General features: G+C 62.9%; 222 protein-coding genes and 1 pseudogene. 107 read left to right on the forward strand and 116 right to left on the reverse strand.

Features of this window, described 5'->3' with window-relative positions; genetic code table 11:
- Positions 1 to 73: 73 nt before the first annotated feature.
- Both FJ940_RS18380 and FJ940_RS18385 read right to left on the reverse strand, forming a co-directional pair.
- Positions 74 to 1444 (reverse strand): VpsF family polysaccharide biosynthesis protein, encoded by a 1371-nt coding sequence (locus FJ940_RS18380; RefSeq protein ID WP_140657442.1) that lies wholly within the window; start codon positions 1442 to 1444, stop codon positions 74 to 76.
- Between the two features lies 1 nt (position 1445).
- Complete coding sequence (locus tag FJ940_RS18385; protein WP_140499083.1) at positions 1446 to 3578, reverse strand: exopolysaccharide transport family protein; 2133 nt, start codon at positions 3576 to 3578, stop codon at positions 1446 to 1448.
- Positions 3579 to 3843: 265 nt separating this feature from the next.
- On the opposite strand from FJ940_RS18385, the gene FJ940_RS18390 reads away from it, so the two are divergent.
- From FJ940_RS18390 to FJ940_RS18400, 3 genes are all read left to right on the forward strand, one after another.
- Positions 3844 to 5349, forward strand: coding sequence for a formyl transferase (locus tag FJ940_RS18390; RefSeq protein ID WP_140516165.1), 1506 nt, complete (start codon positions 3844 to 3846; stop codon positions 5347 to 5349).
- Positions 5350 to 5669: 320 nt separating this feature from the next.
- Positions 5670 to 6701, forward strand: coding sequence for a hydroxyacid dehydrogenase (locus FJ940_RS18395; protein ID WP_140499087.1), 1032 nt, complete (start codon positions 5670 to 5672; stop codon positions 6699 to 6701).
- 232 nt (positions 6702 to 6933) lie between these two features.
- Positions 6934 to 7590 carry a GntR family transcriptional regulator gene (locus FJ940_RS18400; RefSeq protein WP_140499090.1) on the forward strand — a complete coding sequence of 219 codons (657 nt, stop codon included), beginning with the start codon at positions 6934 to 6936 and terminating at the stop codon, positions 7588 to 7590.
- A 57-nt stretch (positions 7591 to 7647) separates the two neighbouring features.
- Here FJ940_RS18400 and FJ940_RS18405 read toward each other — a convergent pair whose 3' ends face one another.
- Together FJ940_RS18405 and FJ940_RS18410 are read right to left on the reverse strand one after the other, a co-directional pair.
- Entirely contained in the window at positions 7648 to 8649 is a 1002-nt protein-coding gene (locus FJ940_RS18405; RefSeq protein ID WP_140657600.1) for an NADP-dependent oxidoreductase, read from the reverse strand.
- A gap of 96 nt (positions 8650 to 8745) precedes the next feature.
- Positions 8746 to 9561 (reverse strand): oxidoreductase, encoded by an 816-nt coding sequence (locus FJ940_RS18410; protein WP_140649242.1) that lies wholly within the window; start codon positions 9559 to 9561, stop codon positions 8746 to 8748.
- Positions 9562 to 9665: 104 nt separating this feature from the next.
- On the opposite strand from FJ940_RS18410, the gene FJ940_RS18415 reads away from it, so the two are divergent.
- Together FJ940_RS18415 and FJ940_RS18420 are read left to right on the forward strand one after the other, a co-directional pair.
- Positions 9666 to 10235, forward strand: a complete 570-nt coding sequence (locus tag FJ940_RS18415; RefSeq protein WP_140657444.1) for a TetR/AcrR family transcriptional regulator — start codon at positions 9666 to 9668, stop codon at positions 10233 to 10235.
- A 220-nt stretch (positions 10236 to 10455) separates the two neighbouring features.
- Positions 10456 to 10761: a hypothetical protein gene (locus FJ940_RS18420; RefSeq protein WP_140499097.1), complete on the forward strand. Its 306-nt coding sequence runs from the start codon at positions 10456 to 10458 to the stop codon at positions 10759 to 10761.
- A gap of 65 nt (positions 10762 to 10826) precedes the next feature.
- Here the strand turns inward: FJ940_RS18420 and ugpC (FJ940_RS18425) are convergent, their stop codons facing one another.
- From ugpC (FJ940_RS18425) to FJ940_RS18450, 6 genes are all read right to left on the reverse strand, one after another.
- On the reverse strand, positions 10827 to 11891 hold the full coding sequence (gene ugpC, locus FJ940_RS18425; RefSeq protein WP_140499099.1) for a sn-glycerol-3-phosphate ABC transporter ATP-binding protein UgpC: 1065 nt from the start codon (positions 11889 to 11891) through the stop codon (positions 10827 to 10829).
- A gap of 34 nt (positions 11892 to 11925) precedes the next feature.
- A complete protein-coding gene (locus FJ940_RS18430) occupies positions 11926 to 12747 on the reverse strand; it encodes a carbohydrate ABC transporter permease (protein ID WP_140521426.1) in 822 nt (273 codons plus the stop codon).
- Positions 12748 to 13653: a sugar ABC transporter permease gene (locus FJ940_RS18435; RefSeq protein WP_140657602.1), complete on the reverse strand. Its 906-nt coding sequence runs from the start codon at positions 13651 to 13653 to the stop codon at positions 12748 to 12750. It abuts the gene before it with no gap.
- 95 nt (positions 13654 to 13748) lie between these two features.
- Positions 13749 to 15086, reverse strand: a complete 1338-nt coding sequence (locus FJ940_RS18440) for a sugar ABC transporter substrate-binding protein (protein ID WP_140657446.1) — start codon at positions 15084 to 15086, stop codon at positions 13749 to 13751.
- A 63-nt stretch (positions 15087 to 15149) separates the two neighbouring features.
- Positions 15150 to 15809: a GntR family transcriptional regulator gene (locus FJ940_RS18445; protein ID WP_140499104.1), complete on the reverse strand. Its 660-nt coding sequence runs from the start codon at positions 15807 to 15809 to the stop codon at positions 15150 to 15152.
- Positions 15810 to 15828: 19 nt separating this feature from the next.
- Positions 15829 to 16713: a dihydrodipicolinate synthase family protein gene (locus tag FJ940_RS18450; RefSeq protein WP_140521424.1), complete on the reverse strand. Its 885-nt coding sequence runs from the start codon at positions 16711 to 16713 to the stop codon at positions 15829 to 15831.
- Between the two features lie 251 nt (positions 16714 to 16964).
- On the opposite strand from FJ940_RS18450, the gene FJ940_RS18455 reads away from it, so the two are divergent.
- Together FJ940_RS18455 and FJ940_RS18460 are read left to right on the forward strand one after the other, a co-directional pair.
- Positions 16965 to 18926 carry an acyltransferase family protein gene (locus tag FJ940_RS18455; protein ID WP_140521423.1) on the forward strand — a complete coding sequence of 654 codons (1962 nt, stop codon included), beginning with the start codon at positions 16965 to 16967 and terminating at the stop codon, positions 18924 to 18926.
- Between the two features lie 149 nt (positions 18927 to 19075).
- Positions 19076 to 19381: a hypothetical protein gene (locus FJ940_RS18460; protein ID WP_140499110.1), complete on the forward strand. Its 306-nt coding sequence runs from the start codon at positions 19076 to 19078 to the stop codon at positions 19379 to 19381.
- Positions 19382 to 19488: 107 nt separating this feature from the next.
- Here the strand turns inward: FJ940_RS18460 and FJ940_RS18465 are convergent, their stop codons facing one another.
- Entirely contained in the window at positions 19489 to 20085 is a 597-nt protein-coding gene (locus FJ940_RS18465) for a DUF6456 domain-containing protein (RefSeq protein ID WP_140521422.1), read from the reverse strand.
- 134 nt (positions 20086 to 20219) lie between these two features.
- Between FJ940_RS18465 and FJ940_RS18470 the strand changes: the two genes are divergently transcribed.
- Both FJ940_RS18470 and FJ940_RS18475 read left to right on the forward strand, forming a co-directional pair.
- A complete protein-coding gene (locus FJ940_RS18470; protein ID WP_140499114.1) occupies positions 20220 to 20501 on the forward strand; it encodes a DUF982 domain-containing protein in 282 nt (93 codons plus the stop codon).
- A gap of 99 nt (positions 20502 to 20600) precedes the next feature.
- Positions 20601 to 20903 carry a DUF982 domain-containing protein gene (locus tag FJ940_RS18475; protein WP_140559951.1) on the forward strand — a complete coding sequence of 101 codons (303 nt, stop codon included), beginning with the start codon at positions 20601 to 20603 and terminating at the stop codon, positions 20901 to 20903.
- Positions 20904 to 21144: 241 nt separating this feature from the next.
- Here the strand turns inward: FJ940_RS18475 and FJ940_RS18480 are convergent, their stop codons facing one another.
- Together FJ940_RS18480 and FJ940_RS28825 are read right to left on the reverse strand one after the other, a co-directional pair.
- Positions 21145 to 21729: a GcrA family cell cycle regulator gene (locus FJ940_RS18480; protein WP_140521421.1), complete on the reverse strand. Its 585-nt coding sequence runs from the start codon at positions 21727 to 21729 to the stop codon at positions 21145 to 21147.
- 128 nt (positions 21730 to 21857) lie between these two features.
- Positions 21858 to 22004, reverse strand: a complete 147-nt coding sequence (locus FJ940_RS28825) for a hypothetical protein (RefSeq protein ID WP_224618688.1) — start codon at positions 22002 to 22004, stop codon at positions 21858 to 21860.
- A gap of 299 nt (positions 22005 to 22303) precedes the next feature.
- On the opposite strand from FJ940_RS28825, the gene FJ940_RS18490 reads away from it, so the two are divergent.
- Complete coding sequence (locus FJ940_RS18490; RefSeq protein ID WP_140499435.1) at positions 22304 to 23008, forward strand: helix-turn-helix transcriptional regulator; 705 nt, start codon at positions 22304 to 22306, stop codon at positions 23006 to 23008.
- A gap of 63 nt (positions 23009 to 23071) precedes the next feature.
- Here the strand turns inward: FJ940_RS18490 and FJ940_RS18495 are convergent, their stop codons facing one another.
- Complete coding sequence (locus FJ940_RS18495; protein ID WP_140657448.1) at positions 23072 to 23374, reverse strand: hypothetical protein; 303 nt, start codon at positions 23372 to 23374, stop codon at positions 23072 to 23074.
- Between the two features lie 173 nt (positions 23375 to 23547).
- Between FJ940_RS18495 and FJ940_RS18500 the strand changes: the two genes are divergently transcribed.
- The 4 genes from FJ940_RS18500 (at position 23548) to FJ940_RS18515 (ending at position 25857) form a co-directional block, all read left to right on the forward strand.
- Positions 23548 to 23916 carry a hypothetical protein gene (locus FJ940_RS18500; RefSeq protein WP_140657450.1) on the forward strand — a complete coding sequence of 123 codons (369 nt, stop codon included), beginning with the start codon at positions 23548 to 23550 and terminating at the stop codon, positions 23914 to 23916.
- A gap of 191 nt (positions 23917 to 24107) precedes the next feature.
- Positions 24108 to 24668, forward strand: coding sequence for a hypothetical protein (locus FJ940_RS18505; RefSeq protein WP_224519033.1), 561 nt, complete (start codon positions 24108 to 24110; stop codon positions 24666 to 24668).
- The gene (locus FJ940_RS18510) at positions 24665 to 25285 is read left to right on the forward strand and encodes a hypothetical protein (RefSeq protein WP_140516191.1); all 621 of its coding nucleotides are present in this window, start codon (positions 24665 to 24667) and stop codon (positions 25283 to 25285) included. The genes FJ940_RS18505 and FJ940_RS18510 overlap by 4 nt, the downstream gene beginning before the upstream one ends.
- On the forward strand, positions 25282 to 25857 hold the full coding sequence (locus tag FJ940_RS18515) for a hypothetical protein (RefSeq protein ID WP_140516193.1): 576 nt from the start codon (positions 25282 to 25284) through the stop codon (positions 25855 to 25857). The genes FJ940_RS18510 and FJ940_RS18515 overlap by 4 nt, the downstream gene beginning before the upstream one ends.
- A 22-nt stretch (positions 25858 to 25879) precedes the next feature.
- Here FJ940_RS18515 and FJ940_RS18520 read toward each other — a convergent pair whose 3' ends face one another.
- The 5 genes from FJ940_RS18520 to FJ940_RS18545 form a co-directional block, all read right to left on the reverse strand.
- Positions 25880 to 26995, reverse strand: a complete 1116-nt coding sequence (locus FJ940_RS18520; RefSeq protein WP_140657452.1) for an ionic transporter — start codon at positions 26993 to 26995, stop codon at positions 25880 to 25882.
- A gap of 127 nt (positions 26996 to 27122) precedes the next feature.
- Positions 27123 to 28406 (reverse strand): hypothetical protein, encoded by a 1284-nt coding sequence (locus FJ940_RS18525; protein WP_140657454.1) that lies wholly within the window; start codon positions 28404 to 28406, stop codon positions 27123 to 27125.
- 126 nt (positions 28407 to 28532) lie between these two features.
- On the reverse strand, positions 28533 to 29549 hold the full coding sequence (locus FJ940_RS18530) for an ABC transporter permease (RefSeq protein WP_140516199.1): 1017 nt from the start codon (positions 29547 to 29549) through the stop codon (positions 28533 to 28535).
- Positions 29546 to 31111: a sugar ABC transporter ATP-binding protein gene (locus FJ940_RS18535; RefSeq protein ID WP_140556349.1), complete on the reverse strand. Its 1566-nt coding sequence runs from the start codon at positions 31109 to 31111 to the stop codon at positions 29546 to 29548. The genes FJ940_RS18530 and FJ940_RS18535 overlap by 4 nt, the downstream gene beginning before the upstream one ends.
- Positions 31112 to 31343: 232 nt before the next feature.
- The gene (locus tag FJ940_RS18545; RefSeq protein WP_140499137.1) at positions 31344 to 32291 is read right to left on the reverse strand and encodes a substrate-binding domain-containing protein; all 948 of its coding nucleotides are present in this window, start codon (positions 32289 to 32291) and stop codon (positions 31344 to 31346) included.
- Positions 32292 to 32609: 318 nt separating this feature from the next.
- Between FJ940_RS18545 and FJ940_RS18550 the strand changes: the two genes are divergently transcribed.
- Positions 32610 to 33302: a RibD family protein gene (locus FJ940_RS18550; protein ID WP_140516205.1), complete on the forward strand. Its 693-nt coding sequence runs from the start codon at positions 32610 to 32612 to the stop codon at positions 33300 to 33302.
- Between the two features lie 18 nt (positions 33303 to 33320).
- On the opposite strand, the gene FJ940_RS18555 is transcribed toward FJ940_RS18550, so the two are convergent.
- The gene (locus FJ940_RS18555) at positions 33321 to 34211 is read right to left on the reverse strand and encodes an SDR family oxidoreductase (RefSeq protein WP_140657456.1); all 891 of its coding nucleotides are present in this window, start codon (positions 34209 to 34211) and stop codon (positions 33321 to 33323) included.
- Positions 34212 to 34301: 90 nt separating this feature from the next.
- Between FJ940_RS18555 and FJ940_RS18560 the strand changes: the two genes are divergently transcribed.
- Positions 34302 to 35147: a helix-turn-helix transcriptional regulator gene (locus tag FJ940_RS18560; protein WP_181165261.1), complete on the forward strand. Its 846-nt coding sequence runs from the start codon at positions 34302 to 34304 to the stop codon at positions 35145 to 35147.
- A gap of 84 nt (positions 35148 to 35231) precedes the next feature.
- On the opposite strand, the gene FJ940_RS18565 is transcribed toward FJ940_RS18560, so the two are convergent.
- Positions 35232 to 36131, reverse strand: a complete 900-nt coding sequence (locus FJ940_RS18565) for a LysR family transcriptional regulator (protein ID WP_140582574.1) — start codon at positions 36129 to 36131, stop codon at positions 35232 to 35234.
- 94 nt (positions 36132 to 36225) lie between these two features.
- Between FJ940_RS18565 and FJ940_RS18570 the strand changes: the two genes are divergently transcribed.
- The 3 genes from FJ940_RS18570 to FJ940_RS18585 all read left to right on the forward strand — a co-directional run bounded on the left by FJ940_RS18570 (position 36226) and on the right by FJ940_RS18585 (position 38694).
- Complete coding sequence (locus FJ940_RS18570; protein WP_140582576.1) at positions 36226 to 37110, forward strand: aldo/keto reductase family oxidoreductase; 885 nt, start codon at positions 36226 to 36228, stop codon at positions 37108 to 37110.
- A 286-nt stretch (positions 37111 to 37396) separates the two neighbouring features.
- Positions 37397 to 38149 carry a pseudouridine synthase gene (locus FJ940_RS18580; protein ID WP_140582581.1) on the forward strand — a complete coding sequence of 251 codons (753 nt, stop codon included), beginning with the start codon at positions 37397 to 37399 and terminating at the stop codon, positions 38147 to 38149.
- A gap of 143 nt (positions 38150 to 38292) precedes the next feature.
- On the forward strand, positions 38293 to 38694 hold the full coding sequence (locus FJ940_RS18585) for a VOC family protein (RefSeq protein WP_140516217.1): 402 nt from the start codon (positions 38293 to 38295) through the stop codon (positions 38692 to 38694).
- Between the two features lie 6 nt (positions 38695 to 38700).
- Here the strand turns inward: FJ940_RS18585 and FJ940_RS18590 are convergent, their stop codons facing one another.
- Positions 38701 to 39282, reverse strand: a complete 582-nt coding sequence (locus FJ940_RS18590) for a histidine phosphatase family protein (RefSeq protein ID WP_140516219.1) — start codon at positions 39280 to 39282, stop codon at positions 38701 to 38703.
- A gap of 213 nt (positions 39283 to 39495) precedes the next feature.
- Here FJ940_RS18590 and FJ940_RS18595 point away from each other — a divergent pair, with 213 nt between their 5' ends.
- The gene (locus tag FJ940_RS18595) at positions 39496 to 39945 is read left to right on the forward strand and encodes a universal stress protein (RefSeq protein WP_140499152.1); all 450 of its coding nucleotides are present in this window, start codon (positions 39496 to 39498) and stop codon (positions 39943 to 39945) included.
- Positions 39946 to 39981: 36 nt separating this feature from the next.
- Here the strand turns inward: FJ940_RS18595 and FJ940_RS18600 are convergent, their stop codons facing one another.
- Positions 39982 to 40731: a sulfite exporter TauE/SafE family protein gene (locus tag FJ940_RS18600; RefSeq protein WP_140657460.1), complete on the reverse strand. Its 750-nt coding sequence runs from the start codon at positions 40729 to 40731 to the stop codon at positions 39982 to 39984.
- A 21-nt stretch (positions 40732 to 40752) separates the two neighbouring features.
- Positions 40753 to 40965, reverse strand: a complete 213-nt coding sequence (locus tag FJ940_RS18605; RefSeq protein ID WP_140521402.1) for a hypothetical protein — start codon at positions 40963 to 40965, stop codon at positions 40753 to 40755.
- Between the two features lie 171 nt (positions 40966 to 41136).
- Here FJ940_RS18605 and FJ940_RS18610 point away from each other — a divergent pair, with 171 nt between their 5' ends.
- The 7 genes from FJ940_RS18610 (at position 41137) to FJ940_RS18635 (ending at position 45903) form a co-directional block, all read left to right on the forward strand.
- The gene (locus tag FJ940_RS18610) at positions 41137 to 42009 is read left to right on the forward strand and encodes a LysR substrate-binding domain-containing protein (RefSeq protein WP_140622853.1); all 873 of its coding nucleotides are present in this window, start codon (positions 41137 to 41139) and stop codon (positions 42007 to 42009) included.
- A gap of 125 nt (positions 42010 to 42134) precedes the next feature.
- Positions 42135 to 42641 carry an Lrp/AsnC family transcriptional regulator gene (locus FJ940_RS18615; protein WP_140499160.1) on the forward strand — a complete coding sequence of 169 codons (507 nt, stop codon included), beginning with the start codon at positions 42135 to 42137 and terminating at the stop codon, positions 42639 to 42641.
- Entirely contained in the window at positions 42638 to 42763 is a 126-nt protein-coding gene (locus tag FJ940_RS29005; RefSeq protein ID WP_263486587.1) for a hypothetical protein, read from the forward strand. Before FJ940_RS18615 ends, FJ940_RS29005 begins: the two co-directional genes overlap by 4 nt.
- Before the next feature lie 110 nt (positions 42764 to 42873).
- Positions 42874 to 43662, forward strand: coding sequence for an ABC transporter substrate-binding protein (locus tag FJ940_RS18620; protein WP_140516312.1), 789 nt, complete (start codon positions 42874 to 42876; stop codon positions 43660 to 43662).
- A gap of 129 nt (positions 43663 to 43791) precedes the next feature.
- Entirely contained in the window at positions 43792 to 44463 is a 672-nt protein-coding gene (locus FJ940_RS18625; protein WP_140499162.1) for an amino acid ABC transporter permease, read from the forward strand.
- On the forward strand, positions 44460 to 45134 hold the full coding sequence (locus tag FJ940_RS18630; RefSeq protein ID WP_140499164.1) for an amino acid ABC transporter permease: 675 nt from the start codon (positions 44460 to 44462) through the stop codon (positions 45132 to 45134). The genes FJ940_RS18625 and FJ940_RS18630 overlap by 4 nt, the downstream gene beginning before the upstream one ends.
- Before the next feature lie 25 nt (positions 45135 to 45159).
- Positions 45160 to 45903, forward strand: coding sequence for an amino acid ABC transporter ATP-binding protein (locus FJ940_RS18635; RefSeq protein ID WP_140499166.1), 744 nt, complete (start codon positions 45160 to 45162; stop codon positions 45901 to 45903).
- A gap of 15 nt (positions 45904 to 45918) precedes the next feature.
- On the opposite strand, the gene FJ940_RS18640 is transcribed toward FJ940_RS18635, so the two are convergent.
- From FJ940_RS18640 to FJ940_RS18660, 5 genes are all read right to left on the reverse strand, one after another.
- Complete coding sequence (locus tag FJ940_RS18640) at positions 45919 to 46617, reverse strand: RES family NAD+ phosphorylase (protein ID WP_140516231.1); 699 nt, start codon at positions 46615 to 46617, stop codon at positions 45919 to 45921.
- Entirely contained in the window at positions 46611 to 47021 is a 411-nt protein-coding gene (locus tag FJ940_RS18645) for an MbcA/ParS/Xre antitoxin family protein (RefSeq protein WP_140499170.1), read from the reverse strand. The genes FJ940_RS18640 and FJ940_RS18645 overlap by 7 nt, the downstream gene beginning before the upstream one ends.
- A gap of 297 nt (positions 47022 to 47318) precedes the next feature.
- Entirely contained in the window at positions 47319 to 48752 is a 1434-nt protein-coding gene (locus tag FJ940_RS18650; protein ID WP_140499172.1) for an aldehyde dehydrogenase family protein, read from the reverse strand.
- Between the two features lie 153 nt (positions 48753 to 48905).
- Entirely contained in the window at positions 48906 to 49289 is a 384-nt protein-coding gene (locus FJ940_RS18655) for an ACT domain-containing protein (protein ID WP_140499174.1), read from the reverse strand.
- 20 nt (positions 49290 to 49309) lie between these two features.
- Complete coding sequence (locus FJ940_RS18660; RefSeq protein WP_140499176.1) at positions 49310 to 49777, reverse strand: GNAT family N-acetyltransferase; 468 nt, start codon at positions 49775 to 49777, stop codon at positions 49310 to 49312.
- A gap of 418 nt (positions 49778 to 50195) precedes the next feature.
- Here FJ940_RS18660 and FJ940_RS18665 point away from each other — a divergent pair, with 418 nt between their 5' ends.
- The gene (locus FJ940_RS18665; RefSeq protein ID WP_140556332.1) at positions 50196 to 51260 is read left to right on the forward strand and encodes a YeiH family protein; all 1065 of its coding nucleotides are present in this window, start codon (positions 50196 to 50198) and stop codon (positions 51258 to 51260) included.
- 51 nt (positions 51261 to 51311) lie between these two features.
- On the opposite strand, the gene FJ940_RS18670 is transcribed toward FJ940_RS18665, so the two are convergent.
- Entirely contained in the window at positions 51312 to 51809 is a 498-nt protein-coding gene (locus FJ940_RS18670; RefSeq protein ID WP_140499180.1) for a GAF domain-containing protein, read from the reverse strand.
- Positions 51810 to 51885: 76 nt separating this feature from the next.
- On the opposite strand from FJ940_RS18670, the gene FJ940_RS18675 reads away from it, so the two are divergent.
- A complete protein-coding gene (locus FJ940_RS18675) occupies positions 51886 to 52290 on the forward strand; it encodes an NUDIX domain-containing protein (protein ID WP_246671052.1) in 405 nt (134 codons plus the stop codon).
- Between the two features lie 17 nt (positions 52291 to 52307).
- Here FJ940_RS18675 and FJ940_RS28510 read toward each other — a convergent pair whose 3' ends face one another.
- The 3 genes from FJ940_RS28510 to FJ940_RS18685 form a co-directional block, all read right to left on the reverse strand.
- Positions 52308 to 52466 (reverse strand): hypothetical protein, encoded by a 159-nt coding sequence (locus tag FJ940_RS28510; protein ID WP_181165260.1) that lies wholly within the window; start codon positions 52464 to 52466, stop codon positions 52308 to 52310.
- Between the two features lie 149 nt (positions 52467 to 52615).
- Complete coding sequence (gene groL, locus FJ940_RS18680) at positions 52616 to 54244, reverse strand: chaperonin GroEL (RefSeq protein ID WP_140582610.1); 1629 nt, start codon at positions 54242 to 54244, stop codon at positions 52616 to 52618.
- A gap of 60 nt (positions 54245 to 54304) precedes the next feature.
- Positions 54305 to 54619 (reverse strand): co-chaperone GroES, encoded by a 315-nt coding sequence (locus FJ940_RS18685; protein WP_140516246.1) that lies wholly within the window; start codon positions 54617 to 54619, stop codon positions 54305 to 54307.
- A 245-nt stretch (positions 54620 to 54864) separates the two neighbouring features.
- On the opposite strand from FJ940_RS18685, the gene FJ940_RS18690 reads away from it, so the two are divergent.
- Together FJ940_RS18690 and FJ940_RS18695 are read left to right on the forward strand one after the other, a co-directional pair.
- Positions 54865 to 55113, forward strand: a complete 249-nt coding sequence (locus tag FJ940_RS18690) for a hypothetical protein (protein ID WP_140499188.1) — start codon at positions 54865 to 54867, stop codon at positions 55111 to 55113.
- On the forward strand, positions 55110 to 55376 hold the full coding sequence (locus FJ940_RS18695; RefSeq protein WP_140499190.1) for a DUF1488 domain-containing protein: 267 nt from the start codon (positions 55110 to 55112) through the stop codon (positions 55374 to 55376). Before FJ940_RS18690 ends, FJ940_RS18695 begins: the two co-directional genes overlap by 4 nt.
- A 23-nt stretch (positions 55377 to 55399) precedes the next feature.
- Here the strand turns inward: FJ940_RS18695 and FJ940_RS18700 are convergent, their stop codons facing one another.
- Positions 55400 to 55591 carry a hypothetical protein gene (locus FJ940_RS18700; RefSeq protein WP_140521391.1) on the reverse strand — a complete coding sequence of 64 codons (192 nt, stop codon included), beginning with the start codon at positions 55589 to 55591 and terminating at the stop codon, positions 55400 to 55402.
- Between the two features lie 5 nt (positions 55592 to 55596).
- Complete coding sequence (locus FJ940_RS18705; protein WP_140521390.1) at positions 55597 to 55803, reverse strand: hypothetical protein; 207 nt, start codon at positions 55801 to 55803, stop codon at positions 55597 to 55599.
- Positions 55804 to 56521: 718 nt separating this feature from the next.
- Here FJ940_RS18705 and FJ940_RS18710 point away from each other — a divergent pair.
- From FJ940_RS18710 to FJ940_RS18730, 5 genes are all read left to right on the forward strand, one after another.
- Positions 56522 to 57571: a LacI family DNA-binding transcriptional regulator gene (locus FJ940_RS18710; RefSeq protein ID WP_140556327.1), complete on the forward strand. Its 1050-nt coding sequence runs from the start codon at positions 56522 to 56524 to the stop codon at positions 57569 to 57571.
- Between the two features lie 63 nt (positions 57572 to 57634).
- On the forward strand, positions 57635 to 58882 hold the full coding sequence (locus tag FJ940_RS18715; protein ID WP_140516254.1) for a sugar ABC transporter substrate-binding protein: 1248 nt from the start codon (positions 57635 to 57637) through the stop codon (positions 58880 to 58882).
- Positions 58883 to 59256: 374 nt separating this feature from the next.
- Entirely contained in the window at positions 59257 to 60183 is a 927-nt protein-coding gene (locus tag FJ940_RS18720) for a sugar ABC transporter permease (RefSeq protein ID WP_140622837.1), read from the forward strand.
- A complete protein-coding gene (locus tag FJ940_RS18725; protein WP_140521386.1) occupies positions 60183 to 61040 on the forward strand; it encodes a carbohydrate ABC transporter permease in 858 nt (285 codons plus the stop codon). The genes FJ940_RS18720 and FJ940_RS18725 overlap by 1 nt, the downstream gene beginning before the upstream one ends.
- Positions 61041 to 61061: 21 nt before the next feature.
- The gene (locus FJ940_RS18730; protein WP_140657462.1) at positions 61062 to 63044 is read left to right on the forward strand and encodes a glycoside hydrolase family 127 protein; all 1983 of its coding nucleotides are present in this window, start codon (positions 61062 to 61064) and stop codon (positions 63042 to 63044) included.
- Positions 63045 to 63118: 74 nt separating this feature from the next.
- Here FJ940_RS18730 and FJ940_RS18735 read toward each other — a convergent pair whose 3' ends face one another.
- From FJ940_RS18735 to FJ940_RS18765, 7 genes are all read right to left on the reverse strand, one after another.
- Positions 63119 to 63517, reverse strand: coding sequence for a DUF1801 domain-containing protein (locus tag FJ940_RS18735; RefSeq protein ID WP_140499206.1), 399 nt, complete (start codon positions 63515 to 63517; stop codon positions 63119 to 63121).
- Positions 63518 to 63614: 97 nt separating this feature from the next.
- The gene (locus FJ940_RS18740; RefSeq protein ID WP_140657464.1) at positions 63615 to 64070 is read right to left on the reverse strand and encodes a DUF1801 domain-containing protein; all 456 of its coding nucleotides are present in this window, start codon (positions 64068 to 64070) and stop codon (positions 63615 to 63617) included.
- Between the two features lie 11 nt (positions 64071 to 64081).
- Positions 64082 to 64306, reverse strand: a complete 225-nt coding sequence (locus FJ940_RS18745) for a hypothetical protein (RefSeq protein WP_140516265.1) — start codon at positions 64304 to 64306, stop codon at positions 64082 to 64084.
- A gap of 34 nt (positions 64307 to 64340) precedes the next feature.
- Positions 64341 to 64733: a VOC family protein gene (locus FJ940_RS18750; protein WP_140657466.1), complete on the reverse strand. Its 393-nt coding sequence runs from the start codon at positions 64731 to 64733 to the stop codon at positions 64341 to 64343.
- Positions 64734 to 64806: 73 nt separating this feature from the next.
- Positions 64807 to 65238 (reverse strand): SRPBCC domain-containing protein, encoded by a 432-nt coding sequence (locus FJ940_RS18755; protein WP_140499213.1) that lies wholly within the window; start codon positions 65236 to 65238, stop codon positions 64807 to 64809.
- A complete protein-coding gene (locus FJ940_RS18760) occupies positions 65235 to 65558 on the reverse strand; it encodes a metalloregulator ArsR/SmtB family transcription factor (RefSeq protein ID WP_140499215.1) in 324 nt (107 codons plus the stop codon). The genes FJ940_RS18755 and FJ940_RS18760 overlap by 4 nt, the downstream gene beginning before the upstream one ends.
- Before the next feature lie 128 nt (positions 65559 to 65686).
- On the reverse strand, positions 65687 to 66406 hold the full coding sequence (locus FJ940_RS18765; protein ID WP_140657468.1) for a gamma-glutamylcyclotransferase: 720 nt from the start codon (positions 66404 to 66406) through the stop codon (positions 65687 to 65689).
- 212 nt (positions 66407 to 66618) lie between these two features.
- Here FJ940_RS18765 and FJ940_RS18770 point away from each other — a divergent pair, with 212 nt between their 5' ends.
- The 3 genes from FJ940_RS18770 to FJ940_RS18780 all read left to right on the forward strand — a co-directional run bounded on the left by FJ940_RS18770 (position 66619) and on the right by FJ940_RS18780 (position 71294).
- Positions 66619 to 67311 carry a DUF2270 domain-containing protein gene (locus tag FJ940_RS18770; RefSeq protein WP_140499219.1) on the forward strand — a complete coding sequence of 231 codons (693 nt, stop codon included), beginning with the start codon at positions 66619 to 66621 and terminating at the stop codon, positions 67309 to 67311.
- A 162-nt stretch (positions 67312 to 67473) separates the two neighbouring features.
- Entirely contained in the window at positions 67474 to 68748 is a 1275-nt protein-coding gene (locus FJ940_RS18775) for a DUF763 domain-containing protein (RefSeq protein WP_140657470.1), read from the forward strand.
- 338 nt (positions 68749 to 69086) lie between these two features.
- On the forward strand, positions 69087 to 71294 hold the full coding sequence (locus FJ940_RS18780; RefSeq protein WP_246671051.1) for a cation:proton antiporter: 2208 nt from the start codon (positions 69087 to 69089) through the stop codon (positions 71292 to 71294).
- 9 nt (positions 71295 to 71303) lie between these two features.
- Here the strand turns inward: FJ940_RS18780 and FJ940_RS28515 are convergent, their stop codons facing one another.
- Complete coding sequence (locus FJ940_RS28515) at positions 71304 to 71447, reverse strand: hypothetical protein (protein WP_181168574.1); 144 nt, start codon at positions 71445 to 71447, stop codon at positions 71304 to 71306.
- Between the two features lie 200 nt (positions 71448 to 71647).
- A complete protein-coding gene (locus tag FJ940_RS18785; RefSeq protein ID WP_246671050.1) occupies positions 71648 to 72481 on the reverse strand; it encodes a methyltransferase domain-containing protein in 834 nt (277 codons plus the stop codon).
- Positions 72482 to 72587: 106 nt separating this feature from the next.
- Here FJ940_RS18785 and FJ940_RS18790 point away from each other — a divergent pair, with 106 nt between their 5' ends.
- The 6 genes from FJ940_RS18790 (at position 72588) to FJ940_RS18815 (ending at position 80579) form a co-directional block, all read left to right on the forward strand.
- Complete coding sequence (locus FJ940_RS18790) at positions 72588 to 72746, forward strand: DOPA 4,5-dioxygenase family protein (protein WP_281405885.1); 159 nt, start codon at positions 72588 to 72590, stop codon at positions 72744 to 72746.
- Positions 72747 to 73129: 383 nt separating this feature from the next.
- Complete coding sequence (gene vsr / locus FJ940_RS18795) at positions 73130 to 73543, forward strand: DNA mismatch endonuclease Vsr (protein ID WP_140657473.1); 414 nt, start codon at positions 73130 to 73132, stop codon at positions 73541 to 73543.
- 145 nt (positions 73544 to 73688) lie between these two features.
- The gene (locus FJ940_RS18800; RefSeq protein WP_140657475.1) at positions 73689 to 74813 is read left to right on the forward strand and encodes a DNA cytosine methyltransferase; all 1125 of its coding nucleotides are present in this window, start codon (positions 73689 to 73691) and stop codon (positions 74811 to 74813) included.
- Entirely contained in the window at positions 74810 to 77788 is a 2979-nt protein-coding gene (locus FJ940_RS18805) for an ATP-binding protein (protein ID WP_140657477.1), read from the forward strand. The genes FJ940_RS18800 and FJ940_RS18805 overlap by 4 nt, the downstream gene beginning before the upstream one ends.
- A complete protein-coding gene (locus tag FJ940_RS18810; protein WP_140657479.1) occupies positions 77775 to 79550 on the forward strand; it encodes a response regulator receiver domain in 1776 nt (591 codons plus the stop codon). The genes FJ940_RS18805 and FJ940_RS18810 overlap by 14 nt, the downstream gene beginning before the upstream one ends.
- A 180-nt stretch (positions 79551 to 79730) precedes the next feature.
- A complete protein-coding gene (locus tag FJ940_RS18815; protein WP_181171784.1) occupies positions 79731 to 80579 on the forward strand; it encodes an HNH endonuclease in 849 nt (282 codons plus the stop codon).
- A gap of 184 nt (positions 80580 to 80763) precedes the next feature.
- Here FJ940_RS18815 and FJ940_RS18820 read toward each other — a convergent pair whose 3' ends face one another.
- Genes FJ940_RS18820 through FJ940_RS18835 form a run of 4 tightly spaced genes read right to left on the reverse strand, consistent with a single transcriptional unit; the run spans position 80764 to position 84612 of the window.
- The gene (locus FJ940_RS18820; RefSeq protein ID WP_140552045.1) at positions 80764 to 81009 is read right to left on the reverse strand and encodes a MoaD/ThiS family protein; all 246 of its coding nucleotides are present in this window, start codon (positions 81007 to 81009) and stop codon (positions 80764 to 80766) included.
- Positions 81009 to 83273: a xanthine dehydrogenase family protein molybdopterin-binding subunit gene (locus FJ940_RS18825; RefSeq protein ID WP_140657482.1), complete on the reverse strand. Its 2265-nt coding sequence runs from the start codon at positions 83271 to 83273 to the stop codon at positions 81009 to 81011. The genes FJ940_RS18820 and FJ940_RS18825 overlap by 1 nt, the downstream gene beginning before the upstream one ends.
- 2 nt (positions 83274 to 83275) lie before the next feature.
- Positions 83276 to 83752, reverse strand: coding sequence for a (2Fe-2S)-binding protein (locus FJ940_RS18830; RefSeq protein ID WP_140622812.1), 477 nt, complete (start codon positions 83750 to 83752; stop codon positions 83276 to 83278).
- Positions 83752 to 84612 (reverse strand): xanthine dehydrogenase family protein subunit M, encoded by an 861-nt coding sequence (locus FJ940_RS18835; protein WP_140582646.1) that lies wholly within the window; start codon positions 84610 to 84612, stop codon positions 83752 to 83754. Before FJ940_RS18835 ends, FJ940_RS18830 begins: the two co-directional genes overlap by 1 nt.
- A 248-nt stretch (positions 84613 to 84860) precedes the next feature.
- Here FJ940_RS18835 and FJ940_RS18840 point away from each other — a divergent pair, with 248 nt between their 5' ends.
- Positions 84861 to 85304 carry an SRPBCC family protein gene (locus FJ940_RS18840; RefSeq protein WP_140499234.1) on the forward strand — a complete coding sequence of 148 codons (444 nt, stop codon included), beginning with the start codon at positions 84861 to 84863 and terminating at the stop codon, positions 85302 to 85304.
- 98 nt (positions 85305 to 85402) lie between these two features.
- On the forward strand, positions 85403 to 86551 hold the full coding sequence (locus FJ940_RS18845) for an amidohydrolase (RefSeq protein ID WP_140657484.1): 1149 nt from the start codon (positions 85403 to 85405) through the stop codon (positions 86549 to 86551).
- A 66-nt stretch (positions 86552 to 86617) separates the two neighbouring features.
- Here FJ940_RS18845 and FJ940_RS18850 read toward each other — a convergent pair whose 3' ends face one another.
- Positions 86618 to 86818: a hypothetical protein gene (locus FJ940_RS18850; protein ID WP_140657486.1), complete on the reverse strand. Its 201-nt coding sequence runs from the start codon at positions 86816 to 86818 to the stop codon at positions 86618 to 86620.
- A gap of 370 nt (positions 86819 to 87188) precedes the next feature.
- On the opposite strand from FJ940_RS18850, the gene FJ940_RS18855 reads away from it, so the two are divergent.
- Positions 87189 to 89216 carry an amidase gene (locus FJ940_RS18855; protein ID WP_140657488.1) on the forward strand — a complete coding sequence of 676 codons (2028 nt, stop codon included), beginning with the start codon at positions 87189 to 87191 and terminating at the stop codon, positions 89214 to 89216.
- Between the two features lie 67 nt (positions 89217 to 89283).
- Complete coding sequence (locus tag FJ940_RS18860) at positions 89284 to 89703, forward strand: VOC family protein (RefSeq protein WP_140499242.1); 420 nt, start codon at positions 89284 to 89286, stop codon at positions 89701 to 89703.
- A gap of 23 nt (positions 89704 to 89726) precedes the next feature.
- Here the strand turns inward: FJ940_RS18860 and FJ940_RS18865 are convergent, their stop codons facing one another.
- Both FJ940_RS18865 and FJ940_RS18870 read right to left on the reverse strand, forming a co-directional pair.
- Positions 89727 to 90374, reverse strand: coding sequence for a ThuA domain-containing protein (locus tag FJ940_RS18865; protein WP_140499244.1), 648 nt, complete (start codon positions 90372 to 90374; stop codon positions 89727 to 89729).
- Positions 90375 to 90426: 52 nt separating this feature from the next.
- Complete coding sequence (locus FJ940_RS18870; protein WP_140622805.1) at positions 90427 to 91449, reverse strand: LLM class flavin-dependent oxidoreductase; 1023 nt, start codon at positions 91447 to 91449, stop codon at positions 90427 to 90429.
- A gap of 122 nt (positions 91450 to 91571) precedes the next feature.
- Between FJ940_RS18870 and FJ940_RS18875 the strand changes: the two genes are divergently transcribed.
- The gene (locus FJ940_RS18875; protein ID WP_140521366.1) at positions 91572 to 92669 is read left to right on the forward strand and encodes a CaiB/BaiF CoA-transferase family protein; all 1098 of its coding nucleotides are present in this window, start codon (positions 91572 to 91574) and stop codon (positions 92667 to 92669) included.
- A gap of 163 nt (positions 92670 to 92832) precedes the next feature.
- Positions 92833 to 94059, forward strand: a complete 1227-nt coding sequence (locus FJ940_RS18880) for an FAD-dependent oxidoreductase (RefSeq protein ID WP_140649285.1) — start codon at positions 92833 to 92835, stop codon at positions 94057 to 94059.
- 25 nt (positions 94060 to 94084) lie between these two features.
- Here FJ940_RS18880 and FJ940_RS18885 read toward each other — a convergent pair whose 3' ends face one another.
- The 15 genes from FJ940_RS18885 to FJ940_RS18955 form a co-directional block, all read right to left on the reverse strand.
- Complete coding sequence (locus FJ940_RS18885) at positions 94085 to 94360, reverse strand: hypothetical protein (protein ID WP_140517323.1); 276 nt, start codon at positions 94358 to 94360, stop codon at positions 94085 to 94087.
- A gap of 165 nt (positions 94361 to 94525) precedes the next feature.
- Complete coding sequence (locus FJ940_RS18890; RefSeq protein ID WP_140657490.1) at positions 94526 to 96022, reverse strand: aldehyde dehydrogenase family protein; 1497 nt, start codon at positions 96020 to 96022, stop codon at positions 94526 to 94528.
- Between the two features lie 113 nt (positions 96023 to 96135).
- The gene (locus tag FJ940_RS18895) at positions 96136 to 97398 is read right to left on the reverse strand and encodes a D-tagatose-bisphosphate aldolase, class II, non-catalytic subunit (protein WP_140657492.1); all 1263 of its coding nucleotides are present in this window, start codon (positions 97396 to 97398) and stop codon (positions 96136 to 96138) included.
- Positions 97395 to 98390, reverse strand: coding sequence for a sugar kinase (locus FJ940_RS18900; protein ID WP_140499255.1), 996 nt, complete (start codon positions 98388 to 98390; stop codon positions 97395 to 97397). Before FJ940_RS18900 ends, FJ940_RS18895 begins: the two co-directional genes overlap by 4 nt.
- Before the next feature lie 72 nt (positions 98391 to 98462).
- Positions 98463 to 102272, reverse strand: a complete 3810-nt coding sequence (locus FJ940_RS18905; protein WP_140657494.1) for a hydantoinase B/oxoprolinase family protein — start codon at positions 102270 to 102272, stop codon at positions 98463 to 98465.
- A gap of 263 nt (positions 102273 to 102535) precedes the next feature.
- Positions 102536 to 103537 (reverse strand): N(2)-acetyl-L-2,4-diaminobutanoate deacetylase DoeB, encoded by a 1002-nt coding sequence (gene doeB, locus FJ940_RS18910; RefSeq protein ID WP_140499259.1) that lies wholly within the window; start codon positions 103535 to 103537, stop codon positions 102536 to 102538.
- A 5-nt stretch (positions 103538 to 103542) separates the two neighbouring features.
- Positions 103543 to 104721 carry an ectoine hydrolase DoeA gene (gene doeA, locus FJ940_RS18915; protein ID WP_140499261.1) on the reverse strand — a complete coding sequence of 393 codons (1179 nt, stop codon included), beginning with the start codon at positions 104719 to 104721 and terminating at the stop codon, positions 103543 to 103545.
- Between the two features lie 138 nt (positions 104722 to 104859).
- Positions 104860 to 105852, reverse strand: a complete 993-nt coding sequence (eutC, locus tag FJ940_RS18920) for an ectoine utilization protein EutC (RefSeq protein ID WP_140657496.1) — start codon at positions 105850 to 105852, stop codon at positions 104860 to 104862.
- Positions 105852 to 106838: a hydroxyectoine utilization dehydratase EutB gene (gene eutB / locus FJ940_RS18925; RefSeq protein ID WP_140521359.1), complete on the reverse strand. Its 987-nt coding sequence runs from the start codon at positions 106836 to 106838 to the stop codon at positions 105852 to 105854. The genes eutC and eutB overlap by 1 nt, the downstream gene beginning before the upstream one ends.
- A 28-nt stretch (positions 106839 to 106866) precedes the next feature.
- Positions 106867 to 107643, reverse strand: coding sequence for an ectoine utilization protein EutA (gene eutA / locus FJ940_RS18930; protein ID WP_140517339.1), 777 nt, complete (start codon positions 107641 to 107643; stop codon positions 106867 to 106869).
- 5 nt (positions 107644 to 107648) lie between these two features.
- Complete coding sequence (gene ehuD, locus FJ940_RS18935; protein ID WP_140565560.1) at positions 107649 to 108308, reverse strand: ectoine/hydroxyectoine ABC transporter permease subunit EhuD; 660 nt, start codon at positions 108306 to 108308, stop codon at positions 107649 to 107651.
- A 16-nt stretch (positions 108309 to 108324) separates the two neighbouring features.
- Positions 108325 to 108984: an ectoine/hydroxyectoine ABC transporter permease subunit EhuC gene (gene ehuC / locus FJ940_RS18940; RefSeq protein WP_140517343.1), complete on the reverse strand. Its 660-nt coding sequence runs from the start codon at positions 108982 to 108984 to the stop codon at positions 108325 to 108327.
- 206 nt (positions 108985 to 109190) lie between these two features.
- Complete coding sequence (gene ehuB, locus FJ940_RS18945) at positions 109191 to 110042, reverse strand: ectoine/hydroxyectoine ABC transporter substrate-binding protein EhuB (protein WP_140521356.1); 852 nt, start codon at positions 110040 to 110042, stop codon at positions 109191 to 109193.
- A gap of 93 nt (positions 110043 to 110135) precedes the next feature.
- Positions 110136 to 110927 carry an ectoine/hydroxyectoine ABC transporter ATP-binding protein EhuA gene (gene ehuA / locus FJ940_RS18950; RefSeq protein WP_140657498.1) on the reverse strand — a complete coding sequence of 264 codons (792 nt, stop codon included), beginning with the start codon at positions 110925 to 110927 and terminating at the stop codon, positions 110136 to 110138.
- 221 nt (positions 110928 to 111148) lie between these two features.
- Entirely contained in the window at positions 111149 to 112534 is a 1386-nt protein-coding gene (locus tag FJ940_RS18955) for a PLP-dependent aminotransferase family protein (RefSeq protein WP_140499275.1), read from the reverse strand.
- 84 nt (positions 112535 to 112618) lie between these two features.
- Here FJ940_RS18955 and FJ940_RS18960 point away from each other — a divergent pair, with 84 nt between their 5' ends.
- The 4 genes from FJ940_RS18960 (at position 112619) to FJ940_RS18975 (ending at position 117436) form a co-directional block, all read left to right on the forward strand.
- A complete protein-coding gene (locus FJ940_RS18960; RefSeq protein ID WP_140517347.1) occupies positions 112619 to 113110 on the forward strand; it encodes an Lrp/AsnC family transcriptional regulator in 492 nt (163 codons plus the stop codon).
- 199 nt (positions 113111 to 113309) lie between these two features.
- The gene (locus FJ940_RS18965) at positions 113310 to 114803 is read left to right on the forward strand and encodes an NAD-dependent succinate-semialdehyde dehydrogenase (RefSeq protein WP_140657604.1); all 1494 of its coding nucleotides are present in this window, start codon (positions 113310 to 113312) and stop codon (positions 114801 to 114803) included.
- A 32-nt stretch (positions 114804 to 114835) separates the two neighbouring features.
- Positions 114836 to 116215, forward strand: coding sequence for an aspartate aminotransferase family protein (locus FJ940_RS18970; RefSeq protein ID WP_140657500.1), 1380 nt, complete (start codon positions 114836 to 114838; stop codon positions 116213 to 116215).
- Positions 116216 to 116320: 105 nt separating this feature from the next.
- Positions 116321 to 117436 (forward strand): alcohol dehydrogenase family protein, encoded by a 1116-nt coding sequence (locus FJ940_RS18975; RefSeq protein WP_140657502.1) that lies wholly within the window; start codon positions 116321 to 116323, stop codon positions 117434 to 117436.
- A gap of 69 nt (positions 117437 to 117505) precedes the next feature.
- Here FJ940_RS18975 and FJ940_RS18980 read toward each other — a convergent pair whose 3' ends face one another.
- Genes FJ940_RS18980 through ehuB (FJ940_RS19000) form a run of 5 tightly spaced genes read right to left on the reverse strand, consistent with a single transcriptional unit; the run spans position 117506 to position 121315 of the window.
- On the reverse strand, positions 117506 to 118231 hold the full coding sequence (locus FJ940_RS18980; protein WP_140499279.1) for a GntR family transcriptional regulator: 726 nt from the start codon (positions 118229 to 118231) through the stop codon (positions 117506 to 117508).
- Entirely contained in the window at positions 118228 to 119007 is a 780-nt protein-coding gene (gene ehuA / locus FJ940_RS18985) for an ectoine/hydroxyectoine ABC transporter ATP-binding protein EhuA (RefSeq protein WP_140499280.1), read from the reverse strand. The genes FJ940_RS18980 and ehuA (FJ940_RS18985) overlap by 4 nt, the downstream gene beginning before the upstream one ends.
- Positions 119004 to 119663 (reverse strand): ectoine/hydroxyectoine ABC transporter permease subunit EhuD, encoded by a 660-nt coding sequence (gene ehuD, locus FJ940_RS18990; RefSeq protein ID WP_140499281.1) that lies wholly within the window; start codon positions 119661 to 119663, stop codon positions 119004 to 119006. Before ehuD (FJ940_RS18990) ends, ehuA (FJ940_RS18985) begins: the two co-directional genes overlap by 4 nt.
- Positions 119660 to 120388 carry an ectoine/hydroxyectoine ABC transporter permease subunit EhuC gene (gene ehuC, locus FJ940_RS18995; protein WP_140499282.1) on the reverse strand — a complete coding sequence of 243 codons (729 nt, stop codon included), beginning with the start codon at positions 120386 to 120388 and terminating at the stop codon, positions 119660 to 119662. The genes ehuD (FJ940_RS18990) and ehuC (FJ940_RS18995) overlap by 4 nt, the downstream gene beginning before the upstream one ends.
- 57 nt (positions 120389 to 120445) lie before the next feature.
- On the reverse strand, positions 120446 to 121315 hold the full coding sequence (gene ehuB, locus FJ940_RS19000) for an ectoine/hydroxyectoine ABC transporter substrate-binding protein EhuB (protein WP_140499283.1): 870 nt from the start codon (positions 121313 to 121315) through the stop codon (positions 120446 to 120448).
- A 454-nt stretch (positions 121316 to 121769) separates the two neighbouring features.
- On the opposite strand from ehuB (FJ940_RS19000), the gene FJ940_RS19005 reads away from it, so the two are divergent.
- From FJ940_RS19005 to FJ940_RS19025, 5 genes are read left to right on the forward strand one after another with little or no spacing between them, the layout of a single operon-like run.
- Entirely contained in the window at positions 121770 to 122918 is a 1149-nt protein-coding gene (locus FJ940_RS19005; protein WP_140499284.1) for a Xaa-Pro peptidase family protein, read from the forward strand.
- A gap of 9 nt (positions 122919 to 122927) precedes the next feature.
- Positions 122928 to 124184, forward strand: a complete 1257-nt coding sequence (locus FJ940_RS19010; protein ID WP_140499286.1) for a sarcosine oxidase subunit beta family protein — start codon at positions 122928 to 122930, stop codon at positions 124182 to 124184.
- 12 nt (positions 124185 to 124196) lie between these two features.
- Entirely contained in the window at positions 124197 to 124463 is a 267-nt protein-coding gene (locus FJ940_RS19015) for a sarcosine oxidase subunit delta (RefSeq protein WP_140499288.1), read from the forward strand.
- Complete coding sequence (locus FJ940_RS19020) at positions 124460 to 127408, forward strand: sarcosine oxidase subunit alpha family protein (protein ID WP_348641156.1); 2949 nt, start codon at positions 124460 to 124462, stop codon at positions 127406 to 127408. Before FJ940_RS19015 ends, FJ940_RS19020 begins: the two co-directional genes overlap by 4 nt.
- Positions 127401 to 127907, forward strand: a complete 507-nt coding sequence (locus FJ940_RS19025; RefSeq protein ID WP_224646822.1) for a sarcosine oxidase subunit gamma family protein — start codon at positions 127401 to 127403, stop codon at positions 127905 to 127907. The genes FJ940_RS19020 and FJ940_RS19025 overlap by 8 nt, the downstream gene beginning before the upstream one ends.
- A gap of 217 nt (positions 127908 to 128124) precedes the next feature.
- Here FJ940_RS19025 and FJ940_RS19030 read toward each other — a convergent pair whose 3' ends face one another.
- From FJ940_RS19030 to FJ940_RS19050, 5 genes are all read right to left on the reverse strand, one after another.
- Positions 128125 to 128718: a DJ-1/PfpI family protein gene (locus tag FJ940_RS19030; protein WP_140657504.1), complete on the reverse strand. Its 594-nt coding sequence runs from the start codon at positions 128716 to 128718 to the stop codon at positions 128125 to 128127.
- Between the two features lie 67 nt (positions 128719 to 128785).
- Positions 128786 to 129736 carry a substrate-binding domain-containing protein gene (locus FJ940_RS19035; protein ID WP_140499292.1) on the reverse strand — a complete coding sequence of 317 codons (951 nt, stop codon included), beginning with the start codon at positions 129734 to 129736 and terminating at the stop codon, positions 128786 to 128788.
- 56 nt (positions 129737 to 129792) lie between these two features.
- Entirely contained in the window at positions 129793 to 130764 is a 972-nt protein-coding gene (locus FJ940_RS19040) for an ABC transporter permease (protein WP_140499447.1), read from the reverse strand.
- Positions 130765 to 130781: 17 nt separating this feature from the next.
- Positions 130782 to 132359 (reverse strand): sugar ABC transporter ATP-binding protein, encoded by a 1578-nt coding sequence (locus tag FJ940_RS19045; protein ID WP_140657506.1) that lies wholly within the window; start codon positions 132357 to 132359, stop codon positions 130782 to 130784.
- Between the two features lie 6 nt (positions 132360 to 132365).
- On the reverse strand, positions 132366 to 133064 hold the full coding sequence (locus FJ940_RS19050; protein ID WP_140657508.1) for a GntR family transcriptional regulator: 699 nt from the start codon (positions 133062 to 133064) through the stop codon (positions 132366 to 132368).
- Between the two features lie 209 nt (positions 133065 to 133273).
- On the opposite strand from FJ940_RS19050, the gene FJ940_RS19055 reads away from it, so the two are divergent.
- The 3 genes from FJ940_RS19055 to FJ940_RS19065 are packed head-to-tail and all read left to right on the forward strand — an operon-like array spanning position 133274 to position 136826.
- On the forward strand, positions 133274 to 134497 hold the full coding sequence (locus FJ940_RS19055) for an iron-containing alcohol dehydrogenase (RefSeq protein WP_140657510.1): 1224 nt from the start codon (positions 133274 to 133276) through the stop codon (positions 134495 to 134497).
- A 14-nt stretch (positions 134498 to 134511) separates the two neighbouring features.
- Positions 134512 to 135999, forward strand: coding sequence for an NAD-dependent succinate-semialdehyde dehydrogenase (locus FJ940_RS19060; protein ID WP_140657512.1), 1488 nt, complete (start codon positions 134512 to 134514; stop codon positions 135997 to 135999).
- A gap of 11 nt (positions 136000 to 136010) precedes the next feature.
- A complete protein-coding gene (locus FJ940_RS19065) occupies positions 136011 to 136826 on the forward strand; it encodes an alpha/beta hydrolase (RefSeq protein WP_140521349.1) in 816 nt (271 codons plus the stop codon).
- A gap of 59 nt (positions 136827 to 136885) precedes the next feature.
- On the opposite strand, the gene FJ940_RS19070 is transcribed toward FJ940_RS19065, so the two are convergent.
- The 6 genes from FJ940_RS19070 to FJ940_RS19095 form a co-directional block, all read right to left on the reverse strand.
- Positions 136886 to 137254: a putative quinol monooxygenase gene (locus tag FJ940_RS19070; RefSeq protein WP_140499304.1), complete on the reverse strand. Its 369-nt coding sequence runs from the start codon at positions 137252 to 137254 to the stop codon at positions 136886 to 136888.
- Position 137255: 1 nt separating this feature from the next.
- Positions 137256 to 138230 (reverse strand): ABC transporter permease, encoded by a 975-nt coding sequence (locus FJ940_RS19075; RefSeq protein ID WP_140499306.1) that lies wholly within the window; start codon positions 138228 to 138230, stop codon positions 137256 to 137258.
- A complete protein-coding gene (locus FJ940_RS19080) occupies positions 138220 to 139773 on the reverse strand; it encodes a sugar ABC transporter ATP-binding protein (RefSeq protein ID WP_224671391.1) in 1554 nt (517 codons plus the stop codon). Before FJ940_RS19080 ends, FJ940_RS19075 begins: the two co-directional genes overlap by 11 nt.
- Positions 139774 to 139802: 29 nt before the next feature.
- Positions 139803 to 140972, reverse strand: a complete 1170-nt coding sequence (locus FJ940_RS19085) for a Gfo/Idh/MocA family oxidoreductase (RefSeq protein ID WP_140657514.1) — start codon at positions 140970 to 140972, stop codon at positions 139803 to 139805.
- A gap of 64 nt (positions 140973 to 141036) precedes the next feature.
- Positions 141037 to 142158, reverse strand: coding sequence for a substrate-binding domain-containing protein (locus tag FJ940_RS19090; RefSeq protein WP_140499310.1), 1122 nt, complete (start codon positions 142156 to 142158; stop codon positions 141037 to 141039).
- Between the two features lie 40 nt (positions 142159 to 142198).
- The gene (locus FJ940_RS19095; RefSeq protein WP_140657516.1) at positions 142199 to 143026 is read right to left on the reverse strand and encodes a sugar phosphate isomerase/epimerase family protein; all 828 of its coding nucleotides are present in this window, start codon (positions 143024 to 143026) and stop codon (positions 142199 to 142201) included.
- Between the two features lie 313 nt (positions 143027 to 143339).
- Between FJ940_RS19095 and FJ940_RS19100 the strand changes: the two genes are divergently transcribed.
- The 3 genes from FJ940_RS19100 to FJ940_RS19110 are packed head-to-tail and all read left to right on the forward strand — an operon-like array spanning position 143340 to position 146009.
- On the forward strand, positions 143340 to 144713 hold the full coding sequence (locus tag FJ940_RS19100) for an ROK family protein (protein ID WP_224519041.1): 1374 nt from the start codon (positions 143340 to 143342) through the stop codon (positions 144711 to 144713).
- A 46-nt stretch (positions 144714 to 144759) separates the two neighbouring features.
- Entirely contained in the window at positions 144760 to 145773 is a 1014-nt protein-coding gene (locus FJ940_RS19105) for a substrate-binding domain-containing protein (protein ID WP_140499314.1), read from the forward strand.
- Entirely contained in the window at positions 145770 to 146009 is a 240-nt protein-coding gene (locus FJ940_RS19110) for a transporter substrate-binding domain-containing protein (protein ID WP_181167255.1), read from the forward strand. The genes FJ940_RS19105 and FJ940_RS19110 overlap by 4 nt, the downstream gene beginning before the upstream one ends.
- Positions 146010 to 146202: 193 nt before the next feature.
- On the opposite strand, the gene FJ940_RS19115 is transcribed toward FJ940_RS19110, so the two are convergent.
- Positions 146203 to 147270 (reverse strand): ornithine cyclodeaminase, encoded by a 1068-nt coding sequence (locus FJ940_RS19115; protein WP_140499316.1) that lies wholly within the window; start codon positions 147268 to 147270, stop codon positions 146203 to 146205.
- Positions 147271 to 147273: 3 nt separating this feature from the next.
- Positions 147274 to 148194: an arginase gene (gene rocF, locus FJ940_RS19120; RefSeq protein WP_140499318.1), complete on the reverse strand. Its 921-nt coding sequence runs from the start codon at positions 148192 to 148194 to the stop codon at positions 147274 to 147276.
- A gap of 126 nt (positions 148195 to 148320) precedes the next feature.
- Between rocF and FJ940_RS19125 the strand changes: the two genes are divergently transcribed.
- The gene (locus tag FJ940_RS19125; RefSeq protein ID WP_140499320.1) at positions 148321 to 148758 is read left to right on the forward strand and encodes an Lrp/AsnC family transcriptional regulator; all 438 of its coding nucleotides are present in this window, start codon (positions 148321 to 148323) and stop codon (positions 148756 to 148758) included.
- Between the two features lie 225 nt (positions 148759 to 148983).
- On the opposite strand, the gene FJ940_RS19130 is transcribed toward FJ940_RS19125, so the two are convergent.
- From FJ940_RS19130 to FJ940_RS19140, 3 genes are all read right to left on the reverse strand, one after another.
- Positions 148984 to 150312: a cation diffusion facilitator family transporter gene (locus FJ940_RS19130; RefSeq protein WP_140584262.1), complete on the reverse strand. Its 1329-nt coding sequence runs from the start codon at positions 150310 to 150312 to the stop codon at positions 148984 to 148986.
- A gap of 10 nt (positions 150313 to 150322) precedes the next feature.
- The gene (locus tag FJ940_RS19135) at positions 150323 to 150604 is read right to left on the reverse strand and encodes a metal-sensing transcriptional repressor (RefSeq protein ID WP_140499324.1); all 282 of its coding nucleotides are present in this window, start codon (positions 150602 to 150604) and stop codon (positions 150323 to 150325) included.
- A 219-nt stretch (positions 150605 to 150823) separates the two neighbouring features.
- Complete coding sequence (locus FJ940_RS19140; protein ID WP_140499326.1) at positions 150824 to 151894, reverse strand: NAD/NADP-dependent octopine/nopaline dehydrogenase family protein; 1071 nt, start codon at positions 151892 to 151894, stop codon at positions 150824 to 150826.
- Between the two features lie 242 nt (positions 151895 to 152136).
- Between FJ940_RS19140 and FJ940_RS19145 the strand changes: the two genes are divergently transcribed.
- The 10 genes from FJ940_RS19145 (at position 152137) to FJ940_RS28830 (ending at position 161046) form a co-directional block, all read left to right on the forward strand.
- Complete coding sequence (locus FJ940_RS19145) at positions 152137 to 153108, forward strand: LysR family transcriptional regulator (protein ID WP_140499328.1); 972 nt, start codon at positions 152137 to 152139, stop codon at positions 153106 to 153108.
- Positions 153105 to 154574, forward strand: coding sequence for an NAD(P)/FAD-dependent oxidoreductase (locus FJ940_RS19150; protein WP_140565598.1), 1470 nt, complete (start codon positions 153105 to 153107; stop codon positions 154572 to 154574). Before FJ940_RS19145 ends, FJ940_RS19150 begins: the two co-directional genes overlap by 4 nt.
- Positions 154571 to 155053: a hypothetical protein gene (locus tag FJ940_RS19155; protein WP_140556241.1), complete on the forward strand. Its 483-nt coding sequence runs from the start codon at positions 154571 to 154573 to the stop codon at positions 155051 to 155053. The genes FJ940_RS19150 and FJ940_RS19155 overlap by 4 nt, the downstream gene beginning before the upstream one ends.
- Positions 155050 to 155613, forward strand: a complete 564-nt coding sequence (locus FJ940_RS19160) for a peroxidase-related enzyme (RefSeq protein WP_140517387.1) — start codon at positions 155050 to 155052, stop codon at positions 155611 to 155613. The genes FJ940_RS19155 and FJ940_RS19160 overlap by 4 nt, the downstream gene beginning before the upstream one ends.
- 57 nt (positions 155614 to 155670) lie before the next feature.
- Positions 155671 to 156411 carry an amino acid ABC transporter ATP-binding protein gene (locus FJ940_RS19165; RefSeq protein WP_140657518.1) on the forward strand — a complete coding sequence of 247 codons (741 nt, stop codon included), beginning with the start codon at positions 155671 to 155673 and terminating at the stop codon, positions 156409 to 156411.
- Positions 156412 to 156435: 24 nt separating this feature from the next.
- The gene (locus tag FJ940_RS19170; protein WP_140499338.1) at positions 156436 to 157263 is read left to right on the forward strand and encodes a transporter substrate-binding domain-containing protein; all 828 of its coding nucleotides are present in this window, start codon (positions 156436 to 156438) and stop codon (positions 157261 to 157263) included.
- A gap of 66 nt (positions 157264 to 157329) precedes the next feature.
- Positions 157330 to 158046 (forward strand): amino acid ABC transporter permease, encoded by a 717-nt coding sequence (locus FJ940_RS19175; protein WP_140657520.1) that lies wholly within the window; start codon positions 157330 to 157332, stop codon positions 158044 to 158046.
- Between the two features lie 20 nt (positions 158047 to 158066).
- Positions 158067 to 158759 carry an amino acid ABC transporter permease gene (locus tag FJ940_RS19180; protein ID WP_140499342.1) on the forward strand — a complete coding sequence of 231 codons (693 nt, stop codon included), beginning with the start codon at positions 158067 to 158069 and terminating at the stop codon, positions 158757 to 158759.
- Between the two features lie 292 nt (positions 158760 to 159051).
- Positions 159052 to 160344, forward strand: coding sequence for a D-alanyl-D-alanine carboxypeptidase family protein (locus FJ940_RS19185; RefSeq protein ID WP_140556235.1), 1293 nt, complete (start codon positions 159052 to 159054; stop codon positions 160342 to 160344).
- A 327-nt stretch (positions 160345 to 160671) separates the two neighbouring features.
- Positions 160672 to 161046, forward strand: a complete 375-nt coding sequence (locus tag FJ940_RS28830) for an SH3 domain-containing protein (RefSeq protein ID WP_281405845.1) — start codon at positions 160672 to 160674, stop codon at positions 161044 to 161046.
- 263 nt (positions 161047 to 161309) lie between these two features.
- Here FJ940_RS28830 and fdhF read toward each other — a convergent pair whose 3' ends face one another.
- The 4 genes from fdhF to glp form a co-directional block, all read right to left on the reverse strand.
- Complete coding sequence (gene fdhF, locus FJ940_RS19195; protein ID WP_140630415.1) at positions 161310 to 164102, reverse strand: formate dehydrogenase subunit alpha; 2793 nt, start codon at positions 164100 to 164102, stop codon at positions 161310 to 161312.
- Entirely contained in the window at positions 164102 to 165775 is a 1674-nt protein-coding gene (locus FJ940_RS19200) for an NAD(P)H-dependent oxidoreductase subunit E (protein ID WP_140630412.1), read from the reverse strand. Before FJ940_RS19200 ends, fdhF begins: the two co-directional genes overlap by 1 nt.
- 149 nt (positions 165776 to 165924) lie before the next feature.
- Entirely contained in the window at positions 165925 to 166176 is a 252-nt protein-coding gene (locus FJ940_RS19205; RefSeq protein ID WP_224671395.1) for a sulfurtransferase TusA family protein, read from the reverse strand.
- A 76-nt stretch (positions 166177 to 166252) separates the two neighbouring features.
- Entirely contained in the window at positions 166253 to 167509 is a 1257-nt protein-coding gene (gene glp / locus FJ940_RS19210) for a gephyrin-like molybdotransferase Glp (RefSeq protein ID WP_140657524.1), read from the reverse strand.
- Between the two features lie 150 nt (positions 167510 to 167659).
- On the opposite strand from glp, the gene FJ940_RS19215 reads away from it, so the two are divergent.
- Positions 167660 to 168544 (forward strand): formate dehydrogenase accessory sulfurtransferase FdhD, encoded by an 885-nt coding sequence (locus tag FJ940_RS19215; RefSeq protein ID WP_140499459.1) that lies wholly within the window; start codon positions 167660 to 167662, stop codon positions 168542 to 168544.
- Complete coding sequence (gene mobA, locus FJ940_RS19220; protein WP_181168609.1) at positions 168534 to 169175, forward strand: molybdenum cofactor guanylyltransferase MobA; 642 nt, start codon at positions 168534 to 168536, stop codon at positions 169173 to 169175. The genes FJ940_RS19215 and mobA overlap by 11 nt, the downstream gene beginning before the upstream one ends.
- On the opposite strand, the gene FJ940_RS19225 is transcribed toward mobA, so the two are convergent.
- From FJ940_RS19225 to FJ940_RS19245, 5 genes are all read right to left on the reverse strand, one after another.
- Positions 169159 to 171108: a molybdopterin biosynthesis protein gene (locus tag FJ940_RS19225; RefSeq protein WP_140657526.1), complete on the reverse strand. Its 1950-nt coding sequence runs from the start codon at positions 171106 to 171108 to the stop codon at positions 169159 to 169161. The two genes, mobA and FJ940_RS19225, sit on opposite strands and share 17 nt — an antisense overlap.
- A gap of 14 nt (positions 171109 to 171122) precedes the next feature.
- On the reverse strand, positions 171123 to 172250 hold the full coding sequence (locus FJ940_RS19230) for a molybdopterin-binding protein (protein ID WP_140565616.1): 1128 nt from the start codon (positions 172248 to 172250) through the stop codon (positions 171123 to 171125).
- A gap of 42 nt (positions 172251 to 172292) precedes the next feature.
- Positions 172293 to 173078: an extracellular solute-binding protein gene (locus FJ940_RS19235; RefSeq protein WP_246671049.1), complete on the reverse strand. Its 786-nt coding sequence runs from the start codon at positions 173076 to 173078 to the stop codon at positions 172293 to 172295.
- A gap of 62 nt (positions 173079 to 173140) precedes the next feature.
- Entirely contained in the window at positions 173141 to 173863 is a 723-nt protein-coding gene (locus FJ940_RS19240) for an ATP-binding cassette domain-containing protein (protein ID WP_140657530.1), read from the reverse strand.
- 2 nt (positions 173864 to 173865) lie between these two features.
- The gene (locus FJ940_RS19245) at positions 173866 to 174558 is read right to left on the reverse strand and encodes an ABC transporter permease (protein ID WP_140657532.1); all 693 of its coding nucleotides are present in this window, start codon (positions 174556 to 174558) and stop codon (positions 173866 to 173868) included.
- Between the two features lie 95 nt (positions 174559 to 174653).
- Between FJ940_RS19245 and FJ940_RS19250 the strand changes: the two genes are divergently transcribed.
- Entirely contained in the window at positions 174654 to 175529 is an 876-nt protein-coding gene (locus tag FJ940_RS19250) for a helix-turn-helix transcriptional regulator (RefSeq protein WP_140657534.1), read from the forward strand.
- A 27-nt stretch (positions 175530 to 175556) separates the two neighbouring features.
- Here the strand turns inward: FJ940_RS19250 and FJ940_RS19255 are convergent, their stop codons facing one another.
- The 6 genes from FJ940_RS19255 to FJ940_RS19280 all read right to left on the reverse strand — a co-directional run bounded on the left by FJ940_RS19255 (position 175557) and on the right by FJ940_RS19280 (position 181097).
- Positions 175557 to 175763 carry a DUF6494 family protein gene (locus tag FJ940_RS19255; RefSeq protein ID WP_140499366.1) on the reverse strand — a complete coding sequence of 69 codons (207 nt, stop codon included), beginning with the start codon at positions 175761 to 175763 and terminating at the stop codon, positions 175557 to 175559.
- A gap of 309 nt (positions 175764 to 176072) precedes the next feature.
- Positions 176073 to 177128, reverse strand: a complete 1056-nt coding sequence (ugpC, locus tag FJ940_RS19260) for a sn-glycerol-3-phosphate ABC transporter ATP-binding protein UgpC (protein ID WP_140657536.1) — start codon at positions 177126 to 177128, stop codon at positions 176073 to 176075.
- Between the two features lie 25 nt (positions 177129 to 177153).
- A complete protein-coding gene (locus tag FJ940_RS19265) occupies positions 177154 to 177909 on the reverse strand; it encodes a ribonuclease activity regulator RraA (protein ID WP_140657538.1) in 756 nt (251 codons plus the stop codon).
- A 106-nt stretch (positions 177910 to 178015) separates the two neighbouring features.
- Positions 178016 to 178894 (reverse strand): carbohydrate ABC transporter permease, encoded by an 879-nt coding sequence (locus tag FJ940_RS19270; RefSeq protein ID WP_140499370.1) that lies wholly within the window; start codon positions 178892 to 178894, stop codon positions 178016 to 178018.
- On the reverse strand, positions 178891 to 179814 hold the full coding sequence (locus FJ940_RS19275; RefSeq protein ID WP_224618856.1) for a sugar ABC transporter permease: 924 nt from the start codon (positions 179812 to 179814) through the stop codon (positions 178891 to 178893). The genes FJ940_RS19270 and FJ940_RS19275 overlap by 4 nt, the downstream gene beginning before the upstream one ends.
- A 2-nt stretch (positions 179815 to 179816) precedes the next feature.
- Positions 179817 to 181097: a sugar ABC transporter substrate-binding protein gene (locus FJ940_RS19280; protein WP_181167675.1), complete on the reverse strand. Its 1281-nt coding sequence runs from the start codon at positions 181095 to 181097 to the stop codon at positions 179817 to 179819.
- Positions 181098 to 181357: 260 nt separating this feature from the next.
- On the opposite strand from FJ940_RS19280, the gene FJ940_RS19285 reads away from it, so the two are divergent.
- Entirely contained in the window at positions 181358 to 182056 is a 699-nt protein-coding gene (locus FJ940_RS19285; RefSeq protein ID WP_140521325.1) for an FCD domain-containing protein, read from the forward strand.
- An 84-nt stretch (positions 182057 to 182140) separates the two neighbouring features.
- On the opposite strand, the gene FJ940_RS19290 is transcribed toward FJ940_RS19285, so the two are convergent.
- Entirely contained in the window at positions 182141 to 183127 is a 987-nt protein-coding gene (locus FJ940_RS19290; RefSeq protein ID WP_140521324.1) for an aldo/keto reductase, read from the reverse strand.
- Between the two features lie 288 nt (positions 183128 to 183415).
- Here FJ940_RS19290 and FJ940_RS19295 point away from each other — a divergent pair, with 288 nt between their 5' ends.
- The 3 genes from FJ940_RS19295 (at position 183416) to FJ940_RS19305 (ending at position 187823) form a co-directional block, all read left to right on the forward strand.
- On the forward strand, positions 183416 to 184573 hold the full coding sequence (locus FJ940_RS19295) for a mandelate racemase/muconate lactonizing enzyme family protein (RefSeq protein ID WP_140565632.1): 1158 nt from the start codon (positions 183416 to 183418) through the stop codon (positions 184571 to 184573).
- Positions 184574 to 184633: 60 nt separating this feature from the next.
- Positions 184634 to 185530, forward strand: a complete 897-nt coding sequence (locus FJ940_RS19300) for an NAD(P)-dependent oxidoreductase (RefSeq protein WP_140521322.1) — start codon at positions 184634 to 184636, stop codon at positions 185528 to 185530.
- A 670-nt stretch (positions 185531 to 186200) separates the two neighbouring features.
- Positions 186201 to 187823, forward strand: a complete 1623-nt coding sequence (locus FJ940_RS19305) for an alpha/beta-hydrolase family protein (protein ID WP_140499384.1) — start codon at positions 186201 to 186203, stop codon at positions 187821 to 187823.
- An 8-nt stretch (positions 187824 to 187831) separates the two neighbouring features.
- Here the strand turns inward: FJ940_RS19305 and FJ940_RS19310 are convergent.
- The 3 genes and pseudogenes from FJ940_RS19310 to FJ940_RS28835 all read right to left on the reverse strand — a co-directional run.
- Positions 187832 to 187957, reverse strand: a pseudogene (locus FJ940_RS19310) (ionic transporter y4hA); the annotation flags it as partial.
- Between the two features lie 259 nt (positions 187958 to 188216).
- Positions 188217 to 189692: a Do family serine endopeptidase gene (locus FJ940_RS19315; protein ID WP_140657540.1), complete on the reverse strand. Its 1476-nt coding sequence runs from the start codon at positions 189690 to 189692 to the stop codon at positions 188217 to 188219.
- 656 nt (positions 189693 to 190348) lie between these two features.
- Entirely contained in the window at positions 190349 to 190603 is a 255-nt protein-coding gene (locus FJ940_RS28835) for a hypothetical protein (protein WP_224618816.1), read from the reverse strand.
- Positions 190604 to 190769: 166 nt separating this feature from the next.
- Between FJ940_RS28835 and FJ940_RS28840 the strand changes: the two genes are divergently transcribed.
- Positions 190770 to 190919, forward strand: coding sequence for a BA14K family protein (locus FJ940_RS28840; RefSeq protein ID WP_224646878.1), 150 nt, complete (start codon positions 190770 to 190772; stop codon positions 190917 to 190919).
- Between the two features lie 57 nt (positions 190920 to 190976).
- Entirely contained in the window at positions 190977 to 191537 is a 561-nt protein-coding gene (locus FJ940_RS28845; protein WP_224646844.1) for a hypothetical protein, read from the forward strand.
- 29 nt (positions 191538 to 191566) lie between these two features.
- Here FJ940_RS28845 and FJ940_RS29010 read toward each other — a convergent pair whose 3' ends face one another.
- Entirely contained in the window at positions 191567 to 191695 is a 129-nt protein-coding gene (locus FJ940_RS29010; protein WP_263496558.1) for a hypothetical protein, read from the reverse strand.
- Positions 191696 to 192343: 648 nt separating this feature from the next.
- Between FJ940_RS29010 and FJ940_RS19335 the strand changes: the two genes are divergently transcribed.
- The 3 genes from FJ940_RS19335 (at position 192344) to FJ940_RS19345 (ending at position 194255) form a co-directional block, all read left to right on the forward strand.
- Positions 192344 to 192889, forward strand: a complete 546-nt coding sequence (locus FJ940_RS19335; RefSeq protein ID WP_181167676.1) for a DUF308 domain-containing protein — start codon at positions 192344 to 192346, stop codon at positions 192887 to 192889.
- Positions 192890 to 193304: 415 nt separating this feature from the next.
- On the forward strand, positions 193305 to 193826 hold the full coding sequence (locus FJ940_RS19340) for a DUF1269 domain-containing protein (protein WP_140499392.1): 522 nt from the start codon (positions 193305 to 193307) through the stop codon (positions 193824 to 193826).
- An 84-nt stretch (positions 193827 to 193910) separates the two neighbouring features.
- Entirely contained in the window at positions 193911 to 194255 is a 345-nt protein-coding gene (locus tag FJ940_RS19345) for a hypothetical protein (protein WP_140499394.1), read from the forward strand.
- Positions 194256 to 194286: 31 nt separating this feature from the next.
- On the opposite strand, the gene FJ940_RS19350 is transcribed toward FJ940_RS19345, so the two are convergent.
- The 4 genes from FJ940_RS19350 to FJ940_RS19365 all read right to left on the reverse strand — a co-directional run bounded on the left by FJ940_RS19350 (position 194287) and on the right by FJ940_RS19365 (position 198672).
- Complete coding sequence (locus FJ940_RS19350; protein ID WP_140499465.1) at positions 194287 to 195315, reverse strand: AI-2E family transporter; 1029 nt, start codon at positions 195313 to 195315, stop codon at positions 194287 to 194289.
- Between the two features lie 147 nt (positions 195316 to 195462).
- Complete coding sequence (locus FJ940_RS29060; protein WP_348640446.1) at positions 195463 to 195777, reverse strand: YMGG-like glycine zipper-containing protein; 315 nt, start codon at positions 195775 to 195777, stop codon at positions 195463 to 195465.
- Between the two features lie 198 nt (positions 195778 to 195975).
- Positions 195976 to 197220: an arginine deiminase gene (locus tag FJ940_RS19360; protein ID WP_140559915.1), complete on the reverse strand. Its 1245-nt coding sequence runs from the start codon at positions 197218 to 197220 to the stop codon at positions 195976 to 195978.
- 18 nt (positions 197221 to 197238) lie between these two features.
- Positions 197239 to 198672, reverse strand: a complete 1434-nt coding sequence (locus FJ940_RS19365; protein WP_140499399.1) for a basic amino acid/polyamine antiporter — start codon at positions 198670 to 198672, stop codon at positions 197239 to 197241.
- A 265-nt stretch (positions 198673 to 198937) separates the two neighbouring features.
- Between FJ940_RS19365 and FJ940_RS19370 the strand changes: the two genes are divergently transcribed.
- A complete protein-coding gene (locus tag FJ940_RS19370; protein ID WP_140657542.1) occupies positions 198938 to 200368 on the forward strand; it encodes a basic amino acid/polyamine antiporter in 1431 nt (476 codons plus the stop codon).
- Here the strand turns inward: FJ940_RS19370 and FJ940_RS19375 are convergent.
- Entirely contained in the window at positions 200365 to 201420 is a 1056-nt protein-coding gene (locus FJ940_RS19375; protein WP_140657544.1) for a helix-turn-helix domain-containing protein, read from the reverse strand. The two genes, FJ940_RS19370 and FJ940_RS19375, sit on opposite strands and share 4 nt — an antisense overlap.
- A 471-nt stretch (positions 201421 to 201891) precedes the next feature.
- On the opposite strand from FJ940_RS19375, the gene FJ940_RS19380 reads away from it, so the two are divergent.
- The 13 genes from FJ940_RS19380 (at position 201892) to FJ940_RS29015 (ending at position 218147) form a co-directional block, all read left to right on the forward strand.
- Entirely contained in the window at positions 201892 to 203085 is a 1194-nt protein-coding gene (locus FJ940_RS19380) for a succinylglutamate desuccinylase/aspartoacylase family protein (RefSeq protein ID WP_140623463.1), read from the forward strand.
- A gap of 79 nt (positions 203086 to 203164) precedes the next feature.
- On the forward strand, positions 203165 to 204607 hold the full coding sequence (locus FJ940_RS19385) for an amidohydrolase family protein (RefSeq protein ID WP_140499405.1): 1443 nt from the start codon (positions 203165 to 203167) through the stop codon (positions 204605 to 204607).
- 266 nt (positions 204608 to 204873) lie between these two features.
- Positions 204874 to 205455 (forward strand): HdeD family acid-resistance protein, encoded by a 582-nt coding sequence (locus FJ940_RS19390; RefSeq protein WP_140499407.1) that lies wholly within the window; start codon positions 204874 to 204876, stop codon positions 205453 to 205455.
- 15 nt (positions 205456 to 205470) lie between these two features.
- On the forward strand, positions 205471 to 206604 hold the full coding sequence (locus tag FJ940_RS19395) for an efflux RND transporter periplasmic adaptor subunit (RefSeq protein ID WP_140657546.1): 1134 nt from the start codon (positions 205471 to 205473) through the stop codon (positions 206602 to 206604).
- Complete coding sequence (locus FJ940_RS19400; protein ID WP_140657548.1) at positions 206601 to 209762, forward strand: efflux RND transporter permease subunit; 3162 nt, start codon at positions 206601 to 206603, stop codon at positions 209760 to 209762. The genes FJ940_RS19395 and FJ940_RS19400 overlap by 4 nt, the downstream gene beginning before the upstream one ends.
- A gap of 211 nt (positions 209763 to 209973) precedes the next feature.
- On the forward strand, positions 209974 to 210708 hold the full coding sequence (locus FJ940_RS19405; protein WP_181167677.1) for an META domain-containing protein: 735 nt from the start codon (positions 209974 to 209976) through the stop codon (positions 210706 to 210708).
- Between the two features lie 18 nt (positions 210709 to 210726).
- Positions 210727 to 211908, forward strand: a complete 1182-nt coding sequence (locus FJ940_RS19410; protein ID WP_140565652.1) for an alpha/beta fold hydrolase — start codon at positions 210727 to 210729, stop codon at positions 211906 to 211908.
- A 38-nt stretch (positions 211909 to 211946) separates the two neighbouring features.
- On the forward strand, positions 211947 to 212654 hold the full coding sequence (locus tag FJ940_RS19415) for an MgtC/SapB family protein (RefSeq protein ID WP_181165254.1): 708 nt from the start codon (positions 211947 to 211949) through the stop codon (positions 212652 to 212654).
- Positions 212655 to 212716: 62 nt separating this feature from the next.
- A complete protein-coding gene (locus FJ940_RS19420; RefSeq protein ID WP_140499417.1) occupies positions 212717 to 212917 on the forward strand; it encodes a hypothetical protein in 201 nt (66 codons plus the stop codon).
- Positions 212918 to 213027: 110 nt separating this feature from the next.
- A complete protein-coding gene (locus FJ940_RS19425; RefSeq protein WP_140499419.1) occupies positions 213028 to 213966 on the forward strand; it encodes an AraC family transcriptional regulator in 939 nt (312 codons plus the stop codon).
- 653 nt (positions 213967 to 214619) lie between these two features.
- Positions 214620 to 215690 (forward strand): AraC family transcriptional regulator, encoded by a 1071-nt coding sequence (locus FJ940_RS19430; RefSeq protein WP_140499421.1) that lies wholly within the window; start codon positions 214620 to 214622, stop codon positions 215688 to 215690.
- Positions 215691 to 216222: 532 nt separating this feature from the next.
- Positions 216223 to 217290: a helix-turn-helix domain-containing protein gene (locus FJ940_RS19435; RefSeq protein WP_140521311.1), complete on the forward strand. Its 1068-nt coding sequence runs from the start codon at positions 216223 to 216225 to the stop codon at positions 217288 to 217290.
- A gap of 275 nt (positions 217291 to 217565) precedes the next feature.
- Positions 217566 to 218147, forward strand: a complete 582-nt coding sequence (locus tag FJ940_RS29015) for a L,D-transpeptidase (protein WP_281405883.1) — start codon at positions 217566 to 217568, stop codon at positions 218145 to 218147.
- 137 nt (positions 218148 to 218284) lie between these two features.
- Here the strand turns inward: FJ940_RS29015 and FJ940_RS19445 are convergent, their stop codons facing one another.
- The 4 genes from FJ940_RS19445 to FJ940_RS19460 all read right to left on the reverse strand — a co-directional run bounded on the left by FJ940_RS19445 (position 218285) and on the right by FJ940_RS19460 (position 221902).
- On the reverse strand, positions 218285 to 218737 hold the full coding sequence (locus FJ940_RS19445; RefSeq protein ID WP_140499425.1) for a universal stress protein: 453 nt from the start codon (positions 218735 to 218737) through the stop codon (positions 218285 to 218287).
- Positions 218738 to 219410: 673 nt separating this feature from the next.
- Positions 219411 to 220235, reverse strand: a complete 825-nt coding sequence (locus tag FJ940_RS19450; protein ID WP_140517447.1) for a Ku protein — start codon at positions 220233 to 220235, stop codon at positions 219411 to 219413.
- A 137-nt stretch (positions 220236 to 220372) separates the two neighbouring features.
- Positions 220373 to 221368, reverse strand: a complete 996-nt coding sequence (locus FJ940_RS19455; protein WP_140657550.1) for a YihY/virulence factor BrkB family protein — start codon at positions 221366 to 221368, stop codon at positions 220373 to 220375.
- Positions 221369 to 221596: 228 nt separating this feature from the next.
- Entirely contained in the window at positions 221597 to 221902 is a 306-nt protein-coding gene (locus FJ940_RS19460) for a preprotein translocase subunit YajC (RefSeq protein ID WP_140500644.1), read from the reverse strand.
- Between the two features lie 479 nt (positions 221903 to 222381).
- On the opposite strand from FJ940_RS19460, the gene cyoA reads away from it, so the two are divergent.
- Genes cyoA through cyoD form a run of 4 tightly spaced genes read left to right on the forward strand, consistent with a single transcriptional unit; the run spans position 222382 to position 226527 of the window.
- Positions 222382 to 223443, forward strand: coding sequence for a ubiquinol oxidase subunit II (cyoA, locus tag FJ940_RS19465; protein WP_140565781.1), 1062 nt, complete (start codon positions 222382 to 222384; stop codon positions 223441 to 223443).
- 2 nt (positions 223444 to 223445) lie between these two features.
- Positions 223446 to 225449 (forward strand): cytochrome o ubiquinol oxidase subunit I, encoded by a 2004-nt coding sequence (gene cyoB / locus FJ940_RS19470; protein ID WP_181167678.1) that lies wholly within the window; start codon positions 223446 to 223448, stop codon positions 225447 to 225449.
- The gene (cyoC, locus tag FJ940_RS19475; protein ID WP_140657552.1) at positions 225446 to 226120 is read left to right on the forward strand and encodes a cytochrome o ubiquinol oxidase subunit III; all 675 of its coding nucleotides are present in this window, start codon (positions 225446 to 225448) and stop codon (positions 226118 to 226120) included. The genes cyoB and cyoC overlap by 4 nt, the downstream gene beginning before the upstream one ends.
- Positions 226117 to 226527 carry a cytochrome o ubiquinol oxidase subunit IV gene (gene cyoD, locus FJ940_RS19480; RefSeq protein WP_140517457.1) on the forward strand — a complete coding sequence of 137 codons (411 nt, stop codon included), beginning with the start codon at positions 226117 to 226119 and terminating at the stop codon, positions 226525 to 226527. Before cyoC ends, cyoD begins: the two co-directional genes overlap by 4 nt.
- Positions 226528 to 226620: the final 93 nt, after the last annotated feature.

Below are 226620 nucleotides of genomic sequence, written 5' to 3' on the forward strand. Positions count from 1 at the left end.
GCACGGTCACTTCAACCGAATGCCGAAATTACTTCACTGAGGCCGGATATGCCCAACCTAAATTCATCCCGCTCTAGCGGTGGAGAGGCAGCCCTCTTCGGGGGTCGTCTCCAGTTACGCGCGCTGCTTGCGTCTTTTGCCGCGCCACCGCCCGCGCCGGCCGGTACAGCACCAGCGCCAGCACCACGAATTTGGTCAACAGCGTCGTCTTGGAGGCGAGGGTCTCGGAGGTGTTGAGCAGGATCAGCCAACCCAGCATGGGCAGCCAGATGCCGGGATGGCAGCGGCGTGCCACCTCATGCATGAACAGCACGAAGCCGAACAGCATCAGCAGGGTAAAGAAAGCGCCCTGATAGAGCACCATGCGTATGATCGGGTTCTCGATGCCTTGTTCCAGGCCGTTGATGCGGCGCATGCTTTCGATCAGATCGATATCAGGCCCCACGATCAGGTCGCCCAGCCCCAGATTCTTGAAGAGGTCGAACATTTCGACGCGGGCATTGGCGCTGCCGCTGTCGGACACGAAGCGTTCCAGCAGCGCGTCGAAGAAGCCGTAGGAAAAGAGAAGGGCGACCGCCACCGGCAGCAGCGTGGCGAGCAGGACCGCAAGGGCCGCGCCCAGCAGGCTGACGCGTCCATGCCGCAGATAGGCCACGCCCCTGAAAAGCAGATAGATGCCGCCGAGCGCGAGCGTGATCACCATCGCCGAACGTCCGCCGAACGCGACCAGCGCCGCGGTTTGCAGGCCGATCAGCGAAAGCCGCAGCGGCATCGACAGCGACCGTGAGCCGGAGAGCAGCGCCAGCACATAGACCGCGGTGATCGTGGCATTGGCCAGCGGATGGCCCTGAAGCGCGGTCGAGCGCAGGTCCGTGAACACCTCGCCGTCGAGCCGATAGGGAAACACCAGCGTCTTGGTCGCGAACTCGAACAGCGCCAGCAGCGCATTCGCCGACATCACCGCGTGAACGACCGTCTGCAGCCGCGCGAAGGTCCGTTCGTCGTCCTCGGCCAGCATCAGCACCAGCAGCGCCGCCGTCACGAACGTATCGACCATGCCCGCCATGCCCGGGCGATGCCTGATGACGACCACCACCAGGAGCACGACCGAGATGACCGCCATCAGCGCGCTGGCCGGCCGCCGGTCGGCAACGGCAGCCATATAGCCGACCGGATTGCCGAACGTGCATGAACGCCAGGCAAACACCAGCACTAGGAGATAGGTCGACGGATGGATTTTGGTGGCCGGACTGCCGAGCAGGCCGTCGTAATTGTAGCCCACCAGCCATAGCATGCCGCCGGAAACGGCGAACAGCACCGCCACCGTGACGACCAGGCCGAAGCGGGTCACCCAGTCGACGGAACTGCCGGTGGGGGATGCGGCGGCGGCTTGGCCCGGCGCGGCCCAGCCGGCTGCCGGGCTGGCGGGCCGGACTGCGGCCATGTCAGGCCGCCTCGTCGACCAGCAAGGCGCCGGTCGGCAACCGCCCCATGACGGAAATGGCCTGCGACGCCGCCGCGACATCGCGCATCGGCGTCGAGTTCAGCGTGGCGACGAGCAGGATTTCGTCGGCCATCGCTACCAGCGGCGAGGCATTGAGGTTGTCGGCCAGCGCGCCGCCATCGATGACGACGAGTTCGAAGTTGCGGCCCGCCTGGGCCAACATCTGCTGGGCAAAATAGACGCCCTGCGCTTCCTGGAATACGGCCTTTGACCGGCCCCTCCCCAAAAGCGCGACATTGCTGCCGGGCGTATACTGGCTCAACGCCTCGATGCCGTACTCACCGCGAAGCACGTCGAGCACGCCCGGCTGCTGATCTTTCTGGCCGCCGCCGGCATTGGTATCGATGAACAGGATACGGCCGCCCCGGGCGGCCGCGGCATTGGCCAGCAAGCGCGCCACCCTGCCGCGATGCGCGGCGTCCTCGGGCGGCGACGTCACCAGTATGGACGGCACCAGCGGCCAGTCCGGCGGGCGCCGGCCCGACGAGAACATGCGCCTCAGCGCCAGCCCGACGACCGCGTCCGTCTTCTGGCTCGCCGCGGCGGCCGTGCCGCCGAAAGGCCACCAGCGGCGGGTGTTGCCCGATTTTGCCGGCACCACGCCAAGCACCGGCGCGTCGATGGCCGATTGCATCTGCGCGCTGGAAAGCACTGTCGGCGAGGAATATTCCGCGATCAGCGCCAGGCCGGTGCCGAGCCCCAGGCCGCCGAAGAGCGCGCCCAGGACAAGCAGCGACAGCGGCGGCCAGCTCTTCTTCAGGGCCGGCATGGCGCTGGAGATGATCCGCGCATTGGTGCTGTCGACGTTGATCTGCTCGCGCGTCTCCTGCACCCGCTGCAGATAGTTGGCGTAGACGGAGCGAACGGCCTCGAGATCGCGCTGCAACTCCCGCAGCTTGACCGAAGCCTGGTCCGTATCGAGCGACTTGGTCTTCATGCCGGCGACCTTGGCCTCCAGCGCCTGCTGGTTGGCCAGCGCCCGCTCGTAGTCGGTCTCGGCAGCCGCCCCGATGCGGCCGAGCTCTCGCCCGATCAGTGCACGCGTATCGCGCAGTTGCTGCTGCGCCGCGATCATCGAGGGATGGCGTGGCCCAAGTTCCGTGCCGAACTGCGATACCTTGTCGACAAGCGTCGCCTCCTGCGCCCTGAGGCTCGAAATCACCGAGGAGCGCATCGCTTCCGAGGTCGCGTCCGGCGCCCCGCCCGACCTGCGCAACTGGTCGACCTGCGCCTTCAGCGCCGCGGTGCGGCTTTGCGCTGCCGAAAGCTGCGTATTCAGCTCGGTCAGTTCCTGGTCGCTGACCAGATTGCCTGCCGCCATCACCATGTTGTTGGCGGACCTGTAGGCCTCGACGGCATTCTCGGCCTGCTGGACGCGCTTGCGCTGCTCATCCAGTCGCGCGGCGATGGCGTCCGAAGCGTCCTTGGCCATCCGCGCGCGTGAGCTCGCCTGATCCGCCAGATAGGCCTGCGCGATCGCATTGGCCAGCATCGCCGACTTCTCGGCGTTCTTGGTGGTGATGATCACCTCGATGACCAGCACTTTGTCCGCTCGCCGCACCGCCAGGCGTGCGCGCAAGGCATCGAGCGTCTTGGCAGTCTTGTCGGCTTCGCCCGACCCCGAACCCAGCAATCCGCCGAGTAAGCGTCCCAGCATGCCCTGCCCGTTGAATTCAGGATCCTCGGTCAGGTTGGTCGCCTTGATGGCCCTGAGCAGCACCCCCGTCGACTGGACGACGCTGACCTGGCTTTCCACACGGGTTATGCCGCCGTCGGGCGGCACCTGGCTCGGATTGACGTCGTTGCTGACCACCTGCAGGTCTTGCGGATCGATGATGATTTCCGCCGCCGAGCTGTAGAGCGCCGGCGTCAAAAGCCCATAGAGCAGGGCGCCGAGGGTCAGCAGCGCGGTGATGGCAAAGATGAGGGAACGGCGGCGCATCAATATGCGCTTCACGTCGCCCAGCTCGACGGTCGAGGCCGGGTAGGATGGCGCCAACGGCACCGCTTCGGGCGCGTATTGCATCGCCTCCGGAGCGTATTGTTGCGGCAACGAGAGCAGGGATGATTGCAAGGGTCGCTCCGACAACACTCCATGCGCCTGCAAAGATCAAATTGCGGCTTTGTCTTAGCTATGCTTCCAACTGTTAAAACACTGTTAATTATATTGAGAGCTCTTGTGAATTTTGGCACGGGGTTTGCCTAGAAGAGGCGCGGGTGTTGATACGGCGCGGGCAACGGGGGAATGACATGGAATGGGGCAACACTTCATCCGTCCGGCCGTTTCCCGCGTCCAAACACCGGCCCAATACCGAACATCACAACGATGAGGATGCGACATGCAGGTGAGCCTGCGCCTGGACAGCGAATGCCCGCGTGCCTTTCACCTGACGCTGCTGGAGCGCCTGGCGGCGCTGGCGCATGTCGAGGTCTCTGTCGATCTCAGGCCGGCCGAGGGCGGCATACCACCCAGCGCCGCGGCGCTGTTTCAGCTGGAAACGGCCATCCATGGCCTGTCCGCGAACGGGCTGGCGAAACGCCTGCCGCTTTCGGCGCTGGCGCCCTATCAAGCGCGGCCGCCGGCAGCGCCCGATCTGGTGATCGACCTCTGCGGCGACGTGCAGCGCGAAGAAACGCGCGTCTGGCGCGTGACCTATGACGGCGCGGCGGGCGAAGCAGCCCTGCTGGCGCTGATCCTCGATGGGCGAACGCCGATCGCCCGTATAGAGGAAAACGGTGCGTACCTCGCCGAAGGCCGCTTGGGCACCGAATATGGCGGCATCGCGCTTGCCTCGTTCCAGGATATGCTGGCGCGCACCGCGAGCCTGATCCTGGCGGCGATGACCGGCGCCGCGCGGCACGCCCTCTCCGTCCTGCCGGAGCCAGCGCACGGCAATGCCGCGCCCGCCCTGCCGTCCTCCGCCAAGCTTGGCGTCAGGGCCGGCAAGGCGCTGGCGCGGCGCATCGTCCAGAAGATCTACCATCTCTGCTACAACGCCCCGCACTGGAAGGTCGGCTGGCGGCAAACGCAGGGGCAGGACCTGCTCGACCTGCGGGCGCATCCGGCAACGGGCTGGCAGGTGCTTCCCGACGACGGCAGCCGCTTCTACGCCGACCCATTCCCGATCCTGTATCAGGGCAAGGTGACCCTGTTCGTCGAGGACTATATCCACCGTCTGGGCCGGGCCATCATCTCCGCCGTGCCGTTCGGCCCGTCGGGGCCGATCGGCCGCCCGGAACCGGTGCTCGACCTGCCCTATCACCTGTCCTATCCGTTCGTCTTCGAGCGCGACGGCGAAGTCTGGATGGTGCCGGAGAGCTGCGCCAACCGCACGGTCGACCTCTACCGCGCCACCGCCTTCCCTGGCGGCTGGGTCAAGGAAGCGACGCTGCTGTCAGACATCGTCGCCAGCGACGCCACCCTGGTCGAGCATGGCGGACGATGGTGGCTGTTCGCCACCGTCAGGGACGGCGGCGGCGCCTTTTCCGACGCGCTGCATCTGTGGTCGGCGCCGGACTTTCGCGGACCGTGGACGCCGCACCCCAAAAACCCCGTCCTGATCGACATCGCCTCGGCGCGACCGGCGGGCCGCATGGTAGAACGGGAGGGCCAATTGCTGCGCCCCGTGCAGGACTGCCGCAGGAGCTATGGCGCGGCGCTCGGCATCGCACGCATTGTTCACCTCGATTTGGACGGCATGAGCCAGGTTGTCGAGACCATCTTGACGCCTGGCGCGTTATGGAGCGGGCGCAAGCTGCACACGCTCAACGAGGCGGGCGGCCTTGAATTCATCGACGGTTCCGCGATCGCGCCGCGCTGGAAGCAAACGAGCGGCGGGCGCTGACGACGGCCTGCGCATAAGGTCGATACGGCCCTCTGGCAAAAAGCCCCCGCCAGTCATGGCCGGCGGGGTGAGGCTCTGGAGTAAGCCGGAATCGGTCCGGCATGGATCAACGTATGGAGCGGTGGTTGGTTGCGGCGCCAGAAGCGCATTCCCTTTCCCTTTTTTGGGCCCTTGTGCAAGAACGGCCCCTCGCCCCAGCCGCAATCCCGCCTTTCTTGTCGCGAAATTTTCCTCCTCCGTATGCATGTTGTAAGTCGTTTAATCCGGGATAGATTGCATCCAGAAGGGCGCCAAAACGATCGCGCCGGGAGGAATTCGCCATGTCCGACAGCGCCCTGCCGCTGGTCATCAGCGCGCCCGAACCGCGCACGCTCGACCTCATCTTCACGCCGCCGCAGCTGGCGCGCTTCAAGGCGAAATATCGCATCGTCGAGACGACGCCGGACGGCGTGGCGAAACTGCCGGCCGATGTGCTAGCCGAGGCCCGCTACATCGTCGGCCAGCCGCCGATCGCGGCCGAGACGCTGGAGAAGATGAAGGCGCTGCGCTGCGTCTTCAATGTCGAGAGCAACCTCATCGACAACATGCCCTATGAAACGCTGTTCGCGCGCGGCATCCATGTCGTCACAACGGGCCTGGTCTTCGCCGAGCCGGTGGCCGAGCTCGGCCTTGCCATGGCGCTCAACCTCGCCCGCGGCATCGTCGATGCCGACCTTGCCTTCCGCAAGGGCGAGGAATTGTGGGGCGGCGACGGCAACCGGACGGCGCGGCTGTTGTCAGGCGCCGATGTCGGCATCATCGGCTTCGGCGATCTCGGCCGCGCGCTGAACCGGCTGCTGTCGGGTTTCCGCACCAGGACAAAAGTCTTCGATCCCTGGCTGCCGCCGTCGATCCTAATCGACAATGGCGTCGAGCCGGCCGCGATGGACGAGGTGCTGTCCGCCAGCGACTTCGTCTTCGTCGTCGCCTCGGTGACCAGCGAGAACCAGGGCTTCCTCGGCGCCGACGCCTTCGCCAGGATGCGCAAAGGCGCGGCCTTCATCCTGCTCAGCCGCGCCGGCGTGGTCGACTTCCCCGCTTTGATGGCGGCGGTGAAGGGCGGCCACATCCTCGCCGCCAGCGACGTCTTCCCCGAGGAGCCGCTGGCGCGGGACCACCCGGTGCGCGCCTTGCCCGGCTTCCTGCGCTCGGCCCACCGCGCCGGGGCGCTCGACATCGCCTTCAAGCGCATGGGCGACATGGTGCTGGAGGACATGGACCTGATCGACCGCGGCCTGCCGCCGCTGCGCTCCAAGCGCGCCGAGCGCGAAACGGTCTCGCGCATGCGCTCAAAGCCGGTGGACAGGAACTGACAGGGCGGCGACGTCCCTCGCGTCGCTTGACAAAAGCATGGCCAGCGACGACCCTCGCCCGGCCCATCTGGGGGCTCGGCAAGCGGCAGGGACCGTCGGCGGTAATGGCGCAGCTGGCGGGCTCAAGGCCAATCGGTCCGGCCGGCCAAGCGGTCCGGTTCTCTTTTTTCGCCATGGCAAGGCGGCAAGAGCGGCCCTCGCCATGAGGCTGTCGAAAACGCGACGGAGCGCGATGCTCAACACGATCGATTATGGCGGCAAGGAAGCCGATATCGTCCACGCGCTGGAGGAAGACATCATCTTCGGCAGGCTGGCGCCCGGCGCGCGCCTAGTCGAGGACGTGCTGCTCGCCCGCTTCCCGGTGTCGCGCCATACCATTCGACAGGCGCTCTATCAGCTCGAAAGGCTAGGCGTCGTCACGCGCGAGCGCAACAAGGGCGCCATGGTGCGGCGGCTGTCGCCCGACGAGGTACGGCAGATCTACGAGGTGCGCGAGATGCTGCAGCGCCAGGCGGCGCTGATGATCCGCCTGCCGGCGAGCGATGCGCTGATCGAAGAGCTGACGCAGATCCTCCGCATCTATAACGACCATGTCGAGAGCGGCTACCTGCGCGGCATCCACGAGGCCAATGATCGTTTCCATCTCACCATGTTCTCGGCCTGCGGCAATGCCTATCTGGTGGCCTCGATCGAGCATTACATGCGCCTCAGCCTGCCGGTGCGGGCTAACTCGCTGGCCGACAGGGAAAAGCTCGACATCTCGCGCCAGCACCACGCGATGATGATCGAGGCGCTGAAGCGCCGGGACAATTGGGTGCTGGCGCAGCTCTGCGTCGACCATTTGCAGCCCAGCAAGGCGTTCTATCTCCAGGAGATCGAGAGCGGCTGAGACCGCCCTGGCTAAAAGGCGCAAGACTGACAACAGGCCGAGCGGCGCCGGCGCCTTCTATCTCACCTTCACGACCACCTTGCCCTTGGCGCGCCCCGTCTCGACATAGGCCAGCGCCTCGTTGGTCTTTTCGAATGGGAATACCTGATCCATGACAGGGCGTATGACGCCGGATTGGATGAGCGACGTGATCCTGCTCAATTGATCGCCCTGCGCCCACATGAACAGGAACGAATATCCGACCCCGGCGCGTCTGGCCTTGCGGCGTATGCCGCGGCTCAGCAGGCGCAGGAGCAGTTTCAGGACAATGTTGAGGCCTTTGGCCCTGGCAAATTCGGGATCCGGTGGACCGGAGATGGAGATGAGCTTTCCGCCCGGCTTCAGCACATGCAGGGATTTCTCGAGCGTCTTGGCGTCCTGGCTGTTCAGGACGACGTCGTAGCCATGCAGGACCTTCTCGAAGTCCTCCTTCTTGTAGTCGATGACGACATCGGCTCCGAGACGTCTCACCAGATCGGCGCTCGCGACGCTGGCCGTCGTCGCAACCGTGGCGCCGAGATGTTTTGCCAGTTGGATGGCGAATGTCCCCACACCGCCGGAGCCGGCCTGGATGAACACCTTCTGCCCTTTCTTCAGCCCTGCCCTGTCGACGAGCACCTGCCAGGCGGTCAGGCCGACCAGCGGAATGGAGGCCGCCTCCTCCATGCTGAGACTGTCGGGCTTCAAGGCCACGTCGGCTTCTTCGACGGCGATGAATTCGGCGAATGTCCCGATCCGTCCGTCGCGCGCCCGCGCATAGACTTCGTCGCCGGTCTTGAATTTGCGTACTTTCGACCCGACGCGAATGACGATGCCAGCCACGTCATGGCCAAGGATGAATGGCGGGCGGTAAGGCAATATGAGTTTGAACTCCCCGTCCCGGAGTTTGGAATCGAGAAGGTTTACGCCAGCGGCGTGGACCTCGATCAGGACATCGTTGTCGCGCGGTTCCGGCTCAGGCATCTCTGCAAGCCGCAGGGCGCCCTTCTTCTGATATTTGTCGACGACAAAGGCTTTCATCATATTCGCTTTCTTGAAATGAATCCCGATATCGGACAGGCTGGGCTTTCGGGGCAGCGAAACTGCTTGTGCGGGCACCGACTTGGCACGCTCCGTTCAGGCAGGCAGGCGGAACTGCTTGCGCAAGGTCTTGTCGAACGTCGCGGCGGGCGCGAACCGCCGCAGCGTGCTGACCAGCCGGGCTGTCTTGCCGGCGGTGTAGCGTCGGCGCTGACGCTTCTCGGTGGCGGCCCTGAGTACCACATTCGCCACCGCTTCCGGAGGGTCTGCTTTCGGCATCACGTCGCGAAGCAATGCGTCGATACCGGCGCGGGCCTGATCGTATTCCTTCATGACGGAATCGGGCTCGAGCCCGTTCTGGTCGAACACGGTGCGCACGAAGGCAGGTTCGATGACCGAAACCCGGATGTTGAAAGCGCGAACCTCGTGGTCGAGCGATTCCGAATAGCCTTCGAGCGCGTGCTTGACGGCGGAATAGTGGGCCGAATACGGCGCGGGAACCAATCCCAGGATCGAGCCGATGTTGACGATGCGCCCCTCGCCGCGCCGCCGCATCGACGGCAGCACCGCGTTGATCATCCGCATGACGCCGAACAGATTGACATCGAACAGGGCCTTGGACTGGGAAACCGAGGATTCCTCCGCGCCTCCCAGCAGCCCGACGCCGGCATTGTTGACCAGAAGGTCTATCCGGCCGGTCCTGGCGAGGACATCTGAAACCAGAGCTGCGACCGATGCGTCATCGGTCACGTCACAAACCAGCATCGATATTTCGCTCGAACCCTGGCCTGATATTTTGCGGCTGGTGCCGAAGACGGTGAAACCCGCCCGCGCCAAAGCCTCCGCGCTGGCGCGGCCGATGCCTGAGGAGGCGCCGGTCACGATCGCCGTCTTTCCTGAATTCCGGTTCATCTGGTAACTCCGAACTCGAGAGGTCTTGCCTCTCGGCGATGATTGGCTTATGATCGTAATATCACATTATGAATGTAATGCAATAGGGAAGCGGAAGGAGCGCCATGCGCTACGAAAAAGGCCGGAAGGACGCATCACGCAGCCGGATCATGGAGGTCGCCGCCGAACGGTTTCGCGGTGACGGCATCGCCGCGTCCGGACTGGCAAGCATCATGAGCGACGCCGGCATGACGAACGGCGCCTTCTATCCACACTTTCAATCCAAGGCCGAACTCGTCCGCGAGAGCATGGTCGCGGCACTGGAGGCTCAGTCGCAGCAATTGCAGGGGGCGTTGGCCTCGGGAGGGCTGGAGTTGGCCCTCGGGATGTATCTGTCGCCCGAGCACCGGGATCATCCGGAGACCGGCTGTGCTTCGGCGGCGCTGTTGCCCGAAATCGCGCGTCAGCCATCCGAGACCCGCGCGCTCTACACCGAACGATTAATGACTCTGGTGCGCCAGCTATCGGCGCAGTTGCCGCCTGGAATCCCTGATCCGGAGGGCGTTGCATTGGGCGTTTTCGCGGCGCTCATCGGCGCCCTTCAACTGTCCCGCGCGGTGGAGGGAACTGAATTGTCCGATCGCATGCTGACGGCGGGAGCGGAGGCGGCGCGGACTCTGGTCCAGCCGCGCTAGGGAGAAGAGGAAGGCGCTATCCCGTGCGATGTGCCCCCGCTGCAAATCTAACGATGCAGCCAAACGAAGAAAAAAGCGGAAAGTTTCGCCGCTGTTGAACAATATATTTGTTCAGACCGGGCCTCAGCTGACATGGCGAACCGGAACTTTCCTCCAAACCTTCCGTTTCTTTGAAGATCGTTGCTTCGACGGTCGAAGAGCAACAGGGAAGGATCCTATCATGAACATCAAGATGATCTGCGTCGGCGCGATGACGCTTTCGATGCTCGCGGGCTCGGCCCTCGCCGCCGCGAACAAGGGCACGTCGGCACTCGACGACCCGGCCAAGATGCAGCCCTTCTACACCGACTCCAGCATGAAGAAGATGCGCAGCAGCGACGAGTTCACGAAGGCGTGGAAAGCGCTCACTCCGGAAGACCAGAAGATGATGATGACGGCCTGCGACGACGAGGCCAAGGACGCCAACGCCGCCAACAGCCATCCAGAATTCTGCAGCAGCGTCAAGGCGAATGGCGGCAGCAAATAGACCGGCCTAGAAGCAGGCTTTTGTAGCCCGCACCCTGAAGACAGCCCCGTCCCGCGGGGCTGTTGTCATGCGCCGACGCGCCGGCCGGTTTCGGCGTCGAACAGATGCGCGCAGGCGCGGTCGACCTCGATGCGCACCGGCTGGCCCTGCTTGAGCGCCAGCCGCTCGCGGAAAAGGCAGTCTATCTCCTCGCCGCCGCAGTCGACCTTGGCGAAGATCTCCGAGCCGGTGGCTTCCAGCAGCGTGACGCTGCCAGGTATGCCTTGGCTGCTGGCGCGGATGTGTTCGGGGCGGATGCCGTAGACCAGCTCTCCGCCCGGGACCTGTGCCGGATGAAGCGGCGCCGGCAGCGGCAAGGTCAGCCCGCCTGCGCTGCGGAAGACGCCTTCCTCGATGCGGCCGCGAATGAAATTCATGGCGGGCGAACCGATGAAGCCGGCGACGAAGAGATTGGCCGGCTGGTCGTAGAGGTCGAGCGGCGCGCCGACCTGCTCGACCAGGCCGTCATGCAGCACCACGATCTTGTCGGCCATGGTCATGGCCTCGATCTGGTCATGCGTGACATAGATGGTGGTGGTGCCCAGCCGCTGGTGCAGCGCCTTGATCTCGCCTCGCATCTGCACGCGCAGCTTGGCGTCCAGGTTGGAGAGCGGTTCGTCGAACAGGAAGACTTGCGGGTCGCGCACGATGGCGCGCCCCATGGCGACACGCTGGCGCTGGCCGCCCGAAAGCTGGCGCGGGAAGCGGTCGAGCAGCTTTTCCAGGCCGAGGATACTCGCCGCCCTGTTGACGCGGCCGGCGGTATCGGCCGGATCGGCTTTCTTGATCTTGAGCGCGAAACCCATATTGTCGGCCACCGTCATATGCGGGTAGAGCGCGTAGTTCTGGAACACCATGGCGATGTTGCGGTCTCGCGCCCTGAGATCGTTGACGACCCGCTCGCCGATGGCGATCCTGCCGGCCGAGATCGTCTCCAGCCCCGCGATCATGCGCAGCAGCGTCGACTTTCCGCAGCCCGAAGGTCCGACCAGGATCACGAACTCGCCATCGGCGATGTCGACGCTGACGTCGTGAATGATCCTGGTCGCTCCGAATGCCTTCTGCACATTGTTGATGGTCACCGCTGCCATTTCATGTCCTCACCTGGAAAGAGTGTCGTCGGCTTCAGCCGCCCTTGACCGCGCCGGCGGTCAGCCCGGCGACGATCTGCCTTTGCGCGAACATGGTCAGCACCAGCACCGGCAGCGTCACCACCAGTGCGGCGGCGGCCAGCGGCCCCCAGCTCACCTGCTCGTAGGAGAGCATGTTGTAGACCGCGACCGGCAAGGTCCGCGTCTCGCGGCTGGCCAGCACCACGCCAAAGACGAAATTGTTCCAGGAGAAGATGATGGACAGGATGAAGGCCACCACGATGCCTGGCCTGGCGATGGGCAACGCGACCAGCCGGAACACCTGCCATGAGGAGGCGCCGTCCATGCTGGCGGCCTCCTCCAGCTCCATCGGCGTGGTTTCGAAATAGCCGATCATCACCCAGACCACGATCGGCACCGTGACCACGAGATGGATGATGATCTGCGGCCACAGCGTGCCCAATATGCCCGCCCACTGGAACAGCAGGAACAGCGGGATGAGATAGGACAGCCCCGGCGTCATGCGCGCGATCATGATGACGACCGCCGACCGTTCGGCCTTGAGCCGCGCTATGCCGTAGCCGGCAGGCACGCCGATCAGCAGCGCCAAGAGCGTCGCCGTGCCGGTCACCAGCACCGAGTTCCAGAAGTAGAGCAGGAAATTGTTCTCCTCGAACACCTTGGCATAGTTCGACCAGGCCACGTGCTCGGGGATGAAGACCGGCGGCGAGGCGCCGTTGTCGATCTCGAATTTCAGGGACAGCGAGAGCATCCAGAGGAAGAACAGGATCGCCGGCGAGACGAAGACCAGGGCGGCGAAGAACAGGCCGATCCGGTTGAGCAGTCGCGAACGCATCTATTTGCCCTCCGCGCCGGTCCAGCGGCTGCGCTGGCGCAGCATCAGCAGGACGAAGGACAGCGCTACGATAAGAACGAAGAACACCACCGCCATGGCCGAGCCGTAGCCGACGTCGTAATAAGAGAAGGCGATGTTGTAGAGATAGATGTTGATGGTCTCGGAGGCCGTGCCCGGCCCACCCTGCGTCATCGCATAGATGATGTCGAAGCTCTTCAGTGCGTCGATCGTGCGGATGATCACCGCGATCATCAGGAACGGCGCGATCATCGGCAAGGTCAGGTAACGGAACTGCTGCCAGGCATTGGCGCCGTCGATCTCGGCGCTCTCGAAGGGTTCGCGCGGCACCGAGGCCAGCCCGCCCAGCACGATCAGCATCACCAGCGGCGTCCACTGCCAGGTCTCGACCGCAACCAGCGAGGGGATGACCGTCCTGGCATTGAATATCCATTCCTGCGCCGGAATGCCGACCAGCGACAGAAGGTAGTTGAGCACGCCGAGTTGCGGATGGAACATCATCGTCCAGACCAGCGCCACGGCGACGGGCGTGGCCATCATCGGCATCACGAAAATGCCGCGCAGCACGCCGCGCAGCGGGAACCGGGCATCGAAGATCAGCGCCGCGACCGTGCCGAGCAGCATCGGCGCGGCCACCGAGAGGAAAGTGTAGGACAAAGTGTGCGCGAGCGATTCCCAGAACCGCCCATCGCCGACCAGTCGCAGATAGTTCTCCATCCCCGCGAAGCTTCGCGACTGGCCAAGCGTCCAGCGGTTGACGCTCATCCACAGCGTGAAGGCCCAGGGAAAGACGATGACGGCGCCGACGACGACCAGCGCGGGGACGACGAAGGGCCAGTAGCTGGGAGCCAGCTTGACGGGCCGGCCCCCTTCGCTTGCCTGTTTCATCACCCCGGTACGATCCGTAGTCGCCCCGGCGCGATCCGTCGTCGCCCCGGCGCGACTCGTCGTCGCCTCGGCGCGCTCTGGGGCAGTTGCGGACATCAGCCTTGCTCGCTCCTGTCGAGGACCGGCTGGAACTGTTCCGTCGCCTTCTTCAGTTCCTCCGCCGGGTCGGCCCCGGCGAGCAGGTTGCTGAGCGCCACGCCATAGATGTCGCGGAATTCGGTGACCGGGATGATGACCGGCAGCGCCAGCCGGCTGACATTGCCGGAGCCGACCACGGCATCGAGCCAACTCGCCGGCATGGTCACGCCTTCGCGCACCTTGGGGTCTTCCAGCACCGATTTGCGGAACGGCACGCCGGCACCTGCCTGCAGCAGCCGCGCGCCCATGCCGGCCGACACCGCCCATTGGCAAAAGAGATAGGCGGCTTCCTTCTTCTCGCTGGCCGTTGTCACGCCGAGCCCGTCGCCGAACGTACCCGAGGCATGCGCCTTGGGGCCCTTGGGCATGACGCCGTAGCCGACCTTGCCGACCACCCTCGACTTCTCCGGATTTTCCATCGGCGGCGCGAAACCGACGCCGTCGAACCACATGCCGATCTTGCCTTGCAGGAAGGCGGATTGCGCTTCGGCCCAGTTGAATCCGGTGACGCCGGGCGGCGCGGATTTGGTCATCAGCCGCTGGTAGAGGGCGGCCGCCTCCACCGCCTCGGGCGCGGTGGTGCGCAGCTTGCCCTTGTCGTCGAGCGGCCTCATGTCGTAGCCGAGCATCAGCGAGGTCCAGACCGGCGTGTTGGCGTTCTTGAGGCCGCGCGCGACGAAACCGTAGGTGTTGGTCGACGGGTCGGTCAGAGCCTCCGCGGCTGAAACGAGCTGATCGAAGGTTTCGGGGTATTTGAGGCCCTTGGCCTCGAACAGCTCCTTGTTCCAGTAGATTATCCAGTAGTCGACCGAGAACGGCAGCGAGCGCAGCACGCCCTGGCCGTCCTTGGCGAACAGCATGCCGGCATCGGCAAAGTCCTTTTCGACCAGGCTCGGATCGGTCAGCGTCGGGTCGGCAAGGTAGCCCGATATGTCGGCCAGCCAGCCGCCCTTCTCGAACTGCCGCTTCTGCACATGGTAGCTCAGATGCACGACGTCGAAGCTGGGTTTGCCGGAGCTGAGCTCGATCACCGTCTTCTGGCGCTGCTGCTGCTCGGGCGTCGCCTCGGCATTGACCTTGATGCCCGTCAGATCCTCGAACTCGGCGAGATATTTGATCAGCGTGTCGCTGCGCGGGCTTTTCACCAGATTGACATCGAGCGTCGTGCCCGCGAAGCGCTTCCACTCGACGCCGGCGGCAAGGCTCGGGCGGATACCGGCAAAGCCGGCGCCGGCGAGCATGGCGGCGCCCGCAAGGAGCTGCCTTCTGGTTGGGTTGAATGGATTGGACGGCATTTCTTCCTCCCGGTTGCTGTCGTTGTCGATTGCGCCGCGACAGGCACGGCGCGGCCTGCTTCCTCAGATATGGAGCGCCAGCCGGCGCGCATTGTCGATATGCTGGCTGATCGCCTCGACCGCCTTTTGTGGATTGCGGCTTTCGAGGGCTTCGATCACGCTCAGATGCTCGCGCATCACCGGCACCACGCGCCCGTCGATGCGGAACCGTTCCTGGTGGATCAGGCGGATCTTCACCGAATTGACCAGATAGGCCTTGGCAATGATCTCGTTGCCGAGCGCATCGATGAAAGTATCGTGCATGGCCCAGTCGATGGTCTGAGCCCTGGCCTCCATCTCCGGCGTCGGGGTCTGCGCCAGCGCCTGCGCCAGCATGTCCTCATGCTCGCGGCGCAAGCGCGCGAGTTCGTCGTCGGAGGCGCTGACGGTGAACAGCGCCACCGCCTCGCGCTCCATGAACAGGCGGAACTGGAAGGCCTCGCGGATCAGGCTGATGTCGATATGCGCAATCTGCATGCCGCGCTGCGGGATCGTCGTCAACAACCCCTCGGCTTCCAGGCGCGGCACGATCTCGCGGATGGCGCCGAGCGGCAGGCCGGTGAACGCGACGAGTTCGCGCTGCGACACGAACTGGCCCGGCTTGAGGTCGCGGGCCAGCAAATGCCGCGTGAAGCTGGCATAGGCCTGCTCCCGCAGATTTGTCTGGTCGCCGCCATTGGCCATTTCAGTGCTTCCTTCCCCGTCAGGCCGCCGCGGCCGCGAAAAGAGTGTCGTAGGCAGCGCCAAGCTGCTGGCGCTCCGGCGCCGCGATCGGCTCGAGCGGCGGCCGCACCGCCAGCCAGCGCTCGTCGCCGGTCTTGCGCGCCACCATCACCTTGACCGCCGGAAGGACCGGGTGCTTGAGCAACTCGAGCACGAAACGCTCGACGCGCACGTCGTCGTGCCCTTTCTCGGCCATGGCGAGGACCTCGCCAGCGGCGAAATTGGCCATGCCCGAAATCGCGCCCTGGCCACCGATCCTGACCGCCCGCGCCAGATGCCGCTCGTCGCCGATCAGGATCACCAGATCGCCATGGGCGCCGAGCAGCGCCTCGCTATAGGCCCAGTCGCCGCCGGAATCCTTGACGCCGGCGACCACGTCCGGAAACGCCTGGCGCAGCCGGCCGATCAGCCCCAGCGAAAGCTGCACCGTGGTGACCGAGGGGATGTTGTAGAGCAGCACGCCGCGGGCCAGCGGACCGAGAGCGGCAAAGACGGCGGAAAACCAGCCGAAAAGGCCATCGTCGCCGATATTCTTGAAATAGCTGGGAGGGGCAAGGAGGATGTTGCGGGCGCCGCGCTGCAAGGCATGGCGAGCCTGCTCGGCTGCATCCTCGGCCGCATCGACCAGCACGCCTGCGACAAGCTGATGCGGCGCGATGCCGGCCGCCAGCATCGCCTCGGTGACGGCCCGCCGCTCCCCGGTGCCGACCGAAGCGCCCTCCCCGGTGGTGCCGAAAAGCGTCACGCTGGTGCAGCCCTGTGCCAGGCAGCTCCGGGCCAACGTCACCATGGGTGGAATGAGGATTTGCCCCGACGCATCGAAAGGCGTGGCCAGGGCAACCGAAAGACCAAAACGCGATGTCACCAGCGAGTCTCCCAAAGAGCAGTGCGCAGGTAGTGCTATCACGCTAACATGTTAGTCGTAAATAGGGCGGATGCAAATTTACGGAAACGCAAGTTGTGATGGTTCCGGTGCAGGCGCTATCCATGCCCAGGCCCGTTTGTGCCGTTTTTCCTTTTTCCTGCCATGTTGCGCTGCGAAAGATTTGTTGCATTGCGATACGATCCGCCCCGGCCGACAATGGCCGCGGGTTGGGCTTGCACGAAGGATTTGTCGTGGCAGCATCGTTCCGACCCGATATCGAGGGAATGCGCGCACTGGCGGTAGCCGGTGTCGTCGCCTATCATTTCGGCCTCACAGCCCTGCCCGGCGGCTTTGCCGGCGTCGACATCTTCTTCGTCATCTCCGGCTATCTGATCACAAGACACCTTTTGCAGGAGATCGGCGAGAGCGGCCGGCTGAACCTGTGGCGCTTCTATGCCCGCCGCGCCCGGCGGTTGCTGCCGGCCTCGCTGTTCGTCATCCTGGCCACGCTGCTGGCCGGCGCCTTCATCCTGTCGCCGGAGGAACAGGCGCTCTATTCGAAGGGGGCGATGTTTGCCTCGGCCTATATGATCAACCTGTGGCTGATCCGCTGGTCGTTCGACTATTTCGCTTCAGACGCCGCCAACAACCCGTTCATCCATTTCTGGTCGCTATCGGTGGAGGAGCAGTTCTACCTCGCATGGCCGGCGCTGCTTGTTCTCGCCGCATGGCTGCGGCCGGGACGGCGCGCGGCCATCGTGGTCATCGGTGTCACCGGCCTGGTGTCGTTCGTGGCCTGCGCCTGGCTGACCAGCGTTTCGCCGCCCTGGGCTTTCTATTTCTCGCCGCTGAGGGCCTGGGAGTTCGCCGCCGGCGGGCTTGCCACGACGGTGCCGGCAAGTTTTCTCCGGTGCCACCCGCGGCTGCGCGCCGCGCAAGGCTGGCTCGGCCTGGCGCTGATCGTGCCCGCCTATCTGCTGCTGGACGAGGCGCTGCCCTTCCCCGGCCTGCTGGCGCTGCTGCCGGTCGTCGGCACGGTGCTGCTGCTGGTCAGCGGGGCAGGCGAGCGCCAAGCGGATGGCAAGCTGGCCGGCGGCCCCGCGGCTCTCCTGTCGCTGCCGCCCATGCAATGGATCGGCAAGCTCTCCTACTCGCTCTATCTCTGGCACTGGCCGGTCATCGTCTATGCGGGAATGGTCACCGCGGAGCTTTCCGGGCTGGACAGGTTTGCCTGCCTGGCACTGACGCTGATGCTCTCCATCTTCACCTATCACGTCATCGAAAACCCCGTGCGCCGCAACGGCTGGCTGATGGCAAGCGCCGCCCGCGCGCTCGTGCCCGCGGCGCTGCTGACCGGCGCCGGCGTGGTCGCGGCCTACGCCAATGCCAAGTTTGCCGTTCACGAACTCGATCCGGAGCAGCGCGTCATCGCCCAAAGTGCGGCGCGTCCATCCACCGCGCGCGCCAGGGGCGGCTGCGTGCTCGACTACGAGACCATCACCCCGAAGCCCTGCGTGTTTGGCGCCAAGAATGTGAAAGGCACGATCGCCTTGTTTGGCGATTCACATGCCGACCACTGGTCGACGCCGCTGATCCAGGCGGCCGAAAAGCGCGATTACCGGGTGGTTACCTGGCTCAAATCCTCGTGCCGGGCGTCCCGGCTGTCGACATGGTCGAGCAAGCTGAAGCGCGACTACGCCGAATGCGACCAGTGGCGCGAGCAGTCGATCAAGGAGATCCTGGCGCTGAGGCCGGCCCTGGTGGTGATCTCGGAAATCGCCCTGACCAGTTCGCGCAAGATGGCCGCCGGCAAAGATGAGCCCGACAGTCAGGACGCGGAGTGGAAGGCTGGCCTGCGTTCGACGCTGGAGACGTTCAGCAAGGCCGGGCTGAAAGTCGCCTTCATCCGCGACGTGCCCTTCAACGACGAGCAGGTCGACACCTGCGTGGCGCGTGCGCTGTGGCGCGGCGACACGCCCTCGCTCTGTGATCAGACGCGCGCCTATGCCGCCAACGACGCCATGGCCGCGGTGGAGCGCGACGTCGTGCGCAGCATTCCGAACGCCCGCTATGTCGATATGACCGACCAGTTCTGCAACCAGACCACCTGCCATGTCTTCATCGGCGGCAAGATCGCCTTCCGCGACCGCCACCATCTGGCGACCGCTTTCGCCGAGACGCTGGAGAAGCCGCTGGAGAAGGCGCTGTTTTAGAAGGGGTTAACGTCCCTTCTTCAAAGGCGCGCTGCCAAGGCGCCGCCCCCTCACAGCGCGCGCGGGCACGAAACATTGGTTTACCGGCTTTATGGGAACAGGGCCGCGAGGGCAGCGTTTATTAGATGAGCCCTAAAGAGGAGGTTGCCATGAAGAAACTCTTGCTCGCATCCGTGATTGCCGTCGCTTCGGCGGTGGCCGTGATCGCCCCGGCAAATGCCGCCAGCATCACGCTTGGCATCGGCAACGGCTATGACGACGATTATTATGTTCCCAGATATCGTCACCACTATCGCGATTATTCCGACGATGACGGCTACTATCGCCGCTACAGCATGTATGACGAGAGCTACCGTCCGCGTTACTACGGTCATCGTCGCTGCCACACCGAGGTGATCAAGCACTGGCGTCATCACCATCGGGTCATCGAGAGAGTCCGCGTCTGCAGGCGTTGACCTGACAACCAATCCGGCCGGCATCGCGCCGGCCGGATGTCATGCACAGCGCCATGCCCTGGAGCGGAGCACTTGTCGTGCGCGCCGCAACTCCTCGGGGCCCAACCCTATCGTCGCATCATCATCCCGTAGTGCATCGCCAGCAGATCGAGCCCGATTCTCAACAGCTTTGCCGCCACGTCCCTGCCCTCGCTCATCTCTCCCGCCACGCCTCTGACCGACTGCTCCAGGCACACGATCTTCCGGACCACGTCGACCACCTCCCAATGGCCGAGCGCGCGGGTCGCGGCGGCGTGCGACCGTCCGGCATTGAGCACGCTGTCGGTGATGCCGCCGCTTGTCCTGTCGCCGTCGACGCGTTCGCTCCAGCGCATCGGCTTGATATCAGCCTGCTGGCTGGCGCGGAAATCCTCGCGGTAGCGCAGACCGGCTTCGCGCTGCTGGCGCGACAGCGAGGTGATGCCCAGCAGCGGATCGATGCTGCGCACCCGCACGATACCACCGGTGGAGGTATGGCCGTCATTGGACACCTCATAGACGCGCCGCGCCTCCGATGTCCCGGTTGCGAGCCGCTTGCGGCCGAACTCATCGTCCCGCAACGCGAAATCATGGCCGACCTCGCGGCGGATGCGCACCTGCTCGGCCTCGCCCTTCGGCAGCTTCGGCGTCTGCGGTTTGGCTGATCTGGCGGCTTTCTTGCTCATGGCTGCGTCCTTGTGGGGAGTGGATTGAGGTGCTGGCTGGCGCGGCAGCGATCCCTGGCGAAATTGGCTGCGTGCGCCGGAACCAGCGGCGAGGCTGGGCGTTGTGCCGCACCAAACCAACAGGAGGTATGCCCATGACCGCCTTCATGCCGGTGACCTTGCGCTTCTGCGACAACAAGACCATGCTGGTGGGCTCCATCGCCCAGGCGGCGACCGCGCTTCGCCGGCAATGGCCTGACAAGACGGCCACCGCCTATCTGGATGCGGCAAGGCTGGTCAGGCTCGCCATCGACGGCAGCTGCCGCCAGCGCGTCGCCTTCGAGGCTTTCACCAAGGCGGCCGGGCAGCAGGGGCTGCTGGTGGCTAAGCCGCGTAGCCGCGCCCATGAATGGCTCGACGCCGCCGCGGGCCCGTGAGGTGGCTGAAAACGTGATGCAACCGCGCCGCCGCCTTGCACGTTGATAGGGGCTGGCTTCCGAGCCGCGCGCAACGCCAAGGTAACCGCCGTGGGTACCATGAAAACAGGATCTCCGCTCAAAGTATGCCTGGACGGGCATGTCGAGGTGATCGACGGCGTCGCTGAGGCAGCCGACTTCCTGCAGCGCTGGCCGATTGAACGGCGTGGTCATGTCTACCGCAGTGCGCTCAACGCGTGCAGCGCAGCCATCGCGGCGCAGATTTCGCACGCCGACGCGATGAAAGCGTTCACCGGCTTCGCCCGGGTTACCCGTATATTGGCCGGCGATGACGGCCGGCCAGCGATGCCTGATGCAATAAGCGTGCGGATGCCAAAGCAGGGCCACGATCTGCCAAAATAAAAGCGTTGCGTGGCCGCCGTTCTCGCCAGATCGCCAACACTGCAAAAGAAAAGCCAGCGTTGCAGCTAGTCTCTTTCTCCCCGTTTTACGGGGAGAAATGCCCGGCAGGGCAATGAGGGGCGGTGCCACCGCTTCGATACCTTGCATCTGACCCAATCTCCCTCCCGAATTCATGCCGTTCCCAATCCTGCACCCGGCGCCGCCCGCCTGCCGTTAGCTCCTCTCCAGAACGGGAGGAAGCTCACCCCGCCTCGCAGACACGCCGGCGGAAGCGCGCCTGATGATAGGTGCAGTAGCTTTTCATCGCCCTTGTGCGCATGCCGCAGCACAGCATGTGGACGCCCGGCCGGCCGCCGGGCGCGTCGTTTTCCGGATTTTGCTCCAGCGCCAGGTCGAGCGGAGCGCGGCAGCGGCCGAACAGGCAGTCGACGAAGCGCATTGCCACGCCATGCGGCTGGCGGCCGATCGGGCTTCGCTGCGGCACCGGCACCTCCAGGCGGTAGGCTTGCCCGTCCGCCATCAGCACGCCGGCCTCGCGTGCTGCGAGGCGTTCCGCACCTTCACCCTTCGGCACGCGCTTGCGTCCGGCCTTGGCGGCGCGGTCGGCGGCCTTGTCATTCGCCCTCTCGGCTGCCGCGATGCGCTTGCTGTTGGCAAAACCGATCGAACTCAGCATGGCGTTACGGTGAACGATGCCGATGATGGCGTCGCGCGACACCGGGCTGCCTCGCGACGCGCTGAACCGAGCCGCGATGCGCGAGGCGGAAAGTCCGTCCGTCAGCCAGCCGGCGATCGCCTGCAATTCCTTGTCGCCGTAAAGTGCCATATCTGGTCTCCGTCCATTGCGCGGCCGCGGCAGCGCGCGACGCCGCCGGCGAGTATCGGTGTCGGCCCGCCGCAGGCGGTGGGCATTGTTGGGTTGGATCCGGCCTGTCGGCCGTTGGATTGGCGGCCTCAGCCCGGCCGGCCGCCCAGCGCGGCGAGGCGCGCCAGCCGCGCCTCTGCCGTCACCCGGTCGGGTGCGAAAACCGCCCTGCCCGTCAGCCTGTCGAGCAGGATCACGGTGCCGTCCTCGGTGCGGATCAGGGAGCGGATCCGCACCGCGCTGAATTGGGGGCCGGAGCCGCGGGGAGCGGCGGCTCCGGCCGTTCCGGCCGCCGGTGACGGGCGGACCGGACGTGCGGCTGATGCATCGGGGCAATCAGCCTCACGCTTCGCCCTGGCCGGGGAGGAGGACAGCCGGGGCGAAAGGGAATGAGCGCTGGCCGGCTCGCGTGAAGCTGGCCTGAGGGCGCTTTCGACTCGTAAGGGGTTGAGCTTTTGCATGAACGGATATAAGCATAACTCAAAAACTTATGCAAGCCATTCTTTCATGGACGAAAGCAGCGCTTGTTGGTCACATGGGCGCCATGGTGAAAACGCAACTGTCGATCAAGGTCGGGGCGGCAATCCGCCAGGCGCGCAAGCAGCGCGGCCTGGTCATGCGCCACATCGCCGAGCACAACGACACCGACGTCGCCGCCGTCGGCAATTGGGAAACCGGTCGCAACCTGCCCAAGACGGAAAACCTCCTGAAGACTGCCGCCTTTCTGCGTGTCGACCCGGTCGCGCTCGGCAAGGGCGAGGTGGTTTTCCTCGACGATGCCGGACCGGTCAACGACGCCGAGATCGTCACCGACGCCGGGCCGCCCCCCGCCGGGCCGATGGACATCCAGGTGCTGGGCGCCGCCGTTGGCGGCGACGACGGCGATTTCACCTTCAACGGCGAGCCCGCCGGCTACGTCCAGCGCCCACCCGGCATCCGCAACCTGGCCAAGGTGTTCGCGCTGCACGTGCTGTCGGATTCCATGGTACCCCGTTACGAGCCCGGAGACCTGATCTATTGCGGCGGCCGCGATGCCGTCCCGGGCGATCACGTGGTGATCGAAACGTTCCCGGAAGAGAACGAACGCAACGGCAAGGCCTTCATCAAGAAATTGGTCAAGCGCACCGCCGCCGAACTGGTGGTCGAACAGTACAATCCGCCGAAGACGTTGACCTTCAACCGCTACGCCATCAAGCAGGTCTGGCGGGTCATTCCGTTGAAGGAATTGCTGGGCTATTGAGGGCGACGGGGCAATTCTTCCTCCCACAAGGAGAGCAGGCAAAACCCAGCGTCGATGCCACCCTCAAGCCTGTCTCGATCCCTCCAACGGCATCTCGCGCTCGCTCAGCATTAGCGCCTCGCTGCGCACGCGCTGGCGCTCGTCGATAAACGCCGCCCGGATCTGGATCGCCGTGCCCGGCAGCCCGTCGGCGCGGCAGGCCGAGCAGACCAGCCGGCCCGAAAGCGCTGCCAGCGGCGTATTCCCAGTCACGCCGAAGCGCCGCAGCTGATCGGGCTTCCACCACCTGTTGCGGCCGCAATCGGCGCATTCGACCGATATCGAAACGACATCCGCAATCACTGATCCCTTGCCCGTCAATGCCATCGCGGCCCGCCTCTTTGTTCCTTGTTTGTTCGCATATTCCTGTGTTTTGAAACGAGAGTCGAGTCGCATCTTTCAGGGCTCCGCAAAAGTTTCTCTTTCGCCAGTTTTTGAGTTATGCTTCTATATGGCTTGCAAAGCCGAGTCGACGCGCGTGCAGCACCCCGGGAGAGACGATGGACGCCCTTGCCGCCGATTTCGCTCACGCCTGCGGCTATGACGGCGATAGTCACGCCCTTATCGAGGCTTTCGCGAGAATCCGCGAACACGGCATCCGCCAGGCGCGCCTCGGCCATTTCAGGCGCAAGGCGGTCGTCGACGCGCTGAAACAATCGGAAGCACTTTTCCTGGCGGCGATCGGCCCGGCGCTATCGGCACAGGAAGCCATCGAGGACGCCGTCCGCTTCCTCGCCTTCTGGCGCAACATGCCGCGCTGGCGCCAGGAGCGGCGCCTGGCGGACCTCGCCAGGGCGAGGCAACAACGCCTGCTGGCGCGCTTCTTCCGCCGCTACGGCCACCGCATTTGGGCCTTGGAGGCGGCATAGGCGGGCTCGCCAAGCCGTCGGCGACCACACTGCGCCACGAGAGAGACGCAGCCACGAGAAGGACTGGGCAATGCCGCCATTTGCGGGTTCCCATCCGCGCGTTTTCTTCCTAGATTGCCTGCGGGTGGCTGATCGTTCGACGTGCATATCAGGGAATGTTCAAGACTGCCCGTTCAAGAGTCCAGGCCTGGATGACGGCAGGCGCGGGAACCATCGCCGCGCTGTTGGCGGCCGGCCTCATGGGCGCCTTTGGCGCCCTGCCCGCTCACCCTCCGCCGCAACTGCCGTCCGATGCCGCCATCGATGCCGGCCGCTGGCGCATCAAACCGGTGCGTGCCTATGTCAGCCATGCCGACATCCATGGCGTGCCGCTGAAACCGGGCCAGAAGGCACTGGTGCTGGAGGCCGACATGACCAACCGCACGGCCGAATCCAACAAGGCCTATTTCGCTGTCTTCAAGCCGGAGGGAATCACCCTGCCGGACTCGATGCCGATGATCGCCCTGATACGCGATTCGACCCTGGCGCCGGAACTGCACCCCGGCATGACCGAGCGCCTGGCCTATGTCTGGCCGCTGGCCGGCGACGCCGCCGTGCCGCCGACGCTCGCCTTCGGCGTCACCGCGGAGATCTTCAAGCCGCGCGACAATCTCTACGGCACGCCCGGCTGGTACAATCCCTACCGTCTCGGCACCGTGACCTTGCCGCTCGCCGATATGCCGGCAACGGACACGCCGGGAGCCGGCTCATGAGGATGCGGGTCCTCGGCAATCTCGCGATTCTCGCCGCCACCGTGGCGCTGAGCTACGGTATGCAGCTTTCCAAGCCGCATTATGCCGACCTCACCGCGCCCATCCCGGTCGACGGCGCCATGCACGACACGGTGCGGGCACGCAGCTTCGACGTGCGGCTTGACGAGGTTGTCTTTGCCCGCGCGCTGAAGACCAACCAGTTCGGGCAGCAAAAGCTTTTGACGACGAGCGGCGTGTGGGCGGTGGTGACGACCAGCCTCACCGCGACCGACGCCTCCATCACGGTCGCGGACGGCACCTGGCAAGGTCCGACCGGTCTGCGCTACCGCCAGACGGAGCGGCTGGGCTATCGCCAGGACATGCCGCCGCACGGCGTCGATCCCGGCTTGCAAAAACGCGGCCTGTTCGTCTTCGAAGTACCGCCCGACCAGATCGGCGGCGCCAGGCTGCTGGTCTCGGAACGCCAATTCGGCGCGCTCGACGCGCAGGCCCGCATCAGCTTCGACGGGTTGTCTGCCGGCGCCGATGGACAACCGGCCGGCATCCTGCCGCAATACGATCTGGATGCACCACCGGGCCAGACTTCTCCGGGCCAGACACCGCAGGGCAAGCCATGAGCGCCGTCGCGACCGACATGGGGCCGGCCGCCGAGCGGCAGGTCGAGAAAAAATGGCGCAGGCGCAGCCTGGCGGCGCTTGTCATCCTGCTGCCGCTGGCGCTGGCAGAAACCAGCCATGACAGCTTGCGCGAATGGCTGGGCGGCGAAGACCTCATCGCCAGGGATGTCGAGTTTGGCCAGTCCGCGCACTTCGGCGGCAGCGACTGGAAGCTGGCGGACCTGCGCGGCGGCAAGGCCGGCCGCTTGCCCGATCAGGCCTTCGCCGTCATCGCCACCTTCTCCGTCACCGTCGGCGATCCCGACTTGCAGAAGCAATGGCTGGGCTGCAGGCTGATGCTGACCGATGCCGCCGGCCGCCGCTGGCTCCCCGACATGATTTCGGGCGTCAGACTGCCGGACGGCGTGATGAACTGCACCTCGGCGATCTTCTCCGGCGCCAAGACAGGCGACGTCATCACCATCGGCGACACCTTCATCGTGCCGGAGGATGCCATCAAGACCATCCGTCCCGCCATTGGGCTGGGAAGCGGGCGGCCGTGGTACCTGCGGTTTCAACGGCCGCCGAAGTAGCGACAGCGCCGGCAGTCCGGAGTCACGGCACGGCGATCAACAGGACGTAGGCAACAAAGACGACGAGGTGAGCAAGTCCGGTGAGAACCGTCGTGCGTCCGGTACTGAAACTTACGACACTCACCGCAAGGGCCAGAACCAGCAAAATCACGTCGCTCGGACCGAGACCGAGGTTGAGCGACTTTCCGGTGATGAGGCTGGCCGCCGCCACTGCCGGGATCGTCAGTCCGATGGTCGCGCACGCCGAGCCCAAAGCGACGTTCAATGCGCGCTGGAGCTCATTCCCCCACGATGCCTTGATGGCGGAGATCGCCTCGGGGAGCAGCACGACAAACGCAATCATCGCGCCGACGATCGCATCCGATTGCGGGATCTGCAGGTAGGTAAGGCCATCTTCAACGCCAGCCGCGACCCGTTCCGTCAGCAGGACGATCCCGACCAGTCCCAGAAGCAGGAAGACGAAATGCGTTGGCACGCCGTGGACCTGCGGAGAATGGCTTTCCGGAGCGCTTTCACGGACCTGCACCTCCAGGAAGTCCTCTTTCTGGCTGTAGCTCTGGGCGAAAACGAAACTGCCGTAGAGCAAGAGCGACAGCAGCGCGACGAAGGCCAGTTGCGTGGGAGAAAATGTCCCGGGGCTGGTGGCAAGCGTATAGTTCGGGAGCACCATCGTCAGCACCGTGATCGCGGTCAGCACCGAAAGAAAGGAACTTGTGCCTTGCCTTCGGATGTCCTGGTGGCGGTGCCGCCACCCGCCAAGTGTCAGGCACAGCCCCACGATGCCGGTGCAAACGATCATGACCGTGGAGAACACGGATTCTCGCGCCAGGGTCGGATTGTTGGCGCCATGTCGCATCATCGAGACGATGATCGACACTTCGATCGTCGTTACGGCCAAGGTAAGGACCAGGGTGCCGTACGGCTGTCCAACACGTCGGGCTATCGCCTCCGCATGTCGCACCACGGCAAAGACGGTTGCCAAGGTAAGGACGATCGATATGCCGGCAACGATCACCACAATCGCCGTCCGATCTTCGATCGGCTCTATGTTCGATTGCAATATCAACGCCAGCGCGCAGCAGACCACAGGCAGGCCGAAGGTCATTGCCTCACTTCGACGGCGGAAGAAGTAAGTCATGGCATTCTCTTCGATCTTGCGAGTGCAAACAGGCGGTCTGTTTACGAGACCAGGAAAGATCGCACTTTCGCCCCATCACACGTACATGGCAAGGCGCGACAAGGATACGCTACGGTCATTCCCGTCGCTATCGGGAACGACCGCCCCCCTTCGAAAGCGAGAACGCCGTCTCCAGCACCGCGGCGAGGAAGCAGATGCGCAGCGGCTCGACCAGGATGCCGGTGGAGGAATCCTGGAACGGGCTGCCGAACAACAGCGTCACGCCATGCGACAGGATCTGCCAGACGTCGAGCTCGTGCGGGCCGATCAGCCGCGTCGCGCCGAGCCACAGCCAGGCCGCGCCCCAGTCGAGCAGGCGATAGCCGACGATCAGCGTACACAGCAATACGAGGCTGGAACTCACCGTCAGCCGCACGCCATTGGCGATCGGCAGATAGCGCGAGCGGTAGCCGGCGACGAAATGCTCGACGAAATCGCGCAGGAATCTCGGCAGGCCGGCATAGCGCTTGCCGACGCGTTCCAGCCGGCCGTGCACGCGCATCAGTGCCGTATCGTCGCGCACATCATAGCCATAGATCAGCGCCGCCATCACCAGCCAGATCAGCGGCAACAGCATGTAGAAGAACAGGTTGACGGCGATCGTCGAGGGCGCGATCGAGGTGATCTCGACCGGCACCATCGGCGCGGCCGTCGCCGCCGGCACCGGTCTCGCCAGCCCGTCGGCCGACGCCTGCAGAACCGACCAGAAATTGCGGCTCATCAGCCATTGCAGCGCGCTGTCCTTCCAGCGGCTGATGACGTAGAGGCCGACGAAGATCCAGTTGGTCTCGCAGATCACCACCACGATCTGCCAGAACGAGGCGGCGCCCGTTTTCGCCTGCATGAACTTGGCCAGCCGGCGCACCAGCCAGGACACCGCCACCGAGACCAGCAGCCAGCGCGAATCCAGCACGTCCAGAACATTGGCGCTCTGGCCGAAGCCGGCCTGGTCGAGCGTTTCGCGCGAATATTGCCGCACGATGTCGCCGAGGAACCCCCAGGCCGCGTAATAGGCGAAGAAGGGCAACAGCGCGATGGTGATCATGCGCACCAGCCGCGAACCGCGCCGGTCCGCGGTTCCCTGCCCCTCGGCGACCGTGGCCTTTTCCGCGCCACGCTGCGCGGCCAGCACATGGGGCAAGCCGGGACGCAGCACATGGAACATCGCCACCGTCACCACCAGTTGCGCCAGCGCCACTAGCGTCAGCATGGCGAGCCCGGCGAAATGGTTTGCGAGCGCCACCTTGGCCGCCAGTTGCAGCAAGAGATCGCCGGCCAGAACACCGGCCAGCACCAGCACGACGAGCTGCGGCCAGAACCGCCGCAGCAGCGAAAAACTCAAGCTGATCGGTCTGATGATATCGGCAAACATGAGGTTCTCTCAGAATGCCACCCGCCCGAAATCCTTCTAGCAAAGGGGGGTTGTTTTGCAAGAAAGGTGGCGAGCTCTCCTGCCAGAGCGGCGATTTCCCCTTCTCCGACGACAAGGGAGAAGGAATTAGCGCCTCACCCGCGACTTCAGCCAGCGATCGAACGCCACCGCCAGGATCAGGATTAGGCCGATGACGATGCTTTGCGTGTACGACGAGACGTTGTTGAACTGGAGCCCGTTCTGCAGCACGCCGATCAGGGCGGCGCCCACCACGGTGCCGCCCACCGAGCCGATGCCGCCGAACAGCGAGGTACCGCCGATGACGACGGCCGAAATGACCGTCAGCTCGTAGCCGATGCCGGCCACCGCTTCGGACGAATTCAGCCTGGCCGACAGCACGAAGGCGGCGAGCCCGGCGAAGAAGCCGACGATCACATAGACCGAGACCAGGATGCGGTCGACGCGCAAGCCCGACAGCCGTGCGGCCTCGGCATTGCCGCCGACGGCGTAGACGGCGCGTCCATAGCGCGTGTAGCGTAGCACGATGTGGCACAGGATGGCGGCCGCCGCGAAGATGATCGCCGGCACCGGCACGGGGCCGATCAGCCCGGTGCCGAACCACCGCATAGAAGCGTCGAAGCCCGAGATCGGGCCGCCATTGGAGATGGTCAGCGTCAGGCCGCGAAACACGGTGAGCCCGCCAAGCGTGACGACGAAGGGCGGCACTTTCAGCCTGGTGATGGCAAAGCCCTGAACACCGCCGGCCACCGCCCCCACCACCACGGCGGCTAGCAGCGCCGCGAACCAGCCATAGCCCTGCGTTCCCGACGTCGACAGCGACAGCGTGTTGGCAGTACCGCCCTTGGCAACCACGGCCGCCACCATGCCGCAGAAGGCGAGCAGCGAGCCGACCGAGAGATCGATGCCGGCGGTAAGGATGACGAAGGTCATGCCGAGCGCGATCAACCCGGTGATCGATATCTGGCGGGTGATGTTGAACAGATTGATCGGATCGATGAAGCTCGGCTTCAGCACGGTGAAGACGACCACCAGCGCCGCCAGGAATAGCAGCGGCCCGAAATTCATCAAGAGCCGCGCAATGCTGATGCCGCCACGCCGGCTCTGCTCCTCGGCCACGCTCATCGTGCCTCCTCCTCAACCGCTCCCGGCTGGTCGAGCGCCATCAGTTCCATCAGTTTTTCCTCGCTTGCCTCGATGCCTGGCATCTGCCCGGTGATGCGCCCCTTGCGCATGGTCACGATCCGGTCCGACACAGCCAGCACTTCGGGCAGCTCGGACGAAATCATCATCACCGCTATGCCGCGCGCTGCCAATTGCACCAGGATCTGGTGCACCTCGGCCTTGGCGCCGACATCAACGCCGCGCGTCGGCTCGTCGACGATCAGCACCTTGGGGTCGCGCGCCAGCCAGCGCGCCAGGATCACCTTCTGCTGGTTGCCGCCTGACAGGCCCTCGATCGCCTGCTCGGCCGACGCCATGCGGATCGATAGCATTTTCCGGAACCCCGCCAGCGCATCGCGCTCGCGCCGCTCGGCCATGAAGCCGAAGCCATTGCTGAACCGCCCGAGCGAGGCGACGGAGAAATTCGGCAGGATGCCGAGCGCGGCGAAGATCGCCTGATGCTTGCGATCCTCAGGCACCAGGCCGATGCCGAGCGCTATGGCATCCGCCGGCGAGGCCGGCGCGATGGGCCTGCCGTTGAGCGTGATCGTGCCGCCCGCGATCCGGTCGGCGCCGAAGATGGCGCGCGCCAGCTCCGTGCGACCCGAGCCGACGAGGCCGGCGACACCCAGGATCTCGCCGGCCTTGAGGTCGATATCGACGCCGTCGAGCACGATGGCGTGCGGCGCTTCGGGATCGCGCACCGTGCGCAACCCGCGCACCGACAGCACGACGTCGCCGGCCACCGTGCGCTGCGCCGGCCGCGCATAGAGCTCGGACGCCGCGCGGCCGACCATTTTATCGATGATGCGCGGCAATCGGATCGGCCCGCCTTCGCGGTCGAGATTGCCGGCCAACCTGCCGTCCCGGAGCACCGTCATGCGGTCGCAGATGGCGGCGGCCTCCTCCAGCCGATGGGTGACGAACATGATGGCGACATGGTCCTTGCGCAGCCTGTCCATGATCGACAGCAGCCGCTGCACCTCTGTCTCGGTCAGCGCTGATGTCGGCTCGTCCATGATGATCAGCCGGCTCTTCAGCGACAGCGCCCGTGCAATCTCGACGAGCTGCTGCTCGGCCACCGAAAGCGCCGAGACCGGCGTCATCGGATCGATCGTGAGGCCGACGCGGGCGATGATGGTGCGGGAGTCCTGCTCCATCTTGCGCCAGGAGACGAGGCCGAGCGGACCGGTCGGGGCGCGGCCGATGAAGATGTTCTCCGCCACCGTCAGCGTCGGGATCAGGCTGAGCTCCTGGTAGATGGTGACGATACCTAGCCGCTTGGCATCCTGCGGGCTCGACGGCCGGTAGTCGGCGCCGTCGAAAATGATATGGCCGCTGGAAGGCGGCATGACGCCCGACAGGATTTTCAGCAGCGTCGATTTGCCGGCGCCGTTTTCGCCGAGCAGGCCGAGGATTTCGCCGGGCCTGACGTCGAGCGAGACATCGTTCAGCGCGGTGACGCCGGCGAAACGCTTGGTGACGCCTTCGACGGCGAGCAGGACGGGTGCGGCTTCAGCCATGGAATGGGTGCTTCCCTCGATGCAGTTTCCGGACCCGTCGGCGCGTGAACACCCCCCTCTGTCCTGCCGGACATCTCCCCCGCAAGGGGGGAGATTGGCTGTCTGTTCCGCATTCGCCAATTTTCAACGCCGCAATGAGAATGCGGACATCGACACTGCCCATCTCCCCCTTGCGGGGGAGATGGCCGGCAGGCCAGAGGGGGTGCTGCCCCGCCGACCTCTCCATGCGAGCTCACTTCGTCTCGTTCAGCCTCTCGGCCTTGTCGAGATTGTCCTTGCCGATGACGATCGGCGTCAACAGCACCAGCTTCTCCTTCGGCTCCGTCTTGTCCCTGGCGTAGGCGACGGCGATCTGCACGGCGGTGCGCGACTGCTGGCCCGGGAACTGTTCGACCGTGCCGGCGAGCTTGCCGTCGCGGACCGCGACCAGCGCTTCCGGCAGCGCATCGAAGCCGTAGATCTTGACGTCGGTGAAGTTGCGCGCCGCGCAGGCTTCGAGCGCGCCCAGCGCCATGTCGTCATTGGCACAGACGATCGCGTCCGGCTTGCCGTTGGCGGCAAGGCCGGCTTCCGTCACCGACAGCGCCTCGGCGCGGGCGAAATTGGCGGTCTGCTCGAAGACGATCTGGTACTTGTCCTTCAAGGGATCGAGCACATTGTGCACGCCCTTGTTGCGGTCGATCGCCGGCCCGGCGCCGGGTTGGCCCTGGAGGTGGAACAGTTTCGCGCCGTTGGGGAACGCCGCCACCACGGCCTGCGCTTCCGCCTCGCCGCCCTTGACGTTGTCGGCGCCGACATGGGCGAGGATGCCCTCGACGCCGTCGACGCGGCGGTCGATCGTCACCACGGGAACGCCGGCCTTGACCGCTTCCTCGATGGCCGGCGCCAGCGCGTTGACGTCGAGCGGCGAGATCACGATGGCGTTGACCTTCTGCACCAGGGCCGCCTCGATGTCGGCGGTCTGCTTGGTGGCCGAGTTCTGGCCATCGCTCTCGGTCAGGTTGACGCCTTGCGTGGCGGCTTCCGCCTTGATCTCGTTCAGCATGTGCACGAAGAACGGAAAGCCGAGACTGGGCACCGAGCCGAGAATGGTGAGCTTGTCCTGCGCAAATACCGAGGGCGCGGCAAGCACCATCGCGCCCGCGGCCACGGACGTCATCAGGAATTCACGTCTGTTCATGGGATCCTCCTCCACAAGAACGCACGGCCCCGGAAACCGGGACGGTTTCAGGAAGGATCATGCGTCGGTTCAAAGTGTTGGAGCATCCTCCTTGCGTTTGCTAACGCATGCCGCTCCAGCTGATCGCCGTTGCAAAAACTGCCTCCCGTCGGCACCAGCAAACGGATGCTAGCCCAGGCTCAACCATTTGTGCAACATCGATATAACAGGCCCAGTCGGCAATGGTCGGAATTTGGATGAGCCGGGTGCCCAGCTTCCATTCTCCGGCGCTGGCCCTAGTTTGAACCGCGCCTGAGCCCATTCCCTGGAGACACCCGCATGAAACCGCACATCATCTGCCATATGATCGCGTCGCTGGACGGCAGTCTCCACCCGAGCCGCTACACGGCCAGCCCGGACGGAACCCGGGCCGAATGGTCGAGCCTCTACGAGCATATCCATAATGATTTTGCGGGCGACGGCTGGATCGTCGGCCGCGTCACCATGGCCGAGATGAGCAAGGCCGGCGCGCACCCGCCGGCCGATGCGGGCAAGGTCGACCGACCCTATCATGTCGCGCAAACCGGTACCGGAAGCTACGCGGTGGCGCTCGATCCATCGGGCAAGCTCCACTTTTCCAAACCCGACATTGGCGGCGACCATGTCGTGGTGCTGCTTGGGCACGATGTCGCCGACAGCCACCTGGCCGAGCTCGCCGCCGACGGCGTGTCCTATATCGTGGCGGAGACGGCCGACATGGATCTCGGCCGGATGCTCGAAGTTCTCAACCGCGAATTCGCCATTCGCCGGCTGCTGCTCGAGGGCGGCGCCGGCATCAACGGCTCCTTCTTCGCGGACGGCCTTGTCGATGAGCTCAGCCTTCTCGTCGCTCCCGCTCTTGATGGGCGGGCGGCGAACCAGGGTTTCGTCGAATTCGGCGAAACCGGCCTCGCGGGCAAGATGCAACTGTCGCTCAAAAGCTGCGAAGCCCTCGCCCACGGGCTCGTCCATTTGCGCTACGCCGTCGGCTGACGACGCTTTATCGGCGGGTCATGCGTCGTACCGCATGGCCTCGAGATCGGCGATCAGCGTCGGGCCGGTCGGCTGCCAGCCGAGCCGCGCCTGGGTCAGCGCGCTGGAGGCCGGCAGATCCATCGGGGCGAACATCGCCATCCAGCCGAAGTGCTCCGCCGCCTGTTCCGGCGCGATCGAAACCACCGGCACGTTGAGGCCCCGCCCGATCACCTCGGCGATCGCGCGCACTTCGACGCCCTCCTCGCCGACCGCGTGATAGCGCGCGCCGGGCTGCCGCTTTTCCACCGCCAGCCGGTAGAGGCGCGCCGCGTCCACGAGATGGCCCGCCGCATGGCGGTTGCGGCCCTCGCCGACATAGGCCGAAACGCCTTTCTGGCGCACGATTTCGATGAGCGGCGTGATGAGCCCTTGCTTGACCGGGTTGTGAACCTGCGGCAGCCGCACCACCGAGACGTTGACGCCGGCTTCCAGCAAGGCATTGCCGGCGAGCTCCGAGGCGATGCGCGGATTGGGATGGCTGGCGTTGAAGACGTCCTCGCTGGCAAGCTCGCCATGTCCGGGGCTGCCCACGCCGACGCCGGAAGTGATCACCAGCGGCCGGTCGGATCCGGCCAATGCCTGGCCGAGTGCCGCGATGACACGGCTATCCTTCTCGCAATTCTCGGCAAACCGCGAAAAATCATGGTCGAACGCCGTGTGGATCACCGCTTCCGCCTTTGCCGCGCCGTCGCGCAGGCCCTCGGGATCCTCGAGCGTTCCCCGATGCACTTCGGCGCCCGCCGCTGTCAGCGCTTCGGCCCCCGCTTCGGAGCGGGTGACGCCGACCACCTGATGGCCCGCCTTGATGAGCTCGGCAACGAGCGCCGAGCCGATGAAACCGGTCGCGCCGGTCAAAAAGATACGCATGCGAATTCTCCTGCACGATTGCCTGCGCAGTATCGCCGGTCTATTATTCCATTAAAGTAGTGATCTTATCGTGGTATAATGGCTAACAGGATGCCCACCAATTCCGCCGGTTCGCTCGCGGCGTTTCTGAGAGACCGGCGCACCCGGCTCGATCCGGCCTCGTTCGGATTTTCAGGGCGCCGGCGCACGCCGGGGCTGCGCCGGGAGGAAGTGGCCCAGCGCGCCAACATCAGCCCGACCTGGTACACATGGCTGGAGCAGGGTCGTGGCGGCGCGCCTTCGGCCGATGTGCTGAACCGCATCGCCAAGGGGCTGATGCTGACCGAGGCCGAGCGCGAGCACCTTTTCATGCTCGGGCTCGGACGCCCGCCCGAGGTCCGCTATATCGGCGCGGAAGGCATCAGCCCCCGGCTGCAGCGCCTCCTCGACACGCTTGAAGCGAGTCCCGCCTTGGTCAGGACCGCTACCTGGGATGTCGTTGCCTGGAACCGCGCCGCCCAAGTCGTGCTGACCGATTACAGCGCCCTGCCCGCAGACCAGCGCAACATTTTGCGCTTCATGTTCCGCAGCCCGGCCATCCGCGAAAAGCAGCACGACTGGGAAAACCTCGCCCGTTTCGTGGTGGGCGCCTTCCGCGCCGACGCGGCGCGTGCCGGCGCGGTGTCCGAGGTACGCGAACTCGTCGACGAACTGTGCAGCGCCAGCCCCGAATTCGCCGCCCTGTGGCGCGAGAACGACGTGCTCAGCCATGGCGACGGAACCAAGCGACTGAAGCACCCCGTGCTCGGCGACATCGAGCTGGAATATTCGGGATTCGCGGTCGACGGCCGCCCGGATCTGAGCCTGACCGTCTACAATCCGGTCGACAGCGCGGTCGCGGAGCGGATTCGCGAGCTGGCGAAGCGCGCCAAGGTGTCATTGGACCCGCCGCGATGATCCCTGCTCGTTCCTGGAACATTCCAGAAATGCGCAGCGGGTTGCGTCCTGCCATGCGTCCCATGAAACCGTCATCGCGGCGCCTTACCACCGCATCCCGCCGACAAAGTCGATGAATGCCCGCAGCGGCGCCGGGATGAGCCGGCGGCCCGGGTAATAGAGGAACGGGCCGGAAAACTCCTGCCACCAGGGCTCCAGCACCGGCTCGAGCCGGCCATCGTCGAAATAGGGGCGCAGCCAGTCCTCGAACAGCGAGACGATGCCGCCGCCGGCGACCGCCACATCGAGCGCAAGCGCCATAGCCGTGCCGGTGCTGACCAGCAGCGGCCCGGTCGGCTCGACGCTCACTATCTCGCCGTCGCGCTCGAACTCCCAGGGCGGCGTCAGGCCGCTGGCGAAGCGGCCGCGCAGGCATGCGTGATTGAGCAGGTCGCGCGGATGGTCGGGCCGGCCACGCCTGTCGAGATAGGCCGTTGCGGCAGCGGTGGCGAAGCGCTGCCGGCGCGGGCCGATCGGTATGGCGATCATGTCCTGCTCCAGCCGCTCGTCATAGCGGATGCCGGCATCGCAGCCGCTCGCCAGTATGTCGACGAAACTGTCCTCGGCGGTCACCTCCAGTCTTATGTCGGGATAGGCGACAAGGAAGGGCGGCAGAAGGCGCGGCAGAACCAGTTTCGCCGCCACGACAGGCACGTTGAGCCGCAGCGTGCCGGCCGGGCGGCCGCGAAAGCCGTTGACGACATCGAGCGCTGCCTCGACCTCGCCGAGCGCGGGGCCCAGCCGCTCCAGCAGTCGCGCGCCGGCCTCGGTCGGAGCGACGCTGCGCGTGGTGCGGTTGAGGAGCCGCACGCCGAGCCCCGTCTCCAGCCGCCGCACCGTTTCGCTGAGGCTGGAGGCGCTGACGCCGCTGATCCTGGCCGCCTCGCGAAAGCCGCCGGCGCGCGCCACCGCCATGAATGCCTGGAGGTCGCCCAGATCCGTCATTGTACGCCTTTCCGCACAGCCTGTGCCGATTGCGCCATATTATCGCGCAGGCGTGCATTGTCTATACCTGGCCGATCCAAAGGAGATTGAGACCATGACCGACATCAGCAAGGCCGGAACCTTCAAGCTCGGCGACCGCACCGTGAAGCGCATGGGCTACGGCGCCATGCAATTGGCCGGACCGGGCGTGTTCGGCCCGCCGAAAGACCATGACGGTGCACTCGCCGTGCTGCGCGAGGCGGTGGCGAGCGGTATCGACCATATCGATACCAGCGATTTCTACGGTCCGCACGTCACCAACCTGATCATCCGCGAGGCGCTGCACCCCTATCCCGCCAATCTCACGATTGTCACCAAGGTCAGTGCCCGGCGCGGCGCCGATGCATCGTGGATCCCCGCAATGTCGCCGCAGGAACTGACGCAGGCCGTGCACGACAATCTCCGCAATCTGGGACTGGACACCATGGAGGTCGTCAACCTGCGCTCCATGCACGGCATACACGGCCCGGCCGAAGGCTCGCTCGAACCCCAACTGAATACGCTCGCCGAACTGCAGCGTCAGGGTCTGGTGCGCCATATCGGCTTGAGCAATGTCACATCAACCCAGATCGCGCAGGGGCGCGGCATCGTCGACATCGTCTGCGTGCAGAACCAGTACAACATCGCGCATCGCGAGGATGACGCACTGGTCGACGAGCTTGCCGCGGCCGGCATCGCCTATGTGCCGTTCTTCCCGCTCGGCGGCTTCACGCCGCTGCAATCCAGCACGCTGGCCGATGTCGCGCAAAAACTCGGCGCGACGCCCATGCAGGTGGCGCTCGCCTGGCTGCTGCACCGCGCGCCCAACATCCTGCTCATCCCCGGCACCTCGTCCGTCGCGCATCTCAGGCAAAACATGGCGGCGGCGGAGCTGGAGCTGCCAGCCGACGCGCTTGCCGTGCTGAACGGGATCGCGGGCGAGACCGACCAAGCGGCCTGATGTGCCTATACCGCGAGCTGGGCGCTCTACGGCGCCCCCCTCTGTCCTGCCGGACATCTCCCCCACTTGGGGGGAGATCGGCAGCTTGATCGTCGGCTCTCTATTTCTGCAACGTCGAAGATTGGCGAAGGCCGTGATGACGGCCAATCTCCCCACTCGTGGGGAGATGTCCGGCAGGACAGAGGGGGGCGCCGTAGAGCGCGACAGCGGGTGCTGAAACTCCCTCCGCCGGCTTGCGAAGCCAGCCTCGCCCATGCCATCAGTCGACCGAACCGGCGACTGCAAGATGACACCACGGCGGACAGAAAACACCGACAGACCGGCAAGCACCGGCGTCAGCCTCAACCGCGCGCTGTCGAAGCTCGGCCTGTGCTCGCGCACCCAGGCCGAGCGGCTGATCGCCGAGGGCCGCGTGCGCGTCGGTGGCAAGGTCGCGCGCGATGCTTCCCTGCGCGTCGATATGAATCGCGACCGCATCGCCGTCGACGGCGAAAAAATCGTTGCCGAGCGCAAGGTCTATCTCATGCTCAACAAGCCGCGCGGGCTGGTCACGACCCGCGACGACCCGCTCGAGCGCGACACCGTCTATGCCTGTCTTGAAGGGCTTGACCTGCCTTTCGTCTCGCCGGTCGGCCGGCTGGACAAGGCGAGCGAAGGCCTGCTGCTGATGACCAACGACACGCGCTTCGCCAACCGGCTGATGGACCCGGCCTCGCACCTGCCCAAGACCTATCATGTTCAGATCGCCACGGTGCCCGACGCGGCGGTGCTGGAAGCGTTGCGCGCCGGCGCGCGTATCGACGGCGAGACCTTGAGCGCCAACTCGATCGAGCTGCTGCGCAGCGGCGGCCGCACCGCCTGGCTGGAGATCGTGCTCGACGAGGGCCGTAATCGCCACATCCGGCGCCTGCTCGCCGCCCACGGCATCGAGGTCAAGCGCCTGATCCGCGTGGCCATTGGCCGCTTGCCGCTCGGCGATCTCGCCAAGGGTATGGCGAGGCATTTGACGCCCGATGAATTGGCGCTGCTGGCGGGGTGAATAGGCGCAGGGTTGGCACTGTCGTTCGGCATATCTGAAAATCGCGCCGGCACTTCCGTCTCCTGACGGAAAGCTGTCAGGAGCCCCGGCCTATAGAAGGCCGGGAGCCCAGCCGCGGCTTCGACGATCAGGGAGCCAATGCGATGAATTTCGTCTCTGTCCGCATCATCACGTCCGATGTCCAGCGCCTCGTGCGCTTCTATGGCGAGATCACCGGCATGCCGGTGACGATGTACACGGAGGATTTCGCCGAACTGGCGACGCCGGCCTGCACGCTGGCGATCGGCAGCACGCGCACCCTGATGCTGTTCGGCAGCGACATCGCCCGCCCAGCCGACAACCGCACGGCCATCATCGAATTCCGAGTCGGCGACGTCGATGCCGAATTTGCCAAGTTGGCGGAAACAATCAAGGGCGCAATTGTCCAGGAGCCTACCACCATGCCCTGGGGCAACCGCTCGCTGCTGTTCCGCGACCCCGACTGCAATCTGGTGAATTTCTTCACGCCGGTAACCGCCGAGGCGATCCGGAAGTTCGACAGCTAGGCCGCCCTACTTCCCGTTCCACTTGCGCACCACCGGCTCGCCGAGGTCATGCTCGTAGCCGAGCACGCTGATGCTGGCCGTATCGAGCACGAACAGCGCGCCGTCCTGCGGCGGCAAGTCGAGCCAGCGGGCGGTGAGCACGCGCAGGAAGTGCGCGCTGGAAAAGATCAGCGTGTCGGCGTTGGCCTCGCGCAGGCGATCGATGATCCTGTCGGCGCGGGCGCCCACATCGGCCGCCGTTTCGCCTTGCGGGCAGCCATCGCGAAAGACGTTCCAGCCCGGCCGTTCGGCCAGGATTTCCCTGGTGGTACGCCCCTCATAGGCGCCGTAGTCCCATTCCTGCAGGTCGTCCATCTTGACGCTTTGCGCCCCGAAGCCGGCAAGCACGCTGGTGTTGTAGGCGCGTTGCGAGGGGCTCGACCACACGGCCGAAAACGGCAGGCCTTTCAGCCGATCCGCCACACCCCGCGCGGCCGCCTCGCCGGCTGCCGTCAGCGGCATGTCGGTGCGGCCGGTGTGCTGGCCCGACAGGCTCCACGCCGTCTCGCCATGTCGGACCAGATGGATTTGAGGAAACGCACTGCTCATGACGGGCCTTTCGAAGTTGCCGCACCTTAGAGGACGATGCGGCGAAGGGGAATCCAGCTGGCGCGAAAGTCCGGGGTGGAACGTTTGGGTGCGGTCCATGAAATGCCCACACATTCCCTGGCCCTGATCCCCGCCGCATTGGCACAATGACTGGGCGCCGGGCATAACTATGTGTGGTCCATAGTTCACCAAGCACGATAGGTCACGATCATCATGTACAAACATCTGCTCATCGCCACCGACGGGTCGGAACTGGCCGATAAGGGCGTTGCCCACGGCCTCGGGCTGGCAAAGGGCCTCGGCGCCGCCGTGACCTTCGTCACCGTCTCGGAACAATTCCCGATCTTCGCCTGGGGCGGCGCCATGGCCGGCTACGCCGCGGGCGATGAGCTGGCCGCCTATCAGGAAGAAGCCCGCAAATACGGCAAGGAGGTGCTCGACAAATGCAAGGCTTCCGCCGAGGGGCTGGGCGTGTCGGCCAAGGTCGTGCACATCGAGGACAGAAGGCCCGCCGAGGCGATCCTGGAACTGTCGCAGACCGAACGCTGCGACCTGATCGTCATGGCCTCGCACGGCCGCCGCGGATTGGGCAGGCTGCTTCTGGGAAGCCAGACGGCGGAAGTCGTATCCTACAGCGAAATCCCGGTCCTGGTGGTGCGGTAGGCCGGGTCCGGCCAGTCGGCGCTCTGCAAGCGGCGCTCAGAACGCCGCCTCGGCCATGAGATAAAATCCAAGCGCCAAGAGCCCGGCGAAGAACACTTTGCGAAAAGTCTCGACGCTCATGCGCTGGCGCAGCGCCTGGCCGACAGCCATGCCGGCGAGCGCAGGCGCCAGCACCGCGACCGAACCCGCCAGCCCGGCCGTCGGCGAGGCCAGGGCGCCGGCCCTGAACAGCCCGATGGCCAGCGCCGCCGTCGACACGGTGAAGGACAGGCCGAGCGCCTGGATCAGCTCTTCCCTGCCCAGCCGCAGCGATTGCAGGTAGGGCACCGCCGGAATGACGAAGACGCCGGTGGCGCCGGTGACCAGGCCAGTTGCCACCCCGACCAGCGGCGATAGCAAGGCCTCGTGGCGTGGCGGCGTTGAGAAGCCGGCCTTGGCGAGGCCGAGAACGGCATAGAGCATCAGTGCCACGCCGAGCGCGCCGGACGCGGCCGCCGTATGCGCGCCGGTGAGCAGGCCGGCGCCGGCAACGGTGCCGATCACCACGCCGGCCATCATCGTCCATAGCCGCCTGACGAGCCCGCCGAACGAAGGACCGGTGAATAATTGCCACAGGTTGGTAGCCAGCGACGGGATCAGCAGAAGCGTGGCCGCCTCGGCCGGCGCCATGGTCACCGCCAGCAGGCCCATCGCCACCGTCGGCAGGCCCATCCCGACCACGCCCTTGACGAAGCCGGCGGCAAGGAAGACGGCGCAGATCCAGGCGACGGCGGCGGCGCTCAGCATGATGGCGTGTCCGGCAGCGGCTCAATCATGGAGCAGCATGTCGGCAGCGTCGATCCCCGCTGCCGGCCCCGCCGGTCCGGCGGCGGCGCTGCTGACAGGGGCGGATGTCATGGCGCATCCTGGCATGCCGGAACCCGAGCGCGCCACGGCCAGAAGGGCGACGGCAACCGCCAGCAGCATCGCCGCGCTTTCAGCGATGCCGAGCCCTTGCCGGTTCGATGCTGGTTTTCTCATCTTGGACCTCCACCGAAACTGTTTGACGAAATTCGCCGTCACCCGCAATGTGGAAATCGCGGCACCAGCCTTCGGCTGAGGCGAAGGCTGGCGCCGCAAGCCGGTCGGCCCGCTGCGCCATCGATCGCGTGATAGCGGCCATCGCCCGGGCTGTCTTGCGGGAGGAAAAAGATGCGCTTCGACCTCGTCGATCTCCGGCTGTTCCTGCTGGTCGCCGAGCGCGGCAGCATCACCCATGGCGCCGAGCTCGCGGGCCTCGCGCTGGCCTCGGCCAGCGCCCGCATCAAGGGCATGGAGGACAGGCTCGGCGCGCCGCTGCTGGAGCGCCGCCGGCGCGGCGTGGTGCCGACCGCCGCCGGCCAGGCACTGCTGCACCACGCGCGCGCGGTGCAGAACCAGATCGAGGCGATGGCCGGCGAGCTCGGCGCCTATGCCACCGGACTGCGCGCGCGGGTCCGCCTGCTCGCCAACACGGCCGCCACCAGCGAGCTTCTGCGCGACAAGCTGCCGGCCTTTCTGGTCGCGCATCCCGGCATCGACATAGAGCTCGATGAGCGCCCCAGCCACGAGATCGCCGAGGCGGTGGCGAGCGGCGCCGCCGATCTTGGCATTGCTGCGACCTGGGCCGGCCTTTCCCATCTCGAACAGAAACCGTTCTTCGTTGACCGGCTGGTGGTGATCGCCGCGCGCAACCGCCCCGGCCTCGAAGGCCGCGCGACCGGCCTCGCCGACATTCTCGGTGAAACCTTTGTCGGCCTGAGCGCCGGCCATCCCTTGCAGGAGCACATCTCCCGCCAAGCCGCGCGCCTGGGCGGTCATCTGCATTTTCGCATCCGCGTGCCCGGCCTCGACAATGTCTGCAGGCTGGTGGCGCAGGGCGCGGGCGTCGCCATCGTGCCGGAAAGCACGGTGCGCCGCTCGGCGCCCAGCCTGCGCAGCCTGCGGCTGACGGACGACTGGGGAACCCGCCAGCTCAATCTCTGCGCCCGCCGCTTCGACACGTTGACGCCGCAGGCCAAGCTGTTGGTGACCGCGCTGGTGTGAAGCCGCCGCCACATGCTGAATTCGCGTGGAATCATGCCTTGCCTTTGAGGAATCCATGAAATAGCTTGTTTGCACATAGGCAAAAAAATCGCCTAGCTTTTTTCGTTTTATGAAAGACGGGGGACTTGCGGGAACATCTCGATCTGACCGATCGGCGGCTGGTCAAACAGCTGTCGCAGGACGCGCAGCCGGGCATCAACCGCCTTGCCGAGATTCTGGCGATCTCGGTGCCGACGGTGCGCACGCGGCTGCGCAACCTGCTCGACCGCAACCTGCTCAAGATCGTCGGGCTCCTGAACCTGACGGAGCGGCCCGAACTGATCTCGGCCATCGTCGGCATCAACGCGCAAGGGCGCGGCCGCGCCCGCGAGCTGGCGCAGCGCATTTCCGAACTGCCCTTCGTCAACTCGGCCTCGGTCGTCACCGGGCGCTTCGACATCATCGTCGACGTGACGGTGGCCGGCGACGTCGCCGATCTCTACCGCGTCACCAGCGAGTTGATCCCGGGCGCCGGCGAGCCGGGCGAGGTCGTGCGCAGCGAGACCTTCGTGGTCATGGCGTCCTGCAACAAATGGGTCAGTCTGCCGGAAGGCTGCTGGTCGGACGACAGCATTCGCAAGGAGCCGGCATGAGGATAGCGGTTCTCGAGAGCCTCGGCCTGCTCAACCCGCTGCTGCATGTGCCGGACGCGCCTTTCTTCGGCGCGTTGCCCAGGCGCGGCATCGCGGTCGCCGAAACGGCGGCCCGGCACTGAGGAGACGGATTTTCGAACGGTGGCCGCCGCTGGCAACGGCGCCGCCGCGCAAAAAGCACCCTGTAGGGTGGACAACAAGACGACAAAAGGAGGAATGCCCAATGAAACCAATGAACATTGCCAAGCTTTTCATCGCCGGCCTCGCACTGGCCGGCCTCACCGCCGCCGCCAGCGCCGGATCGCTCGACGACATCACCAAGCGCGGCGAACTGCGTGTCGCCGTGCAGACACAGGGACCGCCCTTCTCGCTGGTCGGCGCCAATGGCGAACGCACCGGCAGCTCGGTGGAACTGGCCGAACTGATGGCCAAGGAAATGGGCGTCAAGATCACCTTCCTCGACTTCGACTGGGACGGCCTGATCCCGGCGCTGCTTTCGGGCAAGGCCGACCTTCTGGTCGCCGACATGACGCCGACGCTGGCACGCGGCATGAAGGTCGCCTTCACCACGCCTTACATGTATACGGGCAGCACCGTCTTCACCAAGGCCGACGGCAAGTTCAAGACCGCCGACGACTGCAAGGCCAAGGGCACCAAGATCGCCGTGCTGCTCGGCGCCACCGGCGAGAAGGAAGCCAAGGCAGCCTTCCCCGATGCCGACATCAAGAGCTACAAGGGCGGCGGTCCGCTGCTGCTCGACGCCGTCAACAACGGCCAGGCCGATTGCGGCGTCAACGACGTCTCGGCGGTCAAGGGCCAGTCGACGGCCTATCCGGCCGGCACCTTCACAATCATGCCGGACCTCCTCTCGAAGGAGCCGCTTGCCTTCGCCACCCGCTATGACGAGCCGGATCTCCTGATCTGGATGAACCTGTTCCTCAACCAGGTCACCATCGACGGCCGCCTGCAGAAGAACCTCGACTACTGGGTCAATTCGGAAGACTGGAAGAAAGATCACTGATTAGGGATTAGGGAATTAGGGATTAGTGAGTAGCGAATTAGTGAGTAGTGAATAGGGAATTCCGGATCCGCCTCACTACTCACTACTCACTGCTCACTACTCACTACTCCCTAATCACCATTCACGCCCATGCTCGAGAATTTCAGCTTCCGCACCATCGTCGAATACCTGCCCCTGTTCGGGCAGGGCCTGGTCACGACCGTGTGGCTGTCGGCGCTGTCCTTTTTCGGCGCGCTCGCGGTCGGCATCCTGCTGTGCGCGATGAACCTGCAGCGCGGCTGGCTGTTTCGGGTGCCGGCCAAGGCCTATATCGACGCCGTACGCGCCACGCCCTTGCTGGCGCAGCTCTATTTTCTCTATTTCGGCCTGCCGCGCCTCGGTTTCGTGCTGCCCGAACTCGTCGTCGGCATCCTCGCGTTGTCACTGAACAGCGGCGCCTATGTCGCTGAAATCATTCGCGCCGGCATCCTGTCGATCCCGCGCGGCCAGGTTGAGGCCAGTGTTGCTTCGGGCATGACCTATGTCCAGCGCATGCGCCTGGTGGTCTTGCCGCAGGCGTTCAAGGTGACGATCCCGCCGCTGCTGGGACAAGCGATCGTGCTGGTCAAGGATTCGGCGCTCCTGTCGCTGATCTCGGTTGCCGAGCTGACGCGCGCCGGCCAGTTGCTCGCCTCCGACCGTTTCATGCCGGCGGAAGGATTTCTCACCATCGCCGCCTTCTACCTCATGCTCTATTACGGCCTCAAGGGGCTGGCGGTTCTCTCCGGCCGCTGGCTCGGCTCGGCGGGAGCGCGCATATGATCTGGCAGCAGTTGCAAAGCCTTGCGGGCAGCTATCCGCTGGCGCTGCGCGGCCTCGGCATGACCGTGGTGCTGTCGCTGATCAGCCTGGTGCTGGGCACCCTGCTCGGCTTCGGCCTCGGCATCTTGCGGACTGGCGGCAACCGGTTGATCGCCGGCGTGATCGGTGCCTGGGTAGACCTCATCCGGGGCACCCCGTTCCTGGTGCAGATATTCCTGATCTTCTTCATCTTGCCGGAGCTGGGCATCGAGCTCGACGCCTTCACCGCCGGCATCATCGCGCTGACCAACCTCGCCGCCTGCTTCATCTGCGAGATCGTCGCCGCCGGCATCCGTTCGGTTCCGACGGGCCAGGTCGAGGCGGCACTGGCGTCCGGCCTGTCGCGCTGGCAGCGCATGCGCCAGGTGGTGCTACCGCAGGCGATGCGCATCGTGCTGCCGCCGCTGGTCGGGCAATATGTGCTGCTGATCAAAGATTCTTCGGTCGTGTCGGCGATCGGCCTGACCGACCTCACCCGCGTCGGCTGGCTGGTGGTGCAGCGCGTGCCGAACGGCCTGCTGGTGTTCTTCCTCGTCGGCGTCGGCTATTTCATCGTCTGCTATCCGCTGATCATGCTCGCCCGCCGGCTCGAACGGCGCATGGGTGCCGCCCATGGCGAGGTGCAGATATGACATCGAACCCAAAGGTTCTGACCACATGACCAAAACGGGCATGATCGATTTTCGCGGCGTCAACAAATGGTTCGGCCCGCTCAACGTGCTGAGGGACATCACGCTCAGCGTCGAGCCGCGCGAAGTGGTCGTCGTCTGCGGCCCGAGCGGGTCGGGCAAGAGCACGCTTATCCGCTGCATCAACGGGCTGGAGACGATCAAGGACGGCGACCTTGTCGTCGACGGCCAGCGGCTCGGCGACCCCGCCACCAACATGACGAAGCTGCGCACCGAGATCGGCTTCGTCTTCCAGTCCTTCAACCTCTACCCGCACAAGACCGCGCTCGAAAACGTCACGCTGGCGCCGATCCATGTCCGCAAGATCCCGCGCGCCGAGGCCGAGCAGGCCGGCCGCGAACTGCTGGCCAAGGTTGGGCTTGCCGACAAGGTCAACGCCTATCCTGCGCAGCTTTCAGGCGGACAGCAGCAGCGCGTGGCGATCGCCCGCTGTCTCGGCATGCGCCCCAAGATCATGCTGTTCGACGAGCCGACATCCGCGCTCGACCCCGAGATGATTTCGGAAGTGCTCGACGTCATGGTCGCGGTTGCCGAGGAAGGCATGACCATGATGGTGGTGACGCATGAGATGGGCTTTGCCCGCAAGGTCGCCCAGCGCGTGGTGTTCATGGATGCCGGCGCCATCGTCGAAAGCGGCACGCCCGACGAGTTCTTCTCGCACCCCAGGACCGATCGCAGCCGCGCATTCCTGAGCAAGATCCTGCGGCACTGACCGGCGCCGCCGCCTTCAAGTGACCGCCAGCACCTTGCCTGTATCGTGCTGGCGCACGAAATCCACGCGGCGGCCGTCCCAGTGGTAGCTGTAGTGCCTCCCCTGGACGGGAACGGTGATTGCATCCGGCCAGAAGATGCCGATGCACTGCCCGCTTGGCATGCGCACGCTGTTCCACACCAGCCCGTCGCTGCCGGCCGCACGCAAGGCGCGGCCTTCGGCCTGCGAGGCGGTGTAGTCGTCCGGGTCGAGCGCGCCGGGCACCGCGTTGACGTCATCGAGGTCGCGATCGACGCTGCCGATCAGCACGCGGAAATCCGCGGTCCAGCCCGGCTCCTCCTTGGTGGCGCGCATAAAATTCTGGTGGTGGTGGATGGTTTCGGCCAGCGCCACCTCCTCGCTGTCGCCGGCATAGTAGATGCCGTAGCTGCCATCGGAAAACCGCCCGGGCCGCAAGGTCGAGCAATGCACGAAGGGCGCCATCACGAAACTTGCGCCGGGTCCGGACACCCGCCTTTCGGCAGGAACCTTGCCGAGGTCGCCGAGTTCCAGCCGGATGCGCGGATTGGTCTTCTCCTCGACGGCGGCCAGCGCTTCCCAATCGCGTGGGTCGGCAATGTCCTCGAAGAGGTCGATCGGCGGATGGATGGAGCGGATGATGCGGAAGGTCTGGGGCCAGTGGACGCGGCGCCGGACCGCGAGCCCACTCACCATGCACCACGCTCCGCGTCGAGCCATTCGCGCATCGCGGCAAGGTCGGAGATTTCGCCGCGCAGCATCAGGTCGAGCGCCGACTGGCCGCCGAACGTGGCGTTGGGTTTTCGGATCCAGGCATAGCCGCGCGCCGGCTCGGTGAAGAGATAGCGCAAGCCCTTATGGATGCCCATCAGATGCGCCATGCGGGTGCGCAGATCGCGGTCGATCCGACCGATGCCGCCTTCCTTCCAGCGCGCCCAGGTCCGCGCCGACATGCCGCCGAGCAGGATGCAGGCCTCGAGGTCGGTGAGGCCCCACGCCTTGAACAGGTTGACCGTGGTGCGCGCCAGGGCGCCCGCCTCTTCATCCGAGATGGCGCTGCCGACCGCGGCCGGCGTGGTGACGATGGACTGAAGCTGCATTTTCTGCTCCCGCTATTGGCAGACATATAGCATGTATTTGCCAATTGGCAAGGAAACAGGACCAGAGCGGCCACCTAAAAAGGTGGCGCGGCATAACAGACCAGGGTTCCTCGCCCCCACAAAGGTGGGGGAGAGGTGGCTCGGCGAAGCCGAGACGGAGCGGGGGAATGGCGCGGCGTGGATATGCCGTGAAAACCTTCCAGCGCCGCAGCCCCCTCTCCGACCGCTTCGCCGCCACCTCTCCCCCGCTTTGCGGGGCCGAGGAACCCACGTTCTGTGAGGGCGGCTCTTGTCCGCCTACTCCGCCGCCTCATACCCCGCGATACCCTTGATCTCCAGAAAATCCTCCAGCCCGTATTCGGCGTATTCGCGGCCGTTGCCGGATTGCTTGTAGCCGCCGAAGGGCAGGCCGGCGTCCCATTGGGGATAGTTGATGTAGACGTTGCCGGAGCGCATGCGCGCCGCGACGTCGCGCGCCTTCTGGATATCCTTGGCCTGGATATAGGAGGCAAGGCCGTAGACGGTGTCGTTGGCCTGCTCGACCGCCTGCTCGACCGTGTCGTAGGGCATGATGGCCAGCACCGGCCCGAAAATCTCCTCGCGCGCGATGCGCATGTCGTGGGTGACATCGGCGAACACGGTCGGCCTGACATAGTAGCCACGGTTGAGTTCGGCCGGACGGCCGGGGCCGCCCGCGACCAGCGTGGCGCCCTCGTCTATGCCGCTCTGGATCATGTCCTGGATCTTGTCGAACTGGGCCTGGCTGACGACAGGGCCGAGCTTGGTGCCGGGAGCGTCGGCCGGACCGACCACGAACTTTTCCGCCGCCGCCTTGGCGTAGGAAGCCGCCTCGTCATGACGGTCGCGTGGCACGAACATACGGGTTGGCGCGTTGCAGGACTGGCCGCTGTTGCTGAAGCAGCCGGCGACGCCCTTGGTCACGGCGGTGGCGAGGTCGACATCCGGGAACAGGATGTTGGCCGACTTGCCGCCAAGTTCCTGGTGCACGCGCTTGACGGTGTCGGCGGCGGCCTTGGCCACCAATATGCCGGCCCGGGTGGAGCCGGTGAACGACATCATGTCGATATCGGGATGGCTGGACAGCGCCTGGCCGACGCCGGGGCCGTCGCCATTGACGAGGTTGAACACGCCCTTCGGCACGCCGGCCTCGTCGAAGATCTCGGCGAAGATGATGGCGTCGAGCGGCGCGATCTCGGATGGCTTCAGCACCATGGTGCAACCGGCGGCAAGCGCCGGACCCACCTTGCAGGTGATCTGGTTCAGCGGCCAGTTCCATGGCGTGATCAGGCCGACGACGCCGATCGGCTCCTTGACGATCAGCGAGGAGCCCTTGACCTGCCGGAACTGGAAGCTCTTCAGCACTTCCGCCATCTTGGCCAGATGCGCGAGCCCGATGCCGACCTGGCTGTCGAGCGCCATCCGGCGCGGCGCGCCCATCTCGCGTGACACGGCGAGCGCAAGGTCCTGGCTGCGCTTCTTGTAGACCTCGATGACGCGGTTGAGGATGTCGAGCCGTTCCTCGACCGAGGTGAAGCCGAATGTGCCGAAGGCCCGCTTCGCGGCGACCACCGCCTTGTCGACGTCGGCCTTGGAACCAAGCGAAATCTGCGCGAAGCTATCTTCGTTCGACGGATCGATGACATCGATCGTGTTGGGCACGACAGGATCGACCCACGCGCCATCGATGTAGAACTGCAGATTGTGTGACATGATTTCTCCTGAGGGGCGCCGCACAGCCGTCCGGCGTGATATCTGGTTAGAAATAACGATGCGCGAATGGCGGTGTCAAACGCAACCCCGAACTGGTGAGCGAGCCGCGAGCGGTTGAACCAGCCGGGCGGGCGATAGCTGGAATAGAACGAGTTAAAGCAGAGTATGCCCGGCTTCGCCCAGAAGCCGTGTCGCCGCGACCCGATCGGCGGCTTTCACCAGCAGGTGATCGCCGTCGAAAGTCGACACCACGAAAATGCCCAGCTCGTTTTCCGACAGTGGCCTGATGATCGACAACACGATGCCGGTTTCATCGAAAGCGAAAGGTCCTTGGAGCTTGAAGGCGACCCACTCGTCATCCCGCTTGACGCCATCTGGAACGCGATCCTGCAGACAGACGATCGAAAGTTCATCCTCGGTTCTGGTGATGCTGACGAAGCCTGGCCCGTCCGCCCAACCGGGAACGCTCGCTCCAGGCTCGAGCCGCGAAATCGCGTACAGCCCGGGCAGTTGCTTCAGCCTGATTTTGGCAGCCATTGTCGAACTCCGATTGCGGTCTATCCAGCGAGCCTCTTGCTCATATAGACAGTCGTACCGTTCATGAACGGCTCCTCCCGGTCGATCCTATAGCCGTGCCTCTTGTAAAGCGACACATTGGCCGCGAAGGCGCCATTGGTCAGCAGGCGAAGTTCGTTGCGGCCCGCTTCGGCCGCCTTGCGTTCAGCCCGCTCCAGCAACAGCCGGCCGATCCCCCTTCCCTGCGCATGCGGTGCCACGCAGACATTCTCGATCCAGACATGATCGTCGGCTGGCATGGTTTCGATCGCGCCGACGATTTCGCCCTGGTCGGTCGCAAGGTCGAACTCATGCTCTGCAACCGCTATGTCGTAGTCGGCGCGCATGGGCAGCGGTTCGCGGCCGATCAGCGGCACCCATTTGGCATAGGCCAAGCGCACGATGTCCCGGATGGCTGCGGCGTCCGCCGGCCCGGCCTGCCGGAACTGGATGGAAGGATTGATGCTCATCGAGGGCTCCAGACATGAACAGCCCGCCGACGGTTGCGCGGGCGGGGCTGGGAAGAACGAACCGGAATTAACGGGCCACTCCTCGTCGTCGCGCAATCATGCCGCCTCGCAGTGTACAGGTTCGGCGTCGCATGACATTGGCGCGGGGAAGAACGAACATGGCGCCAAGCTGGCGCAGCATGAGTGGCCCGTCAAGCCGACGCCAAGCCACCTTCTGGCGGTGCCCCAGCCTCTTTACCGCGCTGCCTCACCAACCCTGATTAGAGGCATGCCGTATCGGCCCTTGGCCGACGACCGCATTTTGGTCACGTAAGCCGGAAAACCGTCCTGGAAAATCGATCATTCTAACGAAAATAATTCATTGGAAAGATTAGTCGGGGAATGGCATTCCCCGGGCGAAGTCGCCTGGAGCATGACGTTGTCTTCCTTATCCCACATAGCGAACGATATTCCAAAAAGCCTGATTTCCGCCGAACCCGCGCAGCGCCGCAAGGCGCTCGACTCGACCAAGGCCGGACCCGTGCCCGGTATGATATTGGTCGCGATGATCACTGCGGTGGCCTTCTCGGCCCGCAACGTCTCCGGCTTTGCCCTGTTCAGCCCGATGATAATAGCCGTCGTCGCCGGCATGATCTACTCCAACGTGCTCGGCACGCCGGGGCACGCCAAGGCCGGCATCGCGTTTTCGCAGCGCCGGCTGCTGCGCTTCGCCATAGTGCTGCTCGGTTTCCAGCTGACGCTCGGCCAGGTGGTGTCGATCGGCGCCGGCGGTGTCGGCATCGTGGCAGCCACCCTTGGCGCCACCTTCGTCTTCACCATCACGCTCGGCCGGCTGATCGGCGTCGACGCGAAACTGGCGCAGCTGATCGCCGCCGGCACCTCGATCTGCGGTGCCTCGGCAATCGTGGCCACCAACATCGTCACCGACGCGCGCGACGAGGACGTCACCTACGCCGTCGCCTCGATCACCTTGTTCGGCACCGTCGCCATGCTCGGCTTCCCGCTGCTGGCGCCGCTGCTCGGCCTCGACCAGCATGCTTTCGGCCTGTGGGCGGGCGCCTCGATCCATGAGGTGGCGCAGGTCATCGGCGCCGGCTTCCAGAACGGCACCCAGTCGGGCGAGATCGCCACCGTCGCCAAGCTCACCCGCGTCGCCATGCTGGCGCCGATGGTCATCGCGCTGGGCCTGATGGCGCGCCGCAAGAGCAGCAGCGACCAGCAGGCGGCGCGCCCGCCCATGCCATGGTTCGTCGCCGCCTTCGTCGCCGTCGTGGCTCTGAACAGCCTTGTCGCGATACCCGCCGACGTGAAATCGGCGATGGCGCTCGCCACCACCATCATGCTGACCATGGGGCTGGCCGCCATGGGCCTGCAGGCCGATATCTCGCAGCTGCGCTCGCGCGGCCTGCGCCCGCTGGCGCTCGCCTTCTCGGCCTTCCTGTTCATCGGCGGCTTCAGCCTGATGCTGGTGAAGTTGGCCTAGGCCCCAAAGGTAGCGCTCTACGGCGCCCCCTTCTGTCCGGCAGGAAAGCGCCTAATCCTCGAACGAACTGGCCGCGACATAGATCGCGGCCAGCGTTTCGATGCCGGCCTGGTCCGCCTTGTCGAAGCGGCCGGGCAGCGGGCTGTCGAGATCGAGCACGCCGAAGACGCCTTCATCGTCTTCGAGAAGCACGACCAGTTCCGAACGCGAATCGGCGTCGCAGGCGATGTGGCCGGGGAAATCGTGCACGTCCTTGATAAGCATCGAGGTGCCGAGTTCGACCGCCGTGCCGCATACGCCCTTGCCTACGGCAATGCGCACGCAGGCCGGCTTGCCCTGGAACGGACCCAGCACCAATTCCTCGTCCGAGGCCAGGAAATAGAAGCCCGCCCAGTTGAGATCGGGCACCATCTGGAAGATCAGCGCCGCGGTGTTGGCGGCATTGGCAATCGAGTCGCCCTCGCCCTCGAGCAGCGCCTTCAGTTGCGCGGCAAGATCGCGGTAGAACGCGGCCTTGTCCGAAGTGTCGATGGCCTTGGCTGCGAACATGGCTTGTCTCCGAACTGAGAATCGCGGTTCCGTTTTCCGCAGGCTCTGCACCAAACGACCACCGGAACAGTCTACCGTGAATCCTACCCGCCACGAAAGCCGCAAGATCAGGGTCGCCGCCGGCTTCATCGCGGATGCGTCGGGCCGGCTGCTTCTGGTGCGCAAGCGCGGCACCAGCGCCTTCATGCAGCCCGGCGGCAAGATCGAGCCGCGCGAGTCCCCGCTCGATGCTCTGGTGCGTGAATTGCGCGAGGAACTCGGATTGGCGGTCGACCTCGCCACCACCTCCCGGCTCGGCCTGTTCTCGGCCAACGAGCCGGACAGCACGGTCGAGGCGGAATTGTTCGGGCTCTCCATCGACAGCCAGCCGATAGCCGCCCCCGAGATCGAGGAGATCATCTGGCTGGAGCCCGGCTCGACCAGTTCCGTCGAACTTGCGCCGCTGACGCGCGATGTGGTGCTGAGGTTGAGCGGAATGTAGCGGCGGCGGCGCCGCTATTACATCGGACGCTTGGGTTCGCCCTTTTGTGGCATTGCCGGATCGGGCTCGGATTTCTTGTGCTTGTCGGCGGCAATCCTGCGGATGCGGTCGAAGCGGCTTTCCTCTGTCGTTTCGGTCGTGACGACCGTCTGTGGCTTCTGCACGAACACGATCATGGATCGATCTCCTGGGCCAGAGGCCTGCGCGCCGGGGGAGAATCCCCCGGCGATAGTCGTCTCGCCTGCGGCAAAGGCCGGTTCGGCGAGATACGGATCAGGTCTGAAAGACGGCTTTTATGAAACCACCTTCGCGAGCCGGCCGAATCCTAGTAGCCGCCCATGCCGCCACCGCCGCCCGCAGGCGCGGCATCCTTGGCCGGAATGTCCGAGATCATCGCTTCGGCGGTGATCAAAAGCGCGGCGATCGAGCCGGCATCCTGCAACGCGGTGCGCACCACTTTCGCCGGATCGACGATGCCCGCCTTGATCATGTCGACATACGCCTCGTTCTGGGCATCGAAACCCTGGTTGTGATCCTTGCTGTCGGAGAGCTTGCCGACGACAACGGAGCCTTCAACGCCCGAATTCTCGGCGATCTGGCGGAGCGGCGCTTCGAGTGCCCTGAGCACGATCGAGATGCCGGCGGTGACATCGGCATTGGCGCCGTTCAGGCCGGCAAGCGCCGTCCTGGCACGCAGCAGGGCCACGCCGCCGCCCGGCACGATGCCTTCCTCGACCGCCGCGCGCGTGGCGTTCAGCGCGTCGTCGATGCGGTCCTTCTTTTCCTTGACTTCCGACTCGGTGGCGCCGCCGACGCGGATGACGGCAACGCCGCCGGAGAGCTTGGCCAGCCGCTCCTGCAGCTTCTCCTTGTCATAGTCGGAAGTGGTTTCCTCGATCTGGCCCTTGATCTGGGCGACACGCGCCTGAATGGTCGCCTTGGTGCCGGCGCCGTCGATGATCGTGGTGGTGTCCTTTTCGATCAGCACGCGCTTGGCGCGGCCGAGCATCTCGATGGTGACGTTCTCCAGCTTGATACCGAGATCCTCGGAGATCATCTGGCCGGATGTGAGCACCGCGATGTCTTCCAGCATCGCCTTGCGGCGGTCGCCGAAGCCCGGCGCCTTGACGGCCGCGACCTTGAGGCCGCCGCGCAGCTTGTTGACGACCAGCGTCGCCAGAGCCTCGCCTTCGACGTCCTCGGAGATGATCAGCAGCGGCCTGCCGCTCTGCACCACCGCTTCGAGGATCGGCAGCATTGCCTGCAGATTGCCGAGCTTCTTCTCGTGGATGAGAATATAGGGCTCTTCCAGCTCCGCGCGCATCTTGTCGGCATTGGTGACGAAATAGGGCGAGAGATAGCCGCGGTCGAACTGCATGCCTTCGACGACGTCGAGTTCGGTGTTCGCGGTCTTGGCTTCCTCGACGGTGATGACGCCGTCATTTCCGACCTTGTCCATCGCCTTGGCGATCATCTCGCCGACGCTGGCATCGCCATTGGCGGCGATTGTGCCGACCTGCGCGATCTCGGCCGACGACTTGACCTTCTTGGCCTTCGCCTTGATTTCCACGACGACGGCCGCGACGGCCTGGTCGATGCCGCGCTTGAGGTCCATCGGGTTCATGCCGGCGGCAACCAGCTTGGCGCCTTCGCGCAGGATCGAGGCGGCCAGCACCGTGGCAGTGGTGGTGCCGTCGCCGGCGAGGTCGTTGGTCTTCGAGGCCACTTCGCGCACCATCTGCGCGCCCATGTTCTCGAACTTGTCGGCAAGCTCGATTTCCTTGGCGACGGTGACGCCGTCCTTGGTGATGCGCGGCGCCCCATAGGCCTTGTCGATGATGACGTTGCGGCCCTTGGGGCCGAGCGTGACCTTGACCGCATTGGTGAGGATCTCGACGCCGCGCAGCATACGGTCGCGCGCATCGGTGGAGAATTTGATTTCCTTGGCAGACATGATTTTATCCAGTTCGCATTTGGAGTGGAGCCGTCACCGCGCAGAGGCGCGGCGCTTCAGTCAGGCGGCCTTCTTGGCTTCGACGCTCTTTTCGATAACGCCCATGATGTCGGCTTCCTTCATGATCAGAAGATCCTCGCCGTCGATCTTGACCTCCGTGCCCGACCATTTGCCGAACAGGATCAAGTCGCCGGCCTTGACGTCGAGCGGAACAAGTGCGCCGTTTTCGTCGCGGGCGCCGGGACCAACCGCGATCACTTCGCCTTCCTGCGGCTTTTCCTTGGCATTGTCGGGAATGATGATGCCGCCCTTGGATTTGATATCGCCTTCGGCGCGCCGGATGACGACGCGGTCGTGGAGTGGCCGAAATTTCATGAGAACTTCTTTCTGGGGCCGGCATAGGCGGCCGCCCCCTTCTATAGGCTCTTTGGCACTCGATAGATAGGAGTGCCAAAATTTATTCCGAGCGGATATTGAATAATCATAGTATTATTTCGGCGCCCGGTTTCATCGGGTCGGAAAACGACCAAATATTTCAAAAATTTGAATTTTCCCGGCAGAGTGCCTATTTATCGGACAAGTTCATTTTCACGATTTCAGACGCAAGGGAGATTTCCTCGATGGCCGACGGCAACCAGACGATCATGGAAAAAGCTGAAGCGCGCTTTGTCGACAAGCAGAAGAAGACGGCGGAGCGCAACAAGGCAACCGCCGAATATATGTCCGAAGCGAGGGCCAGGGAGATCAAGACGGCAAGGCTGAGGCAATTGCGGCTGGCCAAGGAAGAAGCCGACCGCGTGGCCGAGGCCCTGAACCCGACGCCGAAGAAGAAACGCGCGGTGAAGAAAACGACGGAGGCAAAATCATGAGCCTGACCTTCCCCAACCGCAGCCGCAGCTACGACGAGGCCGGCAAGCGCATCCGGTTCGTCGGCTATGACGGCATGTTCCAGATTTCCTTCTCGGTCGCCGCCGATGCCATGACGAGGATGCAGCCGGCGACGGCAGCCAATGAAGCCGGCTATCTCGCCACCTTCGACACCGAGAGCAGTGTCATCCGCGACGTAGCGTCAAAGGCCTATGACCGCACGCGCAAGAGCATGTATGTGCTGACGGCCGACGACTTCCGCTGAGACGACAGGCGGACGGCGCTGGATCAGGATTTACGCTCCGCCTTCTCCCGGCGCTTGACGTCCCGGACATTCATCTGATCGACCATGGCGTTGGCGTCGCGCGGGCTCATGCCGACCATCGCCCTTTGCCTGACGACGACGGGCTGGCCGGTGAAGACGTCGATGATGGCCCAGCTTTGGGGCAAGTCCATGCGCAGTGCGTAGCGGTTGGCCATTTGCCTCAGCCCTGCAACATGAAGAAGACCATGCCCAGGACCGATATCGTCCAGGCGACGACCGACAGCTTCAACACCATGCCGCCATGGGCGGCCAGCGCCTCCCGCAGCCGCGGGGCGATACCTGCCGACGGGACCGGTTCCACCGTAACGGCACGGGGTCCCTTGGCGCCAAGTTTTCCAAAGACGGGCAACAGCGACGGTTCACGCACGAAAATGGCCTCGAATGTCGGGGAAAGTCGGAGCGGGCAAGCTCTTGCCCTTCCATAGCACTCTTTTGGCGAGTGCCCTGCATGCCAAATGCAAATAGGCTGCTTTAACGCCGGCCGCATGCCACGTGACCCCGATCGTCAGATGCTGAAAGCGCGCAAGGCGGCTGGGTAGCAGTCTTCTTGCCGGCGCGTCAGTGTCACGACGAAGACGAGGACCTGTCCGGCCCAGGCCGCAAAATGCAAGCTGGCAAGACCCATCGCCCTTGATGGTCCGACGCAGGCTCTACGTCATATGATTTTTGGAGGCCTCGCCTCGGGATCGAACCGAGGCTTCAGAGATTTGCCGTCTCCAGCGTAGCCGCTCCGCCACGAGGCCATGACTAGCGAACTAACCGATAATATTTGCGCAAGCGTTAAGACCGAAGAGTCGTTTGTAGACATGTCGCCGATTGCCGCTTTGGTTGGCTCGCGCCATGGCAGCACTGACGACTGCCGATTAGGCGCCTGATATGAACTCGCCGAGCCCGTGAGCCCGCCCTCCGGCGGCCGCTTCGCACCACCGGAGGACCAGCCACTTTTCCTCTTGAACAGCCTCTGGATCTGGCCTAGCTTGGGTTGAGAAAAGGTTTTTCCAAACATTTCCGAGCGGGCTCGGCCATTGGCCGGGTCATTCCGGCCTGTAAGAGAAAACCTTTTCCCAATCGGGATTTTCGCCGCAATGGCATTGGACGATCAGCCAGCCTTTCCCAAGCCCGTCACCTTGCGTGACGTGGCGGCCGAGGCTGGCGTCAGCGTCGCCACCGCCTCGAAGGCGCTCAACGACCAGGGCCGCATGACCGCCGAGACCCGCGAGCGCATTCGCGAGACCGCGCAGCGCCTCGGCTTTCGGCCAAACAGCCTGGCGCAGAGTCTGCTGCGGCGACGCTCCTTCACCGTCGGCCTGCTCACCAACGATACCTATGGCCGCTTCTCGCTGCCGCTGATGTCGGGCATTTCCGACGCGCTGGTCGACGCCGGCGTCTCGGTGTTCCTGTGCAATGTCGAGGAGGATCCGCGTCTCGGCCAGCTCCATGTCGAGGCCATGCTCGACAAGCGCGTTGACGGCATCATCGCCACCGGCAAGCGCATCGACCGTCATCTGCCGGTCGACCTGTCTAATCTGCGCATTCCGGTGATCTATGCCTTCACCCAGCCCGATCCCGACGCCGTCGCCTTCGTCTCCGACGACGCTGGCGGCGCGCGGCTGGCGGTGGAGCATTTCTGTCGGCTCGGCCGCAGGCGCATCGCCCATGTCTCGGGACCGGCGAGCTTTGCCGTGGTGCACGCCAGGGCGCAGGCCTATCGCGATGTTCTGACCGAGAACGGCCTGTCGGTCACCGAGCCGCTGCTCGGCTCGTGGTCGGAGGCCTGGGGACACGAAGCCGTGGCGAGGCTGTTCGACGGCGCGGCCGACGACGCAAGCGAAAGACCGGACGCCGTCTTCTGCGGCAACGACCAGATCGCGCGCGGCGTCATCGATGCCTTGCGCGAACGCGGTCTCGACGTGCCCGGCGATGTAGGCGTCATCGGTTTCGACAATTGGGAGATCGTGGCCGAAGCGACGCGCCCGCCGCTGACCTCGGTCGACATGAACCTGGCTGCGCTCGGCCGCGAAGCGGGGCTGACCTTGCTTTCCCTGGTCGGCGGCAAGCCCGCCGCGCCAGGCATCCGGAAACTGCCGTGCCGGCTGGTGGTGCGTCAGTCCTGCGGCCGCCTGCCGGACGGCTGAAGAACCAAACGCCGCAATCGGCGGCAAGCCGCGCGTCGCGGCCAAAACGTGGAGGAGGAGAATATGAGGACTTTGATTGCCAGGCTGGCCTTGACGGCCGCCGTATTCGGCTGCGGGCTGCAATTTGCCGCCGCCGAGACCGCCAACATCTGGGTGCGCGCCGACGGCTCGAACTTCATGCCGCGCATCGTCGATGCCTACAACAAGGGCCACACCAACCAGATCAAGCTCGACATCATCCCCAACGCCGAGATCATTCCGAAATACGGTGCTGCCGCCGCCGGCGGCACGGCGCCCGACGCGCTGTCGCTCGACCTGATCTACACGCCCTCCTTTGCTGCCGCCGGCCAGTTGGAGGACATCACCGACTGGGCCAAGTCGCTCCCCTATTTCGCCAGCCTGTCGCCGGCTCATGTGAAGACCGGCACGTACAAGGACCGCATTTACGGCCTGCCCTTCTCCGCCGACGCCTCGGTGCTGATCTGGAACAAGAAGCTGTTCAAGCAGGCCGGCCTCGACCCCGAAAAGGGCCCGGCCAATTGGGCCGAGATCGAAGCCGACGCCGAAAAAGTCAACGCGCTCGGCGGCAACATCAAGGGCTTCTACTTCTCCGGCAATTGCGGCGGCTGCAACATCTTCACCTTCACGCCGCTGGTCTGGGCCTCGGGCGGCGATATCCTCTCACAGGACGGCTCCAAGGCGACGCTGGACAGCCCGCAGCTGCGTGGCGCCATCGATCTCTACCGCTCGATGGTCAAGAAGGGCCTGGTGCCGGAAGGCGCCCAGACCGACACCGGCGCCAATTTCTTCGCCGCCTTCGCCGGCGGCAACATCGGCATCTCGCCGTCGGGTGCCTTCGCTATCGGCGCGCTCAACACCCAGTATCCCGATATCGACTACGGCATCACCTTCCTGCCGGGCAAGGATGGCGGCTGGTCGTCCTTTGCCGGCGGCGACAATTTCGTCGTCACCAAGGGCACCAAGAAGATCGATGTGGTGAAGGAGTTCCTCGACTTCGCCTATTCGCTGGAAGGCCAGACGATCCTGGCCAAATATGGCAGCCTGCCGGTGCGCGGCGACATCGCCAAGGACGCGCTGAAGGACCTCGACCCGCGCTACCAGGTCGCAGCCGAGGCCATGGCCAAGGGCAAGACGCCCTATTCGGTGGTGTTCAACGACCTGATCAACTCCGCCAACGGCCCGTGGACGCAGATGGTCAACGAGGTGTTCTTCGGCGACGACGTCGACGGCGCCATCGCCAATGCGCAGGAGACCATGCAGTCGATCATAGACCAGGCGCCGCAGAAATAGGCGCCTGCCGGCCGCCCGCCTGTCTCCCTGAGCGGGTGGCCGGATACTGTTTGGTTCAGATACAGGGCTATCGCGTTGAGAAGACTCACTAGCATCGACAGCTTGGGACCTAGCGCACTTCGCCTCCCCTTCTCCCCTTGTGGGGTGAGAAGCGGTCCGCGCAGCGGACGAAAAGCCAACTGCTTGGCTTTTCGAGCTTCGAACGCCCTGAGCCTGCGAAGGGCCGGGTGGTGGCCGATCCACTCTGCCGGGTCCCCGCTGCTTCGCAGCGTCCCGGTGTTCGCCGGCCTTTCATCGTGCCACTGGCACGATGAATTCGCCTCCGGCGAACCGGCCGCTCACCCCACAAGGGGAGAAGGAAAAGCGGGCCAGCCATGACCACCATCACAGCAACCACCGCCCCGCCCCGCCCCCGAAAACTCGTCGGTGCCGGTCGCCGGCAATGGATCGGTCTCATCTACGTCGCGCCGGCCGTGGCGCTGGTCATGGTGTTCTTCGTCATCCCGCTCGGCATGACGGCGTGGATGTCGCTGCACAACTGGCCCCTGATGGGCGGGCACTCCTTCATCGGCCTCGACAATTACGTCGCGATCCTGCGCGACACCAGGTTCTGGAATGCGCTGAAATTCACCGGCTACTACACGGTGATCGTCACCATCGCGATCTTCGCCGTCGCCTTTCCGCTGGCCATCTTCATCGAACGGCCGCGCCCGCTGACCAATCTCTACCGCACCGCCTTCTTCATGCCGGCGGTGGTCGGTTTCGCCTCGGCGAGCCTGCTCTGGTCATGGCTGCTCAACGTCGATTCCGGCCTGTTCAGCCCGGCCGCCTACAACCTCGGCCTGATCGACAGGAAATTCAATCTTCTGGCCACCTTCCAGCCGGCCTTCTGGTCGATCATCGCGATGGTGGTGTGGAAGGTCGCCGGCTTCACCATGATCATCCTGATGACCGGCCTGCAATCGATCCCGCAGGATTTGCAGGAAGCGGCCGTCATCGACGGCGCCGGCCCGTTCGCAAGATTCCGGGCCATTACCTTGCCGCTGATGCGCCGCACCCTGGCGCTGGCCCTGATCCTGTCGGTGGCCGGCTCGGTCCTCGCCTTCGACCAGTTCTACATCATCCTGCGCGGCGGCCCGCGCAACCAGACGCTGACGGCGGTGTACTGGATTTTCAACCAGTCCTTCGTGTCGTTCAAGCTCGGCTATGGCGCGGCGCTCTCCATGGTGCTGCTGGTGATCCTGGTGGCGCTCAGCCTCGTGCAGCTCTGGCTGCTGAGGAAGCCCGAGGGCCTCGACTGATGGCGCAGGCAATGTCCGCTCAAGGCAAGCTCGCCGCCAGCGTCGTCAGGCACTCCACCGGCATCGTCGCCTCGGTGCTGTTCGTGGCGCCGATCGTGTGGGCCGCGCTGTCGGCCTTCAAGCCGGCGCAGGAGGCGCGCCAGCCGCCGCTGCCGCCCTGGCCGACGACAGGCTTCTCGCTGGAGAACTACGCCACGCTCAACACCTTCGGCGACGGGCTCTGGGTCTCGGCGCAGAACAGCATCTACGTCTCTGTCATGACGGTGCTGGTCTCGGTCGTCGTCTCCGTGCTCGCCGGCTACGGTTTCTCGCGTTTCCGATTTCCGCTCAAGGACCTGTTCTTCGTCCTCATCCTGTCGACGATCATGATCCCGTTCCAGTCGATCCTGACGCCGATCTTCCTGGTGCTCACCAAGCTTGGCCTGCACAACACGCTGACCGGGCTGGTCGGCGTCTATGTGACGCTGCAACTGCCGTTCTCGATCTTCATGATGCGCAACGCCTTCGACGCGGTGCCGCGCGAGATCGAGGAGGCCGCGCGCATGGACGGCGCCGGAAACGCCACCATGCTGTTGAAGGTGATGCTGCCGCTGGTCTGGCCGGGCGTCGTCACCATCGCGCTGTTCGCCTTTCTCGGCGCCTGGAACGAGTTTCTCGCCGCTTTGGTGCTGATGACCGACCAGTCCAAGTTCACGCTGCCGGTGATGATGACCGCACTCCAGTCCGGCCGCTTCGGCGCCATCGACTGGGGCGCGGTGCAGGCGGGCGTCACCGTGATGATGGTGCCGTGCCTGATCCTGTTCCTGGCTTTGCAGCGCTTCTACATCCGCGGCCTGATGGCCGGGGCCGTCAAGTGATCGATCGAATGGAGTAAGTTCATGACCGCATCGTCTTCTGCCAGGCCTGCCAGCGCCTCCAGGCCCAAACTAGCCTTCCGGCCGCTACCGGTGCCGCAGGTCGACGTGCACGGCTTCTGGGGCGACCGTGCCGATGCCGTCGCCGCGCGCACCGCCGATATCCTCTACGACCGCTGCGTCGAGGCGGGCATGCTGGAGCAGATCGATCCGGACCGGCCCTCGCCCGGCGTCGTCATCCCGTTCCATTCCCCTTCGCCCGACGAGGCGGCTTCCCCCGGCTTCACCGGCTCGACGGTGACGACGCAGATGTTCTGGGACTCCGACTGGGGCAAGACGATCGAGACGGCGGCCTATTCGCTCTACCGCGCCAAGAACCCGGAGCTGGAGAAGAAGATCGACGCCGTCATCGACCTCTACGAAAAGCTGCAGCAGCCGGACGGCTATCTCTCGAGCTGGTACCAGCGCATCCAACCCGGCCTGCGCTGGACCAATCTGCGCGATTGCCACGAGCTCTATTGCGCCGGCCACCTGATCGAGGGCGCCGTCGCCTATTACCAGGCGACCGGCAAGCGCAAGCTGCTCGACGTCATGTGCCGCTATGCCGACCATATCGCCTCGGTGCTCGGGCCCGAGCCGGGCAAGAAGAAAGGCTATTGCGGCCATGAGGAGATCGAGCTGGCGCTGGTGAAGCTCGCGCGGGTGACTGGCGAGAACAAATACATGGAGCTGGCGAAATACTTCATCGACCAGCGCGGCCAGCAACCGCATTATTTCGACGAGGAGGCGCGCGCCCGCGGCACCGATCCCAAGGCCTATCATTTCAAGACCTATGAATACAGCCAGTCGCACATTCCGGTGCGCGAGCAGGACAAGGTCGTCGGTCATGCGGTCAGGGCGATGTATCTCTATTCCGGCATGGCCGACATCGCCACCGAATATGGCGACGACAGCTTGCGGGTGGCGCTCGACCGGCTGTGGGACGATCTCACCAGCAAGAACCTCTACATCACCGGCGGGCTCGGACCGTCGGCGCACAATGAGGGCTTTACCAGCGATTTCGACCTGCCCAATGAGAGCGCCTACGCCGAGACCTGTGCCGCCGTCGGCCTGGTGTTCTGGGCCAGCCGCATGCTCGGCATGGGGCCGAACGCCCGCTACGCCGATATCATGGAGCGGGCGCTCTACAACGGCTCGATCTCGGGCCTGTCGCTCGACGGCTCGCTGTTCTTCTACGAAAACCCGCTGGAAAGCCGGGGCCGGCACAACAGATGGAAATGGCACCGCTGCCCGTGCTGCCCACCCAATATCGGGCGCATGGTGGCCTCCATCGGCAGCTATTTCTACAGCCTGGCGGACGACGCGCTTGCCGTCCATCTCTATGGCGATTCCACTGCTCGTTTCGACATAGCGGGCGTGCCGGTCACGCTGACGCAGGCGAGCCGCTACCCCTGGGACGGGGCGGTCGCCATCACCATCGAGCCGCAGGCGCCGGTCGCGTTCACCCTGCATCTGCGCGTGCCGGCATGGAGCGCCGGCGCGGCGCTCAAGGTCAATGGCGAGACGGTGAAGCTCGAGGACGTCACCAGCGATGGCTACGCGGCGATCTGGCGCATATGGAAGAAGGGCGATAGCGTCCGCCTCGATCTCGAAATGCCGATCGAACGGCTCTACGCCAACCCGCAGGTGCGCCAGGACGCCGGCCGCGTGGCGCTCTCGCGCGGCCCGCTGATCTACTGCGTCGAGGCGACCGACAATGACGGCAGCCTGCACCGCATCGCATTGCCGCGCACCGCAAGCATTGAGGCGCATGACGAGCCGGACCTGCTGGGCGGCGTGGTGGCGCTTTCAACCACAGCGCTGGCCGATACCGATGAGGGCTGGCAAAACGGGCTTTACCGCACCGATCCGCCCGCTGCCAGACAGACGCGGCTGACCGCCATTCCCTATTTCGCCTGGGACAACCGCGAGCCCGGCGAGATGCTGGTGTGGCTGAGGGACGGATGAGGCCAGAAGGGCGCGAAGGAGCGCGACAGGCTTCGTTCTGCCCGCCGCGTTCTTCGGTGCCAGTCACACGGACCCTATCGCCGGGCCTTTGACTTGTTCAGAGCGACGGCGGCGTGGATAAGCGCCTTGAACGCTTCCTCGTCGACCTCCTCGCCCTCTTGGAAATCGATGGCGCGCCTGGTGTTTCCTTCCAGGCTGGAGTTGAACAGGCGCGACGGATCGGGCAGCGCCGCACCCTTGGCAAAGGTCAGCTTGACGACGTTCTTGTAGGTCTCGCCGGTGCAGATCATTCCGGCATGCTCCCACACCGGGACCCCGCGCCATTTCCACTCCTCGACGATCTCGGGGTCGGCTTGCCGGATCAGGCCGCGCAGCCGGCTCAGCATCTCGCCCCGCCAGTCGCCGAGTTCCTCGATCCTGCCGTCTATGAGCTGCGAAGGAGATCTGCCTTCTGGCGACCCGCTCTTCGTCATGTCCGTTCTCCTTCAGCCTTGAGGGCGATCACCGCCCCGTCCGCCCGATCATAGGCGCTCTGTTGCGCGCGGCAAATCCGGGCCCGGCGCGCAAATTTCACATCCGTTCGCCGGGCAGTCGGCTCGCCTGCTTCACCCACTCGGTGAACTGGGCCTCGTCGAACTGGTCGTCCTCATGAATGTCAAGGTAACGCGTGTCCTTGCTTTTGGACTGGCCAGGCGGCACCGGGTCCAGCGACATGCCGCGAAAGAAGGCCACCTTTATGTATTTCGTGAAGCAATGAAAGCTGAGGAACCATCCCTCGCCTTCCACGCCATAGAAGGGCGAGTTCCATTTGACGGCCTTGCGCACATCAGGCACGGCACGCTCGATGAGCGCGTCGAGGCGGCCGCCGACCTCGCTCTTCCAGCCCGGCATGGCCGCGATATAGGCCTGGACGGGCGCGTTGCCTTCGCCCTTGGCGATCTGCGGATTGCCGCCAGAAAGCAGGACCGGACCGGCGGTTGCAGGCCTGGCGGCGCCTTTGGCTGATTGCCCCTGCCTCTTCGCCATCCATCCCGTCCTTACTGGCTCGCGCGCTGCCGCCCGTCAAGCCGCTTGGCGGCGTATGGCAGCACGAACATGTAGAGGCCGCTGAACAGCAGCAGGAACAGCGGCAGCAGCGGCGAATAGACCACCCAGGCGGGCGGCTGCCCCAAGCCCATGGCGACGAAGTTGGCGAGGACGGTCCCCGTGAAAATGATCGACAGCCAGCGATGCGTTTGCCGGACCCATTTGTTCCAATCCATGCTATCTCCTCCTGGAAAATGAACGAAACGCCGCTTACCAGCGCGCCAGCTGCGTGATCTGGATGAGGTTGCCGCAGCTGTCGTTGAGCTGCGCAATGGTCGAGCCGGTCACTTCGGTCGGCGCCATGGCGAAGGCCCCGCCCCGCGCCTTGATGCGCTCGTGATCGGCCTTGATGTCGTCGGTGAAGAGCATCAGCGCCGGCTGGCCCTGCTTGAACAGGGCCTGCTGGTAGGCCTTGGCCGCGGGGTTGTCGTTCAGCGCAAGCTGCAGCTCGGTTCCCTCAGGCTCGTCCGGCGAGGCCACGGTCAGCCAGCGAAACGGACCGTTGCTGAAATCGGCCTTCTTGGTGAAGCCCAAGACGTCGGTGTAGAAGGCAAGTGCCTTCTCCTGGTCGTCCACATAGACGCGGGTCAACTTGATCTTCATCGCATATCCTCCATAGGTTTTGTTGCGGCGGCCGCCTTCGAACAGCCTTGCCATGAACCCCGGCCGGCGGATTTCAGTCCGTCCGTGCCAGGAGCTCTTCCAGCTTCTCCAGGAATTTCGGCCATCCCATCTTGGCGCCGCCATAGGCCCGCCTCTGCTCGGGCCGGAAACCGGACTGCTCCATGCGCAGATGGGTCCCGGCAGGCGTCGGGGTGAGCGTAAAGGTCACCACGCTCCTGAGATCGAAGGCCGGGTCCTGGTGCGCGAGGTTCCAGGTGTAGGACAGCGTCTTGTGCGGCTCGACGGCAAGCACCTCGCAATCCAGCACGCCGCCCCAGGCGGTGCTGAGGTTGAAGCGATGGCCCACGACCGGATTTAAATCGTTCTTCATCAGCCACTCCTCAATCAGATGCGGTTGCGTCAGTGCGCGCCAGAGTTTTTCCGGCGGATGCGAAATCTGCCGCTCGACGACGACAGTGCGGGTGTCGGCGGCACTGTCGTTCACTGGTCCATCCTTTTGAGCAGATCCTCGAGATCGTCGAACCGGCTTTCCCAGAACCCGGCCATCTCACGCGTCCAGTCCATCAGCGGTGCCAGCGCGCCGAGCTGCGCGCTGTAATGCGTCTGGCGGCCTTCATGGCGGTCGCGCACCAGCCCGGCCTGCTTCAGCACGCCCAGATGCTTCGACACGGCCGGCTGCGAGACCCCCGACTGGATCGTCAGCGCTCCCACCGTCTGCTCTCCCTGGCGGCACAGCCGTTCGAAGATGGCGCGCCGCGTCGGGTCGGCGAGCGTCCTGAAGAGCGCATCATGAGCATCCGGCATTTAATCGATAACCCGTTGGCTATTGATGGACGTATAACCGTCGGGATATGTATTCGTCAAGCGGAAGATTTGGAGGGGCGGGAAAGCGTCTGGAACTTCCGGATCGCGTTGCGCTGGGACGCCGATCGCTAAGCCGTGGCGTGGACGCGGTTGATCTCCTCGGCCACCAATGCCTGCAACTGCCACAGGTTGCGATCGCGAATGCCGCAGGCGTCGAGGTGGCGGATGGTCTCGAACAGATATTGCGCGCCCGAGCCCCAATGGCCGGCGGCGCGGGCCAGCGTCGCCGCGATCGCCCGTTTGTCCACCCTGCCGACATAGCGCGCATTGGCGGGATCGACGACGAAGCCGAGCGCGCGGCACATGCCCCCCTCGGTCCTGACCCGCAGCCAGCGCGGCACGTTGACGGCGGGCAGGATGGTCATCTCGCGGCGCAGCAGCGCCTCGAGATTGTCGGCAACCGGCTCCGCGATCTCGAACACCATGCCCTGGCATTGGCCACCACGGTCGAGCGCCATCATCAGGCCGGGCTGCTCGATCGTGCCGCGAAACCGCTGCACGGTGAAGCAGAAGGAGCGGTGCCAGCCGGTCGCCACCGCGCGCTCGCCGCCCCTCACCTCGCCCGCCGGCTTCCACAGCAGCGAGCCATAGGCGAACAGTTTCAGCGGCCCGGCCGGCGCATCGGCCAGGATTTCGTCGCTGAAACGCGCATAGTCGGCGTCGGTCATGTAGACCATGCCCGGCGTCGGCCCGGCATCCTCGACCGCGCGCAAGGTGCGGGCGACCAGCGCCTCCGTCAGCGCCATCGCCGCCTTGCGCGGCGATGCGGTGGAAATCGGCTTGTTCATGTTCGTCATGTTGCCCAAGGCAAAGGGATTCTCAAGAGCCAGAGCCACTCGGACGCGGACTCAGAAGCTGAGCGAACCTGCCTAAGCATTTGAAAAGCCTCGGCGCACCGCCGTCGCGACAGAAGTGGCCGAAAGTCCGCCTGGGTCGGCGCCATCCGCCGCCGGCGGAACGAGATCGCGTTCGACGCGTTTCATTGGGTTGGGAGGGAACTATGAACGATGCGCCGGCAACGCCCATCGGCAGGACGCTTTCGCCCAGCGAAATGGTCACCGTGATGTCGCATTTCCATCGCGCCGAGATTGCGCGCATGGCGGGATGGCGCGACCGTATCGACAGGACCAGCAATTGGGCGATCACCGTCGTGGCCGCGATGCTGTCGGTGTCGCTGTCGACGGCCAGTGCCCACCACGGCGTGCTGTTGTTCGCCATGCTGCTGGTGCTGCTGTTGCTGTGGATCGAGGCGCGGCGCTACCGCTTCTTCGATGTCTACCGCGCCCGCGTGCGCCAGTTCGAGCGCCACTATTTCGCGCAGATATTCTCGCCGCAGCCGGACTTCGCCTCGGACTGGCTGCTGATCGTCGGCGAAAGCCTGCGCACGCCGAAATTCCTGGTCTCGCAGCGGGTGGCGCTGGCGCGCCGTTTGCGCCGCAACTACATCCATATGATGCTGATCCTGCTGCTCGCCTGGATCCTCAAACTGTCGACGCCGAGCCTGCTCGATCGGGCCGCGCCGGTGGGTTTCGTCGGCACATTGCGCGAGGCCGTCAGCGCCGCCGCCCTGGGTCCCGTGCCCGGCCTGGTCATCGTCACGCTGGTCGCCATCCTCTTTGCCGGCCTGCTGGCCGTCGCCTTACTGACGCCCGACGACAACGGCGAACTCTCCTTCGGCGACGTGCATGTCTAGCGCGCAATGGACAAAAACGCTTTGCGAACAACCGGGTGAGACGTCATCCTGAATCAAACCGCGAATGGGCATCTGCGTGCCGGCTTGGAAAATGGCCGCATGGATGCCATCTAGAGGGAGAGAGCCGGCCTCTGGGCGGCCGGCCACGGAGCATCGAAACAAGTGACGCAGCGAAGCGGCAGCGCCGACCTGCCGCTGCATGGCGGACGGGTCCCGAAATGGCTGGGCGACCGCATGACGCGGCTCGGCGCGGTGCTGTGCCAGGCGATCATCCACCATTACGGCCGCGACGAGCTGCTGCGCCGGCTGGCGCATCCCTTCTGGTTCCAGTCCTTCGGTGCGGTGATGGGCATGGACTGGCATTCGTCCGGCATCACCACCAGCGTCATTGGCGCGCTGAAGCGCGGGCTGACGCCGCTGTCGGGCGAGCTCGGCATCCATGTCTGCGGCGGTCGTGGCGCTCATTCGCGCAAGACGCCGCACGAGCTGGAGATGATCGGCGAACGTGTCGGCTTCGACGGCGCGGCCCTTGCCACCGCGAGCCGCCTGGTCGCCAAGGTCGACAGCGCCGCCGTGCAGGACGGTTTCGATCTCTATCTGCATGGCTTCATCGTCACTGACGACAGCCGCTGGGTGGTCGTCCAGCAAGGCATGAACGGCGACAGAAGGCAGGCGCGCCGTTACCACTGGCTGTCGGAAGGGCTGAAGAGTTTCGTCGACCAGCCGCACGCGGCCATCGAGGGCGAGCGGCAGGGCGAGATCGTCAATCTCACCGACCATCGCGCCGAGGCCTCGCGCAGCGGCCAGCTCGATCTTCTGCGCCAGCTCGGTCCCGACCGGATCGTGCACGAATTCGCCGCCATCGAGCCGGCGACGGCTTCGGCAAAGCGCGACAATGCACAGCCGATGCTGCCCAATCTGGTCATGCCGGCGCATCATGACGTGCGCGAAAGCGACATCGTCATGCGCCGGTTGCACGGCAACATCTCCGCCGCCATCGAGAGCGGTCCGACGGACTTTCCCGAATTGCTGCTGGTGCCGGGCGTCGGCGCCCGCACGGTGCGGGCGCTGGCCATGGTGGCGGAGGTGGTGCATGGCGCGCCCTGCCGCTTTTCCGACCCGGCGCGCTTCTCGCTGGCGCATGGCGGCAAGGACCGGCATCCCTTTCCGGTGCCGCTGAAGGTCTATGACGAAACCATCGCCGTCATGAAATCGGCAGTCGCCAAGGCCAAGCTCGGCCGCGAGGAGGAGCTAGCCGCCTTGCAGCGGCTCGACGGCCAGGCGCGGCGACTGGAGCGCTACGTCACCGGCCCGAGCCTGAAGGAGATCGTCGCCGGCGAGTTCGACCAGTCGCATCTGCTCGGCGGCCGCAGCGTCTTCGGCCCGGAGCCGCCGCCTGAAGGTGCTTTGCCGGGCGGCGCCAAGAAGTCGGGCTAGATCGCCGATCGCGCCGCTACGCCGACAATTGGCGAAGCAATCCGCGGGCGGCGTCCAGCCGGTATGGGCCTTTCTCCCCGTCACTATACGGGGAGAAGGTGGCTGTCTTTTATGTCGGCACTTACCCCAACAGATTGGCCCGAACAGATTGGCCCGACCCGCCGCAACCTTGCGCGGCATTGCACGTTTATGCGCAGCGGACTTGATCCGCGTTGAGGGGTTGGATGACTAGGCACTGGCCGCAAACGAGATTTCTTCCTGCCATTCTCATCCCTTCCGCCGTCCTTGCCTTAGCAGGCCCGGCCTGGGCCGCCCAGGCAAGCAGCCACGCAGCGGGCATGGGCGGCTCGGCGGAGGGCGTTTTCGTCGCCGAGATCGTGCTTCTGCTTCTGGTCGGCCGTGGCCTGGGCGAAATCTTCCAGCGCTACGGCCAGCCGGCGATCATGGGCCAGCTGATCGGCGGCATCCTGCTCGGGCCTTCGCTGTTCGGCTGGCTCTGGCCCGGCGCGCAGCAGCTGATCTTCTCGACCGACCCCGCGCAGAAGAGCATGATCGAGGCGGTCTCCCAGCTCGGCGTCCTGCTGCTCCTGCTGCTCACCGGCATGGAGACGGACCTGCGCCTGGTGCGCCGGGTGGGCGCGGCGTGTTTTTCGATCTCGGTCACCGGCGTCGTCGTGCCCTTTGCCTGCGGTTTCGCGCTGGCGCAGCTCCTGCCAGACACGCTGCTGCCCGACCCCGGCGAGCGCGTTGTCGCCGGGCTTTTCCTTGGCACGGCCCTGTCGATCTCCTCGGTCAAGATCGTCGCCATGGTGGTGCGCGAGATGAACTTCATGCGCCGCAATCTCGGCCAGGTCATCATCTCCTCGGCCATCATCGAGGACACGATCGGCTGGCTGATCATCGCCGTCACCTTCGGCATCGCCACCAATGGCAGCCTTCAAATCGTGCCGCTGGTGGTCACGGTGGCCGAAGTGGCGCTGTTCATGCTGTTCTCCTTCACCATCGGGCGCCGGCTGGTGTTCACGCTGATCCGCTGGAGCAACGACTCCTTCCGCAGCGAATACGCCGTCATATCGGTCATCCTGATCATCATGGGCGTTATGGCCCTGATCACCAACCTGATCGGCGTCCACACCGTGCTCGGCGCCTTCGTCGCCGGCATACTGGTCGGCGAATCCCCGATCCTGTCCAGCCACATCGAGAGCCAGCTGCGCGGCGTCATCACCGCGCTCTTCATGCCGATCTTCTTCGGCATGGCCGGGCTTTCGGCCGACCTCACCGTACTCGCCGACCCGACGCTGGCGCTGCTGACGCTGGCGCTGGTGCTCATCGCCAGCCTCGGCAAGTTCGGCGGCGCCTTCATCGGCGGCCGCTTCGCCGGCATGACGCTGAAGGAGGCGACCGCCGTCGGCAGCGCCATGAACGCGCGCGGCTCGACCGAGGTCATCGTCGCCTCGATCGGCCTGTCGATGAACATCCTGTCCCACAATCTGTTCACCATGATCGTGACCATGGCTGTCATCACCACGCTCGCCATGCCGCCCATGCTGCGCTGGGCGCTCGGCCGGCTGCCCGTCGAAGATGCCGAGAAGCAGCGCGTCGACCGCGAGCTGCTCGACGAGCGCGGCTTCGTCTCCAAGCTGGAGCGGCTGCTGCTGCTGGTCGACGACAGCCCGGTCGGCAAGTTCACCGCCTATCTCGCCGGCCTGGTCGGCGGCGGCAGCGGCATGCCGACCACGCTTCTCCACCTCAAGGACGGCAGGCTTGCCGGCCCGGCCCGCGACAAGGGCCCGGAGCGTGCCTTGAAGGAGGTCAAGAAGGGCGCCGCCAGAAGCGCCAAAGCGGTGAGCAAGGCCGAGGACACGCCGGTCGAGAAGGTGCATCTCACCGCCCGCAGCGAACGCGAGGCGACAGCACGGACGATCGCCGAGGAGGCGCGCAAGGGCTATGGCCTGCTGCTGGTCGGGCTCGAGGCCATGCTGACCGAGAAGGGCTCGTTCACCGAAGCGCTGAACGACATGACCAGCGGCTTCGACGGTCCGCTCTGCCTGGTGCTGAACGGTGCCGGCGCCGGGGGCAAGATGCCGGTGCTGCGCGCGGGCACCACCATCCTGGTGCCCGTCAACGGCACGGAAGTGTCGCGCCGCGCCGCCGATTTCGCCCTGGCGCTGGCACGGCCGCACCGGGCGCGGGTCAAGGTGCTCTATGTCTCGCAGGCGCGCAAAGGCGCCCGGCAAGGCACCGTTTCGCACCGCCGCGAGGAGGCGGTGCTCAAGGACGTCGTCGATCTCGCCGACCGCTACGGCGTCGCCGTCGACACCGCCATCCGCGCCCGCGCCACCCCCGACAAGGCGATCGCCAGGGAAGTGGCCAAGGGGGCGGCGATGGTGGTGATGGGCGTCACGCAGCGGCCGGGCGAGGAACTGTTCTTCGGCGACACCGCCATGGCGGTGCTGGCCGCCGTCCCCTGCCCGGTCGTGCTCGTGGCAAGCGACCGCATCCGCGCCGAAGCAAGGCCCGAAGCCGCGGCCGAAACCGGTGCCTGATGGCCGAGCCTATAGGCCGAAGAACTGCCTGCCGATCACATAGCCCAGCGCCACCACGGCCAGCGGAAACAAGGCCGGCGCGACCTTGCCGAGGGCCGAGCCTTGCTGTTCCTTTGGCGGCACATAGCGTGCATTGCCGAGATTCTTGGTCATTGCGTACCCCCGCGCGAACAAGTTCATTAGCAGATGCTTATTAACACCATGGCCGAATTAACGGTTCGCGAAGAAATTCGCTCGAAAGCCGGCCATTTGAGTGGAGATCTGGCGAATGCGGCTTGGCTAGCCTCGATCTTGGAATCGGGTTTGCCTGGGGCCTTGCGCAGCGCCGCGGCTTCGGCCGTCGCGGCGGAGCGCTATGTCTGGCAAACCGCCATGACGAAGAACTCGCGGTAGCAGAAGTCCGGATCGTCGAGCAGGCGATCCGGCCGCTGCTTCAGGTCCTGCCAGTAGGCCTGGTCGGCATCAGGCAGGGCATAGCTCGGCGCGACGCTTGCAAAATAGGCCAGCAGGTCGCGAACATAGTCGCGCGTGAAGCGAGGCGCGGGCGCCCAGCGCTCGACCAGCCAGCCCTTGCGGCTGACGACCTCCAGGCCCGCCTGGCGCAGCCGCGCCGGAAGCGTCGAACCGCAATCGGTGCCGAGCACGCCTCGGTCGCGAAATCCCTGGAGCCTGGCTGCCATGAAGCGCGCCAGCAGCGCCCGGTCCATGGGCAGGATCTGCAAGATGGTCGAATCGAAATCTTTGACCGCCAAGATGCCGCCCGGCTTCAGCACGCGCCTGGCCTCGCCGACGGCAAGCTCGAACTCGGCCGGCGTCAGATACTGCATGACATTGCCGGACCAGACGCAATCGAACGATGCGTCGGCGAACGGCAGCGACAGGATGCTGCCGACATGCGTGGCAATTTCCGGCGGCTCGGACAGCGTGCCCGCGAGCGCCTCGACCCGGGCGATGTTTTCGGGCGCGAGGTCGAGCGCGGCGATGAAACCGGAGGGGCCGACGGCGCTGGCGATGAGCGGCAGGAAGCCGCCGCTGCCGCAGCCGGCATCGAGCACGCGCCAGCCCGGGCGGATGCCGGCATCGAGCAAGGCCGCCTCATATTCGGGCCGCGACGATTCGAAATGAAGGTCGAGCCAACCGGCCTCGCTCGCCTCGTGACCGGTGGACGTTTGGTTCCTGGCAGACAATTGATCTCCCCCCAATAGCGCGGCACGGATAGAAGCGCACCGAGCGGCGGCACGCAATGCCCTGTGAACTAAGTGGACCAACGCTGGTGATTGCCCCCGCCTCAGCATCCTCATCCACCCCAACACGACAAACCCCAAGCGCGACCATCTGGTCGACCCGATCTGGATCGGGCGGCCGCTTGCGGTGCATGGAGAGGTGCTGGGTGAGGAGGATGAGGCGGGGGAAGTGCTGGAGGTAAATACGGAGCCGTCGCTGGGGGCGTGAGGGGAGACGCGTGAATTGTTGCTGTCGGCTTAAGCCCGAAACTCTTGACGATTGCGGACGGTCTGGTTTCAGCGGAACATTGTGAGCGGCTGTGGCATTCGCCGCCCTTCTTACTCTTCCAGGACCAGCATCCGCGCATCGCTTCAAGGCTGGCAAATCGAGATCAGTCACCACTGATCGTGTGCGACGCCGCCTTCTGCGCTTGTCGCGTACGGCTGACGCAGAGATGATTTTACTCATTCAAATGGAAGCGCTTATGCGATACTAGGTCGATCCCTCACAGAAAGATACGAAATTGGGCTCTAACCGTTCCGCAGCTCGTTCGGCCATCTTAAGACATGCTTTGACCGAGCAAAAGGGTTGGAACGTCCGCAGGACTTCATATGGATCACCTATCGGCTACCGCTCGCCGAGACTTGATGGGACGAATTCGACGGCAGGATACCGCGCCGGAAATACGGGTGCGGCGGGTACTTCATCGACTAGGATTCCGGTTTCGCCTTCACCGTCGCGACTTGCCAGGCACGCCCGACATCCTCCTTCCTCGATACAAGACTGCCTTATTTGTCCACGGCTGCTTCTGGCATCGGCACCCCGTGTGTAAGCGCGCTAGCCATCCTGCCACCAATACGGAAAGATGGAATCAGAAATTTGCGCGAAATATCGAGAGAGACCGTATTGTGGAGCACGAGCTTTCCGCTCTCGGTTGGAGGGTTGCAGTCATTTGGGAATGCGAGGCAACGAACGATGAGGCACTATCAAAGAGGCTTCTCCATCTGCTAAAAGGGAATAGTTGACTGCTCGACCTGTCAGGTAAACAGTCGACCAGACATCTCGACACTCCTCGACCGCGGCGCTAGAATGTGCTATCGGGAATGGGGGATTTTTGCGTGATGTTGAATATGACGGCGGCAAAGTCACTACTTGGCCGGTCCGAATTAGATGGTTAACTGCGTCGATCTGTTTGCTGGCGCCGGGGGGTTTTCTTTGGCCGCGAGGCAAGCAGGCCTCACAATAAAGCTGGCAATTGAAAATAACCGCCACGCGGCATCCACCTATCGCAGCAATCTTTGCCATGCTGAGGACGCTCCTGTCGTGCGTGAAGGTGACATTTCAACTATGTCACCTGAGGAAGAGCACGAGCATGTTTTCAACAAAGGGGAGATCTGCGATCTCTTACTCGGAGGCCCCCCATGTCAAGGATTTTCCACGCACCGAATCAAAGATGCAGGTGTCGCGGACACACGTAATGACCTCATACACGTCTACTTCAATTTCGTGAAAGTATTTAGGCCGACCATTTTTCTCATGGAAAATGTGCCAGGGATGCTTTGGCCTCGCCACGCCGCGGCTTTGGATAGGTTTTATGATGAAGGCCTTAAAGCAGGTTATCACGTCTACGAACCTATCACGATAGATGCACGTGATTTCGGTGTTCCGCAAAGGAGGAAGCGCGTCTTCATCCTTGGCCTCCGAAATGGTGTGCTGCTAGGTGATCTGCCATGGCCGCCATCGCCTACCCACGGAAGTCCGACAGCGCGGGAAAGGAGTCCCACTCTCGCAGCCTGGGTTGATTGCAGCAACGCCTTCAAGACGGCTCCGGTCGGGGATGAGAATGACGTCCATATGAACCATGGCGCGGAACTTGTCGAAACTTTCAGACGAACACCTCCGAACGGAGGAAGCCGTCATGATTCTGGCCGCATTCTATCCTGTCATGAAGGGCACGACGGTCATAATGATGTCTACGGACGGATCAATCCTAGTGAACCCGGGCCGACAATGACGACCGCTTGCATTAACCCATCCAAGGGCCGCTTTGTTCACCCAACATTGGACCACGGCATCACCGTTCGCCAAGCGGCGAGAATTCAAACCTTTCCTGACAACTATTTTTTCTCGGGAGGGTTGATGGCTGCGGGCGAACAGGTCGGAAATGCTGTCCCTGTCGCTCTCGGCAGATTTCTTATCGAATATCTCAAGCCTGTTATACAGCGCTCGCACGCAACTCACGAGCAAAGTGCCGACACAAAGACCGCCGCATTGAGAACCCAAGAAATGGCATGATTGACGGCGTATCGTTTCAGACCAAAGCTAGAACCGTCGACCACCTGGGCCGCGAACAGATTGCGGACTGCCCGACGGCGATTTCTGAGCTTTGGAAAAATGCATTCGACGCATACGCTAGAAAAGTCGAACTCAACATTTATAATGGCGAGGATCCGGTTGCCGTAATTTCGGACGATGGGCACGGGATGAGCCGGTCAGAGCTTGTAGGGCGATGGCTGGTCGTTGGCACTGAGTCGAAAGCCACTTCAGATACCACACCAATAGCTGATCGGCTGGGTCTGCCTCAGCGGACACGCCAGGGCCAAAAGGGTATTGGTCGGCTGTCATGTGCCAACTTGGGACCAATTTTGCTTTTGGTCTCCAAGCGCATCAATGCGCCTTACGTCGCCGCTCTAATCGACTGGCGCTTATTTGAGAACCCTTTCCTCAATCTCAGCGATATTTTTGTACCAATTGTCGAATTCGAGGAACAGAGCGATCTTCTTGGGCGGTTACCTACTCTTATCTCCGCTCTAAAGGAAAATCTAACAGGGGGGCACGACGCCAGTCGCGCGGAGCGGCTTCAAGATGCCTGGAGGGCATATGATCAATCCCATCTGGACGATAATAGAGGCACTGGAGATCGACTACTGCCCCCATCGGAGGCGATCCTATCCACGTTGTCTCATCTCAACTTTGGTAATCGTCATTTTGCTGAATGGTCTGTTTGGAGCGGTCAGGCGAACCACGGAACTGCCCTTCTTGTTGCTCAGATAAATTACGATCTACGCGTAGAGCTTGACACAGATGACGCTGATCCGGCGGCTCGAGCTGCACGTGAGCGCTTCTTCGAAACACTGTCGAGTTTCGTTGATCCGTTTGTTGATCCAGCCGACGACGACGATCAACGGAAAAAGCCAGATTTCTCTTACTCCGTAAGAGCGTGGGAAGGCTCCGTCCCTCGGCTCATCCTTGGTGACCAGAAGCAATTTGACCGTCGCCAACTTGATGGCATGGAGCATCAAATAGTCGGTACCGTCGGGCCAGATGGCGCGTTTCGAGGACGCATAAAGGCCTTTGGCAAATGGCTTGATATGCCTTGCGTCATTGAGCCTCCGAAGGATCTCGACATCCCTCAAAGATCTGACACCAGGGTCGGCCCATTTGATATATATATCGCCACGATGGAGTTCACCGCTCTCAGGACAACCCATTCCCAAGCTGAGTTTCAACACTTTAAAGGGCTAGCGGAGCGATATTCAGGGTTTATGATCTTCAGAGACGGACTGAGAGTTCTGCCGTACGGCCGTACGGACAATGATTTTTTCGAAATCGAATCGCGCCGCAGCAAGAATGCAGGCAGAGAGTTCTGGAACCATCGTCAAATGTTTGGCCGGCTGTCCATAAGCCGAGCCACCAATCCTAATCTCAAAGACAAAGCTGGGCGAGAGGGTTTGCTGGACAATCGGGCCGCAAAAACATTGAAGCTCGTCGTCTCCCAAATTTTGGAACAATCTGCGAGACGCTATTTCGGCTCTGATTCTGATATTCGCCAGGAACTACTCCCGCAGATAACAGAGTCGAATAAGGCCAAGCGTGCAAGCGAAGACCGCAATAAGCTGCGTCAGAAGCAACGCCAGGAATTTCGAGGAAAACTAAGACGTTTCTCACAAGAGCTTCCCGGACTTGTTCGTGAGTTGGAGAACTATGCCCAGAACCTTTACATAGCGGACGAAGGCCACATTTCGAGGGCACAGCAAGATTTGGAGATTTTCAGGGAGCGTGCTGCAGATTTTAGGCTTCCAGGCGCTCCAAAATCGCTTGGCTCTCTGGAAGAAACGTACACAAGCTACCGAGATTCAGCTCGCGCAGCCAACATATTAGTTGAAACCATTTCCCAGGAATTGGACGCTCAAATCGAGCGCGTCGCACCGAGGAAACCTCGCGAACTTTTGGAGCGTCAGTTGGCGCGAAATGCCGGGCAGATTCATCATCGGATCAAAGTCTCGGCTCGCACGATCGACGAACTTCAGAAGGCAGAATTCAAACGAATCCGTGATCTAGTTAGTTTACGAAACAAACACTTCCATTCGGAAGCCGAACCTCTCTTGGAACGATTTGATCGCGGAGAGCTTGGGTTTGCCGAAACATCTAAACTCATGGAACAGATGAAATCCCGCGTCGATTCTGATAACGCGGATATCTTCCTGCCATATATCGGCGCATTGGAAAGCTTAAAGGAAAGTATCGATCTGGAGCAGCTTGCTGCCTTCAGTATGGAAGAAGTGAGCGACATGCGTGCTGAACTTGATCGGTTGAACGCGCTAGCGCAGCTCGGGATTGCGGTTGAGATTGTTGGTCATGAGCTTCAGGCTTATGACGACATAATTGGAGATGGACTCGGGAAATTGCCGAACGAGGTTCGAAGCAGCCGCGCCGTGAAAGACATTGAGTTCGGCTATCAAGGACTGACGGACCAGCTCAGATTTCTCTCGCCGCTCCGGCTGGCAGGACAGAAGATTCAGCGCTGGATCACTGGTAGGGAAATCGCCGATTATGTCGGCGAGTTTTTTCGTCTGCCTATGGCGAAGCAGGGTATCGTTTTTAGTGTTACTGACGCGTTCCTGAAGTTCCGTGTCTTCGATCAACAATCTCGGCTACTGCCGGTTTTCATAAACCTGATAAATAACAGCATCTATTGGCTGAGCACTGCTCAGGACGCGGAACGTAAAATTGTACTCGGCGTGGTGGATAAAGAGATAGTCGTTTCGGACAGTGGCCCTGGTGTCGATGCAGATGATGTCGCAAGCTTGTTTGGTCTGTTTTTCACGCGCAAAACTCGTGGTGGCAGGGGTGTGGGGCTCTACCTGTCGAAAGCCAACCTAGCGGCCGGCGGGCATAGAATTAGGTATGAGGCCCCCACTTCCGAAATGCCGCTCAAGGGCGCAAATTTCATCATAAGCTTCCGGGGGGCGGAATTTGACGGCGAGTAATCACTACACCGCTTTCATCGATCAGGCATTTGTCCATCCGATAAGGTCAGTCCTAATCGTTGATGACGACTATCCAACGATTGATGAGATGTTGGAGACCGAGATGGCCCGTGCGAGGGGGCAAGAGCAGGCCAGATCAAAAGAATGGTATCGTGATCCAGGACGTATCAAAAGTGTCCTTGCAAACTTGCGAGACAAATCACTCCTTATCGACATCCATGATGGTTATAACGTCTCCGCCGGGGATGATCTAAAGGTCGCCAAGCACCTCCATCAGTCTGACCTCCTTGTGTTGGACTATCAACTTGACAAAAGCATGCAGGGAGATGGCACGCGGGCGATCGAGATCATAAGGGCGTTGGCTCGCAATAACCATTTCAATATGGTTGTTTTGCATACAAGCGAAAACCTAGATAAGGTCTTTCGCCAAATTCTAGTTGGCCTACTAACACCGATAGGTGAACGCCAGACGGATGAAGATACCGCTTCAGCAGCTGAATTGATCGCCCGTCGTGAGGACACGGAAGAGGGCTCCGAGGCCCGGATACTCGCTAGCATTGACGTAGACCAGTATATTTATGTACGTGCTCATCCTGACTCTTACTTCCGAGTAGTCAGAAAGGGTCACGCTCCTTTCTCTAATTTCCATGCCGAATGTCAGGCTGCCGGATGGGACGGCGTTCAAGAACGTCTAGTTTTGTGCATTTTGTTGGCGTCGATCGAGCAAAAACTCAAACGTGATTTCAGCCCGGTTTTGTTTGAGCGTCTCCACTGGGCCAGCGAAGGGGTACATTGGATAAAGTCTGAATCCCTCTTCATAGCCTTCTCCGATAAAGCCGATCGTGAGGATCTAATCTCCGAGCTTCAGACCGCTCTGTATGCTTGGAATCCACAGCCATCCAGACTGTTGCTGGCTCGCATCCGCGCGGAAATGGACGAGTTAGGAGTCCTTGCTCAGACCAATGCACTTAGCAATCAGCACGCTCTCGCCCATTGGTACAAGCGCCTATTGACGGCGAATGGCGTAGAGCGGCGGTGGCTTATTGCCGAGGCCGTGTCGCGCCATTCGGAACGGTTAATGGGTGCTGTTCTGCAACCTGTGCAGAAGTTCGCGGACAGGTTGATCGAGGCGGAGGCGCAGGGAGACGCCGAGGACATTTGCTTTGATCATTTCAAGGTCAAGCTTGCGGACGCAACTACGCGATCAAAAGCCGAGCACGAACACAATGCTTTTGTATGTAGCAAAGAGCCCGAGGGCTGGCATTTGAACACTGGGCATGTTTTTAAAGCAAAAGACGGCTATTGGGTGTGTCTATCGCCCGCTTGTGATATGGTACCGGCGCAATTATCCAAAGAACGTCGATCAATGTTTGGTGGACGGCTTCCTTTCATGGCGGTAAAGCTTGTTCCGTTAAAGGAAGGAAGATCTACGCCAAGCGATATTCAATCAAATCGCTATATATTCATTCATTCCCAAAATTCGGTTTCCGGCTTCTGTTTCAACAGGCCAGAAGGAGAAAGTTCCTCGCCTGATTGGCAAATCCTCTACGCTGACAAGCTCGGCGAATTCAGCGGTGAGTTTGAGTTCGACGTGTTCATCACGAAAATGGGTAAAACACGACTGGTATCGGAAAAACAACATGCCAAGGTAGTCGGACAACTGCGATATGAATATGCATTGAATCTGACCCATAGACTTGGCGCCGCTATGACCCGGGTTGGACTTGATTTCACTGGAGCGCCCGCTCCACGAAAAAGCTAGATCGGCGACACTGCCGATGCTTGATGTCTAGCCAGAATGCCAAACTATTGGTGGGTAAATCATAAGCAGACAGCTCGACAAGAGATCGAAGGCCGCTACTTATGGTCACCGAAAACAGAGAGTGACGGAAAGCGGAGCCAATTCTACAATAATATGCGCCGCGCATCGCCTGGCGACCTTGTGCTTTCCTATGCCAACCAGGAAATCCGCTACGTTGGTAGGGTTGCCGAGTTCGCGTTCAATGCACCTAAGCCGGAGGAATTCGGTAACGCCGGCGTTTATTGGAATCGTGACGGATGGCTGCTTCCGGTCTATTGGACCCCGCTCACTCCAGCCGTTCGGCCGAAAACACTCATTAGCTCTCTGGGCCAACACCTGCCCACTCGATATTCGCCAATTCACCCTATTACAGGAAATGGCAATCAAAAGGCATACCTCGCCCAGATCCCGCGAGCTGCATTCGATGTGATCGTTGCCAGCGCTGTGTTCGACCACATTGTCCTTGCGCGTGGCGGATCAAACAGCCTGAATTTCGAGGTGGTGAGTGAGCTCCTCGATGATGCTGTAGAGCGACGTGTCGCGGTCGACTTGACGCTAGACGACACGGTGCGGAGAAGCGTGGTCATGGCGCGTCGGGGGCAAGGCGTCTTCAGATCAAACGTTGAACGGATAGAGCGGTCTTGTCGCCTTACAGGGATTACAAACCCCTCGCTGCTTATTGCGAGTCACATAAAGCCGTGGCGTAATTGCAGCTCCGCGCAGGAGCGTCTTGACGGACATAACGGCCTTCTTCTCACGCCCGACGCCGACCTTCTTTTCGACCGTGGGTTCATAAGTTTTTCAAACGAGGGCGGTGTACTGGTATCACAGCGTGTACAGCACGCCGACATGCGTCGGCTTGGTTTTGAGCATTTGGTTCACGAGCGGTTGGGATTTGAAGAGGCCCCCACGCCTTGGGGGAATGCAGGGCTAAGTGACGGTCAGCGCCGGTATATGGAGCACCATCGGCCCGAAGTCTTCATCTCATAAAGTTCGATATCGGTGCGGCGCGTTAAGCCCATCACGTTTGCATGGGCTGGGTGCTCACTCCCGCCATAGACCGCTCGAAGCTCAATCCCAAAGGAATGGCGGCTTCCGAGATTGTTGAGAACAGGGATGAACGGCATGAATCGGGTGCAAAGCTGCTTATCCGGTACGTCGCGCAGTAATCCCCTCACCCCCCAGCCAATCTCGGCAGCAGAAAAATCTCCGCCCCCGGCGGCAGCTTCTTCCCCCACGTATCCCTGTAAATCACCCCGTCGATCGCCACCGCGATCCCCCGGTCGATCAGCGGCTCCAGCCCGGGATACTGTTCAGCCAGTTTCCTGAACAGTTCCCTTATGTCCTTGGCCTCGACCTCGACCTTGCTCTGGCCTCCGGCGGTCGCGGCAAGCGCCCCCCAGAGCGTCACTTGCACCATCAGCCTTCCCGTTCCGCCTCGATCGCCGCCAGGATGCGGGGCGGCGACATCGGGATGTGCGTCATGCGCACGCCGGCGGCGTTCGACACCGCGTTGGCGATCGCCGCCAGCGGCGGCACGATCGAGGTTTCGCCGACGCCGCGCACGCCATAGGGGTGGTTGGGGTTGGGAATTTCCAGGATCTGCGTGTCGATCATCGGCAGGTCGGAGCAGACCGGGATGCGGTAGTCGAGGAAGCCGGCGTTCTGCAGCCGGCCGTCCTTGCCGTAAATATACTCCTCGTTGAGCGCCCAGCCGATGCCTTGCGCGGCACCGCCCTGGTACTGGCCCTCGACATAGGTCGGGTGCACCGCCTTGCCGGCATCCTGCACCACCGTGTAGCGGATCACCCTGGTCGAGCCGGTCTCGGGATCGACCTCGATGTCGCATATATGGGTGGCGAAGGAGACGCCGGCGCCGTCGGCGACGAGCTCGCTATGGCCGGCGATCGGCCCGCCGGTCTTGCCGGATTGCGCCGCGATCTCCTTCAGCGACAGCTTGCCGAGATTGCCGTGCTTCTCGCCCTTGGCCACCGCATGGCCCTGTTCCCAGACCACGTCGTCGACCGAAATGTCCCACATCTGGGCGGCGCGCTCGCGCAGCACCTTGATGGCGTTGCGGGCGGCCGAGATGGTCGCCATGGAGGAGGAGAAGGTGCCGCGGCTGCCGTCGGTCATGTCGTTGTAGCCGAGGCTGGACGTGTCGGCGACGACGGCCTTGACCTGCGAATAGTCGATGCCGAGCTCCTCCGCCGCCACCAGCGACAGCGACGCGCGGGAACCGCCGACATCGACCGTGCCGACGGCAAGCGAGACCGAACCGTCCATGCCGATGTTGAGGTCGGTGCAGGTCTGGCCGCCGAAATTGAACCAGAAGCCGCAGGCCATGCCGCGCCCCTGGTTCTTACCCAGCGGCGCCTTCATGTGGGCATGGTTCTTCACCGCCTCCAGCGTCGGGCCGATGCCGATCGGGCCATAGACCGGGCCGTAGGACGATCGCGTGCCTTCCTGCGCCGCATTCCTGATGCGGAAGTCGACCGGGTCCATGCCGATCTCCTTGGCGAGCTCGTCGACGGCGCTTTCCACCGCGAAGGCCGCCATCGGCGCCGACGGCGCGCGGTAGGCCGCGGTCTTCGGCCGGTTGACCAGCACTTCGTAGCCGACGGTCTTGACGTTCTCCAGCCTGTAGCAGGCGAACGCCGTCATGGCGCCGATCTCGGCCCAGGTGCCGGCATAAGGGCCGCTGGTGTAGCGCAGCGTCGCTTCCGCGGCGGTGATCGTGCCGTCCTTGCGGGCGCCGATCTTGACGTCGATCGAGGTGGCGCTGGTCGGGCCCGAGGCGCGGAACACCTCGTCGCGGGTCATCACCAGCTTCACCGGCCGGCCGGCCTTGCGCGACAGAGCGAGTGCCACCGGCTCGGCCCAGACATGGGTCTTGCCGCCGAAGCCGCCGCCAATCTCCGAGGAGGTGACGCGCAGCTTCGAGGCTTCCATGCCCAGCAGCTGGGCGCAATGCTGGCGATAGACGAAATGCCCTTGAGTGCACACCCACAGGTCCGCCGTGCCGTCTGAGCTGACATTGGCCACGCAGGCATGCGGCTCGATATAGCCCTGGTGCGTCTGCTCGGTCTTGAAGGAGCGCTCGACGATGAAGTCGGCCTGGCCAAAGCCCTGATGCACGTCGCCATGGCCGAACTGGCTGCGCTTGGTGACATTGGACGGCTTGACCGGCTTTTCCTCCAGCCCCTCGGTGAAGACGGTCTCGTTGATCAGCGGCGCGTGGTGCTGCATCGCCTCGTCGACATCGGTGACATGCGGCAGCACCTCGTAGTCGACCTCGATCAGCTTCAGCGCCTGCCTGGCGGTGCGGGCGTCGATCGCGGCGACAGCGGCCACCGCATGGCCGTCATAGAGCGCCTTGGTGCGCGCCATGCAATTGTCGAGGATGTCGTACATGGCGGCATCGCCATCGGTGAGGTCGGGCAGGTCGGCCGCGGTGATCACCGCCTTCACGCCGGCGAGCTTTTCCGCCTTCGAAGTGTCGATCTTCCTGATTTTGGCGTGCGCGTGCGGGTTGCGCAGCACACGCCCGACCAGCTGGCCGGCCATGTTGAAGTCGGCGCCGTAGCGGGCGCGGCCGGTCACCTTGTCGACGCCGTCGGGACGGATGGGACGCGTGCCGACCGAAGCGAAATTGCGATTGGAAAAACGCGGATCGAAATTCATCGTCAGGCTCCCTTCATCACGCTTGCCGCGTCCTGGACGGCGCGCACGATCTTGTCATAGCCGGTGCAACGGCACAGGTTCCCGGCCAGCCCGAAGCGGATCTCCTCCTCGGTCGGGTCGGGATTCTTGGCCAAAAGGTCCTTCGCCGCGATCAGGAAGCCCGGCGTGCAAACGCCGCATTGCAGCGCGGCGTGCTCCAGGAACTTCTGCTGCAGCGGATGCAACTGGTCGCCATGCGCCATGCCCTCGACAGTCTCCACGCGGCGCCCTTGCGCCTCCGCGCCCAGCACCAGGCACGAGCACACCAGCCGGTCGTCGAGGATGACGCTGCAGGCGCCGCAGTCGCCGGTGCCGCAGCCTTCCTTGGCGCCGGTCAGCCCGAGCCGGTCGCGCAGCACGTCGAGCAGCGTCTCGTCGGGCTGGCAGAGATATTCGACGCTGTCGCCGTTGATCGTGGTTGAAACTGCTACACCGGCCATCACTTGCCTCCTGCACGCTTGTAGGCTGACGTGGCGGCCCGCCTGGCCAGCACGCCCGCGACTTTCCGTCTGAACTCGATCGTGCCCCGCTTGTCGTCGATCGGCCGGCAGGCCCCGGAGCAGACCTTGGCGAGCCGCTCGAGCGCGGCTTCGTCCAGCGTCCTGCCGATGAGGGCCTCGGCGGCCTCCTGCACCAGAAGCACCGTGGGCGCGGCGGCGCCCAGCGCCACGCGGGCCGCCTTGACGACACCTTGCTCGTCGAGCGTCAGGTTCACGCCGGCGCTGACCACCGCGATATCCATCTCGGTGCGGGGAATGAACCTGAGATACGCGTCGCCCGAGCGCGGCGCTTGGCTGTCGAGCAGGATCGCCTCGATGATCTCGCCCTTGGCGAGCGACGTCTTGCCCGGTCCGGTCGGCACCGCCTCCACGGCAATGGTGCGCCGGCCCGCGGGCCCGACGATCACCGCCCTGGCGCCGGCCGCCACCAGCGCCGGCACGCTGTCGGCCGCCGGCGAGGCGTTGCACAGATTGCCAACGATGGTGCAGCGTCCCTGCACCTGCTTCGAGCCGATCAGCTTGGCCGCCTCGACGACGCCGGGCCAGGCCTTCTTCAGGGCCGCGTTCTCTCCCAGCACCGCGCAGGGCACCGCCGCACCGATGCTGAAGCCGTCGGCCGTTTCCCTGATTTCGCTCAAGGCCGCGATCGCCTTGATGTCGACGATCAGTTCGGGTTCGATGAAGCCGCCCTTCATCCTCACCAGCAGGTCGCTGCCTCCGGCGAGAATGGCCGCCGTTCCGGCCGATCCGGCCAACTGGCCAACGGCATCTTCGATTGAAAGTGGACGTATGTAGCGCATCGTCTCCCCTTGGTCACAGCGATCTCAGCGACCGTTATAAACAGTCTCCTCATAATGGCTATCCGGTTCGTCATTTTCGACGATTGGGCCAGCCGCCGCAAAATCGAGTCCCAACCCAGGCTGAACTGGCGTAAGCCAGTCGCGTAGGCCGCGGCCGAGGCTCTGAAAAAATTCCGGGAGCCGGTGTCGGACTGGCCGGGCCCCGCTCGTCCTTGGGGCATCGAACAGGCATTATGAAAGGATATGATATGCCCGGCACCGTACGTTTGCACCGTGTTCTCACCACCAGCCCGGAAAAAGTCTATCGCGCCTTCGTCGAGGCCGACGCGCTGGCGAAGTGGCTGCCGCCGAACGGCTTCACCTGCACGGTTCATCACTTCGAGGGCAAGGTGGGCGGCACGTTCAAGATGTCGTTCCGCAACTTCACCACCGGCGACAGCCATGCCTTCGGCGGCGAGTATCTCGAACTCGTTCCCGGTGAGCGCCTGCGCTACACCGACAGGTTCGACGACCCCAATCTGCCGGGCGAGATCCAGGTGACCGTAACCCTGAAAAAAGTATCTGTCGGCACCGAGATCGACATCACCCAGGCCGGCATTCCCGACGTCATCCCGGTCGAGGCCTGCTATCTCGGCTGGCAGGAGTCGCTGCGGAACCTGGCAAAGCTCGTCGAGCCCGAGATAAATCAATAGGCCAGGAGGTGGCGGTTTCAGCCATTTGCCGCTAGCTATCCTTCCGACGCGCCCGGTCGATCAGGCGCGTCGTGAGCGATACAGCGGAGGCCAAAATCATGACTCTCACCAACCGGGACATCGTCGAGCTGACCGAGTGGCGGCGCAAGTTGCACCAGCAGCCGGAAATCTCGAACGAGGAGGAAAAGACGGCAAAAGCCGTCGTCGACTTCCTCGCCGATACCAATCCCGACAAGGTGCTGACCGGACTGGGCGGCCATGGTGTCGCGGCCGTCTACGACAGCGGCAAAAACGGACCAACCGTCCTGTTTCGTTCGGAACTCGACGCGCTGCCCATCGAAGAACTGTCCGGCGTGCCGCATGCCTCGCGTGTGCCGGGCAAGTCGCATATGTGCGGCCATGACGGACACACCGCGATCCTGGCGGCGCTCGGACGCCAGCTCGGGCGCGAGCGGCCTGCAAGCGGTCGCGTCGTGCTGATGTTCCAGCCGGCGGAAGAAACCGGCAATGGCGCCGCCGGTGTCGTCGCCGACCCCCGTTTCGGCGAGATCGCGCCCGATTTCGCCTTTTCGCTACACAATCTGCCCGGCGTGCCGTTCGGCGAGGTGCGGCTCAAGCCCGGCGTGGTCAACTGTGCCTCGCGCGGCATGCGCATCGTGCTGGAGGGCAAGACCGCGCATTCCTCCATGCCCGAGACCGGAATTTCGCCGATGCCGGCGATCAGCGCGTTGATGCCTGCCCTGCCCGCGCTCGGGCACGGAACGTTCGCCGACGACGATTTCGGCATGGTCACCGTGACCCACGCCGAGATGGGCGAAGCCGTGTTCGGCATCGCGCCCGCCCACGCCGAGGTCTGGGCGACGCTGCGCACCAGGCGCGACGAGCGCATGGCGGATCTGTGCGCCGCCGCGGAAGCGCTGGTCACGAAGATCGCCGGCCAGCATCGCCTGTCCGCAAGCTGGGACTACCACGAGATCTTCGTCGCCAGCGTCAACGCGCCGGACGCGGTGGAGCATCTCCAACGCGCCCTCGACGAAGAGGGCGTCGCACACACGCAAGAGGCCCTGCCGATGCGCGCCTCGGAGGATTTCGGCCTGTTCGGCCACAGCGCGACGTCGGCGATGTTCTTCCTCGGGGCCGGCGAGCGCCACCCTGCCCTGCACAATCCCGACTATGATTTCCCCGACGATTTGATCCCGATCGGCTCAAGGATCTTCATGCGCACGGCGCGCAATTTGCTGGGGTGAGGCAGGCCGGATGGCCGATCGGGGCGAGCCGGCACGCCACGCCCGGGCTGTGGCGGAACGGCTTCGCTAAACGTCGAGAACAACCGTCATTCCACGGACCTCGGCCATCTCGAGCAGCAGGTCCCGCAGGCGGTCCTCGGTCATCGTCTCGCCGGTTCTCTCCAGCAGTTCGTCAATGCTTTCCTTCATCGAAATGGCGGCAACCCCGGTTTTTTCGGAGAGCAGCCGCCCAATGGCAGCGCGGATCAGGGCATTCTGGTCAGGCATGATCCCCCTTTCATGCTGGGGCGGCATGAGTTTTCTTCAATGCATGCTTCTGCCGCAACTTTTGCGAGCTTCAGCTTAAGCTTGCAAGTCGTTTTGAGGGACTGATATTCACTATTTGGCGAATAGTTGCCCACGGACGACACCAGAGGCGCAACTCCTCGTTGCCGGATCCGGACCTCGCCGCTCCAGAAGGCACCTGACGCGCCGTCTCTATTAGAGGTTGCATCGGTCAGCCGCTTTTTGCCAACCGGGATATGCAATCGCGGCACCGCGCCCGACCCGCCAGGACCACCGTCAATCGCGATTGGCCCTTGCCGAAGCCGGCGGCCTCGCTCATCCATGCCTGGAAACGACCGCCAGGGGCTAGAAGATGACCGATGCCAGCTTTCACATCGTCGAAGCGACGATCGAACAGTTGCGGAGCGCCCTTGAGGAGGGCCTTGTCACCAGCGTCGAACTTGTCGGTGCTTATCTCAGGCGCATCGCGCATTTCGACCGGCACGGCATCAGCCTCAATGCGGTGCCGGTTCTCAATCCTGATATGTTCGAGGAAGCCGCGGCTTCGGACCGGCGCCGCAGTCAGGACAAGACGCTCGGCCCGCTCGATGGCATTCCCTACACCGCCAAGGACAGCTACAAGGTGTCTGGCTTGACTGTTGCCGCCGGCTCTCCGGCCTTCGAGCATCTCATCGCCAACGAGGACGCCTTCACCGTCGCCCGGCTGCGCGCCGGCGGCGCGGTGCTGATCGGCCTCACCAACATGCCGCCCATGGCCAATGGCGGCATGCAGCGCGGCGTCTATGGCCGCGCCGAAAGCCCCTATAATGCCGATTACCTGACCGCCGCCTTCGCGTCCGGCTCCTCGAACGGCTCTGGCACCGCTACGGCGGCGAGCTTCTGCGCCTTTGGGCTTGGGGAGGAGACCTGGTCGTCAGGCCGTGCGCCGGCCACCAACAACGCGCTGGTCGCCTACACGCCGTCGCGCGGTGTCATTTCGGTGCGCGGCAACTGGCCCCTGGTGCCGACCATGGATGTCGTCGTGCCGCACACGCGCAGCGTGCCCGACATGCTCGAATTGCTGGATGTGATCGTCGCCGACGATCCCGAGACGCGGGGCGATTTCTGGCGCGCGCAGCCCTGGATCGCGCTGCCGAAGAGTTCCGAAATCCGACCGCCGCGCTATACCGATCTGGTGCTAGCGGGGTCGCTGCAAGGCATGCGGCTTGGCGTGCCCAAAATGTATATCGGCCGCGACAGCGGCGCCGACCGGCCGATCGAAACCCGCGCCTCCGTGCTTGATCTCTGGGAGCAAGCGGCGGCGGACCTGAGACGGCTTGGAGCCGAGGTGATGGAGGTCGATTTTCCTGTCGTCTCCAACTACGAGCGCGATCGCCCCGGCGCGCGCACCATGGTCGACCGCGCTCTGGTGCCGCCGGACTTCGCCGATCGCGAGATCTGGGACCTCTGCATCTCAGCCTGGGATGATTTTTTGCGCGCGAACGATGATCTGAACATTCCCGATCTCGTTTCGGTCGACGGCCCGAAAATCTTTCCGCAGCCACCGGGCACGCTGCCCGACCGTTATGAAGGCGGTTTCGACTTGGCACAGTATGTCGAGCGCGCGAAATCAGGCGTCACGCCGTTCCGGGCCATTCCGACGATGGAGGACGGGCTGAAAGGGCTGGAAGCGACGCGGCGGCTCGATTTCGAGGACTGGCTGGACGCGAACAGGCTTGATGCCGTCGTGCTGCCTGCCGTCGCCGATGTCGGGCCCGCCGATGCCGACATCACTGAGGCCTCCGCGGCGCTTGCCTGGCGCAACGGCACCTGGGTCGCCAACGGCAATCTGGTGTGGCGGCATTTCGGCATCCCGACCGTTACCGTGCCGATGGGCACCATGGCCGACATCGGCATGCCGGTCGGCCTGACCTTCGCCGGCAAGGCCTATGACGATGAAAGGCTGTTGCGCATGGCCGGCGACTTCGAACGCTCCACGCAGCGCCGCACCCAGCCGCCGCGCACGCCGGAACTGGCAGACGATGTGTTTTCGCGCCGGCCCACTCAAGCCGGCAATGGCGAGGCGCCCGCGCTCGCAATCAAGCTTGCGGCCGAGACGCGCGACAGCGGCGATCAGGACGAGATCGTCATCACGCTCGACCTCCCCGTCGACGCAACCGAGACGGAGCACGCCAGCATCAAGGTGCACGTCAACGGAGATGCCGTCGCGATGCGCCGAGCCGGCGCGCGTCTGACCGGCCGGGCGTTTGTCCCGGCCGCGGAGCATCAACGGATCCACAGCGTCTGGCGCGGCCCCTACGGCTCGATCGTCACGGCAGTGATGCGGCTGCGGGATGGACGCAGCGCGGGCGCCTATGTGGTCACCGGCGGGATTGAATGACGATGAGCCCACGCGGGCCAATTTCGCGCCGGGCTATATGAACCTGCGAAATTATGAGGAGCCAGCCATGATCAAGGTCAAACAACTCGCCCATGTCTGCATCTTCGCCAATGATCTGGACGAGACACGGCGCTTCTACGAGGATGTCCTGGGCATTGATATCCAGTTCAATTTCCTGCGCGACGGAAAGATTTTCGGTTTCTACCTTAATTGCGGCGGCCGCAGCCATATCGAGGTTTTTCACAAAGAGGGTGCGCGGTTCAGCGAGACGAATCAGATCAACCATTTCTGCCTGGAGGTGGAGGATATCGACGCCGCGATCACGCATATCGCGTCCAGGGGCGTGGAGGTCACCGCGAAAAAACTCGCCTGCGACGACACCTATCAGGCCTGGCTGCGCGACCCCGACGGCGTGAAGATCGAACTGTTCGAATACACCGGCAAGAGCGCGCAATTCACAGGCGGCGATCGCGTCGCCGATTGGTAGGCTGTCGCGGTTTCAGTGGGCAGCTACCCCCGCGCGGCCCAGAGCAAACCACGCTCGACGATGACAGCCATTTCCGGCATCGCGAACTCATCCGCCGTGTGTCCGAGCGAACTGTAGAAGACCTTGCCTGCGCCATATCTTCGCTTCCAGACAACCGGCATGTCGACGCCGCCGATGCCCGGGAAATGCTCGTCGGTGAAGGTGGTCGTCGCCAGCACCTCGTTGCTCGGGTCGACATGCATGTAGTACTGCTCCGACCGGTAGGCGAAGTCGCTAATGCCTCTCGTGATCGGATCGTCCGGTTTGGTGATGACCACGCGATAGTCGATGATGTCGCCGGGATGCGCGACCCATTGGCCGCCGGTCATGAACTGATAGTCCGGCTCGTTGCGGAAACTGTCGCCCATCGTGCCGTGGAAACCGCCGAGTCCCGTTCCCTGTCGAACCGCGCGCGTCAGATTCTGCAGCTCGGACTTTTCGATCTTCGACATGGTGATGACGGGCACGATGAGATCGAATGAGTTCAGCTCCGGATCGGCAAACATCCCCGTGCCCTCGCCGAGCGTGACCGTGTATCCATTGCGCTCCAGCATGTCGCGCACCACAGTGGCGCTGCGCTGGGGCGTATGGCCTTCCCACCCACCCCAGGCAATCAAGGCCTTCTTTGCCATGCAGTGAACCTCCTGAACTGTCCGCAGCAGCGATGGTTACACGGCTCGGCTGTCAGCGCCAACCCAGCGCCGGCGCGACATGGGTCAGGATCGCCTCGATGGCATGGGCGTTGTAGTCGACGCCGAGTTGGTTGGGCACGGTGAGCAGCAGCGTGTCGGCCTCGGCGATCGCCTCGTCCTCGGCCAACTCCTTGATCAGCACGTCCGGCTCGGCGGCATAGCTGCGCCCGAAGATCGCCCGCGTGTTTTCCTCGATGAAGCCGATCTGGTCGCGGCCCTCATTGCCGCGCCCGAAATAGGCGCGGTCCCGGTCGTCGACCAGCGCGAAAATGCTGCGGCTGACCGAGACGCGCGGTTCGCGTTCATGGCCGGCCGCCTTCCAGGCCTCGCGATAGATCCGGATCTGCTCGGCCTGCTGGATATGGAAGGGCTTGCCGCTTTCGTCGAATTTGAGGGTCGAGCTCTGCAAATTCATGCCCAGCTTCGCCGCCCACTCCGAAGTGGCGTTGGTGGCGGCACCCCACCAGATGCGCTCGCGCAGGCCTTCAGAATGCGGCTCCAGGCGCAGCAAGCCGGGCGGGTTGGGAAACATCGGCCGCGGATTGGGCTGGGCGAAGCCCTCGCCGCGCAGCGTGTCGAGGAAGACCTCGGCGTGATGCCGCGCCATGTCGGCGTCGCTTTTGCCTTCCTGCGGCGCGTAGCCGAAATAGCGCCAGCCATCGATGACCTGTTCGGGCGAGCCCCGGCTGATGCCGAGCTGCAGGCGCCCGCCTGCGATGATGTCGGCGGCACCTGCGTCCTCCGCCATGTAGAGCGGATTCTCGTAGCGCATGTCGATGACCGCCGTGCCGATCTCGATGTGGCTGGTCTTGGCGCCGACCGCCGCCAGCAGCGGAAATGGCGAGGCGAGCTGTCGGGCAAAATGGTGGACGCGGAAATACGCGCCGTCAGCGCCGAGTTGCTCGGCCGCGACGGCGAGATCAATGGATTGCAACAGCGCGTCCGACGCCGAGCGCACCTGCGATTGCGACGAGGGCGTCCAGTGCCCGAATGACAGGAAACCGATTTTTTTCATGGCCCTGACGTATATACCGGCGACACGTGCTTCAATGCCAAAAGAGCAGGGTTACACACCGTCGCCCCTGCGTGACACCAAAAGTGTGCCTTACCGAAAGTTTGAATGCCGTGGAGGGTGGGATGCTCAGGGGAATCCGCATCGTCGAGATCGAGGCGTTGGGGCCGGCGCCCTTTGCCGGCATGCTGCTCGCCGATCTCGGCGCCGACGTGATCGTCGTCCACCGCAAGCATGCATCCGTGCCGGGCCTTCCCGAGCGCTCGCTGCTCGATCGCGGCAAGCGCTCTATCGCGCTCGACCTCAGGGATGCCGAGGACGTTGCCGTGCTGATGCGCCTGATCGCCACCGCCGACGGCCTGATCGAGGGCTTCCGGCCGGGCGTGATGGAGCGTCTCGGGCTTGGTCCAGATGTGTGTCTGGCCGCCAACCCTCGCCTGGCCTATGGCCGCATGACCGGCTGGGGGCAGGAAGGCCCGCTCGCCCGCACCGCCGGCCACGACATGAACTATACCGGCGTGTCGGGCGCACTCTGGTATGCTTCCCTGCCGGGCGAGCCGCCAATGGCGCCGCCGACGCTGGTCGGCGACATAGGCGGCGGCGCGCTCTATCTGGTGATCGGCATGCTGGCCGCCATCATGAACGCCCGCGCCGGTGGTGAAGGCACGGTCGTCGACGCGGCGATCGTCGACGGCTCGGCCCATATGATGAACCTGTTGATGTCGCTCGCACCATCCGGCGGGCTTGCCGCCGAGCGTGGCCGGAGCCTTCTGGACGGACCGCATTGGTGCCGCGTCTACCGCACGTCTGATGGCGGCTTCATCAGCGTCCAGTGCGTCGAGCCGAAATTCTATGCGCTGTTCCTCGACAGGCTTGGTCTGGGCGGCGATCCGCAGTTCGCCGCTCAGTTCGACCGCGGCCTCTGGCCTGAGCTCGGCAGCCGGCTGGAAGCGATCTTTGCCGAAAAATCCCGAGACGAGTGGATGAAATTGTTCGAAGGAACGGATGCCTGCGTCGGGCCTGTGCTCAGCCCGCATGAGGCGGCGCTGCATCCGCACATGGCCGCACGCGGCTCCTGGTTGGTCGAGAATGGCGCCCTCCAAGCTGCCTCCGCCCCCCGTTTTTCCAAACGGACGGCAAAGGCACCGGCGAAAAGTCCGGCACGCGACGAACATGGTGCGGAGATTCGTGCCGAACTTGCGGATCCAGCCGCAAGTCGTTGAATAGGCTACCCGCCTTTGCTGAGGAAATCGCCGACTGGCCTGCGCCCGGCTCGGACCGAAGACGATATCGTGGCGGCACTTGCGGCAGTCGTGGGCGGCATACTTGAAAAGCATCCCGTATACGAGTATACGAGATGCTTTCATTGGGAGGAGGCTGCGCTCCATGTCCTTCAACTCGACTCGCGTCCAGACACCAATGGATGCCGTGGTCATCGGCGGCGGCATCGCCGGCTGCACGCTCGCCTATGAACTGGCCCGCCACGGTCTCAAGACGACGATCCTCGAGCAGAGCATGATCGCCGCCGAGTCCTCAGGACGAAACACCGGCACCTTGCTCACCGGCCCGCAGAAAAAGGTCGTCGAACTGCTGGACGCCAGCGTCGCGATCTATGCCGAGCTTGCCGACGGACCCGTTCCCTTCGAATTCGCCGCCATCGCACATCTGCTGATTTCCGAAGACGAGGCGAGTTTCGAGGCGGCTGCCGCCGTGGCCGACCGCTACAGGGAAGCCGGCGTGGCAATGGAAAAGATCACGGGCAAGGAACTGGCGCGCGACCACCCTCGTGTCGGCTTCAACGTGGCAGGCGCCTATTCCGTCGGCCGTGCATGGACGCTGGAACCCATGGGCGCGACACATGCCTTCGCCCACGCCGCCCGTGAGGCCGGCGCGACGATCCGCACCGGCCTGCGCGTCGCCCAGATCTTCTCCAGGGGCGGCAAGGTCCAGGGTATCTTGACCGACCAGGGGATCGTTCCCGCCGATCTCATCTTCATCGCCAACGGATTGTGGATGTCGGACCTTCTGCGCCGCACCGTCGGCGACGGACCGCTGCCCGGCCTGCCCTTCACCGCCGGCCGCGGCTGGTTGATCCAGTTGGGAAAACTCGACTTCGAGCTGCCCTGGATCGTCGAGGAATTGACCTGGCCGGATCAGGAAGAGCTCGGCCGGCGCATGAGGCTCGACGGCCTTGCCGATGTCGCCGCGCAGCGCGACGACCAGCCGGCGGTGGAAGCCATCTGCCTCAACCCCATGGGCGGCGGCGATGCCAGGCTTGGCGCCTCCGTCCAGCCGGCCTTCCGCGATCTCGTCCGCAACACCGACATGGCGAGCCGGATCGCCAGCCGCACGCTGCGCATGCTGCCGGGCCTCGGCGCGCCGCAGGTCAGGAACGTCTATCCCGGCAACCGCCCGATGCTGTCCGATGGCTTGCCGGTCGCTGGCAGGACGGCCGTCGAGGGCCTGTTCGTGCATGGCGGCATGGGTTCCATCGGCATGCATGCCGCCCCCGCCACCGCGCGCTGGCTGGTTGACGCCGTGTTTTCCGGCAATGGCAGCCCAGCCCAGACATGGCTGCGGCCGGACCGCTTTCCCGGATGGGAAGCGTCATGAGCCTGCTTGCGGAGCGGTCGGCCCGCTATTTTCCGCAATGGTGATCGTTGATCTTGTTCAGCGCATTCGCATCCGGCCCCACCCGGTGGTAGGAACAGGCGCCGGCGGCCGTCGTGACAAGCTGCCGGTCATAGTAGCGCGGGCCGCCGAACAGTATGTCAATAATATCGCCGTCAGCGGGAACATAGCGTTCGGGTTCGCCCTGGTGGTGGCGGTGCCTGGCCCCGGCGGACGCCGAAGAGACGATGCCGCAGCCCATCACAAGGGCGAGAGCGCAGATCGCGAAGCGTTTCGTCGTCATCGACAACACCTTCCTGGCCAACCGGATTTCATCTTATATCCAAAAATCGCCGGATAAAGAAAAGTTCCTGAGAACGGGCGCCGGTTGATTTGCAGCCGGCGTGCATGAGCGGCAGCGTGAGAACCGGCGGCGCAGGCCGGCTCGCCTGACAAACCGACAAAAGCCTTAGTCGGTCTGGATCCACACCGACTTGGTCTCCAGATATTCGTGCAGATGTTCGATGCCGCCCTCGCGGCCATACCCGGACATTTTCATGCCGCCGAACGGCACGGCGGGGTCGATGGCGTGGTACATGTTGACCCAGACGGAACCCGCCTTGACCCGGCGGGCAAGCTTGTGCGCCGTGCCGAGATGGGTGGTGAAGATGCCGGCGGCCAGCCCATAGGGCGTCGCATTGGCGCGGGCGACGGCTTCGTCAAGCGTATCGAAGGGCATTGCCGAGATAACCGGCCCGAAGATCTCTTCGCGCGCGATGGTCATTTGGTCGGACACTGCGCCGAAGACGGTCGGCGCGATGAAGTTGCCGCCGTCATAGAGGCCGCCGGTCAGCCGCGATCCGCCGGCGACCAGTTCCGCGCCCTCCTCGCTGCCGGCCTTGATGTAGCCCTCAACCTTGCCGGCCTGCCGCGCATTGATGAGCGGCCCCATTTCGGTTTCGGCTTCGATGCCGTGGCCGATGCGCAGCCTGCCGGCGAAGTCAGCGAGCCGGCGCACGAACTCGTCATGGATTTCGCGCGCCACGAACAGCCGCGAACCGGCGATGCAGACCTGGCCCGAATGCACGAAGACAGCCATCGCCGCGATCGGAACGGCCTTGTCGATATCGGCGTCGCGGCACACGATGAGCGGCGACTTGCCGCCGAGTTCTAATGAAACGCGCTTTAGATTGGCAACACCCGCCCGGGCGATCGCCTGGCCGGTGAGCGTCGAGCCGGTGAAGACGATCTTGTTGACGTCGGGATGTTCGGCAAGCCGCGCGCCGGCTTCGGCCCCGGTTCCGGTGACGATGTTGACAACGCCGTCGGGAACGCCCGCTTCCTGCATCAGCCGCGCGATCAAAAGCGGCGTCAGCGATGCATCCTCGGAAGGTTTCAGCACGATCGTGCAGCCAGTAGCCAGCGCCGGCGCGATCTTCCAGATCGACGCGGCGGTCGGCGCGTTCCAGGGAATGATGGCGCCGACCACGCCCACCGGCTCGCGCCGGGTGAAGGTGACGATCTCGCCCGGGATCGAATTGTCGATTGATTCGCCATGCAGCGCGGTCGCCATCCCGGCATAGAAGCGCAGCATGCCGATGACCCGGCGCCGGTTGGCGAGCGTGCGCGTGATCGGCAGCCCCATGTCGAGGGTGTCGGAGACGCAGAGCTCTTCCCAGTTCTTCTCGAAGAGATCGGCGATCCTGAGCAGCACGCACTGCCGTTCGTAAGGCGAAAATCCGGACCACGGACCTTCGAAAGCGGTGCGCGCAGCCGCCACCGCCGCGTCGATGTCGGCGGCGCCTCCGCGCGGCACCGTCGCCAGCACCTGCCCCGTCGCCGGGTTGAGCGCCTGCATTTCCTGTCCGGACCGCGCCGCGACCCATTTGCCGCCGATGAACATCGGCCGGAATTCGCCATGGTAGAGCGTCGCGGCCTTCGCCCTCGGGTCGAAGTTCAGCGTCATCTTCTCCTCCTCGCCATTCCGTCGCGACTATTACTCCGGTGCAGGCTCACCTCAAGCAAGGAAGCCGACAAGTCGTCGAAATGACCGAACTGCGTCCCCTGGCTATCGGCCGCTCAACCGCTGGAGGCGAAGCGGTAGCCCTCCAGCGCCTGCTGAACCGCGGCCACCAACACCGCCTCCGGATCGAGCGGCTGCCCGGCAAAGCGGTCGAGCGCGGGCAGATGCTGATGGAACAGCGTCACCGGCACGGCCTTGCCGGACAAAGCGGCCATCAATCGCTGGACAGCTTCCATCGCCTCCTGATGGTTCCAGTAGTAACGTATGCGGTCCGACAGCGAATAGTGCCGCTGCACGCGCTGTTGCGCCGCAGAGCCGTGGTAGTGGCTGTGCCAGTCCTTGGCATCGGCCGTCATCAGCGTTTCCATGGTCTGATAAAGCGGGCGCGCGCCGTAGTCGGGCAACAGATCGGAGGCGATCAGGTCCAGCCCGTAGAGCGCTTCGCGCAGGACGAAGGTCAGCTGCGGCCCCACCTTGAGGATGGCAAAGCCGTCCTCGACCAGTTCGCGCAGGGCCGCTTGCGTCTGATAGTCGGTGGAATGGGCCTCGTAGACCAGGCCCGCTTCCTGTTCGAGCAATTCGCGCAGATGCAGCGCCTTGGCGCGATCGTAGAAGACCACGTTCTCGTTGCCGAACTCCACGCCCGGCTGCACCACCACGGCGATGACCCGCGAGAAGGCGTCTGCGAGGCCGTTCTCGTGGAATATCTGCCGATGCACCGCCAGTGTGTGCTGGACCGCGGACAGGCTTGTGGGGCTGATTTCGCCGATGAGATGATCCGCTCCGCCCGGCGGCGGAACCTCGGTGCCGATCACGTAGAGTGGCCGGTCGGTCCCGCTGGCGGCGTCCTCGGCCTTGCGCGCCAGGCGGGCGGCGCGCCTGGCAATCGTAGCGTCATCCAGCGCCGCCGGCTCGCCCGCACATCCCATGGAGGCATCGAGATGGATCTTGCGGAAACCGGCCCGGACATAGGCGGACACCATGTCCTCGGCCTTCGCCATCGCCGCGCCGGCATCTTCCTTTCGCCATGGATTGGGACCGAGATGATCCCCGCCGAAGATGACCCGCTCGGGGGCAAGGCCTTCGGAGCCTGCAATAGCGGTCACCGCCGCGACGAAGTCAGCGGGCTGCATGCCGGTATAGCCGCCGAACTGGTTGACCTGGTTGCAGGTCGCCTCGATCAGCAGCGGCCGCGAGAACAGCGCGGCGTCGCGCACTGCGGCCCGGATCACGACCGGATGGGACGAGCAGACGGAGGTGATGCCTTCCGCCGCGCCCCGCCGCCGGGAATTTGCAAGTTTCAGCAATGGATCGGTCACGGGCGTCGCCTCGGCGTGTTGGCAATGAACAGATCGAGTTCGGCGCGCGTACCGGCTCCTTCCATCGGGCCTTGCCGCGTGACGTTGCGCGCGCCTGCCGCATTCGCGTAATCGAGCGCGGTCACGGCAGGCATGCCGAGCCTGCGGCAGGCGATGTAGGCACCGCCAAAACAGTCGCCCGCGCCGGTCGGATCGATCTCCTCGACCAGGAAGCCGGGCGACTCGACGCGGCTGCCGTCGGCGCCGAACAGGGACGCGCCCAACGCGCCGCGCTTGACGACGACCTCGCCGGCGCCGCGGGCAAACAGCGAGGCGAGCGCGTCGGCTTCATTGTCGTTGCCCGAAGCGGTGTGGAGTTCCTCACCCGACGGCAGGATCAGATCCGCAATGTCGAGAAGCCGCGCGAAGCGCTCGCGCGTCTGGCCATGGCCGAGCAGTTCCTTGCGAAGATTGGGATCGAGCGAGATGCTTCCGCCACGCGCCTTGACCACATCGATGGCATGGTCGAGCACCTGCCAAATGGCGGGAATGCTGAGTGCGGTGCCCATGACGTGCAGGTGGCCTGAACGCGCCAGCAGCGCCCTGGCCTCAGGGGTCAAGCCGACCAGCGCCGCGGCCGATTTGCCGATATTGTAGACGAAGTCGCGCGAACCGTCCTCGCGGTAGCGCACGAAGGCGCTGCCCGTCGGATAGTCGGGGCTGACGGCGATGGCCGTGACATCCGCACCGTCCCGGCGCAGGCGCTCGACATTGATCCTGCCGAAATCATCGTCGCCGACGCAGGCGATGATGCCGGCCCGCCCGCCAAGCCTGGCGCATTGGTCGATGAAGATCGCCGGCGCCCCGCTCGGATAAGGTCCGGTCAGCTCGATGGGCTCGAGAAAGCCATTGCCACGGCTTGTGGCCATGATCTCCACCAGGATCTCGCCGACGGTGACGGTCGGCCCGAGTCCATCGGGCGCCAGTGTCTTCAATGGGGATTTGCTTGGCATGGCGAAGGCCCCGTGTGAAAGGCAAGGGAAATGCGGATTCCAAAAAACGGATAGAGCGGTTCCGCGATTCTATCAAACGTTGGACGGCCCTGGCTCCGGCCTTCCGAACGCCCCGGGCGTCGGCGTCGTCACGATGACGGCGTCGCCGGCCTGAAGCACCGTCTGGTCGCAGGCTTTCAGCACCTCGACCGTGCCGTCCTTGCGGCGCACCTTGGTCGAGCCGGCCTCGCCATCGCCACCGCCGTCCAGCCCTTGCGGCGGCCGGTTGCGATGCGAGGACAGGATGGCGCATTCCATCTTCTCCAGGAAGCGGATGGTGCGCTTCGTGCCGTCGCCGGCATTCCACCTGCCCTTGCCGCCGGAGCCCTCGCGGATGTGGAAATCCTCCAGCATCACCGGAAACCGCAGCTCCAGTATTTCGGGGTCGGTAAGGCGCGAATTGGTCATATGGGTGTGAACGCCCGACGTGCCGGCAAAGCCGCGGCCGGAATTCATCTGGCCGGCGGGCGAACCGGAACAGATCGTTTCGTAATACTGGTACTTGCTGTTGCCGAAGGTCAAATTGTTCATGCTGCCTTGCGCATTGGCCATGGCGCCCATGGCGCCGAACAGGGCGTTGGTGACGTGCTGCGAGGTCTCGACATTGCCCGCGACGACGGCGGCGGGATAAGCGGGTTTCAGCATCGAGCCATCCGGGATGATGATGTTGATGGGCCTCAGGCAACCGGCATTCATCGGGATCATGTCCTCGACCATGACGCGGAAGGCATAGAGCACCGCGGCCCGGGCGACAGGCTCTGGCGCGTTGAAATTGTTCTTCATCATCGGCGACGTGCCGGTGAAGTCGACCGTCGCCTCACGCTTTTGCCGGTCGACCGATATCTTCACCTTGATCACCTGGCCGGTGTCGGTGGGATATTCATAGGCCGATGTATCCGGCAGCCGCTCGATCACGCGCCGCACGCTTTCGGCCGCATTGTCCTGCACATGGCCCATATAGGCTTCGACGACGTCGAGCCCGAAATGCGCCACCATCTTGCGCAGCTCCGCCACGCCTTTTTCGTTGGCGGCGAGCTGCGCCTTGAGATCGGCGATATTCTGGTGCGGATTGCGGGCCGGATAGCGGTGATCGGTGAGCAGCGTCTGCAGCTCGGTCTCGCGGAATTTTCCGCGATCGACGATCCGGAAATTGTCGAACAGCACGCCTTCCTCGTCGACCGTGGTGGCAAGTGGCGTCATCGAGCCCGGCGCGGTGCCGCCGATGTCTGCGTGGTGGCCGCGCGAGGCCACCCAGAAGAGGATCTTGGGCGATTGGCCAATCTCCCCTCTTGTCGGGGAAATCGGCTGCTCTTGCTCGAAAACCGGCGTCACCACCGTGATATCGGGCAGATGCGTGCCGCCATTATAGGGAGCATTGAGCGCAAAGACGTCGCCGGGATGAATGTCGCCGGAGTTCAGCCGGATGATGGTCTCGACCGAGCGGTCCATCGAGCCCAGATGCACCGGCATATGCGGCGCGTTGGCGACCAGCGCGCCGTTCCGGTCGAAAACGGCGCAGGAGAAATCCAGCCTTTCCTTGATGTTGACGGAATAGGCGGTGTTCTGCAGCGTCACGCCCATCTGCTCGGCTATCGACATGAACAAATTGTTGAACACTTCCAGCATCACCGGATCGGCCTCGGTGCCAAGTGCCGCCTGCCGGCGTTTCTTGCTGGTGCGCCGCATCAGCACATGATTCCTGGCTGTGATCTCGGCCTGCCAGCCCGGCTCGACGACGATCGTCTGGTTGGGCTCGATGATCAGTGCGGGGCCGGCGACCCGATCGGACGGCCGCAACGCCTCGCGCCGACAGACGTCGGCTTGGTGCCATTTTCCTTCCGTATAGATCCGTCGGACCTCCTCGGCCCTGGCTTTTGATGGCTGCCCCGCCTGCGCATAGGCTTCGGTATTCTGCTCGCCGCCCGCCTCCGTCCCCTCGACGCTCACAGCTTCGACGATCATCGGCTTGTCCTCATAGACGAAACCGAATTGCGCCTTGTGGGCAGCCTCGAAATCGGCCCTCGCCCGCAACATCGAGCCATGGTCGAAATGCACCGGAAGTGCGGTGTCGGTGCCGTCATAGCGGATCTGCAGCGCCGGTCTGGCGGCCACCGCGTCCTCGGCGATGCCTTGCGCGGCGAGTTCCGCGACGACGGCGGTTTGCAAGGCCGCGATCAGGCCTTCGATCGCCGGCCTGGATTCTTCCGCGAGCGGTGCAAGCAAGGCCTGCTGGCGTGAGGCAAAGACCGAAGACAGGCCGATGCCGTAGGCCGACAGCAAGCCGGAAAACGGATGGATCAGCACCGCCTCCATGCCGAGTGCGTCGGCGACCAGGCAGGCGTGCTGGCCGCCTGCGCCGCCAAAACAGTTCAGGAGATATTCGGTGACATCGTAGCCGCGCTGCACCGAGATCTTTTTGATGGCGTTCGCCATGTTTTCGACCGCGATGGTGACGAAACCTTCGGCGACCGCTTCGGCCGAGCGGCCGTCGCCGATTTCGGCGGCGAGCGCGGTGAATTTCTGGCGAACGGTGTCCACATCGAGCGGCTCGTTCTGGCCGGGGCCGAAGATGGTCGGGAAAAAATCCGGCTGCAGCTTGCCGAGCATGACGTTGGCGTCGGTGACGGCGAGCGGGCCGCCGCGCCTGTAGGCGGCGGGGCCTGGATTGGCGCCGGCGGAGTCCGGGCCGGTGCGAAAGCGGCCTGCTTCGTAGTGCAGGACCGAGCCGCCGCCGGCCGCCACGGTGTGGATGCGCATCATCGGCGCGCGCACGCGCACGCCTGCGACCTCGGTATCGAAGGCGCGCTCATATTCGCCGTCATAATGGGCGACATCGGTGGAGGTGCCCCCCATGTCGAAACCGATCACCTTTTCGAAGCCGGCGATCTTTGCCGTCTCGACCATGCCGACGACCCCGCCGGCCGGGCCAGACAGCAGCGCATCCTTGCCCTGGAACAGGTCCGCGGCGGTCAGCCCGCCAGAAGACATCATGAACATCAGGCGGGGATTTTCCCTTCCCCTCGAGGGGAGGGTGGCGGCGAAGCCGCCGGGTCGGGTCGGATCGACGGGGTTCGACGTCTTGGTGGTGCCTTCTGCGGCGATCCCCTCTGCCGGCTTCGCTGACATCTCTCCCTCGAGGGGGGAGAGAACGCCGAGTTCCTGGCCTACCCTTTGCACATATCTCGACAGGATCGGAGACAGATAGGCGTCGACCACGGTGGTGTCCCCGCGGCCGACCAGCTTGATCAGCGGCGACACCTCGTGGCTGACCGAAACCTGGCCGAAACCGAGCTTGCGGCAGACCTTTGCGACGGCCTTTTCGTGATCGGGATATTTCCAGGCGTGCATGAAGACAATGGCGACCGCATCAATGCCGTCCGCCTTTGCCTGTTCGATCGCCGGGCGACAGGCAGCGATGTCGAGCAGCCGTTCGACGCAGCCGTCGGCAAGCACGCGCTCGTTGACCTCGATGACGCGCTCGTAGAGCTGTTCGGGGAGGACGATCTCCTTGGCGAAGATGTCGGGCCGCGCCTGATAGGCGATCCTCAGCGCATCGCGAAATCCCTTGGTGATGAGCAAAAGCACGCGGTCGCCCTTGCGCTCCAGCAGCGCATTGGTGGCGACCGTTGTGCCCATCTTTACGTCGCCTATCAGCCCGGCGGGTATAGGCTCGCCGGGGCGCAGGCCGAGAAGGTCGCGAATGCCCTGGATGGCCGCGTCGGCATAGGCCTCGGGATTTTCGGACAGAAGCTTGCGCGGATGCAGGCCGCCCTCGGGATCACGGCCGATGACATCGGTGAACGTGCCGCCGCGGTCGATCCAGAAATCCCATTTTTGTTGCATTCCGACACCCTCTTTATCGCGAGTATGGCAGCAAAGTCATACTCTTTGATACCCGAGTTCGCGCCGGAACAAGTCGTCGCGCCGGCGCCTCTTCGATGACGGTGGCTTTGGATGTCTGAGGCGATGGCAAGGCACGTGCCGCCGCGACGCGCCGGCCGGAGCCGTGAGCGCGGCCGGGCTGGCTCGCCGGCCGCTATCTGGATCCAGGGTGGAAGAATGCGAGATAGGTCCAATCCTGCCCGCCGTGCAGGCCGACCCTTCCGTTAGTCGACCAATGCGGCAACCACCGAGACGCAGTCCCCGGCCTTGACCAGGCCGGGGAAATGCCGCGCCGCCAACATGCCCGACATTTTTGCCCGGATCTCCTGGGGGGCGATGCCGGTTCGGCCGGTGGAATGGATGCGCGCCAGCACCGCGCCCTTCTCGACAGGCTCGCCGAGATCGACCATCGTCTCGACCATGCCGTCTTCCTCCGCGAAGGCAAAGCAATCGCCGGACGGCATGTCGAGCCATTGGGTTGGCGTCTTTTCGACCGCACCGGCAACGATGCCGGCATGCCTCAGCACGTTGAGCATGCCGCGCCGGGCGATCCGCACCGTCTCGGCTCTCGACGTGCCTCCACCGCCGAGCTCGGTGGTGACGAACACCTTGCCCATGTCCTCGGCGGCGGTATCGTACATGCCGACGGCATCGATTTCGATCATGCGCATCGAGAACGGCGCCGCGAAGGCTTCGACCGCCGCGAAGGCCCTCTGCTCCAGGGCCTTGTTCGGCAGCGTATGGGCGGCGCAGAACGGCACGAAGTCCAGCGTCTTGCCGCCGGAATGGAAGTCGAACACGATATCCGCGCGGGGAAGCAGCTCCCGCTGGAAATAATCGGCGATCTTTTCCGTCACCGTACCGTCTGGCCGGCCTGGAAAGCTGCGGTTCATGTTGCCCTTGTCGATCGGCGAGGTGCGCGTGCCGGCGCGGAAGGCCGGATAGTTCATCGCCGGCACGATGATAACCGTGCCGCTGACTTGGGCGGGATCGAGCGTGCGCGCCAGATCATAGAGCGCCAGCGGCCCTTCATATTCGTCGCCATGATTGCCGCCGGTCAGCAGGGCCGTCGGCCCCTTGCCGTTGCGCAGGACGCAGATCGGGATCATCACCGAGCCCCACGCCGAATCGTCGCGGCTGTAGGGCAGGCGCAGGAAACCGTGCTGTGCGCCGTCGCGATCGAAATCGACCGAGGGCGAGACCGGCGACGGACGAAGGTCGGACATCGGTTTCAATTCTTCACCACCAGCTTGCGCGGCACATTGGCCAGGCACTCGACGCCCGTCTCGGTGATCAGGATGGATTCGGTGATTTCCAGCCCCATCGTCTCCAGCCACAGGCCGGTCATGAAATGGAAGGTCATGCCGGGCTTCAGCTCGGTGCGATCTCCGGGGCGCAGGCTCATCGTGCGTTCGCCCCAGTCCGGCGGATAGGAAAGGCCGATCGGGTAGCCGGTGCGGTTGTCCTTGACGATGCCATATTTCTTCAACACCGCGAAGAAGGCGTTGGCGATGTCTTCGCACGTGTTGCCGGGCTTGGCTGCCGCGAGCCCCGCGTCCATGCCTTCGAGCGTCGCCTTCTCCGCATCGAGGAATTCCTGTGTTGGCTTGCCGAGGAACACTGTTCGCGACAGCGGGCAATGATACCTGTTGTAGCACCCGGCGATTTCGAAGAACGTGCCCTCGCCCGACTTCATCGGCTTGTCGTCCCAGGTCAGGTGCGGCGCCGAGGCGTCGGCGCCCGACGGCAGCAGCGGCACGATCGCTGGATAGTCGCCGCCGATGCCGTCGACGCCACGCGTGCCGGCATCATAGATCTCGGCGACGAGATCGCATTTGCGCATGCCGACCTCTATCTTGTCGACGATGCGCTGGTGCATCGCCTCGACGATGCGGGCGGCCTTGCGCATATAGTCGATCTCGGTCGGGCTCTTCACAGCGCGCTGCCAGTTGACCAGCGCGGTGGCGTCGACGAAACGGGCATTGGGCAGGTGCTTCTGCAAAGAGGCGAAGGCGGCGGCCGAGAACCAGTAATTGTCCATCTCGACGCCGACGGTCAGCTTGCCCCAGCCGCGATCGGCAAGCACGCTCGACAGGAAATCCATCGGATGGCGCTCGGTCGACTGCACATAGTGATCGGCATAGCCGACGATGTTGTCATGCGCGAGATAGGCGGTGCGCTTGGCGCCGTTGGCGTCCTGACCGCGGCCATACCAGACCGGCTCGCCCGACGGCGGCACGATGACGGCCTGATGCACGTAGAAGGACCAGCCGTCATAGCCGGTGAGCCAGGCCATGTTGGAGGGGTCGCTGACAATAAGCAGATCGACGCCTTTCGCCGCCATGGCTTTCCGCGTTTTGGCGAGGCGATCCGCATACTCGCTTCGCGAGAATTTCAAATTCGGTTGCATTTTGTTGGTCCTCGTTTGTTGGGCCCTGGAACCCGCTTCAACTTCCGTTGAATCTGGCTCCAGGTAATTTTTTGTTTGAGCATGATCTCCTCGGAAAACCGGTTCCCACTTTTCCGGATCATGCTCTTGCGGCCAGCATCAACTTTCAAAAATGGTTCCGGCTTTCGCGACCCGGGCCCGGTCACGGGCTAGCGTGGCGATCGCGGTGTCCTGCACGCCGGTGCCGGTCAGGTCGGCGATGGTGATGTCGTCCGCCGCACGCCGGCCATGCCGTTCGCCGGCGATGATCTGACCGAGTTCGGCCACCTCCGTGTCCGCCGCCATCACGCCGGCGGAGATGGCATGGTGCAATTCACCGAGCCGGCGCGTCTCCCTTGCGCTGTCGGCGACATAGAGATCGGCCATGCGCAGGATTGCCGGTGCGATCTCGTTCTTGTGCTCGGCGTCCGAGCCCATGGCGGTGATGTGCTGGCCGGCCGAGACGAAGCCGGCCTTGATCAATGGTTCTGTCGAGGGCGTGGTGGTGAGGATGATGTCGGCGCCGGCGACCGCCTTGGCCGCATCCGGTTCTGCGCGCACCACGATGCCCAGTTTTTCGCTCAAGGCGCCGGCCGCGGCTTGCGCCTTGGCCGCGTCGCGCGCCCAGATGCGGGCTTCTTCGATCGGCCGCACCAGGCGCAGCGCCTCAAGCTGCAATCCGGCCTGCACGCCGGCGCCGAAGATGGCGGCAATGGATGAGTCCGGCCGCGACAGGTGTTTTGCGGCGACCGCCCCGGCGGCTGCGGTGCGGACGTCGGTGAGATAGCCATTGTCGAGCAGCAACGCCTCGACCAGACCGGTTTTTGCCGACAGCAGCACCATCATGCCGTTGACGCTGGGCAGGCCGAGCTTGGGATTGTCGAAGAAGCCGGGGCTGATCTTGATGGCGAAGCCATCGATGCCAGGCACATAGGCGGTCTTCACGTCGACCTCGCCGCGATGCTCGGGGATGTCGAGCCGCAGGATCGGCGGCATCGCCACCGGCAGGGTAGCGAGCGCCCGGAAGGCGTTTTCGACGCAAGCGACGGCGTCGAGATCGAGAGCTACGATCTCGCGTAGTTCTTTCTCGGTAAGGATGGTCATCCGGTTCATCAGGCGCGCTCCGCAACTACTTCGCCGCAAACGATCTTTCTGTGCAGGCTCATATCGATATTACGACCGGAAAGCAGAACGACCACCGGTCCGTTTGGCTTCACCTTGCCGGCAAGCAGCGCAGCGATACCGACCGCGCCGGCGCCCTCGACGATCTCGCGCTCCTGTTCATAGGCATGGCGGATGCCGGCGGCGATCTCGTCTTCGGAAAGCAGCACGACGTCGTCGAGCAGGTCTCGGCACATGGAAAAGGTCAGCCGGTTGTCGAGGCCAATGCCGCCGCCGAGCGAATCCGCCAGCGTCGGCAGCTCCTCCACCTGCACCGGGCGCCCCGCATCGAGGCTGGCTTTCATCGCCGCGCCGCGCGCCATCGAGATGCCGACGACCTTTGTGCTCGGCCTGACGCCCTTGACCGCTGCGGCAATCCCGGAGGCCAACCCGCCGCCGGAGAGCTGCACCAGCACCAGAGCGGCGTCAGGAACCTGCTCCATGATCTCCAGCCCGAGCGTGCCCTGCCCGGCGATGATGTCGGGATGGTCGAAGGGTGGCAGCATCACGAGACCCTCTTGCGCCACCAGCCGCTCGACCTCCTGCTGCGCGTCGTCCTGGCTGTCGCCGACAATGCGGATTTCCGCGCCGAGGCAGCGGATGGCATCGAGCTTGTTCCGAGGCACCAGCCGCGACATGCAGACAACCGCGCGCATGCCTTCGAGCCTGGCGGCATGGGCGAGTGCGCGGCCGTGATTGCCGGTCGAAGCCGCGACAACACCGCGTGCCCGCTGCTCGGCATTGAGCGAAGCAATGGCGTTCGAGGCGCCACGCAGCTTAAAGCTGCCCGTGATCTGGCGGTGCTCCAGCTTGAGGTGAACGGGAAGGCCGAGCCGCTCCGACAGGCTCTCGGATGGCACGACCGGTGTCGGCTCGACCTTGCTGGTGATGCGTTGGCGCGCGGCGCGGATGTCTGAAAGGGCGACGGCGTGCGTCATGGGTCGCTCGTGCATGCAGGACATGACCTTACTGTCCAAGCGGCAAGGTCGTCAGCCGCCCGAACTCCGGACGCGGCACATCATCGCCACACAGTCGCAGGCAATTCCACGCGCTCGCCTGGTTGCTGGTGACGACCGGGCGGCCGATAGCCTGTTCCATCGCGGCAACCGCCAGCGCCGAGCGCAGCGCCGTGCAGGACACGAACAACGCCTCGGCCTGCGGGTCAGTCGCCTCGCGCGCCAGATCGACGAGGGCTGCCGGCGCAATGCGCGCCATCTCGCGGTCATCCTCGAAGCCGAGACAGGTGAAGCTGGCGATCTCGAAGCCGCGTTCGGCGAAATAGGCCGCCATCGGCCGGCTCGTCTCGACGGTGTAGGGGGTGAGAATACTGATCCTCTTCGCGCCCAGAGCCCTCAGTCCGCGCACGCCCGCCATCGGCGGCGTGACCACGGGCACGCCAGGCTTGGCCGCCTGGATCGCCGCCTCGATCTCGGCATCGCCGATCACCACGGAGGCCGACGTGCAGGAGTAGCAGATGGCGTCGAGCGGTTCGTCCGGCAGGATCAGCGCCGCGCCAGCCGTCAGTTCGGGCTGCATCTTGCGCAGATTCTGAGGCGTGGTCGGATTCTTATAGGGGATGCGGGCGACATAGATGCCGATCCTCTCACTCGCCACCATGCGACGGAAGTCCGGCTCGCTGGTGTGGTCGGTGGCCAGGATGATCAGGCCGACGCGCTTTTCCAACGGGCGCACCTCGAGTGCGGGCCTTGTCGGCATCAGCCTGATTTCGGGAAGCGGCTTCATGGGAACTACCTTTCGATCTTGCCGTAGCGATGTTCCAGCCAGCGCAGCAGCATAACCGAGAAAAGGCTGATGATCAGGAAGAAGGCGCCGACCAGCGTCATCGGCTCGACATAGCGGTAATAGGTGTTGGCGACGCTCTTGGCCTGGTTCATCAGCTCCAGCACGGTGATCGCCGACAGCAGCGGCGTCTCCTTGAACATGGCGATGAAATAATTGGCCAGCGCCGGGATCATCGGCGGGATTGCCTGCGGTATGACGATGTGGGTCCAGGTCTGGCGAGCGCTGAGATTGCAGGCTTTGGCCGCCTCCCACTGGCCGCGCGGCACGTTCTCGATGCCGGCGCGATAGACCTCCGCCGTATAGGTGCCGTAGTGCAGCCCAAGCCCGATGACGCCGGCCACCAGCGGCGGCAGCAGGATGCCGAAATCGGGCAGCACGTAGAAAATGAAGTAGAGCTGCACCAGCAGCGGCGTGCCGCGGATGAATTCGGCCGCCCAGCCGACCGTGCGCGACATGATCTTGTTCGGCGAGCGGCGGGCCAGTGCGATGCCCAGCCCGACGATTGCCGCCAGCACCGAGCCGAGCACCGTCGCCAGGATGGTGATCTTCACCCCCTCGATCAGCGTCGGCAGGATCTGCCGGACGAAATCCCAGTCCCAATCCATTACAGGGCCCAATCCATCAGACGCGCACTCCGTCGAGGCCGCGCGCCATGCGCCGCTCCAGCGACCGCACGCCCCAGGAGATGACGAGCGCGAGCGCGAAATAGATCACCAGGATGGTGGTGAACGGCATCAGCGTGCTGCCGGTCTGCGAGCGCACCACCTGCGCCTGGAAGGTGAGATCGGCGAGCGAAATCAGCGAGACGACGGATGTCGCCTTGAGCAGTTCGATGGCGTTGTTGCCGAAGGTCGGCAGCATCACCAGAAGCGCCTGCGGCAGGATGACATGGCGCATGCCTTGCCAGCGGCCGAGATTGAGAGCCGTGCAGGCCTCGTATTGCTCGGCGCCGACCGACTGGATGGCGCCGCGTACCACTTCCGCCGCATAGGCGCCGACATTGAGGCCCAGCGCCAGCACGCCGGCTTGCAGCGGAGTGAGCTCGACGCCCGCCAGGGGCAACACGAAATAGGCCCAGAACAGCTGTACGAAAATCGATGTGCCGCGGAAGAACTCGATATAGGCGGTGGCGAGCGCCCGCAACGCGAAGAAGCGCGACAGCCGCCCCATGCCGGCCAGGAAGGCCATGATGAGGGCCAGCACCGACCCCATCAGCGTCAGCTCGATGGTGACAAGCGCTCCCTGCAATATCAGGCCGAGATAGCCGGACCACTGGGTCATGTATCAGAGGCTTCCAACGTTTGGTTTTAACAACTTCCCCCTCTCACGGGGAGAAGATGCAGGTTCACCCTCTTAGCTGCAGCGCAGCTGCCGCGAAGGACGGGCAGGCGGATGAGAGGCGGCTCCAAGCTCGCAGAAACGCGCGCTGCCCCTCATCCGGCCCTTCGGGCCACCTTCTCTCCGTGGACGGGGAGAAGGAAAAGGGCTTATTTCGCCGCGCAGAGCTTGTCGCGCGTCGTCGACATCGCCGCCGCCGCCGAGAAGCCGTAGGGCTCGATGATCTTGGCGAACTCGCCCGACTTCTTCATCTTGGCGAGCTCGACGTCGAAGGCGTCGCGCAGCGCCTCGTCACCCTTCTTGAACGCGGCGCCGTCGCAATAGACGGGCGCGCCCTGCACGGGTGCTATGACTTCGAGGCTCGGGTCATTGGCCTTCTTCATCAAATCGTTGATCGACAGGACGGGGAGCGAATAGGCGTCGATGCGGCCGTCCTGCACCATCTTCAGCCCGCTCTGGCCGTCGGGCACGACGATGACGCGGTCACGCGGCACGCCGGCGTTGAGCGCGAGCTTCTCCTCGGTGCCGCCGCCGGGCGCGCCGATGGTGGCGGAGGTGTCCTTGGCGACATCCTCGTAGCTCTTGAAGCCCTTCGGATTGCCTTTCTTCACCAGCATCGCCTCGGCGTCGCACAGCACCGGCTCGGAATAGGCAACCGCCGCACAACGCTCCGGCTTCATGAACAGGCCGGCGGTGACGACATCGAAACGGCCGGCCTGCAGGCCGGGGATCATGGCACCATATTCCGAGATCGACGCGGCAACGTCGGCGACGCCCAGCCGCTTGAAGATTTCCCGTGCCACGTCGGGCGCGGCGCCCGAAACCTTGCCGTCGGCGGCGACCGCCGTGTAGGGCGGCTCGTTGGCGATGGCGAGGCGGGCGAAGCCTTGCGCCTTCAGCTGCTCAAGCTTGCTGTCGTCGGCCGATCCGACGTTCGAGGCCGCGAGCACCGCGGTCAGCGCAAGACCGGCGACGCCGGCCAGAATGCCAAGTTTTTTCATTGTTCCCAACTCCATGTTTGTGTTCTTGGTTGCAGTCATTTCAGGACGGCAATGCCGCCCTTGCGGACGGTGTCGCCGCCTCTGGCATGGCGGTCAGACGCGATGTCCGGCCGCGATGATCTTCTTCAGGAAACCTTGCGTGCGCTCCTGTTTGGGATGGCGGAAAATCTCATCGGGTTTGCCCTCCTCGACGATGCGGCCGCGGTCGAAGAACAGCACCCGGTCGGCGAAGTCGTGGGCAAAGCCCATTTCATGGGTGACGAGCAGCATCGTCATGTCGGTTTCGGCCGCGAGCTTGCGCATCACGTTGAGCACCTCCTCGACCAGTTCGGGATCGAGCGCCGAGGTGACCTCGTCGAACAGCATGATCCGGGGCGACAGCGCCAGCGCGCGGGCAATCGCGACGCGCTGCTTCTGGCCGCCCGAAAGCTGTGCCGGCATGGCCTTGGCCTTGTCGGCCATGCCGACCATGTCGAGCAATTCCATCGCCCGCTTCTCGGCGGCAGCGCGCGGCGTGCCCTTGGTCAGCATCGGCGCCAGCGTGACATTGTCGATGACGCATTTGTGCGGGAACAGATTAAACAGCTGGAAGACCATGCCGATCTTCTGGCGCATCCTGGCCAGATGCCGCTCGTCGGCGGCCAGCAGCTGGCCGTTTCGCTCCATGTGATAGAGATGCTCGCCGTCGATCTGGATGTGGCCGCCATCGATGCGCTCCAGCGTCATCAGGATGCGCAGGATCGTCGTCTTGCCCGAGCCGGACGGGCCGATCAGCGCCAGCTTCTCGCCGGGCATGACCTGCATGGACAGGCCGTCCAGCACCTTGAAAGTGCCGAAGCTTTTCGAAATGCCATCGACCTTGATGATAGGCGCGGATGGGGACAAACGAATTTCCCGTGCTGGAGAAGCCTATGCCCTTAACGATGCGGAACCCGCCAAATCATGTCAATTGGGAAAATAATATCATGACAATTATTCTGATCCCGCACAATTCTTGGGCATTCAGTGCCTAGCAATGTGCCGAGATCGAAATCAAGTCGACCCGAAAATGACAGCACCGGGGACGCCTTTGGCGGTCGGCATCGTCTGGATAGCAGCACATCTCGCTAGATTGCGAGCAGCAGATGCTCGGGGTCGCCAAGCAGCAGCTTGGTGACAACGCCGAGGCCGGCGCGCAGTTCCCCTTCGGTGGTCGAGCCCAGCGAGATGCGCACCGCCGGTTGCCAGGGCGCTTGCGAGATGCGGAAGGAAGCGCCGGGCGCGATCGCCACGCCTTGCAGGCGCGCCTGGGCGACGAAGCTCTCCTCGGCACGGTCGGCCGGCAACTGCAACCAGACATGCAGTCCGTCGCGCCGGGTGCGATAGTCGACGCCGGCCAGCACCTCGGCGACGATGTCCTGGCGTCGCCGCAATGCTGTGCGTTGCCAGCGCACCAGTTCCATCGCGGTGCCGTCGGTCACCCATTTGGTGGCGATTTCCGCCACCAGCGGCGTCGCCATCCAGTTGGAAACCAGATGCCGGTTGGCGACCGCGGCGACATAGCGGTCGGGTGCGGCGAGATAGCCGATGCGCAGGCCCGGCACCACGATCTTGGTGAAGGACGTGACGTAGAGCGTGCGTTCAGGCGCGAAGGCGGCGACCGGCGGCGGCCGGTCCTCGACCAGCGGCCCCAGCACATCGTTCTCGATGATGGCTATGTCGTGCCTGCGCGCAACCGCCGCAATCTGCTCGCGCCGCGCCGCATCCATCAGCGTCGCCGTCGGGTTGATCACCGAAGGCTGCACGAACACGGCGCGGATGTCGGAGATCCGGCAGGCCTCGTCCAGCGCTTCCGGGATAAGGCCATTGCCGTCTATCGGCAGGCCTTCGAGGTTGAAGCCGAGATAGCGGGCGAGCGGCACCAGCGTATGGTGGCCGATCGCCTCGGTGGCGACGGTCGAGCCGGGCGGCGCCACGCTCATCAGCGCCACCGTCATGCCGGCGGTAGCGCCATTGGTCAGGCTGATATTCTGCGGCGAGGCATCGAGACCGCACAGCTTCAGCCACTCGACCGCCACGGCGCGGTGACGGGGAAACACCATGTTGGGCCGGAACGACAGCGCCGAACTCGACGGCAGGTTGTCGGCCAGCCAACCCAGCGCCTGCTTTAGCCGCTCCAGATGCATCGGCTCGCAGACCGGCTTCAGGATCGAGAGATCGATCACTTCGCCCAGCCGCTCCGGCAGATAGGGCGGCTCAGGCTCGCGCCGCTGCGTCTGGACGAAGCTGCCGCGGCCGATCTCGCCCGAGATCAGGCCGCGGCGAATCAGTTCCTCATAGGCGCGACTGACCGTCTGCACCGATAGTTTCAACTCGTCGGCCAGCCGGCGATGCGTCGGCAGCCGCGCGCCGTTGGCGAGCCGCCCATCATGAATGGCGCGTGCGAACTGGTCGGCCAGCGACTGGTAGGCGGGCCGCCGGATGAGCGCGGGATCAGGTTGCCATAATGTCATGACTTATTAGAGATCGAAATCAGTGCAATTGACAATCGAAATAATGCGCCGTCATGGTACGGTGGGACCAAAAAGTGGATACAGATGGCCGCCGCGAAACTCGACCCGATCGACCTCAGAATCCTCGACGCGATCCAGCGTGACGGGCGCATCACCAAGCTGGCGCTGGCCGACAAGGTCGGCCTGTCACCGACGCCGTGCTGGATGCGGCTGCGCAAGCTGGAAAAGGCCGGCATCGTCTCCGGCTATCATGCCTCGATTGCCATGCGCGTCGTCGCACCCGTCGCCACCGTGCTGATGGAGGTGACGCTGGCCAGCCATCGCCAGGCCGATTTCGACCGCTTCGAGCGTGTCATCCGCGACATACCTGAGATTGTAGCCTGCTGGTCGGTGGGCGGCGGCGTCGACTACGTTCTGAAGGTGATGGCGCGCGATATCGATACCTATCAGCGGCTGGTCGATGCCTTGCTCGAACGCGAAATCGGCATCGATCGTTACTTCACCTACATCGTCATCAAGACGGTGAAGGACGAGACCGTGCTACCGCTTGCCGATCTGTTGCCGGTGCAGTCCTGAGATCGAAACCAGCGTTCATCTGGCACCGTACGCTCGGAGAATGCGCGAAAGCACCCGCCCCACCCCTGCGGCTAGACAGATCGTCCTGCTCCCCAGCCGAATAGAGAGAATCTCTCTATATAGCTGCACCTAAACAGCCTCATCCTTCGCGCCGACGCCCCTAGTCTTGCGGCATCACCCCAATCGGGAGCAATCGATGATGTCCGCGCACTTTGCCCGTTCGCACCGCCATGAGGCGCTCGACCGCCTCGCCGACCGCCGGCTGCTGCGCGAGCTTGCCTATGTCGACGGGCACTGGACGGCAAGCGAGGCGGCGGAGAGCTTCGAGGTCACCGACCCGGCGACCGGCGCCACGGTGGCCTTTGTCGCCGCGCTCGATGGCCGCCAGACGGCAAGTGCGATCGATGCGGCGGCGCGCGCTTTCCCTGCCTGGCGGGCGCTGTTGCCGCAGGAGCGCTCGAAAATCTTGCGCAAATGGTTCGACCTCATCATTGCCGCGAAAGACGATCTCGCTCTGCTGATGACGCTGGAACAGGGCAAGCCCTTGAAGGAATCGCTCGGTGAGATCGATTATGCCGCCTCTTTCGTCGAATGGTATGCCGAGGAAGCAAAGCGCCTCAACGCCGAAAGCGTAACTAGCCATCTGGCGAAGGCGGAAATGACGGTGCGGCGCGAGCCGCTCGGCGTCGTCGGCGTCGTGACGCCGTGGAACTTCCCGTCCGCCATGCTGACCCGCAAGGCGGCTGCGGCCCTTGCCGCCGGTTGCACCATCGTCGCGCACCCCTCTTCGGAAACGCCGCTCTCGGCGCTGGCGCTGGCCGAACTCGGCGAGCGCGCCGGCCTGCCCGCCGGCGTCTTCAACGTCGTCACCGGCAAGGCGTCGATCATAGTCGGGCGAATGTGCGAGGACCCGCGCGTGCGCGCCATGAGCTTCACCGGTTCGACCGAGATCGGCAGGCTGATCGCGGCCCAGAGCGCGCCGACGATGAAGCGGCTGGTTATGGAGCTTGGCGGCCACGCGCCGCTGATCGTCTTTGCCGACGCCGATCTCGACAAGGCCGTGCGCATCGCCGTCGACGCCAAATTCGCCACGTCCGGCCAGGACTGCCTCGCGGCCAACCGCATCTATGTCCAGCGGCCGATCTACGATCGTTTCTGCGCCGCCTTCGCCAAGCGCATCGAGGCGCTGCGGACCGGCAATGGCCTTGCCGACGAAAGCGACATCGGCCCGCTGATGCATGAGCGCGCCGTCAAGAAGGTCGAGGAGCAGGTCACCGACGCGCTCGCCCATGGCGCCCGCTGCCTCGTTGGCGGCATAAGGCACCAGGCCGGCCCGTTGTTTTACCAGCCGACGCTGCTGGCTGACGTATCTGACGAGGCACTGATCATGCGCGAAGAAACGTTTGGTCCGGTCGCAGCCGTGACGCCGTTCGACAGCGAGGACGAGGTGACCGCGCGCGCCAACGCCTCCGAATATGGTCTGGTCGCCTATGTCGTGACCGAGAACGGCGCCCGCCAGCAGCGCCTGGGCAGGGCGCTGGACTACGGCATGGTCGCCATCAACCGCGTCAAGATCACCGGTGCGCCGATCCCGTTCGGCGGCGTCAAGCAGTCCGGCATTGGCCGCGAGGGTTCGCGTCAGGGGCTCGAAGCTTTCACCGATCTCAAATATCTTTGCCTGGACGTCGCTTAAGCCGCGTCCACGTTCCTCAAGGAGTCAAAAGAATGCTCGACCAGTCCAACGAACTCGCCGCCTGGGATCGTGATCACTTCTTCCATCCCTCGACGCATATGGGCACCCACGCGCGCGGTGAATCGCCGACGCGCATCATGGCCGGCGGTGAAGGCGTCACCGTCTGGGACAGCAACGGCAGAAAAAGTATCGATGCCTTCGCCGGCCTCTACTGCGTCAATGTCGGCTATGGCCGCCAGAAGATCGCTGACGCCATCGCCGCCCAGGCCACGAACCTCGCCTATTACCACGCCTATGTCGGCCACGGCACCGAGGCCTCGATCACGCTGTCGAAGATGATCATCGACCGTGCGCCGAAGGGCATGTCGAGGGTCTATTTCGGCCTCTCCGGTTCGGATGCCAACGAAACCAACATCAAGCTGATCTGGTACTACAACAACGTGCTTGGCCGCACGGAGAAGAAGAAGATCATCTCGCGCTGGCGCGGCTATCACGGCTCCGGCATCATGACGGGATCGCTGACCGGGCTCGATCTTTTCCACAATGCCTTCGACTTGCCGCGCGCGCCGATCCTGCACACAGAGGCGCCCTATTATTTCCGCCGCGCCGACCGCTCGATGAGCGAGGAGCAGTTCTCGCAGCATTGCGCCGACAAGCTGGAAGAGATGATCCTGGCCGAAGGCCCCGAGACCGTCGCCGCCTTCATCGGCGAGCCGATCCTCGGCACTGGCGGCATCGTGCCGCCGCCCGCCGGCTACTGGGAGAAAATCCAGGCGGTGCTGAAGAAGTACGACGTGCTCCTGGTCGCCGACGAAGTGGTGACGGGCTTCGGCCGGCTGGGCACCATGTTCGGCTCCGACCATTACGGCATCAAGCCGGACCTGATCACCATCGCCAAGGGCCTGACCTCCGCCTACGCGCCGCTGTCGGGCGTCATCGTCGCCGACAAGATGTGGCAGGTGCTGGTGCAGGGCTCCGACAAGCTCGGCTCGCTGGGGCACGGCTGGACCTATTCGGCGCATCCGATCTGCGTCGCCGCGGGTGTGGCCAACCTCGAACTGATCGATGAGATGGATCTGGTGAGGAATGCCGGCGAGACCGGCGCCTATTTCCGCGCCGAATTGGCCAAGGCCGTCGGCGGCCACAAAAACGTCGGCGAGGTGCGCGGTGACGGCATGCTGGCGGCGGTCGAGTTCGTCGCCGACAAGGACGACCGTGTGTTCTTCGATCCGGCGCAGAAGATCGGACCGCAGATCGCCACGGCCCTCGCCGCAAGCGGGGTCATCGGCCGCGCCATGCCGCAGGGCGATATTCTGGGCTTCGCCCCACCGCTTTGCCTGACGCGCGAGGAGGCTGACACCGTGGTGGCCAAGGCCGCCGATGCCGTGAGGAGCGTGTTCGCCAATCTCTAATTGTCGAGATCGGCGCTGCCCCTCATCCGCCTGCCGGCACCTTCTCGTCGTTCACGGAGAGAGGGTAAAGGTGAGGGGCAGCGCCAACGTACAAAGTATTCGGAAGTGAACGCGATGACCTCTCATCCCACCCTCCCCGCCACCATGGCGGCCGTGCAGCTTACCGGCCACGGCGGCCCGGAAAAGCTCGTCTACCGCACCGACGTGAAAGTGCCTGTGCCCGCCGCCGGCGAAGTGCTGGTCAAGGTCACCGCCTGCGGCATGAACAATACCGACGTCTGGGTTCGCCAGGGCGCCTATGGCACGGAGGAGGACGCAGGGGCCGTGTCGACATGGCGGCGTCAGGGCAACACGCTGACCTTCCCCCGCATCCAGGGCACCGACACGGTCGGCACCATCGCCGCCGTTGGCGCAGGCGTCTCGCCGGATCGCATCGGCGAGCGAGTGATGGTCGATTTCTCGATCTACAATCGCGACGACGATTCGCTCGCCGACATCGACTATATGGGCCACGGCCGCGACGGCGGTTACGCCGAATACCAGGCTGTGCCGGCCGAGAACGCCCATGTCGTCGACACCGACTTGAGCGACCTCGAACTCGCCACCTTCTGCTGCGCCTATCTCACCGGCGAGCAGATGCTGGAACGTGCAGGGCTCAAGGCCGGCGAACGCGTGCTGGTCACCGGCGCCTCGGGCGGCGTCGGCTCCGGCATCGTGCAATTGGCGCGGGCGCGCGGAGCCATTCCCTATGCCGTCGTCGGCAAGGGCAAGGAGCAGGCAGTGCTCGACATCGGCGCCGAAGCCGTGATCACCCGTGGCGTGGCCGACCTGCCGCAAGCCGTGGCCAAGGTGACCGGCGGCCAGCCCATCGACGTCGTGGCCGACCTTGTCGGCGGCGCGATCTTCAACGATCTGTTGCGCATCCTGAGGCCCGAGGGCCGCTACACCACCGCAGGCGCCATCGCCGGCCCGGTCGTCCAGCTCGATCTCAGGACCATGTATCTCAAGCAGCTTCAGCTTCACGGCTCGAGCCAGGGCACACGTGCGGATTTCCGCCGTATCGTGCGCTATATCGAGGAAGGCAAGATCCGGCCGCTGGTCGGCGGCGTCTACAGGCTTTCCGATTTCCACCGCGCCCAAGCCGATTTCATCGCCAAGGATTTCGTCGGCAAGCTGGTGGTGGTGCCTGACGCCGTGGCTGAACAGCGGCACCCTAAATAAAGAGGACGGAGCAGCAGCGCTTCTCGGCGCCGGGATGACAAGCTGCGTCACCGTGCCAAAGGACGACCGTCAGGTCTTGCCGTCAAATTCATCATGTCGGCCGGCATGGCGCACCATGCGCCGAAAGCTCATCGAGATATGGGCTCGCCTGATGTGCCCGATCGATTCCCAATCCCCGATTTCCGCCGCGGCCAGCACTTCCTCCATTTCGCGCCGGAAGGCCGTGAACTCCTCCACAAGGCCGAGTTGCGGCATCATCTTGAGGACTACGCGCGCAACCTGAAAATACAGTCTTTCGCTTATTTCGCGCAGGGGCTGGTTCCCGGTCATGCCGGATAGTTCAGTGAAGAAGTCCATGTTCAGCTGCAGAAAGGCACGCTGATCCGGGTTGAGCATATCGGAATCGCAGCGCGCGATGAGCGCTCGGATGCGATCGAGGTCGACCGCCGTTCGGGGAATTGGCGAAAGCTTGCCGACAAGCAGCGCGAGTTCCAGTCGCAGATGATAGACCTGCTGCAACTCCTCGATGTCGACGTCGGTGACGATCGTACCGACGCCGTGAACCGATTGCACAAGGCCTTCGGCCTCGAGCCGCGCCAGCACGCGTCGGACCGGTGTGCGGCTGATCTCGAATTCCTGGGCGAGTTCTTCTTCGGAGAGCCGGCTCCCCGGCGGATAATCGAGCAGGCAGATACGGTCGCGCAGGATTAGGTAGATGCGTTCGAACCGTTCGCGCGCCGAAAGCGGACGCGAAGGCGGCACTGTCTTGGCCGAGGCATCCGTATCAAGCGTCATCCAGCCTCCAGGACAGCGTGCAGGAACTGCCGCGTCCGCTCATTCTTGGGTGCGCCGAAAAGCTCTGCTGGCGGCCCCTGCTCGCAAATTTTGCCCTGGTAGAAGAAGCAGACGCGATCGGAAAATTCCTTGGCGAAGCCCATCTGGTGGGTGACCATGAGCATCGTCAGATCATGCTCGCGGCCGATTTGCCTTATCACTTGCAGCACTTCGCCGACAAGTTCCGGATCGAGCGCGGACGTCACCTCGTCGAACAGCATTATCTTGGGCCGCATCGCCAGCGCCCTGGCAATGGCGACGCGCTGTTGCTGGCCGCCGGAAAGCTGGGAAGGATAATGATCCTTCTTCTGCGACAGCCCGACCATGTCGAGAAGCTCGGCCGCCCGTGCCTCGGCATCGGCCCGCTTCATGCCAAGCACGGTCATCGGCGCCTCGATGCAATTGGCCATCGCCGTCATGTGTGGAAACAGGTTGAAAGACTGGAACACCATGCCGATCTTCGCCCGGATGCGGCGGATATGGGCAAGATTGGCGGGCACCAGCTTTCCGCCTTGCTTCATATGCGTCAGTGGCTCGCCTTCGACCCAGATGACGCCGTCATTGATCGTCTCCAGCGTCATCAGCATGCGCAAGACCGTGGTCTTGCCGGAACCGGACGGTCCGATGACGGAAACCTTCTCGCCGCGCGCGATTTCAAGGTTCAGCCCGTCGAGCACGGTGAGCGCGCCATAACGCTTCGAGACATTGTCGAAACGGACCATCGGTTGTTCGGTCATCGCGCGGTCCTTCGGTTGAGCAGGCGTTCGAGGGCACGGATGAGCGCGGCCGAAACCAGGCTCATGGCCAGGAAGAACAGGCCGACCAGCGTGATCGGTTCGGTGTAGCGGAAAGTCTCGGAGCCGATGATCTTGGCCGTCTGCATGAGTTCCAGCACGGCGATGGCCGACAGCAGCGGCGTCTCCTTGAACAGCGCGACGAGATAGTTGCCGAGCGCCGGCACGATCGGCGGTATCGCCTGCGGGATGATGATGTCGCGAAAGGTCGTCCAGGAGGAGAGGTTGAGTGCGATCGAGGCTTCCCACTGGCCGCGATGGATGTTGTCGAAGCCCGCGCGGTAGACTTCCGAGCAATAGGCGGCGTAGTGAATGCCGATGGCCAGAACGCCGGCCGTGAATGCGTCGAGCACGACGCCGAATTTCGGAAAGACGAAATAGAGGAAGAAGATCTGGATGAGCAGCGGCGTCGAGCGGATCAGTTCGACCAGCACCGAGATCGTCCAGCCGGTCCAGGGCACCGCGATACGGATTACCGCGAGGACCAGCCCGAGCAAAGCCGCGATGACGAAGCCGAGCAGCGTCGCCTCGATCGAGACGACGGCGGCGCGTGCGAGCACCGGCAGGATCTCGGCGGCAAAACTCCAATCCCAGATCACGCCGCCCTCCCCCGCGCCAGACCGAGCGAGGCCCGCCTTTCGAGAAGCCGCATGCCGATAGAAACGGTGAGCGACATGGCGAGATACATCAAAAGCACCAGCGTGAAGATAGGAATGGTCTTGAAGGTGTTCTGGTTCATCTGCTGCGCCTTGAAGGCGAGGTCCGTGAGCGTGATCAGCGAAACCAGCGCCGTCGATTTCAAAAGCTCGATGAACAGATTGCCCCAGGGCGGGATCATGGCTACGAAGGCTTGGGGCAGGATGATCCGGCGCAGCATTTGCGCGCGGCTCATGTTGAGCGCCGTTCCCGCCTCCCATTGGCCGCGCGCGACCGACTGGATTGCGCCGCGCACGCATTCGGATCCATAGGCGCCGACATTCAAGCCAAGCGCCAGCACCGCGACGGGAAACGCGTCGAGCGTGACCCCGAATTGCGGCAGCACGAAAAACAGCCAGAACAATTGCACCAGCGCCGAGGTGCCGCGAAAGATTTCGACATAGACCGTCGCCAGCCATCTGAGGGGCGCTGGACCATACATGCGCGCCAGCGCGGCGAGCACCCCCATCACGACCGCCAGCAGGCTGCCGAGGACGGCGATCTCGATCGTCAGGACGGCACCCTGCAATAGTCCCGGTAGGAACAGCCTGTATGTTTCCTGCGTCGCCAGCACCGCGATCACGGCCAGCGAAACGACCAGCATGGCAACGAGCGTGCGGATACCCATCTGCTTCTCCGAGGAAAAAAGAGGGCGGCGTTTTCACGCCGCCCAGCAGTTGGGAATTTATTCGCCCTTGCAGAGCTCTGCAGTCGTCTTGTTCGGCAGATAGTCCTTGCCGAAGCCGAGCGGCTCGACCAGCGCGATATGCTCCGGCGTACCGAGGAACTTCTTCAGTTCGGCGTTGAACGCTTCCTGCAGATCGGTGTCCTCCTTGCGGAAGCCGAAGCCGCCATGGCCCTTCACCGACTTGCCGGCAACTTCACCGAAGGGCTTGGTCGATTCGACGCCATCGGCCTTCTTGGCCATGTCGGCGATCGAGAGCGCGGTTAGCGCGGCAGCATCGGCACGGCCAGACTGGACCGCGGCGACCAGGCTGGATTGGTCGGGCAAGGAAACGACTTGTCCTTGGGCAACGCCGGCGTCCTTCGCATATCCCCCCTCGACGGCGCCCGCCATCACGGCGAGCTTGAGATCGGGATTGTCCTTGATGCTCGAATAGTCCTTCACGCCTTTCGGATTGCCCTTCGCGACCAGCATGGCCTGGCCGATGCCATAGGACGGTTCGGAAAAATTGATCTCGGCGCAGCGCTTGGGATTGATGAACATGCCGGCGGCGATGATGTCGAAGCGGCCGGCCTTGAGACCCGGAATGAGCGAGCCGAATTCGGTCAGCACGCCGTCGACCTGCGCAATGCCCATCTTGGCGAGCACCGCCTTGGCGACTTCCGGCGCTTCGCCGGTCAATTTGCCGTCAGGCGTGGCGAAACCGAACGGCGCCTCATTGGCGAAGCCGACGCGGATATAGCCGTCCTTCTTGGCGCGTTCGAGCGTCGTTTCGGCATGGGCCGGCAGTGACGTGAATGCGGTCGCGGCGAGCGCAAGACAGGCGGCGGCCTTCACGAGCGCGCGGCGGGATATCTGTGACGTGAACATGCTTTCCCCTTTTCTTCTTCGATAATTATCGGGCTCGAACGATGTTTCTCCACCATCGCGTCAAGCGCACTAAGACGTATACAACTCATCTGGACATATCGCAAGACGCACTGTACGAATCTGGAAAAATCGCCATTGGGCTTGATTGTGCGGCTTTGTGATGCGCAAGTTGTGCACAATTAAGGTGTGCTTTCTCGATGCGATACGAACCGCCTTTGGATGAGGGCAGGAAGGAAAACGGCTTTGGACGCGTCGGGCGGGCCCACCAAGGCGGAATACGCGCGGCGCCTGGCCGACGTGAAGCAACGCATGGCAAAGGCCGGCTTCGATCTCAATCATCTGCCAGGATCCCAGCGCCAGCGAAGGCGGCGGCGAGCGGCTCTGCGACGTGACCCGCGATCCCATCTTCATCGACTGACCATCAGCCCAGGACCGGCAACTCAAGGACACCTCAATGGACCGCAATCCCTTTTCCGAAGCCGAGATCGCCGGCCGCTTGTCGAAAGTTCGCACGGCATTGGCAGAGCGCAAGCTCGACGCCGCCGTCTTCGCCTCGCCGGAGACTGTTTTCTATCTCACCGGCCTCGACCATTGGGGTTATTTCGCGCCGCACCTCCTGATCGTCACGCTCGACCGGCGTCCTATCCTGGTCACCCGGTCGATGGAGAAGGTGACGATCGAGAATCAGGTGAAGGCAGCAGAATTCCGCGGTCACTCCGACAGCGAGACCGCGGCCGACCTCGCCGCGCGCGTCATTTCCGAACTCGGCCTGGCCGGCAAACGGATCGGCATCGAAAACTGGACGTCCGGCCTCAGCCACGGCCTCGCCCTGAAGCTTGAGGCGCAGGCCGACGCCAAGTGGAGCGACGTCTCGGGACTGGTCGACAAGATGCGGTTGGTGAAGAGCGCCGAGGAACAGGTGCTGATGCGCCGCGCCGCCAAGGTCACGGATGCTGCGGCAGGTGCCGCCATCGCTGCCATCTCCGACGGCGCCGCCGAGCAGGAGGTTGCCGCCCAATGCGTGGCGGCGATGGTGCGCGCCGGCGGCCACGCGCCGGGCTTCGGCCCGTTCATCCGGCCCGCCGCCCGGCTCGGCGAGGAGCACACGACCTGGGGCGACGGCATCTATCGCAGCGGCGAGCCGGTCTTCGTCGAACTGTCGGGCTGTGTCTCGCGCTATCACGCGCCGCTTGGCCGGCTGATCCGCATCGGCAACATCAAGGACGAAGATGCCGCCATGGCCGAGGTCACGGCCAAGGCATTCGAGGCCGTCGTCAGGGCGCTCGAGCCAGGTGCCAGGGCGCGCGATGTCTACGCCGCCTGGCAAGGCGTCGCCGACGAGGCCGGCCTGTCGCATTATCGCCGCCATCATTGCGGCTATCTCGTCGGCATCGGCCAGCCGCCCTCATGGACCGGCGGCAATTCGGTGACGGGCCTCAGGCACGATTCCGATCTCGAAATCGAGACCGGGATGAGCTTCCACATCCTGTCCTGGCTGATGGGCACCGGCCGCGGCGACCATTTCATCTCCAACACCGTGCTGCTGACCGATGCGGGGGCCGAAGTGCTGACCCGCACCCCGGCCGGCCCGATCGTCCGCTAGACCATGAACATGGCGCGCTATTCGGCGTTTTCGATTTTCCGCAATGCCCTTTCCGGCCAGAAGAACTGGCGGCGCGCCTGGCGCGCGGCCGAGCCGAAGCCCGCCTATGACGTGATCGTCGTCGGTGGGGGCGGGCATGGCCTTGCGACGGCTTTCTACCTCGCCGAGAACCACGGCATCCGCAATGTCGCCGTTCTGGAAAAGGGCTATGTCGGCGGCGGCAATGTCGGCCGCAACACCACCGTCATCCGCTCCAACTACCTGCTCGACGGCAACACCCAGTTCTACGAATTCTCGGTCAAGCTGTGGGAAGGCTTGTCGCGGGCGCTGAACTTCAACGTGATGTTTTCGCAGCGCGGCCAGATCGTCACTGCCCATTCGGTCGATCAACTCGACACATTCAGCCATCGCGCCAACATCATGCGTCTGAACGGCATCGACGCCGACATACTCGACCGCGACGCTGTGCGCCGGCTGGTACCCTATCTCGATTTCTCCGAAACCGCGCGATTTCCGATCCATGGCGCGATCTTGCAAGGCCGCGCAGGCACCGCCCGCCATGATGCCGTCGCCTGGGGCTATGCGCGCGTTGCCGACGGCCACGGGGTCGACATCATCCAGAATTGCGAGGTGACCGGCTTTGTCCGCGACGGCGAAAGGATCGTCGGTGTCGAGACCAGCAAGGGCCGCATCGGCGCCGGCAAGGTCGGCCTCGCCGTCGCAGGCCATACTTCGCTCCTCGCCGCCAGGGCCGGCCTGGAACTGCCGATCGAAAGCCACGTGCTCCAGGCTTTCGTCACCGAGCCGCTCAAGCCGCTGGTAGATCACGTCGTCGCTTATGGCGCAGACCATTTCTATGTCAGCCAGTCGGACAAGGGCGGGCTGGTCTTCGGTGGCAATCTCGACGGCTACAATTCCTACGCCCAGCGCGGCAATCTCGGCGTCGTGGGCGAAGTGGCGGAGGCGGCGATAGCCCTGATGCCCTGCATCTCGCGTGTCAGGCTGCTGCGCCATTGGGGCGGCGTCATGGACATGACGCCGGACGCCAGTCCGATCATCTGCCCGACCCCGATAGAAGGGCTCTATCTCAATGGCGGCTGGTGCTATGGCGGCTTCAAGGCGACGCCGGCCTCCGGCTGGTGCTTTGCCCATATGCTGGCCACCGGCAAGCCGCATCCGCTGACCGCCGCCTACGCGCTCGACCGTTTCCGGACCGGCCACACGCTCGACGAAGCCGGCGCCGGCCCCTCGGCCTGGCTGCAATAGAGAACGAGAGAAATGCTTCGCATCGACTGCCCATGCTGCGGCCTGCGCGACCATGACGAGTTCCGCTATGGCGGCGACGCTTCCGCGGTGCGTCCGGCGCATGACGATCCCGATCCGGAGGCGTGGTATCGCTATGTCTACGTGCGCAAGAACCCGGCGGGACCGCACCGTGAATTCTGGCAGCATGTGACCGGCTGCCGGCAATGGCTGGTCATCGAGCGCGACACGAGGAACCACGCTATCGCATCGGTCGGCTTCGCCAGGAAAATGCCAGCATGAAAATGATTGGAAATCGTCTGGCCGCCGGCGGCCGCATCGACCGCACGCAGCCGCTCCGCTTCACATTCGACGGCCGCGAGCTGGGCGGCTATCGAGGCGATACGCTTGCTTCCGCGCTGCTTGCCAATCGGCTCATGCTGACAGGCCGCAGCTTCAAATACCATCGGCCGCGCGGCATCTTCTCGGCCGGCCCGGAAGAACCCAACGCGCTGGTTACGCTCGGAAGCGGTGGACGGCGCGAACCGAACCTTCCGGCCACGACACTGGAACTGGCTGAAGGTATGACTGCCGAAAGCCAGAATCGCTGGCCGTCCCTTGCCTTCGACGTGCAGAGCGTCAACGGCCTGTTTGCGCCCCTTCTTTCTGCCGGCTTCTACTACAAGACCTTCATGGGTCCGACCCGCCGCGCCTGGATGTTCTACGAGCATTTCATCCGTAAAGCCGCGGGATTGGGCCGGGCCGGCACCGAACCCGATCCCGACCGTTACGAGACCCGGCATGCATTTGCCGATGTTGCAGTCGTCGGCGGCGGCCCTGCCGGCCTGTCGGCGGCGCGCGCCGCGGCAGCCAGCGGCGCCAGGGTCGTCCTCGTCGAACAGGACTTTCTGCTCGGTGGCCAACTTCTTGCCGAGCGCACCGATGGCAAGGCGGCAGCCTGGCTGACAAAGATCGAGGCGGAGCTTGCAGGCCAGCCCAACGTCACCCTGATGCGCAAGACAATGGCGTTCGGCACCTATGACGGCAACACGCTGGGGCTGATCGAGAGGCATGACGGCCAGGTCGCGCAAGGCGCTGCTCGGCAGATTTTCATCGTGCTTCGCGCCGGCTCGATCATCTTTGCGGCCGGTGCTATCGAACGGCCGCTGGTGTTCTCCAACAACGACCGGCCAGGCATCATGCTGGCGTCCGCCGCCCGGACCTATCTCAACCGCTTCGCCGTGCTGCCGGGGAAGAATATCCTCGTGGCCACGATGAACGACGGTGCCTATCGCGCTGCTTTCGACCTCGCCGCCGCCGGCGCGCGAGTGACGGTCGCGGACCAGCGCGGCGCTCCGCCCGCCGGTCTGGCGGCGGAAGCCGGACGCCTGAACGTAGAGATCCGCTCCGGAACCCGGATCGCCGATCTGCGCGGCAGCCATGCGGTGAAGGCCGTACGGCTTGCCGGCCCGAGCGCCAAATCGGAAATCGCCTGCGATTTCGTCTGCGTCTCCGGCGGCTGGTCGCCGACCGTGCATCTCACCTCGCATCTTGGCGTCAGGCCCGTCTATCGCGACGACATCGACGGCTTCGTTCCGGGCGGCTTTCCGGCAGGCCAGTTCGGCGCCGGCGCGATGATGGGGCGCTTCTCGACCGCCGACGCGATCGAGGACGGCCACCGCGCCGGCGTCGAAGCGGCATGCTTCTGTGGAAAACCGGCGGCCATGCCGGCGCCGGATGAACTCGATCTCGAAGGGGCCCCGGCCGCTCCCTTTCGTGCGATCTCTTCCGCGGGGCGCGGCAAGGCCTTCGTCGATCTACAGATGGATGTGACCACCAAGGACATCGAGCTCGCCCATCGCGAGGGCTATGAATCGGTCGAACACCTGAAGCGCTACACCACGCTCGGCATGGGGACCGACCAGGGCAAAACCAGCAATTTCGCAGCACTTTCGGCCATGGCGGCGCTGCGCCGGGCGACGATTGCGCAAACCGGAACCACGACCTTTCGCCCGCCCTACGCGGCGGTCGCGATCGGCGCGCTGGCCGGTCGCGCCGTCGGTCATCACTTTAAGCCGGTCCGTCGCACGCCGATGCACGACTGGCACCTGGCAAACGGTGCCGAGATGCTCGAGGTCGGTCTCTGGATGCGTCCGTATTTCTATCGCGATGCCGGACGCGACGTGAATGAAGCCTATGTCGCGGAGATGCGGATCGTGCGCGGCGGCGCCGGGCTGATGGACATTTCCACCCTCGGCAAGATCGACGTGCAGGGGCCGGACGCGGCCATATTCCTCGACCGTGTCTACGCCAACGGTTTCGCCAAGCTTCCGGTTGGCCGCGCGCGCTACGGCGTCATGCTGCGCGACGACGGCGTCGTCTTCGACGACGGCACCACCACGCGCTTGTCGCAAAATCGCTTCTTCATGACCACCTCTACCGCCAGGGCCGCCGATGTCCTGTCGCGGCTGGAATTCCTGCTCGACACCGCCTGGCCGGATTTGCGTGTCGCGGTCTCTTCGGTAAGCGACGAGTGGGCGGCGATGTCGATCGCCGGGCCACGAAGCCGCGATGTCCTTGCCGCCGCCTTTCCCGCGCTCGATGTCTCCAACGAGACGCTGCCGCATATGGGCGTCATCGAAGCCGGGTTCGACGGACGGGCCCTGCGCGTTATTCGCCTCAGCTATTCCGGCGAGCGCGCCTACGAGATCTATGTCGGCGCCAGCGCCGGCGAACAGGCCTGGAGCCGTCTCATCGAAGCAGGCGCGCCGTTCGGCCTCAAGCCCTATGGCGTCGAGGCGCTTGGTGCGCTGCGCGTCGAAAAGGGCCATGTCGCCGGGCCCGAGATCGATGGCCGCACCACGCTCGATGATCTCGGCCTCGGCCGCATGGTTGGCAAACGCAGCGGATTCGTCGGCGACGTCCTCCGACGCCGCCCGGCGTTTCAGGCGCCCGACCGCCAGCGCCTCATCGGGCTGGAATGCATCGAGGACGGCAAGCGGCTGCGCGGAGGCGCCATATTGTTCCTGCCTGGCGATGCCGTCACCGGCCACGGGCGCGGCCGGATCACGTCGGTTACCTTCAGCCCGGAACTCGGCCACTATGTCGGACTGGCGCTGTTCGCGGGCAATGCCGCGGCCGAAGGAGACGAGGTCATCGCGGTCTACCCGATGCGGACAGAGACGGTTCGCGCCCGCGTCGTGCCTTCTGTTTTCCTAGATCCCAAGGGAGAGCGCATGCATGGTTGAGCCTGTGCTGTCGAAGGACTTCAACCTGTGGGCCTCCGATTGCCCGATCGTTCAGATCGAGGGCTGGGAAGAAACGCTGACAAGATTCGAAACGAGCGTCTCGCAGGCCTTGGGCGCGAGGCTCCCTGCCGACGTCGGCGAGACGGTTCGGCATGCTGGCGCCCTCATCGTCAGGATCACCCCCCGCCGTCTTTGGCTGATCGTCGAGACAGGTGCGGAACCGCCGGCCATTGCGATCGATCCTGAATTGGGCTGCTCGGTTCTGCTCGGCGAAGGCCGGGTGCGATTCAGGATGGAGGGTGCGCGTCTTCAGGACATTCTCTCTGCCTGCATGCCGGTCGACTGGTCGTCCGCCGCTTCGGCTCCCGGCCGTGCCGTACAGACGTCCGTCCATCACGTGCCGGCGCTCTATCTGCGAACAGGCGAGAGCAGCTGCGACCTGATCGTGCCGCGAAGCTTCGCCCGCAGCCTTGCCGACTGGATTGCCGCCGCGCGTTGAAGCAACCCCAGGAAAGTGGGTAACGTTTTTCCGCTCGCGATTGCGTAAGGAAAAAGCTGGACCTGTCCGGCGCAGCGGCCGCTAAACCGGCAGGACGCACCGCGCATACCTTTTGCACGACGGTCGATACAGTCGTCCGCATCGGCGAAGGTCTCGGCATCACTGGTGGAGGCCGACACGCCACGGCAGCGCGCCGGCCTCCGCCTTGGTTAGCGGGTCAGTTGTGGCGGATTTCCGTGCCGAGCACCTTCAGGCACTCACGGATAAAGGCGGCCAGCGCCGTCCATCCCTTGGCCGACACCATCGTGCCATCGACATAGGCTTCCGTCGGCGAGAGGTCGATATAAGTTCCGCCCGCGAGAGTGACTTCCGGCTCGCAAGCGCCCAGCGCACCAACCTTCTTGCCGCGCACGACACCGTCGACCGCGATCAGGATCTGCACGCCATGGCAGATCGTGAAGATCGGCTTCTTGGTCTCGTGAAAGTGTCGAACGATCGTCTGCACCCGCTTGTCGGTGCGGATGTATTCCGGTCCGCGTCCGCCCGCGCAGTAGACCGCGTGGTACTGGTCGAGCTGCCTTTCCGCATCCGAGAACGTCTTGTTGATCAGCGCGTAGTGCCCGAGCTTTTCGGTGTAGGTCTGGTCCCCTTCGAAATCGTGCAGCGAGGTCTTGATCAGGTCGCCCGCATTCTTGTCGGGGCAGACGACATGGACCGTGTGACCAACGGCTTCCATCGCTTGCTGGTAAACGAAAATCTCGTATTCCTCGGTGAACTCACCGGTCAGCATCAATATCTTCTTGCCTGGCATAGCTCTTCCTCTCTGTTGTTGGCATGCAAGGCGCATCACGCGCCTTGCCTCATTCGGATTGCGGGCCTCAGAACGGGGAGTCGGGGAAGTAATATTCCTTGGCGTTGGCCTGGGTTATGAGCGGGGCGTCGAGTTTGACGGCACCGCGAACCGGAGCCTGACCGATCAAGTTGGCCACGGTCATGTAGATAGCGGTCTTGATCATCGCCGGCGGATACGGCGTCTCGACCGGTGTCATCGCATCCCCGTCTATCACCTTCTTCACGATGTCCTTCATGCCGTTGCCGCCGAGCGCTAGCTTGATATCGGTTCGGCCGGACTGCTTGACGGCCTCGAGCACACCGAGAAGCATGTCGTCGTCGTTGGCCCAGACCGCATCGATGTGCGGGTGCTTGGCCAGGTAGTCCTGCATGAGCTTGAAGGCCTCGTCGCTGTTCCAGTGGGCATACTGCATGTCAAGCACCTTCAGGCCGGTACCCTTGATCGTGTCCTCGAAGCCCTTGATACGCTCGTCGTCGATGACGGTGGGAATGCCGCGCAGCACGACGACGTCACCTTTGCCGCCCAGTTTGTCGATCATGAACTTCGCCGTATTGGTGCCAACCGCGATGTTGTCGCCGGCAAGATACAGGTCCTGAATGGAAGGGTCGGTCAATCCCCTGTCGACGACGGTGATGAACGTACCCATCTCCTTGATGGCTTTCACCGGCTGGGTCAGTTCCTCGGAGGTGTAGGGCAGTATCACCAGCGCATCCAGCTTGCGGCTGGCCGACAGATCCTCCAGCGCGCTTACCTGGTCGGCCGCCGAGGGCGACGTCTTCACGACGACTTCGACATCCGGGAAGGCCGCGTTGATTTCCTTTGCGGCGGCCTGCGCGTGATAGACGATGCCGGCCGTCCAGCCATGATCCGCCGCCGGGATCGACACCGCGACCACCTTCTTGTCGGCTGCAAGCGCCTGGCCGGCCACCATCAGTGCGCCGACTGCCGCGACGGCAACCCATTTCCTGCTAAACATAAATACCTCCCGAGATATGGACCACACAACAGGCGCCCGTCCGGTCCGAAGACGAGCTATTTCGAAAATCTTTGCACGAGCATGGCGATGATGATGATGACGCCCTGCACCGCGGCGACGAGGTATTCGGAAACGAAATCCGACAACACCATCAGGTTGGCGATCAGCTCCAGGATCACCGCACCGGCGATGGTGCCCCAGATGCGGCCCTTGCCGCCCCGCAGCGCCGTTCCGCCAATGACAACGGCCGTTATCACCTGCAGCTCCCAAAGCTGTCCGGTGGTCGGGGTGGCGGCTCCCAGACGAGGCACGTAACAGATGGCGGCGACCGCCACGCATGCACCCTGGATGACATAGGCAATGGTGCGCGTCTTGACGACCGAGATGCCCGAATAGCGGGCGACGTCCTCGTTCGCGCCCACCGCCGCGCATTTGCGGCCATATTTGGTCTTGTAGAGGACAAATGCGCCGACCACCGCAACGAGCGCCGACAGAAGGATCGGCACCGGAATGCCCGCGACGGCGCCGAAATAGACCGGCCGGTACGCGTCCCGCAGCGAGCGATCGATCGGGATCGTGCCGCCATCGGTCATATAGGTGATCAGTGCGCGGAAGATACCCATTGTGCCGAGCGTGGCGATGAACGGCTCGATCCTTCCGACCGTGACGATGAGACCGTTCGCGAGGCCGCATAGAAGCCCCGCGACGACTGCTATCACCATGCCTGCCGGGATGGCCCAAAGGCCGAGGCTGGGGGCCATCATGTTCATGAACATGATCGTGACGCCGGCGATGAAGGCGACCATCGAGCCGACCGAAAGGTCGAGCCCGCCTGATGAGATCACGAATGTGGCGCCGACGGCTATGATGGCGACATAAGCGCTGCGCGTGATCACGTTGCCCAGGTTTGTCGCGGAAAGAAAATCCGGATTGATGAGGAATCCCGCCACCAGTAGTGCGAACAGTGCAAGGAAAGGGCCGGCATCCGTCCACGAGAAATGGTGCTGCCTGTCGCTTCGGGCAGACATGGAATGGGTAAGCGCCGTCACTGTCTTCCTCCTTGGGCCGTGCCATGGCCTTTGTCACTGGTCGCCAGCAGCGCGATGTTGCTTTCGGTCATCGTTTCGCCCGAGACCTCGCCGCTGATCCTGCCTTCGCGCATGACCAGGACGCGGTCGCAGATGCCGACCAGTTCCTGCATCTCCGACGAGATGACGATGCAGGCTTTGCCTTGGCCCACGAGTTCCTGGATGAAGGCGTAGATCTGCGCCTTGTTGGCGATGTCGATCCCGCGCGTCGGCTCATCGATGATCACGACCGAAGGATTGGTCAGGAGCACCTTGGCCAGCAGAAGTTTCTGCTGGTTTCCGCCCGAAAGCTGCCCTGCCCTGGCGTTGTGGCTCTTCACCCGGATGTCGTAGCTGGAGACGGCCCGCGCGAGCGCCTCGGATTCGCGGCCGCGCAGAACCAGAAGTCCCGGATGCAGAAGGCCAAGCGACGAGAGGGTCAGGTTCGGCGCCAGCCGCTCCTGCAAAAGCAGGCCCTTGCCCTTGCGATCTTCCGTCAGATAGCCGATGCCCGCCTCTATGGCCTCGCGCTGTGAATGTATCTGTATCGGCGAACCGTTGAGCTCGATCGTAGCCGTCGCCGGCCTAAGCCCCACAATGCCTTCGAACAACTCGGTTCGCCCCGCCCCGATCATGCCGGCGAAGCCAAGAATCTCGCCTTTGTGAACGGTAAAGGACACGTCCCGTGCATAACCTGGAACAGTCGCGTTTCTGACGGTCAGCATGGGCCGGCTCGTCTGGACCTCGCGCTTGTGAGGATAAAGCGCGGCGAGTTCGCGCCCGACCATAAGCTGCGCCATGTCGGCCTGGCTCAACGCATGGCCGGGATAGGTGCCGATCATCTTGCCGTCGCGCAGGACCGTGACCTTGTCCGCCAGCCGCTGCACCTCGTCGAGGCGATGGCTGATGTAGAGAACCGCGATGCCCCGCGCCCTGAGCCCGAAGATGATGGCGAGCAAACGCTCGACCTCCCCACCGGTCAGCACCGCTGTTGGCTCGTCGAAGATGACGACCCTGTGGTCGTCGAGCAACGCGCGGGCGATTTGCACGAGTTGGCGATCCGCCAGCGAAATGTCTCGGACCAGCGCGGTCGGCGACACCTCGCAACCGATCTCGGCCAGTTTCGCGGCCGCTATGCGGCGCATGGCGCCATCATCGACGATTCCGCGCCTGGAGAGCTCGCGGCCGAGAAAGAGATTGTCGGTCACCGTGAGCGCTTCGGCCAGGAGGATTTCCTGATGCACCAGCGCGATGCCTGCCGCCTGCGCCTGGTGAGGTGTCCTGAAACTCACGCGGTCACCGGCCATGGACAGGCTGCCGGCGGTTGGCTCGATGTAACCGGAAAGCAAGCGCATGAACGTCGACTTGCCGGCGCCATTCTCGCCGATGACGGCATGGATCTCGCCAGGGAAAATATCCAGCGTGATGTCCGACAACACGGTCACCGGGCCGTATTGTTTGCAAAGCCCTTCCGCGCGCAGCACCGGAGCCACAGCCTGTGTGGGCTCCGGCGGCAAAGCGGTGACGCTTCCGTCGATGCGAGTGGCAACTAACATCGCGGCCTACTCGAATGCAGGCAGGAGCCTGTCCCGCGAATTCTCTATGTGCACGCGCATCGCCTTTTCGGCGGCAACCGGATCGCTGGCCGCGAAAGCGGCGAGGATGGCTTCGTGCTCGTCGAGCGCCTCCTCGGTGACCCGCGAGTGATACATCAGGCGGAAAATGTGGAAGTGGGTGTGCTGGTGGTTCAGCGTTTCGCGGATGAGCTCGTTCTGCGCGAACTCCATGACCTTGTCGTGGAAGATGGCATCCTGGCGGGCGAAGTTCGAATAACGCAGGCGTTCGTCCTTGCCCACGCGCCTGGCCATCACGCCAGCCGCCTCCTGCAAAATCATCAGCCGGGCTTCGTCGAGCGCAGCGGCTGCCTTGGCGGCGGCTGCAGGTTCGAGCAGCAGGCGCAGTTCATAGAGTTCGTCGAAACGGCGCCGTGTGATCTGGGGCGCGGCCCGGTACCCGATCAGATGGGTTTTCACCACCAGGCCCTCGCCTTCCAGCCGCCCAAGAGCTTCGCGGATCGGCGTATGCGAGACGTTGAACTCCTTGACGAGGTTGTCGACGGTGATCCGCGATCCCGGAGCTATCTTCAGCGACATCAGCTGCTGGAAGATCGCCTCGTAGACGTCGCCCGACAGGCTGTTGGCGCGCTGGATGCGGCCCGTCAACCGAGCGTCGTTGTCGGCAGTAAGGTCTGGATTCTGCATGTTTTGCCTCTTGACAGGGGCGACCTCTAACACGATGCTCCGCGCAATTCAATCCTATATCCTATACGATTTTATAGAGGATATTTCGTGAGGCAGGAAAACTCGACTTCGGCTCTGGCCCGTGCCTTGCCCGAACCACGCCACGCACGCTGGGCAAGCGGTGATCTCCGATCCCCCGCTCCCCAATCCATATTCGAAGGACACAGTTCATGACGCTATTTGCAGCAGTCCGGTTGCCGCGTGAGATTCTTTTCGGCAAAGGCCAGCGCCATGCGCTGCCTGATATTGCCGCCAAATATGGCCGGCGCGCATTCATCTGCACGGATGAGCGTTTCGCCGGAACGCCAATGTTCGCGCAAATCAGCGCGGCACTGAGAGCTGGCTCGATCGAAACGCTCGTGTACGATCGCATCCTCCCGGATGTCCCCCGTGACAGCGTTGCCGTCTGCGCCGCCCATGCGAAGGACTTCAAGCCGGACATGGTGATCGGGATCGGTGGCGGCAGCTGCCTGGACATGGCCAAAAGCGCCGCGTTGCTGATTAGCCACGGCGGGCGGCTTCAGGACTACTACGGGGAGTTCAAGGTGGCCGGCCCCACGCTCCCGGTAATCGCGGTCCCGACCACCGCCGGCACCGGTTCGGAAGTGACGCCGGTAGCGGTGATCTCCGATCCGGAGCGAACACTGAAGGTCGGCATTTCCAGTCCCCATCTCATTGCCGCGGTCGCGCTCTGCGATCCGGAACTCACCGCGACATGCCCGCCCTCCCTCACGGCAATCGCCGGAGCCGACGCGCTCACCCACGCGATCGAAGCCTTCACGTCCGCCAAACGCGGCTCCGATCCGCACTTGCCGCAGCGGCATGTCTTTGTCGGCAAGAGCGCGCTGACCGATCATTTCGCGCTGCTGGCCATCCAACTCCTGGGCCGCAGTCTCGAAAAGGCTTACCGGGACGGCTCGGACGAAGACGCACGCGCCGATGTCATGATGGGAGCGCTGGCGGCCGGCTGCGCTTTCGGCACGGCCGGAACGGCGGCTGCCCACGCCGTGCAATATCCCGTCGGCGCGCTTACCCACACGCCGCACGGATTAGGCGTGGCGACGATGCTTCCCTACGTGATGAGCTACAATCTGCCCGCCGCGACCGACGAAATAGCGGCGGTCGGCGCCGCTCTGGGGGTGACGGAGACAAAGAGCGCCGAGGCGACCGCGCGCGCCACCATCGATGAGGTGGCCCGGCTGTTCGCGGCGATCGGCATCACCCGCACGCTGGCCGATCTGGGTCTTCCACACGACAAGATCGACTGGACCGCCGAGCAGGCGCTCGGCATCGATCGGCTGATCAAGAACAACCCTCGTCCTTTCGACATCGCCGCGATGCGGCGGCTGGTGAGGGCCGCCTATGACGGCGACATGGCCGCAAGCTCAGTCTGACCAGAGGTGATGAGATGAACGTACCCCAAGGGCAACTCAACGAAGATCCCGACATGTTCGATTACACCACATTCTCGCACGGCCTCTATATCGACGGACACTGGCGACCGTCTTCCGACGGTCGTCTCATTGAGGTGATCGATCCTTCCACGGAGGCCGTGATTGCGGCTGTCCCGGACGCCACGATTGCCGATGCCGCCGCTGCCGTCGAGGCGGCTGCGAAGGCGGCGGCAGGCTGGCGCGCAACCGCGCCGCGCAAGCGTTCGGAAATACTGCGGCGTTGTTTCGAATTGATGGTCGAACGGTCCGATACGCTGGCGGCGCTGATCTCGCTGGAGAACGGCAAGGCGCTGCGCGACGCGCGCGGCGAGGTCGCCTATGCGGCTGAATTCTTCCGCTGGAATGCCGAGGAAGCGGTGCGCATCAGCGGCGAGTTCGGCCTGGCGCCGTCAGGCGCCAACCGGATCGTCGTCGATTATCATCCGATCGGCATCTGCGTGCTCATAACGCCCTGGAATTTCCCCGCCGCCATGGCGACACGCAAGATCGCGCCGGCGCTGGCCGCCGGCTGCACCGTCATTCTGAAGCCCGCCAGCGAGACGCCCCTGACCGCCTACGCGCTCGCCGCGCTGTACGAGGAGGCGGGTGTGCCTCCCGGCGTCGTCAATGTGCTCACCACTTCGAACCCCGGACCAGTGACCTCCGCCATGCTCGCCGACCCGCGCGTCCGGAAGCTATCCTTCACCGGTTCGACCGGCGTGGGTCGTGTTCTGCTGGCCGAAGCCGCCAAGCACGTCATCTCATGCTCGATGGAACTCGGCGGCAACGCCCCGTTCATCGTCTTCGATGACGCCGATCTGGACGCGGCCCTCGACGGCGCGATGGTCGCCAAGATGCGAAACGCCGGCGAGGCCTGCACGGCAGCCAACCGCATCTACGCGCAGGCCGGCATCCATGACGCTTTTGCCGAAGGTCTGCGCCAACGCATGGCCGCGCTCAAGCTCGGTTCAGGCACCGACCCGGACACCGAATGCGGTCCGATGATTACCAGGAAGGCCGTCGACAAGATCGATCGGCTGGTCAAGGACGCGGTCGCCCGTGGGGCCACGATCCTGTGCGGCGGCGCGGTCGCCGACGACAAGGGCTATTTCTATCCGCCGACCGTCCTTCGGGACGTGCCCGCCAATGCCGAGATGGCGCAGGAGGAGATATTCGGTCCGGTGGCCCCGATCAGCCGCTTCGAGAACGAGGACGAAGTCATCGCGCGCGCCAACGACACGGAATACGGCCTTGCCGCCTACATCTACACGCGTGATCTGGCCAGGGGCATGCACGTGGCATCGAAGATCGAAACGGGCATGGTCGCGCTCAATCGCGGCCTGATGTCGGATCCGGCGGCACCTTTCGGCGGCGTCAAGCAGAGCGGCCTTGGCCGCGAAGGCGGACAGAAGCACGGCATTGCCGAGTTCATGGAGGCGAAGTACATCGCCGTGACCATGTGAACGGGCACCCCATGCAGAATGATCCTTTCCGCATCCGCGACCACGTCGCCGAGTTCGACGACATCGTCGCCGAGATCGTTCGTCGCAGCACGGAGGTGCGCGCAACAATACCGATGGTTGCCGACATCGCCTATGGAGCGGATGCCACCGAGACCATCGACCTGTTCTTTCCGGAGGGCAAACGCGACCGCCTGCCGGTCCATGTGTTCATCCATGGCGGCTACTGGCGCATGTTCTCCAAGCGCGACTATTCCTATGTCGCCGAGACGGTGACGCGCGCCGGCGCAATCGCGGTCATCGTCGATTATGCGCTGATGCCGGCTGTGAGGATGGCCACGATCGTCGACCAGGTGCGGCGCGCCAAAAGCTGGGTGCTCGACCATATCGGCGATCACGGCGGCGATACCGAGCGCCTGACCGTGAGCGGACATTCAGCCGGCGCCCAACTTGCGACGATGCTTTTCAATGACGACGGCCGGACATCGACAATCAAAGGCGCGTTGCTGCTTGGCGGGCTCTACGACCTGAAGCCGCTTCAGACCTCCTTCCTTGCCGCCGAGATCGCGATCACGGACGAGGATGCAGCCAGGTTCTCGCCGCTCACCCGCCGTTTCGATCCGTCAGTGTCGGTCGAGATCGCTGTCGGCGCCGACGAAACGCCGCCATTCCACAGGCAGGCCGAGGTGTTTGCGCGGCATCTGAAGGAGCAGGGACTACAGGTCTCGCAGACCGCCCTTCCTGGAGCCAATCACATGAGCAGCGTTCTCGACCTCGGCTTGGCCGGCACCGAGGCGGCAACCATGCTGACAAACCTGGTTTCCGGCTGAGGCCATTGGCGTTCCGTCAAAAGCTGGCACTTTCAGCTGTCACCCGCGTCCCGAGCGCTTTACCTGTCTCCATCGGATCTGCTCTCACCGCGCGGGGTTGGAAACGATCGCTCATGCGATGCCAGCGCCAGCTGGCTGAGCATAACGAATTGACGGACATCCACCGGCCGCGCAACGAGGTCGTCGAGCTTCCCGAACAGCGGCATCAGATGTGGCATGGAGAGGTGCCTGTCGAGATCGTCCTTCGAACGCCAGTTCTCGTAAAACATGAATACGCAGGGGTCAGCCGGGTCGACATGGAAGTCGTAGTTGATGCAGCCCTCCTCGGCACGTGTCGGTTCGACGAGGCCCGACAGGATTCTTTGCAGTTCATCGCGGGTTTCGGGTTTGGCAACCACGGTGCCGATGACCGTATAGGGAACCGTCATCTCATTTCCTCCCCTGGCTGAGTGCAACGGCAAGGATGATGATGGCGCCGCGCGCGATTAGCTGCTGGCTGAACTCCAACCCCATCAGAATCAGGCCGTTATTGATGAGGCCGATCATCAGCGCGCCGACAATTGTCCCGATCACCGTGCCGGAGCCGCCGAACAGGCTGGTGCCGCCAAGCACCGCCGCGGCTATCACCGACAGTTCGTCGCCTTGGCCGAGTTGGAAGCGCCCCGATTGCAGCCGGCCGGCGTAAAGCATTCCGGCCAGCGCCGCCGCCATGGCCGAGATGGTAAGCACGCGGAACTTGACCGACTTGGTGTCGATGCCGGAATAACGCGCCGCGATCTCGCCGCCGCCGGTGGCCAGCACGCGGCGGCCAAAGCTCGTTCGCCTCAAAACGACGTGGCCGACGGCTCCCAGCACCAGCATCCAGATCAGCAGCACCGGCACCGGCCCGACATTGCCGCCGCCGAAGATCCAGGAGTAGCTCTTCGAGATGATCGGCACCGCAGCCGTATCGCTGATCCACATTGCGGTGCCGGTAGCGATGCCCATCATAGCCAACGTGGTAAGGAAGGATGGAATTCCGACCCGCGTCGTCAACAGGCCGTTGAAGGTGCCGACGACGGCGCCTGTGGCGAGCCCCGCCATCACACCGGTGATCGGTCCGCCGGCGTCGATCGCCATCGCCGTCGTCACCGAGGCGAGACCCGCGACGGCACCAACGGACAGGTCGATCTCGCCTGCCGACAGAACATAGGTCATGGCGATCGCCATCACCGCGATCATCGCCGTCTGCCGCACGATGTTGAGCAGGTTGTTGAGGTTGAGGAAGCCCTTGTCGAACAACGTTATCGCGAAAATGATGAAGATGACGACGAAACCGATGTAGATGATGTTCTGCCGCCAGTTGGTGAGCCCAAGCCTCGCTGCCAGCGAGGACTGGGACGCGGCAGCCTGACTAGTGGACATGTATTCCTCCCTGGCTCTTGCTCAGCGCTTTCTGGATGACGATCTGCAGCTTGCGCTCGGCCGCCTGGAGTCGCGCAACCGGATCGTTCTTTGGCGCCGAGGGATCGTCGAGATCGGCGCGGCTGACATCGTTCACGACGCGCCCCTCGGAGACGACGATGATACGGTCGCAGGCCGACAGCATCTCGGACAGCTCCGACGAGATCATGATGATTGCCTTGCCGGCGTTGGCGAGCTGGCGAACCAGCAGGATGATTTCCGACTTCGAACCGATATCGATGCCGGAGGTCGGCTCGTCGAGGACCAGGATCTCCGGATTCCTCGAAAGCCATTTGCCGATGACGACCTTCTGCTGGTTGCCGCCCGAAAGTGTGCGCACCGGGCTGTCGCGCGATGCAGTCTTGATCCGCAGCTGGGCGATCTGGCGATCAGTCAGCTCGCGCATCTTTTTCGTCGACACAAAGGCCTTGCTGCTCAACTGGTCGAGCACGGCGAGCGTCATGTTGGAGGCGACCGAATGCTCCGCGATGACGCCCTGCCGTAGCCGATCCTCCGGCACCAGCGCCACACCGGCCTCGATGGCGTCACTTGGTCTGGCGATCGCCACCGGCTCGCCGGCAATGCGGATCTCGCCTTCGACGATCGGATCTATGCCGGCGATGACGCGCGCGATCGCCGACCGCCCGGAGCCCAGCAGCCCGGCTAGGCCGACCACTTCGCCGCTGTGGACGACGAAGCTGACGTTCTTCGGTTTCTCCACCCCTGAAACACCGTCGAGCTCAAGCAGCGGCGCCCCGACATTCGATTCGCCGCGTACCACGTCGGACAGACCACGCGAGCGTTTGCCGACAATATGCTCAATCATCGTTTCGATCGGCAGTTCCGACATCGGCGCGGTGATGACGTTGCGGCCATCGCGCAAGATCGTGGCGCGGTCGGCGATGCGGGCTATCTCGTCCATGCGGTGCGAGACATAGATGATGGCGACGCCTTCCGATCTCAGTTTGCGCAGGAAGGCAAACAGCCGCTCGACATCGGATACCGCCAGCGCCGTCGACGGTTCATCCAGGACCAGCACTTTCGCATTCTGCGAGATCGCCTTGACGATCTCCGTCAACTGCCGTTGGCCGGCGCCGAGATTGCCGACCGTCGCTTTCGGATCGACCTCGACCTGCAGCATGTCGAACAGGTCCTTGGCGCGCTTTTCGGCGGTGCGATCGTCGATCAGGCCGAACGCGACCTTGGCTTCGCGGGTCAGGAAAACATTCTGCGCCACGGTCAGCGTGGGGATGAGGCTCATTTCCTGGAAGATCATGGCGATGCCCGCCCGCCTTGAAGCTTCGGGCGAGATTTCGGCGAGTGGCTTGCCATCGACTAGAATGGTACCGGTGTCCGGCACATGAACGCCGTTCAACACTTTCAGGATGGTCGACTTACCGGCACCATTGCCACCGAGCAATGCGTGGATTTCGCCTTTCTCTACCCGCAGGTCGACATCGACCAGCGCCTTGACGCCGCCGAAGGATTTGGTGACGCCTTTCATTTCCACCGCATGAACAGGCGCCGCGATTGTCATGGTCGGACCTTGGTCCACTGGCCGGATTGGCCGGATTCGATCAGCGCGTCGGCCACCCGCTCGGTCTTGTAGCCATCCTCGAAATTGGGCAAGGGCTGCTTGCCCGAAACAATAGCCGAGAAGAAATCGAAACACTCCACGATCTTGGTTTCGGAATAGCCGATGCCGAGCGCCGGGATTGGCCACAGACCCGACCCATAGGGGTGCGCCGGACCGGAATAGACGGACCTGAAGCCGCGTGCATCCGCAGGATCATCGGCAAACATCACCTGCAATTCGTCGCGCCGTTCGTAGTTGAAAGCAATGGAGCCTTTGGTGCCGTGGATCTCGAAAGTGATGAAATTGTTGCGGCCATAGGCGTTGCGGGTCGCCTCCAGCGAACCGATCGCGCCGTCGGCGAATTTCAGCAGCGTCATCACCTCGTCGTCGACGTCGACCTCAGCCCGCTCGGTATCGGTATTCCTCTCTGCCGCGCCGAGCCTGTCGAGATTGCCGCGTTGGATCGGTCGCGTTTTGTTGTAGGTGCGCACCAACGCGCTGACCTCGGCGATCTCGCCGACCAGATAACGGGCAAGGTCGACGACATGGGTGCCGATGTCGCCGATCGAGCCGGACCCGGCGATCTTCCTCTGAAAGCGCCAGGACAGAGGCGAATCCGGATCGGCCGACCAGTCCTGCAGATAGGTGCCGCGGAAGTTGAGAATCTTACCGATGCGGCCTTCCTCTATGTACTGGCGGGCAAGCGCCACTGCCGGCGTGCGACGATAGTTGAAGGCAACCATGTGGATGACGCCGGCTTTGTTCACCGCGTCGAGCATGGTCTTTGCCTCGTCGCCGCCGCGCGCCAGCGGCTTTTCGCAGATGATGTGCTTGCCGGCTTCAGCGGCCGCGATCGCGATCGCGGCATGGCTGTCGTTCGGGGTGACGATGTCAATGACGTCGATGTCGGATCGCGTCACCACCGAACGCCAGTCAGCGGATGATTCCTCGAATCCGTAGCGACGGCGGCCTCCGTCGGCCAGTGCCTCGGTGATGTCGACCACCACCTTGCGCACGGGGATGGCGGGGGCGGGCCAGAAGAACATCGGCATCGTCGCATAAGCGAGCGCATGGGCTTTACCCATAAAGCCGCCGCCGATCATCGCCACGTTGAGCGTCTTGGTCATGATGGTCTCCTGTCGAATTGAGAAGAGGTGCGGCCGGCTGGGAGTGCGCCGGCCGCAGGGCGCGCTACATGCTGCCCTTGATCTTGTCGGTCGCCTCGGCGTGATAGACGGCTTTCCAACCCTCGAGCAGCGTGTCCTTGGTGACGGGCAGCGCCGGCAAGGCGACGAAGGCCGGAGCCTCCTTGCCGAGCAGACCGTAGCCTGCGAGCAGGGCTTCGGTGACGCCCTGGTCAAACGGACGCTGGGCGCCCAGGCCCTTCACGAAGCCCCCGCCCGCCATATTGATTGCGACGTTCTCGCCGAGGTCGCAGGTGGTGATGACAAGGTCGTCGCGACCAGCGGTGCGGGCCGCCGAGATGACGCCTTCGGCCGGCACGTCCCACACCGCCCAGATGCCGTTGATGGCAGGGTTGGAAGTGAGGATGGCCGATGCCGCCTTTTCGGCGTCGCCGGTGAAGTCCGGGCCGCCAATGCCTTGTTCGGCGACAATCTTGATATCGGGGTAGTTGTCGGCGATCGTCTTCTTAAAGCCATCATAACGCTGTTTGGTGACAAAGAAGTCGGCGGCGTGGAAGACCAGACCAATGTCGCCCTTGCCCCCCAGCGCCTTGGCCATCAGATGCGCTGCGGCGACGCCGTTCCCATAATTGTCGGCCGAGACTACGGAGACGTAATCCTTGCCCGCGACGAAGCCGGCCGGCACGTTGTCCATGAACACCAGCTTCACGCCCTTATCGGCAACTGCCCTGTACGCGGACGCCGTCGCCGACGGGTCGGTGGGGATCGAAACGATGATCTTGGGGTTCTGGGCCATCACAGTTTCGAGGTCGGCGACCTGCTTTTCCGGCTTGAATCCGGCATCGGTCGTGGCGATCACCTCGATGCCCATCTTGCCAAACTGGTCTTTGAGGCCGGCGATCTGCGCGCGTGACCAGTCATTGCCGCCATAGTGCATGACGATCGCCGCCGTCGCCTTCATGTCCTTGATCTTGGCCAGTTCCTCCTGCGTCAGATTGACGGACGCCGCCGACGCTGGAGCTTCGCCGTTCGGCCCCTTGGAGAGCACTGTCTTCTGCAGTTCGGCGAGTGCTGAATCGGGGTCGGCGAAAGCGGGAGCTGCGGTATAGAGGCTGGCGGCCAGCAATGCCGCCGTGAACGTCCCGGCTATTGTGTTGAAACGTGTCATTTGGGTCTCCTCCCTGATGACAGGCTTGGTACCTGTCGGTTCAACTCTGCTTCAAAGCGCTCTTCAGATATTTCATGCTGAGTTCCGCCCCTTGCTTGGGGTCTGGCCAGGCATCCAGCTCGGTTGCGATCCAGCCGGAAAATCCGGTGTCCTCGAGCGCCTGGATGATCGGCTCCATATCAAGGTCGCCGCGGTCGAGCGGCGTGAAGGCGAAGGGATCGCGCTGCCAGCCCTTCAAATGCACATAGCTGATGCGCTTGCTGAATTCGCGAATCTGCGCGGCCGGATCACCGCCAGCGGCTGCCAGATGCGCGGTGTCCGGACAGAAATCGATCGCGGTATGTTTGAAAATCTCGCGAACTTCGTCGGGACCTTCGACGATGGTCGACAGATGCGGGTGATAGTGCGCGCGCAAGCCCGCCTTGGCTGCGATGTCGATGACCTTGTCGAGCGCCGCGCCGAGGCGCTTGAAATCATCTGGCTGCCGGCCTTTGGCTCGCTTGGCGCCACCGCCGACGACCAGATGCTCGCCGCCGAGTTCGGCCACGGCAGCCGCTCCGCGTTCGATCCGCGCCAACTCCTCGCCAAGGATATCGTCGAAGATAAAGTTGGCACCGGAGTAGCCGGCCACGAGCACGACGCCGGACTGGTCCAAGGCAGCGCGCAGCGCGCCATTGCGTCCTTGATAGTCGAGGAGATTGCCGTCGAAGAGTTCTGTTCCGGTATATCCGGCCGATCCAATGTCGCGGATCGCCTGCTCCATGTCACCGAAGGTGCGATAGGTAAGCTGGGTGATCGAAGTGACGCCGACGGCGTTGCCACCGAGCGCACCCCAGCAATTGGCGTGATAGGCCAGTTTCACCGACATCTCGTATCCTCCCTGCCTGTAGCCGATGCATCACCGCGCGCAGCGCGGGCCGGCATCTTTGGCTGGAGAAGAATTCGGACAACGGACGTGCGACATCCTTCGCCTTCGCGAGGGCTGTCGACGTTAGGAGCCCTCCTCCGAGCCTGGCTGATACTTATGCCCGCCTTTCGCCGCTCGTCAATCATTAAAATGCAAAAGTCGGCATACTTTTGTTTGTAAAATACATAAGTTCCTGCTTGATCCGTAAATGAGGCCACGGTACCCATGGCTAACGGCGTGATGACCCTGAGCCGGCAGCGATAGAGATCGGGAGATGAGCCTCGGCAAGACTATGGACGAGCGCAGCGCCACAGACCCCGTACAGTCGGACCAACCGCGCCGCGCCGCCGGCCGGCCGCGTGCCAGCGAATCCGCGCATGGCAGCCTGGCCACGCTGCTCAACCTTATACGGACCGAGGCGGCAACGACCCGCCAGGAGCTAGAGAACCAGTCGGAACTGGGGCGCGCCGTCGTCACGGATCGTCTCGCCACGCTGCTTCGGCTAGGGCTGATAGAAGAAGGCGAACTCGGCCCGGCGATCGGCGGACGCGCACCACGCCATGTCCGCTTCCGGCCGCGCATTGGCATGATCCTGGCCGCCGTGCTCGATCATTCCTCGCTGGCAGTCGGTGTATCAGACCTGTCCGGCCGCCTGCTGGCCGAACATCACGAAGCGGTGGAACTGGCCGCAGGTCCCGAGCCGGTGGTCCAGCGGCTAGCAACGCTGTTTGCCTGGATGCTGGAAGAGCATGGCAGTGAGGCCAGCATCTGGGGCATCGGGCTGGCGGTGCCCGGAGCCGTTGAGAAATGCGATGATCAGCGGCTGTTCGCGCCGGCGCTGAATGCGTTCCAGAACTGGGATGGATTCCCTTTCGTCGAGCAGTTGGCCACGCTTGTCGGCGCGCCGGTATGGGTGCGAAGCGGCGTCCAGACGATGACGATGGGCGAACTGAAGTCCGGCAGCGGCCTCGCCGACATGATCTTCGTCAAGCTCGGCCGCTCGATCAGCGCCGGCGTGGTTTCGGAGGGAGCGTTGCACCGTGGCGCGCAGGGCGCTGCCGGCATGATCGGTCATACTTTCATCGAGGGCAGAAATCTCGAAGCTGTTGCCGGCAGCGAAGCGCTCGGACGCGAGGCCCGCCAGGCGGCCGAGAGCGGGAGCAGCCCCTATCTGGCCGAGATGCTTGCGCGCGCCGGCGAAGTGACGGTCACCGACGCTGGCCACGGCGCCCAATTGGGCGATCCGTTCTGTATCGACCTTCTCGGGCGTTGCGGCCGTGCGGTCGGCGAGGTACTGGCGCCATTGGCCAATCTGCTGAACCCGTCATTGATCGTACTCGGCGGCAGCGTGGCCCAGACCGGGGACATACTGTTGGCAGCCGTACGCGAGGCGGTCTATCGCCAGTCGCATCCGATCGTCACCCGCGACCTGCGCATCGTCCGTTCGCAGATGGGCGGCTCGGCCGGACTGGTCGGCGCCGCCCAAGTCGTTGCGGAAGCACTGTTCGATGCGAAATTTCTGCAGGGGTGGATTACGCTCGGTTCACCGCGTGAGCATCCGGAATTCAAGGATTTTCTCGCGCGGGCCGCACTCGGAACCAGCGCTCGCCCGGCAAAGCCACGGCCACCGGGAGGAGCGCTTGCATAGCATCGCCAAGTCGGCCGGGCCGCGTGAACCTGGGGAGGGTTGAGGAATGGCGATCACCGGCCTTGGGCCGCATGGCGAACGGGCGGTTCCAGCCGACCAGGTCGGGTTGTCGAATGCCGACGCCGATCTCGCCCGCAACCGGCGCTTCTCGGTCGCCATCGTTCTCCACACCACCAAGAGCGACTGGGCTAAGGAGGAATTGGCCGGGATCGTCACCACGCTTGGCCGCTACGGAGCGGCGGTGGTCGAGGTCGTCGACTGCGGCTTCGACATCGAGCGGCAAATTTCGGAACTGAAACGGCTGGCCGGCGAAGCCGTGGATGCGGTGGTCTCCATTCCAATCGGCAGCAACCGTGCCGCCGACGCGCATCGTGCAATATCGGCGGCCGGAAAGAAGCTGTTGCTGCTCGACAATGCCCCAACCGGCATGCTGCCCGGCAAGGATTACGTCAGCGTTGTTTCCAGCGACAATTTCGGTCTCGGTCAGATCGGCGCAGAACTCCTGGCGCCACATATACCACAGGGCGGAAAGGTCGGCGTTCTGGCCTATGGCATCGATTTCTTCGCGACGCATGAGCGCGAGATTGCTTTCCGAAAATGGATGGCTGCTCGACGTCCCGACCTGACGCTGGTTCGCGGCAAGTTTGCCGACGTGTCGCAAGCGAGAGCCGCGACCGCCGACTTGCTGCAGGCCAATCCGGAGCTCGCCGGACTGTTTGCCGTCTGGGACGTGCCGGCAATCGCTGCCGTCGCGGCGATCCGCGATGCGGGCAAGGCTATTCCGGTGACGACAGTCGACCTCGGCAACGACGTCGCCACGGACCTCGTTGGTGGAGGCCTGATCAAGGGCATCGCCGCGCAACTGCCTCACGATCAGGGCGTTGCTACGGGCATTGCCACAATTCTCGGCCTGCTCGAACGCCAGCCGCCGGCCTGGATCGCGCTTCCCGGGCTCAGTGTCACGGCCAGCAATGTAGTAGAAGCCTATCAAGTCGTCTGGCGCACACCAGCGCCCGCCGCCTTGCTAATGGCGCGCAAGCCACGAAACAGCCTGCCTTGACCGACAATGTCGTCTTCGCGAGGGACCGCGCGGCAAAGAGCAACGGCACGCTGATCACAAGCGGTCCGCGTCTCGTCGGCGCCATCATGGCGTCAAATGTTTGCCTGGGCATCCGCAAGCAGGAGCCCGAGCTTCAGGCGATCCTCAACAAGGCGCTCGGCGAGATGGCCGCGGACGGTACGCTCGCGCAGATGTCGAAGAAGTGGTTTGAAGTGGGCTTGAGCCCGAAGAGCTAAAACAATTCCAGGAAAAGTGTAGAGCGGTCTTCCCGGAAAAGCGTGTAGCGCTTTCCCTGGAGAATTGCATAAAAGTGATAGAGCGCTTCGTCATTTCCATCGAACGATGAACCGCTTTAGGATATCGAGCCGCGCGCCGCTCGGCGCCGCAGCTATTGCGAGGCGGACATTCGGCCGCAGGTTCTGCGAAAACTCAGCTGGATACGGCCGTGATCTGGGCGGCCTTGTCGGCGCGCAGCAGCATGCCGAAGAGGTCGCGTGGCTCATCCGGGTCCGCCAGCAGATCGAGCTCCTCGTAGAGGCCGGTGCGCTGAAGCTGGTCGCGGACGTAGCGCAGCGCGGAAAAGTCCTCGATCGCAAAGCCGACGGAATCGAACAAGGTGATCTGACTGGCATCCCGGCGGCCGACGGCCTTGCCGGTCATCACTTGCCACAACTCCGTCACGGTATGGTCCGGCTCGAGTTGCTGGACTTCACCCTCGATGCGCGACTGCGGCGGGTATTCGACGAATATGGCGGAGCGCAGCAGAATATCGCGATGCAATTCCGTCTTGCCGGGGCAATCGCCGCCGACGGCATTTATGTGCACGCCCGATCCGACCATGTTGTCCGTCAGGATGGTCGCGGAGCGTTTGTCGGCGGTGACCGTCGTGATGATGTGAGCCCCTTCCACCGCCTCCTGCGCCGAAGCGCAGATCGCGATGTCGAAACCGAACCCCGCAAGGTTTTTCGCGCACTTCAAGGATGCCGACCGATCGATGTCATAGAGGCGAAGCCTGTCGATGCCGAGCAGGGCCTTGAAGGCGATGGCCTGGAATTCCGACTGGGCGCCATTGCCGATGATTGCCATGCAGTCCGCCGCATTGGGAGCAAGGTATTTGGCCGCGACGGCCGACGTCGCCGCCGTGCGCAACGCGGTCAGGATGGTCATTTCCGAAAGCAGCATCGGATAGCCATTGCCGACATCGGCCATCACGCCGAACGCCGTCACGGTCTGGCGCCCGTCGCGCGTGTTTTTTGGATGACCGTTGACATACTTGAAGCCGTAGAGCTGTCCGTCGCTCGTAGGCATCAGTTCGATGACGCCGTCGATGCTGTGCGAAGCGATGCGTGGGGTCTTGTCGAACAATTCCCAGCGTCGGAAATCCTCTTCGATATAGGCAGCGAGATCGATGAGAAAGCGATCGATGCCGACGGCAAGAACCAGCTTCATCATGTGATCGACGCTGACGAAGGGCACGATGTTCAGATGGGGGGTCACAGTTCAATAACTCCGTGTGGGACGGTCCATGATCCGCCGGCCCATCAGGCTCGCGGTCAGGTCCACGAGAAGGGTTGCGGTGCGGTTGCGTTCGTCGAGTGCGGGATTGAGCTCGACCAGGTCGAGGCTGGTGACGAGATGGCTGTCGTGCAACATCTCCATCACCAGATGAGCCTCGCGGAAGGTGGCGCCGCCCGGCACGGTGGTGCCCACGGCAGGCGCGATCGAAGGGTCGAGAAAATCGACATCGAGGCTGACATGCAGCATGCCGTTTTCGGCACTGACCCGCTCGAGAAAGGCGCGAAGCAGCGGGGCCATGCCGTATTCGTCAATCATCCGCATGTCGTGCACGGTGACGCCCGCCTTGCGTAGCGCTTCGCGCTCCGCCGGATCGACGCTGCGGATGCCCAGTGTGCAGATACGGGCCGGATCCACGCAAGCCGCCAGGCTGGGGAAGTAGCCTTCGAAGCCGGGTTGCCCGCTAGCATAAGCCAGCGGCACGCCATGCAAATTCCCGCTGGTCGTGGTGTCGAGCGTGTGAAAATCAGGATGTGCGTCGAGCCACAGCACGAACAGCGGGCGGCCGGCTTCCGCCGCCCGGCGGGCGATACCGGCCAGCGTGCCGGCGGAAATGCTGTGGTCGCCACCAAGGAAGATCGGCATGGCGCCGGCGCTGGCTGCATAGGCCGCCTCGGTAATCGCCGCCGTCCATGCGACGATTTCCGGCAGCGCCTTCAAGGCGGCATTGCCGTGGCTGATCGGGCGCAGATCGGCAGAGGCGACGGTGCCAAGGTCGGCCAGCGTATGCCCGAGTTCAGTGAGCGCTGCCGCCAGGCCTGCGGTACGCAGCGCACTAGGCCCCATCTCGCAACCCATCCGGCCCGAGCCGACCTGGATCGGTGCCCCGACGATCGTACAATGCATCCGTATTTCCTCGCGCGTCTTCGATGCCTCATTGGAGCGCGGATAACTGGCAGGATGAACATATCAAATTGGCAAATTTGTCGAAATGGGCTATCAAAATGGAATGATTTGATTGCATTCTGAGCCATGGATCAGCTTGACGAACAGCTCATCACGCTTTTGCGGCATGACGCGCGGCGCAGCATCTCGGACCTTGCCATGGATGTCAGCGTCTCGCGGGCAACGGTCAGGTCTCGCATAGAGCGCCTTGAAAAAGCCGGTGCGATCATCGGTTATACCGTCATCCTGCGAGCCGATGCCGTCGACCAGCGTGTACGCGGCATCATGATGGTGGAAATCGAAGGGCATGCCGCCGATCGTGTGATCCGCGCTCTTGGCGGCTTCTCGGAGGTTTCGACGATCCATACCACCAACGGCCGCTGGGACCTGGTGATAGAACTGGGGACACAGACACTGACCGAATTCGACGCCGTGCTGCGGCGCATCCGCCTGATCCCCGGCATCACCGGCAGCGAGACCAGCCTGTTGTTGGCGACACCCCGGAGCACCAAGGCGCGGCTTTGATCGCTGTCTGCGAATAGGTTGGCTGGCAAACCGGCAGTACTGCTCCTGCACCGTTGTGCGGCGCAACCCTAAATGAGCTCGGACTTGGCCAACCTGTGGCAACCTCCAGCGGGGGCGGACCTTGCTGAGAAGAACAGAGCTGCGTGAGCGGCGAGATCTGTCATCGACCCGCGTCACGCGACACCGATTGAGCGAACGCGTCAAGTCGCGCAAGTCTGCCCCGTCCTAGTGTTGGTGGCCTTCCGGCTCAACCATCTTGAACGGCAGGACCTGTTGCTTGCCCTTAGAGGTCAGGATCAGCCTCGCCTCGAACTCGTGCGGCTCGGCGGGGGCGACGCTGCTTTCACGGCGGTGGTGATTGCCGGCGACAGGCCCGAGCGAAAGCGTCTCGGGACCTTCGGACCGGTCGATGATCACGGTCGCCCCCAGATCGTCGGCATGGCTGTCGATGGTGAGACGCAAGCGCTCGCCAGCGGGCGTATCGACGATTTCGAGCGTTCCCGTTGCCAGGTCGCTGACGACCTTGAAAGGCTCCGGCGCATGATCGGCGTGGGCCGAACCGCCAGCCACGGATCCGCCTTCGCCTTCCAGACGGATGTTCGCCTCCGAGAGCGCCGGCAGGTGGTCGAACAGCTCCCCTCTCAAAGCCTCCGCGATGCCGACCACATCCTTTGCGCTCGCTGTCTCGGCCACCTTGATGGCGATATCCGCATGCAGCCTGTGGCCGATCCAGCGCGCCCGCACCTGGGCGACCCGTTGGATGCCCCTCACATGTTCAGCCGCATGATGGATTTCCTCGACGATGCCCGGCTCGACGCCATCCAGCATGCGTGTCAGCACCGCCTTTGAGGACTGCCAGACGATGGCGAGGATAGCCACAGTGATCAAAAGGCCGATGATCGGGTCCGCGAGCGGGAAGCCTAGCCAGACGCCGGCCGCGCCAAGCACCACCGCAAGGCTGGTGAAGCCATCGGTGCGGGCGTGATAGCCGTCGGCGATCAGGGCCGCGCTGTTTATCTCGCGGCCGACGCGGATGCGGAATACCGCGACAGCCTCATTGCCCAGGAAACCGACGAGGCCGGCGGCGGCAACCCAGCCGAGGAAGCTGATGGCTTGGGGATGGATCAACCTGTCGATCGCCTCATAGCCGGCGACGATGGCACTGAAGAGGATAATCAGGACGATGATGATGCCGGCCAGGTCCTCGACCCGGCCAAGGCCGTAGGTGAAGGTCTTGCTGGGCTTGCGCCGCGCCAGCATGAAGGCGATCCACAGCGGGATGGCGGTGACCGCGTCGCCGACATTGTGGATGGTGTCGGCAAGCAGCGCCACGCTGCCCGAGAGGAATACGATGACCAGTTGCAGCACCGCTGTGAGGGCTAGCAGCACGAACGACCATTTGATCGCCCAGATGCCGCGTGTGGTCGTCGCGATTGTGGGATCGACCACGCCATGCGTGTGGCCGTGTCCGCCCTCGCCATGGTCATGGCCATGCCCGCCGAAGCCTTGAGCTGCCGGGCCGAAGCCGAACCAGCCGCGAATGCCGTCCATCATGGAGCGTGTCTCACAAGTATTTGGTGATGTCCTTGAATTCATCGATCGAGCGGCGCTGCTCACGCGGCAGCGGCCCCACGACATCTTCCAGGCAGTGGTTTAGGTGATCCTGGATGAGCGTCTTCTTGGCCTGGGAAACAGCCCTTTCGACGGCATGAAGCTGCTGGGCAATGTCAAGGCAAGGCCGGCCTGCTTCGATCATCTCAATAACGCCCCTCAGATGACCGTCGGCCCGCTTCAGCCGTTTGACGATGTCGGGATGGGTCTCGTGAATGTGGGGACGCTCTTTCATTCTGAAGTGCTATCCCCCCGGAGGGGATATTGTCAATTCAGGATGCTCGATTCCCCGCGGCGTCCCGAACGCTACTTTCGACGGTTGCATGGCTGGTTCTGGCGATCGCGGCGCCAGCGACATCGCCCTGACGCTGCGCACCACTGTTAAAATGCACCGACGCGATGACGTAGCGCGGCGCCCCTAAATGTGATCATGCCGTATCGGCTGCGGGCGCACTCAAAACCCCGTGCGGCAAAGGTTTTCAAGATCCGCCTTTGCTATTCCCTCGAGGCCGAGCGCGGGAAGAATATCGTTATCCCCCTTGAGATCGCGACCGTAAGCCGCCGATAATATCGAAACTCCAGACTCGTGGAGCGTCGCCGGTTTCTCGGTGATCTTACCCAACAATACGGTCGGCAGCAGTCCAAACGGAACATCCTCGAGAATGTAGCGGCTTTCGATTGTTGTCGGACCAAAGCCGCCACGGCCTTGACGATCCATCTCCTGGTTCATCTCCGAAACGGTTCCCTTCGGAACATGAAACGACAATGAAAAATGCTCCTGGACGGTGCGAACCGCGATACCAAAATGGGCCGCGATGGCTAGCCGTTCGGCATCCAGAGCCTCGATAAGGCGGCCAGCGGCAGGGGTGACGTTTCCCCCCTGGCTCCATTGCTCGGCTTTTTCCATGCGTGTCAAGTTGAGGAGGGCAATTCCCAAGTGGTTTTGCGGATTGAGGTTGCTGAGCGCGATCGCAAGCATGCCGTCGCGCTTGACAAAACGATCACCAAATAGGCTCGTGCAAAATCCGTATCCTTCATCCTGAGCTTTGAAAGGCAGCGTCGCGACATCAAGCTTCTGGCGAATGGTGGTGACATGGACCTCGGTTGGCCCGAGTTGCCGCCCGGTCAACAGTGTTGTGCCCCACAGGACGATCGGCAAGCTGACCTTGCGCTCCGCCAACCGCCTGGAGAGATACAGTGCCCCGAACGAACAATGCGAACTGATGATGACCGGGATTCCATCGATCAGATGGGGGGCGGCAGCATCCATCACCATCCTGTGGCCGTAAGCCGGAAGTGCAATCACCACCACGTCCGCGTTGGCGATGGCATCCTTGCAATCCTTGGCGATGCGCACCGGTACCGTCGCCGCGATGTCCCCCGTCGCTTTCAACAATTCGCCGGTAGCCAACCCCTTGGTGCGCTGCCCCGACGGTGACCAAAGCATTGGCGAATGCCCCGATCCTGCCAAATAGGCGGCAAGGCCATAAGCAATTGCTCCGGCGCCCAGAATACTCACGCGCATAATATTCCTCCTGTCGCAGGCTTTGTGGTTCGAGAATCCTTGCCGCCGTCACCTGAATTCTTTTCTTCAGGAGGCTTCGCAAGCTGGAGCCGCGTCTGACGTCCCTGTCCGCCTCCGACCCGGATTCTGGCGCTGAGGCCGGCATATGCACAAAGCCCGTAACGAACATTCGTTTCCGCTTGACATATATCAAAAACGAATGAGACGATGTCAATCATACGGATTACGCATGTAGGAGAAACATGGAAACCCGGGACCTTCAGACCTTCCTTGCGGTTGCTGCCAGCGGCAGTATCACCAGGGCGGCTGACATGCTCGGGCGTTCCCAGCCTGCGGTGACGCGCACCATTCAGGAGCTCGAGGCCGAACTTGGCTTCGAATTGCTGCATCGGATCGGTCGACGGGTGCAGTTGTCTGAAGAAGGAGTCGCGTTCGAGGAGGAAGCACGACGCCTGCTGATGTCCTTCACCGAACTCGCAGCGCGGGCCAAGATGATCGCCGCCGGCAGAGGGCGAATCCTGCAGATCGTCACCACCTCCGCGATCGGCACCGGCTTGATCCCTACGGCCTTGGCTGAACTCCAAGGTGCCGAGCTTCCGCACGAGACGCATCTCGGGCAGTTCCTTCCCTCGACCGTCGCTCAGGAAGTGCGCAGCGGACGTGCCGAGGTCGGGTTTTCAAGCCTGCCGCTCGATACGCCCGGTCTGGATGTCCTGCGGCTCTATTCGGCGCCTGATGTTGCTGCCGTGCGGGAGGATGATCCGCTGGCCGAACTAGATGTCATACCGCTTTCCGCTTTTGCCGGCCGCCGCGTCGCCACGTTGCTCAACCCGCTGCGTTTCCAGTTGCATGTCTCCAAGGCGTTGGCGGCCAGGGGCATCGACACCGGGCCAGTAATCCGCACGAATACCGCCTATGGCGCGTTGCAGATCGTACGCCGGACTGGTGTTGCGGCTGTCATCGATCCCCTCACCGCCTATGGCGTGGGCTTGCCTGGGGTCGTCATCCGCCCGATCGACGTAACCGTCCTCTTTTATTGGGGTGTTGTGGCTGGCGAAAAACGCCCCCTTCGTCCAGTCGCGCAGGCGTTGGTGGATGCGGTCGAGGCGGTGGCTGAACGGTCGATCGTTGGCTTCAAGAAACTCGATCCGACCCTGGCCGGCCAATTGGTGGCCGATCCTGCCTCCGGCACAAATCACGGAACGGGAATATGAAGCACACCCCCAGTTCGCACCCCCCGAGAGGTCTAGCCGCGCTTGAAGCACAACTTGCTCAGGACCTCGATTTTCTCGAACTGCCTGCCAAGCCATGGGTTCCCGCGCGTTCGCGCGATGGCGTGCCGGTCCGTGACGTCGTTGTGATCGGCGCCGGCATGTGCGGACTTGCTGCCACCGCAAAGCTGGTGCTGACGGGGATAACCAATGTCGTCGCCTATGACGCGGCTCCGGCCGGCTTCGAAGGGCCATGGATAACGTTTGCCCGCATGCAAACGCTCCGGTCGCCGAAAACGCTGCACGGTCCGTCGCTCGGCCTGCCGCAGCTGACATTCCGCGCCTGGTTCACGGCACAATGGGGCGTCGAGGCATGGCGGTCGCTGGACAAAATCCCCAAGGGCCAGTGGATGGACTACCTGGTCTGGTATCGGAACGTTCTTGGTCTGCCGGTGCGCAACAGCGTGCGCATGACAGGCGTTGCAGCCGTTGGCGATCTGATTGCGATCGATGTCGAGGGCGCGGAAACCGGCCGGGTTCTCACCCGTCGTCTCGTTCTAGCCACCGGTCGGTCCGGTCTCGGCGGTTTTGCCGTGCCCGATTTCCTCAGGGGCATCGATCGCTCCTATTGGGCCCATTCTGCCGACGATATCGATTTCGATGCACTGAAGGGCAAGCGTGTGGCGGTTATCGGCGCCGGTGCCTCTTCGATGGACAATGCCGCGACGGCGCTCGAGGCGGGCGCCGGTTCAGTCGACATGTTGATCCGGCGCAAGGAAATGCCGCGCATCAACAAGCTGACCGGAATCGGCAGCCAGGGTGTCATCCTCGGCATGTATCATTTGCCTGACGCCTGGAAGTGGAGATTCTTCGACTACACCGCCTCGACCCAGACGCCGCCGCCGCGTTCATCGACGCTTCGCGTGTCTCGTCATGCGAATGCCCGCTTCTTTCTCGACTGCGGCGTGGTCGCGGTAAAGGAAGATGCCGGAGGCCTTCTGGTCGAAACCACGCAAGGACCGGTGCGCTACGATTTCATGATCGCTGCGACCGGCTTTTCAAATGACTTCAGTGGTCGCCCGGAATTCGCTGCCCTCGCCCCACACATTCGCACCTGGTCGGATGGTCGATATACGCCGGACATGGGGCCGCCGCGCGCAGGCATGTTGGAGGCACCGGATCTCGGCCCCGCCTTCGAATTCCGCGAGCGCGTCCCCGGTTCCTGCCCGATGCTGGCGCATGTCCACTGCTTCAACGACGCCGCCATGCTGACCCATGGTAAGGTCTCCGGCGATATCCCGGCCGTCAGCGCCGGTGCCGACCGTCTGGTCCGCGGCATTGCCGCGTCGCTGTTCGCCGAAGACGTCGAAACCCACTTCGCCAATCTGATCGCCTATGACACCCCGGAGCTTCTGGGCGACGAATGGGTCGATTCAACACCCTTGTTGCATAAGGAGGCCGCACTGTGATCGACGCAATGGACAAGGCTGCGGGTCTTTCACCGGACGATGCCCTTTTCGCTGCACGGCGGTTTCGGCCCGAATTCGTGCGAGGGGCTGAGGAATGTCGCCTCTCCGTCCTGCAGCCGGCAAACGATCAGGGGCTGGCGCCGAATTTGCGGGTCGCTCTGGCCCGTCGCATGGCAGCTCTGAACGCCGATCCCGTCCTGATGGCCGAATATGATGTGCAACTGGCTCAGCTTGGTCCCACGGAGCAGCTTCTGTCCTTGGCCCGGGGGGAAACGGATTTGAATGAACCCCTAGCGACCATCGCCCGACATGTTGACCTGATCACCCTGACGCCGAAAAAGGCGGAGGCGAGCCACATTGCCCTGCTCGCCCAAGCCGGATTGGACAACCCCCAGATTGTTGCACTCTCCGAATTGATTGCCTTCATCAACTTCCAGACCCGGGTCGCGACCGGCTTGCGATTGATGAGGCGGGCATGATTTCCTCGGTGCGCCTGAAGCCGCTGAATTGGCATCCCTATATCGCACCGGTCGAGCTATCGGAGGCAACGCCGGAACAGCTCGAAGCAATGAAGGTTACGCCGTCGGCCAAGAAAGTTTCGGAATATGTGCGCACCCTTGTGCATGATCCCGAGAGCTATCTTGCCCGCACGGTGTTGTTCAACGCGATCATGTACGTCGAGGGCGGGCTTGCCCGTCCCGACCGCGAGCTTGGCGCACTGGGTGCCTCGATCGTCAATGGCTGCAAATTCTGTGCCGTCGTTCACGCCCGCCGGCATGCAGAGCTGACCAAGAGCGATGAAGTGGTCACGGCGCTGTATCTCGACAAACCTGAAAAGCTTGGGTCGCGCGATGCGGCAATCTACAACTTTGCCCGCCGCCTGTCGGCGGCGCCGTCGGAAGCGACGGCAGACGACGTCGCCTCGCTGCGATCAGTCGGCATGAATGATGCCGAGATCATCGACCTCGTCCACGCCATAGCGATCTTCGGCTGGGCAAACCGGCTGATGCACGTCCTGGGCCATGCGGAGAGCGGGTGATGACGTTGCATCCGGTCAAGCCAGTCCGTCCCACACTTTCCGAAGGGCCAACCAGCAATGCTTGAACTCAAAGATATAAAGCTGTCTTACGGAAGCACGCAGGTCCTGAACGGCGTCAATCTCTCGGTAAAGCGGGGTGACGTGGTGTCGATCATCGGCCCCAGTGGCACCGGCAAGACCACGCTGCTGAAATGCATCAACTGTCTGGCCAAGCCGTCGTCAGGAACCATCGCGTTCGATCAGATTCGGATGGACTACCAGCGTGCCGACAAGGCCGCTGTCCAGGCGATCCGGTTGAGGACGGCGATGGTCTTTCAGCAGTTCAACGTCTTCAAGAACATGACGGTCCTCCAGAACGTGATGGATCCGCTCGTTGTGGTGCAGCGCAAATCCAGGGAAGAGGCGCGGGAAATCGCGCTCAGAGAGCTCGATCGGGTCGGTCTCTCGTCGAAGCGAGACAGCTATCCATCCCAGCTCTCGGGCGGCCAGCTCCAGCGCACCGGCATCGCACGCGCGCTGGCGGTGCGTCCTGACGTCATCCTCTTCGATGAGCCTACGTCATCGCTGGACCCTGAACTTGTCGGTGAAGTTTTGAAGGTGATCAAGGATGTCACGTCGTCAGGGATCACGTCGCTGCTTGTGACCCACGAGATGCAATTCGCAAAGAACATCTCGAACCGGATCGTTTTCATGGACCGTGGCGTGGTTGCCGCCGACGGCAGTCCGGCTGAAATCTTCGACGCGCCTTCCAGTCCACGACTGGCTCAATTCCTGCAGTCGGAACTCGCTTTTCAATAGCTCAACAAGAAGGGAACCCAAGAAATGTCTGCAATCACATCCGGTTTTTCCCGCCGCTATGTCCTGGCCGTCGCTGGTGGCATCGCAATTGCCCTTGCAACCGCGGGGACCAGCTATGGTCAGACCGTCCGGACGATCAAGATCGCGACGTCTGCCGAATCCAAGCCGCTGGCCTGGGGCGCCATCGGCGTCGAACCGCAAGGCTATGAGCCCGATCTTCTGAGGGCGATCAATGCGAAGCTGCCGCAGTACAAGTTCGAAATGGAAGGTGTGTCCGACATCGCCCAGGAAACCGGCCTTGCCACCGGGAAGTACGACATCGCCGTAGGTGGCTACTACAAGTCGCCCGAGCGAGAGAAGCAATTCATCATTCCAGAGAACCCGATGGGCGCCAGTCTGATGAAAATCTACAGCAAGAAAGACAGCGGCATAAAGGAAATGAAGGACCTAGTCGGCAAGAGGATCGTTCCGACCACAGCCGGTGGCGGAACCTACAAGTTCATCATGAACTGGCAGAAAGAGAATCCGCAATACAAGCTCGACGTCACGGCATCGAGCGCCGGGATCCCCTACCCGAACCGCCTGGATGAAGTTCAGAACGGCAAGTTCGACGCATTGGTTCTACCGTCTAACCTCGGTGAGCAGGCGGTCATCGACAACAAGAAGCTCGATATCGTCGCATCGGATCCGGTCTACAGCAACAACACGTACATGCTGATTCACCGGTCAGCGGAAAACAAGATCCTGGCCGAGGACGTCAACAAGGTGCTCAAGGAACTGAAGGACGACGGCACGATCGACAAGCTCTCGCAGAAGTGGTTCGGCGAGGACATCGTGAAATACATGAAGTAACAAGGCGTCCTCAGCTGCATCTGGATAGCCGGCGTTGAGGCAGAACTGCAAGAAGGAGTGTTCCAAGTGAACGTTTCTGCTATAATTCCCGAGTTGCTCTCGGCGTTGCCGCTGACGCTGGCCATCACTTTTACGGCCCTCATTGCTGGGTTCTGCCTAGCTCTCCTTGCGACAACACTCCGGGTCCGCAGGGTGCCAGTGATCAGTCACCTGGCGGATCTCTACGTATCCTATGCCCGGAGTGTTCCCGTCGTCCTCCAATTGTTCGTTGCGTTTTACGGGCTTCCCTTGTTGGTAATCCTGTTCGGCTCCGAAGATTTTTTCTCGCCGACGATCGCCGCGATGGTGGCATTGAGCTTTTATCACGGCGGCTACCTGTCAGAAGTCCTGCGACCTGCATATCTGGCCGTCGATCGCGGCCAGCATGATGCGGCAGACAGTCTTGGATATACCTTTCGCCAGAAAATCACGCGGGTCATCGGGCCACAAGCAGTGCACTTCGCATTGCCGGGCTACGGGAACTCCGTCATCTACCTGATCCATAACGTTGCGCTGGTGATGTACATCGGGGCGGCGGATGTCATGGCGACCGCGCATTTGATCATGGAGCGCGACTATAATCAGTACCAGTTCGAAACCTATCTCGTGCTGGCGGTCATCTATTCGGTGATGTGCCTGATCGCATGGCTCATCGTCCGCTTCTTCGAGCTTCGTTCCCCGATGCAGGCACCGGAGGCTACGACATCTGCTCAGATCAAGAACACACTGATCGCGAGCGTGTGACCTAACAAGGGTATTTGACCATGTTTGAGACCGATATCCTGCTCCAGGACTCGCGGGAAATTCTGGGCGCCGTACCCGTAACGCTTGCAATGGCCCTCACGATCTTCGTGCTCTCGACGATGGTCGGCAGCCTGTTTGCGCTTGTGGAATATAGACGGATTCCCGCACTGCGAGAGCTCGTCATGGCCTACAAGGTCGTCTTCAAGGGCGTTCCGATGGTGATCGTGATCTTCCTCGCCTATTTCGGTCTTCCCCCCGCGCTTCAGTTTCTGTTTTCATTGGTTGGCATAGACTTCAACGCCCACCAAACGCCCAATTGGGTTATCCTTGTCATTGCGGTGACCGGCTGTGTCGCCGCGTTCCAGGCCGAGATTATCAAAGGAGCCCTCAACGCCTTTGACACCGGTCAGGCAGACGCAGCCTATTCGCTTGGCTATACAAGGGGCCAATTGTTTCGACGGGTGCTATTTCCCCAGGTCGCCCTGACAGCAATTCCCGATCTGACAACCTCGATGATGGTTATCATGAAGGCGCTTTCACTCGGATTCGCCATCGAGGTTGTCGATATCTTCGCGCAATCACAACTGACCGCCGCGTTGAATTTCTACTATCTCGAAGCCTTCGTGATTGCCGTCGTGATCTACATGGTGATTGCCTATATCGTCACACAGATCGCCGACAGGATGGAGCAAGCGCTTAGGGTACGGACCTGAGGATGTGGAATAGAATCTTCTAGCAAGATCGACTTGTCTTCCGCGGAAGCATCCTGGTAGTCGATGCCGCAATCGATGCGCGCCTCGAGCCGTGCGGCGTTCCGCGAACCGTCACGGCGGCCGACCTTATCTGGTGCGGAATCGAGGGATAGAGCCGAGACAATTTGAGGCCTCTCGTTAAGAATGCGATAACCAATTGGTAACGGTGCCTGCCTAGCTTCGTGATCCGATGGCCGGCTCGCCCGGCCACATTTTACACGGAGCGGCGACGGGCGGGCGGATGTATCTGGTAATGGAGAAGCTTGTCGCCTTCCCGGCGTCATTGTTGAAATTCGCCTTGAGGATCTCGGTCGTCATCGTGTTTTGCGCCGCCTCTGCTTCCGCCGTGCAGGCCAATTCCAGATTTTCAGGCATTGTCATCGATGCCAAGACAGGCAAGACCCTCTACAGAGATCATGCGGACGCTCCGCGCTATCCAGCGTCTCTCACCAAGATGATGACGCTCTACCTCATCTTCGACGCGCTCGAGAGCGGCAGGATCTCGAAAGGCACGGCGATACCGGTGTCGGCCAATGCCGCCAACGAGGCTCCCTCCAAACTCGGACTGAAGCAGGGTCAAACGATCACCGTCGAACAGGTCATATTGGCGCTGGTAACGAAGTCCGCCAACGATGCCGCGACGGCCATTGGCGAGTTCCTCGGCGGGTCGGAGGTCGGCTTTGCACGTCTCATGACGCAAAAAGCACGACAGTTGGGAATGACCTCCACCACGTTCAGGAACGCTAACGGACTGCCCGACACAGCCCAGAAGACCACGGCGCGCGACATGGCACGCCTTGGCCTGGCGCTCAGGGATCATCACCCTGGCTATTATTCCTACTTCAACACCCGATCCTTCAAATACAAAGGTCGGCGCTTCGGCAATCACAACCATCTGCTCGGCCGGGTGAAGGGCGTGGATGGGATCAAAACGGGATACACGAATGCCTCGGGCTTCAACCTGGTTTCTTCCGTCGAGGCGCAGGGCCGCAGCATCGTCGCGGTGGTGATGGGCGGACATACGGTCAGGAGCCGAGATGCACGCATGAAGCGTCTCATCAGCCGCTATCTGGCTAAGGCTTCCAACGGTCCGGACCGGTTCAGGATCGATCGTGGCGGAGAAAGCGCATTGGTCGCCTCCGCGGCTTCGAACGCATCGGTGCCCACTCCGACGTGGAAGCCAGCCCGGGTGGCCGATTCCCGAGCCGCTTTCGCCGCTGAGGCGATGGGCGATGTGTCCAGGGAGCAGGCCTTGTCTGCCGATGCCATCGATCCGATCAGCACCGCTTCCACCCAAGAAGGTCAATGGATCATCCAGATTGGATCGATGCCAAGCAAGGCCGCAGCTCGTGAAATCCTTTCACTGGCGGCTCGCAAAGCGCCAAAACTGCTTTCGAACACTTCTGCTTTTACCGAGGCCTTCGAAAAAGATGGCGATGTGTACTACCGCGCCCGATATGCCGGCTTCGATAACAAGTCGGAAGCGTGGCGCGCTTGCGGGCGACTGGCGCTCAAAAAAATCGATTGCTACGCGCTCACTCGGTAGGTGGGATCGAACGCCCATGCGAACGCTGCAACTCGCCTCTCCCGACGTTGTCTCACCAGGACCACGCGGCAATATCGAAAGATGTCCTCGAGCCCTCTTCAATCCTTCGCATGGGGCTTCGCTGTGAGACGCCGCGGTTGTGCGCCTCGGAGCAACGTCGTCTCGTCGACTTATCAAGACACCGGTTGCGGCTTTTTCGTCACGGGTAGCGTCCTTCGTTGTTGCCTCATCGCTGCACTATGTGTTGCAACTGTCACAAAGGCCGGCCCTCAAGCTGCTGTCAACGGGATTGCCTTGCCCCGCTTCGCGTCGTTGAAGAGTTCTCCTGTGAATATGCGGGTCGGACCGGGCACCCAATATGACGTCGAATGGGTTTATGTCCGGCCCAGGATTCCGCTTGAAATCTACCAGGAATATGGAAACTGGCGGCGCGTGCGAGATTGGCAGGGAACATCCGGCTGGGTCTTCGGTCCGCTTCTTTCGGGGCGAAGGACCGCTGTAACCGCCCCATGGAGCAAGGACAAGATCGCGCTGCGCGGGAAGCCTTCGGTTTCCAGCCTCGTCACCGCCTGGCTGGCGCCGGAAGTAATTGTCGAACTGGTGCGCTGCGACGGGCAATGGTGCAGGGTCGCGGTCAAGTCGCTGGCAGGTTTCGTCAGGCAAACCCGCCTTTGGGGCGTCTATCCTAACGAAACACTCTAACAGCAGCACTCGTCAGAAGGCTGCTGCTGGTCGGCCGGTGATGGCATTTCGCGTCGCCTTCAGCCAAATCAAACCTCGCGAGAAGAACGCCGAGTTGAGGGCGTTCCGCACAACTATGGCTGACATCTGGCCGCCGACAGAGCCCCTCCCACCTGTCGCGAGCCTTCGCGACGGCCTGCCCGACTATTCCGGCGGCCGTCGAGCAATGGACTTCCTCAAGTCAGCCGTCTCCCAACACTACCTCCGCGGGCAGGTTCCAAACGTCATTCGGCAGCTTCGACCGATCTCGATGCCGCCACGATCCGCGCGGCACAATATTTGAACTCGGGGATCTTGCCGTAAGGATCGAGCATAGGATTGGTAAGCATGTTGGCCGGGCTCTCATTAAAGCAGAACGGCATGAACACCATGCCATCGGCGACCTCTCGATCGGCCCGCAGAATGGCTTCGACAATGCCGCGCCGCGTCTCCACGTTGATCACGTCTCCCTGCGCCAGGCCGCGGCGCTTGATCTCGTAGGGATTCATTGCAGCAATGCCGTAGGGCTCGATCGCGTTGAGCACCCCGGCGCGGCGTGTCATGGCGCCCGTGTGCCAGTGCTCCAGCAGGCGCCCGGTGGTTAGCACCAGAGGATATTCGTCGTCGGGCACCTCGTCGGGAGGCAGGAGGTCGGCGGGCACGATGCGCCCGCGGCCATCCGCGGTCGGAAACCCGGTGGTGAAGACGATCTCGTTGCCAGGAACATCAGGACCATCGGCAGGATAGACGACGGACTCCTCGCGTTCGATGCGCTCCCAGGAAATGTGCTTCAGCGACGGCATTACTTGCGCCATTTCGCCGAAGACGTCCGAAACGTGCCCGTAGTTCCAGTCCAGCCCCATGCGTCTGGCAAGCTCGATGATGAGATCGAGATCCTGCCGCGCCTCGCCCGGCAGGTTGACGGCCGGCCGGCCGATCTGCACCTGCCGATTGGTATTGGTGTAAGTGCCGAGCTTCTCAGCATGCGCGGAGGCAGGGAGCACCACGTCGGCATGCCACGCTGTTTCGGTCAGGAAGATGTCCTGAACAACCAGATGCTCTAGCTTGGCGAGTGCGGCGCGCGCATGGCTCTGGTCCGGATCGGACATGGCCGGGTTCTCGCCCATGATGTACATGCCCCGGATCTCGCCGTCATGGATCGCGTCGACGATCTCGACGACGGTCAAGCCGCGTTTGGGGTCGAGCGTCTGGCCCCAGAAATTCTCGTACTGGCCGCGGATATCGGCATTCTCCACCGATTTGTAGTCGGGGAAATACATCGGGATGAGGCCCGCGTCCGAGGCGCCCTGGACATTGTTCTGGCCGCGCAGCGGATGCAGGCCTGTGCCGGCGCGCCCGACATGCCCCGTGATCAGCGCCAGCGCGATCAGGCAGCGCGAATTGTCCGTGCCGTGGGTGTGCTGCGAAATGCCCATGCCCCAAAAAATCATCGAGCGCTCCGCCTTGGCATAGGTGCGCGCCACCTCGCGCAGTACACCGGCCTCGATGCCGCAGACGGGAGCCATCGCCTCGGGCGAAAAATCCTTCACCTTGGCCTTCAATGCCTCGAAGCCGGAGACATTGGCCTGGATGTACTGCTCGTCATAGAGCCTCTCTTCTATGATGACGTGCAGCAGCGCGTTGAGCATCGCCACGTCGCTGCCCGGCTTGAAGCGCAGCGCATAGCTGGCGTGGCGCATCAGTTCCTGGCCGCGCGGATCCATCACGATCAGCTTGGTGCCGCGCTTTGCCGCTTGCTTGAAATAGGTGGCGGCCACTGGATGGTTTGTCGCCGGCCGCGCCCCGATGATGATCACGCATTCGGCCTTCATGGCGTCCATGAAAGGCGCCGAGACCGCGCCAGAGCCGACGCCCTCCATCAGAGCGGCCACGGAAGAGGCGTGGCAGAGCCGGGTGCAGTGGTCGATATTGTTGGTGCCGAAACCCTGCCGGACGAATTTCTGGAAGAGATAGGCCTCCTCATTCGACCCCTTTGCCGAGCCGAAGCCAGCCAGCGCCTTGCCACCATGCTGGTCGCGGATGCGTTTCAGCCCGCTGGCAGCGCGCTCCAGCGCCTCTTCCCAGCTGGCCTCGCGGAACACTGTCAGCGGGTCGACACTGCGCAGATCAATGTCGCCGGCCTTCGGCGCGTCGTCGCGACGGATCAGCGGCTTCGTCAGCCGTTCGGGCGACATCACATAGTCGAAGCCAAAGCGCCCCTTGACGCAGAGCCGGTTCTCGTTCGCCGGACCGTTACGGCCGTCAACCTGGACGATTTTATTGTCCTTGACAGCGACCTGCGTCTGGCAGCCAACGCCGCAAAACGGGCAAACCGTATCGACGACCTTGTCGAACGCCTGGACGACACGCGTCTTGCCGGTCTCGTCCATCAGCGATTTCTCGTAGAGCGCACCAGTCGGGCAAGCCTGGACGCATTCGCCACAGGTGACGCAGGTCGACAGGCCCATCGGATCGTGCATATCGAAGACAGGAATCGAGTGATTGCCGCGCTCGGCCATGCCGATCACGTCGTTGACCTGCACCTCGCGGCAGGCGCGCACGCAAGCGCCGCAGGTGATGCACGCGTCGAGATTGACGGCAATGGCCGGATTGGTGATGTCGAATTCTGGCGCTAGCCCCTCCTCGGTGAACTTGGAACGGTATCGGCTGCCCGAAATCCCCATCGAACCGGCCCATTGCCAGAATGCCGACTGGTTGTCTGGACCGTCGCTCGCCGGTCGCATGTTGCTTGCGAGAAGCTCGAATACCATCTCGCGCGATTTGCGGGCGCGTTCGGTATCGGTTTTCACGACCATGCCGGCGGAAGGCTGGCGAACGCAGGAGGCAGCCAGCACGCGCTCGCCTTCGATGTCGACCATGCAGGCGCGGCAATTGCCGTCGGGACGATAGCCCGGCATGTCGACATGGCACAGATGCGGAATCTTTGTTCCCTGGCGCTTGGCGACATCCCAGATAGTCTCGCCAGGGGCGGCGCTCACGGTTTGCCCATTGAGGGTGAATACCACGCTCTCGGCCATCAGAGGTCACTCCGGAAATGCGTCAGCAGATGGTTGATCGGATTGGGCGCCGCCTGGCCCAGGCCGCAGATCGACGAATCGCGCATCACGGCTTCGAGGTCGCGAATCTTATCTTCCGGCATCGGGCCCTGCTCCTGCAAGATAGCCACCAACTTTTCGGTTCCCTCGCGACAAGGCGTGCACTTCCCGCAGCTCTCATGTTTGAAGAATTTCATGAGGTTGAGCGTGACCTGCTTTATATTGTCGGCCCGCGAGAACACGACTATAGCATGGGAGCCGACGAAGGCGCCCTGCTTGGCCAGATCGCCGCCGAAATCGAGCGGAATGTCCCCCAGTGCTGCTGGCAGGATGCCGCCTGAGGCGCCACCCGGCAAATAGGCCTTGAACTCATGACCGTCCGCCATACCGCCGCAATAGTCGTCGATCAATTCGCGTACCGTGACGCCGGCCGGCGCCAGCTTGACGCCGGGATTTTTCACCCGGCCGGATACGGACCATGAGCGGATGCCAGGGTGGCCGGGCCTGCCCTGCGCAGCGAACCATTGCGCGCCCTTTTCGACGATGTCGCGGATCCACCAGAGCGTCTCGACATTATGGTTGAGCGTCGGTCGTCCGAACAGGCCGACCTCGGCGATGTAGGGGGGGCGGTGGCGCGGCATGCCGCGCTTGCCCTCGATGCTTTCCAGCATCGCACTCTCCTCGCCGCAGATATACGCACCAGCGCCGCGGCGGAGCTCGATGAAGCCCGGCTTGACGATGCCGGTGGCCTCGAGTGCGGCGATCTCCTGACGAAGAATGGCGAGCACCGCAGGGTATTCGTCACGCATGTAAAGATAGATCCGTTCCGCCTCGACGGCGTGCGCCGCGATCAATGCACCCTCAAAGGCACGGTGCGGATCTCGCTCGAGATAGATGCGGTCCTTGAAGGTGCCGGGCTCCCCCTCGTCGCCATTGATCGACATCAGACGCGGGCCCGGATAGGAACGCACGAACTGCCACTTCTTGCCAGCGGGAAAGCCCGCACCGCCCAGACCCCTCAAGCCTGCATCGCCCAGGGTGGCGATGAGCTCGTCCGTGGTCAGCGCCCCAATCCGTACCCGCTGCAAAAGCTGGTAGCCGCCCGCCTGCCGATACGCCTCCAGCCCGACATAATCGGGCAGGCTCACACCGGTCTCCGCTGCCGCGGCCATGCGCCTCAGGCCCTCGGCGGTTGCCTGGTCGACCTCGCGATCACCGATACGCGCGGCAGGCGCGCCAGCGCAACGGCCCATGCAGGGCGCACGCATGACCCTGATCGCCGCTGGATCGGCGCCCGCTTGCAATTCGGCCAGGAGCGTGTCGGCGCCCGCCAGCATGCAACTCACTGAATCGCACACGCGGATTGTCAACGGCGCCGGCGGGATCTCGCCTTCCTTCACAACGTCGAAATGGTCGTAGAAGGTCGCCACCTCGTAGACCTCGGCCTGCGACAAGCGCATATCTTGCGCCAGCGCCCGCAAATGCCGCGCCGACAGGCAGCCATATCGGTCCTGGATCAGATGAAGGAATTCGATCAGCAAGTCGCGCCGTCGCTGGCGCGCGCCCAGGAGCGCCTGGACCTCGGCGAGCGCGGCGTCATCCAGCGGCCTGCCCTTTGGTCCGCGATCACGCGGCCGTCGTTCCTGGATCGTCATGTGCTCACCTCCCCGAGTGAAACGCCCTTACCTCTTAACGATACCCCGCGGACCAGGATGTCGACTATGAGGCACGACATGTCCCCTGCACGACCAGCGCAAGCATTGCCTCGCAAATCTTGGGGCCGCCGCCGACGGGGTGCAACTCGTCACATCGTCGCGGGCTGCGTCTTTTCGATCATGAACACGACGCGATCGCCGTCGCGCTCCGTCGCTTCAAGTCGCTCGCCCATCTCGTTGAGCAGATTGGGGATATCGATGACCGCCAGCGGGTCCGTGCAGTGAACCTCGAGCCGCTCGCCTGGCCTCAAGGCTTTCAACGCCTTGCGGGTCTTGAGCGCGGGCAAAGGGCACTTAAGCCCGGTCAGATCCAGCTTCGCCGTGGTTATCATGGTCGGCATGATGCCCGACGGGACCTGGCCGCGTCAATCGAGCCTGGGTTGCGGCTCTCGTTTCGAGGACGCGATCCGACGGCGCTCACATAAGACTGGAATAGGGGAGGAACTGGACCGTATGACCTGGCTCGACACGGACTATCTCCTCTCCCAACTCGACGAGACCGTCGGTCGCGACCAGGGATGACAACAGTCCTGCGCCTTCCCTGGGAAACTTCGTCGCTTCGTAGCATCCATCCGCGGCCGCGCGTACGCTTGCTCGCACATACTCGCGCCGTCCCTGCTTTTTGCTATAGGAAAAGGCGGCCCGCATAGCGATCGGGGTCGGTGGTTGCTGGAGGGCCCCCGCAAGGGCGAGGATTGCCGGGCGGGCAATATGCGCGAAGGTGACGAAGCTCGCCACCGGATTGCCAGGAAGTCCGATCAGCGGGGTTCCATCGATCACCCCCATGGCGACCGGCCGGCCCGGCTTGATCGCGACGCGCCAGAACACCAGGGTTCCGGCACTCTCGACGGCGGCCTTCACGCAATCTGCCTCGCCCGTCGACACACCGCCCGAAGTCAGGATCAGGTCATGGCTCAATGCCGCTTCGCTCAGCTTTTCAGCGATCAGGCTACTATCGTCCACGAGGATACCGAGATCGGTGATGTCGCAGCAGAGTCGAGCGAGCATCGCCGTCAGCATGAAACGGTTGGAGTCGAAAAGCTGCGCCTGTCCGCGCATGTCTCCCGGCGCGACGATTTCGTCTCCGGTCGAGAACACTGCGACGCGTATCCTGCGCCTAACCTGGAGTTCCGTGAACCCCAATGCGGCGGCGAGCGCGATATCTTGCGGCCGCATCCGATGGCCCGCCGGGAGGACGGCCTCGCCCAATGCGACATCTTCACCCGCAGGGCGCACATTGGCACCCTTTTTCAGGCCGGGCGGGAGAAGGATCCTGCCGGAGCCGTCGATGCTCACGTCTTCCTGCATGAACACCGTGTCGGCCCCGTCGGGCATTGGAGCGCCAGTGAAGATGCGTACCGTCTGGCCCGGCCGCACAGGTTCATTCGCCGCCATGCCGGCCTGAACCCTCCCGGCAACGGCGAATGCCGTCTCGACGGTCTGCGGCAGATCTGCCCCTCGCACGGCGTAGCCGTCGACCGCGGAATTGGTGAAGGGCGGCAGCGCCAGCGATGCCACCATCTCTTTTGCCAGGACGCGCCCATCCGCCAGCAAGAGCGGGACCGTCTCGACCTCCTCTACGGCGCTGAGTTTCGAGGCGATCAGCGCGGCAGTCTCGTCGATGGGCCGCATCTGTCCGCCGAAAGCGAAGCAGTCATCCGAGATTTGCGCCATTTATATTCCCACTCTACGAGCGTGTCGGCTTCTTCGTAATCGCATCAATCCGGCTTTTTTTAATCAGCTTCGGTTGAACAGCCTGTAAGATACGGCAAGCTAGCGCAGGCGCGAGCCAGAATACGACGTCAGGAGACTGCCATGCCTTTGATGCTACGCCAACCGGAACACGCTATCATCACACCCGATCCGCAAGACCAACGGCTGACGGAGCTGGTTGCGGGCGTCGACCATACAGGCGCGGCGGTAGAGGTCCGCGTACCGATCGAACGTGCCCTGACGCTCTATCTCAACGCTCAGGAGATCGTCACGATGATGACGGTCAACGACTATCCTGAATATCTTGCGCTCGGCTATCTGCTGAACCAGAACATGCTTCTGCCCACCGATGTGGTGACGGACGTCGAGTATGACGAGGACCTCCAGGTCGTGGTCGTTCGCACCGAGCGCAACACCGACTACGAGCAGAAGCTCAGAAAGCGAACGCAGACTTCGGGTTGCGCCCAAGGCACTGCCTTCGGCGACGTGCTGGAGGCGATCGAGGACATCACGCTCCCGCCCGCTGAGCTTCGCACCTCCTGGCTCTACGAGCTGACGCACAAAATCAACACCACGCCGTCGCTCTATCTGGAGGCAGGCGCGATCCATGGCTGCGTCCTTTGCAGGAAGGGCACGCCAATCTGCTATATGGAAGACGTCGGCCGCCATAACGCTGTCGACAAGATCGCCGGCTGGATGTACCGCCACGCCATCGATCCGGGGGACAAGATCATGTACACGACCGGGCGGCTGACCTCCGAGATGACGATCAAGACGGTTCGGATGGGCATTCCCATCCTGGTTTCGCGTTCCGGCTTCACCGCCTGGGGTGTGGCGCTGGCCCGCCAAGTGGGGCTGACGCTGGTCGGCCGGGCGCGCGGCAAGCGCTTCACCGCACTTTCGGGCCAGGAGCGGATCGTCTTCGACCAGGATATCGCTTCGGTCGATGAGGAAGCGCCGCGCCACCGCCGCAAGGGTGCCGAGCATGACGACTGAGCGGCCCATGACGCTGGGCGTCGTGCTCGCCGGCGGTCTGGGTCGGCGCATGGGCGGCGGGGACAAGCCGACGCGCGTGATCGGCGGACGCACGATGCTCGAGCATGTCATCGAACGGCTAGGACCTCAATGCGACGGGCTCGTGCTTAATGCCAATGGCGACCCCGTTCGCTTTGCCCGTTTTGGCCTGCCAGTCGTTGCCGACACGATCGAGGATTATCCTGGGCCGCTCGCCGGCATGCTCGCCGCGCTCGATTGGACGGCGGACAACAGGCCCGACGTCGAGTGGGTGGTCAGCGCCGCCGGTGATTGTCCTTTCCTGCCGCGCGACCTCGTTGCACGCCTCCAGCGGGCGCGCATGACCGAGGGGGCGGATTTGGCGGTGGCGGCATCCGGTGGTCAGGCGCATCCGGTCATCGGGCTCTGGAAAGTCGCCCTGCGGGACGAATTGCGGCATGCGTTGACCAACGAGGGCCTGCGCAAGATCGACCGGTGGACCAGTCGCTACGGCCTTGCCACCGTATCCTGGCCGGTAGAGCCGGTGGACCCGTTCTTCAACGCCAACACAGTCGATGACCTCGCCGAAGCCGAGCGGCTGGCCGCGTTGCTTGCCGCTAACCCGGCCGGCTGAACCCCGCGCGCTCCAGCGCCGAATGCACCTCGTCGGCCTGGAGGACTTCGAGGAACGCGTGCACCGCGGGCCGATCCTTTCGCGCGCAAACCAGCGCGAAGTCGTAGTGCTCTTCGGTCAACGGGATAAGACCGAGCCCGGCCGCACGCGCGACCGGCGCGATGGTGACGCCCCAGTCAGCGCGCTTCTGCGCTACCGCCGCGGCCACGGCATTGTGTGTGCGCGGCTGGTTCCAGTAGCCGTCCGGGCGTTCCGCGCCGAGGAGTTGGTCGATCAGGATACGCGTTCCCGAGCCTTGGTTGCGGTTGACCATCATGCAATCGGGATCGGCGAGCGCGGCACGGACCGCGTCCTCCGCGCCGAGGCCCTCGAAGCGCTCGTCCCCTCGGCGGAACACCAAACCTTGCATGCGGCGCCAGCCTGGCACGAGTTCGAGACCGTCACCGAGGAAGGGCGCGTTGTAGTTCCGCGTCTTCGGGTCGAAGAGATGGATGGGAGCGAGATCGCACTCGCCGCGCTTGGCCGCCGCAAGACCGCCCAGGCTTCCCACAGAAAGCGAGCGCACCGAAATCCCGCGACGCGAAAGTTCGCCAACGACCAGATCGAGGCCGACGCAATGACTGCCGATGACGACGAGGTCGGGAACGCGGACCCGCGGCGTGAACAGCGTCACCGCTACGTCGGCACCGGCAGGCACGTGATCGGCCAGGGCCTCGATGCGGATGAAGCCATCCGCCTGGGTAAAGGATGTTATCGCTCCCGAGCCCTTACCAGTCGGATAGGCCGTCAATCCTCCCTGCCCTTGCACAAGGGAGACCATCGCGAATTCGGTCCGTCCGAGTTCTGAAGGAACCCGCAACGGAAGGCTTGCGGTGATCTGAGCATCGACGCGCGGCGGCAGCCCCGCCATGCGCCGCAGGGCGGGTACCACCATGTCATGGAAGGTGAACATGGCCGAGGTCGGAAATCCCGGCAGGACGATGACCGGCTTGCCCCCGCACACCGCAAGGCAAAGCGGCTTTCCGGGCTTCAGCGCCACGCCGTGGGCGATGATGCCGGGTTTGCCCAGTCGGCCGATAATGCGATGCGTGACATCCCCTGCCCCTTTGGACGTGCCGCCCGACAGGATCATTACGTCGTGGGCGGCGAGCGCCTCGCGCATAGCCGTCTCAAGCGTTGCCTCGTCGTCCGGGAAGGCGCCGAGAAAATGCGCTTCGCCGCCATTTTCAGTGACAGCCGCAGCGATGATCGGCCCGTTGGCGTCATAGATGCCGGCCGCCCGCAGCGGCTCGCCCGGCTGAACGAGTTCATCGCCAGTGGAGAGCACGGCCACGCGTGGCCTGCGCGCCACGGCCACTTGTGCGATTCCGCACGCGGCGAGCATGCCGATTTCGCGCGAGCCGATTTGCGTTCCGGTGCGCAGCACGACCTCTCCTCGCGCCATGTCGGATCCTGCATTGGAGACAAACTGGCCGGGCGAGATGCCGCGCCCCACCTCGATGGCACTCAATCCCACCGGATGCGTATGCTCCACCATGATGATGGCGTCCGCGCCACGCGGCAGCGGCCCGCCGGTTGCGATGGGCGTGGCGGTTCCGGTCAGAACGGGGAGTTGCGGAACCGTGCCGCAGGCAATCGCTTCCGCATTCAGCTCAAGCCGAACGGGACGGGTTTCAGAGGCGGCAGCCAGATCGGCCGCACGTACCGCGAAGCCATCGACATTGGAGCGGTCGAAGGGCGGCACGTCGACCGGCGCCGCCACGTCCTCGGCAAGAACCAGCCCGAGCGCGTCGGCCAGCGTCCGCGTCTCGGTCGGCAACGGGCGGGGAAACAGCGCTGCCTCGAAGCGAGCCAGCGCAGCTTCGCGCGACAATATCGTCAGGAACTGCTCCTGCCCGCTGTTCTGCCGGGCCGATGATGGAGAATTCGTCATAGCGGCTCACTCGATCAAAAGTTGCGGAGCGGAAAGGCGGAGACGGGCGTACCGGCGGCATACCCTTCGCTATCGCCCGGGACCGCAAGCCAGGCGTCGGCAAGCCGCATCGCGTCCAGCGAAAAGTCGCCGACCGCGAGCGGCGTCCACATGTCCCTTTCCTTCCCGAGCAGAACGAGCTCGTAAAGTCCGACCGCGGATGAGATTTTCCGCGAGAGCGGCAAGATGATGCCGGGCCGTTCAGATCTGCCCGACAGGCGGTCCAGGACTGGCTGGACAAGCGCAAGGAACCCGGCGAAAGCTTGGTGCGGCGATCCGGCCAATGCGACCACCGGTGTCTTGCCGAGCCGGCCTATTGCCGTTGTCCCTCCGGGCCGTAAGGCAATGCCGTGCCCAATCAACACCCCGCGCCGCGCCAGAGCCTCGGCGGTCACGTCGGCGTGGCCGTCACCAGTACCGCCGATCAGGAGCAGAAAATCGCAGGCCTCGCCGTCAAGAGCGACAATGATCGATGCCGCGTCGCGCTCTACGGTCTCTATACCGACGATCGAAACGCCCGAGGCACTCAGGCTCTCGACCACGAGCCGCATGGAGAATGTCTCGTGGCTGTCGGCAGCGACATCGATCACGCGCACGCGCGGGCTCCGTATGGCAAGCTGGCTCAGTCCCACTTTGCGGGCGACCAGCAGGTCGGCGACGCCGATCGCCTTTCCCTCAAGCATTGGCGGGCGGGCCGCCGCCATATCCTCGCCCGCCCGGCGCACACCCTGACCGGGCACCGCTTCAGCTGCTGCTTGGATCATCGGTCCACTGCAATCGACGAGGCCGGCCTGCAGCACACAGTCGCGATCTTCAGGCATGGCCTCACCCGTCTCGACCCAGATCGGCGCGACCGGCAAAACTAAGGGCGAATAGGCTGATGCCCCCATGAGGTCGAGGGCGCGACACGCCCAGCCGTCGACGGCAGCGATGTCTCGCACAGGCTGAGCCGGCACGACAGGCGGCATCCCGGCAGCGACATAGCCCAAGGCTTGTTCAGGCGGCACCAAGCGGGGGGTGACGGGCATTACACCATCGAGCAGCGCGTCGAGCGCCGCTTCCAGGGGAGTCAGCGGGCCCGTCGAAGAAAACGTTCTCGTCATGGCGCGATATTGAAGCAGACGCGAGCCTGTTTGCAACCAGCTTCAGGAACGCCCGCGCTGCGCGTTCGGGAAGAAGAGCTGCTGGCCGTCGATCTTGTACTCTCCGATCGCCTTCTGGCCTTCCGGAGAAATCAGCCAATCGATGAAGCGCTGGCCGGCCTCCACTTTGACGCTTGGATGCTTGTGAGGATTCACCAGCATCACGCCATACTGATTGAACAGCCGCTTGTCACCCTCGACGGCGATGTCCAACTCGCCACGATTCTTGAACGACAGCCAAGTGCCACGATCGGAAAGCGTATAGGCGTTCATGGCTGCCGCGGCGTTGAGCGCCGCCCCCATACCCTGCCCGATCTCCTTGTACCACGGGCCCCCGGCCGCCTCGATGTCGATGCCGGCCGTCTTCCACAGACCCAATTCGGCCGAATGGGTGCCGGACCTGTCACCACGCGACACGAAGGCCGCCTTTTTGGCTTTGATGGCGATCAGCGCGGCTGCGATGTCCTTGGTCCCGCTGACGCCCGCCGGGTCGCTCTTGGGGCCAACGAGGACGAAGTCGTTGTACATCACGTCGAAGCGCTTCACCCCGAAGCCTTCCTCGATGAACTTCTCCTCCTGCGCCTTGGCATGGACGAAAACCACGTCGGCATCGCCGCGCCGACCGGTGTCGAGCGCCTGGCCGGTGCCCTGAGCGACAATCTTCACGCCGATGCCGGTTTTCTTCTCGAACAGCGGCAGGATGTGATCGAACAGGCCGGAATCCTGGGTCGAGGTCGTCGACGCCACGACTATCGACTGGTCCTGGGCAGGCGCGCCGCCTGCTAGCATCAGAAGCACCACAAGCGCAGAGAATATTCGGCGGGTCAGCATCTCAATCTCGGTCCAGTTGATCAAAGCACGAGCTCGCCGCGCACGAAGGCAGCGGCTTGCGGGGTCGCGGGGCGGTCAAGGAAGTCGTCGGCGTCGGCATGCTCGCAAACGCGCCCCCGGAGCAGAAAGACGACGTCTGCCGCGATCCTGCGCACTTGGCCGAGATGGTGCGACGCCATGATGATCTTCGTGCCCGATTGGGCAGCCGTGATGATGATCTGCTCGACAAAACGCGTCGCCGCCGGATCGAGGCTGGCTGTCGGCTCGTCGAGCAGCAGGATTTCCGGCTGGCGCGCCAGGGCGCGGGCGAGGGCCAGCCGCTGCTGCTCGCCACCGGAGAGATGCCGTGCCGGACGTGTCGCGAGATCGAGAAGACCAACGCGCTCGAGCAGTTCCTCCACGCGCGGGGCCCGGAGCCGGCGCGGACAGCCCGCTTGAGCCAGTGCATAGGCGACATTGGCGGCTGCCGAGCGACGCAGCATCACCGGCTTCTGGAACAGGATTGCACGCCGTGTCGGCGGGGAAAACGTTCGTCCCCCCCAAGTCAGGGTTCCAGCAGAAGGTGCAACAAGCCCCATGCAGAGCCGCAGCAGGGAGGTTTTGCCCGACCCGTTCGGGCCGACGACCAGAGTCGGCGCGCGCGGCCCGATCGTCAGGTTCACCCGGTCCAGGATGGTCGTCGCACCGGCGACCAGCGACACGTCATCGAAGACAAGTGGAAGATCGCTCTGAGCAGCCCGCATCCCTAGCCAGCCCGTTGCTCGGACCAAACTCGCACGCCCCAGGCGGCGGCGTTGATCAGCAAGATGAGGAAAATCAGCATCAGGCCGAGCCCCATGGCGAGCGGCAGATTTCCCTTCGAGGTTTCAAGTGCGATTGCCGTCGTCATGGTGCGGGTGAAGCCATCAATGTTGCCGCCGACGATCATCACGGTGCCGACCTCGGCCGCCGCCCTGCCGAAACCCGCGAGCAGAGCCGTGACGAGGCTGAAGCGGCCGTCCCACAAAAGCGTGGCGACCAGGCTCGCCGGCCCGACCTGCATCGCAGTCAGTTCCTCACGGTACTCGCGCCACAGATCCTCGACCGTCTGGCGAGTCAGCGCGGCAATGATGGGCAGCACCAATAGCGCCTGTGCGATGACCATGGCGGCGGGTGTGAACAAGAGGCCGAATTCACCCAGCGGCCCGGATCGCGATAGCAGCAGATAGACCGTCAACCCGACCACCACTGGCGGCAGGCCCATGAAACCGTTCAGCAGCACGACGATCGCCGAACGACCGGGAAAGCGCGCCAGCGCGATAATTGCGCCCAGCGGAAGGCCGGCGATCATGGCGATCGCGACAGCCAAAAGGCTCACGGCGAGCGACAGGCGCACGATGGCAAACAGCGTGGCGTCGCCGCTCGCGATCAGTTGCCATGCGCCTAGCCCTTCCGACATTGCTCCTCGCAGTCCTGTCCCGTGTCAATGTCCTGCAACTCCTCCGTCACTGTCAAATCCTTGAACCTGAACAGGAATATGCATATCAGTGCAGGATGGATTTGCTGACGACGTCCGAAGCCGCCGACTATCTGCGCATTGGTGAGCGCAAGCTTTATGAGCTGATTGCGGAGGAGCGTGTCCCGTGCAGCAAGGTGGCGGGCAAGTGGCTGTTTCCACGGCATGAACTCGACCGTTTGGTCATGTCGGGGTTGATCCGGCCCGCAGGAATGACGCAATCCGAGCCGCCGCCGATCGTCGGTGGCAGCCAGGACGACCTGCTCGAATGGGCTCTCCGCCAATCAGCCTCCGGCCTGGCCTTTCTGACGGAAGGCACGGAAGCCGGCGTGACACGCCTGCTGCGCGGCGAGGTATCTGTCGCCGCGATTCATTTCCACAGCCCCGACCCGGACCCGAATGTCGCCGCGATTGCGGCCAGACCGCGGCTTTACGATGCGGTGCTGGTCGGATTCGCCCGCCGCGAGCAAGGCCTGCTGCTCGCGCCAGGCAATCCAAAATCGCTCAACAACCTGACCGACGTCCTTGCGACCGGCGCACGCATCGCGGTTCGTCAACGCGGCGCAGGCGCGGACATGCTGCTCACGCAATTGCTGGCGGACTCCGGCGCGAAACAGGACGACGTCAACCGGTTGGAGCCGCCCTGCCTGACCGGACCCGATCTCGCGGCTGCCGTGCGCATTGGTAGGGCCGATTGCGGAATTGCCACGCGCGCGGCCGCCCGCGCCGCTGGCCTCGATTTCGTTCCATTGGCCTGGGAAAGCTTCGATCTCCTGATGCGGCAGCGGACCTACTTCCAGCAACCGATCCAGGCGCTCCTGCCTTTGCTAGGGCAGGAAATCTTCGCCAGCCGCGCCGCCGAGCTTGGCGGATACGATCCATCGCCCGCCGGGCAGATACGGTTCTTCAAGTAGCAGCCGACCCCGATCAAGCCGCAGCTCTCATCCAAGATCGATCTCGCCCTCCACGACATGGCGCAAGCCTGCCGGCTCCGAGGTGATGACGGCCCTCACGGTCAGTCGGCCCTGTCCTTTCAGGCCCTTCTCCGCCACGGCTTTCTCGATTGCCTGCTGCGAAGTCACGCCGACCTGCTTCAGGAACTTGCGCATGGAGACGTTGAAGGGATCGGTTTCCATATTCTGGGTCATATGATTGCCTCGAACGGTGTGGACGATATGGCCGGTCCGGCAAGCTTGGTGCCCGCAACGGCGGCGCTGCGCCAACGGAGCACGGAATGGCCCGGGGTGCAACGAGGACGACGCTCGCACTATGTCTGACGCGGTCCGTTCCTCTGTGGCGTAACAACGCGTGGTGCCGAGATCCCTGGTCATGCCGGAGCGCCGCGGGCGATTGCCGTGACGGCCGATGGGCAAACGGCGATCACCGGTGGTTTCGCAGCAAGTGGCAACTGATGAAGGGCATGATGGGATGGGCTGTTTTTCGCCCGTCAGCGCGCCCTAAGCAATCCTGGTACCACTACGAGCATCGAACAGATGCACCTTGGATACCATGATCTCCAACCCAACCTCTTGATCAAGTTTGAAGGGCGGCTGATCCCGCACCTCGGCCACGAGGTCGACTCCACCTGCACTTAATGTAAGCTCCTGGGCCTCACCGGTCGGCTCGACCACTTGCACCCTCGCCTGAGAGTGGTTGCCACCAACCGAAATGTGCTGCGGACGAATCCCATAAACTACCCCATCCTTGTCGCCCATCCGAGCATCCGCCGGCAAGGGTAAGCGCAAGCCCTGATCGGCGACGAATGCGCCGTTGTCGATGCGGCCCTCGATCAGGTTCATTTCCGGCGAGCCGATAAAGCTTGCGACGAACAGATTGGCTGGGTTCTCGTAGAGCTCGGAGGGGCTGCCGATCTGTTCGATCCGGCCTTTGTTCAACACCACGATGCGGTCGGCGAGCGTCATCGCCTCGGTCTGGTCATGCGTGACATAGATGCTTGTTCGGCCGAGCCGTTGGTGAAGCTTCTTGATTTCGGCGCGCATCTTGACACGCAACTTGGCATCGAGGTTGCTAAGCGGCTCATCAAACAGGAAAGCGGCTGGATCGCGCACGATGGCGCGGCCCATGGCGACACGTTGGCGCTGGCCGCCGGACAACTGCCGCGGCATGCGGCCAAGCAGATCCTGCAGGCCAAGGATTTCGGCCGCCGCCTTGACCCTCGAGACAATCTCTTCCCTAGGGACCTTCGCCAGTCGAAGCGCGAAGCTCATATTGTCGGCCACGCTCATATGCGGATAGAGCGCGTAGCTCTGGAAGACCATGGCTATGTCGCGCGACTTGGCCGGCATCTCGTCGACGACACGCCCGCCGATGCGGATCTCGCCGGTCGTCTGCTCTTCCAGCCCGGCGATCATGCGTAGCAGCGTTGACTTGCCGCAGCCTGACGGACCGACCAGCACCACGAACTCGCCGCTGGCGATCTCGATATTGACATCGCGCAAAACTTCCACGGCGCCGAAGCTCTTGCCGAGCTGTTCTATCTCAATTGCAGACACCTATTGTTCTCCCGTCCGGCACCACTCATTTTTGTTGAGCATGCCGCCATGCTCGGTATTCGGCCTCGCCCTCGGGGCTCAACGGATAGTATTTCCGCAGGTCTCCCCCTTGCGCCAGGCGCGAGCGCGAAAACTCTTCCCACTCAATATGCGCGCCGGCGAGCTCGACCAATTTTGGAGCAAGGGCGACCGGCACGACGACCACGCCGTCATCGTCGGCGACGATGATATCGCCAGGGATGACCAGCACGTTCGAGCAGGCGATGGGAACGTTGACGGCGAACGGCACGATGTTGGTTTGGGCGTGGAAATTCGGCGTGACGTCCCTCACCCAGATGCCGATGTCCAAAGCCGCCGCCTGGGCGGAATCGCGGATGCAGCCGTCGACAACCACGCCGGCCCCGCTACGCCCGGCGAAATAGGTCAGCATCATCTCGCCGAAGATGCCGCTTCCCAGATCGCCGCGCGCATCGACCACCACCATGTCGCCCGGCTGCGTGGGATAGAGCACGTGACGGTGTAACTGCCGCTCCGGCTCCTCATATTCGGTCTCGTTGTAGAGATCCTCGCGCTTCGGCATGCACTGGAGCGTGAGAGCAGGCCCCGCCGCCGTGCGGCCCAGCCTCAATGGACGCGGGCCCCGTATCTGCGGGTCGCGAATGCCCATCTTGTGGTAGAGTTCGCTGGCCAGCGTCGCCGAGCCGATCGCCGCAAGCGCATCGACCAATTGTCTCGGCGGCCGCGAAATGTCCGATATCGCCGGTATCTGATCAGCTGCCATTCCGTATCCTCCGATTGCGCGGCGAGGTCCCTGACCCCACCGATCGTCACTCAGTTGCGTATCCCGTCGTCGAAGCCGTCGAGCGTTCTGGGTGCATGTCCGCCATTCAGCCGCGGACGGCACCGGTGGTGAGACCCTTGACCAGCAGCCCCTGGGCAAACCAGACAAACACCAGGGTCGGGATGACCATCAGGACGCCGGCTGCCGACATCGCGCCCCAGTCGATGCCGAATTGCGAGACGAAGTTGGTGAGCCCGACCGGCAGAGTCTGCGCGGCCTTGCTGGAGGTCAGGGTCAGGGCAAGCAGCAGGTCGTTCCAGGTGAAGAGGAAGGTGATGACCGCGCTGGCGCCAATACCAGGAGCAATCAGCGGCGTCACGATCTGGACCAGCGTGCGCACCGTGCCGGCGCCGTCCGACTGGGCAGCCTCCTCGATCTCTTTCGGCACGTCCTGGATGAAGCCCAGAAGCAGCCAGATGGCGACAGGCAGTTTGGCCGCCGTATGGCTCAGGATCAGCGCCCAGATGGTGTCGAGAATGCCCATGGCGGCAAACACGGCAAAGAGCGGAATGGCAAGCGCTATGACCGGGATCATGCGCATGATCAAAAGCATCCCGAAAATCAGCATGGCGCCCGGCATCCTGAAACGCGACAAGGCATAGGCGCAAGGAATGGCCAGCAGATGGACGAGGATGACCGTCGCCGCCGAGACGATGACGGTGTTCCAGACATAGTCCATCGTGTCGTACTCCGCGAAAACGGAGACGTATTGTGTTAGCGTCGCGGTCTCGGGAATGATGTGCACCGGCACCGAGAAGATGTCGGCCGAACTGCGGATCGACGTTAGGAACAGCCATACCAGCGGAAAGACGGTGAACGCGACGGTCAGGGCCAGCGCCATATACTGGCCGGCGGTTCCCACCGTAAATCGACGGCGCCGGCGCTTTGGCCTGGGACGTGCGCTAACGATTGCGGCTTCGCTCATATCGCTCTCCGTTTCGCAATCAGCCACGGTATTCCGTAGAGGAGCCCGAGCACGAACAGCGACATCCCCAAAGCAATGTAGGAGACGGCCGCCGCATGTCCGAAATCCACCGCCTGAAACGCCAGCAGGTAGGAATAGACGGTGAGCAGGTTGGTGGCGCCGCCCGGCCCGCCCTGCGTCATCAGCCAGACGACGTCGAAGGTCCGGAACGTGTCGATGATGCGAAGCATCAGGGCGATCATGATGATCGGACGCATCAGCGGCAGCACGATATGCCAGAAGCGCTGCCATGGCGTGGCGCCGTCCACGGTGGCCGCCTCGAGCGGTTCCTGCGGCAAGGACTGCAGGCCGGCAAGGAACAGTAGCACCATCAACGGCGTGTTCTGCCAGACATCGGCGACGATCACCGAGACGAGCGCCCAGGTCGGATGGTTGAGCCATGGAATGTCGGGCAGGTTGAACATGCGCAACAGCGCGTCGACCAGGCCGTACTGGGTGTTGAACAGCCACCGGAAATTCAGGCCCACCACTGCGGGCGCGATCATCGGAGGCACCAGGAGCAAGGTGCGCGCGAGCCGCATGCCGCGCAATTTGCCATTGACGAGCACGGCGATCGCCATTCCAGCCACCACTTCAATCGTGATCGAAATGATGCTGAATATGGTCTGATTTCGCAGTGCCTGGTTGAACTGGCGGCCGAAGAGTTCGTCGGTGTAATTTGCCATCCCGATGAAGGGCGCCGAACCGCTCAGATCCCAGCGGAAGAAACTCATGGTGAAAGAGTATCCGAGCGGATAGAGCAGGATGGCCAGCATGACGAGGAGCGCCGGGCTGGCCAGAAGGTATCCTCTCTGCCAGGTGTAGGGCAGCGGCGAACGTCGCCGACGCCTCGACACCGTATGCTGCGCGACGGACGGCATCGTCAATCGTAAGCTCCGGCCCGACGCATGATCTCCTCAGCCTCCGTCGCCGCCTGGTTGAGCGAGTCCGCGGGAGAGACCTGGTCGGTCAAGGCCTGTTCGATGGCCGAAAACATCAGCGTGCAGACTTTCGAGAAGCCGGCTAGCTTCGGCCATTCCTTGCCGTTGGCTATCGTCGTCTCGAGCTGCTGCAGCCACACTGCCTGAGGCCCCTTTGCCGCTGATATCACTTCCTTGGCGATCGCCTGGCTGCTGGGAAAGTTGGTGAATTGGTCGAACTGCAACCGCTGCGCCTCCGGACCGACCGTATACTTGATGAATTCGACGGCGGCGTCCTTGCGTCCGGATTGTCCGTTGAGCGCCATGGCATGCGAAATGGCGCATGAAATCGCGGCCTTGTCCTTGACGTAGGGCGCAGTCGACCACTTGCCGACGACACGTGAGGTCTCCGGATTCGATAGGGTCGCGAAGGCGCCCGGCCAATCGAAATTCGCATAGACCGTGCCGGACGAGAATTCGGTCGAATTCTCGTTCCACTGATAGCCTACCGCATCGGGTGGCACGATTTTGTGCTTCTGGATGAGATCGCGATAGAAGGTCAGGGCCTTGATGCCGGCTTCGGAATTGAAGGCCGGCTTGTTGGCCTGGTCCACCCAATCGCCGCCGGCTTGCCAGAGCAGATCGCTGAAGGTGCGTTGTGCTGGATCGCCCTGCCCCGGCACGACCAGCCCATAATGGCCATTGCCGGTCAGTTTCAGCCCGACGTCGACGAGCTCCTCCCAGGTCTCAGCCGGCTTCAGGCCTTTTTCCTGATAGATATCGCTGCGGTAGTACTGGACGCGCGAATCCATGTTGCGCGGAATGGCCGCCAGATTTCCAGTCTTGGGATCGCGCAGATACTTGACAGCGACCGGGTAGAATTCCGCGAGTTCGCTGTCGCTGAAATAGCTGTTCAGCGGCGCAAAATGGTTGAAGTAGGAATCGATCTGCGCCGTATGGGTGCTATAGACGTCGTATTGGCTCGATCGCGCTGCGCTCAACGTGACCACCTTCGCGGTCAGCGGGGTGAATTCCAGCAAGTCGTAGCGAACCTTGATACCGGTCTTGGCGGTGAAATCCTGAACGATCTTTTCCCAGTATTTGGGATAGAGCGGGCCGCCGGTGATCAGCAGTGCGGTGATCTCGTTCGCGTCTGCCCTGGCGATCCATGGCGCGGCTAGCGAGCCGGCCGTCACTGCCGCGCTCGCGGCCAGGAATTTGCGTCTCGATAGGTTTGCGGACATCATAATCTCCTCCTTGGTTTGATTGGTCGGCCCATCCAAGGGTCGGCCGATAACTTCAACCTTTCCGGCAAATCCGCGGCGGCTTGCTCCTCCCGCAGCGAGACTGCCTGGACTACGTCCCGAACGACGCTTGCGAGCCCGCCGGGCACCGTTCGATCCTCCCTTCCCGCAGGCCGAGTTATAGGCTACTGAGCACCATGAGATAAGTTGACTGCATATCTAGCTATCAGCCTATAAGCTTATCAGACAAGTGGATGTTAATGATGGATGCCATGGAGGTCAAGCTTCAAACTTTGCCCAAGCAGGTGGCCGGCGTGCTCGCGCGCCGCATCGCCAGCAGCGGCGTCGCCGGCGGCCAGGGACCGTCGGAGCAGCAGATCCTTCAGGAGTTCGGGGTTTCGCGCGCGGTGGCACGGGAAGCGCTCAAGATCCTGGCGTCTCTCGACATGATCGAGATCGCGCAGGGACGACGCGTGGTGCTGCGTCCCGCAGACGAATGGGACTATCTCAGTCCATTGCTTATCGACTGGCTGCCGCCCGAGCAGACCCGCGAGATCTTGGCGGAAGCACACGCAACGCGGATAATCATCGAACCGGCCATCACCGCCATCGCGGCCAAGCATATGACCAAAGAGAACCTCGAGCGTCTTGGCACTCTGCTGGCAGCGATGTCGGCCAGCGAAGACAATGCGGACGCCTATCTGAAACTCGACCTGGATTTCCACATGGAGATTTGCCGGGCAGCCAAGAATAGGATCCTCGACCGCTTCATGTACTCCTCCCGGTGGTGGCAGATGGCAAGCAGGCGCATCAGCAACCAGGTGCCTCATGCCCTGCCCTCGGCGACTGAGATGCACAGAGCGATCTACGAGGCGCTCGTGGCGCGTGATGCAAAACGGGCGGAAGAGGCGATGCGCCGGCACCTGAAGATCACCACGGCCGTTGGCCTGCCCCCATAAGAAATCGCCAGCCGATGCTCCCGAGCGGCGCAGCCAGCAATCGGGCTGGCCGCGCCGCTGCGCGCCGGGAGGACGCGGCCGATATCAGGCGCTTTTTGCTTGCTGTTCCTGGCGCTGGCGCGCGCGAAAACCGAACATGTCGCCCTTGTCTTTGATTTCCGCCCATACCGGTCCGGTAATCTTGTCGATGGCAGCGATGTCCGCGTCGGAAATCGCCCAGCCTGTGCTCTCAGCATTTTCCTCGAGTTCCTTGACCGTGCGCGCGCCGACCAGCGGCGAACTCACGCCCGGCCTGCTGGTAAGCCACTGGATCGCAAGCTGCGGAACCGTCTTGCCGTAGCGCGCCGCAATCGGCTTCAGGGCGTCGACGGCGTCAACCGCGCGCTCGTAGGTGCCCGGCTGGAACAGAACGGTGGTGCGGCGCTCATCGCCTTCGACGAATTTGGTGTCCGGCGACAACAGCCCTGTAAGCAAACCCTGGGCGAGACCGCTATAGGGCATCACGCCGATATTATGCTTGCGGCAATAGGGCAGCGTCTCAGCCTCAACCTCGCGCCACAGCATGTTGTAGGGTGGCTGGAGCACGTCGATGACGCCATGCTGACGGGCGCTGTCCATGTCGGCGGTGCTGAAATTCGAGACGCCGACTGCCTTGATACGCCCGGACGACCGCAGCCGCTCCATCATCTCCATGGTCGGGCCGATCGGAAAATCCGAGTTCGGCCAGTGGACAAAATAGACATCGACATAGTCCGTCTGCATCCGCTTCAGCGAACCGTCGAGCGCCGCCTCAATCGCGGCGGGTTCGAGGTGATTGGGCGCAACCTTGGTCGCGATAACAGCCTTGTCGCGACGGCCGGCCAGTGCCTTTCCGACGATCTCCTCGGCATGGCCATGTCCATAGGCTTCGGCCGTGTCGATCAGCGTTATGCCAAGCTCCGCGGCGCGTCGGATCACCCGGATCGATTCCTCGTCGTCGGCCGCGCCCCAAAAGGCGCCGGACATACCCCAAGTGCCTAGACCGATCTCCGATACCCTGACCGGCGACGATCCCAACTGTCGCTGTTGCATCCTGTTCCTCCTGATTGGCAGGCAGGGCCATCACCCTGCTGATGTCCAATTTATACGCTTATATACTCGTCTAACAAGTAGGTTCCGGCGGATTTATGGCGCTTGGCGCGGAGCCACGAATTTCCCAAATGATTCAATGATACCTGCCGCTGCGAGGTGTATTCGCGCAAAATCGTTCAAAGGGGGTTTACGTTCCATCTTCTCATCTTGTATGCTTATTGGACAAGTTGACCTAACTGACCATATGCATTTGTAGGCGCCGCGCGCCATCACGGGGAGGAGGTTTCGATGAAGATCACGGACATCAGGACAGCGGTCGTCGCCTATCACGGCAAGGCGACCCTGATCCGCATCGATACGGACGCCGGCATCTCCGGTTATGGCGAGGCAAATCCCGATGCAGGCGCCGCCGCAATCGTCGGGCTGATTTCGGAACTGAAGTCGGAACTGATCGGCCAGGATCCGCGCAATGTCGAATATTGCTGGGACAAGATTCGCCGTGACCATGTGTTTTCCGGTGCGCAAGCCGGCGTCTTTCTCATCGCGCTGACCGGGCTGGAGATGGCGCTCTGGGACGTGGCGGCGAAAGCCGCCGGGCAGCCGCTTTATCGCTTGTTCGGCGGCAAGTTCCGCGACCGGATAAGACTCTATGCAGATTGCGGCGATGGCGATGAGGAATCGGGATCGCCGCAGGGATGCGCGGCACGCGCGCGCCGCATGGTGGCGGAAGGCTTCACGGCGCTGAAATTCGACATCGACAATCTGCGCCACCCGGCGAAGTTCGACGCGGTGAACCATACCATCAACGGCGCCGAGTTGCGCTTCATGGTCGAGCGTGTTGCAGCGGTCCGCGATGCGATCGGCCCCGACGTCGATCTCTGCATCGACCTGCACGCGCGCTACGACGTGCTCAGCGCCAGCCGCATAGCGGCCGAGATGGAACGGTTCAACCTTCTCTGGCTGGAAGAGCCGATCCCGGCGGAAAATGTCGAGGCCCTGAAGCAGATCCGCATGCGGACCAAGACGCCGATCTGCGTCGGCGAAAATCTCTACCTGCGCTGGGGCTTCCGCGAACTGTTCCAGAACTATGGCGCCGACGTCATCATGCCTGACGTGCCGAAATGCGGCGGCCTTGCGGAAAGCCGCAAGATCGCGAATCTCGCCGAGATGTACTATGTGCCGTTCGCGCCGCATCTGGTGTCGACGCCGCTGGGCACGATGGCGACATGCCATGTCTGCGCCAGCGTTCCGAACTTCCTCGTTCTAGAGTGGCACGCGCTTGAAGAGCGGGAGGCGTGGGACAGTTACGTGCGCCTTCCGTACGGCGCGAAGTCGATCGTCGAGGACGGCCACATCGTGGTGCCTGACGTGCCCGGCATCGGCGTCGAACTCGACATGGAAGGCGTCCGCAAGCACGCCGTGCCAGGCTTCGGCATCTTTGAATAGCTGACGACCGGGCCGGGCGGATTGAACTGCCCGATCAAACAAATCCGTTGTGAGGAAGCCATGGGCAAGCGGATCATCTTCACCGGCGGCAGTGGCAAGATCGGCCGTCACGTCATACCCTACCTGCTCGAGCGCGGGCATCAGGTTCTGAATCTCGACCTGACGCCGCTCGATGTGCAGGGCGTCGACACCGTCATCACCAATCTTGCGGACGCTGGCGAGACCTACAATGCACTGACGCTGCATTTCGGGTTCAACGAATACTTCGGCGGAAGGAGCCGCGGCCCGGTCGACGCAGTGGTCCATTTCGCGGCGATCCCGCGGATATTCCTGCGACCGGATAACGCCATGTTCACCGCCAATGTGCAGTCGACCTACAATGTGATCGAAGCCGCCACCAAGCTTGGCATCCGCAAGATCGTCACTGCTTCCAGCGAAACGGTGTACGGTGTGTGCTTTGCCGAAGGCGACCGCGATTTCACATCGTTTCCGGTGGACGAGGACTATGACGTCGATCCGACCGACAGCTATGGTCTCTCCAAAGTGCTGGGCGAGAAGATTGCGCGCTCTTTCGCCTCCCGTACTGGAGCCGACGTCTATGCCCTGCGGATCGGCGGAGTCGTCGAACCGCGGGATTATGGCCGCTTCCCGGAATTCCTGGCCGACGCCTCGAAACGGCGGCGCGACGGCTGGACCTACATGGACGTGCGCGATCTTGGCCAGATCGTCGATCTGTGCATCGAGAAGGACGGCTTGGGGTTCCAGATATTCAACGCAGTCAACGACAACATCGTGGCCGAGATGCCGACGGCGGAATTTCTCAGCAAGCACGCACCCAACATACCAGTCACACGCGCCCTGGATGTATTTGAGGGACCGATCTCAAATCGGAAGCTGCGCGACATCCTTGGGTTCCGGCAAGAGTATGACTGGCGCACACAGCCTGCGGATACTTGACTGGTGGCGGAGAAGGCGGCGGTAGATGGGGATGTTCCTGAGGCCAAGGTTGGCGCAGAGACCAGATTTTCCTGAACTCAAGCAGCGCGCTGGGTAAACGTAGCACTCGGTTCACGAATATTGCCGGCGCTGCGGTACCACATGGCTTCAGGGCCTTTGGCCGGGCTAGTCCAACGTCTGCTTCCTAGCTCACGCAGTTTGGAGCTAAACGGCGGGTTGGAGGCGCAAAGCTGCCATCCACAGACGATGCGATCGGCGAGTGTCTAGACCATCGCCTCGAATCGCCTTGGCGAACCGCTTCGTAGCCTAATGGCGGATAACGACAATGGTCGGCCCGGAGGGTCGACGTCTTCTACTGGAAGTCAAGACGTTAGCGGAGGGTTCGGCAACCCGTTTCCTTCATATTCTCTGGTATGATCTGGCGAACCTAAAGAACCGGGGGAGCACTAGTTTTTACTACGCGTGGTATCTCTGTCTTGTCCCGCAAAGGGGTCGATGCATGTTGACCCAGGGCATGAGCCCGACTGGTTAGGAGGCCAATAGCGGACGCGCGACTCCGAAGATATAAAAACCATAGGCCAACGTTATCCTGCGGTCCAACTCGAGGCGTAACACCCAAGTGACAACTACTCGTTTCCTTAGTATCTGGCGATCGCTCTCCGGTGTCGGCATGGCCCTCGGCATGCTGTTCTTCGCGGCCGCCCTGACGCCGACGCTCGTTCCCCGCACCGACCTGACGCAAGGCGTCCTGGCGGGCGCGTGCTTCGCCATCGGCTACAGCCTTGGCGTCGCCTTGCGGTGGCTGTGGAAATATCTCGAGATTCCGGAACTGCCGCCACGGCCGCGTTTGCTGTCCAAGGCGATTATCCTGGTCCCGTGCCTCGGCCTTGCCGTTGTGGCACTGTGGCGATCCGGCGCGTGGCAGAACTCCATCCGCGCGGTGATGGGCATGCCGGCTGTCGATGGCGCTCATCCCCTCAATGTCTGCGCCCTGGCCATTTGCACCTTCATCGTCGTGCTCGCGCTGGCGCGCCTTGTCGCTTGGCTGGTGCGCGCCATCGCCGGGGCACTGAGACGCTACATACCCCGGCGCCTGGCGAATGTCGCCGGCGCCGCTGTCGCCGTGCTGCTCATCTGGTTGCTGGTGAGCGACGTTGCGATCCGCGCGATCTTCGGCGCGCTCGATTCCTCGTTCGCCAAGTTCGACGCACTCATGGAACCGGAGCGCCAGCAGCCGAGCGAACCCTCCAGGACCGGAAGCCCCGCCTCGCTGGTCAGGTGGGACGAGCTCGGCCGCGCCGGCCGCGAGTTCATCGCGGACGGTCCCGCCGCCGCCGAGATAGGGACCTTCACCGGCCGGCCGGCGCAACAGCCGGTCCGGGTCTATGTCGGGCTGGGAGCGGCGGACAGTGCGCAGGCCCGCGCGAAACTCGCGCTGGAGGAGCTGAAGCGGGCGGGCGGCTTCAGCAAATCCACGCTTGTGGTCATCACGCCGACCGGGACCGGATGGATCGATCCGGCCTCGATGGATGCGCTCGAATATCTGTGCCGCGGCGATGTCGCCAGCGTCGCCGCGCAATATTCCTATCTGAGCAGTCCGCTGTCGCTGCTGGCGCAGCCGGAATACGGCGCCGAGACGGCCCGGGCGCTGTTCCTCGAAATCTACGGCTACTGGACCACCCTGCCGAAGCAGTGGCGGCCGAGGCTTTACCTGCACGGGCTCAGCCTTGGCGCCATGAACTCCGAAAGATCGGCCGGGCTGTTCGAGATATTCAGCGATCCGATCAGCGGCGCACTCTGGAGCGGCCCGCCCTTCGAAAGCCGCATCTGGCGCTCGGTGAGCGATACGCGCAACAACGGCTCGCCGCAGTGGCTGCCGATCTTCCGCAATAGCAGCCTGGTCCGGTTCATGAACCAAAGCGGCCCGGCGGTGGCGCCCGACACGCCCTGGGGCCCGCTGAGGATCGTCTACCTGCAATATGCCAGCGACCCGATCGTATTCTTCGATTATCGCGACGCCTACCGGCAGCCGGATTGGATGAAGGCGCCGCGCGGGCCGGACGTCTCGCCGCAACTGAGCTGGTACCCGGTGGTGACCATGCTGCAGCTCGGTCTCGATATGGCCGTGGCGACAACCACGCCGATCGGCTACGGCCATGTCTACGCGCCGCAGGACTATGTGGAAGCCTGGAGTGCGGTGTTGGGCGTGAAGGACTGGTCGCGACAGGACCTCGCCGCCCTCAAAACCCATCTTGCCAGCAAGGTTGCAGCACAGGCCGACAGAGGCGGCTAGCTGGGGCTTCAGGGCACGGCCGAAATCAGCAGGAACATGGCGAATATGCCGAGATGGACCACTCCCTGGAGTCTCGTCGTGCGGCCCGTGCCGAGCGTGGGCGTGCTGACGAACATGGTGAGCAGAAGAAACACCGCGAGCCCCGACATCCGTTCAGGCTCATGATGCAGTCGATTTGCCACTGACGTAAATGGCGGAAAACGGCAGCGGGCGTAGGGAGCCCGCTGCCGCCAGGAGCGAGGCACGACGACGGACTGACGTGCTCGGCTCCTTGTTCCCGCAGCGGCTTGGCGGCAGACATCGCCGCGGGAAATTGCTGGATGTTCGCGGCTATCGCGGCGGCAGCATTTGGGGCGGGCGCCCTGAAACCAACAGGCTCCAGGCCGCCTTCTGTCAGGCCTTGCCCACGGGCAGCGCGACGAACCGGCTCGAGTCGTCGCGGGTGATCTGCATCAGTACGGCCTTGCGGCCAGCCTTGGCTGCATCGGCCATGGCCTTGGAGACGTCATCAGTGGTGTTCACCTTGGTCGAACTGACGGCGGTGATGACATCGCCCGGCTGGATGCCACGATCGGCCGCATCGCTATTGGGATCCACATCGGTGACGACCAGTCCTTTGCCATCGTCTGACTTGGCGATGGTCAGGCCAAGATCGGCCAATGCGTCGGCCTTGGCAGGCGCGACCTGCTTGCCGTCATCGCCGGAGGCCTGTTTGTCGCTGGACGGCAGTGTGCCGAGATCGACCTTGATCGTCTGGCTTTTGCCATTACGCAATACGGTAAGATCGACCGACTTGCCCGGCGCATAGGCGCCGATCGTGCGGGCGAGGTCTTTGGGCGAATCGACATCCTTGCCGTCGACCTGGGTGATGACGTCACCGGCGGCAATGCCTGCCTTGTTGCTGGGACCAGCGTCCTGGGCGTTCGAGACCAGTGTGCCCTTGTCGGATTTCAGACCAAGGGATTCAGCAATTTCAGCGGTGACCGGCTGGATCTGGACGCCGAGCCAACCGCGTTTGATGGAGCCTTCCTTCATCAGGTCTTTCACGACCAGCTTGGCGGTCGAGGCCGGGATGTCGAAGCCAATGCCGACACTGCCGCCCGACGGCGAGAAGATGGCTGTGTTGATACCGATCACCTGGCCATTGAGATTGAAAGTCGGGCCCCCCGAATTACCATGATTGACCGGAGCATCGATCTGGATGAAGTCGTCATAGGGGCCGGCGCCGATATCGCGGCCCCGAGCGGACACGATGCCGGAAGTGACGGTGCCGCCGAGGCCGAACGGGTTGCCGACTGCCACCACCCAATCACCGATGCGGATCTTGGAGTCGTCGGCGAAGTCGACATAGGTGAACTCGCCGCCGCCATCGACCTTCAGCACAGCCAGGTCCGTCCGCGGATCGGTGCCGACCAGCTTGGCGTCGAGTTCCTTACCGTCACTGGTGACGATGGTGAAGGACGAGCCTTCCGAGACGACGTGATTGTTGGTGACGAGATATCCGTCCTCCGAGATGAAGAAGCCTGAACCCTGTGCCACCGGGCGCGGCTTGCCGTCACCATGTTTGAAGCCGCCCTGCTGCCGGTTGTCGGGCAGGTTCTCGAAACCATCCTGATCGTCGGAACCGTCGTCGGCGACCGGCTGGACCGTGGACTTGACCTTGACGCTGACGACCGCCGGCGAAACCTGCTCGACGACATCGGCGAAGCTCGGCATCTGCGGCGCCTGGACATGCACCGCGTCGGCCAGCACGGGGGCAGTGCCGGAAACAACAGCTCCGACGCCTACAGCGCCTACAGCGCTCAGCGACACTACAGCCGCCGCCAGGCGCCGACGAGTTCCGGAATGCGAATTGGGGACAATATTCATGGGGTTTCATCCTTTTGAGTGGGATGCACTGAGCATCCTTGGCCAGGATGGTTAGAAGAACCTACATTACGGCATCATTGCCATATCATGAAAGTTTTGTCATTTTCATTCCATAGTATTTATAAAGACGATATGTATAGTTATTTTCACTAATATTGCAAATTTGTAACTTGCACGTTCGATTATTATTCAATTCTGTGACATCGAATTCGGTGGATTTGCGATGTCACGACAATCTAAATCGACACTAGAAAAAGTGAATGTGCCTTCCGATTTATTCGGAGTTTACGCGACATTGGGCCGGGGCTTGCCGGGCGGCGATTTCAGATCGAATTTCATCGCGAGTTCTCTATGTGTTGATTGCATGGCAGGCCATTTGAAGGTAGCGCGCATGGCATTGGGCGCGCCTTTGTCGCCGGGACGCCAAGAGGCCGCTCCGGGCGGTGATTTTCCGCAGGGTGAGAGCCTCCCCAGGAGGTGATTATCGTCCAAGCGAGGCGTCGAGAGGGTCTGTCGCTAGCTCGCTAAAGACCGGCGCACCGCTACCATACCACTGGCCCTCCGTCCCGCATCGCCACCGGCATTCGAGCAACACTGGTGGCGCCTGTCGCGACGGGCGTCATTGGCGGAAAGACATGCTGTTCGACTAGCCTCATTCATACCGCAAGCAAGAAATAAACGCTCGATCCACGTTTGGGATTCACCGCATATTCCAAGAAAACCAGGTACTGCCTTAAATTACTTGGCTTTGATGCCATCCGCAGCAGCAGGTCGCACGGCGGGATGAAGTCCACGGAGAAGCATATGAGGCGCATCATCGTCGCTGCGATCATCGCAAGCATGGCAGCCCCCACCTGGGCAATGCCCGTCGGAGCGCTAAGGCCGTCGGTTTCCGATACGGTCACGAACATCGACCTAAGGAGGCCTTCCCGCCATCGACCGGGACATGGAGTACGGCCACCGCACCACAGGCCGCCCCATTATCGGCCCTCGCGTCCGCCACGCCATCACCGGCATTCGAGGAACAATAGCGGCGCCGTCGCCGCGGGCCTCATTGGCGGAATGCTGCTCGGCGGGATGGCGATCTCGACTGCCCGCCAGCACAATCACAGCGCTTGGAACAACCATGTGAACTGGTGCTCGCAGCGGTACCGCTCCTACCGGGTCTCGGACAATAGCTGGCAGCCCTACAATGGCCCACGCCGGCAGTGCATCTCGCCCTTCTGAGTGCGCTCTGGGCTCGCTGGTGCTAGGAAGCCTACTGGGATTTGTTGAAACGGCTGAATGCAAGCTTGGACGGGAGCAAAAGCGAGCCTGGCAAAGGCCGGCGGGGCCATTGGCGTGAGCCAGCGGAAGTATCCCGCCTGTTCAAAGAGCATCTCCGCGAAGGCGTTTGCCGATCAATTGATACATGTCCGGCGTTCTGGTCGATGCGACGAATCTCGGTCCGAAAGTCGCAGGTCCGCAGGGAAGACATGGTTCTCTGTTTTCATCCACGTCGATGCGCCAGTTGGGAGGACTATTGTGCTAAAAAATCTATCGATCGCGGCAATCAGCGCCATCATGATTGTAAGCTTCAAGCATTCCGCGTTTGGCACGTCGATCGGCGTGGGCAATCCCTACCCGGTCAGTCACTACGAGTGCCAGGACGGCACGCGTCTGGCAGTGCGTCTCCTCGGGGATCGCGCTTCTGTATCCGTCAACGACGCGGCCGAGGTCGATCTGCCCTCCAAGGGACCGGAAGGAACGAAGTATTCGAACGGTCAGTGGACGCTGACCATCATACAGGGACGCCTGTCCTGGGGTGTTGGCCGAGCTGTGCCATCTCTATGCGCCGGCGGTTGAGCCTCCCACCTCAGGAAAACTGATGAAGACTATTCAGTTCGGTCGCGCATTTCATCGCAGCTTTCGAGATCCAGATACGCGTCGGCTCCTCGTGCATTGCAGTGTTTCTGGACGCCTGGTGCCTCGGCGCGGCCGGCGGCAGGAACAATGGCACCCATGACAATCTCCATCCGTCAAACCAGCGGTTAATGCATGTCGCCCAGAAGTGCGCAGCGGTTCTGGGACAACGATATGCATCAAAACAAAGACTTAAAGCGAGTCGCCTGAATCTGTTTCGACGCGACACGCTTTAATCCCAAGAGATGCGCTTCGACAATAATACCGAAAACGCACGCGCTCTGACGGCAGTGCATAAAATGCAAAGAATCCAGAAACTAGGCATTGTGTCTCCAAATATCCGAGCCACCATGCAGAATTATTGACAACGTGTTCGCATGCGCGTGATGTCGGCTTAATTCACCAAAGAGGACGAAAGATATGCGGAGATATGCACTAGCTGCCCTGTTAAGTGCCGCACTCGGCTTTGGTATTCCTCTTGCCGCTGTGTCCCCAGCGGGAGCTGTGACCGTAAATATAAATATCGGATCAAACCTTAACAACGGCCGCGCGATTACTTGCGCTCAAGGCCAGCGATTGATTCAGAGCAGAGGCTTCAGGGACGTGCGTCGCGTGGACTGCCGGGGACGCAATTTTGTTTATCACGCGCGTCGCATTGGCGGCAGCACTTTCGAAATAGTGCTGAATGCCCGTACTGGCCGCGTGGTGGATTTCCACCGCATTCGTAGATGACTCAGAGAGGCAAGGGAATGACGCAGTTGTCCGAGACCCAGCAACCCAGACGATCTGCGTGGACGAACTCGGCGATCGGAATCGTCTTTATCCTGGCAGGGATCTTCGTGTTGGGCGATCTGGCGCTGGCCACGACCATCAGCGCACTTGTCCTGGGAATTGCGATCGTATGCGCCGGCTTTGTCGAGATCGCCCTCGCCATCTGGGCCGGCGGGTGGCGTGGTTTTCTCTGGCAGACGATGCTCGGCATCCTGTACGTCGTTTTTGGCTGCCTGCTCATCAGCTTGCCGGTGCTGGGATCTATCATCCTCACATGGGTGCTCGGTGTCGTGCTCGTGATATCTGGGCTCGGAAGAATGTCTTTGAGCCTGCGCTACCTGTCCACCGACCGATGGATGATGCTTGTTTCCGGCCTGTTCGGTCTCGCGGCTGGCTTCTTGATACTCATCGGATGGCCATCGACCGGGGTTTGGGTGATTGGGGCGTTCATGGGTATCGACCTAGTTCTTCACGGCCTGGGCTGGCTCGTTACAGGCTTTCGGCCAACGGATACGACCCGATGATCCAACCATTTTCACCGTGACCGTTACCCGCTTTGCGGCATTGGCTCCTGTCCTGCCGCGACGGTTCCCAAGCGCGGCAAGCTTTTTGCGTAGGGTTTCATTTTGTCCTGGACGTCGCGAACGGCCCGTCGATGCGCACGATGCCGCATGATCGGGATCAGCCACCCCTCGAGACCAGCAGCGCGCCTCTGATCACATAGGAGAAGTTCGGGCGGCTCCGGACGAGAATTCGTCGCGACAAAGCCGAGCGCAACGGACGAAGCGGCCGACAACCAATGTCGAGACCGCAGGCTTGCCAGTCGGACAGGCAAGCAAAATGAGACGTGCTGCACACTATTCGGATTTCCGGCTCAATCTTTCACCTTCTAGGATGTGTATTACGTGCCCTTGGAAAGTCTTAGCCTAGGAGGGTCCCATGTCCGATCTGATCGTCATCGTCTATCCAAACGAGGCCAAGGCTGAAGAGGTACGTCAACGGCTCATAGGACTTCAAAAGGAATACGTTATTAAACTTGGCGACGCGGTTATTGCCACCAAGACCGAGGCGGGTGCGATAAAGCTCAATCAACTTGTGAATACGACGGCGGCAGGCGCTGTATCCGGTAGCTTCTGGGGCTTGCTTATCGGTGTTCTCTTCCTGAATCCGCTGATCGGGCTTGCGGTCGGCGCCACCTCCGGAGCCCTTGGCGGCGCTTTGACGGACGTGGGCATCAACGATGCGTTCATGCGCGATCTGTCAGCCAGCATCCAGCCTGGGGACGCTGCCCTATTCGTGCTCGCGCACGAGATGACAGCGGACAAGGTGCTCAAGGAGATCCAGGCCTTTGGCGGTGTGGTGCTTAAGACGTCGCTGGATGAGACGAAGGAGCAGGTTCTGCGCGATGCGCTTCAACGCGCTTCGGCGATGGCCGGCCAAGGCGCGGCCGCGACCGCCTGACGCGGTCACGGAACATCCCGGAATCGGAACTCTGCTGGTCGGCAAGAGCGATGGATGGCCCGATAGTAAGTGGGCGATGCAAGCATGTCCGGCCTTGAGACAGCGGCCCTGCTTTTGATTGAAGCCATCTGCGGCGCGGGCGGAGCTTTCGCTACGACTTGGTTTTGGCGCATGGCTGCGCTGGGTTGGAAATCTGTCGCGGCGGCTGGCGTCGTGGGAGGACTGACCCTGACAGGGCTGGCCGGTCGGATTCCCGCCTTGGCAAACTTCCTCGGCAACGTCGAAAATGCTGTCGATGCCACCGCTCGTGGTGTCGGCACCCTCACGCCCGGCGTGCTGATTGGCGTCGGCATTGCCGGCCTTCTTGGCGGCATCCTGTCGGTTTGTATCATCGGCCTCGTCCGGGGCGCGGGATCCGGACGTCGCTAGGGGCCCGGCCAATCGAATTTCCTGGCGGCAATCACGCGTTCCGCCGATCGGCGGACCCAAGCAACTGAGCGATCCAAAGGGTCGCCGGCGATTGCGAGCAAAAAGTAACCAGCGCGATGGTGATGGGCACACCTATGAACGCGCCGAACACACCCCAAAGAAACGACCAGAAGAAGACCGAAAACAGCACCACAAAAGGCGACATCGCCAACACGTAACCGGCAACCCGCGGTTCTATGTAGCTGCCGATGACGAACTGAATGATGTTGAGGCCGGCAAAAATCGAGACGGCGGCCTGTGGCGATCCGAACTGCGCGAGCGCGTAAAGCGTCGGCAAGAATGTCGCGACGAACGGCCCGATAAACGGAATATAGTTCAAGGTGAAGGCGATAACGCCCCACTCGGCGGCAAACCGCAGTCCGAAAGCCGCCGAAAGCGCGCACACCATCGAACCGGTCGCAAGGCTCATCAATGTCCGAACCAGCATGTAACGTCGCCATTTCGATGCTGTCTGACTGCTGCCATTGATCAGTGCGGCCGCCGCCTGGGCGCTCAGCGCTACACGAGCATTGCGAGCCGCCGCTTCAGCGTCGAGAAGACCCAGAAGCACGTAAACGACGACAACGATCCAGAACGAGATCACGGTATTCAGCCTTGCGGTCACGCCTTGAGCTATCCGCACGAACCAGCCGACATTGAAATGCTCGGCCCAGGCGCCGGCCATCACGACACCGTGCCCTTCCAACCACTCGGCGAGTTGACTGTAGAGTCCTTGAAAGCGGGCGCTGTCCGCGAGGACCGATCGGCCAATGCGGCCAAAACCCCAACTGGCGATCGATGCAAAGGCGAAGAATGCCAGGACGACGACACAGACGACTATCGCCAGTGCGATCAGCTTTGGAAGAAGCCGCTGCAGGTTGCGCTGCAATGGCCACACCAGCGCGATGAGGAAAAGAGCGCACACGACTGGCGCGAAAATTGAGGCAGCGGCCTGCAGCGCCCATATGACGGCGATAACCGCCAGAATATACGTAGGCGCAAAGAGCGTTCGCTTCGCCATGGTATAGTCTGTTCCCGGCCGGCTGGATGGCGTTACAGACAACTCCGAAATTGGTCCGGAAGCTTGCTCAGCGCCCAGACCAATGTTCATCGATATCGCTTTACCAGCTCGATTCGTGCTGAATAAAGCTGATCTTACGCATCGCGCCTAGCACCGTTTTGTGATGGGTCGACCCTGACGATCGCGAACCGTGTGACCCCAGCGATCACGAACCCAGCATTCGCGATGATGCGCGCGCGGTGCCGTCGCAGCGCCGACCACAGCCCCTGTGCCGCCACCGACCGCCGCGCCTACAAGGGCACCTCGACTGCCGTTTGCAAGGCCGCCGATGACCGCACCCGTTCCGGCTCCTGCCAACGCCGTGCCTGCTGTTCGCTGTTCCGTGGCAGTACAACCCGCGGCCATCAGAGCCAAAGCAGAAACGAATATAATACTTCTCATGGTTTCATCTCCTGGGTACATTTACATCCGCTCGCCAACAACGAGCATTCCGTCCAAACAATGTGCCGATTGTTCCTAAACGATTGGGAGCGACTCCAACGCTCTATGAGCAATTCTGGGGTAGACGGTCTTTATGTGCTGGAGGCCGTCCGACAGGCATGGCCTTCAGACTATTTGGGGGCCGACCGGCCGCCTGTATCGAGCCCGGCCGGATTGCTATCAATAGTCGACCGCATCGCGAATGATGGGACAGGTCATGCAATGACCCCCGCCTCGGCCGCGGCCGAGCTCCGCGCCTGAGATAGTGATGACTTCTATGCCTTCCTTGCGCAGCAGCGTATTTGTGTACGTGTTGCGATCGTAGGCAAAGACGACACCAGGCGAGGCGCAAACCAAGTTGGCGCCGCTGTCCCACTGGGTGCGCTCGCGCATGTAGTCGTTGCCGCCGGTTTCAACGACGCGCATCTTCTTGAGACCAAGCGAGTCACGCACCGTCTCAATGAAACTGCCTTTGTCCTTGTGGAGTTCGACGCCCCCCTTGCCGTCAGGGCGATAGGAGAATGCGTCAATGCCGTTGACGATGTCCGGATACATCAGCACGCAGTCGCGATCGGCAAACGTGAATACCGTGTCGAGATGCATCGCCGCGCGCAGCTTAGGCATTGCGGCGACGATCACACGTTCGGCAACTCCTTTCTCAAACAGGGCCGCCGCCACTTGGCTGATAGCCTGGCGCGAAGTGCGCTCGCTCATGCCGATAAGCACATTGCCCTTGCCGATAGGCATGACGTCCCCACCCTCGAATGTGGCAAGCCCCCAATCCCTGGTCGGGTCACCCCACCAGACATTGACCTTGCCGGCGAAGTCCGGGTGGAACTTGTATATCGATGTGGTGAGGATGGTCTCCTCGTGGCGCGCAGGCCAATAAAGGGCGTTCAGCGTCACGCCGCCATAGATCCAGCAGGTGGTGTCCCGGGTGTAGAGCGTGTTGGGCAAAGGCGGCAGCAGATATTCGTTGACGCCGGCCGCGTCACGGATCAGCGCCAGTTGTTCGCCGCCGATGCTTTCCGGGAATTCGAAGGTCGACAGCCCGCCGATCAGTGTTTCAGCGAGGTCGCGATTAGAGAGGCCGTCGAGATAGGAGCGGACCTCGTCGATGAGGCCGAGGCCGACCTGGTTCGGTACGATCTGCTGGTCGAGGATCCACTTCTTGGCTTCCGGAATGGCGACCGTCTCGGCGAGCAGATTGTGCATCTCGACCACCTCGACGCCCCTGTCGCGCATCTTGGTCATGAAGTCGAAATGATCGCGCTTGGCATTGTCTACCCAGAGCACGTCGTCGAAGAGGAGTGCGTCACAATTGCTGGGTGTCAGCCGCTGGTGGGCACGGCCGGGAGCGCACACCATGACCTTGCGCAACTGACCAACCTCTGAATGAACGCCGAATGAAGTATTGTTTGTCATGACCTTCCTTCTTTCTGTTCAAGGTGCGATGGCGCCCGTCAGCAGCCCGTAGGCTCCGATCAGGCCAGCGATGAGCGTGACGGCGAACACGAAGAGTTCGGCGAGCGTGAACAGCTGTAATTTCTGCTCGCGCCGCGCCCAGACGTAGAGGATAGTTCCGGGCGCGAAGAGGACGGCAACAAGCAGCACGTATTTGAGCCCGGCGGCGACGAACATGAAGACCGTGTAAATCGCCGCGATCCAGGCGAAGATCTGGTCGCGGCCGCGCTGATCCGGCGTCTTTTCATAGCCAACGCCGCTACGAGCGAGCAGGATGCCGTAGCCAGCCACGAGCAGGTAGGGCAGCAACGCGGTGACGCTCGTCATGTCGAGCATGAAGTTGAACGCGTCCCGCGACCAGTAGGTGGAGATCACGAAGAGCGATACGACGATGTTGGTGAGCCAGAGTGCATTAGCGGGAACCTTGTTGCCATTCTGCGCTGCGAAGAGCCTTGGCATGTCCTCCGACTTCGCCGCCGCGAACAGCACCTCGGCGCAGATTAGGGACCAGGCGAGATAGGCGCCGAGCACCGAGATCAGAACGCCGATCGAGATGAAGACCGCACCCCAGTGACCGACGACCGCTTCGAGAACGCCGGCCATCGACGGCTGCTGGACACCGGCGACAGCCGATTGCGGCAGAGCCGCGTAGGGCAGCAGCGTGACCGCTACCATCAGGCCTGTGACGCCGACGAAACCGAGAATCGTCGCCGTACCGACGTCGGAACGCACCTTGGCAAAGCGGGAATAGACGCTGGCGCCCTCGATGCCGAGGAAGACGAAGACCGTGATCAGCATTGTGTCGCGCACCTGGGCGATCAGGGACTTCGGCGGCATGTCCAAGCCGCCGAAGAAATTCTCGCGGAACTGCCCGAAATGAAAGAAGAAGATCAGGAGCAGGATGAAGACCAGGATCGGCACGATCTTGGCAATCGTCACGACAGTATTGATGAAGGTCGCCTGCTCGACGCCGCGCAGGATCATGAAGTGGAAAGCCCAGATGCCGATCAACGAGACGATGATGGCGATGGCGCTGCTGCCGTCCCCAAAGATCCCGGGAAAGAACCGCCCCAGCGTCGAGCCGATGAGCACCCAATAGAAGACGTTGCCCAGGCAACTACCGAGCCAGTAGCCGAAGGCGGACAGGAAGCCCATGTAGTTGCCGAAGCCGGCCTTGGCATAGGCGAAGACGCCTGAGTCGATGTCTGGCCTCTTCTCGGCCAACGCCTGGAACACCCGCGCCAGCATGTACATGCCGGTTCCCGCAATTGCCCAGGCGATGATTGCGCCGAACGGACCTGTCGCAGTCGCGAACCGGCCAGGCAGATTGAAGATGCCCGCGCCGACCATCGATCCCACAACCATGCTGGTCAGCGCAAACAGCGAAAGCTTCTGATTTTCGTTTGAAGTCATAAACCGCTCTCCTGGCTGCGCGAACCAGAGTTCGCGATCAGACGCCTCGCCGACACGTCTCGGTCCAGCAAGGTTATGTCTGATCAGAAGCAGTAAATGCGAATATCGGCAACCGGTTAAACGAGCCAAGGCAAAGGTTTTGGACGTCAGGTATACTAGTGGGATTTTATGCCAATCACGTGGGCGCCAGATTCGAGATAGGTTGCAGGCGTAACAATGAGGCCGCTGGACCGCCGTCCGCCAAGGAATTGTTGATCCAAATTCAATGAACTCGACCGTTCAGCAAAAATTCTCGATATGGACCCTGACGGCTATGGTCGTCGGTTCGATGGTCGGCGCGGGCATCTTCTCTTTGCCGCAGGCTTTTGGTCGCGAGACCGGTCCGTTCGGGGCCATGATCGCTTGGGCCATCGCTGGCGTCGGAATGCTGATGTTGGCCTTCGTCTTCCAGACCTTGTCGGTTCGCAAGCCGGACCTCGATGCGGGCGTGTATGCCTATGCCAAGGCCGGCTTTGGCAACTATCTCGGCTTCCTCTCGGCCCTCGGTTACTGGTCTGCCGCCGTTCTCGGCAACGTTTCCTATTTCGTGCTGATAAAGTCGACGCTGGGGCTTTTCTTTCCTGTGTTCGGCGATGGCAATACCATCACGGCGATCGTCATTTCCTCGATGCTTCTGTGGATCGTACATTCGCTGATCCTGCGGGGCGTCAAGGAAGCGGCGGCGATCAACACCATTGTCACTTACGCCAAGATCATTCCGATCTTTCTCTTTATCATCTTCGTTATCTACGGCTTCAGCGCCGATGTCTTCACGGCCAATTTCTGGGGCGGGGAAGAAATCAGCGTTGGCAGCATCGCGAGCCAGGTTCGCGGGACCATGTTGGTGACCGTATTCGTCTTTGTCGGAATCGAAGGCGCGAGCGTCTATTCGCGTTACGCACGCAACCGCGGGGATGTCGGGGTCGCGACGCTCCTTGGTTTTCTCGGCGTGCTCTGTCTGCTTGTGCTGGTCACCATTCCCTCCTACGGGATCATGCTTCGTCCTGAACTGACAGCGCTGCGCAATCCCTCCATGGCCGGCGTATTGGAAGCGGTGGTCGGGCCATGGGGCGCCAAGTTCGTCAGCTTCGGCCTGCTGATCTCCGTTGCCGGTGCCTATCTGTCCTGGGTGCTGCTGGCCGCTGAAATCCTGTTCACCGCATCACATCACCAGACAATGCCGCGTTTTCTTGCGTATAAAAACAAGCATGGCGTGCCGTCGCGGGCGCTCTGGCTGACCAATACGGTCGTGCAGGTTTTTCTGGTCCTGACGCTTTTTGCTCAACAGGCCTTCAGGCTCGCTCTTGAGCTGACCAGTTCCATGATCCTCATCCCATATCTTCTTGTCGCCGCTTACGGGGTCAAGCTCGCATGGGGCGGCGAGAGCTACGAGAACGACCCCGTAGCGCGGCGTGTCGACTTCGCAAGGGCGGCGATAGCATTGATCTATACGGCCGGTCTCATCTATGCCGCCAGCGCCAAGCACCTGCTGCTTTCGGCCGTCATCTACGGACCGGGCACGATCCTCTTCGTCATGGCTCGGAAGGAGCGGGGGCAGAGGGTGTTTACTCCCGCCGAGATGGGGATGTTCGTCGTCGCCGCACTTGGCGCGGTCGCGGCAATCTACGGCATCCTTGCCGGCGCCATCGCAGTCTAGGGCCCAAAGCTGTTTCGCAGCAGAAGACTACTCAGCGTGTGCGCCCTGCTGTCAGGCTGGCTGATCTGCTGCGAGCTCGTAGCCTGGGCGCCTTGCCAGCCTTCCACGCGTGCCTCCTTTGGCGTAATGCCGAATTCCTTCCTGAACATCCGGCTATACGCCGATGGATCCGTGAAGCCCCAATCCCCGGCAATGGCGGAGATCGGGCGCCCATCCAAGCTGTCGGAAAGTATATCGCGTGTCTTGAGCAGGCGTTTGTGGCGAATATAATTCGAAACACCTCCGGCCGGTTCGAATATCCGGTAGAGGCGAGAGCGGGACACACCGAGTGCGCGGCAAAGCCTGTCGGATGCCAAGGACTGATCATTCAAACTTTGTGCAATGATTTTGGCAGCGCGCTCGGCGATCACGGCGTCGATCACACGCTTCGCCTCGGTGATGCGGTCATGTGATGGCGACACGCACGCAGCCAGCAGATTGGTGGTGGCAGTGGCAATGTGCGACACATCCACGGCCCTCAGATCGGAAAAGGAACGGTGCAGCAGAAGCATGTAGTCTGCCAGGAGTCTTTTCGACTCCTCACGTATTTCAATCCTGGACGATTGGATGAAAGGCAGGTCGCGTGGCAGGAAAACGGCAAGGAGGGCGTCGTTCTCCATCACGCATTCGTAGGGCTCTGCAAAAGATTGCAGGGTCGTTCTCACGACCTGCCAACTTCCAGGAAGCCTGCCCTTGGACAAGGGCAGGCTCAAATACCAATTGTCCACCGAAGGGTTTTTCAAATGCCGCCAGCGACAGCGGTAGCCACTGCCAGGCAATTCGAGGAACATGACAGCCAACGTTCCCAGATCCCACACTGTTTCATGTGCTGGAAACGAATGGCTCCGTTCTTGCATAAGTTCAGTGTCGGCAACGCCTTGATACCAGGTTCGAAACAGGTCGAATTGCTTAGCAGGTGGTGCCGTGGAGGTATCGATGTCGACGGCGCATTGCAGGGACTTCTCGGCACCTGCTCCTCCAGATAGCCCGGCGGCATGAACCATAGCATCCATAGCAACTATCCGTCTTTGTTGGTGCAACACGGGTTATTGCAAGAACATTAGTTCATTCTAATATATACAACTCCGGCAAGCAATGTTGAAGGTGGATGTAATACCCTGTCTACTACCAGCATAGAAGCATGTTAATCAATCGTTAACATGCCATCTGGCCCATTTGAGGTATCCACCAGGAATTCGTGAACTGGGCTTAATTGTACCCGACGGAAGTTGTGGAGGTGGCTGCGTGATATCCGAGGCTTATCAGACCGGTTGTGGTGGCTCTCAACTCAGTATGCAAGGCATCCCAATCATAGACCACCAGTCCATTTTTCTTGTTGGAGGCTGTACTCCCTGAAATGTCTTGTGGGACTAATGCCCGGATACCACGCGCACAACGGGAATAGGTAAGGACGATCTAGCCGCCCTCGCAGGCGTCACCGCGAGATCTGCAGCATGATCCTCATCGGCAGGGACCACACAGCCATGGCGCATGAAACCAGCGAGGGCCTCGGACGTCGCGACTTCATGATCGCATCGGTCGCTACCATCGGCGCTGCCGCTGCGCTCATGGCCGGGCCGGCGCAGGCGCAAACGGGCTCGGCACCTGCAAGCGCGTCTCCCGCAGGGACGTCGGGGACCGTCTATACCGGCGATGTCATCGACGGAAAGAAGGTCATCAGTTCGCTTGACATCTCGGATCTGAAACCAGGCAAGCACAGCCTTTATTTCCAGGGCGTACAGATGCCGACGGGCCAGCACTGGTACGTCTCGGTGATGGTCGCCAAGGGGGCAGCCCCAGGCAAACGACTGGGGCTGATGAGCGGCGTGCATGGCGATGAAATGAGCCCCATTCAAACCGTGCAATCCGTAATGCGTGAGCTCGATCCGGCCGCGATGTCGGGATCGGTGATGGCGGTACTCGACATTTCGCGCCCCGCAATGGAAGGCATGGAACGGAGATGGCCGAATTCGGGGCGCGGGATCGACCTGATCGACATCAATCGGTTGTTCCCTGGCAACGAGGACGCTCCCGACGCGCCGACGCGCCACGCCGGCCTGATATTCAACCGGCTTCTGCGGTCAAACCTCGACTACGGGATCGATTTTCATACAGCCGCCACGGGCATGGACGCGACGGCGTTCCACCTTGCGCGCATGGATCTCCCCGAAGTGCGGGCGATGGCGGAACTCTATCCGGTCGATCAGATTTTCGACAACTTTGGCGAGCGAGGTCTTCTCGCCAATGCCCTCATCGATGCCGGCATTCCCGCCTTCACGCCCGAGATCGGCAAGCCGCGGATCTTCGATCACGACATGATCGCCCTGTTCGTCGAAGGAACGATGAACGTCATCAAGCACCACGGAATAATTTCAGGCCCTATCGGCAGAACCAGCAAGGATTCGAGCGTTTTCGTCGCGGACGGCATGTTTCCCGTCACCGCGACGCATGGCGGTTTCATCGAATTGTTGGTCGAACTCAATGAGACCGTTCGGCCCGGACAGAAAGTTGCAGTCCAAAGGAACACCTTCGGGGAAATCGTCGCGGAATACTCCGTGCCTCTCGGCGGTGAAGTCGGCGCCAGGCGGACCGATGCAACAGCGGAGTCGGGGACTCCGATCGTATTCCTCATCTTTGACAGCGCCAATCCTGTCGGCGGCGATGTGTTGGTCGAGTAACGGGACCTGAAACGACAAGAACCGCGACACGAAGCGCCGTCCGGCAGGTGTCAGTGTCGCTCAACCGAAAGCAAAAGACATGCTGCGGCTAGGCTCGAAGTACGGTCACCTCGTTCACAGTTCTGGTTGCGGTTGTCTCAATCCCGATCTTCAACGAGTCTCTCGTCGTCTGGAGGCCTTTTCCAGGCGTAGTTTTCTCTCCGGTTTCGGGGCTGCCGCCATCGCCGGGGTGCTGACAAAGCCGTCCTTCGCGCAGACGGCCGCGCCCCCTTCCAAGATCCTGTTTCGCGAAGTCCGGCTATTCGACGGCAAGTCGGGTACGGTGAAGGACGGAGCGCAAATCCTGGTGGAGGGCGGCAGGATTTCCGGAATCGATATGACGAACGCCCCTCCCCCGGAGGACGCCACCGTCATCAAATGCCGCAATGGCGTCCTCATGCCAGGGCTCATCGACGCGCATTGGCATGCGATCTTCGCGGCGGTCCCGGTCAACATCCTGCTTAACGGCGACCCGGGGATTATCTTCGCAGCGTCCACCGCCGAGGCGGATCGCACGCTCAGTCGCGGCTTCACCACCATACGCGATCTGGGAGGTCCCTCCTTCTCCTTCAAGCAGGCTATCGACACCGGGCTGATCCCTGGCCCGCGCATCTATCCCTCCGGCGCGATGATCACGACCTCCGGGGGCCACGCCGATCTTCGCCTGCCAAGCGAGATTCCGCGCGACGGCGGCAAGCTCAGCAAAGGTGAACTCCTGGGGGGAGCGGCCATCGTCGACGATATCGGCGACCTGAAGATGCGGATCCGGGAGCAGCTTCTCCAAGGCGCGTCACAGATAAAGTTGGTGGGCGGCGGTGGCGTATCATCGCCCCGCAGTCCGCTGGACATCGTCACCTTCAGCGAAGAAGAGCTGCGGGCAGGCGTCGAGGTGGCACAGGATTGGAGCACCTACGTTACCGTGCACGCCTATACGTCTCGCGCGATACGACGCGCGCTGGCAGCTGGGGTGCAGTCGATCGAGCACGCGCATCTGATGGACGAGGACACGGCGGCGATGATCGCCGAGAAGGGCACATGGCTAAGCACCCAGCCCTTCCTGACGGCGGAGGACACCGGCCCGCTGACGGGACCTAGCGCCGACCGCGCCCAGGAGCTTTTCTCAGGGACGCCGAGGATATATGCCTTCGCTCGCAAGCACGGCATCAAGACGGCCTGGGGTTCCGACGTGCTGTTCTCGCCTGCGTTGGGTCCGCGCCAGAGCATGATGCTCACGCATTTGGCCAACTGGTACAAGAACGCCGAAGTCCTGCAGATGGCCACCTCCGGCAATGCCGAACTGCTCGCACTCTCCAATCTGCGCAACCCTTATCCGGGCAAGCTCGGCGTCATCGAAGAAGGAGCTTTCGCGGACCTCTTAGTCGTGGACGGCAACCCGCTCGACGACATCCGGCTGATCGAGGATCCAAATAAGAACTTCGTCGTCATCATGAAGGACGGCCGGCTTCACAAGAGCACCCTTTGAGAGTCAGCGGAAAACCGTATGCCGCCTTCACTTCCCAGCAATCAGTTAATCCGACACGGCCTCATGGTCCTGACGAAGCAAGGCCGCGAGAAAATCTCGACTAGGCAGTCGTCGTCATCGGGAAATCTCGCCGCGAGGCAACCAGACAGGCTCCTGACGCTCCGTCCGGCAGACTTCTTCCTGATACTTTCCATTGAGCGCTCTCGGCTCTCTTCTCTGCCCGCAGGGTGCGAGATCGATATTTAGAACCTGCATGGAACGGGGACATGCCAGAAAAATCGGATCACCCACCTGCAACGCCATATGAACGGGCCGAAATCGAGCAGGGCAAGTGGCGCAGGTTTCTGCTCTTTGGGCTCCTCCTGCTTGCGGGCGGCGTGTTTTCAGTCGCAGTTCCCAGCGTTTCCAATTTCGCATCCAACGTCGTGTTCGCCGTGGCCCTGATGGCAGTCGGCGTCATCAAGGTCATCCAATCGCTCTGGATCAAAAGTTGGGTGGGCTTCGTGTGGCAGGAACTGACCGGCTTCTTCGAGCTCATCGGCGGCATCATGATTTACTTCAATCCTATCAAAGCATCGGCCGCAATATCACTGTTCATAGCGTTTGTACTATTTGTCCACGGTGTTCTTCAATTAATCATCGCCGCTGAAGTCAGGAAAGTCGGCGGCTGGTATTGGTTCGCCGTTTCCGGAATCGTGGCCATATTCGCTGCTTTCTCCATACTGCTGAAGTGGCCGATCGTCAGAGAGATGCCGACTGGCTTGGTGGCCGGATTTTCCATGATGATTGCTGGACTGGCGTATCTCGTCATTGCCCTGAGCGTGCGCAGGACGAAGATTTTGTCTTGAGAGCAGGATCCGACGATGATGAAAAGCAATTTTGACTTTCGAGCCAGGGTCGTGGCGGCCGCATTGCTAGTCGGCGTGGGCGGCTTCGCGGGAGCGGCACGTGCGCAGACCGCGGCGACGGTGCCAGTGGTCGTGCAGAAGGTCCAGTCCGGTCCGGCAAACGCGCCGCTGACATACAACGCGCAGGTCGAGGCGATCGATGCGGTCGACATTCAGGCGCGCGCGTCCGGCCTGCTCAAGGAGATCAGGTTCTCCGAAGGCCAGCGCGTGAAGGAGGGCGATCTGCTTTTCGAAATCGAGCCGGATCAACTGTCGGCGGCGGTAATGTCCGCACAGGCGCAAGTGGCCAGGACCGAAGCCACCCGCAACGCCGCGCGACAAAGCCTCTCACGCGCCAGGGACCTGCTCAGCCGCAGGACTATTTCTCAGGCCACGTTGGATGACGCTCAGGCTGCATTCGATGTCGCCGCGGCGGATGTTCAAAGCGCCAATGCAGCCCTCAATACGGCCGAACTCAATCTTTCCTATGCTCAGATCAGGTCTCCCATCAATGGCACCATCGGCCGCTCCCTGGCGACGCGCGGTAATCTCGTGGGGCCCGGCTCCGGATCATTGGCGCGCGTCGTACAACTCGATCCTATCCGCGTCGCATTCTCGATCGCTGACAGCACTTTGGTCGACATCAGGCAGAAACTTGCCGGTGGCCAGAAGATCGATGCGAACAAATTCCACCTGAGTCTGTCTCTCGCCAACGGCACACAATTTGCTTTGCCGGGGCGGGTGCAGTTCATCGACAACGAGGTCAATCAGCAGACCGGTACCGTCGCTGTCCGCGCGCTGTTCCCCAACCCCGACCACATTTTGGCGCCTGGCCAGTTCGTCCGGCTAACAATCGTCGACGAAGAAGCCCGGAAATTGCCGATGGTGCCGATGGCGTCCGTTCTTCAGGACCGCCAGGGCAAGTTCGTCTTCGTGCTCAACGACAACAATACCGTAACCAGGCAGGCGATCACGACCGGTGCGCGCATCGACAATCGCTGGGCGGCGACGAGCGGATTGGAAGGCGGCGAAACGATCGTCGTCGAGGGCCTGCAACGCGTTTCCGATGGTCAGCAGGTCACCCCCCGCGAAGCGGAGGGTACGCAATGATCTCGGACCTCTTCATCAGCCGCACCCGGCTCGCGATCGTCGTCTCGATCATCATTTCGATCGCCGGCGGGATCGCGGTGTTTTCCCTTCCCATACAGCAGTATCCGCAGATCACCCCTCCAACGGTGACGGTGTCGGCCTCCTATCCGGGAGCAAGCGCGGAAGTCATCGCCGACGTGGTGGGCGGCCCGCTGGAGACGGCCATCAATGGCGTGGACCACATGATGTACATGTCGTCCACCAGCTCCAATGCCGGCCAATACACGCTATCGGTGACCTTCGAGGTCGGAACCGATCCCGAGACAGCACAGATCAACGTGCAGAACCGCGCTCAGCTGGCGATCTCGCGCCTGCCGGCAGCGGTCGCGCAGCAAGGTGTCTCCGTGCGTGCCCGCTCGCCGGATTTTATCCTCGGCATCGCTTTCTATTCGCCGGACGACAGCCTCGATGCGCTGGCGATCACTAATTTCATCACCACGACCGTCGCCGACACGATATCGCGCGTGCGGGGCGTCGGCGAGGCTTCGGTCGCCGGGGCTTCGGAATACTCGATGAGGGTGTGGCTCAACCCGCAGCGCATGGACGCGCTTAGCCTGACGCCCGACGATGTCTCGGCCGCCATCCAGCGGCAAAACATCCAGGCGACGCTCGGACAGGCCGGCGCCCCCCCGCAGGCGCAGGGCTCGGAGCTGCAATACACTCTGGTCGCGCAGGGGCGGTTGAGAAGCGTCGAGGAATTCGGGGACATCGTCGTGCGCACGGGCTCGGCGGGGGCCAAGGTCTACCTGCGCGATATCGCGCGGCTCGAGCTTGGCGCGCTAAGCTATGCTTCGAGCGCCAGCTTCGCCGGACACGCCTCGGCGATGATGCAGATCAACCAGTCGCCCGGCGCCAACGCCATCCAGACCGCGGCGTCGGTCCGCGCCGAACTGGAGCGCCTCTCGTCACGCTTTCCCAAAGGCATGCAGTATCACATCGTCTACGACGCGACCCGCTTCGTGAATGCCAGCATCTCGCTGACGGCCAGAACCCTGCTTGAGGCGTTCCTGATCGTTCTCGCAGTCACCTACGTCTTCCTGCAGGATTGGCGCGCCATGTTCATCTCGGCGCTTGCCATCCCGGTTTCCATGCTCGGCGCCTTGGCGGTGCTGTTTGCCGCCGGCTATTCGCTGAACATGATTTCTCTTTTGGCGCTGGTGCTGGCGATCGGCCTGGTGGTGGACGATGCCATCCTTGTCGTCGAGAACGTCAAGCATGTGCTGGAGGATACCCCTGACATCGCGGTCGCCGACGCCACGCGCAAGGCGATGCACCAGATCACTGGGCCGATCATTTCCACGACCTTGGTGCTGCTTGCCGTGGTGACGCCGACTGCGTTTCTCGGCGGCATAGGCGGCCAGCTCTACCGGCAGTTCGCCGTGACGCTGTCTTCGGCCCTGGTGATTTCCTCCTTTGTCGGATTGACCCTGAGCCCGGCGCTGGCCGCACTGCTTTTGCGGCGCGATGTGGGCCATTTCAAGCGTGGCCCGCTGGCCTGGTTCACGGCATTCATGAACAAGACGCGTGACGGCTATGGACGCCTCGTCGGGTTTCTGGTGCGGCATTGGTACGTGCCGATGGCGGGATTGCTTGCCTGTTTTGCCGCCGCCTATCTGATCTTCACCGGGCTACCGTCGACTTTCCTGCCCGACGAGGACCAAGGCGCGTTGTTCGTCGACATCCAGTTGCCCAATGCCGCTTCGCTCGACCGCACGAAAGCCATCGTGGAGGACGTGCGCAAGATTCTGACCGACACCGGAGGCGTGCAAGACGTCATCACGGTTGCGGGGTTCAGCATCCTTCAGTCGACGAGTTCGCCGAGCGGCGCAATGGCGGTCGCGGCGCTGAAGCCCTGGGACGAGCGCAGGTCCAGCGAACTGCAGCTCGCCGGCATCCTGCAGGCGCTGCGGGTGAAGTTCTCCCAAATTCCGGGCGCGAACGTCGCCGTGTTCGCGCCGCCGGCGATTGCCGGCATCGGCTCGGTCGGTGGCCTGGACTTCCGCCTGCAAGCGCTTGAAGGACAGCCGCCACAAGAGATCGCGCAGGTCGTCGGCGCCCTGCTTGGCGCCTTCAATCATCTGCCGGAGCTCGGCGGGGCCGCCACCACCTTCAGCGCCAATGTCCCGCAGGTCTATGTCGACGTCGACAGAACGCGCGCCGAAGCGCTTGGGGTAAGCGTGTCGGACGTCTATTCCACCATCGGCGCGGCCTTCGGATCGCGCTACGTAAATGATTTTACGCTCAATGGCCGCGTGTTCCAGGTTAATCTGCAGGCCGATGCCGATTTCCGTGCCCATGCGGAAGACATCTTGAACCTGCATGTGCGCAGCCGGAACGGCACCATGGTGCCCTTGAACAATCTGGCGTCGTTGACGACGATCCTGTCGCCATTCGCCATCCAGCGTTACAATCTCTCGGTCGCCGCTCCCATAAACGCCATTACCGCACCTGGAAGCAGCAGCGGCGGCGCCATGGACGCGATGGAGAAGACAGTGGCCCAACTGTTGCCGAATGGCTATGGCTTCGAGTGGTCAGGCCTGTCGTTTCAAGAGCGCCGCGGCAGTGGCCAGGAGGGGCTGGTCTTTGCGCTGGCGTTCCTCTTTGCCTATCTCTTCCTTGTCGCCCAATACGAGAGCTGGTCGCTTCCGTTGATCGTCATCCTTTCGCTCGGAGCGGCTCTCTTCGGCGCCATAGCGGCATTGAAGGTCTTCGGGATGCAGAACAGCCTCTACGTGCAGATCGCCATCGTGCTGCTGATCGGACTGGCGGCGAAGAATGCCATCCTGATCGTGGAATTCGCCAAGGAGCGGCGCGATGAGGGACTAAGCGTAATGGAGGCGGCGCGGATCGGGGCCGAGCAGCGCTTCCGGGCCGTCATGATGACCGCGGTTTCCTTCATCCTCGGGATCATTCCTCTTGTCGTGTCGACTGGCGCCGGCGCGGGCGCGCGGCGGGCTGTTGGCGTCACAATTTTCGGGGGCATGGCCGCGGCTACGACGATTGGCCTGTTGATCATCCCCTCCGTCTATTTTGTCGTCCAGAAAGCAACCGAGTATCTGTCGTCCCGGCGTCCGGGAGATCGTACGGAACGCCTCGACACGATCGAACCATCACATTGAGGTTCGTTCTCGCCAAAGGGCGGTCGAGATGGCCCGCGGCAACCATTTATGTTCTTGGAATCTCAATTCTTGGCTTTGCGTCCATTTCTTCGCCGAATGGACTCGTTCTCCGAACCGCGGCGATGGACTGACGGCCGGATGCAAGTACATTCGGCGCAATATTTGGCGAAGTTGCCCCCAGAGGCCGGTTTCCGGGCGGCCTTCGAGTTCAGTGACGCATCGTCTGGAGGCTGCAACCGTGAGTCCAGAGTCCTGCTCATCCTTGCCGTTGGCCGCTTCGCTCGCGGTGTTGTCGCTGTACGCCACCGCAACGAGCAATGCGGAGGCTGCCTCGTTGGCTGCACGCGGCAACGAACCCGGTTGGCAAATCAGCATCTCGGACACCGCGCTCAGCTTTAACGCCTTAGGGGGCGAGACCTTCACAGTTCAGCCGGCTCCGCGTCCCACAAGGCAAGGCGACGCCGACACCTATCTGGCGACGGTAGACGGCCGGCAACTCGCGCTGACCATCGCTGCCAAAATATGCGTCGATACCATGAGCGGAATGCCATACCCCCAAACCGCGACCGTCATCCTTGGCGACCGGAAATTTGGGGGCTGCGCCGGAGAGCCGGGCGACCTCCTTCACGGAGATTGGCTCGTGGACGAAATTCGAGAAGAAACCACGGTCTCCGATTCGAAACCCACCCTTGCCTTCGAGCCAGATGGACGCATCCATGGGAATGGCTCGTGCAATCGGTTCTTTGGCGGCTTCGCCTTGACCGGAGAAGCGCTGACGATCTCGGAAACCGGCTCGTCCAGGATGATCTGCGATCAGCCCCTCATGGATCAAGAGCGCAGTCTTCTGAAGGCACTCGGGTCCGTCCATCGTTTTGAAGCCCCACAGACAGGACGAGTGCAACTGTTGGACAAGGATGGCCAAACGCTGGTGAGTTTACGAAGATAAGCCGGCGCGGCCAGCAGCATGCAGAACCCCGCAGGACGATTTGTGTTGGTTATCTCGCTGGCGTTGCTGGTGCAAAGCTGCGCCGGTCCAAGAGCCGTGACGGGCCTTGCCTCGCCTGTACAAATTAGCAACAAAATGTCGGCTATTTCCTTCCTGATTGCCACCACGCGCACAAGGTTCCCCACCTCCGAACCGCCCTATTCGCGGGATCGTTCCCCGACGTTGAGTTTTTCGCAGTTGACTGTCGTCGTGCCGGCCACACACCGGCCGGGCGTCGTCGAGACGTCATCGACATCACCCGATCCGAAGCGCCATTTTTCCGCTCGTGATCTTGTCCGCTTCGAGAACAGAGCATCCTTCGCAGGTCGGTTGAACGGGATGCTGGCGAAGCGTCCGCCTTCGGAGCGCGAGGTGTTTATCTTCGTGCACGGCTACAACAACAATTTTGCCGAAGGCCTGTTTCGTAATGCCCAAGTCGTCCACGACTACCGCATCTCCTCGGTTCCGGTTCATTTCTCCTGGGCGTCGGCGGGATCTATCGGCGCCTATCTTTTCGATCGCGATAGCGCTCTCCAGGCGCGGGACGGCTTGGCCGAAACGATCGAAATCGCAGCTCGATCGAACGCTAGCGGTGTTTTCATCGTCGGCCATTCCATGGGCGCGTATGTCGTAATGGAGGCGCTTCGCACCCTTGTATTGCAAGGTAAGGCGGCGGTTACCTCAAGAATCCGCGGCGTCTTGCTTGCCGCGCCCGATATCGATCCAGATGTCTTCAGCAGCCAAGTCAGGGACATACCCCAACTGCCGCACCCCTTCACGATCGTTGTCTCTCGGCGAGATCGCGCCTTGAGCCTGTCGCGGCGCATTGCAGGTGGCCAGCCACGAGTCGGCAGTGGCTTCGATATCCCGCTCCTCCAGAAAAAGGACATTCAGGTTATCGACATTTCCGACGTGGACGGCGGCGGCCACAGCGGCTTTGCAACGTCGGAAACACTGATGAAGCTGTTGAGGTCCGGGCCCCTGCTGCGCCGTCTCATCGTGAACGAAGATATGCCGGTCGAAGACAAAGCCGAAGAGACCCGGCAGATCATCTTCGATAACGCCTCCCTCGTTCTCCATCTGCCGCTCACAATCCTGAAGCGGTCGGCATCCCGGCAATCCGTGTCCCAGCAGCCGGCGTCCGAGATCGGCGCCATGTGATGAAAGCCCCTGCATTTTGAATCAGACGGAATGAACATTTGGAAGCTGAAGTCGCGATAACTCAATCAATCCTGCTGAAGCTTGTGCTTGCGTTGCTGCTCGGCGCGCTGATCGGTGCGGAACGCCAGTACCGGCAACAATATACAGGACTTGTGACGCACGCGCTGGTCGCACTGGGCGCGGCGGCATACTCCTCGCTGCCGGGCGCTCTTGGCTCAGGTCTCGATCTTAGAATGGGGGCTCAGGTCGTAACCGGCATTGGCTTCCTTGGCGCCGGCCTGATCATCAGGGACGGTTCCAACATAAGAGGGTTGAGTACGTCCGCGACGATCTGGAGCACTGGCTCTGTCGGGGTCTTCGTAGGCTTTGGCTTTCTGCTGCTGGCCGCGGAAACCGCAATGCTCATTATTATACTCAATTCGCTTCTTCCTAATTTCTCAAGATTCTTTCGAAGGCACTCTCAGGAACAACCTGCCGTCGAATACACGTACACTATAGAGATCGTATGCTCACGAGATAATGTTTATTTGCTCAGATCGATTCTGCTTCAGACCATCAATACAAACCTCCTCCGCCTACGCTCCCTTAACAGCCATCCCATCAATGAGGGCGACGCCATGAGAATAGAAGCAACGTTGTTCAGCAACCGTGATGATGCGCAATCAGTCGAACGCGTCGTCGCTCACCTCGCGCTCGACTCGAATGTTCAGTCGGCTTCCTGGGAGCCGGAAGAAAAGACCGAATAGAGCGAAAGCCAGAAAGACCCTCGACACCACCTCGAAACGTCAAATTTTAAGGAGCTGCTACAATGGAAGGAAACACCAAGGCCTTGTTGGCAAACAAATTGATAGCTATCGGCCTCTTGCTCATAGGCTTTCTCATTTTTGCATCGGGCTATCGCTATGGCTCTCCATCGAGCATCATGGTTGGCTGTCTTCTCTTTGCTATCGGAATCATTCTTCTGATTATAAAGATCGCCCGCAGAAACAAGCCGGACTCGGTTGCTTGACTTATCGAGTTGGACGAAAGCGATCGCGTCCAACTCCAGTCCGGACAAAAGACTTGGAGAGGCCCTCGTTGTTGGAGGCTCCTAACTGGTACGCCCGCCAGTATAATTCCGTGGTCGCGCGCACCCGCGAGTCCGATCCCGACGCGGAATTCCATATCCAGCAGATTGGCGAGCAGCGCCATGCATCGAGCCTTGCAACGATAGACTATGGCGACGCGTTCGTCCTCGATTTGCGGGACAAGGGTGGCATCGCCATGTCCGGGGCGATCAATGACGATGCGTTGACGGCGGTGTTCCTCTGGGGCGAAGGCACGACCTTCAACGGACAACGGAGTGAAGTACCGCAGTTGCGGATCATCGGCCCGGGAACAGAATTCAAGCTGGAGATGCCAGGAAGCTATCGCCTCATGCGGATCGGTCTGCGTGGGTCCGCGCTCGAGTCTCTGCGCACGGCATCAGCCTCCCACCTGGGCCAGAGGACCGCGCTGATGCCAGGGATACATGAGCAACGCCTCACGGCAGGAGCCGAGCTGGAGCTTCAGCAGAGGCTGCTGCGAACCGTCGGGTTCGCGGAAGCTGCAGCACAGCGTGGCTATGACCTAAGTGCCGGCCTGGCCGTTGCGGCGAGCGAAGCGGGCGCCGCGCTCGCGCGGGTGCTTTCCCTCACGGAGCAACCATCCCCCCGCGCCCTCGGTTCCAGCGATCGGCGCGATATCGTTGATGCCACCCTGGCCATTCTGGAGGCAAGGCCTCATAGCCCTGTTTCCGTCAGTGCAGTCTGCGAGGTACTGGGCATTGGCGAGCGAATGTTGGAGCGCGCCTTTCAGGAACGTCTGGGAGTCAGCCCTCGAGCTTACGAGCGGGAGCGGCGGCTTCGGGCCGCGCACGGCCTTATCCTGACGCAGGGCGATCGCCTCTCGATCACCGACATCGCCATGAGCTTTGGTTTCTGGCACCTGGGCCGTTTCGCTGGAGCCTATACGTCAATCTTCGGATGCTCCCCCAGTGAGGCGCGTCGGCGCTTCTGGAGACACGCAGCACCAGACTGATGGGATGCTCAAACCTGCCGATCCGAGGCTGGTTAACGCGGTGCCTCAGGCATTTTGATCAGGATGGGAAGACGATGAAGCCGTCGGCTCCTGTGGACGGAGGCAGTCAGCAGAAATGCCGGATCCCCCGCGGTCGGCGAATCCTAAAGCCAACAACACACCTACGCGTAGGGCCTCATCACAGCTATGTGCAGCCCGCATTCGGCCTAGTTGCCTGCTGAACCACCCCAATCCGAGAGCTTTCGGGCACTCCGTCGGAAAGTGGATAGAAATTGGTTGGCCGTCAGGAGATTCTGATGGCGCGACCTCAGTGGGGCCGCAACAAACCTTCCGACCGGTTGGTCGCAAGCAAGAGAAACGCAAGGTCACTCCACATGGCGCGCTCGGCGCCGATGAGAATGGCCATAGTCGCAAGGGTAAATACGATGCGAAAACGCTGTCCCAGCTTCCACGAGAAATAAACGCATTGTCTACGTTTGGGATTCCTAGCCCACTCTAGGGGAGCATCTCCGGCTTAAGATTGCCTCAAAATCAATCTCATCCGCGGCGGCAGGTTGAGGGTGTGTTTTATTGTCGGTTTCCTTGCGGGAAACGGCCTGCCGACCTCTTGAGCTGCCTATACTTCGGCGTCTCATGTACGACAGGAGTTTGTTATGGACGCGAGAGTAACCGCTGCCGGCATTCCCACCGACCCTTTTGCGGATGAGCCTCTAAGATGCGCCATCGACGTAAATAGCTTGTCGGCACCCCCAGCCGAACAGTTTGATTTCTATCGATCATGGTTTGCTGGGGTTGCCGAAATACAGCTTCTTCGGGCCGAGCACGCCGTGTTCCCGGCTCGTCATCAGGTATGGCAGTTGGGCGATCTGGCGTTGAGTTCCATCGAAATCCCAGGCTCCGGCTACGAGATACAATGGGAACATCGCAGACGGTCCCTGTTGGATCACTGGATGCTGTCCGTGCCGTTCTCGCAGTCTGCTGCCGGCGAGATGATATCTCGTCGGCCCCGCATGAGGTGTCTGGCCTTGCCCGATGTTGGAGTGAGCAACGATGATCTGTTCATCACACTGTTTCTGCCCCGCACATGGCCGGCAACCAGATCATCGAAAATCGAAGCCAGCGACGAGGCACTGGATTTTCTTGCGCACTACGCCGTTCTGCTGCACCGCTCACTTCCTCATTTGAGAGAAGCGGATCTGCCCCATATCGTCACCGCGACTGCCAACATTTCCGCGGCTGCTCTTATGCCGACAAAAGATCATTTGGCAGAGGCGCAAGGGCCTGTGAACGCGGTGTCTGCCGCTCGGATTGCCAAGCGTATCGCAGAGAGGTTGAGCGATCCCGACTTGACGCCCAACAAACTCTGCCGCGCGGTCGGTGTCTCACGCTCCCGTCTCTACCGGATTTTCGAGCCGGTGGGCGGTGTGTCCAACTATGTGCGGCGCAAGCGGCTGCTGAAAACGCGCGACGCTCTAGCGGACAGTTCGGACAGGCGAACGATCTCCAGCATTGCCGAAGTATGGGGCTTCCAAGATCCGTCTACCTACAGCCGGATGTTCAAAACAGAGTTCGGCATCTCTCCAAGGGAAGCGCGCGAACTCGGGTGGCAGGGCGTCAAGCATTCGACCTGGCTGACTGTGGATGAGCCCCTCGCGGATGCTGGCATCCTGAGCAACCTTCTGATCAACAATTCATTGGGATTGTCCCTTTCTTCAAGACAGTGACGGATTCCTGGCAGAGGTCGGGGCGCCTGGAGATCATCCCACAAGCTACAAGAAATATACGTCAAACCCATATTATGGATTCCTCGCATATTTTTCAAAAATCGATGACCGTTTAAGCTCGGCCGTGTCCTCGTCATTAGCATCACGATTTTCGATAACTCCACTCTGGGTTTTTAATTGTCAGGACCGTCTCCTTGCGAAAAGCACATCGTTCATTGTTGAACTACTAGCTCGATAGGAGCTTGTGATGGAGGTAACAGTACGAAGCGATACTCTTGGCGAGCCGATCGCTGGAGCAGTTGCCATACACGCTGCCGACATCCGCACATCATCGATTCTGCTGGCTGGGCGAGATGTTCTTGTCGACTGGTTCTATACCACCCAAGCAGGTGCGGGTGTCGGGATTTCAAGTCCCATAACCTCGATCTCGCCGCGGCTACATCCGCCGGGGATGAGCCCGATACGTCTGGTCTCTTGATCGAGAATTCCATGGGGTTGCCGTCACCCTCTTTCAAGCAATGAGTTTGCCTCAATGCAAGACAAGCCATCAATTGTCAGCGAAAGCGAAACGATCGGGACCCCAGAACCTCTAAGATGCGTCGTAGACGTTGATACCTCGCAGGCGCCACCGCCCGAGCAATTCGACCTTTTCCGGAGTTGGCACTCAAATATAGCCGACGTCGAATTGCTGCGAGACGAGTTCGGCTCGTTCTCTGCGCGCGAGCGGGCGTGGCGGTTGGAGAGCCTCGTGCTGGCTTTCATCGAATATCCCGGGATGGGGTACCGTCGGCGGTGGCGCAGCAGAAAGAGTCCGGTGTTCGACCACTGGGCTCTTTCGGTGCCCCAGACAATCCCCGCGGGCGGCGGCACGCCAAGAATGGGACAGCTGCGCTGGCAATGCCTGGGTGCACCCCATGAAGACCAGGGTGAGGATGACGGTGTCCTTGCGCTATTCCTTCCGCGGGATTTCGCCTTCTCGCAACCCTTCACGCTCGATATCCGGCCCGAGATGGCCGCATTCGTCGCCGACTATGTTCTGCTGCTCTATCATTCCTTCCCCCATCGCACGGAAAGCGACGTCCCGTATGTCGCATCGGCGACCACCAGCCTGCTTGCCGCGTGCATTTCCCCGTCCCGGGATCACTTTTTCGAAGCACAGGAGCCGATCGACGCGGTCATCATGGCCCGCGCGAACAAGATCATAATAGCCAATCTGGCCGACCGGAATCTGACACCGGGAAAGCTCTCGCAAGACCTCGGCATTTCACGCTCTCGACTTTATCGGATTTTCGAACCAGCCGGAGGAATCTCGCACTATATCCGGCGACAGCGGCTGCTGAAAACGAGGGACGCGCTCGGAAACATCGCGGATGGACGCCCGATTTCGAGCATTGCGGAGGAGTGGGGCTTCATGGATCCCTCGACATATAGCCGGACATTCAGGCGCGAGTTCGGAATCTCGCCCAAAGAGGCGCGGGAGGCGGGCTGGCTGGGCCTCAAGCACCCTCCGTTGGCGGAGCGGTCGAACAACGGCAAACCTTCTCTGAACAGCCTCCTGGCCAACAATTGCCTTCTCAGCCATCAGCTTTCGACTACGTGATTGGAGTCTTCGGCTGAGGTAATCTTGTCGAAGACAAGAGTGAACCCATTCCTTGGCGAAGCTGGAGATTGGGCGCCGGTTCGAACTGCCCGCCGGGAACACCACGCAGTCTGACGAGGCGCTCGTATGACATAAGAGATTGCACCCTCAGCGGAGAGGCCGATGTCAGAAGTGTTGGTCCCGATAGCGCAGGCTCATCGAAGCTCATAAAATACCAGCCAAGAAGTCATTAAATTTCGGAGGTTCATTTGGTGAATTCTTTGAGCAGACGATCCGTGATCGTTGGGGGAATATCATTTCTGGCGCTGTCCGGGCATGCGGAAGCTTCCCAAAAGAGTTGGTATATCGGGAGAATTCCAGATAAGCCTTTTGACATCCCTCTCGTAGACAAGACGCGCATCCCCCGGCAATTCCGTCGGCAAACAGTGCCTTACTTGGGTAGGGAAACCGCCGGAACAATCCTAATCAACAAGCAGGAGCGCTTCCTGTACTATGTCGAAGACGCAGGCAGGGCGATCCGCTTCGGCATCGCTGTCGGTCGGGATGGACAGCGATGGGGTGGAGAAGCCATCGTTGAACGAAGAGCCCAATGGCCGACCTGGACCCCCACCGCCAACATGCGACGCCGTAATCCGAGCTTGCCGCAGCGCGTTCCGGGAGGCCCAAACAATCCTCTCGGCGCCCGGGCGCTGTATCTGTATCGCAATGGCCAGGACACGCTGTATCGCATTCATGGGACCAATGAGCCGTGGACCATTGGAAAAGCTGCATCATCCGGCTGCATCAGGATGTTGAACGAGCATATTTTTGAACTCTTCGGAACGGTGCGCAACGGCGCGCGCGTTATCGTTGTCTAGCCTGCGGCAATCATGAATGCCATTGCGCGGCACCTCTAAATGCCGAGGCCGACGCGTGGAGACATCCTCGTCACAGGACACCGTCTCTCCGGAAGCTTGAGCGCAGAGGAAGCCGGCGCTTCTCCGGTTTCGTTTGGCTACCGCACGACCAATACAGGCACACTTCCATCCGCGAGAACCTCCGACGTCTGGCTTCCCAGCAAAAGCTTTCTGATGCCACGACGGCCATGGGAAGCCATCACAATCAGGTCGCAGCCTCGTGACTTGGCGGTGTCGATAATCGCCTTGGCCGGGTAGGTATCCGGGACATGTAGAAATTCTGCGGAAACCCCCATCCGGTCGGCTGCCTCCCTGACTTGATCGAGGACTTGCCCTGCGAATTCCTTGCTCGCGGCCTCAAAACTATCAACCTCCTCCTGCGAAGGAATAGACCCGGAGGTAAATCCGGTTCCATAGTCAATCAGCATTGGCTCCGTGACCGTGACAACTGTCGCCTTGGCAGCCAAGGCTTTCGCCAGGGCTATCCCCTGCTCAACGCCCTTCCTGGCGACGTCGGAGCCATCCGTGCTCACGAGGATATGAGTGTACATCTGAGTTCTCCCTGCCTGGTCGACCACGGTTCCGGCAACACCAACACTCGTCGAGATATGCACGTTGGTGCACTGCAAGCCCTCTCTTGGACATCCAACTCACGCCGCTTGTATCGCGACGCTGGGCACATTCGGGAGCGGACGCACCATCTCCAAACCGCGGAGGAATAGCGCTAGCCCGGCCCGGCGATCACCAATTGCCTTTTCGTGTACCAGCTATGGTTAAATCACAGACAAGACGACAGATGTTCGCAATGCCTTTGTTGCCCGCTCAACCTACAATTCATCGAGTCATTGCGTTATGTGCAATTTATCCCAATGAATTGCATCTCGTCCAATTCTCCTTATTGCGACGTGCATATGTTGGCGATTCCCCTTTCGACCCCAAAATCGAACAATATGATTTGATCAATGTATCTTTCGGTGAGTATCTCCATGTGAAAAGAAGCACATTATTGACTGGAGGGGCGGCAGCCGTCACCGCCTGTCTGCAAAGCCCGCCTTTTCGCAGTCGATGGGACGTGCATCTTGGGGTTAAAGGCGACGCGCCCCTGCACCGCGCGAATGACTCGGGCGGAAGCCCCGAGCCCGAGCGACCAATCGATCTTTTCTGATCCCGGCACAGGATCGTTTTCGGTCATAATTCGAAGAAAGCAGACAACCAGATCCGCGACTATGCCGATTTGCGTCCGGCTTTGGCTTTGGGGCGGTCCTTGATGCCTTCCTTGGCGAGACTCTTGCGGAGAACCGACGCCAGATCGATAACGTTCTCCTTGGGCGGGGGCACCGGTTTGGGCGGCTGCTTGCCCTTGCGTTTTGCGTCGATCAACGCGATGAGCGCATCCTCGTAGGTGTCTTCAAATTTCGACGGATCAAACTTGGTCACTTTTTTGTCGATCAGCAGGCCTGCGATTTCGAGCAGTTCCTGGTCATATTCATGGCTTTCCAGGTCTTTGAATACGGTCTCTTCCGAGATCATCTCGTCATGGGTCCGCAACTCGGTAAGCAGCATTCCCTTGCCATATGGCTGTATCACGACTTCGCGCCCGCGTTGGTACAGCACCACGCAGGACCGCGCCGCCACGCCCTTCTTGGCCATCGCTTCGCGCAGCACGGAGAAGGCCTCGGTGGAAGCACCGTCGGCAGGGATCAGGTAATAAGGCTTTTCCAGGTAGCGCGTATCGATATCCTTGATGGCGACAAACTCGTCGACCTCAAGCGTGTGCTCAGACGTCATCTTTAGCTTTTTGATCTCGTCCGGTTCGACCTTGATGAAATCGCCCGCGTCTGCCTCGTAGCCTTTGACTTGGTTTTCGCTATCGACGACATCGCCCGTCTCTTCGTCAACATAGGCAGCCTTGACGGGCAATCCATCTTTCCGATTCAAAATCTTGAAGTGGATTTTCGATGCCTCACTGGTTGCACCCACAAGCTTCACTCCGCACGACACGGACCCGACTTTCAGAAACCCTTTCCAAACTGCTCGTGGGGCCGCCATGCAGTCCTCCTGTCGCGCCGATCCTTGGCACAAACGTCAGCCGGATCGTTCCGTTCCGCCCGCCTGATCAGCATCGACGCACGCGATCGCATCACGGATGGTGCGGCTTTCCATGCCAACGGTGCCCCCGCGCGGCGTCAATCCTGCTTTCGCCGCGACAAATGCGAGAGCAGCGCGGTGATCAGGCTGCTTACCACAATCCATGCGGCGATCTCGCCGTCATGCACCTCAGGCCGGCGCGGCGTGTCTATCTTGTCGCCGCTCAACGCCACTGCCGGCGCAAGGTCTGGCCGGCTTCCGCGCCTGACCGAGTAAGCGCGCGTAATTTCTGCACCGAAGAGGAATATCTGCGCTGAATAATAGACCCAAAGCAGCACCACCATAAGCGCGCCTGCCGCTCCGTAGGAAGTCGCTATCGCGCTGGTGCCGATATACCAGCCGATCAGCGACTTGCCGATGGTGAACAGCAACGCAGTAACCACCGAACCGACGGCAACATCGCGCCATTTGAGCGTGCGATCCGGCAAGACCTTGTAGATCGCGGCGAAGAGCAGCCCAATTAGCAAGAAAGAGACAACGGTGTTGACGGTGCCGAGCACCAGTTCGCCGAACGGCAGGTGGTGATTGATGACATCGCTCAGCGCGGTGATCGCTGCGCTTGCCGCCAGCGATACCAGCAGCATGAAGCCCAACGCGGCAACCAGGCCGAGGCTTGCCGCCCGCGCCCGCACCAGGCGCGAAAGCGACAGGCCGTCGGCTTTTACCTTCCAGATCTCGTTCAACGACTGTTGCATCTCACCGAAAACACCGGAGGCAGTGAAGAAGAGCGTCACCAATCCGATGAGCGTGGCAAGCGTCCCGGACCATCTGTGCGAAGCCGTCTCGATCGTCGCCTTGAGCAGATCGGCACTCTGCGCGCCCATCGCGCCGGATATCTCCGCTGACAGGGCGAGCTGGGCCGCATCCTTGCCCACGGCCAGACCGGCGATCGCCACGACGATCAGAAGGATCGGCGCCAGCGATGTCGTGGCGTAGAAAGCCACCGCCGCCCCGTGGCTCAACGCATTATCGTCGATGAAGCCGGTGACGGCGTCCTTCAAGAGAATCCAGGTACCGCGAACCCAGTGTGGCATCTCCCCTCACCAGTCACGCCATATGGGACGCGGAGCGTCGCGACCTATCTCGATCATGCCTGTCACGGCTCGTCGCACAGGGCTTCCCGTAGCCGATACAGCGCGCGGGTTGGGGTCAAGCTTCATCGAGCGCAGCCCGTCGGTAAGGCTGGCGCGGTGAGATGGCGTGGATAATCCCATCCCGCGAGCTCGGCCTCGTTGGCGAGCCTTACGTCGCAGGGTGATGCGTCAGCCATTTCGGGCCGCGCAATTTTTCTTGAGCCTTATGATCGCCGATTTGTGGACGGTAACCACCCCGCCACAGTCAATCCGTACGCTCAGCTTGTTGGTTTCAGGATCGACCCGAGTGACGTCCCCAACAAGAACGACTTTGTCTCCGACGTGAGTTCTGGGGGGCGCATCGATCGCATAAGGACGATCATAGGAGGGGATGCTCACCCTGGCGCGCCCACTGGGAAGCATGTCCATGACCGTACTCGTCAGGGCAACTTCATCACCGATTGCAACTTCTCGAGGCAGGTTGAATTGCAGCATGGCATTTCTCCCGAGACTATCACAAATCAATGCTGGCAGCTCGAGTTGGTTGCCTGAAATCGCACCTACATAGCAGGCAATCGGAGACGTGCCGACGCGGATCGCGAGCCGCGGGCTCAACAGCTCGCCGGGGAGGAGCACACGGGGGCGGAACCTTTAAGAGCCAAGCCAACCGATATTGCGTGATCGCGAAACGTCCCAGCGCGCAACGGCGTCTCGCCCGAGGTTGGGTTGCATCTTGTAGGGCTCGCGTTCGCCGTAGCACCGGCGGTACCCCCGAGTTGGACATTTGCTGTCCGTTTCCGCAGGAGAAGCATCCAGCCTGCAGCACGTTAGGCGCAGTCTCTTTTCGCGAAATGTTGAGGCGAATTGCGTGGCCGACAAGGCAGGCCGACCACACGGGCGCCAGCTTGCCGTAACGCTGACGTAGAACAAGTTGAGATCGGAGCATGGGGCGCGCGAGACGCTCCGTCATCTCGATGCAGCGCCCTTCGCCGTTGGAGACAAAAGCGCATCTTTGCGGAACAAGCAGCCCGCGCCTCAGTTATGCAGGTACTCATCCCCGGGACGGCGGCTGGCTAAGATGTTTTCCAGTGTTACACCGTTGTAGTCGAGGCCTATCGCTTCTCTGGATTTTCGCGGCGGTAACCCTGTCGGGTTGCGCGGGAGGCGTGCTCGACCCGCAGGGACCGGTCGGCGCGGGGAACCGCACGATCCTCCTGAACTCACTGGCCGTCATGCTGGTCATCGTCATTCCGACGCTGGTCGCGCTGCTTGCCTTCGCCTGGATATTCCGTGCCTCGAACCGCAGGGCTCGGTATGATCCAGAGTTCACCTATTCCGGCCGGATCGAGCTCATCGTCTGGTCGATTCCGACGCTGACCATCCTCTTCCTCGGTGGCTTGATCTATTATGGATCGTACCATCTCGATCCTCGCAAGCCGATCGACTCCAGCCGGCCGCCACTCGAAATCCAAGTGGTGGCGCTCGACTGGAAGTGGCTGTTCCTCTATCCCGATCAAGGTGTCGGAACGGTCAACCAGCTGGTTATTCCAACCGGCATGCCGGTGCGTTTCAGATTGACCTCGGCCAGCGTCATGAACACCTTCTTTGTGCCCCAGCTCGGCAGCATGGTCTATGCCATGAACGGCATGCAGACCGAGGTCAACCTGCAGGCTGATCGCGAGGGCGAGTATTTCGGCCTGTCGGCGCATTTCAGTGGCGATGGCTTTTCGGACATGAATTTCCGTGTCAGGGCAGTCTCGGCTGACGCCTTCGCCAGTTGGGCCTCCTCCTTGCATGGCGGAGGCGGCGTGCTCAACGCCAGCGCCTATCGCCAGCTTGCCAGGCAAAGCATCAACGCGCCGGCATCCTCGTTCGGCCATGTGCAGCCGGGCTTGTTCGATGCGGTCGTGCACCAGACGCTACCTCCGGGGCCGGGACCGGCTGGAACCGCCGCCGGAGAGCCGCAGGTGAGCCCGAAAGCTGAGCCCAAGGCGGGAGCGCCGCCCATGGCTCACCAGCACGATGAAGGAGGATGACGATGCTCGGCAAGCTCGACTGGTCGGCCGTTCCCTTTGACCAGCCTATTCCGCTCGGCGCGGCCCTGATCGTCTTCCTGGCCGCCGCCGCCGTTCTGATCTGGGTAACGATCAAAGGCTACTGGCCTTATCTTTGGCATGAGTGGATAACCTCCGTCGACCACAAGCGGATCGGCGTCATGTATATCGTGCTGGCGGCGCTGATGCTTCTGCGCGGCTTCGTTGACGCCGTCATGATGCGCACCCAGCAGGTGCTCGCCATCCACGGGCCGGGATACCTGCCGCCGGAGCACTACGACCAGGTCTTTTCGGCCCACGGCACGATCATGATCTTCTTCGCCGCGATGCCCTTTGTCATTGGGCTGATGAATTTCGTCATCCCGCTGCAGCTCGGCATCCGCGACGTCGCCTTCCCGACGCTGAACTCAGTCAGCTTCTGGCTGACCGCGACCGGCGCGCTGCTTGTCAACATTTCGCTCGTCGTCGGCGAGTTCGCGCGCACCGGGTGGCTGCCTTATGCGCCGCTGTCGGAGACGACCTACTCGCCAGGCGTCGGCGTCGACTACTATTTGTGGTCGATCCAGATCTCCGGCGTCGGCACCCTGCTCACGGGCGTCAACCTGGCGACCACCATCCTCAAGATGCGTGCGCCAGGCATGGGCTATCTGCGCATGCCGATGTTCTGCTGGACCTCGCTTGCCTCCAACATGCTCATCGTCGCCGCATTCCCTATCCTTACCGCAACCCTGGCCATGCTAACCCTCGACCGTTATCTCGGCTTCCATTTTTTCACCAACGAAGCCGGCGGTAACCAGATGATGTTCGTCAATCTCATCTGGGCCTGGGGTCACCCCGAGGTCTACATCCTCGTGCTTCCCGCCTTCGGGATCTATTCGGAGATCTTCTCGACCTTCTCGTCGAAACCGCTGTTCGGCTATCGTTCGATGGTTGCGGCGACGATGTTCATCTGCATCGTCTCCTTCATGGTCTGGCTGCACCACTTCTTCACCATGGGCGCCGGCGCTGATGTCAATGCGGCTTTCGGCATCGCCACCTCGGTTATCGCCGTCGGCACCGGGGTCAAGATCTACAACTGGCTCTTCACCATGTATGGCGGGCGCGTGCGCTTCGAAACGCCAATGCTGTGGGCGCTGGGCTTTGTCACCACTTTCATCATCGGCGGCATGACCGGCGTGCTGCTCGCCGTTCCGCCGGCCGATTTCATGCTGCACAATTCGCTCTTTCTCGTGGCGCATTTTCACAACGTCATCATCTCGGGCGTGCTGTTCGCGGCCTTTGCCGGCTTCACCTACTGGTTCCCGAAAGCCTTCGGGTTCCGGCTGCATGAGGGTTGGGGCAAGGCGGCGTTCTGGGTCACGCTTGCCGGCTACATTCTGGTGTTCGTGCCGCTCTATATCGTCGGCCTTCTCGGCATGACCCGCCGCCTTCAGCATATCGACATGGATATGTGGGCGCCGTGGCTTGTCGTGGCGGCCTTCGGAATCGTGGTGATGATCGTCGGCGCCGCATGCCAGATCACGCAGCTCGTCGTCTCGATCAGGCATCGCGACGAGTTGCGCGACGAGACCGGCGACCCTTGGGACGGGCGCTCGCTGGAATGGTCGACATCCTCGCCGCCGCCCGTCTTCAACTACGCGCGGCTGCCGCATGTCGAAAACGAGGAGCCCTACTGGACCATCAAGCAAAGGGCAATGGACGAGCAGAGTCAGGAGACCGAAGAGGACTACGAGGCGATCGAGATGCCGCGCAATAGCCCCACAGGCTTCGTCACCGCCTTCTTCAGCACTCTGATTGGCTTCGCGCTCATCTGGCACATCTGGTGGTTGGCGGTTGTCGGCTTCATCGGGGCCTATGCCACCTTCGTTGTATTCGCCTGGCGCGAGCATGGCGATTACGAGATCCCTGCCGACGAGGTCGGCCGCATCGATCTTGACCGCAAGGCAGCCCAGCTTGCCTGGATGCGTAGACGCGAGCGTGTGGCATGAGCGACATCCCCGCCGGCACCGCAACGCGCGATCCCTACCGGCTGGGCCGCACCGCAGGGCATGGCCATCACGTATTCTCGGCGACCGGCCACGGCGAGGGAGGCCCGGCCTCGAAGTTCGTCACGGTTGCCTACGGCTTTTGGATCTTCCTGTTGTCGGACATCATAATGTTCTCGGCTTTCTTCGCCGCGTATGCCGTCCTGTCCAATTCGGCGGCGGGCGGGCCAACAGGCAAGGAGCTGTTTGAGTTGACGCGCGTCGCGGCACAGACGGCGCTGCTGCTCACCTCGAGCTTCACCGGCGGCCTTGCGATGCTCGCGACCCACCGCCGGTCAATGGCCGCCGCCCAGTTCTGGTTGCTGGTGACCGGCCTGCTTGGTGCAGCCTTCCTGTTCCTGGAGGTGCAGGAATTCGCGGCCATGGTGAATGAGCAGGCGGGCCCATCACGCAGCGCCTTCCTGTCCGCGTTCTTCGCCCTTGTGGGCTGCCACGGAACCCATGTTGGACTTGGCCTGCTTTGGCTCAGCACCATGATGGCGCAGCTCTGGATAAAAGGCTTTCGTCCCGACATATTGCGCCGGCTTCACTGCTTCAGCCTGTTCTGGCACGCGCTGGACATTATCTGGATCGCCATCTTCACCCTGGTCTATCTGCTGGGAGCGTCATCATGAGCGAAATGGACAGCCGGAACGAGGACATGCTTGACCGCCGCGATTCCGCACCAGGCGAAGAACGCAGCGAGGAACACGAGGTGGCGGGAGGCCTTTCCGGCTATCTGCTGGGCTTTGGCCTGGCAATCCTGTTGTCAGTGGCGTCCTTCATTGCGGCACAAACCGATCTAATTTACCAGCCGGCCGTGATCTCGGCCCTGACGGTGCTTGCCATCGCACAAATGGGCGTCCATCTCGTCTTCTTCCTGCACCTGACGACAGGACCTGACAACACCAACAACGTGCTCGCGCTCGCTTTCGGTGTGCTGATCGTGACCTTGGTCGTTTTGGGCTCGGTGTGGATCATGAACCATCTCAGCCAGAACATGGGAGCGATGGATGCGCATCAGGCTCACATGATGCCATAATGCGGTTCCAGGTCTGTGGCCTGGGCGCAAAACCGCCTGTCCGTCGGTTCGGTTACCTTGCGCATAGCGTCTGCACTTTCAGGCGTCGAAAAT

Source organism: Mesorhizobium sp. B2-3-7 (genome assembly GCF_006442695.1).
Lineage (GTDB): Bacteria > Pseudomonadota > Alphaproteobacteria > Rhizobiales > Rhizobiaceae > Mesorhizobium.

Bases quoted from the DNA above. Each gene is read 5' to 3' on its own strand.
- FJ940_RS18380 (WP_140657442.1), bottom strand. From the start codon at position 1,444: ATGGCCGCAGTCCGGCCCGCCAGCCCGGCAGCCGGCTGGGCCGCGCCG.
- FJ940_RS18390 (WP_140516165.1), top strand. From the start codon at position 3,844: ATGCAGGTGAGCCTGCGCCTGGACAGCGAATGCCCGCGTGCCTTTCAC.
- FJ940_RS18395 (WP_140499087.1), top strand. From the start codon at position 5,670: ATGTCCGACAGCGCCCTGCCGCTGGTCATCAGCGCGCCCGAACCGCGC.
- FJ940_RS18400 (WP_140499090.1), top strand. From the start codon at position 6,934: ATGCTCAACACGATCGATTATGGCGGCAAGGAAGCCGATATCGTCCAC.
- FJ940_RS18405 (WP_140657600.1), bottom strand. From the start codon at position 8,649: ATGAAAGCCTTTGTCGTCGACAAATATCAGAAGAAGGGCGCCCTGCGG.
- FJ940_RS18410 (WP_140649242.1), bottom strand. From the start codon at position 9,561: ATGAACCGGAATTCAGGAAAGACGGCGATCGTGACCGGCGCCTCCTCA.
- FJ940_RS18415 (WP_140657444.1), top strand. From the start codon at position 9,666: ATGCGCTACGAAAAAGGCCGGAAGGACGCATCACGCAGCCGGATCATG.
- FJ940_RS18420 (WP_140499097.1), top strand. From the start codon at position 10,456: ATGAACATCAAGATGATCTGCGTCGGCGCGATGACGCTTTCGATGCTC.
- ugpC (WP_140499099.1), bottom strand. From the start codon at position 11,891: ATGGCAGCGGTGACCATCAACAATGTGCAGAAGGCATTCGGAGCGACC.
- FJ940_RS18430 (WP_140521426.1), bottom strand. From the start codon at position 12,747: ATGCGTTCGCGACTGCTCAACCGGATCGGCCTGTTCTTCGCCGCCCTG.
- FJ940_RS18435 (WP_140657602.1), bottom strand. From the start codon at position 13,653: ATGAAACAGGCAAGCGAAGGGGGCCGGCCCGTCAAGCTGGCTCCCAGC.
- FJ940_RS18440 (WP_140657446.1), bottom strand. From the start codon at position 15,086: ATGCCGTCCAATCCATTCAACCCAACCAGAAGGCAGCTCCTTGCGGGC.
- FJ940_RS18445 (WP_140499104.1), bottom strand. From the start codon at position 15,809: ATGGCCAATGGCGGCGACCAGACAAATCTGCGGGAGCAGGCCTATGCC.
- FJ940_RS18460 (WP_140499110.1), top strand. From the start codon at position 19,076: ATGAAGAAACTCTTGCTCGCATCCGTGATTGCCGTCGCTTCGGCGGTG.
- FJ940_RS18465 (WP_140521422.1), bottom strand. From the start codon at position 20,085: ATGAGCAAGAAAGCCGCCAGATCAGCCAAACCGCAGACGCCGAAGCTG.
- FJ940_RS18470 (WP_140499114.1), top strand. From the start codon at position 20,220: ATGACCGCCTTCATGCCGGTGACCTTGCGCTTCTGCGACAACAAGACC.
- FJ940_RS18475 (WP_140559951.1), top strand. From the start codon at position 20,601: ATGAAAACAGGATCTCCGCTCAAAGTATGCCTGGACGGGCATGTCGAG.
- FJ940_RS18480 (WP_140521421.1), bottom strand. From the start codon at position 21,729: ATGGCACTTTACGGCGACAAGGAATTGCAGGCGATCGCCGGCTGGCTG.
- FJ940_RS18490 (WP_140499435.1), top strand. From the start codon at position 22,304: ATGGGCGCCATGGTGAAAACGCAACTGTCGATCAAGGTCGGGGCGGCA.
- FJ940_RS18495 (WP_140657448.1), bottom strand. From the start codon at position 23,374: ATGGCATTGACGGGCAAGGGATCAGTGATTGCGGATGTCGTTTCGATA.
- FJ940_RS18500 (WP_140657450.1), top strand. From the start codon at position 23,548: ATGGACGCCCTTGCCGCCGATTTCGCTCACGCCTGCGGCTATGACGGC.
- FJ940_RS18505 (WP_224519033.1), top strand. From the start codon at position 24,108: ATGACGGCAGGCGCGGGAACCATCGCCGCGCTGTTGGCGGCCGGCCTC.
- FJ940_RS18510 (WP_140516191.1), top strand. From the start codon at position 24,665: ATGAGGATGCGGGTCCTCGGCAATCTCGCGATTCTCGCCGCCACCGTG.
- FJ940_RS18515 (WP_140516193.1), top strand. From the start codon at position 25,282: ATGAGCGCCGTCGCGACCGACATGGGGCCGGCCGCCGAGCGGCAGGTC.
- FJ940_RS18520 (WP_140657452.1), bottom strand. From the start codon at position 26,995: ATGACTTACTTCTTCCGCCGTCGAAGTGAGGCAATGACCTTCGGCCTG.
- FJ940_RS18525 (WP_140657454.1), bottom strand. From the start codon at position 28,406: ATGTTTGCCGATATCATCAGACCGATCAGCTTGAGTTTTTCGCTGCTG.
- FJ940_RS18530 (WP_140516199.1), bottom strand. From the start codon at position 29,549: ATGAGCGTGGCCGAGGAGCAGAGCCGGCGTGGCGGCATCAGCATTGCG.
- FJ940_RS18535 (WP_140556349.1), bottom strand. From the start codon at position 31,111: ATGGCTGAAGCCGCACCCGTCCTGCTCGCCGTCGAAGGCGTCACCAAG.
- FJ940_RS18545 (WP_140499137.1), bottom strand. From the start codon at position 32,291: ATGAACAGACGTGAATTCCTGATGACGTCCGTGGCCGCGGGCGCGATG.
- FJ940_RS18550 (WP_140516205.1), top strand. From the start codon at position 32,610: ATGAAACCGCACATCATCTGCCATATGATCGCGTCGCTGGACGGCAGT.
- FJ940_RS18555 (WP_140657456.1), bottom strand. From the start codon at position 34,211: ATGCGTATCTTTTTGACCGGCGCGACCGGTTTCATCGGCTCGGCGCTC.
- FJ940_RS18560 (WP_181165261.1), top strand. From the start codon at position 34,302: ATGCCCACCAATTCCGCCGGTTCGCTCGCGGCGTTTCTGAGAGACCGG.
- FJ940_RS18565 (WP_140582574.1), bottom strand. From the start codon at position 36,131: ATGACGGATCTGGGCGACCTCCAGGCATTCATGGCGGTGGCGCGCGCC.
- FJ940_RS18570 (WP_140582576.1), top strand. From the start codon at position 36,226: ATGACCGACATCAGCAAGGCCGGAACCTTCAAGCTCGGCGACCGCACC.
- FJ940_RS18580 (WP_140582581.1), top strand. From the start codon at position 37,397: ATGACACCACGGCGGACAGAAAACACCGACAGACCGGCAAGCACCGGC.
- FJ940_RS18585 (WP_140516217.1), top strand. From the start codon at position 38,293: ATGAATTTCGTCTCTGTCCGCATCATCACGTCCGATGTCCAGCGCCTC.
- FJ940_RS18590 (WP_140516219.1), bottom strand. From the start codon at position 39,282: ATGAGCAGTGCGTTTCCTCAAATCCATCTGGTCCGACATGGCGAGACG.
- FJ940_RS18595 (WP_140499152.1), top strand. From the start codon at position 39,496: ATGTACAAACATCTGCTCATCGCCACCGACGGGTCGGAACTGGCCGAT.
- FJ940_RS18600 (WP_140657460.1), bottom strand. From the start codon at position 40,731: ATGCTGAGCGCCGCCGCCGTCGCCTGGATCTGCGCCGTCTTCCTTGCC.
- FJ940_RS18605 (WP_140521402.1), bottom strand. From the start codon at position 40,965: ATGAGAAAACCAGCATCGAACCGGCAAGGGCTCGGCATCGCTGAAAGC.
- FJ940_RS18610 (WP_140622853.1), top strand. From the start codon at position 41,137: ATGCGCTTCGACCTCGTCGATCTCCGGCTGTTCCTGCTGGTCGCCGAG.
- FJ940_RS29005 (WP_263486587.1), top strand. From the start codon at position 42,638: ATGAGGATAGCGGTTCTCGAGAGCCTCGGCCTGCTCAACCCGCTGCTG.
- FJ940_RS18620 (WP_140516312.1), top strand. From the start codon at position 42,874: ATGAACATTGCCAAGCTTTTCATCGCCGGCCTCGCACTGGCCGGCCTC.
- FJ940_RS18625 (WP_140499162.1), top strand. From the start codon at position 43,792: ATGCTCGAGAATTTCAGCTTCCGCACCATCGTCGAATACCTGCCCCTG.
- FJ940_RS18630 (WP_140499164.1), top strand. From the start codon at position 44,460: ATGATCTGGCAGCAGTTGCAAAGCCTTGCGGGCAGCTATCCGCTGGCG.
- FJ940_RS18635 (WP_140499166.1), top strand. From the start codon at position 45,160: ATGACCAAAACGGGCATGATCGATTTTCGCGGCGTCAACAAATGGTTC.
- FJ940_RS18640 (WP_140516231.1), bottom strand. From the start codon at position 46,617: ATGGTGAGTGGGCTCGCGGTCCGGCGCCGCGTCCACTGGCCCCAGACC.
- FJ940_RS18645 (WP_140499170.1), bottom strand. From the start codon at position 47,021: ATGCAGCTTCAGTCCATCGTCACCACGCCGGCCGCGGTCGGCAGCGCC.
- FJ940_RS18650 (WP_140499172.1), bottom strand. From the start codon at position 48,752: ATGTCACACAATCTGCAGTTCTACATCGATGGCGCGTGGGTCGATCCT.
- FJ940_RS18655 (WP_140499174.1), bottom strand. From the start codon at position 49,289: ATGGCTGCCAAAATCAGGCTGAAGCAACTGCCCGGGCTGTACGCGATT.
- FJ940_RS18660 (WP_140499176.1), bottom strand. From the start codon at position 49,777: ATGAGCATCAATCCTTCCATCCAGTTCCGGCAGGCCGGGCCGGCGGAC.
- FJ940_RS18670 (WP_140499180.1), bottom strand. From the start codon at position 51,809: ATGTTCGCAGCCAAGGCCATCGACACTTCGGACAAGGCCGCGTTCTAC.
- FJ940_RS28510 (WP_181165260.1), bottom strand. From the start codon at position 52,466: ATGATCGTGTTCGTGCAGAAGCCACAGACGGTCGTCACGACCGAAACG.
- groL (WP_140582610.1), bottom strand. From the start codon at position 54,244: ATGTCTGCCAAGGAAATCAAATTCTCCACCGATGCGCGCGACCGTATG.
- FJ940_RS18685 (WP_140516246.1), bottom strand. From the start codon at position 54,619: ATGAAATTTCGGCCACTCCACGACCGCGTCGTCATCCGGCGCGCCGAA.
- FJ940_RS18690 (WP_140499188.1), top strand. From the start codon at position 54,865: ATGGCCGACGGCAACCAGACGATCATGGAAAAAGCTGAAGCGCGCTTT.
- FJ940_RS18695 (WP_140499190.1), top strand. From the start codon at position 55,110: ATGAGCCTGACCTTCCCCAACCGCAGCCGCAGCTACGACGAGGCCGGC.
- FJ940_RS18700 (WP_140521391.1), bottom strand. From the start codon at position 55,591: ATGGCCAACCGCTACGCACTGCGCATGGACTTGCCCCAAAGCTGGGCC.
- FJ940_RS18710 (WP_140556327.1), top strand. From the start codon at position 56,522: ATGGCATTGGACGATCAGCCAGCCTTTCCCAAGCCCGTCACCTTGCGT.
- FJ940_RS18715 (WP_140516254.1), top strand. From the start codon at position 57,635: ATGAGGACTTTGATTGCCAGGCTGGCCTTGACGGCCGCCGTATTCGGC.
- FJ940_RS18720 (WP_140622837.1), top strand. From the start codon at position 59,257: ATGACCACCATCACAGCAACCACCGCCCCGCCCCGCCCCCGAAAACTC.
- FJ940_RS18725 (WP_140521386.1), top strand. From the start codon at position 60,183: ATGGCGCAGGCAATGTCCGCTCAAGGCAAGCTCGCCGCCAGCGTCGTC.
- FJ940_RS18730 (WP_140657462.1), top strand. From the start codon at position 61,062: ATGACCGCATCGTCTTCTGCCAGGCCTGCCAGCGCCTCCAGGCCCAAA.
- FJ940_RS18735 (WP_140499206.1), bottom strand. From the start codon at position 63,517: ATGACGAAGAGCGGGTCGCCAGAAGGCAGATCTCCTTCGCAGCTCATA.
- FJ940_RS18740 (WP_140657464.1), bottom strand. From the start codon at position 64,070: ATGGCGAAGAGGCAGGGGCAATCAGCCAAAGGCGCCGCCAGGCCTGCA.
- FJ940_RS18745 (WP_140516265.1), bottom strand. From the start codon at position 64,306: ATGGATTGGAACAAATGGGTCCGGCAAACGCATCGCTGGCTGTCGATC.
- FJ940_RS18750 (WP_140657466.1), bottom strand. From the start codon at position 64,733: ATGAAGATCAAGTTGACCCGCGTCTATGTGGACGACCAGGAGAAGGCA.
- FJ940_RS18760 (WP_140499215.1), bottom strand. From the start codon at position 65,558: ATGCCGGATGCTCATGATGCGCTCTTCAGGACGCTCGCCGACCCGACG.
- FJ940_RS18765 (WP_140657468.1), bottom strand. From the start codon at position 66,406: ATGAACAAGCCGATTTCCACCGCATCGCCGCGCAAGGCGGCGATGGCG.
- FJ940_RS18770 (WP_140499219.1), top strand. From the start codon at position 66,619: ATGAACGATGCGCCGGCAACGCCCATCGGCAGGACGCTTTCGCCCAGC.
- FJ940_RS18780 (WP_246671051.1), top strand. From the start codon at position 69,087: ATGGGCGGCTCGGCGGAGGGCGTTTTCGTCGCCGAGATCGTGCTTCTG.
- FJ940_RS28515 (WP_181168574.1), bottom strand. From the start codon at position 71,447: ATGACCAAGAATCTCGGCAATGCACGCTATGTGCCGCCAAAGGAACAG.
- vsr (WP_140657473.1), top strand. From the start codon at position 73,130: ATGGATCACCTATCGGCTACCGCTCGCCGAGACTTGATGGGACGAATT.
- FJ940_RS18800 (WP_140657475.1), top strand. From the start codon at position 73,689: ATGGTTAACTGCGTCGATCTGTTTGCTGGCGCCGGGGGGTTTTCTTTG.
- FJ940_RS18805 (WP_140657477.1), top strand. From the start codon at position 74,810: ATGATTGACGGCGTATCGTTTCAGACCAAAGCTAGAACCGTCGACCAC.
- FJ940_RS18820 (WP_140552045.1), bottom strand. From the start codon at position 81,009: ATGGTGCAAGTGACGCTCTGGGGGGCGCTTGCCGCGACCGCCGGAGGC.
- FJ940_RS18825 (WP_140657482.1), bottom strand. From the start codon at position 83,273: ATGAATTTCGATCCGCGTTTTTCCAATCGCAATTTCGCTTCGGTCGGC.
- FJ940_RS18830 (WP_140622812.1), bottom strand. From the start codon at position 83,752: ATGGCCGGTGTAGCAGTTTCAACCACGATCAACGGCGACAGCGTCGAA.
- FJ940_RS18835 (WP_140582646.1), bottom strand. From the start codon at position 84,612: ATGCGCTACATACGTCCACTTTCAATCGAAGATGCCGTTGGCCAGTTG.
- FJ940_RS18840 (WP_140499234.1), top strand. From the start codon at position 84,861: ATGCCCGGCACCGTACGTTTGCACCGTGTTCTCACCACCAGCCCGGAA.
- FJ940_RS18845 (WP_140657484.1), top strand. From the start codon at position 85,403: ATGACTCTCACCAACCGGGACATCGTCGAGCTGACCGAGTGGCGGCGC.
- FJ940_RS18850 (WP_140657486.1), bottom strand. From the start codon at position 86,818: ATGCCTGACCAGAATGCCCTGATCCGCGCTGCCATTGGGCGGCTGCTC.
- FJ940_RS18855 (WP_140657488.1), top strand. From the start codon at position 87,189: ATGACCGATGCCAGCTTTCACATCGTCGAAGCGACGATCGAACAGTTG.
- FJ940_RS18860 (WP_140499242.1), top strand. From the start codon at position 89,284: ATGATCAAGGTCAAACAACTCGCCCATGTCTGCATCTTCGCCAATGAT.
- FJ940_RS18865 (WP_140499244.1), bottom strand. From the start codon at position 90,374: ATGGCAAAGAAGGCCTTGATTGCCTGGGGTGGGTGGGAAGGCCATACG.
- FJ940_RS18870 (WP_140622805.1), bottom strand. From the start codon at position 91,449: ATGAAAAAAATCGGTTTCCTGTCATTCGGGCACTGGACGCCCTCGTCG.
- FJ940_RS18875 (WP_140521366.1), top strand. From the start codon at position 91,572: ATGCTCAGGGGAATCCGCATCGTCGAGATCGAGGCGTTGGGGCCGGCG.
- FJ940_RS18880 (WP_140649285.1), top strand. From the start codon at position 92,833: ATGTCCTTCAACTCGACTCGCGTCCAGACACCAATGGATGCCGTGGTC.
- FJ940_RS18885 (WP_140517323.1), bottom strand. From the start codon at position 94,360: ATGACGACGAAACGCTTCGCGATCTGCGCTCTCGCCCTTGTGATGGGC.
- FJ940_RS18890 (WP_140657490.1), bottom strand. From the start codon at position 96,022: ATGACGCTGAACTTCGACCCGAGGGCGAAGGCCGCGACGCTCTACCAT.
- FJ940_RS18900 (WP_140499255.1), bottom strand. From the start codon at position 98,390: ATGCCAAGCAAATCCCCATTGAAGACACTGGCGCCCGATGGACTCGGG.
- FJ940_RS18905 (WP_140657494.1), bottom strand. From the start codon at position 102,272: ATGCAACAAAAATGGGATTTCTGGATCGACCGCGGCGGCACGTTCACC.
- doeB (WP_140499259.1), bottom strand. From the start codon at position 103,537: ATGTCCGACCTTCGTCCGTCGCCGGTCTCGCCCTCGGTCGATTTCGAT.
- doeA (WP_140499261.1), bottom strand. From the start codon at position 104,721: ATGCAACCGAATTTGAAATTCTCGCGAAGCGAGTATGCGGATCGCCTC.
- eutC (WP_140657496.1), bottom strand. From the start codon at position 105,852: ATGAACCGGATGACCATCCTTACCGAGAAAGAACTACGCGAGATCGTA.
- eutB (WP_140521359.1), bottom strand. From the start codon at position 106,838: ATGACGCACGCCGTCGCCCTTTCAGACATCCGCGCCGCGCGCCAACGC.
- eutA (WP_140517339.1), bottom strand. From the start codon at position 107,643: ATGAAGCCGCTTCCCGAAATCAGGCTGATGCCGACAAGGCCCGCACTC.
- ehuD (WP_140565560.1), bottom strand. From the start codon at position 108,308: ATGGATTGGGACTGGGATTTCGTCCGGCAGATCCTGCCGACGCTGATC.
- ehuC (WP_140517343.1), bottom strand. From the start codon at position 108,984: ATGACCCAGTGGTCCGGCTATCTCGGCCTGATATTGCAGGGAGCGCTT.
- ehuB (WP_140521356.1), bottom strand. From the start codon at position 110,042: ATGAAAAAACTTGGCATTCTGGCCGGCGTCGCCGGTCTTGCGCTGACC.
- FJ940_RS18955 (WP_140499275.1), bottom strand. From the start codon at position 112,534: ATGACATTATGGCAACCTGATCCCGCGCTCATCCGGCGGCCCGCCTAC.
- FJ940_RS18960 (WP_140517347.1), top strand. From the start codon at position 112,619: ATGGCCGCCGCGAAACTCGACCCGATCGACCTCAGAATCCTCGACGCG.
- FJ940_RS18965 (WP_140657604.1), top strand. From the start codon at position 113,310: ATGTCCGCGCACTTTGCCCGTTCGCACCGCCATGAGGCGCTCGACCGC.
- FJ940_RS18970 (WP_140657500.1), top strand. From the start codon at position 114,836: ATGCTCGACCAGTCCAACGAACTCGCCGCCTGGGATCGTGATCACTTC.
- FJ940_RS18980 (WP_140499279.1), bottom strand. From the start codon at position 118,231: ATGACGCTTGATACGGATGCCTCGGCCAAGACAGTGCCGCCTTCGCGT.
- ehuA (WP_140499280.1), bottom strand. From the start codon at position 119,007: ATGACCGAACAACCGATGGTCCGTTTCGACAATGTCTCGAAGCGTTAT.
- ehuC (WP_140499282.1), bottom strand. From the start codon at position 120,388: ATGGGTATCCGCACGCTCGTTGCCATGCTGGTCGTTTCGCTGGCCGTG.
- ehuB (WP_140499283.1), bottom strand. From the start codon at position 121,315: ATGTTCACGTCACAGATATCCCGCCGCGCGCTCGTGAAGGCCGCCGCC.
- FJ940_RS19005 (WP_140499284.1), top strand. From the start codon at position 121,770: ATGGACCGCAATCCCTTTTCCGAAGCCGAGATCGCCGGCCGCTTGTCG.
- FJ940_RS19010 (WP_140499286.1), top strand. From the start codon at position 122,928: ATGGCGCGCTATTCGGCGTTTTCGATTTTCCGCAATGCCCTTTCCGGC.
- FJ940_RS19015 (WP_140499288.1), top strand. From the start codon at position 124,197: ATGCTTCGCATCGACTGCCCATGCTGCGGCCTGCGCGACCATGACGAG.
- FJ940_RS19020 (WP_348641156.1), top strand. From the start codon at position 124,460: ATGAAAATGATTGGAAATCGTCTGGCCGCCGGCGGCCGCATCGACCGC.
- FJ940_RS19025 (WP_224646822.1), top strand. From the start codon at position 127,401: ATGGTTGAGCCTGTGCTGTCGAAGGACTTCAACCTGTGGGCCTCCGAT.
- FJ940_RS19030 (WP_140657504.1), bottom strand. From the start codon at position 128,718: ATGCCAGGCAAGAAGATATTGATGCTGACCGGTGAGTTCACCGAGGAA.
- FJ940_RS19035 (WP_140499292.1), bottom strand. From the start codon at position 129,736: ATGTTTAGCAGGAAATGGGTTGCCGTCGCGGCAGTCGGCGCACTGATG.
- FJ940_RS19040 (WP_140499447.1), bottom strand. From the start codon at position 130,764: ATGTCTGCCCGAAGCGACAGGCAGCACCATTTCTCGTGGACGGATGCC.
- FJ940_RS19045 (WP_140657506.1), bottom strand. From the start codon at position 132,359: ATGTTAGTTGCCACTCGCATCGACGGAAGCGTCACCGCTTTGCCGCCG.
- FJ940_RS19050 (WP_140657508.1), bottom strand. From the start codon at position 133,064: ATGCAGAATCCAGACCTTACTGCCGACAACGACGCTCGGTTGACGGGC.
- FJ940_RS19055 (WP_140657510.1), top strand. From the start codon at position 133,274: ATGACGCTATTTGCAGCAGTCCGGTTGCCGCGTGAGATTCTTTTCGGC.
- FJ940_RS19060 (WP_140657512.1), top strand. From the start codon at position 134,512: ATGAACGTACCCCAAGGGCAACTCAACGAAGATCCCGACATGTTCGAT.
- FJ940_RS19065 (WP_140521349.1), top strand. From the start codon at position 136,011: ATGCAGAATGATCCTTTCCGCATCCGCGACCACGTCGCCGAGTTCGAC.
- FJ940_RS19070 (WP_140499304.1), bottom strand. From the start codon at position 137,254: ATGACGGTTCCCTATACGGTCATCGGCACCGTGGTTGCCAAACCCGAA.
- FJ940_RS19075 (WP_140499306.1), bottom strand. From the start codon at position 138,230: ATGTCCACTAGTCAGGCTGCCGCGTCCCAGTCCTCGCTGGCAGCGAGG.
- FJ940_RS19080 (WP_224671391.1), bottom strand. From the start codon at position 139,773: ATGAAAGGCGTCACCAAATCCTTCGGCGGCGTCAAGGCGCTGGTCGAT.
- FJ940_RS19085 (WP_140657514.1), bottom strand. From the start codon at position 140,972: ATGACCAAGACGCTCAACGTGGCGATGATCGGCGGCGGCTTTATGGGT.
- FJ940_RS19090 (WP_140499310.1), bottom strand. From the start codon at position 142,158: ATGACACGTTTCAACACAATAGCCGGGACGTTCACGGCGGCATTGCTG.
- FJ940_RS19095 (WP_140657516.1), bottom strand. From the start codon at position 143,026: ATGTCGGTGAAACTGGCCTATCACGCCAATTGCTGGGGTGCGCTCGGT.
- FJ940_RS19100 (WP_224519041.1), top strand. From the start codon at position 143,340: ATGAGCCTCGGCAAGACTATGGACGAGCGCAGCGCCACAGACCCCGTA.
- FJ940_RS19105 (WP_140499314.1), top strand. From the start codon at position 144,760: ATGGCGATCACCGGCCTTGGGCCGCATGGCGAACGGGCGGTTCCAGCC.
- rocF (WP_140499318.1), bottom strand. From the start codon at position 148,194: ATGCATTGTACGATCGTCGGGGCACCGATCCAGGTCGGCTCGGGCCGG.
- FJ940_RS19125 (WP_140499320.1), top strand. From the start codon at position 148,321: ATGGATCAGCTTGACGAACAGCTCATCACGCTTTTGCGGCATGACGCG.
- FJ940_RS19130 (WP_140584262.1), bottom strand. From the start codon at position 150,312: ATGATGGACGGCATTCGCGGCTGGTTCGGCTTCGGCCCGGCAGCTCAA.
- FJ940_RS19135 (WP_140499324.1), bottom strand. From the start codon at position 150,604: ATGAAAGAGCGTCCCCACATTCACGAGACCCATCCCGACATCGTCAAA.
- FJ940_RS19140 (WP_140499326.1), bottom strand. From the start codon at position 151,894: ATGCGCGTGAGTATTCTGGGCGCCGGAGCAATTGCTTATGGCCTTGCC.
- FJ940_RS19145 (WP_140499328.1), top strand. From the start codon at position 152,137: ATGGAAACCCGGGACCTTCAGACCTTCCTTGCGGTTGCTGCCAGCGGC.
- FJ940_RS19150 (WP_140565598.1), top strand. From the start codon at position 153,105: ATGAAGCACACCCCCAGTTCGCACCCCCCGAGAGGTCTAGCCGCGCTT.
- FJ940_RS19160 (WP_140517387.1), top strand. From the start codon at position 155,050: ATGATTTCCTCGGTGCGCCTGAAGCCGCTGAATTGGCATCCCTATATC.
- FJ940_RS19165 (WP_140657518.1), top strand. From the start codon at position 155,671: ATGCTTGAACTCAAAGATATAAAGCTGTCTTACGGAAGCACGCAGGTC.
- FJ940_RS19170 (WP_140499338.1), top strand. From the start codon at position 156,436: ATGTCTGCAATCACATCCGGTTTTTCCCGCCGCTATGTCCTGGCCGTC.
- FJ940_RS19180 (WP_140499342.1), top strand. From the start codon at position 158,067: ATGTTTGAGACCGATATCCTGCTCCAGGACTCGCGGGAAATTCTGGGC.
- FJ940_RS19185 (WP_140556235.1), top strand. From the start codon at position 159,052: ATGGAGAAGCTTGTCGCCTTCCCGGCGTCATTGTTGAAATTCGCCTTG.
- fdhF (WP_140630415.1), bottom strand. From the start codon at position 164,102: ATGGCCGAGAGCGTGGTATTCACCCTCAATGGGCAAACCGTGAGCGCC.
- FJ940_RS19200 (WP_140630412.1), bottom strand. From the start codon at position 165,775: ATGACGATCCAGGAACGACGGCCGCGTGATCGCGGACCAAAGGGCAGG.
- FJ940_RS19205 (WP_224671395.1), bottom strand. From the start codon at position 166,176: ATGCCGACCATGATAACCACGGCGAAGCTGGATCTGACCGGGCTTAAG.
- glp (WP_140657524.1), bottom strand. From the start codon at position 167,509: ATGGCGCAAATCTCGGATGACTGCTTCGCTTTCGGCGGACAGATGCGG.
- FJ940_RS19215 (WP_140499459.1), top strand. From the start codon at position 167,660: ATGCTACGCCAACCGGAACACGCTATCATCACACCCGATCCGCAAGAC.
- mobA (WP_181168609.1), top strand. From the start codon at position 168,534: ATGACGACTGAGCGGCCCATGACGCTGGGCGTCGTGCTCGCCGGCGGT.
- FJ940_RS19225 (WP_140657526.1), bottom strand. From the start codon at position 171,108: ATGACGAATTCTCCATCATCGGCCCGGCAGAACAGCGGGCAGGAGCAG.
- FJ940_RS19230 (WP_140565616.1), bottom strand. From the start codon at position 172,250: ATGACGAGAACGTTTTCTTCGACGGGCCCGCTGACTCCCCTGGAAGCG.
- FJ940_RS19235 (WP_246671049.1), bottom strand. From the start codon at position 173,078: ATGCTAGCAGGCGGCGCGCCTGCCCAGGACCAGTCGATAGTCGTGGCG.
- FJ940_RS19240 (WP_140657530.1), bottom strand. From the start codon at position 173,863: ATGCGGGCTGCTCAGAGCGATCTTCCACTTGTCTTCGATGACGTGTCG.
- FJ940_RS19245 (WP_140657532.1), bottom strand. From the start codon at position 174,558: ATGTCGGAAGGGCTAGGCGCATGGCAACTGATCGCGAGCGGCGACGCC.
- FJ940_RS19250 (WP_140657534.1), top strand. From the start codon at position 174,654: ATGGATTTGCTGACGACGTCCGAAGCCGCCGACTATCTGCGCATTGGT.
- FJ940_RS19255 (WP_140499366.1), bottom strand. From the start codon at position 175,763: ATGACCCAGAATATGGAAACCGATCCCTTCAACGTCTCCATGCGCAAG.
- FJ940_RS19265 (WP_140657538.1), bottom strand. From the start codon at position 177,909: ATGGCAGCTGATCAGATACCGGCGATATCGGACATTTCGCGGCCGCCG.
- FJ940_RS19270 (WP_140499370.1), bottom strand. From the start codon at position 178,894: ATGAGCGAAGCCGCAATCGTTAGCGCACGTCCCAGGCCAAAGCGCCGG.
- FJ940_RS19275 (WP_224618856.1), bottom strand. From the start codon at position 179,814: ATGCCGTCCGTCGCGCAGCATACGGTGTCGAGGCGTCGGCGACGTTCG.
- FJ940_RS19280 (WP_181167675.1), bottom strand. From the start codon at position 181,097: ATGTCCGCAAACCTATCGAGACGCAAATTCCTGGCCGCGAGCGCGGCA.
- FJ940_RS19285 (WP_140521325.1), top strand. From the start codon at position 181,358: ATGATGGATGCCATGGAGGTCAAGCTTCAAACTTTGCCCAAGCAGGTG.
- FJ940_RS19290 (WP_140521324.1), bottom strand. From the start codon at position 183,127: ATGCAACAGCGACAGTTGGGATCGTCGCCGGTCAGGGTATCGGAGATC.
- FJ940_RS19295 (WP_140565632.1), top strand. From the start codon at position 183,416: ATGAAGATCACGGACATCAGGACAGCGGTCGTCGCCTATCACGGCAAG.
- FJ940_RS19300 (WP_140521322.1), top strand. From the start codon at position 184,634: ATGGGCAAGCGGATCATCTTCACCGGCGGCAGTGGCAAGATCGGCCGT.
- FJ940_RS19305 (WP_140499384.1), top strand. From the start codon at position 186,201: ATGGCCCTCGGCATGCTGTTCTTCGCGGCCGCCCTGACGCCGACGCTC.
- FJ940_RS19315 (WP_140657540.1), bottom strand. From the start codon at position 189,692: ATGAATATTGTCCCCAATTCGCATTCCGGAACTCGTCGGCGCCTGGCG.
- FJ940_RS28835 (WP_224618816.1), bottom strand. From the start codon at position 190,603: ATGTTCGTGACCGTATCGGAAACCGACGGCCTTAGCGCTCCGACGGGC.
- FJ940_RS28840 (WP_224646878.1), top strand. From the start codon at position 190,770: ATGGCGATCTCGACTGCCCGCCAGCACAATCACAGCGCTTGGAACAAC.
- FJ940_RS28845 (WP_224646844.1), top strand. From the start codon at position 190,977: ATGCAAGCTTGGACGGGAGCAAAAGCGAGCCTGGCAAAGGCCGGCGGG.
- FJ940_RS29010 (WP_263496558.1), bottom strand. From the start codon at position 191,695: ATGGGTGCCATTGTTCCTGCCGCCGGCCGCGCCGAGGCACCAGGCGTC.
- FJ940_RS19335 (WP_181167676.1), top strand. From the start codon at position 192,344: ATGACGCAGTTGTCCGAGACCCAGCAACCCAGACGATCTGCGTGGACG.
- FJ940_RS19340 (WP_140499392.1), top strand. From the start codon at position 193,305: ATGTCCGATCTGATCGTCATCGTCTATCCAAACGAGGCCAAGGCTGAA.
- FJ940_RS19345 (WP_140499394.1), top strand. From the start codon at position 193,911: ATGTCCGGCCTTGAGACAGCGGCCCTGCTTTTGATTGAAGCCATCTGC.
- FJ940_RS19350 (WP_140499465.1), bottom strand. From the start codon at position 195,315: ATGGCGAAGCGAACGCTCTTTGCGCCTACGTATATTCTGGCGGTTATC.
- FJ940_RS29060 (WP_348640446.1), bottom strand. From the start codon at position 195,777: ATGTACCCAGGAGATGAAACCATGAGAAGTATTATATTCGTTTCTGCT.
- FJ940_RS19360 (WP_140559915.1), bottom strand. From the start codon at position 197,220: ATGACAAACAATACTTCATTCGGCGTTCATTCAGAGGTTGGTCAGTTG.
- FJ940_RS19365 (WP_140499399.1), bottom strand. From the start codon at position 198,672: ATGACTTCAAACGAAAATCAGAAGCTTTCGCTGTTTGCGCTGACCAGC.
- FJ940_RS19370 (WP_140657542.1), top strand. From the start codon at position 198,938: ATGAACTCGACCGTTCAGCAAAAATTCTCGATATGGACCCTGACGGCT.
- FJ940_RS19375 (WP_140657544.1), bottom strand. From the start codon at position 201,420: ATGGATGCTATGGTTCATGCCGCCGGGCTATCTGGAGGAGCAGGTGCC.
- FJ940_RS19380 (WP_140623463.1), top strand. From the start codon at position 201,892: ATGGCGCATGAAACCAGCGAGGGCCTCGGACGTCGCGACTTCATGATC.
- FJ940_RS19385 (WP_140499405.1), top strand. From the start codon at position 203,165: ATGCTGCGGCTAGGCTCGAAGTACGGTCACCTCGTTCACAGTTCTGGT.
- FJ940_RS19390 (WP_140499407.1), top strand. From the start codon at position 204,874: ATGCCAGAAAAATCGGATCACCCACCTGCAACGCCATATGAACGGGCC.
- FJ940_RS19395 (WP_140657546.1), top strand. From the start codon at position 205,471: ATGATGAAAAGCAATTTTGACTTTCGAGCCAGGGTCGTGGCGGCCGCA.
- FJ940_RS19400 (WP_140657548.1), top strand. From the start codon at position 206,601: ATGATCTCGGACCTCTTCATCAGCCGCACCCGGCTCGCGATCGTCGTC.
- FJ940_RS19410 (WP_140565652.1), top strand. From the start codon at position 210,727: ATGCAGAACCCCGCAGGACGATTTGTGTTGGTTATCTCGCTGGCGTTG.
- FJ940_RS19420 (WP_140499417.1), top strand. From the start codon at position 212,717: ATGGAAGGAAACACCAAGGCCTTGTTGGCAAACAAATTGATAGCTATC.
- FJ940_RS19430 (WP_140499421.1), top strand. From the start codon at position 214,620: ATGGACGCGAGAGTAACCGCTGCCGGCATTCCCACCGACCCTTTTGCG.
- FJ940_RS19435 (WP_140521311.1), top strand. From the start codon at position 216,223: ATGCAAGACAAGCCATCAATTGTCAGCGAAAGCGAAACGATCGGGACC.
- FJ940_RS19445 (WP_140499425.1), bottom strand. From the start codon at position 218,737: ATGTACACTCATATCCTCGTGAGCACGGATGGCTCCGACGTCGCCAGG.
- FJ940_RS19450 (WP_140517447.1), bottom strand. From the start codon at position 220,235: ATGGCGGCCCCACGAGCAGTTTGGAAAGGGTTTCTGAAAGTCGGGTCC.
- FJ940_RS19455 (WP_140657550.1), bottom strand. From the start codon at position 221,368: ATGCCACACTGGGTTCGCGGTACCTGGATTCTCTTGAAGGACGCCGTC.
- FJ940_RS19460 (WP_140500644.1), bottom strand. From the start codon at position 221,902: ATGCTGCAATTCAACCTGCCTCGAGAAGTTGCAATCGGTGATGAAGTT.
- cyoA (WP_140565781.1), top strand. From the start codon at position 222,382: ATGCAGCGCCCTTCGCCGTTGGAGACAAAAGCGCATCTTTGCGGAACA.
- cyoB (WP_181167678.1), top strand. From the start codon at position 223,446: ATGCTCGGCAAGCTCGACTGGTCGGCCGTTCCCTTTGACCAGCCTATT.
- cyoC (WP_140657552.1), top strand. From the start codon at position 225,446: ATGAGCGACATCCCCGCCGGCACCGCAACGCGCGATCCCTACCGGCTG.
- cyoD (WP_140517457.1), top strand. From the start codon at position 226,117: ATGAGCGAAATGGACAGCCGGAACGAGGACATGCTTGACCGCCGCGAT.